Raw genomic sequence first — 230,686 nt, forward strand, 5'->3', positions numbered from 1 at the left:
AACGATAGTAAAGGTGTAACTGCTGCTTTTAATTTAAATTTATTAGACAGAATTAATAATGAATTAAATGCTGATTTTAATAGAAATAACTTCGCTCACACACCCGAATATAATGAGGAAGAAGGTATTGCTAAAAGTTACATAACAAGTACCAAAAACCAGGAAGTGTATATTAAAGCAATGGATAAAACCTTCAGTTTTGCTAAAGACGAGAAGGTTCATTTAGAAATTTCCAGAAAATATAATAGTGAAATTCTGAATAAAATTATTGCTAACACACAATTCTGTATTAAAAATAAATTGAGTGATAGTAATAACTATTTTGCTAACTATATTTTAGAAATAGAATGAGTACATTAGGATTATTAGGTCTTGGTAGTTTTTCAACCTTGTTTTATATAAAAGAGCTTAATGCCTTGTATAATGCTAAACATGGCGGATTTTGTACTTGCCCTTTTAAAATGTTGAATGTAGATTTTAATGCTATAAACAATCTATTACCAAATACTTCTAAAGCTTTAGATACTATTGTTAAAGATAGTTTAAATAAGCTTCAAGATTTACAAATAGACACAATTGTAGTTCCAAATATAACATTACACGAAACTATAGATAGGCTAAATATTAGAACTAATTTAATCCATCCTATAGAGGAAACTATTTCTAGAATTAAAGAAAGCAAGCATGCTAATGTTACCATTTTTGGAACATTGTATACTATGCAATCCAACTACATTACATCTAAATTTACTGCACAAAACATCACTATTTTACAAGCTTCAAAAGAAGATATGCAACAAATAGATGATTTAAGAATAGCTATTTATAATGGTAAAGAAACCGAAGCACAATTAGTAATATTTAATAAACTTATTAATAAATATACTAAAAATGGAATAGTGGTTTTGGCTTGTACAGAATTATCGGTAGCGTATAATATTAAAAACAGTTTGGTTTATGATATGGCAAGAATTCAAATATTGAAATCTATTAATTTATTGTAGTTGAGTGTTTTAATAGGTATTACTTCTTGTGTCACTTACATGCTTATTAAATAGTTTTTACTAAACATCTTTTTGTAAATATCCATACTAAACATATATAGTTGTGCAGGTTTTTTAGATACACCAACTTGTTTTTCGTCTAAAGCAATAATATATTTTTTGTTAATTAACTTACGTCTAAAGTTTCTATTGTCTATTTCTATTCCTAAAATAGATTGATACAAATCTTGCACTTCATTAATTGTAAATTTATCTGGAAGTAGTTTAAATATTATAGGTTCAGACAAGCATTTTACTTTTAAATCTTCATAAGCTTCTACTATTATTTTCTCGTGGTCGAAACCAATTTCTGGTAATGCATTAATAGGAAACCACTTGGCGTCAAACTTATTATCTTTTAAATCTACATCCTCAGTTTTTAATAAAAAGTAGTAAGCAATTGTTATTGTTCTTAGGTTAAATTCTTCATTTTCAATCCAAATTAAATCTTTAGGATTCATTAAACGATCCGGATTACCAAAGGCTTTAAACTGTTTTTTATATTGATTCGTTAATCCTGTTAACTCTTTTAAAACGCGAGTTGCAGAATCGTCTAAAGTTTCATCTTTATAAACGTGATATCCTGTTAATACATAATCATCAACTAAAACTTCTGTTTCAGATTCTAAAAAACGCTTTATCAATAGAACATTCAAAGACTTGGTATTAGTGTCGTATCCAAAAACGACGCAATCCACAGATAAATTCAATATTTTTTCAGGTTTCATAAAAGATTTTGCTATTAAATAAGGTTTCAATTTTCTTACGGACTAATATATGTATTTTTTTATTAAACGTCAATAATACATTATAAGACATTGCCTTTTTTGTTGCTGCATTGTTATTTTAATAGATAATATAGCACACATAAATGTTAAAATAACATATTTTTTTAATGATTTATTAGGATTTTATAATTTATTTATGATACATTTGAAAAACAAACGTAATTATGACGTTTATAATTATTTAATAATTTAAATTCTTAATAACATGAACATGAGCAAACTAACGTTATTAGAAAAATTTTCTAAGTCAAAAAAGAGCACTACTCAAAAAGCATTACAATTAACTTTTAGTTTTTTAGTGCTTTGTTCATTAAGTACTGTATCGGCACAAGAACAAGAAAATAAGATTGACGCATACGAACCTTTTAGTATTGGAGCACATGTAAAAAACATGCATACTTGGCATGGATTTGTTGTTCATCCAGGTGCATTGTTTGCAACCAATATAGAATACAATACAAGAAACAAGAAATTCACTTTTGGTTTTTGGGGAGGCGCAAGTTTTTCTTCTGTAGATGTCGAAAATATTAATACCGGAGAAAAAGAAAGTGCTTACTATAAAGAGTTTTCAATTTATACAAAATACCGTTTTTCAGATAAGTTCTTTATTGAAGCTGTATCACACAACAATTACACAGGAGTAGAAGAAAGAGGAGATAAATTAAATTATTGGAGCTATGATAAAACGCAAGGTTATAATTTTGTAGACTTAAATTTTGGATATAATGTTACTCCTAACACATTACTATATTTAGCAACAATAATTAATGGAGGTTCTGGTGATTATCAAGTACAAGAAAATGGAGATTTAGAAAATTCATGGACTCATTATTTTGAAGTTAGCAGTAAAGTGTGGGAAAAGAACAACTCTAGTTTGTCTTTATTTGCCGGTGGTGCTTGGTCCTTTATAACAGATAAAACCTTTTATACTGAAGGTTCAGGGAATATTATAAATGTAGGTGCTACGTTTAGTAAAAAACTAAAAATTAGTAATTATAATGTACCAGTAGATGTGACTGCGATGTGGAATCCAGAACAAGAAAAAACAGTATTACAATTAGATATTACATTGTTTTAAACCCGATCTAAAACAGTAGTAACTACTATATAACGATAAAGTATTAACTTACATAATAGAATAAAACCTTTAAGTAATATTTAAAATTATGAAAATAAAAAACTTAAAATTCGCACTAAAATTAATATGTATGCCAATGTTGGCAATCTTATTAAGTCTATCACTAAATAGTTGTGTAGAACATTTAAATGCGAGTAAAACTACCGCAAACAGTGGTGAGGAAGAAGGTGAACTTTTTCCTAGCGCTATCGACCTTACTGGCAAGAAAATAGGGTACTGTACACCGTCCTTAAATGCACCGTATTATCAAGCTTTATTACAAAGTATAAAAGCTACGACCGAGAAAAATGGAATGATATTTTTATCTGCAGATGGTCAAGATGATATTACTAAACAAATTTCAGCGGTAGAGGATTTAATAACGAAAGGTGTTGATGCTTTATTACTAAACCCGAAAGATCCGGATGCATTAGTGGGAATAACTAAAGTGGCAAAAGCAGCTGGAATTCCGGTATTTATTATTGATAGTTCTATAAATCCTTCTGCAGATTTTGTAACAACTATTCAATCTAATAATCTAGCTAATGGTGAGTTAGCAGGCGAGTGGTTAGTTAAAAAAATGGGCAAAACACCTATGAATATTGCTTTATTAAGTGGTAATGCAGGTAATCCTGTAGGAAGAACACGTAAACAAGGCTTATTACAAGGTATTACAGAAGAGCAATTACGTACCCAAGGAAAAATTGATCTAAATGTAAAAACGCAAGCGTATACAGAATGGTCTTACGCTGGTGGATTAAAAGCTATGGAAGATATTTTAGTCGCGCATCCAGATATAAATGTGGTGATTACAGAGTCTGATGTGTGTGTATTAGGTGCTATTAAAGCCATTGCGCAAGCAGGTAAAACAGATGACATTTTAATAGTTGCAGGAGCAGATGGACAAAAAGAAGCTATTAAATACATTATGGATACCGATTTTTATGGCTGTACTGCAATGAATAGTCCTGTACAAATTGGAAAAAATGCTGTAAAGTATGCAGTGGAGTATATGAACGGGAAACGTGATTTTGATAAAAAATCGTACACAGCACCTTTATTAATTACAAAGGAAAATGCTGCTAAGTATTACAATCCTAATGCTTTATTTTAATAGTTAATATCCATTGATATGAAAAATTCAGAAAATGAATACCGTCTTGAAATGTCTGGCATATCCAAAAGCTTTGGTGTTGTATCAGTACTTAAAGATGTGACTTTAAAAGTAAAGCCAGGAGAAATTCATGCTTTATTAGGCGAAAACGGAGCAGGAAAATCTACACTTATAAAAATATTAAGTGGTGTACACCATAAAGATTCTGGTACAGTCTTTTTAAATGGTGAAGAAATAAACCCGAAAAACACACACGAAGGTCAGGTTTTAGGTATTAGTGTTGTGTACCAAGAGTTATCTCTAGTTAACGATTTGTCTGTTGCCGAAAATATTTATTTACACAAATTAGGAGCTAGTAAGTTTTGGATGAATTGGGATAAAATCACTAAAGATGCCCAAGAATTAATTGATTCTTTAGGATTTACAATTGATGCTTCAGCAAAAGTTAGAGATTTAAGTATTGTTCAAAAACAAGTGGTCGAAATAGCAAAAGCATTGTCTGAGGACACTAAAGTTTTGGTTTTAGATGAACCTACAACCGTTTTTGATCCTACAGATACTAAAAAATTGTTTGACAACCTTTTTAGATTAAGAGATAAAGGAATTTCAATAATATACATTTCTCATCATTTAGATGAGATTATTAAAATAGCAGATTCTATTACTGTACTTAGAGATGGAGTAGATACTGGTACAATGGCTGTAAAAGATACAGATACCGATGGTATTATACGTTTAATGATTGGCCGCGAATTAAAAGATTTGTTTCCTGTTAGAGATGCGGTAATTGGTACAGAACCTATTTTTGAAGTTAAAAATCTAACAGCAAAAGACACCTTAGTGCATGATGTTTCTTTTTCAGTACGTCCAGGTGAAGTTCTTGGTATCGCTGGATTAGGAGGAAGTGGAAGAACAGAAACTGCAAAACTTATTTTTGGAGCAGACAAAAAGAAATCTGGAACTTTAATTTTAAATGGTAAAGAAATTAAAACAAAATCTCCAGTAGACGCTGCTGCGCATCAAATTGGCTTTGTGTCTGAAGATAGAAAGGAAGAAGGTGTGTTTTTACCATTATCTATTAGAAGAAATGTTAGTGTTACTAATTTTAAATCCATCTCAGGAAAATTAGGCTTTATTAACGTGGATAACGAGTATAAAAAAGTGCTAGGCTTAATAGACAAATTAAACATTAAAACACCAAGTTCTGAGGTTGATGTTAAAAACCTAAGTGGTGGAAATCAGCAAAAAGTAGCATTAGCCAAATGGTTAAGTATTGATAGTAAAGTTATTTTTATTGATGAGCCTACAAGAGGAGTAGATGTTGGCGCTAAAATAGAAATCTACAATCTAATAAATGAAGTCGCAAAAAAAGGTGTTGGTGTGGTTGTAATATCATCAGATATGCCAGAAATAATGGGTATTTCGGATCGTATTCTTGTAATGCATGATGGAACTATTTATGGCGAATTACAAAAAGAACAATTTTCAGAAGAAAACATACTGCGTTACTCTATTGGTAAGGCATTAAAACAACACAATTAATATTAAAAATTTCACGTTATGACTTTAACATTAAAACAACAACTTAGCAGTCCAGGTGGTATTCTTAAGTTTTTAGTAAAGTATAATACTATCTTCATTTTTATTTTACTGGTTATCTTTTCAGCATTAATATCTGATGTGTTTTTTACTTCAGTAAACCTTTCAAATTTATTAAAACAAGTTTCAGGTATAGGTATTATTAGTATTGGTATGTTGCTTGTAATTTTAACGGGAGGAATCGATTTATCAGTAGGTTCCATGGTAGCTTTGTTGGCGGTTACGTTCGCAATTCTAATAAACTTAGTCATTTTACCATTGGCTATTGTACTTACTATTGCTATTGGTTTTGGCTTAGGTAGTGTTTCTGGTTACCTCGTTGCTTATCAAAAAATGGCACCATTTGTCGCAACATTAGCATTAATGACTATTGCTAGAGGTTTAGGTTTTATATACGCAAAAGGATCTCCTGTAACATTTAAAACTGCTGGTGGTGTGTTTATGTCAAACTTCGCAAATAACTCCACTTTAGGGATTCCTAATATTGCTATTGTATTTTTTATAATCGTAATCGCAACCATGGTTATGCTACGTTATAATGTATTTGGAAGATTAATTATAGCTATTGGTAGTAATGAAGAAGCCTCACGTTTATCTGGAATAAAAGTTAATAAATACAAGTTTTTAGTATATGCTATTTCTGGAGCATTAGCTGCTACTGCTGCCATAATTGTAGCGTCTAGAACTAATTTAGGATCACCAAATATGGGAATGTCTTGGGAACTTGATGCCATAGCAGCTGTTGTTATTGGTGGTGCGAGTCTAAATGGAGGTAGAGGAACGGCAATAAACACATTAATGGGCGTACTTATTTTAGGATTAATAGGAAACATATTAAACCTGTTAAATGTACCGTCATATCCACAACAAGTAGTAAAAGGAGCTATTATCATATTTGCTGTATTACTTCAAAGATTTGAAAGCAAATAATTAAATTATTAAGATGAAAAATTACAAACTAAACTCTGAGAATCTTTCTAGTATTTCTGAAAGAATTGCAATACCACAATACGATAGAACTAAAATTAAAACAGGTATTGTACATGTTGGTATTGGTGGTTTTCATAGATCACACGAAGCATTTTATACAGACCAATTATTGCACGATACATCTATTACAGATTGGGGAATTTGTGGTATTGCATTATTAAATTTTGATACCAGAATATATAATACATTAAAGGAACAAAATGGCTTGTATACTTTAGTAGTTAAAGAATTAGATGGTAAACATACTAATCGTGTTATTGGTTCTATAGTTGAGTATTTGTATGCTCCAGAGAATCCAAATGCTGTTGTTGAAAAAATGGCAAGTCCTGAAGTTAAAATTATATCATTAACCATTACAGAAGGTGGTTATAATTACAACGAAGCTACAAAAGCATTCGATTTTGGCAATCCTTTAATTCAAGATGATTTAGAGCATCCAGAAGCACCAAAAACGATTTTTGGTTATTTAACACAAGCGTTAAAATTAAGAAAAGAACGTGGTTTAAATGGTGTAACTATTCAATCTTGTGATAATATTCAAGGTAATGGTCACATGACTAAAACGATGTTGCTTAGTTATGTTGGTAAAGCAGAACCTAGTTTAGTAGCATGGATAGAATCTAACGTGTCTTTTCCAAATGCAATGGTAGACCGAATAACACCTGCAACAGCTCCTAGCGATATATTAAATTTAATTAAAACAACCGGAGTACATGATGCTTGGCCAGTAGTTTGCGAGCCTTTTAAACAATGGGTTATTGAAGACGATTTTATTGCGGGAAGACCAGCTTGGGAAACCGTTGGTGCACAGTTTGTTGAGAATGTAGAACCTTACGAAAAAATGAAGTTAAGTCTATTAAATGCAGGACATTCTGTATTAGGTATTCTAGGAGCATTATTAGGCTATTCTACAATAGACGAAGCTGTTAATAATCCAAATATAAGTGCTTTTTTAAATAACTATATGGATACTGAAGTTACACCAACTTTAGGAGATTTAGATGGTATTAACTTAAAAGACTACAAGCATTCTTTATTAGAAAGATTTGGAAACGTAAACATAAAAGATCAAATAGACCGTATTTGTTCAGAGAGTTCTGCTAAGTTTCCAATTTTTGTTTTACCAACTGTAAATGCACAATTAAAAGGTAATGGTTCTATAGAATTAGCTGCTTTTATAGTTGCTGCTTGGGCAATTTATAGTTTAGGAAACGATGAAAATGGTAAGGCTTTAGTAATTAAAGATGCAATGGAATTACAATTGAATGAAAAGGCTAAAATGGCTGTAAATAATCCAGAAGTATTTTTAGAAATAGAATCTGTTTTCGGTCAACTCAAGAATGATGATTTTTTTGTAATAGAATACACCAATGCCTATAAAAATATTGTTGCCCATGGAATTGAAAAATCTGTTGTGACTATTAATAGTAATGTTTTAAACGAAATTTAGATGAAAAATATAGTTTGCTTTGGTGAAGTACTATGGGATGTTTTTCCAACACATAAAAAAATAGGAGGCGCGCCTTTAAACGTCGCTTTAAGATTACAATCATTAAACAATAATGTTTCTATTATAAGTAGCATAGGAAATGATAATAAAGGAAAGAAAATAAGAACATACATTGAAGATCATGGTGTAAATATTGAAAACCTACAGGTAGATGAGAAATTTAAAACAGGAAAAGTAAAAGTCATGCTTAATCAAAAAGGATCGGCTTCTTATGATATTAAGTTTCCTCGTGCATGGGATAACATTCAAATAAATGAGAATACTAAAAAGGTAACAAATCAAGCAGATGCTTTTATCTACGGAAGTTTAGTTGCAAGAGATGATACTTCAAGAGATACTTTATACGCGCTTTTAAAACTAGCAAAGTATAAAATATTCGATGTTAATTTAAGAGAACCATATTACACAATCGAAGTTTTAAATCATTTAATGAATGCAGCAAATTTTATTAAATTTAATGATGATGAGATTTTCGAAATAGGAGAGATGGTGAATTCTAAAACGCATTCTTTAGAGCAAAACATGAAGTTTATTGCAGAGCAAACCAATACCGAAACTATTTGTGTTACAAAAGGAAGGCATGGCGCTATTTTATTGTATCAGGATACTTACTATTACAATAGCGGTTATCAAATAGAAGTTGTAGATACTGTTGGTGCAGGAGATTCTTTTTTAGCAACATTAATTAGTAAATTAATTAATGGAGATAATCCACAAGAAGCTATAAATTTTGCATGTGCTATCGGCGCTTTAGTGGCAGGTAGTGAAGGTGCAAATCCCGAAATTAAAACAGAAGACATTAATAAGTTTATATATCCCTAGCTAATTTTAGCGCAATCTGTATAAAGATTGATAGCAAGTTTAAAGCTTTATGTAATTTCATAAAGCTTTTTTCTTTTTAAGTAACTAAAGTAGTTTTCTAAAAATATATAAATAAGCCTACCAAAGTATTGTGTTCGATAGGCTCTATAATATTAATGATCGTGATTAGAATGGTCTTCTACTTTCATGTCACCAGACTGATTCATTACCATATCGTGTTCATACTTACAACAATCAGGTAAACCTTTGTAAGCATCTTCGCTACCCAAAACCTTATCTGTATCGTAACCAGAAGCAGCAATAGCATTGTGTATTGACATGGCGTCTGTTTTAGAGTCATCAAAAGCGACATCAATTTTCTTTTTTTCAATATCCCAAACGGCATTTGCGACACCTTCCACTTTCTTTGCAGCCTTTTCGATTGTGCTTTTACACATACCGCAATTTCCTCTTACTCCAAAAGAAACATCTGCATTTGCCATAGCTTTAGAGACTTCCGTTGTTGTTTCTGTTTCTTGTTTAGTTTCATTTTTACAACTTACTAAACCCATTGTAGCCATAATAGCTAAGCTTAAAATTACTTTTTTACTCATGTTTTTCATATTAATAATTTTGTGTTTTTGATTTTTCTTTGAAAAGTTCATTGTTTTAAATTTTGGTTATTAATTAGTTTATGGTTTGTCTAACCTCTCCACAAGTCAGCATTTTACCTCCAAAATAAGGATTGATTACTTTTTCTTCCTTACTCAACCAAAAAGCACCTTTGTTATTATCTCCCATAGGACAAAACTGGTTATACACTTTTTCGTTTATTCCAAAAACTTTGATTACCTCTGTTAATTTCGAAGATAGATCTTTAAAATGGCCTCTTATATCTTCAATTTCAGAAGTGTTTGAAAGTAACGTAGCAACAGACTTAAGTTCTTTTTCAAGTGACATCCATTGTTTATGCGCCTCTTGGCTTGTTAGTAATGTCATGTCTACTTTAGGTAAATCATTTAGTAGTTGTTTTGATTCTGCTTTAATTGTATTTATATCATCTTTAAGTAAGGCCTCTTTCAATTGGATATAATCATTAAAGACAACTTTTAATTGGTTTTGAAATTGTTTTGAAACGTCTATTCGTTCCGTATTAACTCCTTTTTGACGCGTTGTATTTGTGGTAGTTTCCATTCCTAAATGGCCTTCATGTCCCGTCATAACTTTACCTCCTTTTTTATTCATCATAGATTTTTTGCCTTGTAACTGTGCAGCAGCATCTACTGTAAAGGTTCCGTTAGTTACCACTTCATCACCAGTGTTTAAACCTTCTAAAACTTGATAATTATCACCAATTTGAGTACCTAATGTAATTTCACGCATTTCAAAAACAGGTTCATTTGGATTCGATTTAATATAGACTACAGAGCGTTTTCCTGTCCATAAAACAGCTGTTGTTGGTATAGATAAAGCATCGGATTTAGTTGCGGTGATTCCTTTTATTTTCCCTTCTACAAATAGACCAGGTTTTAAAATTTGATCTTTGTTATCAAGTACTACGCGTAATTTTACAGTTCTAGTTCTAGTATCTAAAATAGGATCTATAAAATCTACAGTGCCTTTAAATACTTTATTCGCGTAAGCATTAGTCACAACATCAATGTTTTGTCCTTTTTTGAATTGACTAATTTGATTTTCATACACATCAAAGTTCGCCCAAACTGTTGCTAAATTAGAAACTTTAAAAATGGGTTTTCCATCCATAATATGCGCACCATCACTCACCGCAATTTCTGTAACAACACCAGATACATGAGAATATATTGTAAAACTTGTTTTTACTTGTCCCGTTTTTAAAACGTCGTCTAATTGAGAACCATGAATTTTCCAGTTTTTAAACTTGTTTTGCACAGCTTTGTATAACTGAGGTTGGGATGCTCTAATACTATAGGTCGTTATCAATTCTTGCTGTGCTGCAATTAAAGCTGCCGAATAAATTTTAGCAACAGCTTGTCCTTTATTAACCTTTTCGCCTAAAGATTTGACATATAATTTTTCTATTCTTCCGTCAAAATGCGCAGGTTGTATGGCTGTATTGTCTTCGTTTTCTACAATTTTACCTGATAGTGTTATAGCATTATCTTCCGTATTAGCATTACCAACTATTGACGTTTGAATATTGGCCAATGCCATAGCGTTTTCAGATAGTTTAAACTGGTCGGCTAATAACCCTTTAGCGCTACTTTCTGCAGGAATTAAATCCATACCACAAATAGGGCATGGACCAGATTCGGGTTGCATTATTTGTGGATGCATAGAACAGGTCCACATTTGGTTAGTTTCTGCTGCAGCATCATGCTTATGTTCTGTTTCAGTATTAGAAGTGCCTCCAAAAAGAAACCATCCCAGTAGTAATCCAACCGCTAATACTGCTGTGTAAATTATATATTTTTTCATTTGACTATATTTTAATATTTCTTAAACGTAACGCATTGGCTATTACTGATACCGAACTAAAACTCATTGCTAATGCTGCAATCATTGGAGATAATAACAATCCGAAAAATGGATATAATATTCCTGCTGCAATTGGTACACCGATAACATTATAAACAAAAGCAAAAAACAAGTTTTGTTGTATGTTTTTAACTACACCATGACTTAAGTTTTTAGCTTTTACAATGCCTTGTAAATCTCCTTTAACTAAAGTAATTGTAGCACTTTCAATAGCAACATCGGTTCCTGTTCCCATTGCAATACCAACGTCCGACTGTGCTAAAGCTGGTGCATCATTAATACCATCTCCAGCCATAGCAACTACTTTTCCTTGTTGCTGCAATTTTTTTATTTCGTTTAGTTTATCCTCTGGAAGACATTCTGCTTTATAATGTTTTAGTTTTAATTGTTCTGCGACTGCTTTAGCTGTGTTTTTATTGTCACCAGTAAGCATAATAACGTCAATACCATTGTCCTGAAGTTGTTTTATAGCCTCTTGACTTGTCTTTTTAATGGCATCAAAAATAGTAACATATCCTACAGCTTCATTTTCTACGGTGATGTAAGACACTGTTTTTCCTTGTTCTTGTTCTGCAATTACTTGACTAGCTAAACTTTCTGATATAGAAATAGAGAATTGCTCTAATAATTTAGCATTTCCTAAAGCTACTTTTTTATTATCAATGGTACCAATAACGCCTTTTCCTGCTACCGCTTCAAAATCGTTTACTTTGGTAATAGCGACCTGTTTTGATTTACCATAATTTACAATAGCTTCTGCTAAAGGATGCTCGCTATATTGATTTAAAGAAGCAATATAGTGGAGTAGTAGCTCTTGTTCAATTTTAGTCACAGCAATCACTTTTTCAACAGATGGTTTTCCTTCTGTAATCGTTCCTGTTTTATCTACAATAAGCACATCTACTTTATTCATTGTCTCTAAAGCTTCTGCATTTTTAATTAAGACACCAGATTGTGCACCTCTACCAACACCAACCATAACAGACATTGGTGTTGCTAACCCTAATGCACAAGGACAAGCAATAATTAATACAGCAATGGCATTTACAAACGCAAATACATACGCTGGTTCTGGACCAAAGACTGCCCAAAGAATAAAGGTAATTATAGAAACTAGTAATACGGTAGGTACAAAATACTTAGCAATTTTATCTGCCAATTTCTGTATTGGTGCTTTAGAGCGACTGGCGTTATTAACCATATGAATGATTTGAGACAGTAACGTTTCCGAACCTACTTTTTCAGCTTTCATTACAAACGACTTTGTACCATTTATGGTTCCTGAGGTTACTTTATCGGCTACCACTTTATCAACAGGAATAGGTTCTCCGGTAATCATAGATTCGTCAATACTACTCTGTCCTTCAACAATACTACCATCTACAGGTATTTTCTCTCCAGGTTTTACACGTAATAAATTGCCTTGTTCAATCTTATCAATTGCAATAACTTTGTCTTCGCCTTCTGTTACCAATGTTGCGGTTGCGGGTACTAATTTTAGTAATTCCTTTATTGCACCACTAGTTTGACTATGCGCTTTTGCTTCTAATAGTTGTCCTAATAATACTAAGGTTAGAATCACTGTTGCAGCTTCAAAATACACAAAAACATTGCCATCTGCGGTTTTAAAATCTATAGGAAATACGTCTGGAAATAACATAGCGAATACACTAAATAACCAGGCAATACCAGAACCTATTCCGATAAGCGTAAACATGTTAAAGTTTCTTGTTTTAATTGAAGTCCAAGCACGTGTAAAGAACATCCATGTGGCATAAAACACAACAGGAATAGACAATACAAACTGGATCCAATTCCAGGTTTTTTGCTCTAAAATGGTATATAACGGATTATTGCTGAGCATTTCTGACATGGCTATTAAAAATATGGGTACAGTAAAAGCGACTGCAATCCAGAATTTTTTTAATAGTTTATTATAGGTTTTATCTTCTGCTGAAGCATCTGCTTCCAATGGCACTAAATCCATTCCGCAAATGGGACACGCTCCGGGTTCGTCTTTAATAACTTCAGGATGCATTGGGCACGTCCATTGCGTTGTTGTGGTATTTGTTAGGTTTTGTTCTTCTACTAAATCCATTCCGCATACTGGGCAATCGCCAGATTTGTCATAGGTTTTATCGGCTTCGCAATGCATAGGACAGTAAAAAGTATCTGTACCTTGCCCTTTTTTTATTTCCACGGAAGTATTACTATTGTCCTTAGCATGATTATGGTCTCCTAAATGATGTATGCTGTATCGACCACCATCGTTTTTTAAAGCCTCCTGAAAGGTTTCTAAGGCGATATGTGAATCCATTTCTATCGTAGCTTCTGCTTTTTCTAAATCGACTGTAGCTATTAAAACACCTTTTACTTTTGAAAGGGTGTCTTCCACATGACTGCGACATCCGTTGCAAGTCATTCCGTGTATGTGATATGTATGTTTCATTTTATATGCTTTTTTATAAATTACAAACAAATGTATCTCTCTTTCGAAAAACAAGTTTTTCTAATTCTGGTTATATTTTATACAATTTGGTCTAATTCTTTGCGATCCCAATCTTGCAATTTTCGGTATTCGGACATAGACATTCCTGTGACGGTTTTAAACTGTTTCGCTAAATGACTACTGTTATTATAATTTAGATTATGTGCTATTTCAGAAAAATTTAGCTGATTTAATTGAATGTATTCTTTTACTTTTTCAATTTTTAAATTGATAATATATTTCTCGAGGGTTATACCTTCAGATTTACTAAAAAGTTTACTGATTGCTGAGTCATTTTTATCAATTTCTTTTGAAATTTTAGAAAAAACAGCATTGACATTATTGTCTGAAACACATTGAATGACAACAACTTTAATTTTCTCAATTAACATTTTAGATTCATCTTCAATAAGCTCAAAACCTAAATCTTTAAGCTCATTTTTTATAGCTGTATAATGCTCTATGACCTCTTGTTTTACGATTATTTTACCTAATTCTATAGCGTCAATGTCTAGCCCTTTACTTTCCAATAAATCTATTATAGTAGATTTACATCTTGCACAAACCATATTTTTGATAAGTAGTGTCTGTCCCATTTTTATTGAATTAAATAATTAATAATTGTCGTTTGTAAATAGTAACTTTTAATAGATTCTATTTGATTAATTTGAAACTTCAATTGTAGTTCCTGAATGTCTAAAACATCATTAAAATCAATAGTACCAGTTTCGTAACTTCTTACTAAAATCGATTCGGCATCCTTAGCTTGTTTTAAGTTTTTTACTTGTGTATTGTAACTTATTCTAGCCGATTTTCTATCGTTTATTGCTTTGTCTAATAGTTTTTCTAACGTGTTTAAACGGTCTTGTTTTTGAAATTCTATTTCCTGTTGTTGTAATTTGTTTTGCTTGGTTTTCGATTTGTATTTCTTATTAAAAATAGGAATGGAAAGCGATACTGTGGGCATTAAAATATCTTGTCCGTTTTTGCTAAACGTAATATCGGAATCTGGTTGAATATTAATATAATCAATTCCGAATCCAAACGACAGGTGACTTTCTTTTTGGTTTAGTAATTCCGATTGTGTTACCGAATTAAACAGTCTATCATATTTTAATAACTCAGGATGTAACGCTAAATTTTCGGTAGTAATTTCAAGTGCTTCGGAAGGCATTAATAACGACTCTACAATAGGCACTTCAATAGCACTATCTCTATTCAAAAGCTTGTTAAAAGCCGTTTGCTCTGCTAAAAATTCGTATTCTAAAACCTGTTGTAATTGTTCTAATTCATTCTGGCGAATTTGTAATCTAAAAACATCAACAGCAGATGCTTTTCCAACTTCAACAGACGTTAAAGCCAAGGCTTCATACGTATCTAATAATTCAATATTTTCTATTAAAACAGCCTGTTTCGCTTTATTAACATACAATTTATAGTAAGATTCCGATACAGAAACGATTAACTTTCGTTTGGCAATTACAATCGCTTCATAATCGATTTCAGCTAAAGCACTTGCATAATTTTCACGTGACGTAATAGTACCAAACCAAGGAAACATTTGTTTAGCCGACACCTTAAAACGTTGTGTTCCGGTTCGTGTTTCTGGTTCAATAACAAAATAACTAGCACTAAAATCGGTGTTTGGAAGCGTATTAACTTCATTCACTTTTTCTGTTGCAATAGCGTATTGTAATTCAAATTTCTGAATCTCAGGATTATTTTCCAAAGCAGTAGTAATGTAAGTTTCTAGTCCTTGAGAATTTACAGAGTGAACACTAAAAAGTGAAAAACTAAAAACAATGAAATGCAGTACTTTTTTTATAGAATTTGTCATTATAATCTAGATTTTGATGTTTTTATGGAACTAACCAACATAGCTTTACTCTGTGCAAATTCCGCTTCACGAATTAACGCTCCAACAGCTGTTCCACTTCTTAAAAGTTGTTTACTTAAAACATATTCCTTTTGTTCTGTAACTAGTAATTGAGATAATTTCACAATTAAAATAGCAAAGGCATAACTTTTATCTTTTAAAATACTTCTTCCCATAATTTTAGTGTTTCACTTAGAACTCTTCACTTTAATCTTTCAACTTTCAACTTTCAGTTTTTCAACTTTCAGTTTTTCACTTTTAACTTTTAGTTTTTCACTTTCATCTTTAATCTTTTCACTTTAATCTCTTCTCTCCAGCTATATAAAACCGGAACAATAAAGTAGGAGGTAATATCAATAACCATCCCTCCAAATATTGGAATTGCCATCGGAATCATGATATCACTTCCTTTACCTGTGGATGTCAAAACGGGTAACAACGCTAAAATGGTGGTTACTGTAGTCATTAAACACGGACGAATACGTTTTTCTGCAGCATGTAAAGCAGCTGCTCTAATACTTTTTTTGTCAGACGGTTTTTCGCGATCAAAAGTTTGTGTTAGATAGGTGGCCATAACCACACCATCATCGGTAGCAATACCAAATAGTGCAATAAAACCAACCCAAACGGCGACACTTAAATTAATGGTTTTCATGTTAAAGAGGTCTCGCATATTCTCGCCAAACACGCTAAAGTTGAAAAACCAATCTTGACCATATAGCCAAATCATGATAAAACCACCAGCAAATGCCACGGTAATTCCAGTAAATACCATTAATGATGTGCTAACAGATTTAAACTGAAAATAAAGTATTAAAAAGATGATAGCCAATGCTAACGGAACAACCACAGACAATGTTTTTTCTGCACGTAATTGATTCTCATAAGTACCTGTAAATTTGTAACTGATGCCTTTTGGAACAATTAGATCTCCAGATTCTATTTTTTGTTGAAACAATGCTTGTGCATTTTCGACAACATCAACCTCTGCAAAACCATCCAATTTATCAAACAAGACATAGCCTACTAAAAAGGTGTCTTCACTTTTTATGACTTGTGGACCTTGCTCGTATTTAATGGTTGCCAATTCACTTAAAGGAACAGGACTACCCGTTTCTACAGGAATATAAATGTCTTTTATATCTTCTGGATTACCACGTAACTCTCTTGGGTAACGCACTCTTACAGCATAACGTTCTCGTCCTTCAACGGTTTGTGTTAATGGCATACCACCAATAGCAACTTTTAAAACACTTTGTACATCTGCTATTGAAATACCATATCGAGCTATTTTTTCTCTGTCGATATCAATTAGTAAGTAAGGTTTTCCAACAATTCTATCTGCAAAAACAGCTTCTATTTTAACGCCTTCCGCTTGTTTTAGTAGTCGTTCCAATTCTAAGCCAAACGCTTCAATTTGTTTTAAATCTTGACCTTTTACTTTAATTCCCATTGGCGCACGCATACCGGTTTGTAGCATGACCAATCGGGTTTCAATAGGTTGTAATTTTGGTGCAGACGTCACGCCTGGTAATTTGGTGACACGTACAATTTCGTTCCAAATATCATCAGGACTTTTAATTTCTGGTCTCCAGTTTCTGTAATATTCACCGTTGTTATCTTCGATAAGTTGTTCTTTTGCATTAAGAGATTGCCACGCTTCACTTTGTTCTGCTCGCAATGACATTCCGTTTTTCAATTCAAACAATCCATCAGCATTCACTTTATAACGCTGTCTTTTTCCTTCGGAATTGCGCATGTATTCCGATTTATATTGAATCATGTTTTCATACATGGATAAAGGCGCAGGATCTAAAGGCGAATCTGTTCTACCAGCTTTTCCGACTACAGTTTCAATTTCTGGAATAGTCGCAACCGCCATGTCTAATTGCTGAAGCACACGTTTATTTTCTTCAACACCAGCATGAGGTAAGGAAGTTGGCATTAATAAAAACGATCCTTCATTTAGAGAAGGCATAAACTCTTTTCCTGTATTTTTCATAATCCAAAATCCAGTTATAAGAACGGTCGCAGGAATTATTAAAAACAATACTTTATTGGCTAGAGCCCAGCTTAGAATCTGACTATAATACCTTCTAAAAACAGAAAACACACCTAAAATTCCGAAGCAAATAATAGCAACAAAAATAAGATTGACAATGATACTGCGGTTAAAACCTAATGGTCTCCAATATTCGGCAAGTAGACATACAATTGCAATCGAAGACATAATAATATTTATTAGATTTATTTTCTTCTTATCTAATCTCTTTAAAACACCTAGTAAACCAGTGATACCAAAAGCGACTAAGAGTAATCCTAACCAAAATCCGTAAATAATAATTGCAATTCCCGCAAGTATTAAAACGCCATTTAAAAAATATCTAAAGGAATTTTTTAATATTGTTTTTCTGAATAAATACGCTGCAAAAGGTGGAATTAAAAACAAGGCGATCACCAAAGAGGCTGATAATGCCATCGTTTTTGTAAAGGCTAAAGGTCTAAACAATTTCCCTTCTGCACCAATCATAGTAAATACAGGTACAAAACTGATAATAGTAGTTAAAACGGCAGTTAAAATAGCACCAGATACTTCCGCAGTAGCGTTATAAATGATTTCGTTTATTGACAGTTTATTATTTTCAATAGCATTGTGATTATTCTGAAGAGATTCCTCGTCGTTCGTGCCTCGCGCTGTCGGAATGACATTTTCATTGTCGTCCAGATGTCGAATCATGTTTTCGGCGAGTATGACGCCCACATCAACCATAGTTCCAATAGCAATAGCAATACCCGAAAGCGCAACAATATTAGCATCTATATTAAACAGTTTCATAGCAACAAAAACCATTAAAACAGCCACTGGTAATAATCCTGAAATTAAGATGGAAGCTCTTAAATTAAACACCATTATTATAATCACCAAAATGGTAATTAATATCTCTAATGTCAATGCTTCGTTAAGGGTGTCTAAGGTTTCTACAATCAGTTCTGTACGATCGTAAAAAGGAACCACTGTTAATTGAGAGGTGCGTCCATCTGCTAAAACCTTAGATGGTAAACCGCCTTTAAGCTCGTTAATTTTTGCTTTTACATTGGTAATGACTTCCATCGGATTGGCGCCATATCTTGCCACTACAACACCACCAACAACTTCAGCACCTTCTTTGTCTAAAATCCCTCTTCGTGCAGCAGGACCTAAGGTCACCTTACCAATATCTTTAATTTTAATGGAAGTAAAGTCGGCGGAAGTCACAACAGCATTTTCAATATCTTCAACAGATTTTACATAGCCTAAACCACGTACTAAATATTCGGCTTGATTAATCTCTAAGGTCTGTGCACCAATGTCTTGATTACTATTTTTAACTGCTTTTACAACTTGATTTAAACCAATATTGTATTGGCGCATTAATTCGGGATTAACATCGACTTGATATTCTTGAACATAACCACCAATAGAAGCGACTTCAGCAACACCACTAGCAGATGATAAACCATATTTTACATAGTAATCTTGAATACTTCTTAGTTCTTGTAAGTCCCAACCGCCAGTCACGTTTCCGTCTGCGTCTCGACCTTCTAAAGTGTACCAAAATATTTGCCCTAAACCTGTAGCATCCGGTCCTAAAGCAGGATTTACATCTTCTGGCAATAAGTTACTTGGTAAAGAATTTAGCTTTTCTAAAATACGACTACGGCTCCAGTAAAACTCAACATCTTCTTCAAAAATGACGTAGATACTAGAGAATCCAAACATAGATGAGCTACGAATGGTTTTTACTCCAGGAATTCCCAATAGGGAAGAGGTTAATGGATAGGTAATTTGATCCTCAATATCTTGAGGCGATCGGCCATCCCATTTAGTGAATACAATTTGTTGGTTTTCACCAATATCAGGAATGGCATCTACAGCAACAGGATCACTTGGTAAAAAGCCAGTGTCCCAATTAAATGGAGCATTTACAGTTCCCCAACCAATAAAAAGGGCGAGTAATAATACAGCTACGAGTTTATTTTCTATTAGAAATTTAATGCTTCTATTTAGCATAAGGTTTGATGTTTAAAACAATTAGAAAGAGATGCCATCCCAAATAGGAAAACACCGAATACAGTACATTATCCTAATGATATAAATCACTGGATAATACAGTCTATTGTTTTAAAATCAGATTAAATAAGTCTCGTCTAACTTAAAGATTTGCGTTCTGACGAGTGGTGGTTGATACGTTTCAAACGTAGAGGTGTTATTTTCGACACCTTCAAAAAGATTGATATACGTATAAACAAATGAAGCTATAAAAACTTGTTGTTCAAAAGGAATTTGGTCTACTTGTAGTTGTAATTCATTTTGACCATCAACTACTAATTGTTCATCATTACAGCAGTTTTTCTTTGTAATAGAACATTTTTTAGTTGCAGGTTTTTCCATTTTCATGCCGCAACCTTCTGCTTTGTTAAACAATGCAGTTTCTACTAAAGTATCGCCACAATAATGCATGTTCATAGTGAATGACAGTGTAGAGAATAACACTACAATAGCCATTGCAAAAGACATTATTTTATGGAAAAATTTCTTCATAATTATTGCAAAGGTAATATAACTTTTATATTTTATTCAAAATGTAGTGTTAATTTAGGGATTGGGAGTTTTTGAGGTGTTGGCTAATACAGAAGATGATTAGTACAAATTATTTATTTCTGAAAAAGTAATATTCTTAGCGAAAGAGGTAGAGTAGTTGTTAGAAAACAATTGAACGTTTTTAATTTTTTGTGGTTTTGAATCCAATCTTAACCTCTAAAAAAAGCCTCCGTAAGGAAGCTTTTTTTAGAGGTTAAAAATAATTAGATAAAACCGTTATTATATTGATTAATATCAATAGTATGATAGTTATTATTTTGATCTATATGATGTTCTATTCTAAATAAATCATTACCATCTAAATCTTTATACAGATCTATAATAATTTTACAATTATATAGTTTGTTACCATCAGTAACTCCAGTGTTATAACTTTCTCGTTCGTTAACTTTAGTAAGCTTACCTTTCATTACTTTTTCGTCCAAATCTTGAACTGTTTTTTTTGCATCCATAAATAGTGTATTGTTCAAACAAAAATACAAAATATAAATGCGTAAAACTTCTTTTTAAAAAATGAAGAAAAGGAGAGAAGTTGAAAGGGTGTGAAATGGAATTATTCTTTTATATTTACATTAAAGACCGATATATTATTTTTAATATGAATAAAAAAACAGATAGTTTAGAAGAACTTTCATTGTCAAAAATGAATGAGATAGTCATTAGTCTATTGGAAAAAGAACGATATCATAATTTAAACAGTAATTCTTTTAATATTATTACTGGAGAAACAAAAGAAGGTTTGTCTGTATTAACAACAACTTTTTATATCTACCAAAAGGAACTTTCTGGAAACAATGTTGATGCTAAAGATTTGATAGAAAAAATAAAATTAGCACATAAATCAACTAATCCAAACTTATTAATTTTAGTAACTGGTTTTAATGTATCAGGTTCTGTTGCTAAATTACTTAAGCGTAGTATAGATTTTAATTTAGAGATTTTAGAAAGGGATAAGTTATCTGGTTTAATTAATACTCATTATCCTAATTTTTGGACGTATCAAAACTTTGATCTTGTTAGTTATGAAAAGTGTTTCTTAGAAGAAATGGCTGAAAAATCAGCTTTATTAAACATTCAAGGTCTTGAAAATAAAGCTAAAAAACTTATTAATATATACATAAAACCAAGAATTTTTGAAATTAAAGGTGATTTACAAAGTAATAGCACTCAGCTTAATCGTGTGAATGAAGTAGATATAATGAAAAGGAAAGAATCTTGTATTATTGAAGGTGATACCGGTTCAGGAAAGAGTACTTTGTTAAAAGAAATTGGACGTCTACAAATAGAAGAACAGAAAGATTTAAAAACACTTCCTATTTTTATATCTCCCACCTTACTTTTTAATTCAAATTTCAGTATTGAAACAGTATCTAAAATTTTACTTAAAAAGGGTAAGGTTCTTGGTGAGTGGACTCAAATTATTGAATCATATAATATATTATTTCTAATTGATAATATTGATGAGTTTGAAGAAAGAGAACAGAAGAATGTTATAGAACAACTAAATGAATTATCTAAATCGGATAAAATTCGTTTTATATTGACTACTAGATCAGTTAAAACAGGGAGTCTAACTTCTTATTGTAACAATCCTAGCCTATTTCAAATAAGAAAATTTAACGATTTACAGATAAAAGAATTTGCATCTAGATTTTTTAATAATGAAGGAATTGCTAGTAATTTATTAGATGCGCTAGAGGATTATAGAATATTAGAGAGATTACCTTTAACTCCTCTTTCTTTATCTCTTATTGCCTTAGTTTATGAAAAGGAGAATTATGAAATACCTGCAACAATTTCTGATATTTATGACAATTTCAACCAACTTATTTTAGGGAAAATTACTGCTACTAAGAAATTTGAAATTATAAATTTTAATTTTAGAGAACGTATATTATCTGTTTATGCACTTGAAATATTACAGAACAATAATAGTCGTCCATATACAAAAAATGATTTTATTAAGTATTTTAAGGAATATTTTAGAGCTAAGTCAAGTGGAGTAGATACTGAAGTCATAGAAGAATTTTTAGTGTTTTTTATTGATAATTCGGGAATATTAAAAATTGAAGAAGATAAGTTTATAAATTTTTCGCATAAATCATTTTTAGAATATTATGCATCATTAGAAATTTTTAAACATAAGAGAACTTTAGAAAATAAGTTAGTAGATAACTTTCTTGATTTAAACTGGCAAAATGTAGCAATATTTTTTGCCGGTCAGTCAAAAGATATGCCTGATTTTCTTCAAAATATTATGAAGAAAATAAGAGGAGCTGAAAAACTAGACGATCATTACAATGCAATTCTTGGTTTGGGATACTTATTGCAAGCACTATATCAAACTGATAACAAACTTCGTAAAGAAGCTGTATTATTATCATTAAATCAAAGTTTAAATCTGCATGAATGGTATAAAAAAATTATATCGGATGGTGATATTTTGTTTTTTAAAAAAATGAAGTTACCTGCATTATCAGTTTTTAACATGTATTTCTTTTACTTAAATTTTTTATCATCTACACTGAGTGAACCTTTAAAAATGGCTTTTGCCCAATTATTAGAGGAATATAAAAAAGAAGGAGAGACAAACATCGGTTACCAACTTTTAACAATATCTGCAATCTTTCATTCAAAGAGGATGGGAGATTCTTCTTACCTTCAAAAACTATTAGACGAAACAGCAATACTTAAAGACCCGTATCTTGTTACAGTAGCTGAGTTTGCTTTATATTTTAGTAGTAGTAATGATCATAAAGAAATGAAACAACAGTTACATAAAGCTTATAATAAAATGAGTAATGTAACTAAAGATTTAATAAATTTACCAGCGACTAGATTAAGGTTTTCTAATCTTGATTTAATAGAGTCAAATAAAAGAGTCACTTTAATTACTGAGGGACCAACAGATGCAGAAATATTAGAACACGCTTTTACAATACTTACAAATGGAAAAATACCATATTGGAAAGTGAAACCAGCGGGAAATAAGGGCGGTGGAGCAAAAGAAGTTAAATTTATATTGGATAAATCAAAACCTTTAAATGGGGATAATGATACAATCATTGGATTATTCGACCATGATGCTGAAGGTATTAACCAATATGATGGATTACAGTTTGACAGCTATAAAGATTACGCAAGAGTTAAAAAAATGAAAGACTCAAATATATTTGGCATAAAGTTACCAGTGCCAAAATTTCGTGAAGAATATATAAAACAAGAAAGAGAACATTTTTATTTAGCTATAGAACATTATTTTGATGATAAAGTACTTGAAGACTTTAGTTTAGTTAGACCATCTGGAATACCTGGCCTTTTAAAAATTAAAGATGCAAACGGAATAAAAATTAAATTTTCAAAACATATTAAATCACTTAAAAAAGCGGAGGAATTTAGACATTTCATACCATTATTTGAGACTATAGATGATATTTGCGGTGTGGAAGAAATTGATTACCAAGAATTCATATAAATGTATTTTAACTCGTGGTTCGAGAAGGTTTAATTGAATTTTGAATAAAGAGCAAGTCATTAGAGTTTAGGTATTTAATAATAAAGTTGCTTAAAAATTATTAATACACAATAATTTACATCAAACACAATACTAAAAATTATATCAATATACAAACCAACACACATTCCAAAACATCCCTAATGTTAAAACTATTCTTAAAAAAGTCGAAAATCTAAAAAAGAATAAAGGCGTAATGTAAATTTGTACTCATTAACTATTAATAAAATATAAGATGAGTAAACAACCCTTATTAACTCCATATAATAAAAATATAAATTTAAAAAACAGAGTCGTTATGGCACCTATGACGCGTAGTCGTGCAGATAACGAAGGTAAAGTAGCAACCGACGAATTACAAGGCTTGTATTATGAGCAACGTGCTTCGGCTGGTTTAATTATTACTGAAGGCTCTCAAGTCTCTAAACAAGCTGTTGGATATATAAATACACCAGGAATCCATACCGAAGCGCAAGTAGAAGGTTGGAAAAAAGTAACGAAACGTGTACACGATAAAGGCGGAAAAATCTTTATTCAGTTATGGCACGTTGGACGTATGTCTCATCCAGATTTTCATAATGGCGAATTACCAGTTTCGGCTTCAGCCTTAAATCCTAATTCAAAATCGTTTACTCCAGGAGGTTTCAAGGATACGGTGACTCCAAAGGAAATGACTATTGCAGATATTAAGCAAACGGTTGAAGATTTTAAAAACGCAGCAGCAAATGCAGTAAAAGCTGGTTTTGATGGCGTAGAAATTCATTCTTCAAATGGTTATTTATTTCATCAATTCTTCAACGGAACATCTAACAAAAGAACAGACGAATATGGCGGAAGTATTGAAAATAGAACCCGTTTTTTCTTCGAAGTTTTAGATACTATGAAAGAGGTGATTCCGCAGGAAAAAATTGGTGTACGTTTTAATCCGTCTTTAGATGGTTTATTTGGTATTACAATGGATAAGGATACTATTCCAACGTTCGAATACATTATTAAAAAACTAAACGATTACAATTTAGCTTACGTACATTTATCTGAACCGTTTACAGATGTCTCTGAAGTACCTTTTGCAGTAACCGAAATCGCTAAACACTTTAGACCGTTATACAATGGTACTTTAATGATTAACACTGCGTTTGATCAAGAGAAAGGAAACAAAGTATTGGAAGCTGGTGATGCCGATTTAATAGCTTACGGAAAGCCATTTGTCTCTAATCCAGATTTAGTGGAGCGTTTTGAAAACAATTTGGAATTAGCAGAATGGGATCAAGATACGTTTTACACAACAGGAGCAAAGGGTTTCACAGATTACCCAAATGCTTCTAAATAATTAGCTTACCTTATAACAGTTCTATTTCAAGAGTATTAAATATAGAAATCGAATTAAAATTAACATTAAGAAACCATAATAATGACAACGACAACAGTAAAAGCATATGGTGCAACGGCATCAACCGAAGAATTAAAACCATTAGACATTGAGCGTAGAGCAGTTGGAAGAGACGATGTAAAAATAGATATTACGTTTTGTGGTGTTTGCCATAGTGATATTCATACCGTTAGAAACGATTGGAAAGGCTCTACTTATCCAGTAGTACCAGGACACGAGATTATTGGTCGTGTTATGGAAATTGGTGCAGATGTTACTAAATATAAAGTAGGAGATAAAGTAGGTGTAGGATGTTTAGTAGATTCTTGCCAAACCTGTTCTTCTTGCGAACAAGATTTAGAGCAATTTTGCGAAAAAGGAACAACATGGACTTACAACAGTCCTGATAAGCATATTGAAGGTAAACAAATGTACGGTGGATATTCTACATCTGTAGTTGTTGATGAGAAGTTTGTATTACGTATTCCTGAGAATTTAGACGATGCAGGAACTGCACCATTATTATGTGCAGGAATTACAACTTGGTCACCTTTAAGTCATTGGAAAGTAAAAAAAGGAGATAAAGTGGGTGTCATTGGTTTAGGAGGATTAGGACATATGGGAGTAAAGTTTGCACACGCATTAGGTGCTCACGTAGTAATGATTACAACCTCTCCAGAAAAAGGTAAAGATGCTAAAAGATTAGGAGCACATGAAGTATTGGTGTCTAAAGATGCTGACGATATGAAGAAGCATCAAGGAAGTTTTGATTTTATCTTAAACACCATTCCTGTAGGACATGAAATGGATCCTTATTTAACGTTGCTTAAAATTGATGCTACAATGGTGTTAGTTGGTGCAATTGAAGCTTTAAAACCTTTTCATGGAGGTAGTCTTATTGGAGGACGCAAGCGTATTGCAGGATCTTTAATTGGAGGAATTAAAGAAACTCAAGAAATGTTAGACTTTTGTGGAGAACACAATATTACTAGTGATATTGAGCTTATTGATATGCAGGATATCAATAAAGCCTACGATCGTGTAACTAGTAACGATGTTAAATATCGTTTTGTAATTGATATGAAGTCGCTTAAAAGTTAAAACCATTTTTAAAGTAAATATTAAAACAGCATCTCAATTATTGAGATGCTGTTTTTTTTGTTTTTAATTAGAACGTAATCGTAGTGGTTTAAAACTGATAAATAATAAGGTATATATAAACAATAATGCCAAATACCAAGTGTTAGAAACTAAATCTAAGTAATCTATTTTTCCGTTAGAGAAACTTAAAATCATTAAAACCTGTGCGCCATAAGGTAAAAGGCCTTGTGTAATACAAGCAAATATATCTAATATAGATGCTGTTTTTTTATTGTCTAAATCGTATTCATCATTAATCGTTTTTGCAATAGGACCAGCAATTATTATAGAAACCGTATTGTTGGCAATCGCCATATTAATGGTGCTTACTAAAGTTGCAATACCAAATTGTGCAGACTTTTTGTTTTTTATGAGTGTCTTAATTTTTAGAAGTATAAAATCGATACCTCCATTTTTTTTAACCAAAGCGGCTAATCCGCCTGTAAGTAAGGACAGTAAGAAAATTTCCGTCATACTTGTAAAACCAGTATAGGCTATTTTGGTAGATTCAATAAGCGTAAAATCGCCATAAATTAGGCCTAAAAAGATACCAGAAATAACACCTAATAATAAGGTTACAAATACATTAACACCAAGTATAGATAGCGTAATAACCAATAAGTAAGGTGCTATTTTTATTACAGAATAACTATAGGCTACAGTTTCGGTTTCTACATCTTTTAAACCTAAACCTTGAATAATTAATATAGCAATGGTAAATAGGGCAGCAGGAACGGCAATTTTAATATTCTGTTTAAATTTATCACTCATTCTACAGCCTAAAGACTGCGTGGCTGCAATGGTAGTATCGGAAATTACAGATAGATTATCACCAAACATACTACCGCCTAATAATGCGCCACAAAGTATCGCTAAATCTACACTACTTTTATCTGCAATACCAATAACAATTGGCGCTAAAGCAACGATGGCACCAACCGATGTACCTGTAGACACCGATAAAAAACCAGCAATTATAAAAATACCAAAGTAAATGTATTGTATGTTAATATAATCTAACCCAAGGTTTACAATAGCATCCACACTACCTGTTGCTTTTGTAATGGTCGCGAATGCACCTGCTAATAAATAGATTAAACACATGGTTAAAATCTTATCGTCACCACAACCTTTTAACAGCGTTTTAATTTTAGAATTTATAGATTGTCTAAACATTAAAAAAGCCACAATAATACCTGCTATAACTGCAATAGGAGCAGGTAATGCATAAAAATCGTTTTGATAGATACCAACACCTAAAAACGTAAATACAAATACGAATAAGGGTATTAGTGCGCTAAATTTTGGAGTAATTGTTTTTGAATTTGCCATTTTTCTTTTTTCATTTTAAAAAGGATATAGCAGCTTATAAGTAGAAATATGAGTTAACATTTGTTCCAATTAATTGGCTTATCTATTTAGCACCTTGCTCGTTATTGCAGGTTGCTATCTCCTTTTTTGAGATTCTTGATAATTAATTTAAGAGCGCAAAATTAGTGCATAAAAGGATAGACATATCTTAAAAAATGTTAATTTTTAATACTATTCTAAAACTTAAGGTTTAAAGAGTTAGCACTTATTGTAGCCGATTAAAGCTCGAATTTTAAATTTTACGTTATCAGGAAAAAATCTCATCGATAAATAACGGGCTTTTGTATATTCAATTGCCGTAAACGTCTATCGCTTTATAATAAGATTATATATAGTTACACCTTTGAAGTGTTAAATCAAAACACTCAAAAAAATGAAATTATATCTAATCCTAGCAAGTCTATTCTTCGTGCAGTTTTCTTTTGCACAAGACGCTTCAACTAACACAGCACCTAAGGTGTGGTCTTTAGAAGATTGTATCACGTACGCCATAGAAAATAACATTACTGTAAAAGATGCAGCTTTAAATAAAAGCATTGCCGAAATAGATTACAGTAAAGCAAAGTCATCTAGATTGCCGAACCTGTTTGGTAGTGCGTCTCAAAATTTTTCTAGCGGAAATACTATTGATCCTATTACTAGTAGTTATGTTACAGATCAAATAAACAGTACTAATGTTGGTATAAACAGTTCTATGACCTTGTTTCAAGGCAATCAGATTAGCAATCAAATTAAACAAAATAAACTACTGTTAGAGCAAAGTGTGTATTTGGAAGAAGTAGAAAAGAATAACATTGAGTTAAATATTTTAGAAGTCTATTTACAAACGCTTTTTAGTAAAGAAAGTATCGCTATAGCGGAAAACAATTTAGCAGCTTCAGAAAAAGAAGTACTCAGAGCAAAAGCACGCTTAGATGTTGGTACTATTGCATTAAGCGATTATACAGAAGCACAAAGTCAAGCAGCTACAAACAAGTACAACGTTATTGCTTCTAAAAACGATTACCAACAATACATCATTCAGCTAAAGCAGTTATTAGAATTATCGCCTTTAGAAGATTTAGAGATTGAAACCATTGATGAAAACATGGATTTAATTAATCTAGAAATCGATAAAAACCAGTTATACAATAACGCTATTGGTTTTTTACCAGAGATACAAGCAAGTAAACTAAACATAGCTGCAAACGAAAAAGAATTAGACATCGCAAAAGGTGGCTTTTTACCAACGTTGTCTTTAAACGGAAGCATTGGTTCTGGTTACACAAGTATTAATGATAATACGTTTTCAGACCAGTTTGATGTTAATTTTAATCAGAAAATAGGACTGTCTTTAAGTATTCCAATTTTTAATAGAAATCAAACTAAAGCAGCAGTTAAAACGGCATCAATAAATATTGAAAAAGCTGAGATTCAAAAACAGAATACAGAAAAAGAAGTTTACAAAAAAGTAGAAACAGCGTATCAAAACGCAGTGTCTGCGCAGGAACAAGTCATTGCGGCGGAAGCCTCTAAAACTGCAGCAGAGCAATCGTATAAACTAGCACAGAAAAAGTATGAATTAGGAGGTTTAAGTACAACGGATTTAGTGATTAGTCAAAACACCTTTACTAATGCACAGCAAAACTATTTACAATCTAAATACTTAAATATTTTATACCACCAATTATTACAATTTTATCAAGGAAACGACATCAAACTTTAAACCATAATACCATGAACCTTCCATAATTTAAATTCGATATCTACGGAAATGATAATATGGAAGCACCATGTGACCGAACAAAAAACAAAATATATAAACTCATGAAAAATAAAAAAAATATAATAATAGTAAGCATTGTACTTGTAGTACTCGCTATTGTAGGATACGCATTATTAAAAGGAGACAATGCTATTGTAATTGAAGCTAAAACAATAGCAGTAAAAAAAGCAAACGTAACTACAATGGTTACTGCAACAGGTACAATGGAACCAATAACACAAGTTGAAGTTGGTACACAAGTCTCTGGTGTAGTAGAAAAAATATATGTGGATTATAACAGTGTGGTTACGGAAGGGCAGCTAATAGCAGAATTGGATAAAACCAATTTAAACGCAGCAAAAACACAAGCACAAGCAGCGTATGATAACGCGGTTAGCCAAAGAAACTACACACAAACGATTTACGACAGACAGAAAACGTTATTTGATAATCAAGTGATAAGCAAATCAGATTTTGATGATGCGACTTTCAACTATCAAACAGCAAAAGGAACGGTGACACAACGTTATTCAGATTTACAACAAGCCAGAACCAATTTAGGTTATGCTAATATTTATTCGCCTATCGATGGTGTGGTTTTATCTAGAGCTATTGACGAAGGGCAAACGGTGGCAGCAAGTTTAAGTACACCAACGCTATTTACTATTGCTCAAGATTTAAAAGAAATGCAAGTAGAGGCAGATGTAGATGAGGCAGATATAGGACAAGTAAAAGAAGGACAACGCGTCACATTTACAGTCGATGCTTACTTAGGTGAAACCTTTGAAGGTGAAGTAACACAAGTAAGACTGGATCCAACTGTTACTTCAAATGTAGTAACGTATACCGTTGTAATTAAAGCAGATAACCCAGATTTGAAACTGAAGCCAGGATTAACAGCAACTATTTCAATTTATACATTAGAATTAAATGAGGTATTAACTGCGGAAGCTAAAGCGATCAACTTTAAACCAGAAACTGAAACCTTAGCAACGTACAATTTACAACATCAATTATCTGAAAATAGTAGTACATCATCTAAAACAGAAACGACGCTTTGGGTATTAGAATCTAATGGAGCAATAACACCAAAAACGGTAACACTTGGCGCAAGTGATGGTGTAAATGTACAAGTATTAAGCGGCGTTTTAAAAGGTGAAAAACTTGTGTATAGTTTAAAAGGCGTTTCAAAATCGGAGGCTAGTGTTTCCGCTAAAAGCGAAAGTCCGTTTATGCCACAAAAACCAGGAGGTAACAGGAAAAAATAAATAATCATGAGTAAAGCAATCATAAAAATAGAAGATTTAAAACGAGAGTTTACCATGGGAACCGAGACGGTTCATGCATTAAGAGGTATTTCGTTTGATATTAAAGAAGGTGAATTTGTCACTATAATGGGATCAAGTGGTTCAGGAAAAAGTACCATGCTTAACATTTTAGGATGTTTAGATCAACCAACGTCTGGAACCTATGAAATTGATGGTGTAAGAGTGAAAGATTTATCTAGAAATGAATTGGCAACTATTCGAAACGAGAAAATTGGATTCATTTTCCAATCTTATAATTTATTAGCCAGAACATCGGCTATTGAAAACGTAGAGTTGCCCTTATTATATAACAGTAAAGTAAATTCCGAAGAGCGAAGGGAACGTGCAATCAAAGCTTTAGAGATGGTTGGTTTGGGCGAGCGATTGCATCATACACCTTCGCAGCTTTCGGGAGGACAACAACAACGTGTGGCTATTGCCAGATCGTTGGTTAATAATCCAGTAATGATTTTAGCTGATGAAGCCACAGGGAATTTAGATACAAGAACGTCGTATGAGATAATGGCGTTATTTCAGGAGTTAAACAAACAAGGGATTACAATCACATTTGTTACGCACGAGCCAGATATAGCGACGTTTAGCAGTAGAACTATTGTGTTAAAAGATGGTGAAGTGATGCAGGATTATGAGAATCATAACATTCAATCTGCAGCAAATGAATTGGCCAAATTACCTAAACAAGACGATTAATTATGAAATGCCATATCAAAATTCTAATATGAATTTATATGTAATTGTGACATTCCATTTGACCTTAAAAAAACAATAAATATAAACAGATGAGACTATTAAATTTATTTAAAATAGCAACAAAAGCAATCATTCTTAATAAAACAAGAACTTTATTAACGATGCTTGGGATTATTATAGGTGTGGCTTCTGTTATTGCAATGTTAGCTATTGGAGAAGGCTCAAAAGAGAGCATTCGGACTACCATATCAAGTATGGGATCTAATATGATAACTATAAAAGCAGGCGCAGACACTCGAGGCGGTGTAAGACAAGAGGCAAGTGTTATGGAATCGCTGACTTTAAGTGATTATAAAGCCATTAAAGCGCAGTCGACTTTATTAAGTTATAGCACGCCAGTGGTAGAAGGTAAAGGACAAGTTATTAATGGATCTAGCAATTGGCCATCCTCGATTTACGGTGTTAACCCTGAGTATTTAAACATTAAAGTGGTCGATTTACAAAGTGGGAGCATGTTTACAGATGCTGAGGTTCAAACAGCGTCTAAAGTGGCTGTAATAGGTCAAACTGTGGTAGATAATATATTTCCTGATGGGCAAGAGCCTGTAGGGCAAATGATTCGTTTTAATAATATTCCGTTTAAAGTCATAGGTGTTTTAGAAAAAAAAGGAGAAAACACCTTTGGTCAAGATCAAGACGATGTAGTCATTGCACCTTATACAACGGTGCAAAAACGTATTTTAGCTATTGATCATTTAAATCAGATTATGTCATCTGCTATCAGTGAGGAAGAGGCGCCAAATGCTGTTTTAGAGGTCTCTAAAATTTTAAGAGAACAACACAAATTAACCGATAGCGATACAGACGATTTTACTGTACGTTCTATGGAAGAGTTAATTTCAACCTTCAGTTCAACTAGTGAAATGCTAACAATACTGCTAGTTGCGGTAGCTAGTATCTCTTTATTAATTGGGGGAATTGGGATTATGAATATTATGTATGTTTCCGTAAAAGAACGTACCAAAGAGATTGGGTTACGTATGGCTGTAGGAGGAAAGGGCTCCGATATTTTAATGCAATTTTTAATAGAAGCCATTTTAATAAGCATAACTGGAGGAGTTCTAGGTGTATTATTAGGGCTTGGAGCGACGGTATTCATAGAAAAATTCTTAAATTGGCCTACAAGCGTGGCTATGTATTCTATTGTTATTTCTTTTGCAGTATGTGCTGTAACAGGTATCTTTTTTGGATGGTATCCAGCTAGAAAAGCATCGGCTTTAGATCCTATTACCGCGCTGCGTTACGAGTAAAGACTCGTGATTCTAACTTATTAATAAAACAGATAAACATGAAAACCAGCAAACATTTAAAACCATTTTTACTTTTAGTAATCACCATTGTATTGGCGTCCTGTAGATCAGATAAAAATACTGAGTTAGTTAAAGTTATTTCAGTAAATCCAGATTATTTTATTGCAGATAATATTATTGGTAAAATAACTCAGGAAACCGTGGAACTAGACGGAACACCAACATTATGCTATGTGTTTAAAACCAACTCAAGACCATCGGAACATCAAATGGGACCTTGGTGCCCAAGGCATATTGATGATGCTAAAGAAAAAGGAGGTATTTGGTTTGAAGACGGAAAAGTCTATGATGTAGATGGTCATTTCATTGCAGAATTAGCCGAGTTTTATAAAGATGATGAATGGAAAGTGTTTAGAGAAGATGGTAGCGTAAAGTATACCGCTACACAAGAAGAATGCGAAGGAGCAGCAAAGCCAGATGTGGACGAAGCTTATCAAAATTATTGTGTAGAATGTTTACCTAAATATTATAAAGACCAAGTAACAACGTATACTATTCCGGTTACACCTGTGTATACAAATAATGAAAAACGCTTTAGAGTAGGTGCGATTGGTGTCGCTTTTAATGGTGTTAATTTTGATCCACCAGCACCAACAGAAGCTATATTGGCTGCACATACTATTGCGCCTTTAGATGATCATGGTGGACATGTGAATCCGCATGGTGGTTACCATTATCATGCAGCTACAGGATTTACTAAAGAAGTAAATCAAGCAGATGTGCACGCACCAATGTTAGGCTATGCTATTGATGGTTTTGGTATTTACGCACTTTTAGATGCTAATGAAAATCAACCAACAGATTTAGATGATTGTGGTGGTCATGAAGACGAAACTAGAGGTTACCATTATCATGCTGGAGAACCAGGAGGTAATCAAGTAATAAAATGTTTAAATGGTGTTGCAGGAAATGCACGTGTACAGGAGTAAATAGACCTTTTTGTAACAAAAGAATATTAAAATTAAATTAAAGTTAATGTACAAGAATAAAAACATAACCATCTTTTTACATCTACTAGTTTGGCTAACATTATTTAGTTTACCTTACTTGTTATCTTATAGTCAAGATCAAGAATTAGATAGAGTTAAAGCACATTTTTGGATTCCTTTGTTCTTTTCTGCAATTATCTTTTACTTCAACTACTTTGTGTTGATAGATCGTTTTTTGTTTCCTAAAAAAACGTTATTGTTTATAGCGGTTAATATTGCATTGATAGGATTGTTCTTGTTTTTAAAAGAATATATTGAAGATAACTATTTTCAAGATATTTTAAAGAAACGTCTAGCAAATACCGAGAGAACAGAGCCTCCATTTAAAATGGCGATGTATATACAATTGTTATCATATTTAGCACCTTTATTCTTTTCAGTAGCATTAAAATCAACAAAACGTTGGGCTAAAACAGAAGCAGAACGTAAGGAAGCAGCTAATTTTAAATTGAAGTCGGAGTTACAGCATTTGCATTATCAATTGCAGCCACATTTCTTTTTTAATTCGTTAAATAACATTTATTCTTTAGTTGATATTTCGCCAGATCAAGCAAAATCTTCGATTCACAGTTTAAGTAAGTTAATGCGTTATATGTTGTATGAGACTAATTTAGAAGTGGTTCCGCTTAGTAAAGAAATCGATTTTCTTAAAAAGTATATCGATTTAATGAAGTTAAGAGTATCGGATAAAACAAGCGTTAGCTATAGCTTTCCTGTTAAAGAAACAGGTATACAAATAGCACCTTTATTATTTATTTCGTTAATCGAAAATGCTTTTAAGCACGGTGTTTCGGCTACTAAACCAAGTACTATTGATATTAATATGACTTGTGATGATAATACCGTTTTGTTTTCAGTTGAAAACCATAATTTCCCAAAGAAAACAGACGATAAAAGTGGTTCTGGTATAGGACTTCAGAATTTAGAAAAGCGTTTAGAGTTGTTGTATTCAGATAAATTCAGCTTTAAAACCATTTTAAAAGATGATCGCTTTTTAGTCACTTTAAAAATTGAAACCAATTAATTTAAACACTAATTTCATGAAAAACACGTCTATATTTTTCTTTTTTTTAATACTGTGCAGTTCTCTTTATGCGCATGAGCATGGACATGCAACTCCCTTAAAACAATGGGAATTAACAAGTACTAATAAAACAATTAATGCTGATTTTATAAAATATGAAAATGATCAAGTTTGGCTTATGGGTGGTACCCATACTATTCAAACTTTTAAAATTTCAGACTTTTCTGAAGCTAATCAAAAATACATTAAAACTAAAAGTGAATTAATTGCTTCTGTAAATAGCAGTGTTGCTGTTAAAACGGATTCTAAATCAACATCTAGTTTCAATATAGGGCTTATTACTTTAGGTGTCTTTCTTTTACTCTTTTCTGTTTTTAAACTGATAAAACAAAAAAAGGCGGTGTACTTAACTCATGGCGTACTTGGTGTTGTTTTGCTTTTGGTAGTGTCGTGTAAAAATACGGGTACAACTAAAGCAAGTACAGCGCAAGTACCGGCAAATAATGTGACATTGATGCAATCCTTTTTCGAAAAATTTGACGGAGTTACAACACATACAGACGACAACTATCTGTATATTTCATCAAATGGGTTACCAGATCATGACATGATGGTTGGTATTACAAATTGGCAACAACAAGTGCCTATTAATCAAAATTACACGGGTTCTAATAGTTGGGCAATTCCTACGCATCCTAAAATGGCAGAAAATCCGCTATCTACAAAAACCAATTTACTAAAAGGCGCTATTGCTGTTGCGGTAAATGGAATTCCTATTTTTAATCCTTTAAACAATAGAGGTGAAGATGCCAATTCTATTGGAGAGTTAGATAATTGGGGCGGACATTGTGGTCGTGCAGACGATTATCATTATCATTTATCACCGTTACATCTGCAGGATCAAGTAGGTGCTGGCAATCCAGTTGCTTATGCTGTAGATGGTTTTCCAGTTTATGGAGAAACAACAGATGTTTTAGATGAATATTTAGGAAAAACAAACACAGATGGCTCTTATCAATATCACACCATTAAAGAATATCCTTATTTAATTGCAGGCATGAGAGGTGAAGTAATATTAGACCCAAAAACAAAAGCGCCAGAAAATCAAGTTTATCCGCAGCCAAGAACACAAGAATTAAGACCGGCTTTAAGACCACTACGAGGTGCTGAGATTATTGGTTTTAAAACTTTAGGAGAAAATTCATATGCGTTAACGTACAGTTTAGATTCAGAAGAATATATAATAAATTACAAATGGGACAATGAAGATAATTACAGCTATCAATTTATAAATCCTGAGGGTACAGCAACTGTTGAAACCTATAAACCAAGAGAAAAATGAAATATTCAAAATTAATAATACCCATTTTTTTTATTGGTTTAATGTCATGCAATAACAATAAAAAATCAACTACAGACGTAAATCATGATGATTTTAAAACTATCCATTCCAATTTTAAACTAAAGAGTATTGCTATAGAGAATGGTGTTTTATTAGATGCTTACAAATGTGAAAAAAAGGTAAACGATGTTGAAAACTCTATTCCTTTGTCGTGGGAAAATGTGCCAGAAGGCACTAAATCGTTGGCAGTTGTCATGTATCATTATCCTAAAAAAGATAATAAAACAGAAATTAATTCCTATCTATTGTTGTGGGATATAGATCCTGAAACAACTGAACTACCATACAAAATGGCGTCTAAAGGCAATTGGTTTATGGGATCTAATAAGGATGGAACAGCAATATCATACACATCGCCTTGTTCTCACGGTAAAGGAAAGCACGAATACACTATTGCACTTTATGCCTTATCCAAAACACCTGCTGCTTTACCTAAAGAACACAGTTTAAATGTAGACTATAATGTGTTTATGGATGCATTGGCTACTGTGGATATTGTAGATAGAGCGACTTTAACATTTATAGACTCTAATTAAAAACAATCATAAAATGATACACTTAAAAAATACGACACTACTGCTTGTTTTAGCCTGTTTTACAATTATAGCTTGTAAAAATGGTGAAAACGGAAAAAAAACATCACCAGAAAATTTAGAAATATATAAAGGTACAGCATCTGTATCTCAAGGACCAGCTACAGTGTTAATTGAAAATATATTTGAATGTGATAGAGGTAGAGAAGCACCAATGGGAACTTCTACTGCAACAGATGGTAGTAAATGGACAGTTCCTGCAGAAGTAAATTTTACTGATGATAGTTTTCCTTTTGCATCCGATTTGTTTAATCCGTGTACAAAAGTAGAATATAGATTGGCAGACGAAGCTTTAGCAGCATTAGACGGAACAGATATTATTGAGGTTGATGCCGATGGTGAAATAGTTACAGCCTATGTCTTTGCCGACAACTATTTTGAAATATATATTAACGGAATACCTGTTGGTAAGGATAATGTGCCTTTTACGCAGTTTAACTCTAACATTGTTCGTTTTAAGGTAAATAGGCCTTTTACAATAGCAATGAAATTGGTAGATTGGGAAGAAAATAGTGGCTTAGGATCTGAAGCTAATAGAGATCAAGCGTTTCATCCAGGAGATGGCGGTATGGTCGCTGTTTTTAAAGATGCTAGTGGAGCTATAATTGCAACAACAAATGCTGATTGGAAAGCGCAAACATTTTATACAGCACCTTTAAGAGATTTATCTTGTGCTAGTGAAGAAGGGACTTTAAGATTAAGTGAAACATGCAGTACAGAAGATTCTAATGATGGAACATCATATTACGCCTTACATTGGAAAACACCTTCAAATTGGCAATCTGCAGATTTTGATGATACCAAATGGCCTAATGCTACCGAGTTTACAAACAATACTATAGGTGTAGATAATAAGCCTTCTTACACTAATTTTACGAATATTTTTGATGATAGTACAGTAGACGCTCAATTTATATGGTCAACAAATGTTATTTTAGATAATGAAGTTATTGTTCGATACACTGTAAAATAAGTTAGGACTACTTTTAATATATAAACAAACGTATGAGCAATATAAAAATATCTTGTGTTATTGTAGATGATGAGCCTATGGCGCTTAATTTAGTAGAAAGTTATGTAAATAAAACTCCGTTTTTAGAACTAAAACAAAAATGTAGCAGTGCTATTGAAGCAATGGAGTTTATAAAAGAACAGCCTGTTGATTTGTTGTTTTTAGATATACAAATGCCAGATTTAACAGGCATAGAGTTTTCTAAAATGCTTCCAAAAGAAACACGTGTGGTTTTTACAACTGCTTTTGATCAATATGCGTTGGAGGGCTTTAAAGTCGAAGCTTTGGACTATTTATTAAAACCTTTTGATTATGCCGAGTTTTTAGCAGCAGCCAATAAAGCAAATCATTATTTCTCTTTGTTAAAAGGAAAACCACAAAACGAAGTTTCCGAAGCAAAAGAGTTTCTTTTTGTAAAATCGGAATACAAACAATTACGAATTAAGCTTTCTGATGTCTTGTATTTTGAAGGTTTAAAGGATTATATTAAAATTTGGTTAAAGGATAATCCGAAGCCTATTTTAACCTTAATGAGCTTAAAGTCTTTACAAGAGGAATTACCCGAAACTCAATTTTTACGTGTACATCGCTCTTTTATTGTATCATTAAAAAACATTGAAGTTATTGAGCGTAGTCAGATTATTATCAATAACCAACGCATCACAGTTTCTGAGCAATACAAACCTGCTTTTCTAGAATTTGTAAATAACAACTCTCTATAAACACATACTATTTATTGTTTCGTCTATAAAATCATGTATTTAATAGATTACTAAGTAGCACACGTCTATTCTTTAGTAGAATATTTAGAGGTGTGATTACCTTTGCTGCAACATAAAAATAAGATAAATTAAAATCATGAAAAAAATAGCATTAACATTAGCAATTACAGTAAGTTTATTTAGTTGTAATGGCGTTAAAAACGTAAACACATCAAATATTGCAAATGCAGCAACATTATTAAGTTCATTAAGTTCTAACTCTACAGTACAGCAAATTTCTAGTCTTTTTAGCTTATTAGATGCTAACAAAGATGAAGCTATTAGTTCTACAGAAGCTATTGGCGCTGTAGCAGAAAACTTTAATGTTTTAGATACAGATAGTAACTCAAGTTTAAACCTAACTGAATTAACAGGTTTATTGGGTTTATTAAAATAATATTTTTTTGAATAGTCTATAAAATAAGGTGTACTTAATTGTATACCTTTTTTTTTTGTTCGCAATAGTAATGGATTTCTATAAAGTAGGAGAGGAGTTATCGCAAAAAGAATCTAGTTGGTAGATACAATCTAGGTGTTGGTCTATTTCTATTTTTTTGAAAGTTTATTGCATGTACCTTTAAACTATTAATACAAAGTAAAGTCAAAGTATTAAATATAAGTAGAACCTAAAACTTTATAGATTATGAAAACATTAATTAAAGCATACGTATTACCTGCAATACTTTTAGTTGCTTTTACAGCACAAGTTTCGGCACAAACAAGACGTAATACTAAAGAAAAAACAGTTGTAACAACTACAACAAAAAGAACTACAGCGAAAAGAGCAGTAGCACAAAGAATACCTAGTAATAAGGTAACATATAAAACACCAAAAAAGAAAGTAGTATCAGTAAGAACAGTGCCAAATAGAACTGTTGTTGCGCACAAAGGACAAAACTATTATTACGCTAATAATAAGTACTATACGCAGTCTAGAGGTCGTTATATTGTTATTGCACCAAAGGTTGGTTTTAGAATAAAAGTGTTACCTACAAATTACAAACGTGTACGTTTTAACAGTCATAACTATTATAATGTGCATGGAATATTTTACACACAAGTAAATAATGAATACGAAGTTGTAGATCCAGAAGTTGGAACCATAGTATATGAGCTTCCAGAGGATTACGAAAAAGTAGTAATAAACGACGAAACGTTTTACGAATATGCTAATATTCTATACGAGAAAGTACAGGTAGACGGTACTAGAGCTTACGAAGTAGTTGGTATTATAGAAATGAATTAAAATTTGGTTGGTTAGTAGTGGAAAAGGAGGATAGTTTTTATAATTATCCTCTTTTCTTTTTTATAACTTTTTAAGTAGAATAGCCTTAATTTTTATAAACCATTATTTCTTAGCTACTTACGTTTTATAGTGCAATTTCGGTTTCCCAAAATAAAAAAGGAAAAAATTGTTAAAATATGTGAAGTGCTGATTATGTCCGATAACCTGCAGTCTTAATGAGTTAATTTCGCAAGAAATTTAAGTAAAAACCGCTATTAATGAAAACATTAACCATTCTATTATTTTTTTGTATACTTAATTCTTTTGCTCAAGTAGGAATTAATACCGTTACACCAAACTCATCTGCTATGTTAGATGTTTCAAGTACAAATAAAGGTGTACTAATACCAAGAATAGAACTGTCTTCATCTACAGATACTAGTACAATTGCATCTCCTGAAGAAAGTTTATTAATTTATAATATAGTTACTGTTGGAGATTTAACACCTGGTTATTTTTATTGGAGTGGAACAGAGTGGTTAAAAATTGCAACTTCAAAAGCGATTAGTAATAATTGGAGTCTTTTAGGTAATATTGGAACAGATGATACAGTAAATTTTATTGGTACAACAGACAATGAAAATGTTGTTTTTAAACGTAATAATAACGTGGCTGGTATTTTAGAAAGTAATAATGTTGCATTTGGTGTAAATGCTTTTTCTTCTAATACTACAGGTTCTAATAACGCAAGTGTTGGAGTTAATGCATTGAGATATAATACTAGCGGAAGTAATAATGTGGCTCTAGGTCACGATGCATTATTGTCAAACTCAACAGGTAGTGCTAACACTGCAAATGGTACGGGTGCTTTAGCAGGTAATACCACAGGAGGTAGTAATACTGCTATTGGTACATTTTCATTAGCAAATAATACATCAGGAACAAATAATACAGGTGTTGGAGGTTTATCTCTTAATAAAAATAGTACAGGAACTAATAATACTGCATTAGGGACACAATCTTTAACGGAAAACACAACAGGAACTAATAATACGGCAAGTGGAATGTTTTCACTTTTTGCTAATAAAACAGGTACGCATAATACAGCAAATGGTTCAGAGTCTTTAACTTATAATACTTCTGGAGATTACAATACTGCTATTGGTACAAATGCTCTATATTCTAATACTTCGGCTAATAATAATACAGCCGTAGGAGCAAATGCATTATATGCAAATACTACAGGTACTCATAATACTGCAATGGGAGCAAATGCACTTAACGCAAATGTAAGCGCTAGTAATAACACAGCATTTGGGGAAAATGCTTTACTTGTTAATACCGCTGGGAAAAGTAATACAGCTGTTGGTGTGTTATCACTTTCATCTAATAATGGACATTACAATACTGCAACAGGAGTAAGTGCTTTGGGAGCTAATACTACAGCTAGTTATAATACAGCTAATGGTTTTAATGCGCTTAAATCTAATACTACAGCAAGTAGCGTTACAGCTATAGGTTCACATGCTCTTTATTCTAATGTTACAGGAGGAGGAAATACAGGTGTGGGTACGCGTTCTCTTTATAGTAATGTTTCTGGAGGAAGTAATACAGCAGTAGGCCACAAAGCTCTTGAGTTAAATACAGTTGGAGCAAATAATACAGCAATAGGAGTTAATGCTTTAATTCAGAATGAATCTGGATCGAACAATACCACAAGTGGCGTTAATTCGCTTAAAAATAATGTAACTGGAGAAGGAAATACAGTAGTAGGTTCTAATGCGATGTTTAGTAATACATCAGGTTATGAAAACACTGCTATTGGGAAAGGATCTATGAGAGGTAATGTAGAAGGATTTCGTAATGTAGGAATTGGTGTAAATGCAGTATTTTCTAATACTACTGGTGACTATAATACAGGATTAGGTGGAACTTCTCTAAATGATAATACAGAAGGAATTGGGAATACTGCATCTGGATATAGTTCTTTGTCTAAAAACATTTCGGGAGACTATAATAGTGCAATGGGTTATCAATCTGCTAGATTTTTAATAACAGGTAATAATAATATCGCAATAGGTTATAGGTCTTTAGATAATGTAACAACTGGAAATAATAATATAGGAATAGGTTTTTCGTCTGTAGTACCAGACCCATCAGCCGATAATCAGATAAGAATAGGTGGAACTGCAATAACATATGCAGGAGTGCAAGTAGCATGGACAATCACTTCTGATAAAAGATGGAAAAACACCATTGAAGACTCAGATTTAGGATTAAATTTCATTAATAAACTACGTCCAGTATCGTATTTAAGAAATAACGATGAGAGTAGTAAATTAGAATATGGTTTTATAGCACAAGAATTAAAAGAAACATTAAAAAATAGCAGTTCTAAAACTAACGGAATTATTACTGAAGATACTGAAGGCATGCTAAGTGTTAGATATAACGATTTAATGGCTCCAATGGTAAAAGCTATTCAAGAACAAGATGAAGAGATTCAGTTACTAAAGTCAGAAAATGAAGCTTTAAAAGCAAAACATCAAGCAATAGAAAACGAGATAAAAGAAATTAAAAACTTATTATTAAATAAAAAATAATAAACTTTATTTCTTCACTTTATGTAAGATGGTATTTCAATCTCAAAATTGTCTCAAGTCTCGATCTGTTTTATCTAAAATCACTAAAAAAACAAAAGATATATAGTAATTTTGTGCTTTATATACTATCCATAAATCCATAAATTTGTTAGATAAAAGACAACAACTACCACAAGAACAATTAATAGATACAGATTATTTTATATACTGTTTAGAGGCTGTTGAAGATATAGAAATAGATACAGTTACCGAAGCACAGAAAAAACTAAAACAATTAACTACGCAATATGGTGTAACCAGTATTTATAATACATGCGACACTATTGAAGGATTAGAAACTAGTATAAACACATTGGTATTAGATGATCATAATTTTAAAGATTATGAAATAATATACTTCGTTATACCAGGCGAAGCAAATAACATTTGTTTAAACGATTACTATTATAGTCTACAAGAAATTGCCGAAATTTTCGAAGGACGATTAGAAGGCAAGATTTTACATTTCTCAAATGCTAAAGTTCTAGATTTAGACCAAGAAGAAGCACAATATTTTTTAGATGTCACAGGTGCAAAAGGGATTTCAGGATACGGTAATGAAAGTATTGGAATAACTAGCTCAAATCTTGATATAGCATTCTTTAACTTATTTAAAGAAGATGATAATATGTTAGATGTTGTAGAAGAATTACATCAAAAACATTATAAAATGTGCAAACTACTAGATTTTAGATTGTATTATTAAATTAAGGATTTTATAATTTGACTTAATAACTAATTGTAGTTCTGAAGCTTTTTAAGAACTCCCGTATTTGAAAAAACTTGAACCATTGTACAGAATATTTAATTTATAGGAGAAGTAAAACATTAAAGTTTAATTACCAAAGTACAAACGTTTGTTATGAAAACAACACATTGTGGGATATTTTACATAATATTGAATTATATCTCTTACACAGTAACAAAGATCATACTTATTACTTAATGTTGTTTTAATATTGAATCATCCACAGGATTATCCAATATTAAAAGTGTACTATAATGTTCTGCGTTATGTAACTTTGCTTTGGTTAAAAGCGAAAATTGTTACTACAGTTTATTGAAAAAATTTATTCTAAAAAGTTTCTTTTACAATGTTAATGGAACACTCTTTTTACGAAGCGACGATAGGAGAGAAGTGAAATGTGTGTGGAATGAAAATCTTAATGTAATAAATTAAATAATTTAACAATCTTTCCTACATTAGTGAAATGATTAATATTGAGTTTCTAAACCAACTTTTGCCATATTTGAAGTTCCTATTTAGAAGAAATAGTTATAGATTATCTATAGGTGTTCTTATGTTTCGAGCAATTTCAGAATTTAGTCTATATTTTGCAATAGATGATGTTGCAGTTTTATATAGTTATATAAATGATTTCCTTGGCGACTATTTTGGTGGTTTTATTATAGTTATTTTAAAGATTTTTGTTTTTACGGATAGTTTGTGGGTATTTGGACTATTATGCGCGTTTATTTTACTATTACTCTATGCTAATTACAAAGAAAATCAAATTCGCAATAGCATTTATAAAGAAAAAGGACATGAGCCAATAATCTCAAAATCATATTTAAACCGGAATATTGATAAAACTTTATATAAAAAAATAAAAAATGATAAAATTTTATTATTAGCTGGTGAATCTTTCTGTGGTAAATCCGAAATTTCTAAACAAATAGCATATAAACTAAATAATGAAGGATATCTATTTAAAAGAGTAGATGATACAAAAGAAGCAATTTCATTTTTAACCGTTAAAGATAATATTAAAAGAATATGTGTTCTGGAAGATCCATTTGGTCATACATTTTCTAATGAGAAGGAGAATGAATTACGAAACTTGAATAATCTTATTGATAATTTAAGTTCTAAAAGTTTACTTATTGTCACAACAAGGACTGAAGTTCTATTGAATGTTTCTGGTGCTAAATCAATAGATGAATTACAAATCAATAAATTCAAATGGATAGACTTATCAAATAGAAATAGTAACTTCTTAATTAAATTATGGAAATCAGTTACTAAAGAACAGGATTTATCTGAAACTAATATAGAACTTGTTACTGACTATCTTAAAAATGAAAATATTTTACAAATTGGACAATTAATCCATTTATCACGAATAGAAGAGTTAAAGGAAAAAAATTATTCAATCGAAGAATTAATTCATTTTGCACAAGTAGACGCAAAAGAATTGAGCGCATCTATTTTTAAGTTAGAAAATCAAACATGGTACTTAATGGCTATTTTTGCTTTTACGTTAGATACTTTTAATGGTGTTTCTTTTTCTGATTTACAGTATATTTTGAATAAATCAAAGGGGAATTTGAGTCTTGAAGAATATTCAATTTTTACAAGTATTGAAATAACTGGAGAAGAAAAAGAATTCATTTTTCCTTCATATCAAATATCAGAAAATACTATTGATGATTTTACTAGTGAGCTTTCTTTTTTAGAAAGAAGAGGATATATTAAGCTTGTAAATTCAAAATATATATTTACTCATCCACAATATAAGGAAATTGCAAAATATGTGTTTAAAGGATTAAGTGGTTCACAACAAAAGAAAATCATAATCAATATTTTCAATTCTCTAACTTGTTTAAATATTGAGGTAGCACATAACACAGCAAAATCTTTAGATTTTATTTTTGAAAACTTAAATAAATCTTTCCATGAAGACTTGTTTAAATCAATTTATAAAGTATATGACAGCAGTCTATTTCCGAAAGTAATTGATAGATGTTTTATCCTATTATTAAATAAATTAGAAACTATAGAATCAAAAGAATTAACAAGAGATATTCTATTTAAACTTGAAACTTCTAGAGAAGAGGCTGATATTATTTATTATATGAATGAGCCAATAAAATGGAGGAAGTCAGACCATTTTAATGAATATTTTAATTTAAGTAATGAAGAAGAATACAACGATATTTCCTCAAAAAATCTTCAAAATAAGGAGGTATCAACCAAGGAAGTCTTTCAAGCGTTGAAATATCAAAAAATCAATAGGCCAAATATAAATATTGAATTAATAGTACTGGGATTGAAAAGTGATGAAGTATTTGTAAGGAATTTGTCTGCTTATAATTATATGACACGTTTAACAACAATTAACGACAATTCTATCTTTGAGACCATTATTAACGATAGTCATCCTTCAGTTATTTTTAATGGATTAAAAGCTTTTTTTGAAAATTTATTCAATTATGACAAGGCCACTTTAGATTTTTGCTTAGATAAATTCAAAACATTATTTAGTGATGACAAGATATTTTGTATTAGGTCGAGTAGTTTAATGACAACATTTTCTACTGACTATGCTCATGAAAGCGTAAACTGGAGAGAAATAGAAGAAGCAAACGGAAATAAAATTTGGTACTCATGGGGAGAATTATTTCCAATATTTCTGAACAGTTTCCCCAGTAATGTTAGGTTTCCACATACACCACGGTTTTCTGGTACGATTAGAGATTCTGTTACTAAACTTACTCCAAGTCAAGGATTAATAATTGCAGAACACCTTTTTAAATATATTTACCATAATATAAACAAAAGATTATTTGACACTCACGAGCTAATTCTTACCGATTTCTTAATTAAAGTAACGGAGAATGAGCCTGAAATAAGATATGACTTGTTTAAAAAAATATTTAGCGTAAGTGATACGGGTTTTTTTATATATTCTTATAGTTGGATAGTCAGTAAATGGGACAAACTTACTGCTCATGAAATACAATTTATTCTTGATGTTTTATCCTCAGATAGAGCAGATTTAACATGGCTTAGGGCAGGTGCAGTTTCTGTAAATTATGAGCCACCTAAGGAGATTCAAAAATTAATTTTTAATGATGAATTGTATTTTAGTCATAATATACCAGATTTCGTAAGTAAAATGGATTCGAATTTATTTTTGAATTCATTAAAAATTTACACAGGAGATGCACACATTATTGATTGGTATGGTTTAGGTCATGGAAGCGAAGTCTGGAAAAAAGTTTGTGTCTATATTCTCGAAAACAACCATAAAAATGGTTTTGAAATGGCATTACTGCATTTCTTGAATGATTTTATTAATGGAGCATGGGATGAAGGCTGGGGAAGCATGAAAGATTTATGGAAAAAATTATTTAATAATCATGATGATCAAGAGTATTTAGTAAATCTGCTAATTGAAGAAATATCTGAATGTACTTGCAATCTAGAAAACATAAAGTATGCGTTTAAAATAATTATTAAATGGTATAAGAAAAACAATAGAATTGATGATTTAGTCAAAATAGTATGTGATAAAATTGAGATTCTTACAATAACATCACCTAAGGAAGACATAATTACCTTCTTGGGTTATAAGAAATTTCTATTTAAAAAAATCATTCCTTCTCTTGAAGGGCATAATGAGGTTATAACATTAGTTCACGAGTTAAAAACAAAGCAATTTGATGAAGAAACAACTGATAAAAAAGTTAATAGAGTTGTTGAATTATCGAATTTGAATCAAATTAGACTTTATTTTGTTTTCGACTTTATTAAAGAAATTGCTGAAGAAAATAGGATAGGGGAAGAGAACATTAAAAAATTAAAAAACATCCCAAATTTGATTGAATACACTCAAAATAAACATAAAGAAAAAAAACCCACGCATGATGATTATTATGGACTTGACGAATGGGTTAGTTTATTAGGTGTGCCAGATTTAGAATATGAAGCACTTTAATATTATGTAAAATAGAATCTCAATATTTAACTTGGCCTCATAGAATTTTGGTCAAAACAATAGGAGAAATGAGCGTCCATATTTTAGGGGTTTAGTAATACTGTTTCTTAAAAGTTTCAATTTTACAAGGGATTTCAAAACAATGTTAACCAGTTTCAATGTTTCCTAAAATATAGTGAATGAGCCGTAAATTGTTTCCAAAATTATATGCAGCCTTGAATTTTTGTTTCTTTTGTTTCAAGACAAAAGATAATGAAAGAATAAAAAAAAGATTAATTGAAGTTCTAAATATAACAAGTGCATAGAATTTTATTTTTCTTAAAATTTATGCTCTTGTGGCAAGATTACGAGAATCGTCTAAAATTTTTTATTACGTACATTTTGTCGAATACGCGATTTTTAATACAGCGCAAAAAGGCTAGCTTTTATTTTGGCGTTGGCAAGCGTTGGATAATTGTGTGTAAAATAAATTGCCAGAGCAATTTGATTTTATAAAACAATCGAGCGCTTGGTAGCGGCTATTTTACATAACGGCTAATTATAGATACAAATGTTTTTAAACGCTGCGAAGCAAACCGCTTATTAGTTTAATGACCCAAGTTCTAATTATTCTTATGAAAACGAATGTTCCTGGGATATTTAACATAATACTACATTATAGCTATCAAATGGATAAACCACTCTTATTAACTAAACAATACATTTGTACTATAATTAATATTATGTAAAATAGAATTTTTTAAACCAAACAATAAAACTTTACGTCCATACAAAAATCAAATTATAGATAAAACATAAATTTAAGAGTAAATAAATTGAGTTACCAAACGAATATTAACAAAAACACTTATCATTAAATTAAGCGTATTTTTATTATATAATTGTAATAAATTAAAAAACAGAATCTACTTTAGATTATATTATTAATAATAATTTCATTTTAATATTATACTATTAAATCTTCTTCTTGTTGAGCCAAATATCCTTTACTAAAATACTTACGTAAAAAAGCATCAGTATTATTATAAAACACTTTGTCTATTGCTTCTACAAATGGTTGTCCAACCATTAAATCGTCCAATTCGCTTAACGAGTATTGTGTTTCTGTTGGTAAATTTATCACATTAAAACCACTGTATTCTGGTGTAACATAATAGGTTAACGCTTCAGTGATTTTATCTCTAAAAGCAGGTAAATCTGCCGATGTATTATAATGGTCGAAAGGATCAACAATGCCATCATTATCAGTACCTAAACAAATGGTCTTCCACGCCTCTATTTCATCAATTTTAGAGGTAGTTCGTGTTTCATTTTCTTTTCTAATATATTTTAGATTCACTTTTACTATATGAAACACATTGGTTAAAAACATTTGTACATGTAGTTTTTTAGTAGTTTCAGCATCAGCTTTTTTAAGTAATTTTCTAAACTTATTTCCAGGCATTCTACCATCGTGCATGCAAACACCAATTAATCCATCAGATTTAAAAATAGCAACAATATCTTCATCTGTTAAATTAATATCCCAAAGACTTACATACGAGTCTTTATCGAGGTTAAAACTATCTTTATTGGCTAATGCTTTTGCAAATGTTTCAATTCCACTTACTGCTGTATGGCTGCTTATAACCGGAACATTATCTTGTAAAGCATCACTATCTTGTCGCATATTTTCAAGTAATTCATAATAGCTTTCTCTAGATTTAATAGACATGTGTTTTACGTCTATTAATATACGTTGACCATTATCTCGTGAAAGCAAATGGTTTATTATTAACTGCATTCCAAAATTCGAAATCCCTAAATCCTGACCTAAACTTTGGTCGAAAATATCGGCGAATCCAGGATCAAAAGTTCCTTTTGCGTCCATAAAGCTTTTTGCATGACCAACTAATAAATTATTAAAATGATGTGCGTAGGTTATAAAAAACGGAGGAAATTCTTCTTTCTTTATCGCTTCTATATTTTTAATAAATGAAAGCTTTAGCTTGTTTTGTCTGTCTAATGGTAAGTTTTCAATTTTAGCAGTTTCAAATAAATCTTTTTTATTATAAACACCCAAGGCATGCATACCTTCTATAGTCATAATGCCACAAACAGTAGCATCAGACTGCATCTCAAGAAAATGCTCGTAGTTTTTTACAAGATTAAATTGAGGCTGTTTGCCATGTATGGTTTTATTAGATGTACTTCCACTTGCGTTTAATAAATACTGATATTCAAAAATATAATCATTAAAATAATCTATGGTATCAATAGAGTCGTCATGAATAGGATCGATTAACCTACTTGCTGTTTTTATAGAAATTCCAGAAAGTAAGGACACAATTTTTTTGTCTATAGATATGGCATTAGCGTTAGTTTTCTTTTTAAAAATGATACCTAATATAAAACGATGGAGTCCACTACTCTTTTTAAACGGTCTGGTAGGCTTTAAAAACGGTTTCTCTATTGGGTAAACAGAACAAAACACTAAACGATTATGGCCCTCAAAACAACTATCTAAATTAGACTGCGAATAGGTTGCCATTTTTTTTAAAACAATATTAATAATCCATTTCCTAACGCTAATAGCTTTAAAATAATCTTTAGGCTCCTTGTTTTTAAAGCTATCCCAAATGGTTTTTATGTCTGTAGCATTGCCGTAAGGCTTTAAACTGGGATGGTTATGTAAATCGGAAATTGGTTTATTATCCATTGATATTAAATTATTTATAGCATTTAAGATTAAAAATACAAAAAAATATAACAAGTGAATCATTCTCAATGCCTTAGATTAAATTCACAATTTTTGGTTAAAAAGTCAATCTATATTTAAGTTTTTTGTATATTTAAGTACAACTTAAAACAATAATATATGACAGTGAACTATGAATACGATGGCGTGACTGCTAGCCCAGAATTGGAAACTTACGTAAAAGGAAAACTAGAAAAACTATTTAATAAATATGAATTTATAGTACGAGCAGATATTTTTTTTAAAACAGAGAACACTTCAACTAGAAACTCTAAGATGAAGACCTCAATTAGACTTAGTGCTCCAGGACCAAGGTTGTTTGCTGAAACAACAAGCGATTCTTTCCATAAAAGCGCATCGGAAGCTATTACAGCGATTGAGAGGCAATTAGAAAAACGAAAAGGTGCTATGCAAACGCATTAATACAGAAAGTTATAAAAATTGATTTAAGCCACTCGTTAGAGTGGCTTTTTTATGCTTATTAATTTATATATTTTTAATTTAATGGGATAGTAATATTAACTCCTCTTTCTTCAGATTTTTTTTCAGGAAAATCAGAATTCATTTTCCTCTTAAAATAAGAAGAGAGCCGAAACACAAGTACCTTGTAATATCTGTATTAGAAAGGATTAATTAATATAGCAAAACAAATAACTTTTATAGCTTGTTCATTGTTAAGATCCTTGCTTTAGTTAAAGGAAGGTGGATTTTAATACAGTAAAATTAGGAAGGTTTGAAGCAAAGCGCAAAGCAGCTTTATAACAGCAAGAGTAAAAGCTTAATATCTAATTTTAGAGATTAAAAAGTAACAACTAACCTTCAAAACGATAATAACCACACTTTAAATAAGCACCTTCTGGAAAGCCAATAGGATGATCGCTGTCATGATGTGTTTTTAATATACATTCAGACGTTCTACTACTTTCGTTTAAAACCTGAGTATTAATATCGAAAAAAGAATCTGCTAACACTCGCGAAGAACACGAAGCTAATACCAATAAGCCTTTTTTAGCAGTAAGCTTCACTCCTAATTGTGCTAATTGTGCATATTTCTTTTTGGCTAATTCTATTTCACTCTGTTGTTTTGCAAAACTTGGCGGATCTATAACAACAACATCAAAGGTTTGTTTGTCTTTAATCATTTGCTTCATAGCTGCAAAGGCATCGTCTGCAATGGTTTTATGTGTTCCAGAATACGGATTTAATTTACCATTTAAAACGGCAATTTCTAAAGCTTGCTTACTAATATCTAAACTAGTAACCTCTTTTGCACCGTTAGCTAATGCATGAACCGAAAAACCACCTGCATAACTAAATACATCTAAAACTGATTTTCCTTTACTCCACTCGCCTACTTGCTTTCTATTGGCTCTATGATCTAAAAAATAACCTGTTTTATGACCTTTAATAACATTTGCCGAGAAATTGACATCATGCTCTACAAATTCAACAACTTCATTCTCTAAAACACCATAAACAACCTCGCCATTTTGAAGTTTGTGTAATTTAGATTGTTCCATGCTTCTACTAAGTCTAATCACTATTGTTTTAGCTTTAGAAACAGCTTGTAAGCTTTCTAAAATAGATTCTAAATACGGAAGCCATATTTCAGAATATATCTTAACCACTAATACATGTGCATAAACATCTGCAATTAGTCCTGGAAATCCATCGTTTTCACCAAATAATAATCGGTAACTGTTAGTATTTGTTTGTAATAAAGATTGGCGTTTAGCAAAAGCTTCTTCAATTTTAGTATTGAAAAACGCAGCATTTATAGTTGCACCAGTATTACCACTATGTAACATTTTTATACGAATAGGTGAATTCCCATCATACAAACCAAGGCCAATAACTTTATTTTTATTTTTTCCGAAGATAATAGCCAAATCGCCACTTTTAGCATCGTCGTTAATTTTAGTAATATTATCACTAAACAGCCAAGGATGGCCTTGTAAAACAAATCGTTCTCCATTGGCGTTTAGCTTGGTTGCTAATCGTTTAGGCGTGTAACTTGAAGTAATACTTTTAGTAAACTGCGACATAATAATTATAGCGTAAGTTCCTTAATTTTAATACCTAAAGTCTTTTCTACGTCTGCTATTTTATTAAGCTCGCTTGGTAATATTAATGCAATAGATTGTCCTTTTTTTCCTGCTCTTGCAGTACGTCCACTTCTATGTGTGTAGTATTCTATATGTTCTGGTAATTGGTGGTGGATAATAAAAGCTAAGTTGTTAACGTCTATTCCACGTGCAGAAACATCTGTAGATATTAATATTTGTAAATTAGTATTCTTAAACGCACGCATTACTTTATCACGTTCTTTCTGCGTCATATCACCTTCTAGAGCATCGACATTAAAACCTTCCTTTTGCAATTGTTGTTTTAAAGACTGTGTACCTGCTTTTGTTCTACAAAATATAATACCACGCTCCTCTTCTCTATCTTCTAATAAGCGCATGACTGTATGTGCTTTGTCTACAATAGACGATTTTACATAATGATGAGAAATGTTAGCATTTACAATGCTTTCACGATCAATTTCCACACGAGCAGCATCTTTAGCGATGTAACGAGAAACAATATTTTTTAATTCGGCAGGCATTGTTGCAGAAAACAACCATGTGTTACGAGCACTTTTGGTAGTAGCATCTAAAATGGTATTTAAATCCTTTTTAAAGCCCATACTTAGCATCTCGTCTGCTTCGTCTAAAATAAGCGTATTAATATGAGTTAAATCTATAATATTTCTATCTAATAAATCTACCAAACGACCTGGAGTTGCAACAATAATATGCGTTGGACGTTGTAAGTTGCTAATCTGAATATCTATTTTTTCACCACCATAAACACCTTCAACAAAAATCTTTTTACTGTTATATTTTGTAAATTTAAACAGTTGCTTTTTTATTTGTTGAACCAATTCGCGTGTTGGCGCAATAATTAATGCTTGAACAGCTCTTTTACTTGGATCTACTTTATGTAAAGCAGGTAAGCCATAGGCAGCAGTTTTACCTGTCCCTGTTTGGGCTAAACCAATAAAATCTACTTTAGATTTTATTAATACTGGTATTGCTTGCTCTTGAATGGCTGTAGGTGTTTTAATTCCTAATTCCTTAAGTGATTTTATATAGTCGTTATGTAATCCTAAATCTTTAAAAGTACTCATTGGTGTTTGGTGTTATTTTGTTTGTTATTGCGTTGCAAAAACTTATGTTTAATAATAAAAGTAATTACATACGAGAAGTACTGCCAACCTAAGATTGCTTACTATAATTGTTATTCCTCAGGAGGAAAACCATGAATTTCTTCGTAAACTTCATCAAAATTAGAACGTATGTACGCATTTAATTTCTTTTTGTAATCATCTTTTAACCATTCTACAAAGTTAAAAGTACTTTTACTAATACACTTTGTATAACGCTGTATGCGGTAATCTATATCGTCTTTTAGCATTTTTGCTAAACCTAAAGCATCCCAAACATCTTCACTATTCTCAATACATATTTTTGCATGATGAGCAATAGAGCGCTCTAAAATTACTTTAGATGAATCTCCTTCTCTAACAGATTGGATGTACATGGCTTTAATGTTGAAATAAACATCCTCAGACTTTGCAAATTCTGCACGAAGCGCTTCTGGCATTTCATATCTAAAGTTTTCTTCTAAATCTTCATCACTTAAAATACCATCAAGATAAAAGTTTGGAGATCTAAATATTTTATGCCAATCTAAGTCACTTCCCCAAGGTCCAAAACGGTGAAGGTTGTTTCCTAAATCTATAACGGTAAATTTATTTTTATTCTTTAAAATACGAGAACCACGACCAATCATTTGGTAGTATAAAGTTAACGATTTTGTTGCTCTGTTTAATATAATACAATCTACTGTTGGCTCATCGAAACCAGTAGTTAAAATACTTACCGATGTTAATATGGCATCTGGCGTTTCTTTAAACCATTTTAAAATGGCTTTACGCTCTTTTTTAGTATTGTTATTATCTAAGTGAGCTACTGGATATCCAGATCTTCTAAAAGTATCATAAACGTGTAAAGACGTGTTTATACCGTTATTAAATATTAATGTTTTCTTGCCTTTACAACGCTCTTCGTAAGATTGCACAAGCTTGGTAAGCATGTCTGTATTTGTATATAAATCTTCAGAAGATTTTACAGTATAATCACCATTAGCACCTACAATTAAAGAGGTTAAACCTACATTGTAAGAATAGACTTCGGCACGTGCTAAAAATTCATTTTCAATTAAAGAGTGAATTGTTTCACCAACAATTAGTTCGTTATAATTATCCTTCATTGGAAGGTTAATATTACTACTTAAAGGTGTTGCCGTTACTCCTAATATAAAAGATTTCTCAAAAAACTTAAATAGTTTTGTAAACGAGTTGTAGTGTGCTTCATCAATAATAACTAACCCAATATCACTAATGTCTAGCTTATTATCGGTTAAACGATTATTAAGCGTTTCTACCATGGCAACAAAGCAATTAAAATCACCTTGATCACTTAAATCGGCTTTAGAGTCTACAATTTTATTGCTTACACCAAATTCAGACAGCATATTAGAAGTTTGCTTACAAAGCTCAATTCTATGCGTCATTACTAATACTTGTTTTTTATGATGCTTTAAATACTGACGAACAATCTCAGAGAAAATAACCGTTTTACCACCACCAGTTGGTAGTTGGTAAAGTAAATGGTAATCTTCTGGAGCATCTTCAAAACATGCGAAAATTTTATCAATTGCACCTTTTTGGTAACTATATAAACTCTTGCCTTCTTGTCTTTCTTCTAATTCTAAAGCTGTAACCTTCATTAATGTTTTTTGAAATTTTGAGATGCGCAAAAATACAACGATTTAAAGGCTTAGAACGAATAATATTTAAAAAATTTTTAAATGATTACTTTCGTTAATATATATGAAAAACATCTCAGACAATTTACAAGCTCAATTTAGCGGATTCTATAACACACCACACCTGTTTTTAGAGCCTGTTTTAGGTATGCAGACATTAGTAACGCAAATAGAAAACACACCTGTTTTTGAAGGTTTAGGACTGGAAAGAATAAGATTAGGGCAACGTGTGGAACGCTTTGTAGGTACAGAGTTGCGCTTGAATAAAAGTTTAAAAATTTTATCTGAAAATCCACAAATACAAACCAATACCAATATAACTATTGGTGAATTAGACTGTTTGTATTTAGATGGTGAGCAGCCTGTACATTTAGAAATACAATTTAAGTTTTATTTATATGATCAATCTTTAGGTGAAACTGAAATAGACCATTGTATTGGTCCCATGCGAAGAGATAGTTTAATAGAAAAATTAACCAAGCTAAAAGAAAAGCAATTACCACTACTCTATGCCGATGAAACGAAGCCATTGCTGGGTACTATAGATTTTTTAGCTGAAGATTTTATTCAAAAAATATACTTTAAAGCTCAAATTTTTGTGCCTTACGGAAAAACGATTCAGCTTAAAACACTAAATCCGGAGTGTATTTATGGCTTCTATTTTAAGTATACTGAATTGCCACAGTTTAAAAACTATAAATTTTATAAACCAAAGAAAACCGATTGGTTACTTGATGTAACACCAAATGTAGATTGGAAAACGTATAATGCTATTTTGCCAGAATTAAATGTATTTAAAGATGAAGGTTATTCGCCCATGTTATGGATAAAGCATAAAAATGGTGAGATTGAGAAGTGTTTTGTAGTTGTTTAAATTACTATTGTTTCTATGAATAAAGGAATCTTACATACTTTACAATATTATATTGTAATTTTAATAATCTATTTATTTTTAAACGTCTTTTTAAATAATAATAGTACTGAAGCTCTTAAACTAAAATTAATTTTTGTCTTTGTAATGCTTGGCATAGCTGCAGTAATGATATTTATTAATTCTTTATCTATGCTATTAATTAAATACAGAATGTGGCATAAAGGTTCATTATTCGTTCATTTTATAGTGTTACTTTTTTGTCTCGTACTTTTTATAAATATTCGTTAATAACTCTCAACCGTTTCATATTAAATTGAAGTTTGAATTTCCTATTTTGCAAGCCTAAATCAAAGTAATAATAGTGAAAGTCTGTATCGCCGAAAAACCATCTGTAGCAAGAGAAATTGCTTCTGTTCTTGGAGCAACCACAAAACATGATGGTTACTACGAAGGCAACGGTTATGCTGTAACCTATACTTTTGGACACCTATGCACTCTTAAAGAACCAAACGATTACAAACCTTATTGGAAAAGTTGGGATTTAAATAATTTACCAATGCTGCCAGAGCGTTTTGAAACTAAAGTTTCTAAAGATGCTGGTATAAAAAAGCAGTTTAAAATTGTAAAAAGTTTATTTGATAGAGCGGATGTTGTAATAAACTGTGGTGATGCAGGACAAGAAGGAGAATTAATACAGCGTTGGGTTTTAAACCAAGCTGGTTATAAAGGAAAGGTAGAAAGACTTTGGATTTCGTCTTTAACAACCGAGGCTATAAAAGAAGGTTTTAATAACTTGAAACCATCTGAAGATTACGACAATTTATATTATGCAGGTTTCTCGCGTGCAATTGGAGATTGGCTTTTAGGTATGAATGCCACGCGGTTATATACTGTAAAACATGGAGGTTACAAACAAGTGCTTTCTGTTGGTCGTGTGCAAACGCCTACTCTAGCAATGTTGGTAAATAGATTTAAAGAAATAGAAAACTTTAAACCACAACCGTATTGGGAGTTACAAACCATGTATCGCGATACTTTATTTAGTTATGAAGAAGGTCGTTTTCTTAAAGTTGAAGATGGAGAAAAACTTGCTGCGATTGTAAAAGCGCACGATTTCGAAATTGTATCTACAACAAAAAAAGCAGGAAATGAATATGCACCAAAACTGTTCGATTTAACAGGTTTACAAGTATATTGTAACACTAAATTTGGATTTAGTGCAGACGAAACTTTAAAGATTGTCCAAAAATTATACGAACAAAAAGTGGTAACCTACCCGAGAGTAGATACTACGTTTTTGCCAAACGATGTGTATCCAAAAGTACCTGGAATACTTAAAAATTTAACTAATTATGCTGCTTTAACAGCTCCACTTCATGGTAAGAAGCTAAAGAAAACTAAAAAGGTTTTCGATGATAGTAAGGTAACAGATCACCACGCAATTATTCCGACCGGACAGCAAATGAATTTGCAATACAACCAGCAACAGGTTTACAATATTATTGTACGTCGTTTTATTGCTGTGTTTTATCCAGATTGTAAAGTCTCTAACACCACCGTTATTGGTAAAGCAGAAAAAGTAAAGTTTAAAACAACAGGTAAAGAAATTTTAGAAAAAGGATGGCGTATTGTATTCGAAAATCCAAATAGCACTTCTAAAGAAGCTGGTATGTTACCAACTTTCGAGAAAGGCGAAAAAGGGCCGCATGAACCGTCATTTTTAGAAAAACAAACCAAACCGCCAAATCAATATACAGAAGCCTCACTCCTACGTGCTATGGAAACAGCAGGAAAACAGGTGGATGATGATGAGCTTCGTGAGATTATGAAAGAAAATGGTATTGGTCGTCCTTCTACACGTGCCAATATTATTGAAACGTTATTCCGAAGAAAATATATAAAACGAAATAAAAAGCAAGTTATACCAACAGTTACAGGTATTCAGTTAATAGATACTATTACTAACGAATTGCTAAAATCTGCAGAACTTACTGGTAAGTGGGAAAAGCAGTTAAAAGATATTGAAAAAGGAACTTTTAGTGCAGGAAGTTTTATTAAACAGATGAAACAAATGGTAGATCGTTTGGTTTATGAAGTGCGAAGCGAAACTAAGAAAGCTAATATCTCTTCAGTTAATAATAAAACGGCAACAACGACTAAGAAAAAAACGACTAAAAAAGCTTCTGGGATTACCTCAGAGAAATGTCCGAAATGTAAAAACGGATCTATATTAAAAGGGAAATCTGCTTATGGTTGTTCGGAATATAAAAAGACTTGCGACTTCGTTATCCCTTTTAAATTTGAAGGAAAAACTATCTCAGAAAAACAATTTGTTAGGTTGTTTCAAAAAGGTTCTACGGTTAATTTAAAAGGTTTTAAGGTTGATAATGTTTCAACTGAAGGATTAGTGAGATTTGATGAAAATTTTAAGTTAAAATTAGAACCTAAAAAAGTTAAAACTGAAACGAAGAGTACTTCCGAAGAAAATATTTGTCCGAAATGTAATAGAGGAGCCATTATAAAAGGTAAAACAGCTTATGGATGTAGTGCTTATAAAGAAGGTTGCGACTTTAGGTTTAGTTACGATGCTATTCGTGAAAAAGCTAATGGACAGCAATTAACCAAGGATTTGGTTTTTAAAATATTAAGAGGAAACTAAAAATATTTTTATCATTACTGCGAAGGCAGGAATCTAAATTGTAACTATAAAGTATTCATTTGGAAATTAAAACTCATAAACACTTCAAAATATACAAACCATACGGCATGCTTTCGCAATTTGCGAGCAACTCTAGTAAGCAACAGCGTAAGCGTTTTCTTGGTGAACTAGGTGATTTTCCTACAGGTATAATGCCAATTGGCAGACTCGACGAAAAAAGTGAAGGGCTACTATTGCTAACTACAGACGGAAAATTAAGTAATTTTATAAATTCTAGTGGTATTGAGAAAGAATACTATGCTTTAGTAGATGGAGCTATTACTCAAGAAAAAATTGAAGAATTACAAAAAGGTGTAGAGATTGGTTTCGATGGTAAAAAGTACCAAACAAAACCGTGTAAAGTTTTTAAATTAGAATCTGAACCAGATTTTCCAGAACGTTCAAAAAAGATTCGCGACGCTAGACATGGTCCTGTTTCATGGGTGTCTTTAATAATTACGGAAGGGAAATTTAGGCAAGTTCGAAAAATGACAAGCGCAGTAGGTTTTCCAACCTTAAGATTAGTGCGTGTTCGTGTTGGTAATATAGCACTTAATAATATGCAAAATGAGGAAGTTAGGTCTATAGATATACCAAGTACGCTTTAACTATTATTTATAGTTTTTAATAGTTTATACTGAATAAATCTGATTAATTTTGTTTTAAATTTAAACTAAAAATGAAGGAGCAAATCGCCTATTTCTTTTATAATTATTACGAAGCTTTTGGATTATCTCCAAAGTTAGCCAAGTATGCTAATATGCTTACATTGTTACTAATAGCGCTTATTGTAACTTACGTTATAGATAGAGTTGTTAGAGCAATTTTACGAGCAATATCTGTTCGTGTTGCAAAGCATACTAAATCTCCTTTTGATGATTTATTATTGGCTAACAAAGTTCCAAGAAATGTAGCGCATATTGTTCCGTTATTAACAGCGTTAAAAATACTGCATATTGTTTTTATAGATTTTAATTATATAGAAACTCCTATTCGTAAACTACTTCAAGTTCTTTTTATCGTTTTAACTTTATGGATTGTTAGAAGTATTCTGTTTACACTCGAAGATTATTTTAAAACTTTACCGCGTTTAAGAGATAAACCAATTGATAGTTATATACAAGTATTCATGATTTTTGCTTGGGTTGCTGGAATTTTTGCAGCAATAGCAGTGTTTAGCGATGTATCAATTTTAAAGTTTATCACTGGTTTTGGTGCAGCTTCTGCTATTATCTTACTTATATTTAAAGATACTATTCTTGGTTTTGTAGCTAGTATACAGGTGTCTATTAACGATATGGTTAGGATTGGAGATTGGATAACTTTCGAAAAATACGGAGCAGATGGTGATGTTACAGAAATAAACCTTGCTACTGTAAAGGTTCAAAATTTCGATAATACTATTACTACCATTCCGACTTATGCTATGATTTCAGATTCGTTTAAGAATTGGCGTGGTATGAAAAATTCTGACGGTCGTAGAATTAAAAGGCATTTAATGATAAAGCAAGATTCTATTAAATTTCTAACTCCAGAAGATATAGAACGTTTAAAAGGTGTTGAGATCATTAGTGCGTACTTAGAGCAAATGGTTGAGAAAGTAGATAAATACAATGAGGACAATAATATTGATAAAACACTTAGGCTTAATGGTAGAAACCTTACCAATATTGGTGTGTTTAGAAAATATATTCAAACGTATTTAGAAAATCACTCAGCGATTAACAAAGACATGCTTTTAATGGCAAGACAGTTACAGCCTACTACACAAGGTATTCCTTTAGAGATTTATGCATTTAGTAAAGACAAACGTTGGGAAAATTACGAATATGTAATGTCTGACTTGTTTGATCATTTTTTAGCTGCAATTCCATTCTTCGAATTAGAAATATTTGAGCTTCCAAATTCGACTACTTTTAAAGCATAATAACGCTTCAACTTTTTTTTAAATTTGTAATTGTTAATTAATAGTTAACTTGATTTCTTTTTTAATAGTATTACTATTATATTTGCAATCAAATTAATTTATTATGAAATATTTACTTTCGAATATCAAGATTAACATTAATGAAAAAATCTATCTTAAAGATCCAGAATCTTCAAGCCTTGGTAAACGCATTATTGAAAATAGTATCTTACTAATTGATGAAATAGGATTTGATGTCTTCACTTTTAAAAAGTTAGGCTTAAAAATAGGGTCAAACGAGAGCTCTATTTATAGATACTTCGAAAGCAAGCACATGCTACTACTCTACTTAACCTCTTGGTATTGGACTTGGCTGGAATATCAATTAGTATTCTCCACAAATAGTATAGAGAATAAAAAAGATAAGTTAGATAAGGCTATAACAGTGCTCTGCCAAACAACTATAATAGACTCTGCTTTTAGCCATATTGACGAGGTTATATTAAAACGAATAGTTATTAATGAGTATTCTAAATCTTACCTAACAAAGGAAGTTGATAGTGAAAATAAAGAAGGTTATTTTTCGGTATATAAAAGATTAGTAAATAGGTTAAATGACATTATTGTCGCTATAGATAGTGACTATAAATACCCACTTACTTTAGCTAGTACGGTAATAGATGGTGCAATGCATCAACATTTTTTAAAGGATCATTTTCAATCCATTACAGAGTGTAATACTATTGTACAGCCTACAGATTTCTTTAAAGATTTAGTGTTTAATACTTTAAAAATTAAATAAATGCCAAAAAATGTTGTTGTAGCGTGGAAACGCTTTGTTGGCTTACTTAAGCTAGATAAAAAAGATGTAAGACAAATATTTTTCTATGCTATTTTTGCAGGATTAGTTAGTTTATCACTTCCTCTTGGAATACAGGCTATTATTAACCTGCTCCAAAGTGCACAAATTAGTACATCGTGGATGGTTTTAGTTGGTTTGGTGACTTTAGGAGTTGTATTTGTAGGTATTTTACAATTAATGCAAATTAGAATTATTGAAAACGTTCAGCAAAAAATATTTACTAGAGCATCGTTTGAATTTGCTTATCGTTTTCCAAAAATGACCATGAGCGGTTTAAATGGCTATTATCCTCCAGAATTGGTAAATAGATTTTTCGATACGCTTACGGTTCAAAAAGGATTATCGAAGATATTAATCGATTTTCCTGCTGCATTATTGCAAATTATTCTTGGACTAATACTCTTGTCATTTTATCATCCATTCTTTATAATTTACGGTATACTCCTATTAATACTTATGTACATTGTGTTTAAATTTACAGCACAAAAGGGACTTGCAACTAGTTTAGAAGAATCGGATAATAAGTATAAAGTAGCTCATTGGTTACAGGAAGTGGCGCGTTCTATTTTAAGTTTTAAACTTTCAGGACGTACAAGCTTAGCGATGGAAAAAAATGACAAACTAGTTACTAAGTACTTAGAGGCGAGAGAAAATCATTTTAGAATTCTAATTCTTCAGTTTATTCAGCTTATTGGTTTTAAAGTATTAGTAACTGCAGGATTATTAATTATTGGAGGTTTGTTGGTGTTAAATCAGCAAATGAATATTGGGCAATTTGTTGCAGCAGAAATTATTATTTTATTAGTTATTGCTTCCGTAGAAAAATTAATTCTTGGATTAGAAACTATTTACGATGTCCTTACTTCTATAGAGAAATTAGGGAAAATTGTAGATAAGCCTCTAGAGTCGCAAGACGGTGAGATTTTAGATTTAGATGAAGATCAATTAATTGTAGAATTAGACGAAGTAAATTACTCTGTAGCAGATCGAGATACACCAATATTAAATAATGTTTCACTAAAAATAGAACCTAAACAAGTTATATTAATTAATGGTAAAAGCGGTTCTGGTAAGTCCAGTTTATTAAAATTAATTGCCGGTTTAATTTCTCCAACAAGAGGAAAAATATATGCTAATAACAAATCGTTAATTGGGTTAAATATTAACTCTTACCGTTCGCATATTGGACAAGCCTTAACTGAAGAAACACCTTTTGAAGGCACCTTGTTAGAAAACATAACTTTTGGAGATAAAAATATTACTACAGATCAAGTAAACGAAGCTATTAAAAATGTTGGTTTAAAAGATTTTGTAAAAGCATTACCATTAGGTTTAAAAACGGTTTTATATCCTGAAGGTAAAGGTGTTTCGTTTACTATTTCTAAAAAAATAATGTTGGCTAGAAGTATTGTTAAACAACCTAAATTATTATTACTAAAAGAACCGTTAGATCAATTTGAAACTAACGAAGCAAAACAAATAATAGATTACTTAACTAATCCATCTCACAATTGGACACTTGTAGTTGTTAGTCAAAACAGACTATGGAATAATAAAGCTACTAAAACAATAACCTTAAATAAGGGAGAAATAACTAACACATTATAATATGTTAAACATCTCAGAAAACAAACTAAATACTAAAGTTGATATTTCTAAGTACACTTCTTCTAAAAAGGTATTTGGTAAAAAACACTTTAAGCAATTTAATAGATTATTAATTGCATCAGCAATCGTTTGTATTATCATTTTGTTTTTGCCTTGGACTCAAAACATAAATGCAACAGGAACTGTAACTACATTAACGCCGGACCAAAGACCACAGAGTATACAGTCTCCTATTCCTGGCAGAATAGAAAAATGGTATGTTAAAGAAGGTGACTTTGTTAAAAAAGGAGATACAATTCTCTTTATTTCTGAAGTAAAAAATGATTATTTCGATCCTAATTTAATACAAAGAACAGGACAGCAAATAGAATCTAAAAGTGCTTCTGTAAAAAGTTATGGTTCTAAAGTAAATGCACTTAATAATCAAATTTCAGCTTTAAGTAATGAACGTGGCTTAAAATTAAAACAAGCCGAAAACAAATTATTGCAAGCTAAGCTGAAAGTAAAAAGTGATAGTATAGATTTTGAAGCATCAAAAATTAATTTAGAAATTGCTGAAAAACAATTTAAACGTACAGAATCCCTACAGGCTGAAGGTTTAAAATCTTTAACAGATGTTGAACAAAAACGCTTAAAGCTTCAAGAAACACAAGCAAAGCTGATTTCTCAAGAGAATAAATTTTTAGCTGCTAAAAATGAGATTTTAAATGCTCAAGTTGAAATTACAAGAACTAAGGCAGAATATGTAGATAAAATATCTAAAGCTCAAAGCGATAAGTTTTCGGCAGAATCAAATCAGTTTGATGCAGAAGCTCAAGTTTCTAAATTAGAAAACAACCGTTCTAATTACGAAATTAGAAACACTATGTATTATATAAAAGCGCCATTTAATGGCTATATAAATAAAGCCATAAAAACAGGAATTGGTGAGAGTTTTAAAGAAGGTGAACGTTTGGTTGGGATTATGCCAGCAAACTACGATGTTGCAGTAGAAACTTATATAAATCCTATAGATTTACCTTTGGTTCATATTGGAGAAACTTTTAGAGTTCAGTTTGATGGTTGGCCTGCAATTGTATTTAGTGGTTGGCCTAATGTGTCTTATGGAACTTATGGCGCAAAAGTAGTAGCTATGGAAAGTTTTATTAGCGAAAATGGAAAATTTAGAATTCTATTAGCACCAGATAATGAAGATGAATACGCTTGGCCAGAAGCTATTAGAGTCGGTTCTGGTGTTAGAGCTATTGGTTTGTTAAATGATGTGCCAATTTGGTTCGAAATATGGAGACAGCTTAATGGTTTTCCTCCAGATTATTATGTTCCAATAATTAGTGATAATAAAGCAAAAAAGTAATATTATGAAACATTACATATTAATTTTCAGCTTCTTGGTGTCTACAATTGCTTTATCACAGACCGAAAATAATTTACAGTTATCGTTTAGTGAGTATTTGGGTTATGTAAAGCAATTCCATCCTATTGCTAAGCAGGCAAATTTAAAGCTAGAAGAAGGTCAAGCATATTTAATTAAAGCACGTGGTGGTTTCGATCCTAAAGTTGAAGTAGATTACAATAGAAAAGATTTTAAGGATAAGGAATATTATAATCTATTTAACGCAACATTTAAAGTTCCTACTTGGTACGGAATTGAAGCTAAAGCTAATTTTGAAGATAATAGTGGTGTATTTTTAAATCCTCAAAATAGTGTCCCAAACAATGGTTTGTTTACAGCAGGAATTTCTGCATCTTTAGGGCAAGGTTTATTTATAAATGAACGCATGGCTACCTTAAAAAAAGCAAAGTTTTATAAAGAGCAAACCAAAGCAGAACGAGATTTACAAATTAATGATATTGTTTATCAGGCATCTCTAGCCTATTTTAATTGGTTGCAGGCGTTTAACGAAATAGAAATGTACAAACGATTTCTTTCTAACGCAAAAACAAGATATAAAGGAGTTCGAGCAAGTGTTCTAGCTGGAGATAAAGCAGGAATAGACAGTCTTGAAGCTAATATTAACATCAATAATCGTGCTCTAGCTTTAGAGCAATCTAAAGTTGGTTTAATGAAAAACACATTAATAGTTTCAAATTTTTTATGGTTAGATAACCAAATACCTTTAGAGATTAATCCTGATGTAAAACCAAAACAATTAGATGTTAATGAGGTCGATACTGTTTTGAAATTAGAACAGTTACTAAATTTTAATGTAGAATCTCATCCAAAGCTAAAAGCGTTAAATAGTAAAATTAGTGGTTTAGAAGTAGAGAAAAGACTTAAAGCAAATAAGCTACTGCCTAAAATAGATATACAGTATAATTTTATAACTCAAGATCCAGATATAAGTAATACATATAACACCTCTAATTATAAAGCAGGTTTAAATGTTGCTTTTCCATTATTTTTAAGAAAAGAACGTGGTGATTTAAAATTATCTAAACTAAAAATTGAAGCCTCTAAATTTGAGCGTACAAATACATCATTAAGCTTAAGCAATAAGGTCGAGTCTTTAAAACGAGAATTAGAGTCTTATGTATATCAAAATGAAATAATAGAAAAAGTTGTTGAAGATTACCAGACCCTACTCTCTGCCGAAGAGCGAAAATTTAGTTTTGGAGAAAGCTCTGTATTTTTAATTAACTATAGAGAATCTAGTTTAATAGATGCTCAAATAAAACAACTTAAGCTCCAAAATAAATTTTATGAAACTAAAGCTAAGTTGTTTCAAAGTTTGGCTATTGTGTTAAATTAAAACATAAAAAAAGCCTTGATTATTTCTAATCAAGGCTAACTGTGATTTATCACACGTTAATAGCAAGTGTTATATTTTCTTTACACGTACAGCGTTTAAGCCTTTCATGCCTTTTTCTAGTTCAAATTGTACTTTGTCATTTTCTGTGATTTCATCAATTAAACCACTTACATGACAGAAATATTTTTCTGAGTCTTCTGCGTCGATAATAAAACCGAAACCTTTAGAAGAATCGTAAAAAGACACTTTACCTTTTCTAATAGGATCTACTTCTGGTAAATCTTCTTTTTTAGGTACGCCTAATACAATATTATCTGCTTTAATTTTTACTTTGTCTTCTGGATCTGGTGGAGTGTCTACCAAATTTCCATTGAAATCTACGTAAGCAAACTGAATGCCTTGTGTACCATTCTCTGCTGCTTCAGCCTTTCTGGCCTCCATTTTCTTTCTCTTGTCTTCACGCTTTTTAAGGCGCTTTTTCTCTTTTTCTAATTTGTTAAATGTCTGTTGCGACTTTGCCATTCTTCTTCTGTGTAATGTTAATTATTAGCTGAAATGCTAATTTTGGTTGTAAAAATACGATTTTCAATTGATTAATTAAAGAAAATAATGAAGTTTACTATTCTTAGTCCTTAGCTTGAACCACTGTTATGGTTGCTTTTACTCCTGTTGCTAAATTCCATTGATTAGTTATAAATGGAACACCAACGTCGTCTAATACTTGGAATTCTGCAGTGTTTGGGCCACTTGTTCCTTGATTTAAAGCTTCGAATTCTATAATATTATCTCCTGGAGATAGTGTTAAAAAGAAACCTTTACTATGGTTCTGTAATAACACACGAGATTGTGCAACATTACCATTTACATAAACACGAATTAAATCACCATCTTCTGCTTGATGGTCTCTATATATAATGTTTACACGTTTTGCTTTTGTGCTATATTCTCCCAAAAACTGTGTAACTTCACTCCCATTGTGTTTACGTTCGTCGTCGTTTCTTAGTTTTAAAGCATTTTTTAATTGCTTTTGGTATAACTCTGCAGGATTTCTAAACTTATTCTCCTTAATCATCGAGAACTCTTTACGTTCTGCAACTGGTAGTGCTTCAGTTTTAGGTAAAACTATTTCGTTTTCCTCCTCTTTGTCTGGCTCTGCACTGTTACTTTCTTCAGGCATTATTATAAGCTCATTATCTTGTTTAGAGTCTTCAACTTCTTGAGCAGGAATTATTATGGACTTATTTTCACTATCAATTTGAGCACTTGCAGAAAGTGCTATAAATAAGGTTAAAAGGAAAAATAAGTTAAACTTCATGGTCATAATAAATCTATTTGTCTAAAATAAAACAAAAACTGTACCTAAGTATTAAAGTTTTATTAATCTCTTTAGAAAAACATTTAAAATTTTCATAAAACAGATCTTTTTGCTCCTTTTACTGCGTTAGTAGCTATTCTAATATGTTAAAAACTGTTAAGAAATTACTTTGTTATACATAGTACTGTAACAAAACTGTTTTTGTGTCGTCTTTCTAATATAACAAACAAATTATCAATCAAATTAAAACCATAATACTATGAGAACTTTAAACAACAATCAATTAACAGCAACATTAGAAGGTACTAAAAGTAACACTTGGAATTTAAGAAGACGTTACAGATAGACTTATACAGATCATCAATCAATCAATCAATCAATCAATCAATCAAAATAGTAATCATTAAAACCACAGATTATGAAATCAATTATTAATACCTTAAGAAAAACAAATTGTATTACTGAAGAACGTTTACATGTTAGTAGGGAGATTTACAAATTCAGTAACATAACAAATGGATTATGGAATGGCGTAAACCGCTATGCTTATTAATAGTTAGATAGATTAGTCTAAAAATAAAAAGCCGGTGAATTAGGGTTCACTGGCTTTTTTATGTTTTAAAATATTGTAAGTTTAATATGCCATTAAAGTTAATAGCTCATCTTCAAACTTATCGCGCGATAAATATTGATCTTCTAATTGGTTAATAAAAGGAATAGGTGTTTCTAAACTCGCTACGCGTTTAACAGGAGCATCTAAATGTTCGAAACAGTTTTCCATAATTAATGCCGAAACATCACTAGCAATACCACCAAATAAAGAATCTTCTTGTAAAATAATTACTTTACCTGTTTTTTTAGCTGAAGCATAAATGGTTTCAGTATCCAAAGGTTGAAGCGAACGTAAATCTATTAAATCAGCATCAATTTCAGGATGCTTATCTAGTGTATTCATTGCCCAATGCACTGCTTGACCATAAGCAATAACAGTAATTTGTTCTCCAATTCTTAAAGTTGCTGCTTTTCCTAAAGGAATCGTGTAATACTCTGTTGGTACTTCTTGACGAATACTTCTATATAATGCTTTGTGTTCGAAGAATAACACAGGATTAGGATCGTTAATTGCAGTTGCTAATAAACCTTTAGCATCTTTTGGAAATGCTGGATATACAACTTTTAAACCTGGTGTTTTTGTGAACCAAGCTTCGTTTGTTTGACTGTGAAAAGGTCCTGCAGCAACTCCTGCTCCACAAGGCATACGTAATACAACGTCTGCATTCTGGTTCCAACGGTAATGCGATTTTGCAAGATAATTAACAACTGGATTAAAACCAGAAGTCACAAAATCACTAAACTGTAACTCTACAACACTTTTAATACCGGCAATACTTAAGCCCATAGCGGCTTCTATAATTGCAGATTCGCATATAGGTGTATTTCTAACGCGGTCTTTACCAAAAGCTTCTACAAAACCATCTGTAATTTTAAAAACACCACCATACTCGGCAACATCTTGTCCCATAATTACGAGGTCTTCATGTTTTTCCATAGACTGTTTTAAGCCTTCGGAAATGGCATCAATTAAACGCAGTTCTTCTATTTTTGAATTTTCTTCAACTTCTTGGTATTCAAAACCTTGAAAAACATCATTTAATTCATTACTTATAGAGGATGTTATTTTTTCTTCAGCATCAGCTTGATCTAAATGTGTATTTAATTCAGCTTTAATTTCAGCTTTAAAAACAGCATCTTGCTCTTCTGTAAGAATTTTTTCAGAAATTAAATAAGAACGATAATTATCTATAGGGTCTTTCTTTTCCCATGTGTCCATTAAATCTTGAGGCACATATTTTGTCCCACTCGCCTCTTCATGACCACGCATTCTAAAAGTTTTAAATTCTATTAAAACAGGACGTGGATTTTTTCTTATGCTTTCGGTAATTTCAGAAATCTTAGTGTAGACTTCTAAAATGTTATTTCCGTCTATTATATGAGATTCCATGCCGTAACCTAAGGCACGATCGGCTAAATCTTTACAATTATATTGTTCTGTAGTTGGTGTTGACAGTCCGTAACCATTATTTTCAATACAAAATAACACAGGCAATTGCCAAACCGAAGCAACGTTTAAAGCCTCGTGTATATCGCCTTCACTTGTTCCGCCTTCTCCTGTAAACACAGCTGTTACTTGGTTTTTGTTTTTAAGTTTACTTGCTAAAGCAATACCATCTGCAACTCCAAATTGAGGTCCTAAATGCGATATCATTCCAACAATGTTATACTCTTGAGTACCAAAATGAAACGAACGGTCACGACCTTTTGTAAAGCCATTGGCTTTCCCTTGCCATTGACTAAAAAGACGGTATAAAGGAATTTCTCTAGTTGTAAAAACACCTAAGTTTCTGTGCATTGGTAAAATATATTCTTCGCGTAGCATAGACATAGTTACGCCAACAGATATGGCTTCTTGTCCAATACCAGAAAACCATTTGCTAATTCTACCTTGACGTAGTAAAATAAGCATCTTTTCCTCTATTAAACGTGGTTTTAACATTGCTTTGTATAGAGAAATCTTAGTCTCTGCAGTAAGCTTTGTTTTTTTGTACTTTATATTAGATTTCATTTGTATTCACTTTAGTGTTTCAATCTTTAGCTATTGTATTTTGGTGCAAAATTTATAACTTAAGATTGAGCGTTGCTTGCTTATTTGGGCAACACAAATAACGTTTGTCAAATATAACATTATTGCATAATAATTAATTATTGAGGCTAAAAATTATTGATTATTAATTCTGCTATCTTTTCTTTACATTTGTATATAGATGATTAATAAATTATAGTAGAAATGACGAGTATACCAAGTGTTAATTTACAAGATTTTCTTTCTGATGATCCAAAGAGAAAACAAAAATTTATAGATGAAATAGGAAAAGCCTATCAAGAGATTGGGTTTGTTGCCTTAAAAGGACATTTTTTAGACGATAAGCTAGTTGATGGTTTATATTCTGAAATTAAAAACTTTTTCGATTTACCAGTAGAAACGAAACAAGGTTATGAAATACCTGGTATTGGTGGTCAGCGTGGTTATATTTCTTTTGGAAAAGAAAGCGCAAAAGGTAAAAAAGAAGGAGATTTAAAAGAGTTTTGGCATTTTGGACAGTATGTAGAAGACGATGCAGAACGTGCTAAAGAATATCCAGAAAATGTAGATGTAAAAGAGTTACCTGCATTTAACGAAGCAGGAAAAGAAACTTACCAAATGCTTGAAAAAACAGCAAAATATGTATTAAGAGCATTAGCGCTTCATTTAGATTTAGATGAAACGTATTTTGATAATTACATACATAATGGTAATTCTATATTAAGACCAATACATTACCCACCAATTACTGAAGAGCCTAAAGCAGCAGAACGTGCAGCGGCACATGGAGATATTAATTTAATCACCTTATTAATGGGTGCTCAAGGTCGTGGTTTGCAAGTGCAAAACCATGAAGGCGAATGGATTGATGCTATTGCAGAGCCAGACGAGTTAATGATTAATGTTGGCGATATGTTATCAAGACATACTAATAACAAGTTAAAATCGACAATACACCGTGTAATCAATCCGCCAAAAGAACTTTGGGGAACTAGCCGCTACTCTATTCCGTTTTTTATGCATCCAATAAGCGAAATGAAATTAGATGTTTTAGAAAGTTGTATAGATGAAGAAAACCCAAAACAATTTGATGATATTACTGCTGGAGAGTTTTTAAATCAGCGCTTAATAGAATTAGGATTAAAAAAATAAGTAGTTAGTAAACAGTCTTCAGCTTTCAGTCGTAATCTATGCGAATTGACTGAAGACTGTTTGCTTAACGCTGAATACTAAAAAGATGGATTTAAAAGATCAGCTAAAAAACCTTTTTCCAGAACACGAAGAAAAGGAAGTAGAAATAACTAAGGAGGACAAAGGGCTTTGGTTACAAGACGATCCTATTATTTGTAAATACGAAAAACGAAAAGGTAAGCCTATTACTATTTTAGAAGGTTATACTGGAGCTACTGAAGATTTTAAAGCTTTAGCTAAAGAATTGAAGCAAAAATTAAGTGTTGGCGGAAGCTTTAAAGATGATAAGATTATTATTCAGGGCGACTATCGCGATAAAATTATGGCGATGTTAAAAGAAAAAGGTTTTAATGTAAAACGTGTTGGAGGTTAATTTTATGTCTAAAAAAACATTACATGTTACTAACGGTGGTAGTTTAACAGATTTTCTTAAAAAGGAAAACTACGAAGGAGAATTGGTTACATGGCACGAAATGCTATGCGAAGGCCCTACCGAAAAAGAAATTAATACAGAATCCTTTTTTAAAGTAAGAAAAGCTTTTTTAGAATCTGTTTATGAAATAGAATACGATACCGTTAAAATAAAGACAGAAATAGATAAGCTAGACGCTGTTAACGATTATGAAGAAGTAGTCCTTTGGTTTGAATACGATTTGTTTTGCCACATTAACTTAATTGCAGTCATTAGTTTATTAAAACAAAAACAAGTAAGAGTACCAATATACTTAGTTTGTAGCGGTCGTGTTGAAAACGAAAAAGGTCTTAAAGGCTTAGCGGAATTAACTGCTAAACAGTTAAAAGAACACTATCAAAATAAAGTAGAACTTACTATCGACGATATTGCTTTGGCTCAAAAAGCTTGGCGTATTTATTGCGAAAACGATCATAACTTATTAAAACCTTTAATAACCAGACCGTCTAATTTTAAATACCTAAGTAATTGTTTAAAAGCACACTTAAAACGTTTCCCAGATACAAGAAGTGGTTTGAGTACTTTAGAATATCATATTTTAACACTAATAAAAGAACATAATATAAAATCACGTCATCATTTAGAAGGTTACGTGTTGCATTATCAAGGCTTTTATGGCTTTGGAGACATGCAAATTGTTAGGATAATAGATGGCTTAGCACTATTTTATAATGAAGAAGAAGTAGATGTTTTATCATTGAACAGAGATGGACATCTTGCGTTAGAACACCAAAAGAATTTCAGAAAAGCACTCGATTGTAATTTTGTGTTTGGAGGCGTTAATAAACGAGAATTTCAGTTTGATAAAAAAGCAAATAAATTGATTAAAAACACAGTGAATGCCAATTAAAGATTCAGAATTAATATTAAATCCAGATGGAAGTGTTTATCACTTAAATCTAAGACCAGAACATTTAGCGAATACTATTATTACTGTTGGTGATCCCGACCGTGTAGCTAATGTTACTAAACATTTTGATACTATAGAATTCGAAACAAGAAAACGAGAATTTCATACACAAACAGGAACTTATAAAGGAAAACGTATCACAGTAATTTCTACTGGTATTGGTACAGATAATATAGATATTGTTTTTAACGAGTTAGATGCTTTAGTAAACATCGATTTAGAAACAAGAGAAATTAAAAAAGAATTGACAGCACTTACTATTGTTCGTGTTGGGACTTCTGGTTCTATTCAAAAAGAGATTCCTGTTGATTCTATTGTAATTAGCGAAATGGCTGCTGGTTTCGATAGTTTACTTCATTTTTATGATAGCGAAGCGTTTCAGAATAAAGATATTTCTAATGCTTTAATGGAACATACAAATTGGTATAAAGCAAAGTCCGATCCTTATGTTGTTCAATGCGATGCAGGTTTATTAAAACAATTAAGCTCAAGTAAAACAGTTACAGGATTTACTGCTACTAACGTTGGTTTTTACGGCCCTCAAGGTAGAGTTTTACGTTTAGCACTTCAGGATAACGATTTAAACGATAAATTAGCTAACTTTAATTTTAACGGTAAAACCATTACTAATCTAGAAATGGAAACGGCCGGAATTTACGGTATTTCTAAACTTTTAGGACACAAAGCGTTATCTATGAATGCAATCATAGCTAATCGTGCTTCAGGAAAATTTAGCGAGAATCCAAATAAAATAGTTGAAGAACTAATCACTTATACCTTAAATAAATTAGTTGAGTAGTTTCTTAAATTACTAACATTATATTTAAGTAAAATGATAACGTTGCGACTAAGCATTTTTACATTTGCAAAATCGTAACAAACAAATAAGATTACCGCTAAAGTTTATTTTAGCGCAGTTGAAAGACGGAATTTACTATGAAAACAATAAACATTGGTGGTGTACCAGAGCATTTTAATTTAGCTTGGTATTTAGGACTTAAAAATGCCGAGTATAAAGATGCAGATATAAACCTACGTTGGAAAGATTACTTTGGCGGTACAGGTGCTATGTGTAAAGGGCTTAGAGATGGGACTATTGATATGGCGGTTATTTTAACTGAAGGTATTGTTAAAGACATTATAGACGGAAACAAATCTAAAATTGTTCAAGTTTTTGTAGAAACGCCTCTAATTTGGGGAATTCATGTAGCAGAAAAATCAGAATACAAGACAATAGAAGATGTAAAAGGAACCAAAGCAGCAATTAGTCGTTATGGTTCTGGATCTCATTTAATGGCCTATATAAATGCTCAAAACAACGGTTGGGATATTGAAAAGGATCTGGATTTCGAGGTTATAAAAAACCTAGATGGTGCTGTAGAAGGTTTAACCGAAGGCAAAGCCGATTACTTCATGTGGGAGAAATTCACCACTAAACCATTAGTAGATAATGGTACGTTTAGACGTATCGATAATTGCCCAAGTCCGTGGCCATGTTTCGTTATCGCTGTTAGAGAAGACTTTTTAAAAACTAACAAAGAAGATGTTAAAACTATTTTAGATATAGTAAATAATACTACAGCAGAGTTTAAAGACATTCCAAGTATCGATAGAATGATTGCAAACCGTTACGAACAAGAAATTGAAGATGTACAAGAATGGTTGAGTCTTACGGAATGGTCTCAAGAAAACATTTCTAAAGAAACTATTAATAAAGTTCAAGACGAATTATTAGCCTTAAATATTATTCCTGAGAAATGGGATTATAAAGATTTAGTTGAGACTTTATAAATATTATTAACTCCTCTTTCTTTCCATTTCTAAGGAAATGAAAATTCATTGCTCCTCTTAAAATAAGAGGAGAGCCAGTAAAATTCAACTTCAATACAAAGTATAGAAAACCAGAACTTCTGTATTAACAAAAGTCAATAAATAAAAAAGAAGAATAATCTAGCACAGTTCCTCTCTTTAGTCAAAGAGAGGTAGGTTTTCAAAGGAAAAACGGAGAGTTTGAAGAAAAAAAGCAAAGTGATTTTCAACCTACCACTCCACTCCAACCAAACCAAGTTTCTCCAACAAAACATTAGTCTCACTAAAATGTTTGTTACCAAACCAATACCCACGATTAGCACTCAAAGGAGAAGGATGACCAGACTCTAAAATATGATGCTTCTTTTTATCAATCAGCTTTGCTTTTTTCTTAGCAAAACCTCCCCAAAGTAAAAATACAACATTCTCTTTTTTATCACTTATAGTTTTAATAACAGCATCAGTAAACGTTTCCCAGCCTTGTTTTTGGTGACTTCCAGCTTCATGCGCACGAACCGTTAAAGTCGCATTCAGCAAAAACACACCTTGTTCTGCCCAACGTTCTAGATTTCCACTTATAGGATAAGCAATACCTAAATCGGTTTCAATTTCCTTAAAAATATTGATTAACGAAGGTGGATGTTTCACACCATCATTAACACTAAAACACAAACCATTGGCTTGATTGTAATTATGATAAGGATCTTGACCAATAATAACAACCTTTAAATCGTTGAAATGGCATTTTTCAAAAGCATTAAAAATTAGGTTTTCAGGTGGGAAACATTGTGTTTCGGCATATTGACTCGTTACAAAAGTCATTAAATCCTTAAAATACGGACTATCAAATTCTGTTTGCAATTGCAATTTCCAACTTTCGTGAATACTTGGCTTCATAACTTTTAAATATCAACTATTAAATTCAGCACAAAATAATACTATCTTTAAGATCTATACCAATCTAAACTATTAAATGACGATTAAAAACGCAACAATCCATGACATTGAAGCCATATTTAAACTCTATAAAATAGCTTCAAACTACCAAAAGGCAAAGAAAACCGTTGTAGTTTGGCCAGATTTCGAGCGTGAATTAGTAGAAAATGAAATCACCCAAAACAGACAATTCAAACTCATTATAGACGGCGAAATTGCTTGTGTTTGGGCAGTTGCGTTTAAAGACGATCAAATTTGGGAAAACAGTAAAAACGATAAAGCCATTTATATTCATCGTATTGCAACAAATCCGGAGTTTAGAGGACAAGAATTTGTTACTAAAATTGTAAATTGGGCCAAAATTTACGCTGTAAAAAATGAAATAGATTTTATAAGATTAGATACTTTGGGACACAACACCAAGCTCATTTCATATTACGGAAAAGCAGGTTTCAATTTCTTAGGAATGTTTACCTTAAATAATACAAAGGGATTACCAGATCATTATCACAATCAGCCAGCAGCGCTATTTCAAATAGAAGTTAATAAATAAGATTTTCCGTCTACGCGGAAATAAAATTACAAGCGTCCCGCTTTCTCGGGAAATCGATATGAAGAACATTAAATTTCCAACAGCACAAACCATTTTACTTATTATTGCTGCACTTGTAACATTGCTAACTTGGCTTGTTCCTGCAGGAAAATACGATACTTTGGTTTACAATACAGACACTAATAACTTTACACAAGCAAGCACAGAGAAATCTATAAATCTGCCAGCAACACAAGAAACATTAGATGCATTAGCTATAAAAATACCATTAGAGAAATTTACTGGAGGCGATATTTATAAAGCAATTAATATTCCAAACACATATAAAAAACTAGAAGCTAGACCACAAGGTGTTTTTGAGTTTATTAAATCGCCTGTAAAAGGAATAATAGAATCTGCCGAAATCATTTTTTTAGTCTTAATTATTGGAGGTCTAATTGGTATTATAAACAGCACAGGCGCTTTTGATGCTGGTATTTCGTGGTTAACCGATAAATTAAAAGGTTACGAATTTATACTAATCATTTTAGTAACACTTTTAATATCTATTGGAGGCACAACGTTTGGTTTAGCAGAAGAAACCATGGCCTTCTTCCCTATTTTAATACCCGTCTTTTTAGCCGCAAAATATGATGCTTTGGTTGGTGTTGCTTGTATTTTTATTGGCTCTTCCATTGGTACCATGTGCTCGACCGTAAATCCGTTTAGTACAATGATAGCAAGTGATGCTGCTGGAATAAATTGGACTACAGGATTAGCAGGTAGAATACTAATGCTTTCGGCGTGTTTACTAATTTCCATTGGATACATTTTAAGATATGCAAAACGTGTAAAAAATGATCCTTCAAAATCTATTATTTACGATGAAAGAGACGAAATAATGGCACTTTTTGGTAAAGGAGAAGCAGAAAGTGTTCAATTTACAACGCGCCTTCGTATTTCATTATTTGTTTTTGCAGCTTGTTTTATAATCATGATTGCCGGAGTATCAATGTACGGTTGGTATTTACAAGAAATGTCTGCAACCTTTTTAGTAGGTGCTATTTTAATAGGTATTGTTTCAAAAATTAAAGAATCTACGTTTGTCGATACTTTTGTAAAAGGCGCAGGAGATTTATTAGGTGTGGCATTAATTATAGGTATTGCAAGAGGAATAACGGTAATTATGGACGATGGAATGATTAGCGACACCATGTTATATTACGCCAGTGATGTTACCAACGGCATGAATAAAGGTGTATTTGCAAGTGCCATGACAGGTATTTACGCTGTACTCTCTTTCTTTATTCCAAGTTCATCTGGAATGGCAGTTTTAACCATGCCAATTATGTCGCCTTTAGCAGATGGCGTTGGTGTAGGAAGAGAAATTGTAGTAAACGCATACCAATACGGAATGGGTTTATTTTACTTAATAAACCCAACAGGATTAATATTAGCTTCTTTAGCAATAGTAAAAGTAGGATACGATAAATGGCTTAAATTTATCATGCCGTTGTTTATTACTTTGGTTGTATTTACTTTATTAGTCATGACGGTTTCCGTATATTTATAGTAACAAAAACAACGTGCTGCTGGTTTAGGTAAAATCAGCTATTGTAATTAAAAAGCGAACAGATCAGTTTTAATAAAATCTGCAATGTTATTTAGTATAATGTTGTTACTTCGAGTGGTTTTCGAAGCATAAGAAAATTGTATCGAGAAGTCTTTTAAAAACAGTAGCACTATAACCAACAACACACTAAAAAAGTAGAATGTACACAATTATAGGTGCTGGAATTGGTGGTTTAACCACTGCTGTAGTCTTCGAGAAACTAAACATCGACTATCAATTATTCGAAAAAGCCAAAGGACCAAACGCACTAGGTGCAGGAATTTGGTTGGCACCAAACGCATTGCAAGTCTTAGAATTTGCAGGTGTTATAGATAAAATTTTTAAAGTGAGTAATGTTGTCGATCGCATTACATTATCTAATCAAAAACTAAAACCACTAGCCGATAGCAGCCAATTACCTGCAAAAGAAAAATACGGTTTCTCTACAGTTGCCATTCATCGTGCAAAACTACAATTGGCTTTAATAGAAGCCATTCCAAAAGAGAAAATACATTGGAACAAAGCCTTTGCATCTTACAAGCAAGAAGATAATACGGTAACTGTAGCATTTCAAGATGGTACAACAAAACAAATCCAGTATCTTATTGGTGCGGATGGTATCGACTCGAAAGTACGCGCACAACTATTCCCAAATTCGCAAATACGTTATTCTGGGCAAACCTGCTGGAGAGGTGTCATGAAAAGCGCTTTACCTTTAGAATATAAAGACAGAGGTATCGAAATGTGGGGAAAAGGTATCAGGTTTGGCTTGTCTCAACTGTCTGAAAATGAAACTTCATGGTTTGCAGTAAAAAATAGCGAAGCGTTTCAAAAAGACGATAGAGCTGTTTTAAAAAAGAAGCTACTCTCCTACTTTAAAGAATTTCATCCTTTGGTAAATGAACTCATTAGTAATACCGAAATCAACGACATATTAAGAAACGATATCACCGATTTAAAACCTATAAAACACTGGCAAAAAGATAACGTTTGCCTTATTGGAGATGCAGCACATGCTACAACACCAAATATGGGACAAGGTGGTGCTCAAGCCATAGAAGATGCTTATTATTTAGGAAAACTGATTGCTAAAAATCCAACCGAAAACAATTTTAAAGCCTTCGAAAACAAACGTTTTAAACGAGTAAATAACATCGTGAAGCAATCTTGGTTTACAGGAAAAATAGCCAACTTAAATACAGGTTATTCCGTGAGGAATACATTATTTAGTGCACTTCCTAAAAAGCTAATAGACAAAAATATGTACTCTGTTTACGATTTAAAAGACTAATTTTTTTATATGAAATACACACTAGTCCTATTCGTCTCATTTATTAGTTTTAGCTGTAATTCAAAAGATAAAACAAAATAAATGGCAATAGAAAACATACCCGAACTCTACATTAAGGACAAAACAGAAAGTCCTGATTTATTTGTTTACGACTTTAAAATGACCACAGATGTTGTTAAAAGTAAGGTGAATTTAGGCATGAATATGTTTAGTTTTCTTCAAGTAGGTAAAAAACAAGTGCATTTTGCAGGAACATCGGTTGCAGTAAATAAAGACCAATCATTATTACTAAAAAAAGGAAATTGGCTTTGGACAGAATTATTAGACACAGAAGCTATTTATTACTGTAAACTCTTTTTCTTTTCTGAAGAAAAACTAACCGATTTTTTAAGCAAATACACAAACGACGTTAAACCGTATAAAGAAGATGTACCTTATTTTGTAATTGAAAACGATGCATATATTGCTTCTTTTATTAGTTCGTTAGCGTCAAATACATTCGAAAATCACAATTTTAGTGATGCATTATTAGCTTTAAAATTTGAAGAAATTTTATTATACTTATTAAATAAATATGGTGATACCTTCGAGTATTACTTACATTCTTTAATTTCTAAAGACGTTTCACCATTTAAAAACATAGTAGAAAACAATGTGCATTCTAATTTAAAGTTAGAAGAAATTGCCTTTCTCTGCAATATGAGTTTATCTACTTTTAAACGTCATTTTACAAACGAATACAACCAAGCACCAGGAAAATGGTTGCAAGATAAACGCCTACAAAAAGCTAAAGAATTGTTACAAGGCGGAGAATTAAAAGCATCTGATATTTACTTAGAAATTGGCTATAACAACCTGTCTAACTTTAGCGTAGCCTTTAAAAACAAGTTCGGAATTAGCCCAACAGATATTTCAAATTAGACATAAAATATTTAATTAACTGATTTACAGCTATATATTGTAAATTAAAGATGTTTTTTTTTCAAAACTAAAAACATTGACCTTTTTTCATAAGTTATTGAGCCGTTTCAATAAATAGAAAGGTAATAACCCAACATACATTTGTACCATAATTAAACAACGCTTGTTTTTGCAAGCACTATTTAAGAATTAAAATTAAAAATTATAATTATGGCAAATGTAACAAAACCAGTATTTAAAGAAAGATACGGTAACTTTATTGGCGGTAAATTCGTGGAACCTGTAAAAGGTCAATATTTCGATAACGTTTCTCCAGTAGATGGTAAAGTATTTACGCAAGCAGCACGCTCAACACAAGAAGATATAGATTTAGCGCTAGATGCAGCACACGAAGCGTTTCCTTCTTGGAGTACATCTTCAGCAACAGAACGTAGTAATGCGTTATTGAAAATTGCACAAGTAATGGAAGATAACTTCGAGTACTTAGCAACTTTAGAAACTATCGATAACGGAAAACCAATTCGCGAATCTCGTGCAGCAGATATCCCTTATTGTATCGATCACTTTCGCTATTTCGCAGGTGTAATTCGTGCAGACGAAGGTAGTATTTCAGAACACGACAAAAACACTGTAAGCATTGTATTACACGAGCCTGTTGGTGTTGTTGGAGAAATTATTCCTTGGAATTTTCCAATGTTAATGTTAGCATGGAAAATTGCTCCAGCTTTAGCCGCAGGTTGTACAGCTGTTGTAAAACCAGCAGAGCAAACACCTACTAGTGTTATTGCATTAATGGAACTTATTGGTGATATTTTACCAGCAGGTGTATTAAACATTGTAACTGGTTTTGGTACGGAAGCAGGTGCAGCTTTAGCAACATCTAAGCGTATTGCAAAACTATCTTTTACAGGTTCTACAGAAACGGGACGCAAAGTTTTACACAATGCTGCCGAAAACATTATTCCTGTAACTATGGAATTAGGAGGTAAATCTCCAAACGTATTTTTTCCATCTGTGGCAGATCATGACGACGATTTCTTTAGTAAAGCTATTGAAGGTGCATTAATGTTCTCTTTAAATCAAGGTGAAATTTGTACTGCTCCATCACGTATTTTAGTGCATGAGGATATTGCAGATCTTTTTATCGAAAAAATGAAAGTGCGTTTAAAAGCAATTAAAACAGGAAACCCATTAGATCCAGAAACAATGATTGGTTCTCAAGTTTCTAAGCCACAATACGACAAAATTCTTGACTATATTAAAATAGGAAAAGATGAAGGTGCAGAAGTTGTTGCTGGTGGTGATGCTGGTAATTATGAAGGTGAACTTTCTGAAGGATACTACATCCAACCTACAGTTTTAAAAGGAAATAATAAGATGCGTATTTTCCAAGAAGAAATTTTTGGCCCAGTTGTAGCATTAACAACATTTAGTTCTACCGAAGAAGCTATTGCTATTGCAAACGATACGCCTTACGGTTTAGGTGCTGGTGTTTGGTCTAGAGATGCGCACGAATTATTCCAAGTACCTCGTGCTATACAAGCTGGTAGAGTTTGGGTAAACCAATACCATACTTATCCTGCACACGCTCCTTTTGGTGGTGTTAAAGAATCTGGATTTGGTCGTGAAAACCATAAAATGGCTTTAGATCATTACCGTGTTGTAAAAAACATGTTAATTTCTTACGACAAGAAACCTATGGGATTCTTTTAATTAAAACACATTAAATTAAGTAATAATAAAGCCTTGGATAATCCAAGGCTTTATTTTGTTTATTAAATAGCACATTAACAAAAGAAGAAAACTAGCAGCACCACTACTCCAATATAAAAAACAAAAACCACTATTTTTGCGCAAAATTAAATGCTCTAAATGCAGAATTTAAAAACACACTATCATCCAGAGGTTATAGACCTCGAAAACAAATCTGTCTTTACAAGGTTAGCCACAAGAAGTATTGTTGTTAATGGCGATTCTATTTTACTACTTTACACTAAAAGATATGAAGATTATAGTCTGCCTGGAGGTGGTTTAGATCTAGACGAAGATAAAATAGAAGGCATGAAAAGAGAGCTTAACGAAGAAACTGGAGCCCAAAACATTAGAAACATTAAGCCTTTTGGTATTTACGAAGAATACAGACCTTGGTACAAACCAGATTTCGATGTACAACACATGATTTCCTATTGCTACACCTGCGATATTAACACACAACTTGGCAATACAAGTTTAGAAGCCTACGAAACAAATAATGGCATGAAAGCAGTTTGGGTTAATATACACACAGCAATTGCTCATAATATTAAAATAATGGCTACAAGCGATAAAAAAGGCATTTCTATAGAACGAGAAACCTTTTTATTACAACAAATAGCCAAAAGCAAGACACTCAGTATTATTTAATACACCAAAAGCATAAATTAAACGGTTTATGCTTTTTTTATGCCATAACCACGTTTAAAACATATAACAACTATCCTATTTATTTGGGCTGTAACCATTTTACAATACTTAGTTTTACTGTTTCTAATACAACACATGCGATATTTTATACATTTAGGCTTTAATGGTAACGATTATAGTGGATGGCAAAAACAAAAAGCCACTACAAATACGGTACAAGAAGTGATAGAAAATACACTTTCTCAAATATTTAAAAAAAATATTAGCGTTTATGGTTGTGGCAGAACAGATGCAGGCGTTCATGCAAGTCAATATGTAATTCAAATTAATTTAGACGAAGCACCAACATTCGATTTAAAATTCCGGATGAATAAAAACCTACCCAACAGCATCGCAGTATTTGAAATTATAGAAGTTACCGTAGAGCAACATTGCCGTTACCACGCAACAGCGCGTTCTTACGACTATTTTATACATTGGCACAAAAACCCAATACTCCATAACAAAAGCTCCTTTTACCAAGATTATAAGTTAGATTTCGAGGTGATGAAACAAGCCACTGCGCTTATTCGTGAAACCAAAAACTTTAAAGCCTTTTGCAAACAACCCGATTTATACCATAATACCTATTGTAACATTACCGACTGCCAACTCTATATTAACGAAGCACAAGGCAGAATGCGTTTTACAATAACCAGTAACCGTTTTCTTCGCGGCATGATTAGAATTTGCGTCTTTTATCTGCTAGAAGTTGGTCGTGGTAAAATAACTTTAGACACGTTTAAACAAATTTTAAACCAGGAAAAAGAGTTAAAAATAACCTATGCTGCACATCCAAATGGTCTTTTTTTAAGTAAGATTGAATATCCCTTTTTAAAACTAGACGATACTCATAATTTGGTAAAGATGCTTAGTTTTGGTTTGGAGTAATTGTTTGTGTTTAAAAGCTTTATTTATATTTGGTTTTGAAGTTAATAGTGAGTCGACAAATGCATTAACATGTGTTAATAAACTGTTGAAATGTTTGCTATCTAAAAGAAATATTCAGATTTTAAAATATTAACTTCGTTTGATGATTTTTATAAAAAAGGAATGTTGTTTATCAATGGTATATGCCGTATTTAATAAATATAAACAGTAGGGATAATCAAGATTGAGCATGAAAAACATACTAATTGATACATGTAGTTGGATAAATTTGTTGAGTGAAGATTTTAATAAATTATTACCACACTTAGAGTTTTGGAAAAACAATAATTGTATTAGAATTATAAGTCATGAAAAAATAATTGAAGAATGGAATTTTCATAAAGATAGACACAAAAAAAGATTAGCAGACTCATTAAATACAAAATACAATCATACTAGAGCGGTTGCTAAAAAAGAAAGAATCTCTATTCTTGAAACATTAAGCCCTAATTTAGATGAAATTGAGAATCAGATAAAATTAATAGATGATTTATTAATTGACTCAAAGATATTAAAAACTTCAGATGAGATTAAGGTGTTTTGTGCAGATTGGCAAATATCAAAAAAAGCACCATTTCATGATAAAGTAGATAGTATGAAAGACGCTTACATAATTTTTTCTGCTTTAAATCACTTCACCGATGTTAACGAAGAATTTATTTTTATATCAGATAATAAAAATGATTTTGGTTCTAAAACCAATCCAAACTCTGAAATACATCCAGAGATTCTTGAAAACTATTCAGAAGTTAACTTGCGTTATTTTAAAGATATCGGCAAAGCTATTAACACCTTAAGACAAGAATTACCAATTTCTTTATTACCTGAAGAAATAAATAGCACTAGTATAACTAGTATAGAAAACGAAGTAGTTATCGATAAAACAAAACCTATATTAGAACAAGTCTATGATTATATATCAATAAGACACAAAGAAATCAAGTTTTATCCAATTTCACTTTTTATAAATAATTATCCTTTTAAAATAGACTCAACTAACTATTATTCTACTTTTAATTTAAGCACTGACAATGAAGAATTAATTGAATTATTTCAATCTGTTCATATATCAGAAGATAATAAAATTAGTATTATTGATGAGAAATTTTACTATGGTGTTGAGAATTATAAAACAAAAATTAAAACTGTTTTATTGGGACTGTCTAACAATTTGATATTTAATATTTCCAGTGATGAATCAAGAGAACGAATATCAATAAGATATTCTGAGGCTAAAAACTGTGAATGTCCAAAATGTAGTTTCAAAAAGTTTAAATTTTATGAATGTTTTGAAAATTTAGATTCATATACAGATAGTATTGAGGACTTGCAAGAAAGTAGTTATTTAAATTATAAGATTGGAAATTATTTATTAGCAATAGAAAAGCAAAAAAAAGTATTAATAGAGTATAAAAAAAAACAATTAAATACTTCCTTTTTTATTGCTCAATTCAATTTGTCAAAACTATTAATTTTTGCCAGAAACAGTTATTTCGGAGATAATTCAAAAAATGAATTATTAGAAGAATTAAAAACAATTGATTTAGATTATGAAGAAACAAATCTATCTTCAAAAGAAAATAAAAAAATAATTAAGTATATTAATGATAGCACTTTCTATAATGATGCTAGAAATAAAATACATGAAACCTCTCATAAATTAATTGACCAATATTACAGCTCTTTAAATGGAGGTTTAAGTTTAAATAATCATGTTTGGATATTAATAAATGAATTTGCAAAACTTGAAATATTTTTATCTAAAAATTATATTGTTTATGATAAATTTAAAGAGTTTCAGGATGTTTTTTCAATCTTTATTGAAGGATTATTTGCTTCACATGCAGTTTCAGAAAGTCATGAAAATAGTCGCTTAGATAGTTTTGATGATTGGTTAATTATAAATTTACTTCAATATGGGAATTCCGAAATTATTAACAAGTCATATAGAAGATATAAACTAAAAAAAATTAATTATAAAAAAACCTCTTTAAATGGAGATTCGTTTGAAGAACTTATAGATAACTTCTTTAATAACAATAGTCTTAAGAAATCTCTTAATGAAAACTGTGAGAGAGATAACCGTAGATTCTGGGAACATTATAATAGAGTTTTCAAAAACATATTAGCCTTAGTATCTATTTCTAATTTTGAAAAAGAATTTATTAATTCATTTTCAAAACAACTTGTTAATTATTTAGAAAATGAACCGTTTATTCAGAGGCAGAGTATTAAGGAAATAAGTGTATTTTTATATCGTTGTGGTAAACAAATAGATAGCGAATTGATTTATAGGTTTTTTGATTTAGGAATAAATAATTCTTTCTATCATGATTCGAATTTTTATGAGTCAATATTAAGTACTTTAGATAGAGAAAATAAACATTTAAATATAACAGTAAAGCAATTTGAAACAATAAAAAGTATTTCTTTTAACGAGTGTACTTTTTGTAGCCGTAGACATGAAAACACATTAATTATTCCACTTTACAGGATAATTGATAATTTGGATTTCAAAAAAGAGATAGTTAGTATGATTCAAGCAAAACTTAAGGGAAGTTTTTCTTTTGACTTGTTTTACGAAGCTAGTATACTGGAATTAATACCTCTTAATAACGAAATGTTAATCAAAGCAATAGAAGTGTCAATACCGAGAAGTCGCTTGGCATCATCTAATAGTCTTTTTTCTAATGTAGATGATAATCGATTTGTTAAATTAAATTCCATATTAAACTTATGCTTTAAATTTAATATTGATACAACAACAGAACAATTTACTCCTTTACGAAAACTTGATTCTTATTATGATTGGTTGTTAGATATGGATAATTTTAATTATGATCTATTTAAAGCTAAATGGATTGGAGAATATTCTACTAGATTTTACTATGAAAAAATTTACAATAATAAGATAGTAAAGGAGAAATTAGATAGCATTATCAAATATAATTTTGATTCAAATATTGAAAAAGAATATTTAAATATATATGTAAGAAAAACTTGGAATATAAGTAAAAAATAAGAGTATTCCATTTTCATAGTAAAACCAACAAAAATGAACAAAACCCTAATCCTACTATTATTAATATGTCTTAATGTTTCAGCACAAAACGCTAAAAACACAGGTTGGACTATTCAAGAATTACATTATCCAGAAATAGTATTACCAGAAGCTTTTAAAACCTACAAAATAGAGATAAACGTTAATAGCGAAGCCATTAAACGCATTACAAATAAAGAGCAGGAAACGTCTAGTTATAAAAATCCAAACATTACTAGCTTTGTAGATAGCTATATAAAGTTACCAGGTTACGAGCTTTCGGAAACGCCAGATTTTATTTTAGAGTTTTCAGATTTAGGGATAAAGCACATTTTAAGCGTAACGGAAAAGAAAAAGTATGGTAAAGATGCTAAAAACACATTTACTGGTGTTGTAGATTTAGCGTCGGCTATAAAACTTGTTGTCAAGGATACTAACGGGATTATTCTGTTTGAAAAAGTGTACACAAAAAAACAAGAAAGTGAAACTGCTAGTGTTTACAAAAATGCAAGCATTACCTCTAGTACCATTGCATTGTCGCAAATTAAAAAGCAATACAAAGCTAATGCAAGTGAATACAGATTTAACAAAAACACAAGTATAGCAAGTAATAATGTTATGGCTATTAACGACGATATAAAGGCTAAGTTTTCTAGCTACTACAAGCCTACTCGCGTAAATTTATTTCTTGTTAAAAAAGAAGAAAAATATGGTATAGATAACAATGCACAGGTAGAAAAACTAACTGCGTTAAACACGACAAAGTATAGCGATACTTATAATGCAGATTTAAAAACGCTTGCAGAAGAAAGTTTAGCCAAATTTGAATTAGAATTATCTAAAATAAAAGATAAAACCGATAAGAAAGAAAAGAAAATATACTGGAGTTTATTAAGTAATATCTCTGGTGTTTACTACGCTTTAGGCAATTATGATAAAGCCATAGAATATGCAAAATTACGAGAAACGGTAGATTATAATAAAAAGTGGCGTTTCAATTTAGAAATTGCAGAAAAAAGAAAAGCTGTAATAGATAAAAACAAAAGCTAAACACACCATTTTTATTAAAAATAAGAACACTTTAAAGCGTATTTAAAGTGTTCTTTTGTTTTTATAGCATTTACAAATGCGCGTTCTTATATAAAATGGTATTAATTCTTCAATGTATTCCGTAACTTTGTTGGACTAAGAAAAAGAATAAATTTAAGAGGTTTCTGTTTTTACGGAAAAGCGTATGATAAACATTCACAAAAAAACATTACAAGACTTAGAATTCGCAACAGTTTTAGAGCAAGTTAGCGAGTACTGTGTTACCAATTTGGGTAATAAAAAAGTCTTAACTATAGAGCCATTTCAAGACAAGGAAACATTACTTAATGCGTTACAATTAACCAATGAGTATGTGTCTTCTTTTTATAACGATAACCGTGTGCCAAATCATGGTTTCGATGCTATTACAAAGGAATTACAGTTATTACGCATAGAAAACACTTATTTAGAAACACACAGTTTAAAAAAGATAATCTCTATTTCTATTACTGCAAACGAGGTTGTTAAGTTTTTAAACAAGTTTGAAGAGTACTACCCAAACCTGCAACACTTTGCGCAACGCATACAAGTAACAACGGCGTTAATAGAAAAAATAGATAGTATTGTTGATCGTTTTGGAGATGTAAAAGATAATGCTTCGGCATTACTTTACGAGATTCGCCAGAGCATGAATAAGCTAAAAGGTAAAATTAATTCTAGTTTTACGTCTGCACTTAACCAATACCACAACCTTGAGTATTTAGATGATATTAGAGAATCGGTTGTAGAAAACAAGCGAGTACTTGCTGTAAAAGCCATGTACAGACGTAAGGTTAAAGGCGCAATAATGGGCGGTAGTAAAACCGGTAGTATTGTTTACATAGAGCCAGAAACGACTTTACAACACACAAGAGAACTTAATAATTTAGAATACGAAGAAGGCGAAGAAGTTGTGCGTATTTTAAAAGAAGTGACAAACTTTTTACGTGACTTTTTACCGTTAATAGAAGGTTATCAGAATTTTTTAATAGAAATAGATGTAATTGCTGCTAAAGCAAAGTACGCTAAATCTATGGATGCGATATTGCCAGAACTTAGCGATAATCGTGAGATCTATTTACGCGATGCCTATCACCCACTACTCTATTTAAACAATGTAGCGAAGAAAGAAAAAACGTTTCCGCAAACTATAGGACTTAATAATGACAAGCGTATTATTGTTATTTCGGGCCCAAATGCAGGTGGAAAAAGTATTACTTTAAAAACCGTTGGTTTATTACAGTTAATGTTGCAAAGTGGTATGCTTATTCCAGTGCATGAGCGTAGTACAGTTACTATTTTCGATCGTATTTTAACAGATATTGGAGATAACCAATCTATAGAAAACCATTTAAGTACCTATAGTTACCGTTTAAAACAGATGAATTACTTTTTAAAGAAAGTAAACAAAAATACATTGTTTTTAATTGATGAATTTGGTACAGGATCTGACCCTGAACTTGGTGGTGCTTTAGCCGAAACCTTTTTAGAGGAATTTTATGCTAGAAATGCTTTTGGTATTATTACTACGCATTACGCTAATTTAAAAATGTTAGCGAATGAGAAAGAAGAAATGATAAACGCCAACATGATGTTCGATGAGCGTACTTTAGAGCCCATGTATAAATTGGCTTTAGGTCAGGCAGGTTCTTCGTTTACATTTGAAGTGGCACAGAAAAACGGAATACCATACAGCTTAATAAACAGGTCTAAGAAGAAGATAGAACGCTCTAAAGTCCGTTTTGACGCTACGATAGCAAAGCTTCAAAAACAAAGAGCTAAGCTTGAGAAAACAAGCGAATCGTTAAAAGTAAACGAAAAGAAAAAACAAACTGAAGCCGATAAATTAGAGGAAGTAAATATTAAGATTCAGAAAAAACTGGAAAGCTACCAAGAGCTTTACGATAGTAACCAGCGCCTTATTTACTTAGGGCAAAAGGTAAACGATATTTCGGAGAAGTTTTTTAACGATAAAAAGAAAGGTGCTTTAATGTCTGAGTTGTTCCGTTTGGTTCAAATTGAAAACTCTAAGCGTAAAAAAGTAACAGCAAAACAAGCTAAAGCCGAAAAAGTAAAAGTTACACAAGTAAAACAAGAAGCCGAGAAAAAGGTTGAAGTAATACGTAAGAAAAAGAAAGAGGCCAAAGCGAAAGCAAAACTAATACCCGAAAAACCAAAGCATATTCTTAAAATTGGAGATCGCGTGCGCATGGAAGATGGTCGTGCTGTTGGTACTATCGATAAACTTGAGAAAAAGAAAGCGGTTGTTAATTATGGCATGTTTACGACTAATGTAAATGTGGATTTATTGGAACTTGTTGAGGCTGTTAAGAAAAAGTAGGTTTTTATTGTGGTTTTGTGTTTTTTTTAAGACTTTCCTTCTTTTAAAGATTATCACTTTTAAAAACACTGTGATTACTGTCATTCCTGAGAATACTGTTATTGCTATGATTACTGTCATTCCTGCGAAGACAGGAATCCATAAAGAGTAGTACAATAAAACAAAGTGGATTCCTGCCTGCGCAGGAATGACAAACCGAAGAATTATACTTAATATTCAATTTCCAAAAAAGTAATTTATTTAACAAGGTTGCAAAATAGTAACCTGTTTAATAGCATGCAATACAAACCAATTAAAGTATTAAATACTGTCATTCCTGCGTAGGCAGGAATCCATAAAGAGCATCAAAACAAACAAAGTAGATTCCTGCTTTCGCAGGAATGACAAACCGATGTGTTGTGTTTAATATTCAATTTTCAAAAAGGTAATTTATTTAGCAAGGTTGTAAAATAGTACTTGTTTGGTAGCGTGTAAAACAGTCCAATTAAAGTATTAAATACTGTCATTCCTGCGCAGGCAGGAATCCATAAAGAGCATGGCAACAAGCAAAGTGGATTCCTGCATTCGCAGGAATAACAAATTAGATTCTTATTAATAAACATCCCAGTCTCCTGCTAAATCACTCCAATTAGGATTGTCTTCTTGAATCAATTTAATCTTCCAATCACGTTTCCATTTCTTCATATTCTTCTCTCTTTTTATCGCATCATTTACGTACTGAAAAGTTTCAAAGTAAACTAAGTTTGTAAGATCGTATCTTTTGGAGAATCCCTCAACTATTTTGTTTTTATGCTCAAACATTCTACGTTCTAGATTATTCGTCACACCAATATATAGTGTGCCATTATACTTATTAGAAAGAATGTATAAGTAATATTGATGATGTGTTTTGAACATAAGAGTATTACTAAAATACATAATTTATAATACTGAAATGGATTCCTGCCTTCGCTGGAATGACAAACCGAAGTATTCTATTTAAAATTCAGTTTTCAAAACGGTAATTTACTTAACAAGGATGTAAAATAGTACTTGTTTAATAGTATGTAATACAAACCAATCAAAGTACTAAATACTGTCTTTCCTGCGAAGGCAGGAATCCATTAAGAGAATATCACAACAAACAAAGTGGATTCCTGCCTTCGCATGAATGACAAACAGATGTATTGTGTTTAATATTCAATTTTCAAAAAGGTAATTTATTTAGCAAGGTTGTAAAAAAGTAACCTGTTTAATAGTATGTAATATAGACCAATTAAAGTATTGAATACTGTCATTCCTGCGCAGGCAGGAATCCATTAAGAGAATATCACAACAAGCAAAGTGGATTCCTGCCTTCGCAGGAATCCATAAAGAGCATGGCAACAAGCAAAGTGGATTCCTGCATTCGCAGGAATAACAAATTAGATTCTTATTAATAAACATCCCAGTCTCCTGCCAAATCACTCCAATTAGGATTGTCTTCTTGAATCAATTTAATCTTCCAATCACGTTTCCATTTCTTCATATTCTTCTCTCTTTTTATAGCATCATTTACGTATTGAAAAGCTTCAAAGTAAACTAAGTTTGTAAGATCGTATCTTTTGGAAAATCCCTCAACTATTTTGTTTTTATGCTCAAACATTCTACGTTCTAGATTATTCGTCACACCAATATATAGTGTGCCATTATACTTATTAGAAAGAATGTATAAGTAATATTGATGTTGTGTTTTGAACATAAGAGTATTACTAAGATACATAATTTATAATACTGAAATGGATTCCTGCCTTCGCAGGAATGACAAACCGAAGTATTCTATTTAAAATTCAGTTTTCAAAACGGTAATTTACTTAACAAGGATGTAAAATAGTACTTGTTTAATAGTATGTAATACAAACCAATCAAAGTACTAAATACTGTCTTTCCTGCGAAGGCAGGAATCCATTAAGAGAATATCACAACAAACAAAGTGGATTCCTGCCTTCGCATGAATGACAAAAATCATACAGCACAAAAAACATTTAACGGCAATAACCTTTTAAAAGAAGCAACTTAAATAGTAAAATTGTATTTTTGTAATGTGATTAAAGGACTTCCAAAAAACAAAAAACTAATCCTATTCGATGGTGTTTGCAACCTTTGCAGCGCATCAGTGCAATATGCGATTACACATGATAAAAACAATGTTTTTATGTTTGCTGCATTGCAAAGCGATATTGGTGAGCAGGTAATTAATCATTTTAAAGTTGATGTTTCGAAAACGGACTCTATCCTACTCTATTCTCCAGAAAATGACTCATTAAAAATTAAATCTTCGGCTGCTCTACATGTTGCTAAAGATTTAGGTTTCCCAAGGAGTTTACTATCTGTATTTTTAATAGTGCCTGCTTTTATTCGGAATTTGGTTTACGATTTTATAGCCAAGAATCGCTATAAATGGTATGGTAAGAAAGAAAGTTGCTGGATTCCTACTCCAGAATTAAAGGCTAAGTTTATTGGAGAAATAAACACATAACGCAATACCTGTTATCTTTATGTTTGCATTTAACTAGTAAAGAATACTCAAAATTAGGCGTAAAAAAAAGCCTGAAAATAATTTCAGACTTTTTGCAATTTTATTTAGATTGGATAATTAAATAATATTAGCACATTTTAGGTTTTTGCTTTTTTGAAGCAATTAACTTTAAATAAGCTGCTTTGTTATAATTTTCAATGTCTATTTCTTCCATTGTCTTAATACCTTTTACACTAATAACAACAGTTTTTTCAACATCTAATGTTTTAGTTGTTTCTGTTTTTACTTCTTTAATTTCGAGGGACTGAATGCCTTGAGCTGATGCAAAAGAGACAAAAAGAAGTAAAAGTAATGTTGTTAATAATTTCATTGTTTAGGTAATTAGGTATGTTTAACACTTCAAATATATAATAGACACCTCGCTATCAGTTATATAATCGGTAAACTACCAAAGTATTTGATTTGTGGATAGTTATTACAAATTTATCCGACCAACTACACAATTAAATTCACTAAACGAAAGGTAATGTTCACTCATCCAAAGTTATGTTTCACTCGTTTAGGGTTTTATAAAGGCTGTTAAGCTGTTAGTTTTACACTTGTATAAATTCAGTTTAAAAGCATCATATAGAATTTCAAAGCACAATACAGTTAGTTTACCTTAATTCCTGTGAATTAAGAATGAGTACGCTCTTTTAAGGTTTTTAGTCTAGGCTTTAAAAGCTTCGGTATAATACTAAATAAGTTATTTAGCATTGTAAATATCGAAAGGAATGTATTGGCTTTGAGATTTTTATTTCATGTTTATAACAGAAATAGTATTAATTAGTAACCTGTTAATAAAGTTACAGTAACTACAAAATTGTTTACAATATGAAAAACAATTCCTGTTGCTAGACCTCTAGATCTTTTAACAAAATAGCCTGTTACCAAGCCAAAAACAAAGTAGAAGATAAATAAGCTTAGGTTAAAGTGTGCAAGTGCAAATAATGATGCTTGTAGAACGTTTGCGACCTTGTAGCCTAAATGTTTCTCGGTTGATGTGAATATGATGCCTCTAAAAATGATTTCTTCGTAAAAAGGCACTATAATAGCAACTACTAAAATTGTAATATAAAAACCGTATTCGTTTAATAGCGATTGTATATCTTCTTTCGCACTTAAAGATGAAATTAATTCTGCTGTATCTGAAAGGTCTACAAATGTGCCGATAATTCTAATAATGAAGCCATTAAATATTAAAAAGATAATACTTAAACCTATCATTTGCCTTATCGAGTTATTAGTTCTAAAAACAAATTGTAATCGTTTTTTGTTAAGCAGTATAATAGTGAATAAGAGCAATAACGCAGAAAACAAGAGTTGTGCATTGGCTGAGACAAGATCTGTTTCTTCAGTAAATTCATCAAAATAGCCAACAATATCAAAATAATAATTTAGTTCCTCTTGATAATTGAATACCAAAATTAAAATAAACAACGTAAGCATGTATAAGAAACTAATAAGCCAAAAATGTCTTAAAGACCAGTCTCCAGGAAGTCTTACCGCTTCTTTTACCTTTTTAAAGTTGAAGTAATTACTAAGACTATAAATTGGTAATATCCACAAATAAGGAATGGCCATTAGAATTAAAATTGATAGTAGCAAAACAAGTATATGGGATATTTCGGCAAAAGACCAATAATAAGTTGGTGCTTTAAAGGCTAAACGCAATCGTTTTATGCCGAAAAAATCATCGTAATAACTTTCTTTATACATACGCCTTAACGAGCGAATTCCTGCTTCTGCGTCTGAGTATTTTAAATCGTGATTTGCAAGTTTTTGTATGCTACTTGCTTTGTTCCAAGCGGCAATAGTATCGTTAACCAAATAAGTTCTTGCTTGGGAATAATCTTCCTTTAATTCAAAAATTTTATAAAGGCTTTCGTTAATAGAATAGGTAGAATCATTTGCTTTAATACGGTCGTATAATTTTAGAGCTTCATCATCTTCATCTAAAGAAATTAGCAGCTGTCCTTTTGTGTCTAATACCCAATCTGGTTGTACTGCATCTAAGTTTTTTAGAATACTTTCTCTTGCTTTGTCTTTATTCTCTAAGCGTAAATACGCATCGGTTTTTAAAACAGAAAGGTCTAATGTGTCATTAAACTGTTCAGCTAAGTCAGCGTAGTCAATTGCTTTATAATCATCATCTTCTGTGTAGTAATTTGAGCTGATTTCGAATAAAGCAGAAGTATCTTCGTTATCCCAATTAATAGTGTTGCTTTTGTATAAATCTAAAGTCTTTAAAAGTAAAGGCTCTACTTCTTCTCCATAGGTATAATCTAATTTATAGAGAAGTATTTTTGGATTGTTGGGATATTGTGAAGCTAAATTTTCTACACATTCTAAGGTTTCATCGTACTTTAAATTATAACCTTCGTAGTCATCATAATATGCACTACCTATAAATTTGCATTTATAAATTTGTACATTTATATCGTCTGGATGAGACTTAATATAAGTATCGTATTTACTTAAAATAGCATTGTAACGATCCTCTTTAGAGTTGGTGAGCGTCTTTACAAAGTCTTTATGACTGTCTTTTGTATTTACTTTTATGTTTTGTGCTGTAGAACACAAGAAAGAGAGTAAACAAGAAAGTATTACAATAAATCTAGTCATGTATTTATTATCAAACGCTTTAAATTTAAAGCGTTAGTATTATAAGTTAATCTTCTTTAAGAATTTTTCTTAAAAATAGTAGTGTAGACGCTTCCATTCTATCTGCTTCACCATCGGCATAAAGTAATAGTTTTATGTCTGCAAAAAGCTCAGCATAATCATCACGGAAATAATCGTGCGATTTTACACCTTCAATTATGTTTTGTATGCATTGGTAGTCGTTATCTCTATCGAATTGCTTGTGAATAGCAGCATAGGTTTCTTTATCTACTTTAGTAAGAATAAAGTCTTTCTCTTCGGTAGTTTCGTGTAAATCGGCATTAGCAACATATAAAAGAATGTATGCTACAAGCTCGTTTTTTGACCAATTTTTAATGTTGTCCATAATTTATGCTATTGTTAAAGTTCCATACTCTGTCCACGAACCATCGTAAACACTATTGTTATAACCTGCAACAGTTGCTGCTAATGCTAAAACTGAAGCTGTAATTCCAGAACCACAAGTAAATACCAAATGCTGATTTTCTTTTGCTAAGTTCTTGAAAACGGTTTGTAATTCTGTTTTTTGTTTCAATTTATTATCATCCAAAACCATATTAAATGGTAAGTTAGTTGATGTTGGTATTGTTCCACTTCTTAATCCTGCTCTAGGTTCGGCAACAATACAATTAAAACGGTCGCTTGATCTTGCATCAATAATTTTATAATTATCGTCTTTAGAAATTGTTTCTAAAGAATCGAAAAACACTACGTTATCAGGGTTGTATATTGCTTTAAAGTTTCCTTTTTTGCGAGAATTATTAGTTGTTTTGTCTTCTAATAAAAAGCCTTTTGCTTTCCATTCAGGTAACCCACCATCTAAAATAGCCACGTTATTAAAGCCAAAGGTTTTAAATAGCCACCAAGCTCTAGCGCTAGAGTAAATGCCGTTATCGTCGTAAATAACAACTTTAGAATCGTTGTTTACACCTAATGCTTGTATGTTTTCTTCAAATTGTTCTGCTGAAGGAATAGTATTAGGAAAAGGTGCGTTTGCAATACTAAATTTCTTTTTAATATCGAAAAACTGAGTTCCTGGTATTTGTGCTTTTGACAATGCTGAAATATCACCAACTACTTTAGAAATAGTTGCATCGAATACAAGCACATTTTTATCCTTCAAATGATTATTTAACCATTCGACTGAAACTATATTTTCTAACATAATATTTAAATAGTTTGAGCTATTGGTTTATTTTACAGCTTGGTAATTATCGTCCCAATCTTTTACTTTTGGATCACCAAGTTTATCTACAGACTTTGCAACTACCATAGAAACTGCTGCATCTCCTGTAACGTTAATTACAGTTCTACACATGTCTAAAGGTCTATCTACAGCGAATATTAAAGCCAATCCAGCTTCTGGTATTCCTGCGTAGCCTAAAACACCAACAAGCATAACCATACCTGCTCCAGGAACAGCTGCGCTACCAATAGAGGCTAATGTTGCCGTAGCAATAATACCTAATTGTGTACTTAAATCTAATTCCATACCAAAGGCTTGTGCAATAAATACTGCAGCAACGGCTTGGTATAAACTTGTTCCATCCATATTTATGGTTGCACCAATTGGTAGTACAAAACTAGACACTTCTTCTTCAACACCTAAATGTTCTGTTACACGCTCCATTGTAACTGGAAGAGTTGCAGCACTACTACTAGTAGAAAATGCTAAAAGTTGTGCAGGAGAAATACCGTTTAAAAAGAATTTAGGAGATTTTTTTGTGTATAAACTTACTATTGCTACATAAATAACAATCATTAATGATAAACCTAAAACAACTGTAAAGGCATACCAACCAAGTGCTTTAAACAAATCTACACTCGGCGACTCGACGACAATTGCTGCTAATAATGCAAATACACCGTAAGGTGCGGCAAGCATAATAATATCGACCATTTTTAAGATTACTTCATTAAAACCATCGAAAAACTTTTTCACAGTTTCTCCTTTCTCTTCTGGAATAAGAATTAAACTAATACCAAAAAACATAGCGAAAAAGATAATTTGAAGCATGTTTCTATTACTAGTTGCAGCAGCAAAAATATTATCAGGTACAAGGTCTTCTAAAGCTTGTAATGGTCCAGATTCTTTTTGATTTTTTGCTTCATCTTTATATTTTGTAGTATTACCACTGTAATTTTCTACCATTTCTGTTCTGGTTTCTTTAGAAATAGATTTACCAGGATTAACAATGTTTACTAATAGAAGACCTATAGATACAGCAATAACAGTTGTCATTATGTAGATACCAATAGTTCTTCCTCCCATTTTGGAAAGTTTAGAAATATCTCTTAAATCTGAAACACCTTTAATTAGTGCAGCAAGAATTAAAGGAATAGCAATCATTTTTAAACATTTGATAAATATTTTACCAAAAGGCTTTATCCAATCTTGTACTAATTCTTGGCCACCATCAAAATTGGTCATTATTAGTCCTAATACGACTCCAAAGACCATTCCTAATAGTATTTTCCAATGTAGTGCTAGTTTTTTCATATGCATTCCTCGAGAAAGCGAGGATCTTATTTATGGTTTAGTTAGTTTATTAATTTGTTTTGGCGCCTATTGTTTTGTGCCTCCATACCTCGTAAAGATAGCAATTTACATGAGGTTCGTCTGGATTATTTATTGGTAACGCTTCGCGTATTTGTTTAGCGCTATCATAATCAGAAACCAAACCGTAACTATTTAAGTCGTTTGGTAGAAACGTTTCATCAAATCCACCACAGTTTGTTAAAGCGCTTGTGTTTCCTCCTATTTCTATTAAATCGTAACCTATAAAATTATAATCTTTATTTAAATTCGCCTTTTCTTTACCGGGTTCTTTTATTATTGCTAATAAATTAAAGCGTTCTAAATGGTCTGTTTTGCTAAGTACATAGTCTAAGCTACTAAAATAAAACATAACCATATCGTGGTCTGTTATAAAGTAATTCCATTCTTCAGCAGCATCTATGTCTAGAGAAAAAGCTAAACTATTTAAATTACCATCTAAAGAAACCAATTCCTTTAGATGCTTTAATTCTGACCAATCTATATAATCATTCCAACTAAATCCTTCTTTATTCTCTGAATCGTAAGTACATAAAGCGGTATAGTATATGTCTTGTTTCATTTTAAAAAATTAAAGATATGATAATAATTGAAATCATTAAAATTGTCTGTATTTTCAATATACCAAGCACAACGGTATCTAAAAGTGAATTCTATGCTTTGTTTAATGAGATTCCTGCTTTCGCAGGAATTAGTTAATACATTTTATTCAGCAAATAGAAATCTGCTAAAACCAAAGCAGCCATTGCCTCAACAATAGGCACAGCTCTTGGTACAACACATGGATCATGACGTCCTTTCCCTTGCATTTCTACAGTATTACCATGTTTATCTATAGTTTCGTATTTCTGTATTAAAGTTGCTACAGGTTTAAAAGCTACTCTAAAATAAATATCCATTCCGTTACTTATACCTCCTTGTATACCACCAGAAAGATTTGTTTTTGTTGTACCATCGTTATTAAATGGATCGTTATGTTCGCTACCTTTCATTTTTGCGCCACAGAATCCGCTTCCGTATTCAAAACCTTTTACAGCATTAATAGAAAGCATTGCTTTGCCTAAATCTGCATGTAATTTATCGAAAACAGGTTCTCCTAAACCAACTGGTACGTTTTTAATTACACATGTAATTGTACCACCAATAGTATCGCCTTCTTTTCTAATTTCTTTAACGCGAGCAATCATTTTCTCGGCAGTAGCTTCGTCTGGACAACGAATAATATTAGATTCAATTTTAGAAAAATCTAAATCTTGATACGGTTTATCTATAAAAATATCTCCAACCGATGAAGTAAATGCATTAATTTTAATATCCTTTAAAACCTGCTTTGCAATTGCACCAGCTACTACTCTACTTGCCGTTTCTCTTGCTGAGCTACGTCCACCACCACGATAATCGCGATGACCATATTTTTTATCATACACATAATCTGCATGACTTGGTCTGTAAGAATCTTTAATATGAGAATAGTCTTTGGACTTCTGATTTGCATTTTCAATAACAAAACCAATAGGTGTTCCTGTAGTTTTACCTTCAAAAATACCAGATAAGAATTTTACCTCGTCCGGCTCTTTACGTTGCGTTACTATTGACGACTGACCTGGTTTGCGTCTATTCATTTCGTTTTGAATTGCATCAAAATCTAATGTAATGTTTGGAGGGCAACCATCTATAACTCCACCAATAGCGACTCCATGAGACTCACCAAAAGTTGTGAGATTAAACAATTTTCCAAAGGAATTTCCTGCCATAAAAATTTTATTTATGCTAATGTAAAAGTTATATTACAGAAACAAAAATTGTATATTACTTTATTAAGTATTCTGCATTAAAATTATACATTTGAAAAAACCATCTTATTATGAAAATCATTAAATATTTCACATTATCAATAGTTTCTTTTGCTTTTTTGTTCTCCTGTTCTTCAGATGATGTTACTAGTAGTGAAACGCAACAGCAGCTAATGTTTAGTGGTAATTTCTTTCCTTTAACTATTGCGGATAGTTGGAATTACGATGTGGTAAACACAGATAATACTACAAATGAAGTTACAACTAGTGAAGATGTATTGATGGTTGAAAGTGAGTCTGCTACAGGTTATACGCTATCTGCTAATCAAGGCGGTATCGCAAATGGAGTAATGAGTGGAATATTAACTACAGGAGAATTAACCCGTACAAATACAACGCTTGCAGCTAACTTAAATATTAGCCTGCCGTTAGATGGTTTCGATTTTGATATTGAGTTAGAAAATGCATTACTATATAATACACAAGCTAGTAATGGCGAGGAATTATCTTTAAATACAGGAGTTGTTACTCAAGATTTTGAAGGTTATCCAATTTCTATAAATTATACTTTAAAAAGTGAACAATTAGGAAACTTAACAAGTTTAGAAGTTGAAGGCGCAACTTACAATAATGTGACTTCTGCGAATATTAGTTTAGAACTTTCGGTAAGTACAACGGTTAGCGCTTTTGGTTTTACTCAAACAGTATCTATTTTAGATGCTCAGGATGTATTATCGATCGATAGTTTTTATGCAGAAAATGTTGGACTTATTAAAGCTGAAGCAGATACTAGTTATGCTTTAAATCCTGTAACATTAGGCTTATTACAGCAAGCTGGATTCGATTTAAGTCTATTACCAACATCTATGTCTGTGCAGAATACGCAGTTTTTAACAAGTTATAATATTACTGAATAATTAGAGTAAAGCTTCTTTTAAAATAGTAATAGGATGTAAAGCAGTACGCTGTGTGCCGTCTTTTATTTGATGTCTACAACTTGTGCCATTTGCAGCAATAGTAGTTTCTGGCGATGCCTTTCTAACAGCAGGAAACAATGTTTGTTCTCCAATTTGCATACTTACTTTGTAGTGTTCTTTTTCGTAACCAAAACTGCCAGCCATACCGCAACAACCACTAGGTATAATGGTGACTTTGTAGTTTTTTGGTAGGTTTAAAACATTAAAACTATGAATTTGATTGCTTTCCGCTTTTTGGTGACAATGCCCATGGAATTTAATTGTTTTTTCTTCGGAAGTAAATTGTGAAGGTTTAATATTACCAATGGCAATTTCATTACTTAGGAATTCCTCAATTAAAAAAGTGTTTTTTGCTATAGCTTTAGCTGAAACTTTATCGTCTACCAATTTTAAATATTCTCCTCTAAAAGCTAAAATAGCTGAAGGTTCAATACCCACAAGAGGTGTTTCTTCAGAAATAAGATTTTTATAAATGTCTATGTTTTTATTTGCTACTTTTTTGGCTTCATCAAGCAATCCTTTAGACATAAAGGAGCGTCCAGACTCACTGTTGTTTATTAGTTTTACTTCGTAGTTTAAAGCTTGTAAAAGTGTAATAGCATCTACTCCAATAGAAGTGTCTAAATGGTTGGTGAATTCGTCATTAAAGAAATAAATTGTTTTAATAAATTTATTACCAACTGTTTCATTTTTAATATTTTGATATTCTTTATATAAACTTTTACTTGAAATTAAAGGAAGACTTCTTTCGGTAGCAACTCCCATAGAATTTTTAAGTATGGAAGATGTAAATCCGTTAGAAAACATAAAGTTTGTAAGGCTAGGCAGTTTGCTACCAATCGTATTTAATTTGTTGTTATAAGCAAACAATTTTGTTCTTAAACTTGTGCCATTTACTTTTTGATATTGGTACTGAAATTCCGCTTTTAAAGTCGCCACATCTACACTACTTGGACACTCGCTAGAACAGGCTTTACAACTTAAACAAAGATCGAAAACTTGTTTTAATTCTTCGTGATCGAACTTATTAGCTTTATCAGAATTGGTTAAATACTCTCGTAATGCGTTTGCTCTTGCTCTTGTAGTGTCTTTCTCGTCTCTTGTGGCACGATAACTAGGACACATAGTACCACCAAATTCTGGCAGTTTTCTGCAATCTCCAGAACCATTGCATTTTTCAGCTTCACGAAGAATACCTTGTGATGCAGAGAAATCTAATAATGTTTCTATCTCAGGTTCGACTCTATCTACTTGATAGCGTAGGTTTTTATCCATTGGAAAAGCATCTACAATTTTTCCAGGATTAAAAATATTTTCAGGGTCGAAAACAGATTTAATACGTTTTAATAATTGGTAGTTTTTATCGCCAATCATAAACTTTATAAACTCTGCACGCACAATCCCATCACCATGCTCGCCACTAAAAGAACCATTGTATTTCTTGACTAAAGTAGCAACATCTGTTGTTATTTTTCTAAACAAAACAACATCCTCGTCTTTTTTTAAGTTTAGTATTGGTCTTAAATGAATTTCTCCAGCACCAGCATGAGCATAATACACAGCGTCTTGTTTATGACCTTCCATTAGCGTTGTAAATTCTGAAATATAATTTGCTAAATCTGGAAGAGCAACAGCCGTATCTTCTATACAGGCTACCGCTTTTTTATCTCCAATAATATTACCAAGTAAGCCTAAACCTGCTTTTCTTAACTCGTTTGCCTTATCAATCTCCTTATTTAATAAACTTATATTAGCGTAACTTAATCCTGTGTTTTCAAGTGTTTGAATAAGTTTATTAGCTTGTATTTGTACGTTTTCAAGCGTTTCACCTTTTACCTCGCACATTAAAATCGCTTGAGGATCTCCTTGAATAAATTGCCTGTTTTCTGTTTGTGTTTTATTGTTTTTTGTGCAATCTAATATGGTTTTATCCATCATTTCACAGGTAAACAAATTATGTTGCATTACAGGCTCTACAGCTTCTAAACAAGCATTAATTGTATTAAAATGTGCAGCAACCATTATACTTTGGCTTGCAGGAAGTTTATCTAACTTTAAAGTGATTTCTGTTGTAAAAGCTAATGTGCCTTCACTTCCAGATAGTAATTTACAAAGGTTGAAAACTTCGGTAGTATTAATAAGTTCATCTATTGCGTAACCTGTGTTTCTTCTATGTATTTCTGGTTTTGGAAAGTTGTTTTTTATTTCATCTCGGGTTTCTTCCGAAGATAATTCTGAAACAACTGTGCTATATATTTTTCCTTCTAAAGTCTTTAATTTTGTTTTACTTTGAAGTGCTTCTTGAGATAATTCAGAAAAAACAGCTTCACTTCCATCGCTTAAAATGGTTTTAAGCTCTAAAACCTTATCTCGAGTTACACCATATCTAATAGATGTTGTTCCAGAAGAATTGTTTCCAACCATACCACCTATCATACAACGGTTAGATGTAGAAGTATTTGGCCCGAAAAACAAACCAAAAGGTTTTAAATGGTTATTGAGTTCGTCTCTAACTACACCTGGCTGTACAGTTACCGTTTGGTTGGTTTCATTAATATTAATAATCTTAGTGAAATATTTCGAAACATCTACTACAATGCCAGATCCAACGCATTGTCCTGCTAAAGAAGTTCCAGCAGTTCTTGGTATTAACGAAGTTTTATTTTTAGTAGCAAATGCAACTAATTTTTTAATATCGCTATTAGACTTGGGAAAAGCAACGGCTAGAGGTAACATTCTATATACAGAAGCATCTGTGGCGTAAAGGCGTTTCATTAAATCGCTATAATGCAATTCGCCTTCAAGATTTTGCTCTAACGTTACTAGTACTGAATTATTAATTTTTATGCTCATTATACTTTCAAATTTAAGATTTCTTAACAATTATTAACTAAACATTAGCGTTATATTTTTTATAAAATAGATTGGAAATTGTAAATTAGTTTGAACATAAAATTAAAATAACAAAAATGAAAAAAATACTTTTATTAGCTGTAGCTATTCTTGGATTTAGCTATGCAGCAACAGCTCAGGAAATTTCTGAAAATGCTATTGGATTACGAATTGGAGATAATGATGGATTTGGAGGAGAAATCTCCTACCAACGCGCTTTAGGCTCCAGCAACCGTTTAGAAGTTGACTTAGGTATTAGATCTGGAAATGATTATGATGGTTTTAAACTAGCAGGTTTATACCAATGGGTTTGGCAATTAGAAGGAAATTTTAATTGGTATGCTGGTGTTGGTGGTGGTTTAGGTAATTATAGTTATGATTTACCTGCTCCTTTTAAAGATGAAAGCGAAACGTTTATTTTTGCGGCTGGAGATATAGGAATTGAGTATAATTTCGACATCCCATTAGTACTTTCTTTAGATGCAAGACCAGAGCTTGGTTTTGGAGATTTTAGAGATGATTTAGACTTCGATATTGCCTTAGGTATTAGATATCAGTTTTAAATCAATAAAATATATTATTTTCGTAAACCATTTCAATCATTTGAAATGGTTTTTTTATGGCAAGATTATTGTCTTTACCTTTTTAATTAATTTATAAACTATGAAACAAAAAACAATACTTTCGATTATTTTATTCAATCTATTTGTGTTTACTGCTTTTGGTCAACAAAATGTAAAAGTTGGTTATGCTGATATTGAATACATTTTAAGTAAAATGCCAGAAACAGCAAAAGCTCAAGCAGATTTAGATGTTATAATGAATAAATTAACTAAAACTAGAGACTCTATAGTTAAAGATTACAATTTTAAACTTGAAGACTACAAAAAAAACGAAGCAACTCTGGAGGCAGCTGATAAAAAAGAAAAAGAAGCCGATTTAATGCGTATACAACAAGGTATGCAAGGTTTTGATACAGATATTCAAACTGCAATTAATTATAAAAAAAATGAGTTCCTTAAGCCTATTTATGGGAAAATTGGAGAACTAGTTTCTGTAGTTGCAAAAGAAAACGGCTATACTCATATATTAAACTCACAAATTAATGGAAATAGCGTATTAGTATATGCTGAAGAAAGTACAGATATTAGTGATCTTGTTATTGCCAAAGCTAAGAAGTAATATTAATTTTATTATGATAAAAAAGCACCTCATTTGAGGTGCTTTTTTATTTTGTATTAATAATAGGTTATTATAATTTTTGAGTAAACAAACAGTTTTTTAATGTGTTCTCATATATAGCTTCGTATTGTGGTACTATGTTATGGATATCAAATTTTTCAGCTTGCACTTTAGCATTCTCTTTAAGTTTAGTCAATAGCTTTTCATCTTTTAAAACCATAATTGCATTTTTGCTCATAGCCTCAACATCTCCAACATCGCTTAAATAACCAGAAAAACCTTCTTCATTTACTTCAGGAATACCACCAGTATTACTTGAAATTACAGGAACTCCAGAAGCCATAGCTTCTAAGGCAGATAATCCGAAACTTTCGGTTTCACTTGGGAGTAAAAATAAATCGCTAAAGCACAGAATTCTATCTATTTCATTACTGTTTCCAAAGAATACTACTTTATCGCTAATGCCTAATTCTCGGCATAATTGTTCGGCTGGTTCACGTTCCGGACCTTCGCCAACCATCATTAATTTTGCAGGAACCTCCTTTTGTACGTTATTAAAAATATTGATAATATCTGGAATACGTTTAACTTCTCTGAAATTACTAATATGCGTGATTATTTTTTCATCATCTGAAGCCATCATAGCACGTTGGCAATCGGTATAACCGTGTTTAAACTTCTTTAAATCGATAAAATTAGTAACGACACTAATATTCTGCTTAATATCAAACAAACGAAGTGTGTCGTCTTTTAAACTTTGTGAAACTGCTGTTACTGCATCCGATTTATTAATACTAAAGGTAACCGCAGGTTTGTAAAATGGATGATTACCAACCAGCGTAATATCTGTACCATGTAAAGTAGTTACAATAGGCACATAAATATCTTCTTCTCTAAGCATTTTTTGTGCCATATATGCAGCATAAGCATGTGGTATCGCATAGTGTACATGAAGAATCTCAATTTTATGAAGCTTCACCATGTCTACCAACTTACTTGATAAAGCTAACTCGTAAGGCTGATAATGAAACAAAGGATATTCTGGTACATTTACTTCGTGATAATGAATATTGTTACCTAAAAGTTCTAAACGAACGGGCTGATTATAAGTTATAAAATGAATAGTATGACCACGCTTAGAAAGCTCTAAACCTAATTCTGTAGCTACTACTCCACTTCCTCCAAATGTTGGATAACAAACAATTCCTATTTTCATTTAATTAGTTTTAAACGTCTAATGTATTTTAAGTATTTAGAGTTTATTACTCGAACCTAAAATAGATAAGATTTAATTTTTGGTTATTGATTAGTAGTTAAAATAGTAAATACTTACATCATTTAACTTTTTATAATTCAAAATTCTTTGTGCTTTTAGATGACTATCTTATAATAGCCTCATAGATAGCTTCTTGAATATTGGTTCTAATATCTGCACGTAATAACATGTTTTTACCTTTTGATGATGGATATGTTCTATTTGCCATAAAAACATAAACTAATTCTTCGTCTGGATCTGCCCATGTGTATGTACCTGTAAATCCAGAATGTCCAAAACTAGTCATCGAAACACAACCACATGTTGGTCCAGATTCTCCTAGTTGTGGTTTATCGAAACCAATACCTCTTCTTACTTTATTTTCACAAAAATAACAAGTGTTAAACTTATCTATTGTTTCTGGTTTTAAGTATCTAACACCTCCATAATATCCTTTTTGCAAATACATTTGCATGATTTTAGCGATGTCGTTAGCATTACTAAAAACACCAGCATGTCCTCCAACACCATCTTGCATTGCTGCACCCATATCGTGAACATAACCTTGTACTTTTTGAAAACGATAATAATCATCTTCTTCGGTTGGTGTAATACGTGTGTTACTAATCGTTTTGTACGGATTATAAACCGTATTATTTGCACCTAAAGACTTATAAAAATGATCTTGAACTAATTCGTTTAAAGGTTTGTTGTAATGTTCCTCTATATACTGCTTAAGAATGTAATATGGTAAATCGCTATAACGGTAACGCAAACGGGAAAGTAAATCTGTTTCTTTAATTATTTTTGGAATAGAATCTTGATAATCCTCTCGCATGTATAGATTATTGGCTACTTTAATATTAAATTTTCCTGTTGGAGATTTACGATAATATTTAGTTGAAGGTTGTTTTGTAACGGTATCTAAAGTGGCAAAATAAAAAGGAATCCAAGGTTTTAATTGTGCATAATGCGATAACATTTTCTTAAATGTTATATTCTTTTTATTACTGTTTTTGTAATAAGGAATTGCTTCTGATAGTTTTGTGTCTAAGGATACAATGCCTTGTTCTTCCATTTCCATAAACAATGGTAAAGTGGCTACAATTTTTGTTAATGAAGCAACATCGTAAAGATCATCTCCTCTTACTTTTTTAGAACCTTTATTATAGGTATGGTTTCCGAAGTTTTTATTGTAAATCACCTTTCCTTTTCTAGCAACAATTAACTGTATTCCTGGTGTCATACCAGCATTTACAGCATGGTTTGCAATAGAATCTATCTTTTTTAAACGATAAGAACTTAAGCCAACACGTTCTGGAACACTGTAACCCAAACGCTCTAAAGAATTTGTTTGTACACCATCTCCAACTTTAAAATATGGTCCTGCTGAAACTGGTAAAGTTCCTTTTGCTGGTAGGGCTCCAAATATAATTTCGGCAGAGGTTTCTTGAGCAATCTTACTGTTTTGGTAACTTACAACAACAGTTTCAATATTAGTAACTGTTTGTATATCTAATAAAGCATAAGGTTTAGCAAAGACATCTAAAATTACCGTATTTGTTCTTGCTATTTCGTATAACCAAGTTAATTCTTTGTCTGAAAACTTATACGATTTCCAAGGATTTGCATTAGATTTATGAAAACCAACAATAACTGTATTATAGTTTTGAAGCTTTGCTATTAAATCGCTTAATTTATCAGCTTTTACTTCATGAACCTGTGCATATTTTTTAAGCGCATTTAAAAATGGTTTACCACTATCATTACCTAATTCTACATAAGCAATTTTTTTAGTTTCTAAATGACGTAGTGGTAACAAACCAGAAGAGTCACGTGCAACAGTAACAGCTTGTTCCATTAACTCTTCATATAAAATATCGTCTCTTAAACGATTTAAATCATTACTTAAATTATGTGTATAAATAGGTTTGTAATTATTTAAGCCAACTTTGTATTTCGCTTGCAATAATTTCTTTACAGAATGCGCTAAACGTTCTTCTGTAATTAATCCCTTATTAACTGCTTTTTCAAGTTTTGCAATACCAGCTTCTGGATTTTCAGACATTAGCATTATATCGTTTCCTGCAAGAAAAGCGGCTAAATCTATATTCCCAACAGTACTTGTAGAGCCTTCATTAACACCATCTAGACCTTCAAATTTATAGTTTGCTGCACCTTTCATTGTTAAGGCATCAGTAAAAATAAGTCCTTTAAAACCTAGTTTTTCTTTTAAAATATTGGTTACAATGTTTTCTGAAATAGATGATGGATAATCTTGTCTAGGCTCTAAACTAGGAATGTTTAAATGTGCTACCATTACACTCGATAAACCTTCTTTTATTAATGTTTTATAAGGATATAATTCTACCGAATCTATACGTTTTGCATCGAATGCGACAGTTGGTAACGTTAAATGCGAATCAGCTTCAGTATCTCCATGTCCAGGGAAATGTTTAGCATTTGCTAATACACCTGCACTTTGCATACCTTTCATAAAAGCTGCTGCTTTTTCGGTAACGTTGTCTCTATCTTCACCAAAAGAACGGTTTCCTATAATAGGATTCTTTGGGTTTGTATTAATATCTACAACAGGAGCAAAATTAAAATGAACACCTAATCGTTTGCAATGCTCTCCTAATTGTCTTCCAGTTTGTTCTATTAAAAACTTATCTTTTACTGCTCCAAGTGTCATATTCCAAGGAAAGGAATAAGTAGAATCTAAACGCATACTTAATCCCCACTCAGCATCCATACCAATAAGTAAAGGTGTTTTTGAAGCTGCTTGTAATTCGTTATTAAGTTTTGCTTGTCTGTAAGGGCCACCTTTTGAATAGATGATACCTCCAATTTTATTTTTATTAATTAGGTTGAGAACTTTAGCTTTTTCAGCTTCAGTTTGGCTACTAAAAACCTGCACCATATATAATTGTGCAATTTTCTCGTTTAATGTTAATGAATTATAGACACTATCTACCCATTTTTTTTGCCCTTCGACATCTTTTGCTAGCAAAGGATTGCTAGTTTCTTGAGCGTAGATTGTATATGATATAAGGGATAAGGTAAGTAATAGGATTAATTTGCGCATAAAAATTTTCAATTTGAGTTACTATACTATTATAGAACTAAAAACTATGCCAAGTTATTATTTTTCGTACTATTATTAAAGATTTTAATAGAGATTTATGAAGAAATAATGAACAGTGAAATGTTCATGTTTTTTAAGCTATATTATTTTGAATAAATAGTATAAAATAAATCTTACTCAAGTAAATCTATATGCTTATCATGATAACCCAATAAATACAACACGCCATCTAAACCAATACTAGAAATTGAGCTTTGCGCATTATCTTTAACCTTTGGTTTTGCATGAAAAGCAATACCTAAACCTGCAAGATTTAACATAGCTAAATCGTTAGCACCATCACCAACAGCAATGGTTTGACTAATATTTAAGCCTTCTTTATTTGCTATTTCTTGTAGGTATTCAGCCTTTTTATTGCCATCTACAATTTCGCCGAGATAATTACCTGTAAGCACGCCATCTTTAATTTCTAACTGATTAGCATATACGTAATCGATACCTAATTCTTTTTGAAGGTAATGTCCGAAATAAGTAAAACCACCAGATAAAATTGCTGTTTTAAAACCGTAACTCTTTAAAGTATCTATTAAGCGTCTTGCTCCTTTTGTAATTGGTAAATTAACTGCTACGTCTTGAAGTACTTCTTCTTTTAATCCTTTTAAGAGTTTCATTCGCTTTTTAAAACTCTCGTTAAATTCAATTTCTCCTTGCATTGCAGATTCTGTAATAGCCCTTACTTCTGCTCCAACACCTGCTAAATCTGCTAATTCGTCTATTACTTCTGTTTGAATTAAAGTAGAGTCCATATCGAAACACACTAAACGTCTGTTACGTCTGTAAATATTATCTTCTTGAAAAGCAATATCGACATTTAACTGTCTAGAAATCTGCATGAATTTCTCTGTTAATTCCGATTTATTCTCAATTTTACCACGAATTGATAACTCTATTGATGCTCTTGGATATTCGTCTTTTTTAACTAAAGATGTTCTTCCTGTTAATCGTTTAATAGCATCTATATTTAAGTTTTTATCCGAAATAACCTGAGTAACCATAGAAATTTGCTCAGCAGATAATCTTTCTCCTAAAATAGTAATGATGTAGCGGTCTTTACCTTGCAATGACACCCAATTCTCATAATTTTCTAATGTAATTGGAGTAAACTTTGCTTGAATATTAAGCTCGTAAGCTTTAAATAATAAATCTTTTAAAACTGGAGAAGAATTTACTCCAGACTCTATTTCAAATAATATACCTAAAGATAAAGTATCGTGAATATTGGCTTGACCAATGTCTAATATCTTTGCTCCAGAAGAAGCTAATACAGCTGTTAAACTAGCTGTTAACCCTGGTTTATCTTGACCTGAAATGTTAAGTAAAAAGATTTCGTTCTTCATAAATATATTGAAAAAGTTACAAAAGGAATCGTTTAGTTTAGGAATCTATTGTGCCAACTATCGCTTGCTGGTACTTCCCAATTTTCATTTAATTCGGCAATATTAGTGACAAGGTTATTAAAAACTATTGTGTTTTTAGACACGGCTTTTTGCTTTGCCATGGTTCTAAAATCGGTTAAGGTTTTATGAGCTACAAACTCTCCTTGTTTATAGGATACATTCATTTTATCCATTAAATCTACACCGTATTCTTTTTCTAATTCTTGAATAAAGCGAACTGAAGCATCAATACTACAACCTGTTGCAGCTTGCGAGTCTTGATCTACAGCAAGGATAATAAAACGCTTGTATCTAATATCGAATCCTGCGTTTAAATCGCTTCCATGCGCTGTCCAATTTGTAATAAAGATGTTAAGCTTTTCTTTTATCGCTTCTAGTTCTGTTTCAGAAAAAGAACGATTTGCTTGATATATCCAGATTTTTGAGTGTTCTGGTAGTGTGTTAAATTCTACTAACATATTTTTTTATTCATTTAAAAGGTAAAAATAATACTTTACATCCAATCTTTGCGCTGAGATTCAATTTGATATAATAAGAAATTAACAATTTCATTTGCTCTATTTTCTTTTACATATAAAATCTTTGTGGCTTTTGATGCTGTGTACACTTCTACAGTTATTATATTTCTTAATTTTTGAAATACTGATTGTTTTGTAGCCACAGCTTGTACTTTGTGTATTTCAAGTAATTGCGTTATTGTTGAAATTGAGCCATCGCCAACTATCAAAATATTATCGTTTAATTTATAGTATGCTTTTTTGTGTTTTAAATAGATCATTAAAAGAAGTATCGGAACTACAAATAAGTTGATAATCCAAAAGTAGTTATCAAATACAAAAAAAGCAATGACATTAAAAAGCACTAGTGGTATAAGCATTGTTAATAGTAAAAAACGGATATAATAAGTCTCTGGTTTTTCTTTTTTAGAAGTTGTAGATAACCTTTGCATGAGCTTTTCTACTAAATAGTTTACTTGTAATTGATCTAAAGCTATAATCGAGAAATGTTTCTGTAGTTTCTTATCCACCATTGCTTGCTTTATACGCAAGGTGTTTAATCCAAAATAACGCTTTAACCTATTATTTACTATTTCTATATTTTGAATTCTGGACGGCGATAGAATTATTGCAACTTTGTTAAATAGCCCTTTTTTAATTTCTATCGTGTTTTTATGCTCAATAACTTGTAAATCGAAATTAAGTAAGAAGGTTCTTATTATAGAAAATAGTATTGAAATGATTAATGTTATTATTAAAAAACTAAAGATTATAAATATTAAAGTACTTACTGAATTACTGTTTTGGGTAAGTAATGCTTCAAATTTATCTCCTAATTTTAATTCTTGCATAAAGTCTTCGTAAGTAGAATACAATCCACCTATAAATCCTGCTATAATTAAGAAACTTTTAATATGGTTCTGACTGAAACCTTCTAAAAATAGCTTTTTAATAGAAGCTTTATAATAAATTTTTTGCTCGTCTTTAATTTCGTTAACGGTTTCTTCTTGATTATCAAGGTTTACACTCGAGAGTAATTCCTCTTTAAGAGCTTTTGCTTTATTTCTACTTAATGCAGTAATTTTAACTTCGGCTTTGGCATCTCCAGCAGTTTCAATATCTAATTGCACAACATTTATTATTTGCTGAAGTACATTTTGCTTAATATAGATATTCTGAATTTTGGACTTAGAAACTGTTATTTCCTCTTTATTTAATATGCCTTTTGAAAGTTTAAAGTCGTCTCCAGATATGTAAAATTTGAAATTAAGGTATTGTAATATTGAGCGTGCTAAAATGAATAAAAACACAATTACAACCGCCAGAATAATTTGGTATAAAGACAAACCAAACACTTTTTCTCCTTTTATTAGGTAGTAAGAAAAAGTTGCAATAGCAATAAAAAGGCTTTTTAGTATTTTGTAACTATTAAACCCGAAAAGTACTGCGATACCTTTAATAGATTGTCTTGATGGATTTTTAAAATCGTACACCTAGTTAATCTTGGTCGTTAACAGTTGGTTTATACGTGTAGCTTCTTCAAAAGTTAATCCGCTTATGGATAAATCTCCTCCAGATTCGCCTGCTGTATAAACGTGAAGTGATGCTAAATTAAATTTCTTAGCAATAAAACTCTGTTTCGTTTCTAGATGTTGTATTCTAATAAAAGGAACAGTTGTTCTTTTGTGCATCAACAAACCTTTAGCATAAATAATATCGTGATTTCTTAATGCGTAACCACGCTTTTTAAAACTTAGAATACTAATTACAAGTTGTAATATTAATAATAAGAACAAAAAGATAATAGCATACCAAAAAACATTAGAAACCCAATCTTCTTCTATTAAATTTTTAGCCAATATTACAATTCCAAATAGAATAGAATATTGAATAAAAATATTTATGTATAGTATTTTTAAATAGCTTTTAGAAATAGGATTAAGTTTAACCATCTCCGCTTTTGGAATGGAATCGATATCTATTTCTATATTAGTAAACATAACTATTTATCTAATTTTATATGTTTAATCCGGCTATAAACCAGATGAGATTGTTTTATAAATTTTGAGAACTTGCAATAAGCTCTGCAACATCCATAACTTTAATTTCGTTCTCTTTTTCTTTAACTTTTACACCGTCAGACATCATTGTCATGCAATAAGGACAACCAGTTGCAATAATATCAGGATTGGTTTTTAAAGCATCTTCTGTACGAAGTTCGTTAATGTCTTTGTCTCCTTTTTCTGGTTCTTTAAACATTTGTGCTCCTCCTGCTCCACAACATAACGCTGTAGATTTACTACGTTTCATTTCTAATAAAGTGGCGTTTAATGTGTTTAGTACATCTCTAGGAGCTTCGTATTCTGAGTTTGCTCTTCCTAAGTAGCAAGGATCGTGAAAAGTAATACGTTTACCTTTATAGTCACTGTCTTTAATTTCGAGTTGCTTTGTATTAATTAACTCTTTTATAAACTGTGTGTGGTGTAATACTTCGTACTTACCACCTAAGCCTGGATATTCGTTTTTTAAACAATTAAATGAGTGCGGATCGCAGGTTACTATTTTTTTAACTTCGTAACCGTTTAATACTTCGATATTCATTATAGCTTGCATTTGAAACAAGAATTCGTTTCCTGATCTTTTTGCTAGATCTCCTGTTGCGCTTTCTTCTGTTCCTAATACAGCAAAGTTTACGTTTGCTTTGTTTAGAATTTTAACAAATGCTTTTGTTATTTTTTTTGCTCTATCGTCGTAACTTCCAGCAGAACCAACCCAAAATAAAATATCTGGTGTTTTACCTTCTGCCATCATTTCTGCCATTGTTGGCACTATTAGTTGTTCGCTCATGTTACTTATTTTTGTTTACTCTACTTCTTTTATTGCTGCAAAATCTGTTTTTGCTATTCTAATATAAACTGCTAATTTCTTTTTGCCGTCTACTAACTTATTTTTTGAATCGTATTTTTCACCATCTGCTCTCCTAATGGCATCTGCTCCTAATAATACTAATTGTTTTTTAGAACAGTAATCGCAAAACACTTTTTTTAATGTAATGTTTATTGGTTCTCCTGCTTTATATTCAATCTCTGTATAGGCTTTTATTTGTAACGAATCTTTTTTAAAACTTTGAGCAGATACTATAGTACAACATAAAAATAGCACAAAAATTAGTGTGTATTTATATTTAGTGTTCATAGTATTCTCGTTTTTGTTTGTTTTTTTAGTGAGCTATATTTTTTAATACTTACAGACTATTAATTTAGTAAATAGCATTAATAAGTATTGCGTTAAGGATTGATGCTGTTCACTTATCTATCGATAGTCTTAACCTTTTTTATTTTTCTTAAAAAAGATATAGCGTAAAGCCTGACCTTTAGGTAACGCCCAAATTATGCTACTCGTCTTTCCAGTTTAATCTATCCATTTGGTTGTATGGCCAAGGTGCTCCATTGTTTTCAATATTAGTCATCATATTGTTAAGTTCCATTGGTGCTGCGCTTTCTTCCATTACTAGGTAGCTACGCATTTCCATAATAATATTTAATGGGTCGATGCTTATTGGACAAGCTTCTACACAAGCATTACAGCTAGTACAAGCCCATAATTCTTCTGGTGTAATGTAATCGTTTAGTAATTGCCTACCATCGTCTACAAATACACCTTTGTTTGCGTCTATGTTTTTACCTACTTCCTCCAGACGGTCTCTAGTGTCCATCATTATTTTACGAGGCGATAATTTTTTTCCTGTTAAGTTTGCTGGGCATTCGCTTGTACAACGTCCACATTCTGTACAAGAATAGGCGTTTAATAAGTTTAACCAACTTAAATCTTGTACGTCGCTTGCTCCAAATTTTGCAGGAGGTTCATCGGTTGCATCTTCTGCTGGTGCTGCGTAAGGATCTGCATCAGGATCCATCATTAACATGACTTCTTTGGTTACAACATCGTTATTTGGAAACTGTCCTTTTGGTGTTAGTTTTCCGAAATAAGTGTTTGGAAATGCTAATAATATGTGTAAATGTTTTGAATAGTATAGGTAGTTTAAGAACACTAATATACCTGTTATGTGAAGCCACCACGCGCCTCTTTCTATTATATGAAGTGTTTCTAGATTATCACCAAATAAAGGAGAAATAAATTGACTTATTACGTTTCCTGAATTTGCAGCTTGAAAAGATGAATCTGTTGCATTCATTACCAAGAATAAGGTCATTAAAACCATTTCGAAATATAGAATAAAATTCCCATCGTTTTTTGGCCATCCTTTCATTTCGGCACTCATAAAACGTTTTAGTTTTATAACATTTCTACGGATCCAGAAGATTACTACTGCTATAAAAACTAGAGTTGCAAGAATTTCGAAAGTTCCGATTAAGAATCCATAAAGTGATTCTGGTAATACTTGATGCCCAATACGGTGTGTTCCAAATAAACCATCGATTATGATTTCTAATACTTCTATGTTTATAATAACAAAACCTACGTAAACTATAATATGAAAAAATCCTGAGACCGGACGTTTTACCATTTTGCTTTGTCCTAAAGCAATCATGGCCATGTTTTTCCAACGTTGTGGTTTGTTGTCGTTTATCTCTTTGTCTTTTCCTAACTTAATGTTACGAAACAATTTTTGTACATTTTTTGCAAAGAAACCAATGCCTGCAATAAGGACAATGGCAAATAGTATGTTTGGTAAGTAATTCATTTTCTAGGGTTAGTTAGTTTATTTTTTGTCTTCTATCTCGTTACCTTCAGCATCATAACGTTTTGGTTTTTTTCCGAATAAAGAAAAATGCACATAACGTTTAGGATTTAGTTTCATATCCTCAAGTAGTTCTTCCATTTGCTTTGATGCACCTGCAAGATTCTCGTATAGTTGTTCGTCTTTTAATAATTTACCAATAGAGCCTTCTCCATTTTCTACACTTGCCATTAAGTTATCGAATTTTTTAATGGTAGCCTGCAGCTCTTCTACTGTTTTGGCTATATCTACTTGAGCTAATTTATTAGTCATTGTAGTTAGGTTACCAGAAGTAGCTTCAAAATTAGTAAGTGTATTGTTTAATTTATCCTTGTTAGTATCTATTAATCCATTTAGAGATTTTGCTGTAGCATTAAAACTTGCTACAGTAGCGTTTAAACCAGCAATACTATTTCTTAAATCTGCTTGAGCTTTTGCATCGAAAATATTGTTAAAACCTACTAAAAGAGTATCGGTTTCACTCATTACTTTTTCTATTTTTTCTTGTAATGGTGTTAAACGCTCGTTAACTAATTCCATCATACCTTCTTTTGTGGCACTTTGGAGGTAATCATCTGTTTTAGCATTTTCAGCATTATCGTAAGCAGGAAGAATTTGTATTTCTTTACCACCAATAAAACCATTTTGGAATAATTCGGCTTTACTATTCTTAGAAAACTTAAACTTAGTATCTACACTCATTTTAACGATTAGAGTACCCGATTGTTCGTCTTCAAAATAAATATCTAATACTTTACCAATGGCATAACCATTAATAGTTACTGGTGCCGAAGGCTTTAAGCCTTCTACATTATCGTATTTTGCATATACAATTATATCGCTTTCTAAAAGGTTGTTACCTTTTAAATAACTGAAACCGAATATAAATAGAGCTATTCCTGCAATAGCTAGTATACCTGTTTTGACTTCTCTGGAGATTTTCAAAATGAAAGTGTTTGATTTGGAACAAAAATAAAATAAATAAACTTAACAATGGCTCTATTTAGTACCACTATTTAAGGCGTCTTGTAAACTAATGCGTTCACCATCTCTGTAGGCTACTATAAATGCGCTTGTGAACCCTTTTTGTTTAGCAACCTTTTGCATTTTCTGTATTTTATTAATATCTGAAGTGTAACCATAAAAATACTTATACAATTTACCTTCTTTATCTCTTGAAATATCTTTTAATCCTTTGAAATTATATGGTTTAGGTTCTAACTTTTTTGAAGCTGCAGCAATTTGTACTTTAAAAATGGTGTTAGGTATTATTTTTTGGTTGGAAGGAATGTTAGTTTCTTCTTCGATAATATATTCTGTATCTACAAAATTTTGCTCTACGCTTTTTTTGTATGAAACAATAGCATTAGCCATTGCGCTAGATAATTCTGTTTGACCTTTTTTAGAATTAAGGTATCTACCTTCAGAAGTATTTGTTATAAAACCAGTTTCGACTAATACGCTTGGCATAACCGTTTGATGTAAAACAATAAAACCAGCTTGCTTAACACCTCTATTTTTACGTTTTAAATTATTAGTAAAATTTTTCTGTATTAAACTTGCTAACTGTATACTTTGATCTAGATACTGTTCTTGCATTAATGTGAGACCAATAAAAGACTCCGGAGAATTTGGATCGAAGCCATTATAATTGTGCTCGTAGTCTTCTTCTAGAAATATAACTTCGTTTTCTGCTTTTGCCACATCAAAATTTGTTTTGTTTCTATGAACTCCAAGTACATATGTTTCTGAGCCATGTGCTTGAGAAGTATGCGCATTACAGTGTACTGATACAAATAAATCGGCATTGGCTTTATTTGCAATTTCACCTCTTTTAAATAAATTGATAAAAACATCGGTTTTTCTGGTATAAACAACTTTAATGTCTTTATTCTTTTCAAGTTCTTTACCAACAGCAAGAACTACTTTTAAAGCAATATCTTTTTCTTTATATCCAGCTTTCGATGGTTTTCCAGGATCCTTTCCACCATGTCCTGCATCTAAAACAACGATAAATTTATCAGAATCGGATTGAGCATTTACAGATAGTGATACTGTTAATGTTATTATAATTAATAAGAAAAGCGTTTTTAGTTTCGTTTGCATAGTGATATAACAAATTTTATAAGCGTTTAGTATGGATTTGTAAATTATATAGATATGATAAATTAATCATAAAAAATATATGTAATTTTGTGAATTCAAATATCGAGCCATACTTTAGCAAAAATACATACAATAGCATTGCATACAAATAGAATTCATATACTTTTTGCCTTAAGTTTTACAGTGTTTATCAACACTTTTAGCTTTGCCCAAGTTGATGGTGAAGATAAAAGCATTGAAATTCCTAAGGAAAAAGAGGTTGAGAGCATTAAGCCTCCTACTAAGGTTAACGACTCCATTGTTATTCCTGTTGAAGAATTAATTACGATAAAAGAAACAGATTCTACCGTAACAGACTCTATAAAACCAAAACCGGCACTTTTACAAGCAACAGTAAGTTATAGTGCCGCAGATTATAATGCTTTTAATAGAAAAGAGCAAAAAATGTATTTGTATAATGAAGCGAAAGTAAATTATACCGACATGGAAATTACTGCTGGAACTATAGTTATAGACTACAGCAAGAATTTAATTTATGCTGGAAGAATAAAAGATACTGCTGGTGTATACTCTCAAAGACCCGTTTTTAAGCAAGGTGATAATCTCATAGAACCAGATTCTATGATTTTTAATTTTAAAAACAAGAAAGCAATAATTTTTAATTCTAACACAGAGCAGGAAGGAATGAAAATTAGGTCTGAGCGTTCTAAGAAAGAAAATGATTCTGTTTACTTTTTGAACAAAATGCGAATTACCACTGCCGAAAGTGAAGAAGATCCGGAATATTATTTTTTGATTGACAAGGCTAAATTGGTTCCAAATAAAAAGATTGTTGCAAGTTCTGCACAAATGTTTATTTATGATGTCCCTACTCCTATTGTTGTTCCTTTTGCCTTTTTTCCGCTAAGTAAAAAGCAAACATCTGGTGTTATATTTCCAAGTTTTGGAGAACAAAACGATAGAGGTTATTTTATTCAAAATGGTGGTTATTACTTTGCTATAAGTGATTATGTAGATTTAGCCGTTTTAGGAGATTACTATACTAATGGAAGTTATGGTTTGCGTTTAGAAAATAATTACAAGAAACGCTACAAGTATAATGGACGTTTAGGTTTTAGATATGAGAATTTAATTACTAGTGAGCGTGGTTTTTCAGATTATGCGAAAAATACGATTTATAATCTACGTTGGTCTCATTCTCAAGATACTAAGTCTAATCCTAATTCGCGATTTTCAGCTTCTGTAAACCTTGGTAGTAGTAATTATTATCAGCAATCTCAAAACCAGATTAATACTGCTAGTTTTCTAAATAATACTTTAGCTTCATCTGTATCTTACTCTAAAACATTTGAAGGCGAGCCACAAGTTAATGTTAGTTTAACTGCAACACATTCTCAAAACACGCAAACGGAAGAAATAAACTTAACATTACCAACATTACAAGCTAGTGTTGGTCGAGTATATCCATTTGCACCTAAAACAGGTTCAAAGAAAGGGATTATTCAAAATATAAACCTACAATATAGTGTAAGAGGAGAAAATCAAATACAAACTACAGATTCGCTTTTCTTTAAAAGTGAAATGTTTGATGACGCAAAAATTGGGATGCAACACACTATTCCTGTAACCACTAACTTTAAGGTTTTTAATTATTTTAGTGTGAGTGCCAATGCTAATTTTGAAGAAACATGGACACTAAATACTATTGACGAATATTATGATAGTGAGAATAGTGAAGTCGTTACAGAAGACATAACAGGTTTCGATGCTTACAGAACTTATAATTTTGGTGCTAGTATAGGTACTACTGTTTATGGGCAATTTAATTTTGAAAAGGAAGGTGAAGACAAAAAAATAAAAGCAATAAGGCATGTTATGCGACCAAGCATAAGTTATAATGTAAATCCTGCTTTCGATAAGTATTACGACTCTTACGAGGTTACAGATATAAATGGAGAAAGCATTAGTGAAAATGAATTTTCGCGGTTTGAAGGTAGCTTGTTTGGTGCTCCAAATAAAACTTATTCTAGTTCAATTGGTTTGTCTCTTAGTAATAATATTGAAGCTAAAGTTAGAGATAAAGACAGCACAAAAACAGAGCCTAAAAAAATTATATTATTAAATAATTTAAATTTTTCTACTTCTTACAATCTCGCGGGCGATTCCTTACGTTTTAGTCCTGTAAGAATGAGTGGTGGTACACAGTTATTCGATAATAAAATGAATGTGAATTTTGGAGCTACTTTAGATCCTTACGCATTAGACAATAACAATACGAAAATTGATGAATTTAATATAAGTAACGGCGGAAGTTTATTTAGATTAACTAGTGCTAACCTTACTTTAGGTTATAGCTTAAATAGTAAAGGTAACGATAGGAAATCTAATACTAGTGATAGAAGTAGAACTGAAACCTTAGACAGTGGTGGACGAGATGATGATTTATTTGGACGTTCTCAAGATTTTGCCGATCAGCGTTATGATGAAAAAGAAGATGATGAAAAGGATAAAGAGCCAAGTGATTTTTATAATTATTCTGTGCCATGGAATTTACGTTTAGCATATGCTGTAAATTATTCTAATTCACAACGCCAAAATGAGATATCTTCTCATTCCTTAATGTTTTCTGGTGATATTGAAGTGTCACCTAAATGGAGTATTGGAGCTTCTTCTGGGTACGATTTTAAAAACCAAGGATTCTCTTATACACAATTACGTTTTGGTAGAGATTTAATGAGTTGGCGTATGGATTTTAGTTGGATTCCTTTTAGTAGTAGAAGTTCTTGGAATTTCTTTATAGGAATAAAGTCTAGTATATTAAAAGACTTAAAATATGAAAAACGTCTTCAGCCAGATCAACAGTTATAGCATATTTAAAACAAGATATAGAACCTTGTTATATGAGTTTCTTAAAATCATTTATATAAAATAATACTTTCCATTTTATGAAAAAAATAATAACAACAACTAAAGCTCCTGCTCCTATTGGACCATATAATCAAGCTGTTTTAAGTGGCAACACTTTATATACATCTGGACAAATTGCTTTGCATCCAGAAACTGGCGAACTAGTTTTAGATAATATTACTATTGAAACAAAACAGGTTATGGAGAACATGAAAGCCGTTTTGGAAGCAGCAGACATGACTTTTGAAAACGTTATTAAATCTTCTATATTTATTAGCGATATGAATAACTTTGGAGCAATTAACGCAGTATACGGTGAGTATTTTAACGAAGCTACTGCTCCTGCTCGAGAAACTGTTGAAGTAGCAAACTTACCAAAGTTTGTTAATGTAGAAATAAGTATGATTGCTGTAAAGTAATTGTTTTCAAATAAAAAGAGCCTCATTAAATAGTTTTTAATGAGGCTTTTTTATGATTTATAAAGAGGTATTTTATTCCTTTTTATTCGTGTGAAACTTTACTAGACCTTCTATAGGTCGCCTTTCAAAATTACCAGTTTTGAAACCTAATTCTTTTGCTATTTCTTTTATTTCATCTTGACAGAAATATGCAATAGAGCCTGCGAAATGAACAGGAACTGTTTTTAATTCTTCTTTAAACTGAAGAATCATGTTATTTGTAAATAAACGAATTCCATCTTTTATTAATTTATTTACATATTTAGAATCCTTATTCAAAATCATAAACTCTGCAAAGTTGGCTAGATAAGCATTAGGATTTGGCTGCTTATATAAGTTATATTTAATATAATCTGATTCCAAATTGTATTTATCTGCAAAGGCGATTTTAATTTCTTCTGGCATGTGGTTAAAATAATAATCTCTTATTAATTGTTTTCCAAAATAATTACCAGAAGCATCATCCATTAAACTATAACCTAAAGAATCTACACGCTGTTCTAGTTTTTTACCATCGTAATAGCTACAATTAGATCCTGTACCTAATATGCAAACTACTGCGGCTTCTTCTGGAGTGTTTATAGTTGCAAATACAGCAGCTAAAGTATCTTCATTCACTTCTACTGTTGCATTTGTGAAAAATTGCTGTAAGACCACTTTTAAAGCTAATCTTGGATTTTCTGTTCCACAACCGGCTCCATAAAAAAAGATATTAGTAACCTTCTCTCTATTGTTTTTTAACTCCTTACTTTTTTTAATAGTCTTTCTTAGTTTTTTTTCAGAAAGAATAGCAGGATTTAAACCTTTGGTTCTAATTTTTTCTAGTAATTGATTACCCTTTATATCTACTGCCATCCAATCGCATTTTGTAGAACCACTATCAACTATTAATATCATAATTTAAAATTAGTTTAATTAATAAGGCCAAAAGACTTTTAGTTAAAAGATAAAATCCATTTGACATAAAAAAGCGCAACAAAAGCTTTTAAAGGTCTTTTGTTGCGCTAAATACTATTTAATATACAAAACCTTAAAGTGTATTTACTTTTTCGGCCAAGTCTACTAATTTATTTGAATATCCAAACTCATTATCATACCAAGATACTAACTTGAAGAATGTAGAGTTTAATTCTATTGCAGAATCTGCATCGAAAACACTTGTTTTTGTTTCGCTAACAAAATCTTGAGATACTACAGCATCTTCAGTATATCCTAAAACACCTTCCATAGAACCTTCGGCTGCTTTTTTCATAGCTGCTTTAATTTCTGCTAAAGACGTTGCTTTTTTAGTTTTAACTGTTAAGTCTACTACAGATACATCTACAGTTGGTACTCTAAATGCCATTCCTGTAATTTTTCCATCTAATTCTGGAATTACTTTTCCAACAGCTTTAGCAGCTCCTGTAGAAGTAGGAATAATGTTGTTTATAGCACTACGACCTAAACGGTAGTTTTTACGAGAAGGAGCATCTACAGTAAATTGTGTAGAAGTTGCAGCATGAATAGTTGTCATTAATGCTTCTTCAATACCAAAATTATCTTCAATAACTTTAGCTAAAGGCGCTAAACAGTTTGTAGTACATGATGCATTAGATACAATTGTATGGTCTGCAGTTAATTTATTATCATTTACTCCCATTACAAACATTGGAGCATCTTTACTAGGTGCAGAAATTACTACTTTCTTAGCACCACCTTGAATATGGTAATCTGCTGTTTCTAAAGTTGTAAAAATACCTGTACACTCTGCAACAACATCTGTTCCTACTTCATCCCACTTTAAGTTTTTAGGATCTCTTTCTGCAGTTACTCTAATTGTTTTTCCATCGACAACAAGATTGCCATCTTTTACCTCAATAGTACCATCGAATCTACCGTGTACAGAATCGTATTGTAATAAATACGCTAAGTGCTCTACATCTAATAAATCGTTTATTGCAACAACATCTACGTTATCACGTTTAACAGTCGCTCTAAATACAATACGACCAATTCTACCAAATCCGTTAATTCCTAATTTTAATTTTGACATAATTCTTTTTTCTATTATTATGTGGTCATGATGTCTGACACACGAATTAATTCTTTATTTACTTCTGATTTTCCTTTTACAGCTTTTTCTAAAGGTGTTAAAACTATTTTATCGTTTAATAAACCAACCATGTAATTAGATTGTCCTTCCATTAAACTTTCTACAGCCTTTACTCCCATTCTACTTGCTAAAACACGATCGAAACAAGATGGCGTTCCACCACGTTGCATATGACCTAAAACAGAAACACGTACTTCGTATTCTGTCATGTTCTCTTCGACATAGTCTTTTAATTCAAAAACATTTTTTCCAATTTTATCGCCTTCAGCTACAACTACAATACTTGAAGATTTACCAGATTTTTTACTTCTACGTAAAGACTCTAATAAACGGTCTAAACCTAAATCTTCTTCAGGAATTAAAATCTCTTCTGCTCCTGCTCCAATACCACAGTTTAGAGCAATGTGTCCTGCATCTCTGCCCATTACTTCAACAAAAAACAATCTGTTGTGTGAACTTGCTGTATCTCGAATTTTATCTATACATTCTACAACTGTGTTTAAAGCAGTATCGTAACCTAATGTGTGAGATGTTCCAAAAATATCGTTATCGATAGTACCAGGAATTCCCATTACCGGAAAGTCGTATTCTTGGTTAAAGATTAGTGCTCCGTTAAATGTACCATCTCCTCCAATAGTTACTAATGCATCTATTCCTTTTGCTGTTAAAGCATTGTATGCCTTTTTTCTTCCTTCTGGTGTTCTAAACTCTTTTGATCTAGCAGATTTTAAAACAGTTCCACCTTTATTAATAAGACCTTTTACGTTTCTTGCGGTAAGTTCCTTAAAATCGCCTTCAATCATTCCTTCATAGCCACGATATATCCCTACACATTCTATGTTATGAAAAGCACATGTTCTTGCTACAGATCTTATTGCCGCATTCATTCCTGGAGCATCTCCTCCAGAGGTCATTACTCCAATTTTTTTTATCGTTTTAGACATTTATTTACCTTGTTTGAAGCTAAGCTAATAAAGTAAATTAATATAATACTACCAATTTGTTAAAAATTAACAAGCGTATTTTTACTATAACGTTTTAGTTAATGAAATTGTTGAAAAAAGGTTAAAATGATGATGAATTATGACTTTTTAAATTGTCAAAAATTGAATTATTGAAGTGATTTTGAATTATTTGCTTTGGATATAATAGATCAATTTGAAGTAAGTAGATTAAGACTAAAAAAAAATCATCTTAAGTTAAGATGAAGAATTAATCCTTCTTTTTAAATTCAAAACCAGGTGGAAGTTCTTTGTTTTTTTCTTCAGGAGCTGCCTCTTCTTCGGGAGCTTCTTCTGTAACTTCTTTTTCTTGTTTAGTGAATATTTTTCGAAGTAATTCTCCAAACGTATCAAAATCTACAGAATAAGCAATACCAAGACCTTGTGTGTAGCCTATTTCTTCTCCAAAATTTCTAATACTATTTTCTCTATTAAAAACTGTAGCAGTAAGTGTCCCTTCTTCATTTAACAAGAAATCTACCTGTACATCTCCTGCAATTACAGAATCTCCAGCGCCACCAACTGGTACTCCTACTTTACCATTTATTAGTACCCGATCTGTAATTTTAGTTTGTAATGTAAAACCAACACGATCATCTGTATTGTAATCTGGTCTGTTTTGGCCTGCTTCGTAATTTAAACCTATTTTAATTTTATTATCTGCATCTGTAAAGATTCCATTAATAAGACCGTTAATACGTTCTGCAATGGTTCCTGTAAAATTAATGTCTTGCAATTGTCTATTAAAACCTCCAGTTGTTAATAAATATAATGCCTGGTTTTCTTTATCTGTATCAGAATCTAATCTATAATTTAATTCCGACTTAATAGTTGAACTCGCATTAGGGAAATCGAATATAAACTCTGGTTCTGGCCTTTCTAACTGTCCTGTTAAATTTATTTGTAGTTCTACAGGAATGGTTCTATTAATAGGCTCATCTAATAAAGGAGAAGGATTTGTTCGTGTTTTATAAATGGCTTGAATATTTATTTCAGCATCTAATGGCGATCCGTCCCAACCTATAGTACTTTCGTAGGGCTTTACGCTAAACTCCTTTTGTACTATACCTCCGTATAAGAAATTGTAGACACCTTCATAGACTACAAAATCACCATACATCTCAAACTTATCGTTTGTATTAATATTAAATAGTAAACTTCCGTTTCCTCGACCACGAATAGTACTTCCGGACTCTTTATCCATTACTATTTCTATAAGTGCTTCTTGGGTTACATCTAAATCGAAAAAGAGCTCTAATCCAGAAATATTCTTAGTTTCAATAGTTTTACCTTCAGATTTGGCTAGTTTTTCTTCAGGAGTTAAAAAATGAATAAAAGAATTATCACCAAAAGATTCAACATCGCTTAAAGGAATATAAAATTCTGTGCCTGCCATTGTTTCAGCTTCAGCTGTAATTCTTAATGCTTCTGTTGGTCCAAATATATTAGCATTACCTGCAATAAAACCTGTACCGTAATATAAAGACTCTTCAGTTTCTTTTGTATCTAATATTAGTAGTCTATCTGTATCAAGGTCCAAATTTAAGCGCCACTTTGCAAAATTAACATGACTTACAACACCATCTAATGTCCCTTTTGTGTTATGCTTTATATCTGTTAACTTTATATTGTTAAAATTAAAGTTTTGGTTGTCTAATGTTACTGAAGAATTGTTTTGAAAACCAAAATCTACATTTAAATAAGGTACTTTTAATCCTCCATTATTAATATTTAAAGCTCCATTAAACTTAGGTTGCTTTAAATCTCCAAGAATATCAATTTTACCTGTTACCTCTCCTCTCACATTACTTAAAACAGGCTCTAGTAAAGGAGACAGTATATTAATATTAAAATCATTAAAGCGTAAATTCACATCTATTGCTGCGTTTTTAGACGAAAGATCTATATCTCCAATGGCTTCGAAAGAATTTTTTGTATCGTCTTTAATTTTAGCCTTAATACTATAATTAGTTAGTGATTGGTTACCTTTTATATTAGCATCAAAAGATCCAAAATAGGTATCGTTAATTTCTAAATCGTCTATTGTAATAGACGAGCTAGGAAGATAATTTCCGTTTTTTTGAAGTAAATCTAACTTTCCATTTACGTTACCTGCTAAAGATAAGCTGTCTATTCTAGGTGTAATTTTAGCTAAATCGACATCTTTAAAATTAAGCTTTATATCCTTATATGTAGAATCCTTTACAACACCACCTAATTTTATTTCCTCCTTATTATGACTTAAAACAAGTTGCTCGATATTAAAATCTGTAAAGCCGTTTCCTATTTCAATTTTGTTGTATTTATCAGATGCTTCATTAACCTTCCAAAGATTGTCTTTAAAAGTGATTTCACTCGTTTTAAAACCGACAACGGAATTGTTTTGCTCATTAATTGTATGGTAGAAACTAAGGTTAAAATCGTCTGTATTATTGCTACCTCCTTTAAATTCGCTACGCATGTAAAGCGTATCATTTAAGGTTACATTAATTAAATTGAATTTTGAAATATTGTAAAAGTTAGTGTTTAAGCTGTCAATCTCGACATAGGTATTAAAAAGTGGGTTTTTATTATCAACCTGCACTTCTATTTCACTTGCAAAATAATCTAACCACTCAATTTTAGGAGATTTAAATGTTAGCTTAAACTCTTTTTCGTCTGTTTCTACACGACCTCTTACATAAGTGTTTTTTCCTAATTTTAAATCTGGATAAAATACTTCAACAATTTTGTTATAAATTTTGAAGTTAAAATTAATAAACTGATCTGTATCAATAGCATTTGGAGGCTGACTTGTGTATATGCTTTTAATAGAGTTTTCAAATAAATCTGGAACATCTTTAAACAGGAACTCACCTCTCATGTTCCCTTCTATTATATCTGGAGAATTAACATTAATAATATGCTCTTTACCTTCAAAAGTAGATGTTATTGCAAAATCTTCAAAATAGTAATCGTCTGTTTCGTTTTTATAATTTGTTTTCTTAAAGGTAATATTTCCAACAGCATCATCTAATGTTGTGCCCTTCATTTTCATTTGCACATTTCCTTTAAAAAATGATAATGAGTCTCTTGTGTAAAGGTTTAATTTTTTTAAGTCGGCATATTCTACATTTGCCGAAAAATCGAAAGCATTAATAGCTGAAGATAAATCTGCTAGTCCGTTAAAATCAAGTTTTAAGTTTTTATCGTTTGCAACAAGTTTTCCGTTAAAAACACTTTGTTCGTAATCTCCGTTTACAACAATATTTTGATAATCATATTTGTTATAATTTATAGAAAAAACATCTCCTTTAATTCCTGTTCTTAAATTCTCCTTTTTAAACCCTAAACCATCAACATCTAAGTTAGACGATATTTCTCCTAGGTTTGGGTCTTCTAAAAAAGCACCAATATTAAACTTATCGAAAACAATGTTTCCTTTATAAGCAGCATGATCTATATCGTTAACATCTGTTAGGCTTAGGTTAGATTTAATGAAACCTAACTCTGTATTAATATCTAATTCTGCATTAATTTTAGTTGGTGTAATATTAGTAGTTCCATTAATATTAAAATCTCCTAGTTTGTCGAAAATAGATGGTATAGAAGCACCTAAAACATTAGGTAATAATCGTTTTAAGTCTTTATAATTAGATGTAAGATTTGAAAAGTTACCATACATAGCAAAGTTATTCTCTTCACTATTTAAAAGGTTTTTAAAATTTATATCTCCATAAATTTTTGTTCTCGTGCTTGTATTTAACTTTAAATTTTTAAGCTTTAAATCGTTTAAAGTACCTGAGATTTCAGTATTAAAACGGGCACGTTGATTAACACCAAATTCGTTATAGAATACGTTTAATTCATCTAAAGCAATATCAGCATCACTAAAATAGGCTTCTACTTTTACTTTATTTTCAAAATCTTTAAAATCTTCTCTATCGTATAAAAAAGTTAAATCACCTTTTAGTGTAGAGTTTTTTGTTCTAATGTTAAGTGCATTAAAAGTCATATCTTCAAGCGTGTACTTGAAGTTGGTAGACATGTTTTGAATAACTAAACCTCTATTGTCTAAGAAGGAAAGTGTATTTATTCTAGTACTTACATTGCTACCTTCAATTAATAAATTTGTAGCATTAATATCTAGTTTGTTAAACTCAAGTACTTTGGGTGTTTCTTTATTCTCGTCTATTAACCTAAATATGCCATTGTAAATAGTTACATCGCTAGAAGATAGCAGAAATGTACTTTTTTCGGCTCTAGGATTATCATCGTCAAATCTTGCAACAAAAACATCGAGATTAGTATCCGTCTCACCTTTATAGGTAATAACATTAAAGATAAGATCTTCCATATCAATATCCCCAAAATTTAAAGTACCATCAAATAAATTTCTAAAATTTATAATTGATGTATTCAATTCTGTAGCACTAATAAGCGTATCTTGTTTAAAATCTCGTATTAAAATTTCTTTTAATTCAACATCTCCATTAAACTGAAGTCCTATTTTACCAATATTAATATCTGTTTTAAAATCGTCGTTAATACGCTTAGTGGCGTAATTACCTAACCTAGTTTGAACAGCAGGAATAGACAATACCAACACCAAAATGATGAAGAGTAGCAATAAAATTGCTATTAATTTACCAACTATTTTTAGAAATTTCTTGATGAGAGATTTAAGTTTAAAAAGCTACCTTTGTTTTCGATTAAATTCAATTCAAAATTAACAATTATAATGCCGAATATTTACTAATGTCCTCACAAAATATTTACATACTAGGTATTGAGTCTTCTTGCGACGATACTTCTGCAGCAATACTGTGCAACGACGCTGTTTTAAGCAATGTAGTTGCTAGTCAAAAAATTCATGAAGAATTTGGTGGCGTGGTACCAGAATTAGCTTCTCGTGCACACCAACAAAATATTGTACCTGTTGTGCATCAAGCTTTAAAAGAAGCAAATATTACTAAAGAACAACTTCATGCTATAGCATTTACACGTGGTCCAGGCTTAATGGGCTCACTTTTGGTTGGTACTAGTTTTGCAAAATCTTTAGCTTACGGGTTAGATATTCCATTAATAGATGTAAACCACATGCAAGCCCATATTTTAGCACATTTTATTGCTGAAGACGGTTTTACTAAGCCTAAATTTCCTTTTTTAGGTATGACTATTTCTGGCGGACATACACAAATAGTAAAAGTAAGTAGCTATTTTAAGATGGAAGTTATTGGTGAAACAATAGACGACGCCGTTGGAGAAGCCTACGATAAAAGTGGTAAAATGCTTGGTTTAGGTTATCCTGCTGGTCCGGAAATAGATAAACGTGCACAATTAGGCAATCCTAAAGCATTTCAATTTACTAAGCCAAGAGTTGCAGGTTTAAACTTTAGTTTTTCTGGTTTTAAAACTGCCGTCTTATATTTTATACAACGAGAAGTAAAAAAGAATCCGAATTTTGTAGCTGAGAATTTAAACGACATCTGTGCCTCTATTCAATACACCATTATTGGTATTTTAATGGATAAGTTAAAGTTAGCAACCAAAGAAACAGGTATCAACCGTATTGCTATTGGTGGTGGTGTTTCAGCTAATTCTGGTATTAGAAAAGCATTAAAAGAAGGAGAACAAAAATTTGGTTGGACAACCTATGTTCCAAAATTTGAATTCACCACCGATAATGCTGCTATGATTGGTATTGTTGGCTATTTAAAATATTTAGAAAGCGATTTTGCAGCGCAAGATGTTATGGCTTCTTCTAGATTAAAAATATAATGGCATATAACCAGCATTTAGCAACACGAATTAGAGAACAACTAAAATATTATTCTGAAGCATTTACTGAGAAGAAAATGTTTGGAGGTGTTAGTTTTTTATACGAAGGTAAAATGACAATTGGTGTTATAAAAGAAGAGCTAATTGTTAGAGTTATAAACGATAAAATGGCTAAAGAGCTTGAAAAAACCAACGTAAGGCCAATGGATTTTACTAAAAAGCGTACAAAAGAGTTTGTTTATGTATCTCAAAATAGTGTTAAAACCGAAACAGAACTACTTCATTATATAGAGTTAGGTTTGGAACATGCTAAAAGCAAGCTATAGCACTATTCGCATGTAAAAAGCTTATTTCTAGTGATTTAAAGCGTTTTTGATGCTCTCAATAATCTAATGTTATTAAAATACTTGTTAATAAGCTCCTAAACTATTACAATAGACGTCTTAATTTTTCGTTTTTTTGTTCTTTCAACTAAAAAAACATATTTTCTATAATGAATAAAATCGTAATCCTACTTTTACTAAGTCTATCACTTTCTGCTTTTGCACAAACTAATGCTAAAAAAGAGCTTAAAAAAATTGAAACTTTAGAGCAAGCCGAAGAGTATATTGGTGAAACAAAATCTAAAAAGAAAAAATTGATGGTCTTCAATGAAGAAAAACATCAAAGTAAACTTGCTAAAGAACTTTTAGATATGCCTGTAGGTTTAACAAAAACTGAAAGAACTCAGTTTAAAAAAACTTTTTACAAAGTAATTCAGAAGGAAAAAGAACCGCATTATAGAATTAGTTATATCTTTTTTGATGGTAATAAAATGCCTGTATCTGAGATTTATAGACTTCGTAAAACAATTATGGCTGAATATGGTAAAGGTGTTGATTTTGGAGACTTAGCCAAAAAATACTCTATGGCAGAAAACGCTTTAAAAGGTGGTGATACTGGTTGGGTAAAAGATGGACAGTTACCTATTGAAATTGAAGAAGAAGCTAACGATTTAAAACATGAATTAGATGCTATTTTCGATGTTGGTATTACAGACGATAACGGATTTTATATTATTAAAAAAACACACAGATTACAACTTATAAAAGAAGTTTATGTACTTAAAGTACAAGAAACAATAGACTAATGCAACTATTCTATAATCCTGAAATAACAGAAACTACAGCACAATTCTCTTTTTCTAAAGAGGAAAGTAAGCATATTATAAAAGTGCTTCGTAAAAAGATTGGAGATACCATGCATATAACTAATGGTGCTGGTTGGTTGTTTTCTGCTGAAATTATTTCGGATAATATAAAAAATTGCGTAGCAGAAATTAAGACAAAGCAATTTCAAAAGCAACCAAAATCTCACTTACATTTAGCAGTAGCACCAACAAAAATGAATGACCGCTACGAATGGTTTCTAGAGAAAGCCACAGAAATTGGCATTCAAGAAATAACACCTATTATTTGCGATCATAGCGAGCGCAAAATTATAAAACAAGAGCGTTTCGAGAAGATACTACAGTCGGCAATGAAACAATCTTTAAGTTGTTATTTACCCAAATTAAATAATGCTATTGCTTTTAAAGACTTTATAAAACAAGAATTTAAAGACAATTTGTTTATTGCCCATTGCGAAGAAACCAATAGAAAGTCCTTAAAACAACAGCTAGAACAAAATAAGAATACAACTATATTAATAGGTCCTGAAGGCGATTTTAGCACCAAAGAAATTGAAATGGCTGTTAATAGTGAATTTATTCCTGTAACTTTGGGAGAAACACGCTTACGTACAGAAACAGCTGCAATTGTAGCTTGTCATTCGGTTGCTTTTACAAATGAGTAATATGAAAAAACACATAACAATTGCTTTATTTCTAGTCTCAATAGTTTCCTTTTCTCAAGACTTAGCAATTTTAAAGTATAAAGGTGGTGGCGATTGGTATTCTAATCCTACAGCATTACCTAATCTTATTAAGTTTTGTAATGCAAATATAGATACGAAAATGAACGAAAAACCAGAAACTGTAGAAGCTGGTAGTACAGACATTTTTCAATATCCTTTATTACACATGACGGGCCATGGCAATGTGTTTTTTAACGAAGATGAAGCAAAAAACTTGCGTAATTACTTAATTTCTGGTGGTTTTTTACACATTGACGATAATTATGGAATGCAACAATACATTACCAAAGAATTAAAAAAAGTATTTCCTAATCAAGAATTAAAAGAATTACCTTCAAATCACGACATATTTAAAACTTCATTTTCTTTTCCAAAAGGTTTACCAAAAATTCACGAACACGACGGCAAACGACCACAAGCATTTGGTTTATTCCATGAGAATAGATTAGTTCTTATTTTTACTTTAGAAAGTGATTTAGGAGATGGCTGGGAAGACCAAGAAGTACACAACGATCCTGAAGACGTTAGATTGAAAGCTTTACAAATGGGAGCAAATATTGTTAAATATGCTTTCGAGAATTAGCAGTAATCAATTATCATTGAACAATAATCAATGATTACTGATTTATGAAAACCGATAATTGAAAAAATGCAACTCACCCACTACACCACTAACTTCAATAAAAAAACATTTCCAATCACTTTAGTTTGCGAAAACGTAACTAACGCTCCAAACATTGGCAGCTTGTTTCGTATAGCTGATGCTTTTGGAGTAGAAAAAATTATCTTTTGCTCGCATGATATTCCGTTAGGTCGAAAAATGACAAAAACGTCTCGTGCTACAGAAAAAGTTGTTAACTATGAAGTTATTGAAGATATAGCAGCAGTTCTTTCAAGTTTAAAAGCATCTAATAATCAATGTTTTGCTTTAGAAATAACAGAAAACAGTACTCCTATTCATACTTTTAATTTTTCAGCCGATAAACCAATTGCGTTAATTATTGGAGACGAGAATTTTGGTGTTTCAGAAGCGGTTTTAAAAGCATGTGATAATGTAATTCATATTAATATGTTTGGACAAAACAGTAGTATGAATGTTGTGCAAGCAACCAATATTGCATTGTACGAGATAACAAAACAGCTCTATTAAGTAAAATTAAAGCAAACCATTACTTTCGTTTGCTTAATTTATTAAAATAACTTTTCTATCAGTATATTTACTAAATGAATTCGAGAACAATATCAAACGGAATCCTTAGAGCTATAACCATACTTGTTGGTGTAATTATTCTATTGTGGTTTTTATATAAAATACAATCTGTAATCGCGTACGTTGCTATTGCAGGTGTCGTTTCTCTCTTAGGAAGACCGATTAAGCGTTTCTTTATGTCTAAACTAAAGTTTGGAGATACACTTGCCGTGGTAGTAACTATGTTCTTATTTGTACTTATAGTAGCTGGAGTTATTGGTATGTTTATTCCTTTAGCAATAGAACAAGGCCAAAACCTATCTTTATTAGACATTGACCAGTTACAAGGCAATATTGAGAATTTGTATACAGAGTTTATCAATCATTTTAACTTAAAAACTTCAGATGTAGAAGATACTATTCAAGATTCTAAGTTGATGTCAAACTTTAATTTTAGCTTTATTCCTAACATACTAAACGCTATAGTATCTGGTTTTGGTAGTTTTAGTGTTGGATTATTTTCGGTGTTGTTCATTTCCTTTTTTTTCTTAAAAGACAGTACTTTATTTAGTAATAGTATTATGGCACTTTTTCCTAAAAAACAAGATCAGCGTATTAAAAAATCGTTGTATACAATTAGAGATTTATTATCTCGTTATTTTGGAGGTTTAGTACTACAATTATTAATCTTATTTATTATTTACTCTGCTGTGCTGTTTATTTTTGGTATTCAAAATGCTATAATTATTGCTTCACTTTGTGCACTTTTAAACGTTATCCCTTATGTTGGACCAATGATTAGTGCTGTTTTAATAATACTATTAACCATGTCTAGTAATTTAGGTGAGAGTTTTAGTGATGTTATATTGCCAAAAACAATTTATGTAATGATTGGTTTTGTAGTAGCACAATTGGTAGACAACTTTTTTAGTCAACCATTTATATTTTCTAAAAGTGTAAAATCTCATCCATTAGAAATCTTTATCATCATTATTATAGCTGGTTTACTTTTTGGAATAGTAGGTTTAATATTAGCAATTCCGTTATATACAGCTATAAAAGTTATTGCTAAAGAATTTTTATCTGAGTACAGAATAGTAAAGAAATTAACAAAAGGATTAGATGTTAAAGAATAGTTTAAATAATGCTGTTTTAAATAATGAAAATCAAGAGTTTATAGAAAATAATTTAAATGCAGACATAGGTCAATTATTACTAAAGAAAACGTTAAACACTTCAGTCACTTTAAAACTACTTATAGAGCAAATTGAAGCAAAAAAACGTTGTCGGAAAAAACTCCCTATTTGGTTTTCTACAAAAAACATATACTATCCTAATAAGCTTAATATAGAACAAACCTCTTCTGAAATAACAGCAAAATATAAAGCTAATTTAGTCTCCGGAAAAGCATTAATAGATTTAACAGGTGGTTTTGGAGTAGATTGTTATTACTTCTCTAAACAAATAGAACAAGTTTATCATTGCGAAATCGATAGTAATTTATCAAATATAGTACAGCACAATTATAAGCAGTTAAAAGCTAAAAATATTACATGTATAGCTAAAAGCGGTATTACAACCTTAGAAGAAGAGAAAAAGCAATACGATTGGATATATATAGATCCTTCAAGACGGGACGATAGTAAAGGAAAAGTCTTTTTACTTAAAGATTGTTTACCTAATGTGCCTAAGCACATAGAATTACTATTTGAACACTCTAAAAAGATAATGATAAAAACATCTCCATTGTTAGATGTTAGTTCTGGAATTTTAGAATTGAAACACGTAAAGGCAATTCATTCTATAGCAGTAAATAATGAAGTAAAAGAATTGTTATGGATTTTAGAACGAAATTATAACGACCAAGTAGAAATTAAAACGGTAAACATTACTAAGGAAAACAATCAAATATTTAATTTTTATTTAAATGAAGAATCCTTTGCTAATGCAGAACTTAGTATGCCACTCGCCTATTTGTACGAGCCCAATGCTGCTATTTTAAAAACAGGAGCTTTTAATGTTTTAGCCGAAAAATTAAATTTAAAAAAACTACATAAACACTCACACCTTTACACCTCTGAAGCACTTATAGATTTTCCTGGTAGACGCTTTAAAATTAATAATGTTATAGATTATAATAAAAAGAAATTTAAGCGAGAATTTAATGGTGTAAAAGCTAATGTAACTACAAGAAATTTTCCTGAATCTGTACAACAAATTCGTAAGAAACTAAATTTAAAAGATGGTGGTAACGATTATTTGTTTTTTACTAAGAATAGAGAAGACAAAACAATCATTATTATTACAATTAAAGCATAAAAAAAGGCCCAATCATAACGATTAGGCCTTTTTCAAATTTATTTATTTTAGACTAATTTTGAATTGGAGAATTATCCAATAACTGGTTATTTGATGAGATTGTTACATCAAAAGTTGAACAATTATTAATAAGAGTTTCCATTTTTTGATCTGATATTCCCGAAGCTGTTGTCTCTTCTATAGTAAATAATAACTCACCTTCTGCAAAAGAAGTCCAAGCAGTTGTACTGCCAGGTGCTACATCTTGAAAATGGGCTAATAACGACATGTTAGAATCGTAAATTTTAAAATTGAATGCAACTGTACCGTTGTTTACAAAACGTGCCTCAGGATTTGTATCATTACAAGTAATATTACTTGTAAGATTTGCTTCTGTTTCTAAACTAGCAATATCTTCAACAGAACAACTAGAAAACATTATTACCACTATTGCTAGTGAGATTTTTTTAAGTAGATTTTTCATTATATTTTATTTGGGACTGCAAAAGTACCATCTCTTTAACGTATTTATTATGCTCATAAATAGTTGAGTATAAAATTCGATAAAAAGTAAATAAAACAGATGTATTACGTTATATTTTAATATAATAGCAATCTTTTAAATAAAAAAAGTTTAAAATGCTAGAAAACAGAGGTTAACTGTTATTGTTTTTGGCAAGTGTGATAATAGCTTTTAATTTTTCCATTCTAGCTATTTTTTCTTGGCGAAGTTTATTCTTCTTCTTATCCATTAGCTTTGTATGCTTTGCTTTATTTTTTGTGTTCTTAGCACTTCCAGATTTAGCCATAGTTAGTAAGATAGTTATTTAATTTAAGGAAACGTTATTAAACAAGAAATCCCTTCCAAATAAATGAAAGGGATTCTGTGAGCCCGACAGGATTCGAACCTGTGACCGCCTCCTTAGAAGGGAGGTGCTCTATCCAGCTGAGCTACGAGCCCGTAGCATTTAATAATAGTCGGGGTGGCAGGATTCGAACCTGCGGCCTCCACGTCCCAAACGTGGCGCGATAACCGGGCTACGCTACACCCCGAAAATGATTATCAGATAATTGCGGAGAGACAGGGATTCGAACCCTGGGTACCATTGCTGGTACGACGATTTAGCAAACCGTTCCTTTCGGCCACTCAGGCACCTCTCCAATTGTAATTTTTATTTGTATGAACGTTGCAATAAATTGCGGTTGCAAATTTAAGACGAATTAAAGTATAACGCAACATTTTTTTTGCTTTTTTTTCAAAAATTATTCGGGATATTCAATTCTTAAATGGTAAATATTTGCAAGCTTGCGCTTTAGCACTTTTTTTATAGATTGAATTTCTTTAAAAGTTATGTTCGCATTTAGAAATTGACCGTCATCCATCTGTTTATTTAGGATATTTTCCACAAAATTATCGATTTTAGTGGATGTTGGTTCCTTTAAACTTTTAGATGCAGCTTCTACACTATCACACATCATTAAAATTGCAGTTTCTTTACTAAAAGGTTTTGGTCCCGGATAAGAAAAGTCTTTTATATCGACATCTTCGTTAATAGATTTTTCTTTCATGTAGAAATAATATACACTGCTATTACCATGGTGTGTTCTTATAAAATCTATTAAACGATCTGGTAAATTGTTTTTCTTCGCTATCTCAATACCATTAATAACGTGGTCTACAATTACCGTTGCACTTTCCTTTGGAGATAATTCGTCATGCGGATTTAAGCCTGAAGATTGGTTTTCTGTAAAATAAGTAGGGTTTTTCATTTTACCAATATCATGATATAAAGCTCCTACTCTAGTTAGCATTGCATTTGCTCCTATTTCATTTGCTGCTGCTTCGGCTAAATTGGCAACGTTTAAAGAATGATGAAAAGTTCCGGGCGCTTCATTAGATAATCGTTTTAAAAGCTTAGAATTGGTATCAGAAAGCTCTAGTAAAGACACATCTGATACTAAGCCAAAGAGTTTTTCATATATATAAATTAAAGGTTGCACAAAAAGCGTTGCTAAACCACATAAAACAAACAATCCAAAAGTATCCCATTTTAAAGTATCCATACTTCCTTCATGAATAATAAAAAAGGCAAAGTATGCTATAATGTAAATCATGGTTATTTGACCTACAGATATGAACAAGTTTGCGCGTTTATATAATTCTGAAACCGTTAGTATTGTCACAATTCCTGCAATAATTTGTAAAAACATATACTCGTAACTATTAGGTACAATAAAACCTAAAAGCAGTACTGTAATTACGTGTGTAAATAAACCTAATCGTGCATCGAAAAAAGCTTTTAAAACTAACGGAAGTATTGCTATTGGTACAATGTATATGTATTTTGAATCGTAATTAACTACCAAAGTGGTTAGTAAAACCATTAATAGTACATTGAAAAAGATAAAAGTAACTTTAGTATTATTATTAAATACATCTAGTCTATATTTTCTTAAAAACAAAAGCAGCATTAATAGTGCAAGCGCTACTAACAAGGTATACGCAAAGACTATTAAATTGTAATTCGATTCGTTCCAGACTTGAGATTTATATTCAGACTCAAGCGATTTTAAAATTAAAAATTTATTGCCTTCTACTATTTCTCCTTTAGATATAATTAGCGTTTCCTTTTCTATACTTCCTCTTGTATGAGAAATAGTATTTAAACGTTCTTCTAGCGCACTATCCGAAAGACTTTTGTTATATTCTAAATTTGGTACTATAATATTGAAAAACAAAATAGACAATGGCTTTGCATATTCTTCTAAATTATTAACTTTAAGAGCTTCGTCTATTTTGGGTCTTACTTGCGACTGTTTGTAAATGTTAGAAAAATCTGTTTTACTAACTTCTACTCTATCATTTAAAATAGAAACATAAGCTTTGTTTGCTATAAGTTCGTCTTCGTTTGTTACACCATATTCATATAATGTTTCAATTAATGTTTTACCAAATTGTTTTATTTCGTTAGCCGAATTGTACAAAGAATCTGGAAATGAAGTATTAAAATTACTATTGTATTCTTTTAAAACATTAGCCTTTACTGCATCGTTAATATTAAAATATTTTATTGCTGTTTTTTCAATTTCTTCTTTTTCTTTTGCTATTTCATCTGTAGTTTTCTGAATTGCAAAATCAAAAGGAGCATAAAGTGTTTCGGACTGCCAAGGTTTACCTTTTTCGAAATCGTATTTAAACTTTCCGCTTTTTGGAAACAAATAGACTATTAAAAATGTAGTAACAATAAATAGAATTGCTTTGTAAACTAAAGCGTGGTTTTTATAAAATTTATTTACTAAGTCCTTCATTATCAAAATCAGATTTATTCTTTAAATTCAAATGTAATAAATTATGATTTCAATAATTGGTGATAATCATTATATCACTCTAATTTTTCACAAAAAATTCATTATTTTCGCAGGACAAAAATTAAAGACTCACAAAAATGAATAAAGAAGTAGTTATTGTATCGGCAGCAAGAACACCAATTGGTAGTTTTTTAGGCGCATTATCAACAATTCCAGCTCCAAAATTAGGTGCTATTGCAATTAAAGGTGCATTGGAAAAAATTAATTTAAAACCAGAATTAGTTCAAGAGGTTTTAATGGGTAATGTTGTACAAGCTGGTACAGGTCAAGCTCCTGCTAGACAAGCTGCAATATTTGCTGGTATTCCTAACACTGTACCTTGTACTACAATAAATAAGGTTTGTGCTTCTGGAATGAAAACAGTTATGCAAGCGGCACAATCTATTGCTTTAGGTGATGCAGAAATTGTTGTTGCAGGTGGTATGGAAAACATGAGTTTAATTCCACATTACTTTCACGCAAGAAGCGCGACTAAATTTGGTCCTGCTGCAATGGTTGATGGTATGCAGAAAGATGGTTTAGTAGATGTTTACGACCAACAAGCAATGGGCGTTAGTGCAGATGCTTGTGCTACAAAATATGAGTTTTCTCGTGAAGACCAAGATGCTTATGCTATGCAATCTTACAAAAGATCTGCTGCTGCATGGGAAGCTGGAAAATTTAATAATGAAATAGTTCCTGTTGCTGTACCACAAAGACGTGGTGAAGACGTTATTGTTACAGAAGATGAAGAATACAAAAACGTAAGAATGGATAAAATTCCTACTTTACGTGCTGCTTTTACTAAAGAAGGTACGGTTACTGCTGCAAATGCATCTACAATTAACGATGGCGCTGGCGCAATGGTATTAATGAGTAGAGAGAAAGCAGACGAATTAGGTTTAAAAGTTTTGGCTACAATTAAAGGTTATGCAGATGCTGCACACGAACCAGAATGGTTTACTACTGCGCCATCTATAGCTTTACCAAAAGCATTAAACAAAGCAGAATTAGATATTAAAGATGTAGATTTCTTTGAGTTTAACGAAGCCTTTTCGGTTGTTGGTTTAGCTAACATGAAAATATTAGGATTAAACGATAGTAACGTAAACGTTAATGGTGGTGCTGTTTCTTTAGGTCACCCATTAGGTTGTTCTGGAGTTAGAATATTAATTACATTATTAAACGTTTTAGAGCAAAACGATGCTAAAATTGGTGCAGCTGCTATTTGTAATGGTGGTGGTGGTGCTTCGGCATTAATATTAGAACGCGCTTAAAATTAGTAGACAGTTTTCAATTGTTACTCATTAAATAATAACATAAATTCAATTATAATAAATGCAATACGGCATTTGTAATTTAAGCATTGTCCCTTTAAGACTTGAAGCTAGCGATACCAGTGAATTGGTATCGCAAGTTTTATATGGAGATATATTTAAAATTACAGAGATGCGCAAATCTTGGTGTAAAATACGACTGGCTTTCGATAAATATGAAGGTTGGATAGATACCAAACAGCTTTTTGAAATTGACAAAGAAGCTTATGATACTTTACATAATGAAACACCAAAATTATCTTCGGATTTAATAGAATTTATTGAAGATAAAAATCAGCAACTTTATGCTGTTCCTTTAGGGTCTCAACTTAATGGTTTATCTCTTTTAGAGCATAATTTTGAAGGTGAATTTACCCAAGGAAAGAAAGATAAAAGCGAACTTATTACTACTGCTTTTAACTATTTAAACACGCCATACCTTTGGGGAGGCAAAACACCATTTGGCATAGACTGCTCAGGTTTTACGCAAATGGTTTATAAAATGAATGGTTACAAATTACTTCGTGATGCTTCACAACAAGCAACACAAGGAGAAGCTTTAAGTTTTATTGAAGAAAGTGAACCTGGAGATTTAGCATTTTTTGATAATGCCGAAGGGAATATTGTACACGTTGGTATTATAATGAAAGACAACTACATTATTCATGCGCATGGAAAAGTACGCATAGATAGATTAGATCATTCTGGTATTTACAATGTAGATTCTAAAATACACACACATAAATTGCGTGTTATAAAAAAGATAATCTAGGTCTTTTCATTTAGTTAAAGAAAACCAAAAATTTAAGATTAAAAACAGTGATTGTTTATATTTGAGTACTCTTCATTATTCGAGTTCAATTCAAAGAAAAAACAATGTTAAAAACTATTGCTTCACTCCTATTTATTTGCCTTTTCTCAATAAATAGTTTCGCTCAACAACCAAAAAAGCCTAGTGCATCAGAAATATACCAATCTATAGAAAAACTAAATTTCTTAGGTTCGGTTTTATATGTTGCAGCACATCCAGACGACGAAAATACAAGACTTATTTCTTACATGGCAAACCATGTAAAAGCAAGAACTGCTTATTTATCTTTAACGCGTGGTGATGGCGGACAAAACCTTATTGGACCAGAAATTAGAGAACTTTTAGGCGTTATTAGAACTCAAGAATTACTTGCCGCTAGAAGAACAGATGGAGGAACACAACGTTTTACTAGAGCAAACGATTTTGGTTACTCTAAACATCCAGACGAAACTTTGGCTATTTGGAATAAAGAAGAAGTATTAAGCGATGTTGTTTTGGCTATTCGTCAATTTAAACCAGATGTAATTATTAATCGTTTCGACCATAGAAGTCCAGGAACTACACATGGACACCATACAAGCTCTGCAATGTTAAGTGTAGAAGCTTTCGATTTAGCTGGTGATGCCACTGCATATTCTAGTCAAGTAAAACAATATGGCACTTGGCAACCCAAACGAGAATTTTTTAATACCTCTTATTGGTTTTACGGAAGTCAAGAAAAATTTGACGCAGCAGATAAATCTAATTTATTAAATTTTGATGTTGGCGAATATTATCCAAGTTCTGGATTAAGCAATACAGAAATAGCTTCTTTAAGTCGCAGTCAGCATAAATCTCAAGGTTTTGGTAATACTGGAACTCGTGGAGAACAAACAGAGTATATAGAATTAGTTAAAGGTGAAATGCCAAAAGATAAAAACAATGTTTTTGATGGTATAGATACGTCATGGAATCGTGTTAAAGGCGGAAAAGCAATTGGTGAACTATTAGAGAAAGTACAAACAGATTATAACTTTAATAATCCTTCAGCATCTTTAAAAGCGTTAATGAGTGCTTATACTTTAATTCAAAATTTAGAAGACAGTCATTGGAAAACAATTAAAACTGAAGAAATAAAAGCCATTATCTCGGCTTGTAGCGGATTGTATTTAGAAGCTGTAGCTAAGGAAAGCACAAGTACTTTAAACAATAAAATTCAGTTAAATATTGAAGCAATAAACAGAAGTGCTTCAAATATAGAATTACTATCACTTACTAAATCTGATGATGGAAAAACAATCACTAAAAACATCACTTTAGCTAATAATGTTTCTAAAAAAGAAGCATTAGAATATTACGTTTCTAACGAAGACAATTATTCGGTTCCATACTGGTTAGAAGAAAAAGGAACTTTAGGAATGTATAAGGTGAAAAATAAAAATTGGATTGGTTTACCTGAAACATTAAGAACTGCAACTGTAAAATTCAATTTAAAAATTGAAGGCACTCCTATTTCTTTTACAAAAGCAATTATCTATAAAACCAACGATCCTGTAAAGGGAGAAGTTTATAAACCTTTTGAGATTATTCCTGAAGCTTCAGCTAAAATTTCAGAAAAAGTAATCATTTTCGAAAACGATTCTCAAAAAGAAATACCTGTTGTAGTTAAAGCAGGCCGTGATAATTTAGAAGGTTCTATTACCTTAAATTACCCAAAAGGATGGAGTGTTTTTCCGAAGCAACAAAAAATAAACATTGAGCACAAAGGTCAAGAACAAACAGTAATTTTTACTATTATTCCTCCTAAAAACCAAAATGAAGGCACTATAACTCCTAAAGTTACAATTGGTAATAATGTGTATACTAAAGAATTAATAGAGATTGATTACGACCATATTCCGTTTCAAACTGTGTTATTACCAAGCGAAACTAAAATTGTACGTTTAGACATTAAAAAGCGAGGTGAAAACATTGCATACATTGAAGGTGCTGGAGATGTTGTACCAGAAAGCTTAAAGCAAATTGGATATAACGTCGTTATTATTTCACCAGAAGACATTACGCCTGAAAACTTAAATAAATTTGATGCTGTTGTAGTTGGTATTAGAGCTTATAACACCGTTGAAGCCTTAAATTATAGACAAGAAGCGCTATTCGATTTTGTAAAAAATGGTGGTAATATGATTGTGCAATACAATACAAGCCACAGAATTAAAGTAGATAATATTGCACCTTATAGTTTAACACTTTCTAGAGACAGAGTTACAGACGAGTTTGCAGATGTTACTTTTGTAGATCCTAATCACGAAGTACTAAACAGCCCAAATAAAATTACTCAAGAAGATTTTAAAGGTTGGACACAAGAACGTGGTTTGTATTTTCCTAAAGAATGGTCTAGCGAGTTCACTCCTATTCTATCTATGCATGATAAAGGTGAAACAGCAAAAACAGGAAGTTTACTAGTAGCAAAACATGGAAAAGGACATTACATCTATACAGGTTTAAGTTTCTTTAGAGAGTTTCCTGCTGGTGTTTCTGGTGCTTATAGATTGTTTGCTAATATGTTGAGTATTGGAAAAGAAGATATCGCTAATGAATCTGGAATAAAGAATTAAAAGATTAATAATAACATGATTGAGTATGTATTAAAACCTTTTATTAGATTTATTGCAAAGCCAATTATTAGTTTACTATCAGATCTCATATCCATAATTATAGATACTAATGATGGTATTAAAAAGAACGATTCTAATTCAAACAAAAAATAATTATCATGCGTTTATGCAATGATTAATGTAACAATAAAATAATCCTTTAATATGGAAGATAACCAACCAAAATACAAGTGGAATAACCTCTACACATTAATTCTTGTAGCAAACGCAGTTTACATTATCGCGTTCTACCTAATCACAAAAGCGTTTTAATATATGCAAACATTAGATTGGATTGTTTTAATAGGAACATTACTAACCATAGTAATTTATGGTACTATTCAAACCAGAGGAAGTAAAAACGTAGAAGATTATTTAAAAGGCGGAAATCAGTCTAAATGGTGGACCATTGGTTTATCTGTAATGGCAACTCAAGCGAGTGCAATTACATTTCTATCGACTCCAGGACAAGCATTTAATGATGGTATGGGCTTTGTGCAATTCTATTTTGGATTGCCAATTGCTATGATTGTTATTTGCATGGTATTTATACCGTTATACCACAGACTAAAAGTATATACGGCTTACGAGTTTTTAGAAAATAGATTCGATAGAAAAACAAGAACACTTACCGCTGTTCTATTTCTTATACAACGTGGTTTGGCTGCTGGTATTACCATCTTTGCTCCTGCTATTATTTTATCGGCTGTTTTAGGATGGAACCTATTATTACTAAATGTTATTATTGGTATTTTAGTAATTATTTACACCGTTTCTGGAGGAACGAAAGCTGTAAACGTAACACAGAAACATCAAATGGTGGTGATTTTTACAGGAATGATTATCGCTTTTGTACTAATAATAAATCAATTACCACAAGATATTTCATTTTCTAAAGCCATAGAAATTGCTGGTGCTAGCGGAAAAATGGAGGTACTTGATTTTTCTTTCGATTTAAATAATCGTTATACTTTTTGGACTGGTATTATTGGTGGAACCTTTTTAATGCTTTCTTATTTTGGTACAGACCAAAGTCAAGTACAGCGTTATTTATCAGGAAAATCGATTAGAGAAATGCAATTAGGCCTAATGTTTAATGGTCTTTTAAAAATACCAATGCAGTTTTTTATTCTGTTTGTTGGTGTAATGGTATTCGTATTTTATCAATTTAACCAAGCGCCTGTAAACTTTAATCCTACAGCTACAGAAGTGGTTTTAAATTCTGAATATGCAGACGAATACAAGGCTATTCAACAAGAACAAAAAACATTATTTGAAAATAAAAAAGTAGCTATTAATAATTTTGTTTTAAATGAAAATAGCACAAATACAGCAAGTATAGCTTCATTTAACACCGCTAACGATGCCTTAAGAGATAGAGCAAAAGCTTTAATTGATAAAGCTGGTGATGCCAATAATGTTAAGGTTGAAAGCAACGATAAGGATTATGTATTTATTCATTTTATACTTAACAATTTACCAAGAGGTTTAATAGGCTTGTTATTAGCAGTAATTCTGTCTGCAGCTATGTCTAGTACTGCGAGCGAATTAAATGCTTTAGCAAGTACAACTACTATCGATTTATATAAACATAGAGTTGGAGAAAAAACCGAGGAAGAAATGGTAAAAGCATCTAGGTATTTTACATTACTTTGGGGAATACTAGCCATTGTCGTCGCCTGCGTTGCTAATTTGGCTGAGAATTTAATACAATTGGTAAATATTATTGGCTCCATATTTTATGGTAATGTATTGGGTATCTTTTTATTGGCATTCTTTTTTAAGCATGTAAAAGCGAATGCTGTTTTTGTCGCTGCTTTTATTACTCAGTTTTTAGTAATCACACTTTTCCTTTTAGATAATTACGAAATAATAAACCTGCCATTTTTATGGCTTAACTTTATTGGATGTGTTATAGTTATTGGGATTGCATGCTTATTACAATCTAGAAATTCTTATATTGGAAAAACTAATTAATAAATATTTTAAATTTTATGGTTGAAATTCTAACTTCTATTTTTTTCATTTTTGCAGTTATAGATCCAATTGGCTCCATACCTGTTTATTTAGAAGCTACAAAAGAATTCGATAATGTACATAAGAAGAAAATTGCTATACGCGCTTCTGTGATTGCTTTTTTAATTCTATTATTTTTCATTGTTATTGGGCAACTTATACTTGAAGGTATGAAGGTTTCTTTAGATGCATTTCAAGTTTCTGGAGGTGTTATACTTTTTCTATTTGCATTAACCATGATTTTTGGAGACGGAAAACCACAGCAAGAAAAAAATATAATTACAGACTACAAACACGTAACCATATTTCCTATTGCTATTCCCTCTATTGCTTCTCCGGGTGCAATTATGGCTGTTGTTTTATTAACCGACAACCATATCTATAATTTGCAACAACAAACCATTACTACAGTACTAGTTTTAGTTGTAATTGGGCTTACTTGCTTAATTCTTTTAGCAGCAAATAAATTGCAAAAGAGTATTGGTGATTATGGAATAACTGTAATTAGTAAAATTATGGGCTTGATACTTGCTTCTTATGCTGTACAAAGTATTTTAAGTGGAATTTCAGATTACTTTAATATGGTACATTAAGCTAACTATTATACTTTAAATTTCTATTTCAATATTATAAAAATCGTTTAAAATTAATTTTTAGACGATTTTTTTTGTGCTTAACATAATTAAAAAAAACATTATAAGTCTATTTTATTTGTCATTATGTAAAGTTTGTTTTACATTTGATTAATCAATTTATTAACAATCAAAAAACAATCAATTATGAAATCAAATTATTTATTACCAAACAAGTTTAAACCATTAGGCTGGATTCTATTTATAACAGGCATTTTATTTGGTCTAGTGCTTATATTTAAAGGATATGATTATGAACCCTTAAAGTTTAAAGTTCTTTCTTTATTTAATAAAAGTTTTCTTGGAAGTGGATCAATGACTTTCTTTAAAATTATCGACACAGGTATTGCAAACGAGTTAGTTACTATTACCATTATTATTGGAGGATTAATAATTGGTTTTTCAAAAGAAAAAGTTGAAGATGAATTTATTTATAAATTAAGAAAAGATTCTTTGGTGTGGGCTTTTATAATTAACTACATAGTATTACTTATAGCTACGTTATTTATTTTCGATTTAACCTTTTTTAATGTTTTAGTCTTTAACATGTTTACACCATTAATCATTTTTGTTTTCCGTTTTAACTTTATAAAACTTAAATCGAATAGCGATGAAGAATAATATTAAAGTACAACGTGCTATTCATGATTTAACACAAGCTGCTTTAGCCGATGAGATTGGTGTAAGCAGACAGACTATTAATGCAATGGAAAAAAACAAATACGTACCATCTACGGTACTTGCATTAAAACTCTCAAAGCTTTTTAATATTCCTGTAGAAGAATTATTCATCCTTGAAGGAAACGAATAAAATGCAAAAAGCGCAATCCATAAGATTGCGCTTTTTTAATTATTAAATTCTAATAATAAAGAGATTTAAGTCGTTTAGACTACATTTTCTCCCATGCTTTAATAGAATCTTTATTCATTTTTACATAATCAGCATTTCCAGCTTTCTCAGCAGCTGCTAAAGATGCTTTTGCTGCTTTTATAGCTGTTTTAGTGTTTCCTGCTTTTGCATGGATTAAAGACTGCTGGCGTAACATCCAAAATTTAGGATCGTCTTTAGACATTTCAATTGCTTTATCAATCCAAGTAACAGCTTGCTTAATATCGCCACCAGACTCTAAGTTATAACGTGCAGCACCATAGTAATCAGATACTCCAGGTCCGTTCATTACTTTAGAGATGCTAGCATCCATTTTCTTAGCAGTAGGAACTTCTATTTTAACACCAACAAATGTGCTTTCCCAAAGGATACCTAACATTGCAGAATCGTTAGTTAAATCATCGAAAAGGATTGTAAAAGTTTCCATTTTCATTGGCATCTCCATAACATCTACAGTTACTTTGGCAGCAACTAAGCTCTCATCCCATTTTGCTGGTGTTCCCCAGTTATCTGTATTTGCATAAAAAACAACATCCCAAGACTTTTCATTTGGAGTTGTAAAAATAGCGTAAGATCCTGCTTTTACTTCTGTTCCTCCAATAGTAACATTGTCACTAAAAGTAATCATAGAATTTTGATTTGCACCTGTTCTCCATAATTTACCGTAAGGTACTAAGTCTCCAAATATAGTACGACCTCTCATTCCTGGTCTAGAATATTCTAAAGTAAAATCTGTTAAACCTACCTTCTGCTCTACTTTTGCAGATGGACTTGGTTGTGGTGTTTCAATTTGCGCATTTACAGTAAAAGATGCTGTAAAAACCAATGCAATCATTAGTAATTTTTTCATAATATTTTTTTGATTAGAGTTATTTTAAAAAGTAAAATTACGAATTAAGAGTTGCTTAATTTGTTAAGAAAACCTTAAAGTAAACATAATTAAATTGAAGTGAAACCTACTTTTCTAACACCTTTTGGAATGGGATTTCACAATCTCTCGTTAATTTTTGTTTAACAATTACTAAAAAGAGTTAAACATTTAGTATCTTTATACTATCAAATACTAAATATGATGGCAAAAAAGAAAAATATTACTCAAGATCATATCATTTCATTTTACATGGATTATGTTTTAGAACATGATCAACAACCAAAATCGGTTTACAGTTTTGCAAAGCATAATAACTTTGAAGAATCTAAGTTTTACGAGCACTTTGGTTCTTTTGAAGCAGTTGAAAAACATGTATTTAAAGCGTTTCATGATAATACAATAGCAGCTTTGCATAATAGTGAAGATTACGAAAATTTTGAGCCAAGAAACAAGCTATTAAGCTACTACTTTACTTTTTTCGAAAACTTAACAGCTAATAGAAGTTATGTAGTTTATGCTTTACATAAACATAAAAATAGTTTAAAATCTTTTAAAGCTTTAGCTGAATTAAAATCAAGCTACACACATTATATTCTAGATTTAGGAATAGAATTAATAGATGTTAAGGAAGAGCGTTTAGATAAAATTCAAAACCGTGGTCTTACAGAATCGGCTTGGTTACAATTATTGCTGACCATGAAATTTTGGATGGACGATACCTCTCCTAGTTTCGAAAAAACAGATGTTTTTATAGAGAAATCTGTTAACACCAGTTTCGATGTCCTAAATATTGCGCCTTTAAAAAGCTTAATAGACTTTGGGAAATTTATTTTCAAAGAGAAAATAAACATGAACTAATTTAATAAACACAAACTATTGAAAACAATAGACAAAATACCGACATCTAAAATTCAGCGTGCTTCAAAGCTTGTACAAACAGGTGCAAAAGTTGGTGTTAACTATCTTAAATATTATGGAGATAAATTAACTAAAACTGAAGAAGAAGCCAAGTCTCGATTAAACGAGAATAATGCTGAAGATATTTACGACGGATTAAAAAAACTTAAAGGAAGTGCATTAAAAGTGGCACAAATGCTAAGTATGGAAAAGAGTATTTTACCACAAGCTTATGTGGAAAAATTTTCTCTTGCGCAATTTTCTGTACCGCCACTTTCTGCGCCTTTAGTAATTAAAACATTTAAAAAATACTTTGGCAAATTGCCTAACGAAATCTACGACACCTTTAATTCAACGTCTGTTAATGCTGCCAGTATTGGTCAAGTGCATTTAGCAGAAAAAGATGGGAAGAAACTTGCTGTGAAAATTCAATATCCAGGTGTCGCAGATAGTATTTCTAGTGATTTAGCGATGGTTAAACCTATTGCTATACAAATGTTTAATATTAAAGGAAAAGATAGCGACAAGTATTTTAAGGAAGTAGAAAACAAATTGATTGAAGAAACCAATTACATACTTGAAATAGCACAAAGTAAAGAGATTGTTGCCGCTTGCAAACACATTCCTAATCTTAAATTTCCAGAGTATTATGAAGACTTATCTTCTGAAAGAATAATAACTATGGACTGGATGAACGGTGAGCATTTAAGCGAGTTTACTGCACACAACACCAATCAAGAAAAGGCTAACAAAATAGGTCAAGCACTTTGGGATTTTTATATGTTTCAAATGCACGAATTAAAAAAAGTACATGCCGATCCGCATCCTGGTAATTTCTTAATTTCAGAAAAAGGAGAATTAATTGCTTTAGATTTTGGTTGTATGAAAACCATTCCAGAAGAATTCTACGTGCCTTATTTTGAATTAGCACAGAGAGAAAGTATTGATAATGCTGAAATTTTCAATACTAAAATGTACCAATTAGAGATTTTACGTGAAGATGATTCGCCTGAAGAATTAGAGTTTTTTAGAAGCTTATTTCACGAAATGCTAAGTCTCTTTACACAACCGTTACAAAGTGAAACGTTCGATTTTTCGGACCCTGAATTCTTTGGTAAAATAACAGAGTTAGGTCAGAAATACAGTAAAAGCGCCGAGCTACGTAAAATGAATGGTAATAGAGGTTCTAAACATTTCATCTATATAAACCGTACGTTCTTTGGGTTGTATAATTTAATGTTCGATTTAAAAGCTCAAGACATTAAAATCAATAATTATAAAACATTATAAATGCCATATTTTAGTTTAGAGGACATTAATAATTTACAGCATCTCTATAAAATAAACCTTATTAATAGTTGCTCTGGTTTTAAATCTGCCAACTTAATTGGCACAAAATCTATGGAAGGTATTGAAAATGTTGCTATATTTAGTTCTGTAACTCATGTTGGTTCTAATCCTCCAATTTTAAGCTTCTTTTGTAGACCAACAACGGTTACTAGAGATACTTATAAAAATATAAAAGAGACTGGTGTTTATACAATAAACCATGTACATGAATCTAATTTTAAAGAGGCGCATCATACTTCGGCTAAATACGATTCAGATATTTCAGAGTTCGATAAAACAAATCTAATTTCAGAATATAAAGAAAACTGCTTTGCTCCTTTTGTAAAGCACTCACCTATCCAAATGGAGATGAAGTTTGTTGGAGAATATAATATTAAAGAAAACGGAACCATTTTAGTTTTAGGAGAAATACAAGGTCTTTATATAAATGAAGATATAGTGGCTGATGATGGCTTTATAAACCTATCTGAAGCGAAAGTTACTGCAATTAATGGATTAGATGGTTATGCTTTTCCTAAGTTAAAAGAAAGATTAGATTACCAAAGACCTAAATAAATCTTTAGAATTGAAGAGCACATAATTAATCATAATTAAGTGATTACAGATAATTGAAATACAACCATGAAAATATTAGTTACAGGTGCAACAGGTTATATAGGTAAACGTATTATTCCTTTACTTATAGAGCAAGGTCATACTGTAATTTGTGCTGTAAGAGGAAAACTACGTAGCGAAAAACGTTATAGTGAAGAAGATAATGTACAAGTAATTGAAGTCGATTTTTTAAACGAAGACACTTTAGAAAACATACCTAAAGATATAGATGCAGCATATTACCTAATACATTCTATGTCTAACTCTATTTCTCGTTTTCAACAAATGGAAAATGACTGTGCAATAAACTTTAAAACTGTTATAGAAAAAACAGATTGCAAACAGGTTATCTATTTAAGTGGTATAACTAATGACACTAAACTATCCAAGCATTTACTTTCTCGCAAAAATGTAGAAAACATACTAAACTCTTCTAAATATGCTTTAACCGTTTTTAAAGCCGGTATTATAGTTGGTTCTGGAAGTAGTTCTTTCGAAATTATAAGAGATTTAGTAGAAAAACTACCTGTAATGGTAGCTCCTAAATGGTTAAATACAAAAACACAACCTATTGCAATAAGAGATGTCCTTACTTTTTTAACTCGCAGTTTAGGAGATAAAAGGTTATATAATACATCTTATGATATTTTTGGACCAGAAATTCTAACTTATAAAGAGCTTTTACTAAGGTTTGCTAAGTCTCGAAATTTGAAAAGATATATCCTCACTTTTCCAATAATGACACCTCAGTTATCTAGTTATTGGCTTTATTTTGTTACATCTACTTCATACAAATTGGCTAGAACTTTAGTAAATAGTATGGGTGTTGAAATTATTGGTAAAAGTAGTGATATCAATACTCTATTAGATATTAATCCAATGACTTATGAAGAAGCATTACAATTTGCTTTTGTAAGAATTAAGCAAAACAGTATTGTTTCAAGCTGGAAAGATTCTTTTGCCAGTAGTAGAGAAAAAAAACGTATTTCTACAAAATATATTAATGTCCCAAAATACGGCTGTTTTAAAGATGTTAAAGAACTTAAAGTTTTAGATGAAGACAGAACATTCGCTAAAATATGTGCTATAGGAGGTGAAAATGGCTGGTATTATGGAACAACTTTATGGAGAATTCGTGGATTTTTAGACAAAATGGTTGGAGGTATTGGTCTTCGTAGAGGTCGTACTAATAAAGACACTATTAAAACTGGAGATGCATTAGATTTTTGGCGTGTACTTTTAGCAGATGAGGAAAACAAACGACTATTACTTTTTGCTGAAATGAAACTCCCGGGAGAAGCTTGGTTAGAATTTAGAGTAGCAAAAGGTAAAGTTTACCAACGTGCTGTTTTTAGACCAAAAGGATTAGCAGGAAGGCTCTATTGGTACAGCGTTTTACCATTTCATGGTTTAATATTTAATGGCATGATAAAGAAACTTGCAAATGCCTAAAGGTATTAAAAAACAAAATTTACCATCTAAAATATGTTCCACTTGTAACCTCCCATTCTCATGGCGTAAAAAGTGGGAAAAGGAATGGGAGAATGTAAAATATTGTAGTAAAAAATGCAGCAAAAACAAAGTAAAACAAGTCTAGTTTGGTTTAGAAATGATCTAAGAATTAACGATAATAGTTCTCTTTTAAATGCTATTAGAAATAGTGAAACTGTTATTGCTGTCTATTGTTTTGATCCACGACATTTTGAGAAGGATAAATTTGGATTTAAAAAAGCACAAAAATTTAGAGCAAAATTTCTAATTGAAACTATTTCAGATTTAAAACTACAATTATCCAATCTTGGGATTCCTCTTTATGTTTTTAACGATTATCCTGAAAATTGCATTGCTAATTTAGAAGCGCAATACAAGTTTGATGCCTTATACCTTCAAAAAGAGTGGACAGAAGAAGAGTACAATGTTTATAAGCTTGTTACAGCTATTTGGGATGACACCTTTACAGTTCATCAAGACTACAATCAGTTTTTATACCATCCTGAAGATTTAAAATTCGATATTAAAAATTTACCTAACGTATTTACCGATTTTAGAAAACACGTTGAAAAACAAAGCATAATTCGAACTATAAATGAAATCACTAATATTAAAAACAAGAATAATTCTATAAAAAATACTACTTCTGTTCCTTCTTTAAAAGATTTAGGTTTTGAAGATTTCACTAATCATCCTAATTCAGCTTTTCCATTAAAAGGCGGAGAAACCGAAGCTTTAAAACATTTAAATAATTATTTTTTTGAAAGTAAAAAACTAGGCTTTTATAAAAAAACAAGAAATGGTTTAATAGGAAAAGATTTTAGCTCGAAATTCTCACCTTGGTTGGCTAATGGCAGTTTAAGTGCAAAAACTATCTATTATAGAGTAAAAGAATTTGAGGCTATTCATTTTAAAAACCAATCTACCTATTGGTTAATATTCGAACTAATATGGCGAGATTACTTCAAATACGTATCACTAAAACATGGCAATAAAATCTTTAAAATTGAAGGCCTTTTAAATAAAGATTACCAATGGCACACTTTTGAAAAAGATATTCAAAAATGGATTAATGGAAAAACTAACGAACCTTTTGTAAATGCAAATATGATAGAATTGCAAAAAACAGGTTGGATGAGTAATCGCGGCAGACAAAATGTTGCAAGCTATTTTGCTAAAACTCTAAAACTAGATTGGCGCATTGGTGCCGCTTATTTTGAATCTATGCTTATAGATTACGATGTGCATAGCAATTATGGAAATTGGCTCTATGTTTCTGGTGTTGGCAACGATCCTAGAGATAGAATATTTAATGTTAAACTTCAAGCAGAGCGATATGATAGTTCTGGAAAGTTTCAACGTTTATGGTTACAGGATACACTATTTTAAAAATACAATTTGAAAACATTAAGACTAATATTAGGTGATCAACTTAACAGCAAACATTCTTGGTTTAATGGAGACCAAAGCAATTATGTATACTGTTTTTTTGAAATGCGCCAAGAAACAGACTATGTAAAACATCACCTTCAAAAAGTAATTGGATTTTTTGCTGCAATGCGAGAATTTTCAAAAGAATTACAAGCCAATGGCTGTGACGTGGTTTACTACAATTTAGATACTAAAGAGAACACTCAAAATCTTTCAGATAATCTTAATCAATTAGTTAAAGCACTTGATATAGAAAATTTTGAATATCAAGAACCCGATGAGTATAGGCTAGACCAACAACTTGTAACGTTTTGCAAAACACTTTCTATTAAATCTAAAGTATATTCTACCGAGCATTTCTATACCAAAAGACAAGATTTGACTGCTTTTTTTAAAGATAAAAAACAGTGGATCATGGAAAGTTTTTATAGAGACATGCGAAAAAAACATGATGTCTTGATGGTTGCCGGACAACCAGAAGGTGGCAAATGGAATTACGATAAAAGCAATAGAAATAAATGGAAAGAAAAAGAAAGTATTCCTGAGTTTAAGGCTTTTAAAAATGATGTTTCAGAAATTCTATCAGTAATAAAATCTGAAAAAATTGAAACTATTGGTCATTTTAATTCAAAGTATTTCGAATACCCAATCAATAGAAAACAAGCACTCGAACAGTTAAAATATTTTTGCGAGCATTTATTAATTCATTTTGGAGATTATCAAGATGCTATGCATACAGAACAAGTATACCTCTTCCACTCTCGCCTATCTTTTGCGATGAATTGCAAAATAATTTCGCCAAAAGCAATTGTAAAAACTGTGTTAAATTACTGGAGAAAACATGGAGATGATATTAATATTTCTCAAGTAGAAGGTTTTATAAGGCAAATTATTGGTTGGCGAGAATATATGCGTGGTATGTATTGGGCTTTAATGCCAGAGTATAAAACGCTTAATTATTTAGAAAATACAAGTACATTACCAGACTTCTTTTGGACAGGAGATACAAAAATGAATTGCCTAAAAAGTGCAATAACTAATTCTTTAGATAATGGATACGCACACCATATTCAAAGATTAATGATTACAGGAAATTATGCACTATTAACACAAATTAATCCGGATGAAGTTGATGCGTGGTATTTAGGTATTTATGTAGATGCTGTGGAATGGGTACAGTTACCAAACACAAGAGGCATGAGCCAGTTTGCCGATGGTGGAAAAATAGCAACGAAGCCTTATGTTTCTAGTGGAAGTTATATTAATAAAATGAGCAACTATTGTGATGATTGCTATTACAATAAGAAAGAGAAAATTGGAGAACGTGCCTGCCCTTTTAATAGTTTGTATTGGAATTTTTTAGACGATAAACGCGAAAAGCTAAACACTAATTTTAGAATGAAAATGATGTATAGTTTATTAAACAAAATGAATCCTGAAGATTTACATAACATTAAACTAAGAGCTAGTGATATTATTAAAAATCCAGATAATTATTAATGCTTAAAAAACAAGAACTGCAAATAGTATGGTTTAAAAGAGATCTTCGGTTAAAAGATAACGAAGCTATTGAACGTGCTATAAAATCTGGTAAACGTGTGCTTCTACTCTATGTATTCGAAAGGTTTTTACTTGAAGATAAACACTATAGTAAACGCCATTGGGACTTTGTTAAACAATCACTTGAGGATTTAAATCAATCTTTAAAAAAATTCGATTCTCAGGTTTTAGTAGTTAACGATTCTATTGAATCTACAATAGATAAAATACAGAAACACTACACTATTAAGCACATCTATTCGCATCAAGAAACTGGGATTTTATCTACTTTTAAGCGTGATCTTCAATTTGCCTCCTTTTGTAAAAAAGAACATATTAATTGGATAGAAAATGAAAATAACGCTATCATTAGAGGTATTAGTAATAGAGATACTTGGTTTGAGGATTGGAACGATTTTATGAATTTGCCGTATCATATATTTCATCCAAAAGAAGAACAATTACTTAAAATACCAGAAATAAAAATACTTTCAAAAGATTTTAATATTACAAATTTAAAGACTTCAGAAAACAGAAATTTTCAAAAAGGCGGTACAGGAACAGGAATAAAATACATGAAATCCTTTTTCTTAGAACGCTATTCTAATTACATGTTTCATATTAGTAAACCACTAGAAGCGCGAACAGGCTGTAGTCGTTTATCGCCTTACATTGCTTGGGGAAATTTATCTATTAGGCAAGTTATAAATATAGCTGCAGAAGTAAGAGAGAACGGTAAACACAAACGACATATTAATGCTTTTATGTCACGATTGAGATGGCAAGGTCATTTTATTCAGAAATTTGAAATGGAGCATTTAATGGAATTTAATAGTGTAAATAAAGGATATCATGCACTTATTAAACCAGAAAACCTAGATTACCAAAAAGCTTGGAAAACAGGACAAACAGGCTATCCATTAGTAGATGCTTGCATGCGATGTTTAAACGAAACAGGTTATCTAAATTTTAGAATGCGAGCAATGGTTGTTTCTTTTTTTACTCATAATTTATGGCAACCTTGGCAAGCTATGAGCGAGCATTTGGCTGCTCAGTTTTTAGATTTCGAACCAGGAATACACTATCCGCAAATACAAATGCAAGCAGGAGAAACTGGTATAAACATGTTGCGTATTTATAACCCTATCAAAAATAGTATAGAACACGATCCTAAAGGAGAATTTATAAAAAAATGGGTTCCAGAATTAGCAATGTTAGAGGCGCCTTATATTCATGAGCCACAAACGTTGTCTTATTTCGATCAACAATTAACAGGTTTCGAACTTGGTAGAGATTATCCTTTTCCTATCGTAAATGAGAAAACATCAAGAAAAAGAGCAAGTACTATCCTATGGAATTTGAAAGATAATGCTTTAGTTAAAAAAGAAGCAAAACGTATATTAAAGCGCCATACCGTTAACAATAGACAGCAAATGGTTAATGGTAATTAGTTGTTTAAGTATAATGTTTCGTTAATATTGTTTAACTTTTTAGATTAAACCTTAAACATTTTGTAACTTTGTAATAGAGCTATACACATTGCTTTATATATGGTATTAAATACTACACACACAAATAAGGAAAATAAAGAGTTACTAAACGCATTGGTTGGTAAAGCTTATAGTTTTTTAGAAAGTTTAAAACTAAAAGGAGTTGGGTCTAAACGTATGGTTATAGATAATGTTAGTCCTAATTTAGAACACTTATTAAATACTGTTTCAGATATAAACTACACCAATATAGAGTTAAGACCTAAAGGTATTTTAATTCACATTACAAAAGGACTACAAAATTTCACTTGGGCAATACCATATTACCAGTTGGTAATATACAAAGCAGATGGCTCTAGTATTCATGCACAGGGACGGTTTATTCACTTTAAAAATAATAAAATGCTTAAAGAGAATAAATTATTTTTTGATAAACTTTTAAATGAAAAAATAAAATTTGATGAACAATATAATTTCCAAACCTAATAGCCCTGAAAACTTTACTATCGAAGACATTGATCGTATTATCGAAATGGCTTGGGAAGATAGAACACCTTTTGATGCCATAACATTTCAGTTTGGTATAAAGGAACAAGAAGTTATTGAACTCATGAGAAAAGAAATGAAAGCGAGTAGTTTTAGAATGTGGCGCGCTAGAGTTCAAGGCAGAAAAACCAAGCATTCTAAAAATAGAAACTTTGAAGATGGACGTTTTAAATGTTCTAGACAAAAACAGATTACACATAATAAAATAAGTAATAGATAACCTTAGCATAGATTATCTTTTAATAGCAACATTTGTTCAATAAATCAATATTTAAAATGAAAAACATAGTAATAATAGGCGGAAGTAAAGGTATTGGTAATGCAATAGTAAACAGCTTAATTAAAAGCAATAAAGTCTATAATATTAGTAGAACTGAGCCAGAAATAAAGCACGAAAATTTAACACATTACTCATGTAACGTTTTAGAAGACGATTTACCACAAATAGAAAACATAGACACGTTAATCTATTGTCCTGGAAGTATAAATTTAAAACCAATTTCTAGATTATCTTTAAACGATTTTAGAGAGGATTTCGAGATTAATGTAATTGGTGCTGTAAAATCGATACAACATTATTTACCTCAATTAAAAAAAGGGAATACACCTTCCATCCTACTCTTTAGTACTGTTGCATCAAAACTAGGGATGCCTTTTCATGCAAGTGTTGCTGCTGCAAAATCTGCTATAGAAGGTTTAACAAAATCTTTAGGAGCAGAATTAGCACCTACTATTCGTGTTAATGCAATTGCACCAACAGTTACGGATACAACGTTAGCTTCAAAACTATTACGTAACGAAAAAATGATTGAAAACATTAAAGAGCGTCATCCATTAAAGAAATTTTTAAACCCAGAAGAAGTAGCAAATATGGCTGAGTTTTTAACTTCAGAAAAAGCAGCTTCAATTTCTGGTCAGATATTCGAAATGGATTGTGGAATTGTTAGTTTTAAAATTTAAAAAATGAATCCATTTAAAGCATTCGTAAAAACGCTATTTTCAAAAGAAACTATAGATGTAAATAAGCTAGAATCTATTTACAACATAAAAATTAATAGCTTAAGCGGTAAACCTATTGTGCTCTCAACTTTTAAAGGTAAACACCTTTTGTTTGTTAATGTAGCCTCAAAATGTGGTTTTACTCCTCAATATAAAGACTTGCAAAAATTGAGCGATAATTATAAAGATAAATTAGTAATTATTGGTGTGCCTTGCAATCAATTTGGTTCACAAGAACCTGGAAATGCAAACGATATTGAAACTTTTTGCGAAGTCAATTATGGTGTTACATTTTTAATGTCAGAAAAAACTGACGTTAAAGGTTCTAATAAGCATCCATTATACAAATGGTTAACACAAAAGAGTAAAAATGGAATTTCTAATTCTACTGTAAAATGGAATTTTCAAAAATATTTAGTAAATTCTGAAGGCAAATTAATAAATTATTATTTTTCTTCAACATCGCCAACAAGTAATAAAATATCGAAACACTTAAACTAAACAATATGTTCGGATTATTTAAAAAAACAACTGAAGCAGAAAAACTTCAAAAGGAATATAAAAAATTATTGAAAGAATCTTTTGATCTTTCTAAATCAAACCGAAGTGCTAGTGATGCTAAACTTGCAGAAGCTGAGGCTATACAAGATAAAATAATGGCTTTAAAAAACTAAATATGAAAATTGTAAAATATATTATTTTCTTTTTAATCATAAATTTTGGAAGTCTAGCTTTAGGAAGTTGGTTAATGGAAAACGGACCAATGACTCCTTGGTATCAATCCTTAAATCAAGCACCATGGACACCTCCAGGATGGTTTTTTGGTGTTGCTTGGACATTAATTATGGTTTGCTTTTCTATTTACTTGGCTTACTTGTTTTTAAAATCCGATAGTAAAAAATTAAGATTAGCATTTGCTTTACAAGTCTTTTTAAATGTAATATGGAACTATGTGTTTTTTAATCAGCACTTTGTATCATTAGGTTTAGTCGTTATTTCTACGCTTACTGTAGTCATTTTTACTTTTTTCTTTAGCAATTTTAAAACTGTACAAAACAAGAGTTATTTGCTTTTGCCTTATATGGTTTGGTTATTAATTGCAACCTCATTAAACGCTTATATAGTACTATATAATTAGGATTATTTTTTCGCTTTCGCGGAAATAAAAAAACAAACTTTAAAATGAAAATATATACATTCCATAGAAAGCAAAACTTGCCAATCACCAAAGCACAAGCCTGGGAATTTTTGTCTAGTCCTAAAAATTTAAAAACAATTACTCCAGATTACATGGGATTCGATATCTTGTCTGGAGCCGATAGACCAATGTATGCTGGACAAATAATTCAATATATTGTTACACCTGTTTTGGGTATTAAAACAAAATGGGTTACAGAAATTACTCATGTTGTAGACGGTGAATATTTTGTAGACGAACAACGTTTTGGCCCATACGCTTTATGGCATCATAAACACTTTATTAAGGAAATTGATGGAGGTGTTGAAATGGAAGATATTATAGATTACAAAGTTCCTATGGGTATTTTAGGGCAAATGGTTAATCCAATTTTAGTAAGACCAAAATTGGAAGAGATTTTTAAATATCGTACAGAAAAGTTAGAAGAATTATTTGGAAAATATTAAAGATGAAACAACCCATAAATATATTTTGGTTTAGAAGAGATTTACGTTTAGAAGATAATCATGGTTTTTACGAAGCACTAAAAGCAGGTAAACCAGTATTACCAATCTTTATTTTCGACGAAACCATATTAAGCAAACTACCAAAGGACGATGCCCGCGTTACCTTTATACACGAGAGTTTACAAGTAATGCAAGACACTTTAAAAAAGGAATACAACTCGAGTATTGCTATTTACAATGGCACTCCAGAAGAAACTTTTACTGCGCTAATTAAAGACTATTCTATAGAAACAGTTTATACAAATAGAGATTACGAACCTTATGCATTATCGAGAGATAAAAATATTGAGTCCTTTTTAAAAACTCAAGCTATTAGTTTCAATACCTATAAAGATCAAGTTATTTTTGAACGCAACGAGATTGTAAAAAAAGATGGTACACCCTATAGAGTTTACACGCCATTTTCTCGTGTATGGATGAATGAATATAAAAGAAATGGAATACACTTTTTTCCTTCGGAAGAACTACTCAATAATACAGTTCAAGATATAGTATTACCAAATCTAAGTCTAAAAGATATTGGTTTTCAAGAAGCAAATGTAAAAGTAGAACACTATACAGTAACACCTACTTTAATAGCAGATTATGAAGCAACGCGAAACTTTCCAGCACAGGACAACACCTCTAAATTAGGTCCACATCTTCGTTTTGGTACTGTTAGTGTTCGTAAAATGGTAAATGAAGCTTCAAAACAAAAAAATATTACTTTTTTAAAAGAGTTAATTTGGCGTGAGTTTTTTATGCAAATATTATGGCATTTTCCACACACAGCTAAAGATAGTTTTAAACCAAAATACGATCGTATAGAATGGCGTAATAATGAAGTTGAATTTAAAGCATGGTGCGAAGGCCAAACTGGTTATCCGTTAGTAGATGCAGGAATGCGACAATTAAACGCAACGGGCTTTATGCATAATCGTGTACGTATGCTTGTTGGGAGTTTTTTATGCAAACATTTACTAATAGATTGGCGTTTAGGTGAAGCCTATTTTGCTTTAAAATTGCACGATTACGATATGTCTAGTAACATTGGTAATTGGCAATGGGTTGCAGGTTCTGGTGTAGATGCTGCTCCGTATTTTAGAATTTTTAATCCTACAACACAAATAGAAAAGTTTGATAAAAAACACGTCTATATAAAAAAATGGGTTCCAGAATATCAAGAACTTACATATGCGACTCCAATTGTAGATCACAAAGAAGCTAGAGAACGTTGCTTGAGAGTTTATAAAGAGGCTGTCTCGTAAATCTATAAAGCATATCATATTTTTTTACTAACTTTATAATTCAACTTATAAACATAAAAAAAATGAATACTAAAGAGGTAGCCGCTAAATGGAAACAAATGTGCGAAGAAGGTAAAAACTTAGAATGTGTAAACGAACTCTATGCCGAAAATGTAATAAGTAGAGAAATGCCTGGAATGCCAGGAGAAATTATTTCGGGTAAAGAAAACGTTTGGAATAAAAGTAAAGAATGGTTAGAAAGTGTTGAGGAATTTCATGCAAGTGAAATAGGAGAACCACTTGTAGCAGGAAACTTTTTTACAGCAAAAATGGGTTTCGACTGTACTTTTAAAGAAAAAGGTAGACATAAAATGGAAGAAGTTTGTGTATATGAAGTAAAAGATGGAAAGATAGCAAGTGAGCAATATTTTTATAGTATTGAATAATACTTTCTTATTATATAATATAAAAACCTGAAGTTTGAGCTTCAGGTTTTTTTATGTTAACTACTTATGTAGTTTATTTATTTAGAGAAGAAATAAGTCTTATAAACTCTGCTCTATAACCTAGTTTATCTTCTCCTCTCCCATTTTCTGCTAAAGCTTTAACATCTTTAATTGTTGTGTTATTGTAATAACTAGACGCTCTTAATTGCATACCAAATAATGCAACAGCAGAAGCGAATTTTAAATCTTCAGAAGGTGTTATTACTTCATCTTTTTGAACATGTATCATCTCTATACTCTTTGTTCCATCTGGTTTCTTGTATCTAAATTTAACGGTTAGTAATTCATCTGAAAAATCTTTAGTAACATCAGTTTTTGTATATTTCAAATCTGCGACATCTTTTAAATATTCACTTTTTACACCAACAGGTATAACTTCATAAAGAGCAGTAACCGTGTGACCACTTCCTAATTCACCTGCATCTTTTGTATCGTCTATAAAATCTTCATCTTCTAAAAGTCTATTCTCATAACCTATTAATCTATAGGCTTGTACCTTTTTAGGATTAAATTCTACTTGAATTTTCACGTCTTTGGCTATTGTATAAAGCGTTCCTCCAAACTCTTTCCCAAATACTTTCTGTGCCTCTTGCATAGTATCTATGTAAGCATGATTTCCGTTTCCTTTGTCTGCTAATGTTTCTAGCTTAGAATCTTGATAATTGTCATATCCAAAACCTAAAACTGATAAAAACACTCCAGATTTACGTTTATCTTCAATAAGTTTCTTCATGCTTTTATCACTAGACTCACCAACATTAAAATCGCCATCTGTAGCGAGTATTACTCTATTATTTCCGTTCTTTTTAAAATGTTTTTCAGCTAATTTATAAGCTAAATTTATTCCCGCACCACCTGCTGTGGATCCTCCAGATTGTAAATTGTCTAGTGCGTTTAAAATGGTTTCCTTATTATTACCTGATGTAGGTTCTAAAACAACTCCTGCAGCTCCCGCATAAACTACAATAGATACTTTGTCTTGCTCCCTAAGTTGGTTTACTAATAATTTAAATGCGCCTTTTAAAAGTGGTAATTTATTTTGTGCACTCATAGACCCAGAAACATCTATTAAAAAAGTAAGATTAGATGCTGGCAGCTCTTCATTATTATAAGTTTTGCCTTGTAGTCCTATTTTTACTATTTGTGTTTGTGTATTCCATGGTGTAATAGCCAATTCTGTATTAATCGAAAAAGGATGTTTACCAGTAGGTTGTGGATAATTATAATCAAAATAATTCACCATCTCTTCTATCTTAACAGCATCTGGATACACAGTTTGACCATTATTAATCATACGCCTTATATTGCTATATGAGGCTCTGTCTACATCTATAGAGAAGGTTGATAATGGTGATACTTTAGTAACTTCAAAATTATTTTCTGCAATTTCTACGTATACATCATTTGGTTCTGAATTAATAAGATTGTTGGTGTTAGTTTTTTTTATTACAGCTTCAACCTCTTTAGGTAATTTGTAATTCCCTTTTTTTGTTTGAATAACAATAACACCATTAACACCTTTGGAACCATAAAGAGCAGAGCCATTTTCTCCTTTAATTATATTTACAGTCTTTATACTTTTTGAGTTTAGTTTATTAAGCTCTCTTGATGTTGTAATTTGCCCATCTACAACTACTAATGCTTGAATACCACTAGTAATTGAACGATTACCTCTTAGTATAATTTTAGTTCTATTATTAGTGATTTTATTATTTATATTTAAACCAGAAACCTTTCCAGATAAACCATTAACAACACTGGAATTATTTGGTTTTTTAATTCTTTTAGTAGTAACATTAGTAGCGCTTCTAGTTTTTTCTCTAGATAATTCTTCTGCTTTGACAACTTGATATACAGTAGATATTTCTTTCTTCTTTCGTTCTACACCCAAAGCAGTAATAACAACCTCTTCAAGAGTATTCTCCTCCATTGTAAAACTTATGTTGTTTTCTGTCCCTACTATTTTTTTTACGATATTTCCGACATAAGAAAACACCAGTATATCTCCCACTTGTGCCATAATAGCATAGTTTCCATCAAAATCTGTAATTGTGCCTTGTTTGTCTCCTTTTACAATAACATTTACGCCAGGTAATGGCAAGCTGTCTCCATCTGTTATTGTTCCTGTTATTTCTTTTTGTTGCGCATGTATTTGCAAGGATGCAAATAATACAATAATTAAGTGTAGTACGTTTTTCATGGTCTTTGGTTTTAATGTTTAGCGTAAAACTATAACCAAAGCCTATGTTATAAAATCAAGAATGAGTGAACAGGTGTTTTTAATGAGTGAACGTTACTTTATAATAATTGTAATGTTTTATTACGCTGAATTTTACCAGAACTAGTCTCAATAAATTCTGATATAAAGTAAATATGTTTAGGCTTCGAAAATGAATCTATTTCTTGAAAAACAATATCGTCTATTTGTATTTCTGCACCTTCAATAAGTAAAATTACGCACTCTCCGAAAACCTCGTCTTTCTCTGATGCTATAAAAAAACGTCTATCGATTTTACCGCTTAATTTATTTTCTACCTGTTCTGGAAATACTTTAACACCTCCAGAATTAATTACATTGTCTGCTCTACCAATCCATTCAAATTCGGTGTTAGAATGAAGCTTAACAATGTCGTTAGTAATTATTGTGTTTTCTGATACGTTTGGAGCATTTACAACCAAGCAATCTCTTTCGTCTTTAGTTATTTTTACTTCTGGCAATATTTTAAATGTATCACTGTTTATCTCTTGATTATTTAATTGTTTAACAGCAATGTGTGATACTGTTTCTGTCATACCATAAGTTTCAAACACAGCTGTATTAATACTTTGAAACCGCTCCTTTAATGCTTTAGATACTTTTGCTCCTCCAACAATTACATTATCTATATTGTTTAATTTTGTTATACTTTTTTCTATTTGCAACGGTACCATTGCCGTAAAGTGATAATGCTTATCTAAATCTATATTTAAGTTCGATTTTGGTTCAATGCTATCTATTTCTAAACCCAATACAAGTGCACGAACCAACATCATTTTTCCTGCTATATAATGTGATGGCAAACATAAAAGCGCTTTGTTACTTGGTTGTAAATTAAAGTATGTTCCTGTAGCAATGGCACTATTTACCATCGCTTGTTTTTTCATTTTTATAATTTTTGGTACACCAGTAGAACCTGAAGTCTTTAACTCTATTATTTGAGAACTATCACACCATTCCTTTAAAAAAACACCTATATCTTTAATATAAGGCTCTTTGCTAGCTGATAATTTTTGTGCAAGTATTGCTAATGTCTTAAAACTATAATACTCTCCATTGTACTTAAAACACTCATTAACTATGTCGAAACTTGGCATGTGCTAATCTATTATTTTGTAGTTCTCTTTTGGTGGCTCTACAACTTTTCCTGTAAGTTTTTCTTTCCAATTAGTCCATTTATAAACACGACTAAAAATAAATAATAGTATTGGGAAAATAATAAAAACCGGAAGTATTAAATTAGCAAAACCAGCTTCTGGCTCGGCAGTATCTTTAAAAATAGAATGTGTTTGTAAAGCTGTCCAATTTGCAGTAACTAATAAAGCTGTAAAAAGATTGTTGGCTGCATGAAAACCTAAAGCCAACTCCATACCTTCATCCATTAATGTTATAATACCAAGAAATAAGCCTGTTCCTATATAATAAACCATAATCGAGTAACCCAACTTATCTACTTCTGGATTTGCAATATGTAACAAGCCAAAAATAAGAGATGTTATAATTAATGGTACCCATTTATTTTTCGCAACAACACCTATGCCTTGCATTAAATAACCTCTAAACAAATACTCTTCGAAACTTGTTTGAAAAGGAATTAAAATAATAGCAATTACTGCCAATATAAGAAATCTATTAAGTTCAAAATTATCTAAATAACTCTCTGGTGATAAAAAATAATCTAAAAGTGTCATTCCAGAAGATATTATTCCCCAAAAGAAAAAAGCAAACCAAATTCGTTTCCAATCAATCTTTTTTCTAGCTGTTGTTAAGCTTCTAATGCTTTGCTTGTGCAATAGTTTTACAATTATCAATAAAAATATTAAACCACCAGCAAATGGCAGTAAAACAAAAACAAGGTTAATATTAGAATCGAATAAAGACATTAAATAATTAACATCGTCAAGCCTTGTTAAATCAACAGTCCCTTCCATCCTTTTCATAAAAATACCTACAAAATGTGGTATGGAAAAAACGCCTACGCCAATAAAAGCGACAATAAGTCCAATTACGTATCTCCACCAATCGTGTAAATTTTTAAATGTTTGAGCTATATACATATTCTATAAATTAAAATTCCAATTTCTGTTATTGTTGTTGTACTGCAATGTACCATTTTTCACTTCTAAATGCGATTGAATGTTATTAGTAAACAAGCCTCCCGTGCCTAAACCTTGTGGCATATTATTCTGTTTTAAATAAGTGTATTGTGCAATAGCACTAAGTCCAACATTACTTTCTAATGCACTTGTAATCCACCAACCAATATTTTGTTTTTCAGCTAAAGTAATCCATTCGTCTGTACCATTAAAACCGCCAATAAAACTAGGTTTTAATATAATATATTGTGGTTTTATTGTCTGCAATAATTCTATTTTATTTTCAGTAGAAAACACACCTATTAACTCCTCGTCTAAAGCAATTGGTAAAGGTGTTTGCTCACACAATTTAGCCATTTCCTTAAATTGATTTGCCTTTATTGGTTGCTCTATAGAATGGATACTAAAATCGCTTAATTGCTTCAGTTTTTCTAATGCATTATCAGGACTAAATGCGCCATTAGCATCTACACGTAGTTCTATATCGCTTTCGCTGAAATGCCTTCTAATACCTTTTAATAAGTTTAATTCTGTATTAAAATCTATTGCTCCTATTTTTAATTTAATGCATTTAAAACCAGCTTCAATTTTATCTTGAATTTGCTGTTTCATAAATGCTTCAGTTCCCATCCAAATTAATCCATTAATAGAAATTGAATCTTCATTTTTGGTGAATTTTGATGGAAATAATTCAAAATCATCAGTAGCTTCAAAAGACATAAAAGCCATTTCTAAACCTATTTGGATACTAGGGAATTCAATGTTTTTTTCTAATAGAAAAACCAAACCTTTATCTATATTCTCACAAGTATATTTAAGTTGTGCTTCGTAATCTGGTCTATCATCTACAGATAAACCTCTAAGAATACCACATTCTCCAATACCTTGTTTTTCTTCCGAAGATAAAATTATAAACCACGTTTCTTTAGTTTTTAAAACACCTCGCGATGTACCACTTGGTTGTTTAAAATTAAGGATGTGTTTTTTGTAAATTGCTTTCATAAGTCTTATCAAAAATACTCAAAAATAATTGTAACTTGTGTGTAATTATCCCATAACTAATGAGCACTTTTCCAAATATAATTTTATTTGCTATTCCTTTTTTTGTAATCTCTATTGCTTTAGAAATTTATGTTATTATTAAACAGTTTAAAAAGTATGATTATAAAGATGCTATAACTTCAATTTCTATGGGAATTGGCAATGTTTTACTCACCTTTTTTAGTAAGGCCATCGTACTCTTTTGCTTTTTATACATTTATAATAACTTTAGACTGTTTACTATCCCAATAACTTGGTGGAGTTTTATATTATTACTCTTTGCAGACGATTTTTGCTATTATTGGTTTCATAGAATATCTCACGAGTGTAGATTGTTTTGGGCTTCGCACGTGGTGCATCATTCTTCTCAAAAATACAATTTAAGTACCGCTTTAAGGCAAACGTGGTCTGGTGGATTTTATACTTTTATTTTTTGGATAATACTACCACTTTTAGGGTTTCATCCTGGAATGATACTTTTACAAATGTCTGTTAGTTTAATTTATCAATTTTGGATACACACAGAAACAATAAACAAACTACCTAAATGGTTTGAAGCTATATTTAACACACCTTCGCATCATCGTGTCCACCATGGGAGTAACCCTATTTATCTCGATAGAAACCATGCTGGAATTTTTATTATTTGGGATCGATTGTTTGGTACTTTTCAAGCCGAGCTAGATACCGAAAAAGTTAAATATGGATTAACAGCCAATATAAATACTCACAACCCAATTAAAATAGCATTTCACGAATGGGTAGCCATGTTAAAAGATGTGTCTATGGAAAAAGTATCTTTTATTAACCGATTAAAATATCTTGTAAAACCTCCAGGTTGGAGACATGATGGTAGTGGAGTTAATTCTAACGACCTTAAAAACGAATGGCTTGATAAGGAAGCATTAAAATAAGTGACCAACACCTAAAAGCACTGCCAATAGTACTGTTGATAGTGCTAGTTTTTTTAATTCAGGATCAAAATCTTTTAAGTTTGTTATTGCATTAACACGTTTTAAGTGTAATATTAAAGGTATATACGCTATAAAAAATATTAAATTAAAAGGAGACACATAATATAAAACTCCAAAAATAAACGATGCGGCCATTGCTCCAATAACTAAAAAATTATGGTATTTTTTCGCCTTTACTTTACCTAATTTTACTGCAGTTGTTATTTTATTACTTTGAAGGTCACTTTCTATATCTCGCATATTGTTTAGGTTTAAAACACCTGCACTAAGTAAACCAAGAGCTATAGCTGGCAAAATAGTAACGTGATCTAATTCTTTAGCAAAGAGCACGTAACAGCCTATAACACTTACTATTCCAAAAAATAAAAACACATAAACATCGCCTAAACCTCTATAACCATAAGCTTTGTTTCCCATTGTATATTTTATGGCAGATCTTACAGCAAATGCTGCAATACCAAAAAACAAAAGCGCTAGTAATAAATGTTTAGAACCAAAAGCTGAATAAATTAAACCAACAGTTAGCACTATACAAATTAGAATATTTAATCTTATAGCATGAAACATTTCATCAGGTGAAATATTGCCACTTTGTATGGCACGTTCTGGTCCTATTCTATCGTCGTTATCCGTGCCTTTTTCGGCATCACCATAATCGTTTGCTAGATTAGATAGTACTTGGTAACTAATAGTTGCTGCAATGGCTAATAAGAATATTTGCCAACTAAAAACACCATTATATTCCGCAAGGCAACCAGCAACTATAATTCCTGAAATTGAAAGCGGTAATGTTCTTAGTCTAATTGCAGATAACCAAATAGAAATATTTTTCATTAATTTATTTTATGGAATCCACTGCTTTGGGAAGTTAGGTTTTCTTTTCTCTAAAAAGGCATCTCTTCCTTCTTTAGCTTCATCCGTCATATAAGCCAAACGTGTTGCTTCTCCAGCAAATACTTGCTGTCCAACCATACCATCATCTGTTAAATTCATTGCAAATTTAAGCATCTTAATAGATGTAGGAGATTTTTCTAATATTTCTTGTGCCCATTGGTAAGCTGTAGATTCTAACTCGTCGTGAGGAATTACGGCATTTACCATACCCATTTCAAAAGCCTCTTGAGCAGAATAATTACGTCCTAAAAAGAAAATTTCTCTAGCTTTTTTCTGACCAACCATTTTTGCAAGATATGCAGATCCATAACCACCATCAAAACTAGTAACATCGGCATCTGTTTGTTTAAAAATAGCGTGTTCTTTACTCGCTAAAGTTAAATCGCAAACTACATGTAAGCTATGTCCTCCTCCTACTGCCCAACCTGGAACAACTGCAATTACAGCTTTAGGCATAAAGCGAATTAAACGCTGGACTTCTAATATATTTAATCTGTGGTAACCATCTTCTCCTACATAACCTTTATGTCCTCTGGCTTTTTGATCTCCACCCGAACAGAAAGAATACACACCATCTTTGGTCGATGGACCTTCTGCCGATAGTAATACTACTCCAATGTTAATATCTTCTTGCGCATCGTAAAATGCATCGTAAAGTTCTTTTGTTGTTTTTGGTCGAAACGCATTTCTAACGTTTGGTCTATTAAAGGCTATTCTTGCAACACCACCACTTTTATTATAGGTAATATCTTCATAATCTTTAACCTTAACCCATTTTATCTCGCTCATATTATTTCTTAATTTTTCAGATTTTAAAAATACATAATTTCGGTTATTGTAGTCCTGATTTTTTCAATTATTCTTTAATAAACTACTCGTTTTTATCTATTAATGCAATTAAAGCTATGTCTGTTAATGAGTTACAATTATATTGTTTTGTAAGTAAAAACTTATAGATAAATGTTTTTAATCGTTCAAAAACACCTTTTGTCGTAAAACGATTTATTAATAATTGAAAAAATGCTAATAAGTGAGTTCGCAATACCTTTACAGTGTTATTAATCCAGACATAAACCCTTGTAAATGAGAACAATTAACTCTCCGCTTTATCAAAAAGTACTAGAAACACACCATTTAACCATTGGTAATTTTTACTTTTTAGAGAACTTCTTGATCGCCGAAATAAATGAAGGCATTCATCTAGACTCAACAAATACCAGAACACTTTTAAAAATTGTAAACTCCTTTTTTAAAAATCGTAATTTTGGACATATTATAAATAGAATAAATAAATATTCAGTTTCTCCATTAGATTATGCTAGTTATTGTAAAAAACTAGATAATGTAGTTTCGTTTAGTTCTATTATTTATGACAATCATTTTGATAAAATGAATGTTAAAATAGAGAACCATTTTTTACACAAACCATTTCATATTGCAAAGAACATTGAAGAATCTTTTTTGTGGTCTGAAAAAGCAATTAAAAAAACACTTGCCATTAGCGCATAAAGATTATTACAAAATATAATCATCTATATATTAAAAACTTAAACACACTTTTTTAAACAATTAATTTAATAGCTAATATAATTCCCTTTATCTACCATTAACAAAAAAGCTACTATAAATATAGTAGCTTTTTAATTTTATTATAAAAGTAAAATTGTAAAATTAAACTAAACGAATACCATCTTTTTCGATAGTAATTTGTTTCTGCTTGTAAAGTGCTCCAATTGCTTTTTTAAAGTTTTTCTTACTCATTTCTAAAGTTTCTTTAATAGCTTCTGGCGAAGATTTATCGTACAATGGTAAATATCCAGAATTATCTTCAAGAATATCTAAAATCTTTTTAGCATTAGGCTCTATGTTTCTAAAACCTACTTGACCTAAAGCAATATCTAACTTATTACCTGGTCTAATTTTTTTAACGATGCCTTTTAAGCGATCTCCAATACTTAATTCTTGAAAAATACTATCCTTGTAAATTAAGCCCATATGTTGCTTATTTACAATAACATTCATTCCAAAATCACTTGGATGCGATACTATTAGCTCTACTTCCTCAAACTCGGCAACCGTTAGCTCTTCATTATCTAAAAATCTATTGGTTTTACTTGTTGCAACTAGTCTTTCGCTTTTTTCATCTAAATAGCAATGTACTAAGTACCAACCTCCTTTTTTCATTGGGAACGCTTGCTCTTTAAACGGGCAAAATAATTCTTTTACCATTCCCCAATCAAGGAAAGCACCATAATCGTTTACTGCATTACAGCGTAAAACGGCAAAATCACCTCTTGTAATATGTGGCTCGTCTGTAACTGCAACTAAACGCTCATCATTATCTAAATAGATAAAAACTTCTACATCATCACCTACCTTAAAAACATCTTCAACGTAACGGTTAGGTAATAAAACCTCATTACCATCTGCATCTGACAAGAACATACCTGGCTCGGTTTCTCTTATTATTTCTAAAGTATTGTATTCTCCTATATTTATCATGCTGCAAAAATACTAATATTAAAATTCAAAAATGATGTTTTTTTTTATTTTGAAAGCAATTTTAAACTCTTCAAAAAAAAACATAAAAAAAAGCATTGTAACCTAAATTACAATGCTTTATATATGTGTTTAAAATGGTATTCTATTTGTAAACAGATTCTTTCTTAAAGTGTCTTGCTAATAAATAATAAACAACTGCTCTGTACTTGTTTCTATTAGACTTACCATATTTCTCCATTACTGAAGCAATAGCTTTTTCCAACTCTGCACTATCCTCTAAACCTAATTTTTTAATTAAAAAATTATTTTTAACTGTAGCTAATTCTTTATCATCTGAACCAGAAACCGTTGCAGCATCTTTATTATAAATAGATGGTCCGCAACCTATTGTTACTTTAGTTAAAAAATCCATATCTGGAGTTTCACCTATTTTGTCTTTTAAATCAGCAGCATACTTTGCGATTAGATCATCTCTTTTACTCATAATTATAGTTTTAAGTGGTTTAATTCTCCTTAAATATACAATTTTTTTGAACCAATAAAATGACTGATTTAATAAATTATAGCTATAATATCGATAAACGGAAAAAACTACCGACTAATTACTTAATATATGTAAAATACTTTAATAGCGTCTCATCGTTCAATTCGCTTGGAGTAAATATTTCAAGTAACTTAGGCTTAGCTTCTTCAATATAAAAATTTTCTAAAACTGAATCTAATTCAAGTGCATTAGAAGCCGTTTTATATTCAAAATCATACATACTACATAGCTGTTTTGCCGTTAGATTATGTTTAGTTTCAAAGTAAGTATCATAATTTAAGGTGTTTTTATGTCCAGGTAAAATCCTGAAAATCCCTCCTCCTGCATTATTAACAACAATTACTCTAAAATTATTGGGTATATAATTATTCCAAAACGCATTGCTATCGTACAAGAAACTTAAATCTCCTGTAATAAATGTGGTTTGTAATTTAGAAGCTGTTGCTGCACCTATAGCTGTACTTGTACTACCATCTATACCGCTAGTTCCTCTATTACAAAAAACTTCTATAGATGTTTTTAAATCGAAAAGTTGTGTGTATCTTATTGTAGAGCTATTTCCGACTTGTAATTGCGAATGACTAGGTATTGCATTTAATAAAATTTCAAAAGCCTTAAAATCGCTAAAAGGAATGGTTTTTAAATACGCTTCGTGTTTTTCTCTTCTGCTTTTAAAAGCAGTAAGCCAAAAACTATTGTATTCACTTTGCATAGTACTTGTTTGTGGTAAAAATTGAGAAAAGAATGCATTAACAGGCATTTTAAATACTTTATTTAAAGCAAAGAAAGTATCATTTGCATCTTGCTCTCCAATATGCCAATGCTGTTTTAATTTACAATCTCTTAAGAACTTTTTAATTTTTTTAGAAACAACAAGTCCTCCAAAAGTTAAAAGTATTTCTGGTTTTAGCAGCTCTAGTTCCTCTGTATTTAAAGCAGCGATTAATTTATCTATTCCAGGAATAAAACGTTCGTTATGGATATTAGAAGTTGTTTCGGTAAGTACTAAAACACTTTCATCTTGAGCTAAAATATCTAAATATTGCTGTTCTACACTATTTGGCTGGTTTACACCTACTAACACCAATTTACGCTTGGCAGTATTCCAAAGCTTTAAAAAGACACTTAAATCTTCTTTTTCAATGTTTTTTTCCGCAAGCGGAATCACCTCTGGATTTACAACTAACTCCTCTACAATATCATATAAAGGTTCATTAAACGGAATATTAATATGTACAGGTCCTTTTTCTAAAACCGATACGTTAATTGCCTTATTTATTTCTTCTTCATTAAAATATTGTACACTCTTTTGTAAATCTAAATACTTCGCTTTTTCACTTGCTTCAAGTTTGTTTTCTTCATCTAAATCCTGTTTTAAATTAGCAGAATACAAAATGTGATTTTTATAAACATTCTCTTGGTTTATAGTTTGTCCATCACCAATACCAACTAAATGTTTTGGTCTGTCTGCACTTAAAACCACTAATGGAATATTACTATAATAAGCCTCTGCAACAGCAGGATAATAATTTAAAAGCGCACTACCAGAAGTACAAACAACAGCCACCGGCTCTTGAATTTGTTGTGCAATTCCCATAGCAAAAAATGCAGCACAACGCTCGTCTACAATACTATAACATTTAAAAAAGGGATCGTGTGTAAAACCTATTGTTAAAGGTGCATTTCTACTACCTGGAGATAATACAATATGTTGTATATTCTTAGCTTTACAAAGCTGAACAACGGTTTGAGCGAGTGGTATTTTTGGGTGCTTCATCTGTGGTGTAAAAATACAAAATCACAATTTTATTCCGAATTAAAACAACACCTTTTTCATGGTTTGTGTTTTATTCACCGTTTCTTGCCATTCATTTTCTGAAATCGAGTCTTTTGTAATACCGCCACCAACGTAAATAATAGCTTTCACATCTGTTAATTGCATACAACGCAAGTTTACAAATAAATTAGAAACTGTTTTTACAGCGCTATACGCATTATTCTCTACGTTTCTACGGTTGGTATTTCGCGTTGTTTTTTCTTTAATATTTAGTTCGCCCAAATAACCTGTGTAAAACTCACGATTATAATTTTCGTTGTTTAAAATAAATTCCTTCGCAGTTGCTTTTGGTAAGCCACAAACTGCAGGCGTTGGATGTAAAACAGTTACAACCGCTTTTAAGTTTGAAGTTAATAGACCAGAAACTCTCGTTTTTAAATGCAGTAAATTACCTGCTTTAATAGTTTCTACTTTGGCTACATTTAAATTACTTACCGAAGCTTCTAAACTTTCAACAAGAAAATTGGTAACCAATTGCTGTTCTTCGGTTTCTTTGGCTTCCCATTTTGGGTTGGCATCTCCTTTATATTCTTGAGTGCCGGCCAAAGCCATTGTTGTAAACCTGTTTCCGGTAACGCTTAATAATGTTTCTGGTGTTGCACCAAGCCACAGCCCTATTTTTGGGTGGTACCAGCAATACACAAATGCTGTTTTGTATTGCGATAATAAGCGTTTAAAAAGTTGGATAGGATTATTTTCTAAAAGCACAACTTCTTCTTTTCGAGAAATTATTACTTTCTTAAAAGTGTTCTCTTCTATGATTTTTATAGCTTTTGAAACTAAATCTATATGAAACGTTTTGGCGTTATTTAAATCAGTTTCACTTTCGTTTGACTTCAATTTATCTTCTGCTTCTAAATTGTCTTCAGTAACACTAAAACTTGTTTCTAAACTATCGGATTGCTCGACAGGAATTAATACCGTTTGCTTGTCTGAATCGAAAGGAGAAAACACGAATCCGCTTTCGGTTAAATTTTCAGAAGTATACACTATATCATTTTCTTGAAACACTCCTTTTACAACCGAAGTATTAGGTTTAGAATACAATACAAATGGTAAAGCATCGTCAAAATGATTTTGGGTACTCTCGAAAAAATCTGATGATTGCATTTATTACTTCTTTTTTGGTAACGAGATTGTAGACAATCTACAAATAGAAACTAAATTATCGGCTTCGTCTGTTACTCTAATATCTAATAATTGTGTAGTTCTACCTTTATGTAAAAAAGTCGCTTTTGCATAAACAAAACCGTCTTTTACGCTTTTTAAATGGTTAGCAGTAATTTCTAAACCACGTACAAACATATTCTCTGTGTCTGTAAATATATGCGAAGCAAAACTACCTACACTTTCTGCTAAAGCAGCTGTTGCACCGCCATGTAATACGCCATCTGGTTGGTGTACTCTTGGTGTTACTGGCATTCTGGCTACTAGAAAATCTTCACCAAAATCTACCATTTCAATGTTTAAAGTTTCCATTAAAGTATCTTTACTAGAAGCGTTTGCTTTTGCTAGCATTTCTGTTTTAGAAATATTCATCTATTTACTGTATTTTTATAACTTCAAAAATACGAAACATAGCAAGAATGCAATCTACCCAAAAGGAAATATTTTACACTACCAACAAACCTTATTCTACTTTAAACACTTTAACCAATAAAACCAAGAATGTATGGTTTGTATGCCATGGTTTGGGCTATTTAAGTAAATATTTTATCCGATATTTTAAAGGCTTAAATGCCGAAGAAAATTATATTATCTCTCCTCAAGCGCCTAGTTTGTATTATCAAGATGGTTTTAAACATGTTGGTGCCTGCTGGTTAACTAAAGAAAATACGCAAGCCGAAACCCAAAACATTATCAATTATTTTGATTCTATTTTAGCCGAAGAACAAATCCCTAAAGACAAAAACCTTATTGTTTTAGGTTATTCTCAAGGTGTTAGCGTAGCAACACGTTATATTAAAAACAGACAATTAAAATGCTCTCAACTTATATTACATTCTGGAGGTTTACCAAAAGAATTAATAGCCGAAGATTTTAAGCTTTTAAAAGCTAAAGTCTCTTTGGTTTACGGTACTGAAGATGAGTATCTAGATGCTAAACGTATTGCTTACGAAACTGAACGCGCACAAGAATTATTTGGAAAGGATGTACATATTATTCCTTTTGAAGGTAAACATGTAGTTAATGTAGATATTATTAATGGATTGGTATGATGATTTTTTTTGATTTAGCTAGAGTGATTGTTAAAGCTGCTGTATATGTTTAGTCGTGTGATTTAAACAATTAATTACATATGATGTTCGCATTAGAAGTTATTTTTTCATTTCAATATTAGGATGATTTAGTCTTTATTTCTTGCAAAATGCCCTTCTTTTTTTAGCATTAAATAAGTCCAAGCTCCACCTAAAAAGTCTATTACAGAGATTATTATTATTCTCGCAGGTACTAACTCTAATATCACAAATGCAGTAAAGAAAACAATTACCGTAAATCGAATAAAAGCAGTTGTTTTCAATATTAAAATAAGCTCATATTTGGCACCTATGAAATAGTAAACAGCTGTTGCCATTAATAAAATCCCTTCAAATCTAATCCAAACTTCATTAGTAGGTTCTATACCAAATAAATTAAGTAATAAGTTAGGTACAAATAATAGCATTAATCCAATAAGTACCAAATAAATACCATAAATGAAAACACTTTTTGCGGATTGACTCATTTTTTATTCATTTTTTTTAATTCATTATTACCCATGTTTCTTTGCTATAAATCGTTTCAATGTTTTATATCATACGTTAAACGAAGTTCGACTATTTTTTTAGATAGCCAAGAGTAAAAGATCCCTATTAGCTACTACTCCACTTTTTTGCATTTCCTTTACATTTCATTGACACATTTAACAATGAATCCATTTTACATTCGCAGAAATATTAAATATAATATCATGAAAAACATCAAAAATCTTGCGTTGTCATTAATTGTATTAACAATTATAATTGTTGCTAGTGGTTTTACTATAAGTCCATCAGTTTTTAAAAACAATGAAACTGTTATTATGGTTGAAAACAAACAAAAGCAAACTCTTAATTTGTTTGTTACACACGGACATTGTAGCACACCGTTTACTGGTGTTATAGACAATTTAAAAGTAAATGCTCCTATTAGAAGCGACTTAGGGAATCCTTTAGAGGATATAAAAATCTCTTTTGAAGTAAATCCTAATTCGTTTAGCGTTTGTGCAGGAGACGACTTAACAGCAAAAATTAAAACACCTGGTTTATTTATTGGTAAGAATGATGAGAAAATAATTTTTAAAACTACCGAAATCTACACTATGGGAATCGATTGGTACCAAGTTAATGGTAAAATGTCTATAAAAGGAATAGAGAAAGATGTAACGCTATTTGCCACAGGTATTAAAAAACCAAAAGAAACAAAAACTCGTTTACTTGTTTTAGAAGGACAAATAAATCTATTTGATTGGGGAATTGACTATGATAAGATTGTAAACGGAAAAACAGAGATCAATCCTACTAAATGGATGTATATTAATATGAAGATTGAAATGTCTTGATTTGATGGTGTTAAATTTAATTATAGGTTTTTACGAGAATATAAATCAGCCAGCATTACGGCTAAAACAAGCTCCTGCATTAATTATTGCCATTATTAGTTGTAGTTTCTATTGCTTCATCCAATCCCACATAAAATCGCCGTAAACATTTGATATGTCTTTCTCTGTTAAATCATTCCAAGTTCTGTGTATCAAACCTCTTTCTTGATCAATAATTTTATTTCCAGCTATCCAAATTCCGTCATGTTTAGAATTTGGAGCATTTTCTAATTTATATTTATCTAAAAAATAAATATTTAAGTGCAAATAATCTTTAAAATCAGACTTTTCAATTGTTATGTATTTATCAATTACGCTTGTTGGTCTATATTTATAATTTATATCAGGTGTTAAATTTTTAATAGGTGTGATATCATTATTAATTATCATTTTCATTTGAGTTTCTCTATCTAACTCAGGAAATCCAATTTTTTCATGTGCTTGATTAATTAGCGATAAAGCTTTTTTATATCTATTATCCTCGATTTTATTTTTTACGATTGAAAATAATATCAAGCCGACAATTATTGTAATTATAATAATTATTGTGTTCATGATTAATTATATCTAATATTTCACCAATACAAAATCGTTTTAATGTTTTATATCAGACGTTAAACGAAGTTAAACTATTTTTTCAGCAAGACAAGTATTCAGTATTAGTACTTTTTATATTACAATCAAGTTCTTTTTAATTTCCCTTTTTCTATCTCTCCTTTATTATTTGCTTTTAAAAACTCACCTGTTTCAACATTTAAAGAGGTTAACCACATACCTCCGTGTGCAAAAGTATCAATACAAATGGTGTGTTTAAAATCTGCTATTTCTCCATTTTTCCGAGAAGTATGCCCACAAATCACCGTTTTTGTTGGGTTATAAATTAAAGGTGTTTCAAATTTCTTCCAAAATAAATGATGCTCATTCTGTTGTTCTAAACGTTTGTTTTTTTCAAGTCCTGCATGAACAAAAATAAAATCTCCAATTTCAAAATAAGGTAAACAGGAATCTATAAAGTCCCAATGCGTTTTATCTATCTTATCACTCCAATTTTTGTTATCACTAATAGCATATGATTTTAAGGTCGTTGCTCCTCCATAATATTGTAACCACTCTACAAATATATCGGGTGAAGATTTAGCAGTTGTCATCATTATCTCATGATTACCGCGAATAAATTTAAAATCGAAAACCTTACTTTTTTCTATTAACCAATCTATAACAGCTTTACTATCCGTTCCTTTATCAACGTAATCTCCAAGAAAAATTACTTTATCATCCTTCTTAATTAAACCCTGATTAAAAATAGTCTTTAACGCGTTTATACTGCCATGTATATCTCCAATTGCATAAATCGCCATAATGAGTTAGTTTTTGATGTTTTATAAGTATTTAGTCTATAAAACGTGTGGATTTGTATTAGAAGTTTTCTCCTATAAAAATTAGATATATGAGCTATTCTAATAACTTACTTTCGATTTATTCTTCAGCTTATTTTCTATAATAGGATATAGATTATACGTTGGATAAATTTCGGTTTTAAAAGCCTTCCATGCGGTTCTTTCTATGGCTAAATTTACTGCTGATAATTTTGAAGCAGGAAGTTCTAAAATAACCATTTGGCCAATTCCCATAACCACAAACCAGTTAACTACTGCAACACCTTCTGGCAGGAAGTTTTCATAAAAACCTTGATCGGTTCTTATTTTTTCAATCTCATTTAAATTCATGCTTTGATCATGTTTAAGAAAGATTGTTAGCAATAATTTGTCACTAGCTTTTTCCGAACTTGGTGTTGTTTCAATCGCTTGTGAGTAACCTATAAATTGTAATAGAAATAGCCCTAGTAATAATACTTTTTTCATGTTTTATCCTTTTAGATTTATTGTGTGTTTTATTTTGCTATTAAAGCTTAGATTTTATTCTACTTAAAGTTTCTTGAGAAATATTAATATAAGAAGCAACTATTTTGTTTGGCAGGCGCCTAACAATATTCGGGTTTATTTTAAATAACTGCTTATACCTTTCGGATGCATCGAGAGTAGTAAATGATATTAATCTTTTAGAACTATTAACGTAGGCTTTTTCTAAATAGATGTTATAAAAATCTTTCCATTTGGGAATCGTTTTTATGAGGGTTCTAAAATCGTCGTGAGTAATATATAGCAACTCACTCTTTTCTATAACTTGAATGTTTTCTTGTGCAGGCTCGTTAGTTATAAAGCTAACAAGTTCTGTAGCAAACTGATTTTCGAATGCTATATAGCGTGTAATATCCTTGCCTTCTTCGTCTATATAAAAAATTCTTAGACAACCTTTTTTAACGAAATAACTAACCTGACTGTTTTTTCCATTTGAAAGTAAAATTTCATTTTTACTTTTTTTAATGGGTTTAAAATAAGATAACACGACTTTTAAGTCTTTATCTTCAATATCAATATTCTTTTTTATGAAATTTGTGAGTTCAATATAATGTTCCATTTATTTATAGTCTCTTACAAATTTACGGTAATGAATAATATCTTGTATTGATAGCACCATTAAATTATGCTCTTCTGCAAATTCTAAAATAGTGTCCATTTTAGCCATTGTACCGTCGTCGTTCATTAATTCGCAGAGTACAGCTTCTGGTTTTAAGCCTGCTAGTTTCATTAAATCTACGCTTCCTTCTGTATGTCCATCTCTTTCAAGTACACCATTATTTTTAGCTCTTAAAGGAAATATATGGCCTGGTTTTGCTAAGTCGCTGCTTACAGCATTTTCGTTGCTAGCTACTTGTATTGTTTTTAATCTATCTTTTGCAGAAACTCCAGTAGTTACTCCGTTTTTTGCTTCTATAGAAATAGTAAAAGGTGTTTGAAAACTACTCGTGTTTTCCTTTACCATATATGGCAAATTAAGTAAATCTGCTTTTTCATTGGTTAAACAAAGACAAACAATACCACTACATTTTCTAATCATGAGTGCCATGTTACTATTAGTCATATTATGCGCAGAGAAAATTAAATCACCTTCGTTTTCCCTGTTTTCATCGTCCATTAAAATAACGCCCTTTCCATTTTGAAGGTAGTTTAATGCTTTTTCTACACGCTCTTTGCTATCGTTACCAAATAGTGTTAATGTATTTAATTCTGTAAGTACCATTTTTAGTTTTTATTGTTATTAAAAAAAACAAAACTAATGGTCTCTGAAATCAACATACTTGACGTAGGTCAATAAATTTGATGTTTTTAAACTTTATAATCGTATTAATTAAAAACTAAATGCTTATTAATTTAATATTCCAATACACCACTATTTATATAAACTTCTTTTTCTAAAGCTAATAAATGAGATAACTTTCCTTCTTTATTTTTTAAAGGAAATACTTCAATTTCACAGAAATACATTTCTCCATTTTTTTTATAATTTATTATGGTTTCTTTAAACTGAAATTGATTTTTAATGTTTTCTCTTATTCTATTTAAGGTTTCTTTTGAAGTCTTTTCACCTTGTAAAAATTTTGGAGATTTACCTTTAGTAAAATTCACAGGATAGCCCGTCATTTCCTTAAAACCAACATTAACCCATTCTATTTCTTGATTACTGTTAGTTAAAACTATAGCATCGAAATTTACTTTATTTAATTGCTCTTCAATATTAAAAGACCAATTGTATTTTTCTTGAAATTCTTTTAATGCAGCTATATCTGAGTTCTTTTTAAAATCCTCGGCTTGCTTTTGAAGAAACATAGAATAGATATCCCAGCATTTTAATGGTCCACGAAGTGTTGTTTTTAACATTGGTTTCATTTTTAACTGCTTTTTAAATGAAACACTAATAGTGAAGAATAACTATATTCTTAAAAACTATTAACTGGCTTCAAATCGCGAAAGCATTATTATTAATTAGTAAAGGCAAGTAATCTGGCTTATAATAATTTGTATTATTAATTACAGTTGCGCGACAGCTTGTGATTTTAACACAATTCCTTTTAACGTTTAAACGACCTTTTACAATACAAGGATAATACTTAATAAATGAACTTACAATGTCTTGATATTATTTAACAAAAAAGCCCTTGAAAATTTCAAGGGCTTTTACTTAATGCTTTTTAATACGCTTTCATCTTTCTTTTAAAAAGAAATTGTACTGCTATTACTGCCATAAAACCGAAGTATCACTAGGCGAATAATAGTATTCAAACTCAATTATTTCTCCAGAATCTAAAGTGTCTCGACCTATTAAATAATAGGTTTTATCTACATGAATACTATAATACATTTTAGCCTTGTAAAATGTAATTTTATCTCCTGGTTGGTATATTTTTACAGATTTTACATCCTCACTATTAAAATGAGACGCTTCGCCTACTACTAATGAATAGTGTTTAAACCTTAAATTAGTTTTATTCCATCGAATAGTACTCGCCTCTTTTAGTGCTTGAGGTTTATTTAAAAACATAGAATATGGAAGCTGCTTTGATACATCTTTTTTAGACTCGTATAAAACCGAAAAAATAATTAGAGCTAAAAAAAGAAATACTAATAAGCCCATGCCTATTAGTATTTTTATAATCGTTTTTCTTGTTATAGCCATTAGCTCACCAACTTATCTATAATCGCTTTTATTGGCAGTATTGCTTTAGTATGCTCAATACTTGGTCCTGCTACCCAAACAGTTTTGTAAGTGGCTGTTTTTGCTGCATTTTCTGTAGCTTTCATTCCTATTGAAAAACGAATCATTTTAACCCATTTTTTTAAGCTCTTGTTTTTATTTAAAACAGATTCTAACCAAGATTCTTTAGTACCAATTTTTTGGACATAAGGTGTGTTAATTACTGTACACGGTGTACCAGAAATACGCTGTGTCATTATAATATCTTTTGCACCGTAATCTACACAAGCTTGCTTATACTCGTCTGTTACTCCTGCTTCTATAGATGCAATAAACGGACTTCCAACACTAACACCTTCTGCTCCATAGTTTATCATCTTATCAATATCTGCTTTACAACCAACACCTCCTGCTGAGATTACTGGAATACTTAAAGCTTTACTTAATTGGTTTGTTAGTTCTTCTGGAGACAGATTACCTCTGTGGCCTCCAGCTTCATTATTTACTGCAATAGCTGCATCTGCTCCTAATTGTTCTACTTTTTGAGCAAAACGTAAATCGGTAACATCGCAAAATACTTTTATACCGGCTTTATGTGCTTGCCTAATCGTTTCTTCTGGGCTTCCTAAAGATGTAATTATAAAATCGCATCCTTCTTCGCAAATAACCTCTAACTGACCTTTGTATTTAAGGTTCGATTTATTTACTATTAAATTAAATCCAAACGAACCGCCTTCTACTTTATTAGCTTTAAGCTCTTTTAAAACAGCTCTTAACTCATCTAGTGTTCTATAATTAAGTGCTGGAATACATCCTGCTATTCCTCCTTTCATGGCTTCAGTTACCATGGCAACATTAGAGACCAAAAACATTGGTGCTTGAATTATTGGATACTTTATATTTAAAAGTTGAGTTAATTTAGTTTGCATGATTTTTTATTTATTTAAACAAATATAATCAATAATTTATTATGCATGCATAATTCTTTTTTAATATGAAGCATAAAAAAACGCAACCAAATTAATGGTTGCGTTTTTAATATTTATGGATTCCGCATCAAGTACGGAATGACAAAAAGATTATTTAACTTCTTCGAAGTCTACATCTTCTACATTGTCACTTTCTGCTTGAGCTGGTTCTCCTGCTCCTGCATCTGGTCCAGCTGCTCCACCTTGAGCATCTGCTTGTGCTTTGTACATTTCTTCGCTAGCTACTTTCCAAACTTCGTTAAGTTTATCTAAAGCTGGCTCAATAACTGCTACATCTCTAGTTTCGTAAGCTACTTTTAATTCAGCTAAAGCTTCTTCAATTGGTGCTTTTTTATCGTCAGATATTTTATCACCAAATTCTTTTAATTGATTTTCTGTTTGGAAAATCATAGAATCTGCTTCGTTTAATTTCTTAGCATTTTCTGCTGCTTTTGCATCTGCTTCTGCATTTGCTTCAGCATCAGCTCTCATTGCTTTAATTTCTTCTTCAGTTAAACCAGAAGACGCTTCGATACGGATATCTTGAGTCTTGTTAGTTGCTTTATCTGTAGCAGAAACTTTAATGATTCCATTTGCATCGATATCGAAAGTTACTTCAATTTGAGGAACTCCTCTTTGTGCTGGTGGAATATCACTTAAGTGAAAACGTCCAATTGTTTTGTTATCTGCAGCCATAGCTCTTTCACCTTGTAATACATGGATTTCCACTGAAGGTTGGTTATCTGCTGCTGTAGAGAATACTTGAGATTTTTTAGTAGGAATCGTTGTATTTGCTTCAATAAGTTTCGTCATTACGTTACCCATTGTTTCGATACCTAATGATAAAGGTGTTACATCTAAAAGTAATACATCTTTAACATCTCCAGATAAAACTCCACCTTGAATTGCTGCTCCTAAAGAAACAACTTCATCAGGGTTTACGCCTTTAGAAGGTGTTTTTCCAAAGAACTTTTCTACTGCTTGTTGTACTGCTGGGATACGTGTAGATCCACCAACTAAAATTACTTCGTCGATATCACTTTTAGATAATCCTGCTGCTTTTAAAGCTGTTGCACAAGGCTCTATTGTTCTTTTTACTAAATCGTCAATTAACTGCTCGAATTTAGAACGTGTTAAAGTACGTACTAAGTGTTTTGGTCCAGATGCAGTAGCTGTAATGTAAGGTAAGTTAATTTCTGTTTGCTCTGAAGCAGATAACTCAATCTTAGCTTTTTCTGCAGCTTCTTTTAAACGTTGTAAAGACATTGGGTCTTTACGTAAGTCCATAGACTCTTCAGCGTTAAATTCATCAGCTAACCAATCAATAAGTTTTTGATCTACGTCATCACCACCTAAGTGTGTATCACCATCTGTAGATAAAACTTCAAATACACCATCTCCTAATTCTAAGATAGATACATCATGCGTTCCACCACCAAAATCGAAAACAACGATTTTTTGATCAACTCCTTTTTTGTCCATACCATAAGCTAAAGCTGCTGCTGTTGGCTCGTTGATAATACGACGTACTTTTAATCCTGCAATTTCACCAGCTTCTTTAGTTGCTTGACGTTGTGCATCGTTAAAATATGCTGGTACAGTAATTACTGCCTCAGATACTGAAGCTCCTAAGTAATCTTCAGCTGTTTTTTTCATTTTCTGTAATACCATTGCAGATAATTCTTGTGGCGTATATAAACGACCATCAATATCAACACGTGGTGTGTCATTATCTCCTTTTACTACTTTGTATGGTACACGTTCTGCTTCTTTTTTAGACTCAGTGTACTTGTTACCCATAAAACGTTTAACCGAATAAACTGTTTTTGTTGGGTTAGTTACTGCTTGTCTTTTTGCTGGATCTCCAACTTTAATTTCTCCTCCTTCTACAAAGGCAATTACAGATGGTGTTGTTCTTTTACCTTCTGCATTAGGGATAACTACTGGCTCGTTACCTTCCATTACAGAAACGCAAGAGTTGGTAGTTCCTAAATCGATTCCAATAATCTTACTCATATCTTTATTTGTTTTATGTTTTCCGCTTAATGCGAAATAAATTATATTAATTATTTACGATTGCATAAAGACAATGATTATGCCATTAGAAAAAATGTGACATGATGTCATATCTTATTATTTATAAATTATATCTATTTGGCGCTACTTTGGTATTAGTTTTGATATATTTATTAAAAAATTAAATATTATGAAACGTATATTATCGGTAATTACTGTAATCACTTTATTATTAACGTCTTGCGAAGGTCCAGAAGGACCTAGAGGTTTCGATGGTGCCATTATAGCTTCTTCAGCTTTTGAAATTGAATTAGACCTTAACCAAACTAACAATTATGAATACTTTGAAGCTTATGGTTTCCAAGTGTTACCAACAGACGTTACGTTAGTCTATATATTATGGGAAACAGTTAACGGACAAGATGTTTGGAGACTTATGCCACAAACGGTTCAGTTTGATGACGGTGATTTGGTTTATAATTATGACTTTACACAAACCGATGTTAGATTTTTTCTAGACGGCACAACAGATTTTTCTCTTTTAGATAGTTCATACACACAAAACCAAGTATTTAGAGTTGTGGTTGTACCTGCAGATAATGTTGGAAAAACTTCTAACACTAATTTAGAGGCAGTTATGACACAATATAATATTAAAGCATTTACTAAACGTTAAAATAGTAGTCATTATAAAATAAATGCAGACAGCTTTGATGTTAATAATCAAAGCTGTTTTTTTATGTTTTAAACATAAACAATAAACTATATTTGTGTTACTAAAACGATATAGTAATTATGGAATGTATTTCAGTTTTCGATATGCTAAAAATTGGTGTTGGGCCATCGAGTTCCCACACTTTAGGACCTTGGCGTGCTGCCGAACGTTGGTTACAAGAATTAAAAGATGATAATGTCTTTAATACTGTTACCAGAATTCAAGTAGACTTATATGGTTCTTTATCTTTAACAGGAATAGGGCATGCTACCGATTTAGCTGTTATGCTAGGTTTAAGCGGTAGTGATCCAGAATATATACCTACCGAAACTATAGATATTATTATAGCTTCGATTACAAATACTGAAAAACTTGTTTTAGGTAACGAAAAGATTATTGACTTTGATATGCAATCTGAGATTGTATTCAACAAAGTGTTTCTCCCTTTTCATTCTAACGCCATTACTTTTACTGCCTTTAGTATGAATACCGAAATACATCAATCTACCTTCTACTCTATTGGTGGTGGATTTGTTATAAAAGAAGAACGTACCGTAGATGCCGAAAACCAAGAACTTAAAAGTGAATTTCCTTTTCCTGTAGATAAAGCAACAGAATTATTAGCTTTTTGTAAGAGTGAAAATAAAACCATTTCTGAAATTGTTTTAGAAAACGAACGCTCCCTTAGAGACGATAAAACTATAGATCACGAATTGCAACGTATTTGGCAGACTATGCTAGATTGTATGTTTACAGGCTGCCATACCGAAGGTACTTTACCGGGAGGACTAAATGTAAGACGTCGTGCTTACGATATGCATAAAAACTTAAATATTGAAATGCCTTATGTTACTTCTCAAGATTGGTTGCAATCTATAAGACAAAGTGAGGTTAAATTTAGGCAAATATTAAAATGGGTAAGTTGCTTTGCATTATCTGTAAACGAAGTAAACGCATCGCTAGGTCGTGTGGTTACTGCTCCTACTAATGGTAGTGCTGGCGTTATTCCTGCGGTTTTAATGTACTATATGGTAATAGAAAACCATGAAGCAGATTTTAAACACATCAAACAATTTTTATTAGTTGCAGGAGAAATAGGAAGTATATTTAAAAAAGGTGCCACTATCTCTGCCGCTATGGGTGGTTGTCAGGCCGAAATTGGTGTAAGTTCTGCAATGGCAGCTGCTGCTTTAACAGAATTACTTGGTGGTTCTCCAGAACAAGTTATGATTGCCGCAGAAATCGCTATGGAACACCACTTAGGTTTAACCTGTGATCCTATTGGCGGATTAGTGCAAATTCCTTGTATAGAACGTAATGCAATGGGAGCTATTAAAGCCATTAATGCAGCAGAATTAGCCTTAGATACAGATCCTAAAAATGCAAAAGTACCATTAGACAAAGTTGTTGAGACTATGTGGGAAACAGCTAAGGATATGAACAACAAGTATAAAGAAACTAGCGAAGGAGGTTTGGCAGTACGCGTTAACATGGCAGACTGTTAGAGTCTAACTCATCCTAAAATAGAATGAATAGCGATACACAATTAAATAGATCTAATCGAATTAATCATAAGATAGAACTATTGAGTAAGTAAATTTAGTATTTTTACAGTCTATCTTAATTTAAAATAAATGTCAGTAGCAAAAAAAGAATATAAAAGAGTAACGGTAAAATCATTAGTCGATATGAAAAAGCGAGGAGAGAAAATTTCCATGCTTACTGCATACGATTATACTATGGCAAAAATTGTTGATGGAGCCGGAATAGATGTTATTTTGGTTGGTGATTCTGCTAGTAATGTCATGGCTGGACACGAAACAACATTACCTATTACTTTAGATCAAATGATTTATCATGCTTCTTCTGTTATTCGTGCTATTGATCGCTCTTTAGTAGTTGTAGATTTACCTTTTGGAAGTTACCAAAGTGACCCAAAAGAAGCTTTACGTTCTGCCATTAGAATTATGAAAGAATCTGGCGGACACGCCGTTAAAATGGAAGGTGGTAAAGAAGTAAAAGACTCTATCAAACGTATTTTACATGCTGGAATTCCTGTTATGGGACATTTAGGTTTAACACCACAATCTATCTATAAATTTGGTACTTACACTGTTCGTGCTAAAGAAGAAGAAGAAGCGATACAACTTAAAGAAGATGCTTTAATGCTTGAAAAAGCAGGTTGTTTTGCAATTGTTTTAGAAAAAATACCTGCTAAATTAGCACAAGAAGTTGCCGAGAGCGTCTCTATTCCTGTAATTGGAATTGGTGCTGGCAACGGTGTCGATGGACAAGTTTTAGTAACACATGACATGATTGGTATGACACATGAATTCAATCCGCGTTTTTTAAGACGTTACATGAATTTATATGAAGAAATGACCAACGCATTCACACAATATGGTGAAGATGTAAAAAGTGGTGATTTTCCTAATGATGAGGAGCAGTATTAAATAATGTTCAGTTTCTAGTATTCAGTATTTACTCATCTCTGAATAGTTCTGTGTAAACTCAGAGAATCTTTGTACGATTTTTGATAAATCCTTTAGATTCTCTAATTTTAATTTATTCTTTTAAAACAAATTAGTGGCAAAAATCATTTCTACAAAAGACAACCTTCAGGTTATTTACGAAGACAATCACATTATTGTAGTTAATAAACGTGCTGGTGATATTGTACAAGGCGATAAAACTGGAGATAAACCTTTAAGCGATGTTGTAAAGGAATATATTGCTGAGAAATACAATAAGCCTGGAAACGTATATTTAGGAACAGTACATAGGCTTGATAGACCAACTACTGGCTTGGTTATATTTGCTAAAACCAGTAAAGCTTTACCTCGATTAAATAAATTATTTGTTTCAAAAGATATTTCTAAAACCTATTGGGCTTTAGTAAAAAATAAGCCTGAAAAAGATAGTGATACACTTATTAATTGGCTTATAAAGAATCCTAAAAACAATAAATCTAGAGCACATATTAACGAGGTTCCAGATAGCAAAAAAGCTATTCTTCATTATAAAACAATTAAGACTTTAGATAATTATTTCTTATTAGAAGTAAATTTAGAAACCGGCCGTCATCACCAAATACGAGTACAGCTATCTACTATTGGCTCTCCAATAAAAGGTGATTTAAAATATGGTTTCGATCGTAGTAATAAAGATGCCAGTATTAGTCTTCATGCAAGAAACATACAGTTTACACATCCTGTTTCTAAAGAAAAATTAAACATAACTGCTCCTCTACCTAAAGATCCAATTTGGAATGCTTGCTTATAGTTAAAAGTTTAAGATTTTGTTACAATAGCTTTCCGTTTTAAAAGCGTAACTTACTTTTTTAATTAACTATTTATGATCCCTAAATTATTACAATCTCAAAAAGAATATTTTAAAACTGGAGAAACAAAATCTATTGCTTTTAGAAAACAAGCTTTAAAAAGACTTAAAACGGAGCTTATAAAACGTGAAAACGATATCATTGAAGCTTTAGCTAAAGACTTTAAAAAGCCCGCATTCGAGTCTGTTTTAACAGAAACGGTAGTTGTCCTTTCAGATTTAGATTTAATGATTAAAAACATCTCTAAATGGTCTAAACCTAAGCGAGTACTACCTGCTTTAATGAACTTTCCGTCTACAGACAAATTGTATTCTGAGCCTTATGGACAAACACTAATCATTGCACCTTGGAATTATCCTTATCAATTAGCAATTGCTCCAATGGTAGCTGCTATTGCTGCAGGAAATACGGTTGTATTAAAACCGAGTGAACTTACTCCAAATACTTCAACGTTATTAAACACAATTATTAAAACTGTTTTTAAACCAGAACATGTTTGTGTTGTTGAAGGTGGTGTAGATGTATCTACTACTCTACTTGCACAACGTTGGGATTATATTTTCTTTACAGGAAGTGTAAATGTTGGTAAAATTGTTGCTAAAGCTGCAGCTGAAAATCTAACACCAATAACATTAGAATTAGGTGGTAAAAATCCATGTATTATAGACGAAACAGCAAATATAAAACTAACTGCCAAACGTATTGTTTGGGGTAAATTTTTAAATGCAGGACAAACCTGTATTGCTCCAGATTATATATTAATTGCCCAAAATAAAAAAGAAGCTTTTTATAAAGCTATGAGGGCTGAAATTGAAAAAGCTTATACTAACAATCCTAAAGCATCAGAAGATTTTTGTCGTATTGTAAACCAAAAGAATTTTGAGCGTTTAAATGGAATGCTTACAAACGAGAACTGCATTATAGGTGGACAAACAGATGCCAAAACATTATACATCTCTCCTACTCTTATAGATGAACCAAGTTTAGACAGTGAAGTCATGAAAGATGAAATATTCGGTCCAATACTTCCTGTTATTTCTTATAAAAATGAAGCAGAAATTGAAACCATAATTTCTAAATACGAAAAACCATTGTCGCTTTATGTGTTTAGCACAAATTCAGCGAAAGCTAAAAAAGTAATTGAAAAATTCTCTTTTGGTGGTGGCTGTATTAACGATACTGTTGTTCATTTTGCTAACCATAGATTACCATTTGGCGGTACTGGTAATAGTGGTATTGGTGCTTACCATGGTAAATTATCTTTCGATACTTTTTCTCACCAAAAAGCAGTTGTTAAAAAAGGAAACTGGTTAGATTTACCGGTACGTTATGCTCCTTATACAGGAAAGTTAAAAAAGGTCAAGAAGATTTTGAAATGGTTATAATCAAGGAAATATATTATTTCTTTTCATGATTATAAGGATACTTTATTTCTAATACAACACCTTCACCAACCTTAGAACTTAGATTATACTCTGTATTAATCAGTTCTGCACGGCTTTTCATGTTAAGTAATCCTGATCCTTTTTCTACAGTATCCATATCGAAACCTTTTCCGTCGTCACTTGCTACTATTACAAGCTTATCTTCTAAATAATTTAATTTTACTAATAAATTTTTAGCTTGAGAATATTTTACCGTGTTAGAAAAGAATTCTTGAAGTATTCTAAAAATAATAATTTCATGCTTTGTATTTTTAAAAGGTACAATCTCTCCCTTGACATGCAATTCTGCAGTAGCAAATCTTAATTTTTTAAGTCTATTTAATTCATTTTCAATAGACTGTTCAAATCCAATATTTAAAACAACTTCATTATTTAAAGAACGAGATAACATTCTCACTTCTTTTAAACTCTCTTTTACAGTACTTGCAGCTTCGGTAAAGTTCTCTTTTACATCATCACTAACTTGTGTTTTTAGTATGTTCATTTGCATACTTGCAGCAGCTAGTAATTGACCCACATTATCGTGTAGTTCCCAACCAATATTTTTTAAAGTTTGTTCTTGTATTTCGGTTTGTGCATTACTTAATTCTTCCTCAAAAGCTTGCTGTTGCTTAATTTTATCAATCAGTAATTTGTTTTTCCTTTTCTGAAAAACAATAAAAAACAAAATAACCAAAGCGGTTACTATTACTAAAACACCAATCATATAGATTAATAAATAGCGTTCTGCGGAAGTGGATTTTTTCACCTCTTGAAATATAGAGGATAGCATTAGTAAATTATACATAATGAGGTTGTGGTTTAGAAATGATAAGGCCAATAGCAAAACAAGAATACATAAAGATATTGGCAAAAACAAAAATGCGTCTTTTTAAATAGACAAAATCGAAGTCTACAACGGTATTATATGCTTCAAAAAATAAAATTGGAGTAACTATAAGCCACCATATTAAGATTGCGCTTAAAGCATAAAAACTATATGTTTTTAAAGCATTTGAAATAGTTTCAGAATTAATTAATTCTATAAAGTAGACTGAACACCCAATTAATAAAGTAAATGCTCCCGTAAATTGATAATAAGAATCATGCGCTTTAAAAAACACATTTGGATAAATATAAAAATGACTTAGCATGAGCACAAAATATACGCCACCTAAAACAAGAATAAATCTTCTATTAATATTATTACGTAATACACTATATATGTAATATAGTATTAATAATACTGTGCCAAATATCCAAAACAAGTTATACCAAGACATACTATTAAAGCCTATACTTCTAAGGTATGTGGTTAGCTTAAAATTATTATCATAAAAAAAAGTAGCTCCTGTAAAATCTATTAGTACAATGTAAATTAAAAATAGAATAAAAAATGTAGTTGTTGTGCCTTTGTATTTTTTTAAACATAAGAGTCCTGTGAGCATTGCTAAAAACTCAAAAAAATAGCTTATAAAATTAAAATTCTTTGTTATAAATTCTAGCACTAAGTTGTAGGATTAATAGCATTACAAAAATACGCTTTAATTTTACAACTCGATCTTTTAAGGTTTAGATAAAATTAAATTTACTCAAAATTTAAGGTATAAAAAAAGCAGCTATAAATATTACAACTGCTCATTCTTAATGTTTGTATAAATCAATCTGGATAACCTTGTCCTGGTGGCATACCATCATGACCTCTATTAAGTCCATCAGCACCTGGAATATCACCACTTCCATAACTATCTGGTCTTAAAAATTCTCCATTTTTGTTAGTAAAACTATCTCCTGTTGGCACCATAAAAATTGTAGAGTTTCCTGCATTTTCGCTTCCATCATTTTCAGGATAAGCTGCATAATACACACGAACACCATCCATTTCGTAACCTAATTCTGTTGCTTGATTTTCTGCATAGTCTAAATAATTACGCATGTCTTCTAATGACCACCAACCAGATCTATTGTCTGGTTAAGTCCTTGACTTATTCATTTCAAATGCTCTTGATTTTGTCCATTCATCATTTAAGACTTTGGCTCTCTCGAGAGAAATTACACCAGATGGCGCAATAATTTCCTTTTTTGTAGAGGTTTCGGTTTCTACTGATTCATCTTTGGTACAAGCAAACACAGTGATACTAATAGACTAAATAATTTAGTTTTTTCATATTTATTAATAGTTTAAGTTAATTATAAATGTAGTATTCTAAAACGAAGAATCAAAACTTTATGTTTTTATTTTTCTGGTTTTGATACTATTAAGCCTATCGTAAATACTAGATACATAAAAAAATTAGCGAATAAGTAAATTTGCCATTCTAAAAATATAAAATTCCAATCACTACCTCTAGTGTATAAATCAAAAAATGAAATTGGAGTTGTAATTATCCACCAGACAAATATTGCACTAGCTATATAAAAATAAATAGTACTATAAAATTTAAGTATTGTATTGCTTTGTAGTAATTCTAAATAGTAAAGTACCGAACTAAGTATCATAACTAAAGCTCCGATAATTTGTAATAAAGAGAAGTATTGGTAAAAAAACTTTTGATAATTTACTAATAAATAAACCGTAGCAAAAAAAACAAATAAATAAGTGGCTATTTTCAAAACTTTTACATGAAGCTTTACAGTAAGTATTCTTTGAAAAAAAATTGAAAATAATACAATTGCACCAATATCAAAAAAAATAGTGAAATACCAATAATTATTTCTAAATACTGAGTTATATATGGAGTTTAAAAAATCAAAAGTATCATAATAATGAGCGTAGCTTCCTAAAAATTGGACAAGAAATAAGTAAAAAATTATTTTAATAAAAAAAGTAACAGGTGTTGCTTTATATTTCTTATAAAAAATAAGTCCTGCAACAACTGCTACTAATTGAATACCATAAATGATAAACATATAGTATTTTATTAAAAAATTTTCCAATAGATTTAATTTGGATATCCTTGTCCTGGAGGCATTCCTCCTCCTGCTCTATCCAAACCTTTAGCTAAAGGATCGTCATTATTTGGATCGTTTTCTCCAGGTTTATAATCTGGGTTTGGTACCGTTGGCACCATGAAAATGGTTGTTTTACCACCTTTACCTAAACTATCATCAACACCTAAATAAAACCTAATACCTGTAATATTATTATTCTCACCTTCAACTATAGATAAGTAGCTTTTAATATCTTCTATAGAATACCAAGAAGAGCGATTATCTACACCTCCAAAAGCAACAGAATCATTAACATGTTTTCTGTAGTCTGTCCAATTATCGTTTAAAGCTTTTGCTTCTGTTGTTGATATTAATCCTCTTGGAGGATCTTGTGTTGGTAAAGCTCCAACATTGTTTTTGCAGCAATAGAAGTACATAATTAGTATTCCTATTAGTAGGCCTAATACAAGCCCAATTAAGATTTTCATTTTTTTTAGTTTAAAAGTTAGTCATAAATGCAATAAAGGTTTTATTACAAATTAATTAGTATTTATATTAAAAAAATAAATACTAAAGTTTACATCATAGATATAATTTTAAAATTAATAGCGATTTAAAAGTAATAAAAAAAAATGACTACTACTTCTTTTCTGGTTGCGAAACTATTAATCCTATGGAAAAAATTGAATACATAAAAATATTTGAGAAAATGTAAATACTTCTTTTTAATAAAACGAAGTTTTTATCTTCTAAAACATAATACTTTTCAAAAAACACTAACGCTGTCATAACAAGCCACCATAAAAAAATAGTAGCACTTATATAAAAATATAATGATGTTGAAAAGTATAGAATTTTATCTCCTTTAAGAATCTCAATAAAATGAAGTGATGCACAGCATAATATAACTATTGCTTGCAATACATACAAAATAGTATATGCTGATTTAAAGAGAGCGTCTACATTATAAAAAATTAAACCTAGCGCAAAAATAAAATAGGCTAATGCTATATATTTTATTATAGATTTAAAAATCTGATTTTGTAAAATCTTTTGATACAAAATAGCGAAAAAAGAGACAGCAATTATATCAAAAAATACAGTAAACCACCAATTATTCCCTCTAAAAACACTGTTTTTTATTGGCTCCAAAAAGTCGAAAGTATTATAATATTTAGGGAACATTCCTAAAACATCAATCAAAAAGAGATAAAGCAATAACCATATAAAAAAAATGGCAGCAGTACCTTTATACTTTTTTAAACAAAAAAGCCCAGTAATTGCAGCCAAACCTTCTACACTATGAGTAATTAAACTATTATAATAAACTAAAAACTCTAACATGAAATTTTATTGAGGGTATCCATTCTGTACTGGATCTCCTTGTTCTCCTCTATCCATTCCTTTTGCATTAGGAATATCTTTATTATTTCCTTTACCATCAGCTTCTGTTGGTACCATAAAAATAGTTGTTAAGCCTTTAGGATCTTTTTGGGTAGTTTCAGTACCTAAATAAAAACGAACTCCGTTTACATTTTTATTTTCTTCTTTAATTAGATTTAAGAAATCTTGCATGTCGTCCAGCGAATACCAAGACGAGCGATTATCTGGTTTACCAGCAGCTGTGTTGTTTTCTCTAGATCTTAGTTTTGTCCAATTGTCGCTTAAATCTTGAGCTTCACCAGCTGTAATAATTCCTTTAGGTATAGACATAGTTTTGTTTCGTTAATTAATAGCGTTTAAATTAATAAAAGATGTGAATATATAAATATTTAACAGTTTTTGCTTAATTATTTTTATATTCTATCACTTTTAGTCCGAAACAATACTGTTATTTTATCATTATACAATTTTACCTCTATTTTATTTACTACTAACCCAACCAACCTTCTCTATCTAAACTTCTATATTGAATGGCTTCACTTAAATGACTACCATTAATATCTTGTGCGCCTTCTAAATCTGCAATAGTTCTCGATACTTTTAAAATTCTATCGTAAGCTCTTGCAGAAAGATTTAAACGTTCCATAGCCGTTTTTAATAATGTTTTTGAAGCATCGTCTAATTTACAATGTGTACGAATTTGTTTTACATGCATTTGTGCATTGTAATGTACTGTTTCAGATTCCTTAAATCGTTCTGTCTGTCTTTCACGGGCTTCTGTAACTCGTTTTCTTATATCTATTGATGGTTCTGCTTTTCTATCGTCTGATAATTTATCGAAAGGCACAGGAGTAACTTCTATATGAATGTCAATTCTATCTAACAATGGTCCAGATATTTTACTTAGATAGCGTTGCATTTCTGCAGGACTTGAAGTTACTGGAGAATCTGGATCGTTAAAATAACCACTCGGACTAGGATTCATACTTGCAACCAACATAAAAGATGAAGGATAAGTAACTGTAAATTTTGCTCTAGAAATAGTGACTTCTCTGTCTTCTAAAGGCTGTCGCATTACCTCTAAAACTTCTCGCTTAAATTCGGGCAATTCATCTAAAAACAAAACACCGTTATGGCATAAAGATATTTCTCCTGGTTGCGGATAACTGCCGCCGCCTACGAGTGCAACGTTTGAAATTGTGTGATGTGGACTCCTAAACGGACGCTGAGCCATTAATCCTGAATTTGCTTTTACACGACCAACAACCGAATGTATTTTTGTAGTTTCTAACGCTTCTTTTAACGACATTGGCGGTAAAATACTTGGCAAACGTTTGGCTAACATTGTTTTTCCTGCTCCAGGAGGACCAACTAAAATAATATTATGACCTCCAGCCGCTGCAATCTCCATGCAACGTTTAATTCCTTCTTGTCCTTTTACATCGGCAAAATCGAAATCGGGATAATCTAAATTCTTATAAAATTCTTCTCTTGTGTTTATTATGGTTTGCTCTATAGCTTCACCTTTATTGAAAAAATTAATGACTTGCTTAATGTTTTCTATACCATAAACCTTTAAATCACTAACTATTGCTGCTTCTTTTGCATTTTGGATAGGCAATATAAATCCTTTAAAACCTTCTTCTTGTGCTTTTATCGCTATTGGCAAAGCACCTTTAATAGGTTGTAAACTGCCGTCTAAGGAAAGCTCTCCCATTATTATATAATCTTCTAAATCATCAGCTTGAATTTGCTTAGATGCTGCTAAAATACCTACTGCTAAAGTTAAATCGTAGGCAGAACCTTCTTTGCGTAAATCGGCAGGCGCCATGTTAATAGTTATTTTTTTGCCAGGAATCTTGTATCCATTATTTTGTAATGCAGCTGCAATTCTATAGTTACTTTCTTTAATGGCATTGTCTGGAAGTCCTACGAGGTGATATCCTATTCCGGAATTAACGTTAACCTCTACAGTTATTGTAGAAGCTTCGACTCCAAAGACAGCACTGGCAAATACTTTTTTAAGCATAAATGGTTGGTTTAGAAACTAAATGTAGGAAAATTACATGATTAATAATCTTTAAAACCAATAAAATTGAACACTAACTACTTAAATATCTATAATTTACTTATAAACTCTATCATTCTTTTTTCAGAATAATAAATATTTTCAGAATCGTAGAAACCAACATGTCCTCCATATTTTGGCATTTCTAAATACAAATGCTTATTCTGTTTAGCAGATTCTATTGGATAGCATTCTTTAGATAAAAAAGAATCATTTTGTGCATTTATTAATAGCGTTGGTATTTTAATTCCTTTTAAAAACTGAAGACTACTCGACTTTTCGTAATAATCGTAAGCATCAATAAAATGATGTGCTTTAGAGGTGTAAAAATCATCAAAATCTTTTAATGTTTTAATCTCTATTAAGTCTTTATTTTTTATATTCTGCGGAAATAATTGTTGCTTTTCCTTTAGTTTATCTCTTAAGTTTTTTAAAAACTTTTTAGAGTACAATACATTTTCAGCAGACATTAATCTCTCTAACGAGCCTCTTAAAAATACAGGAACTGAAACCGTTACTGCTCCTTTTACTTGTTTTGGAACTTGATTATTCTCTCCTAAATATTTTAAAATAACATTACCGCCAAGGCTAAAACCTTTTAGGTAAATAGTATCATAATGAAAATGCTCTGTTATGTATTTTAAAACCGAAGCTAAATCGTCTGTTTTACCAGAATGATACGATTGAAAACTCTTATTAACTTCCCCACTACAACCTCTAAAGTTAACGCAAACCACATCTATATTATTTTGGTTTGCCACTTTAGCAGAACCTAGCATATAATGACGTTGCGCATTGCCTTCTAAACCATGTAAAACAATTAGTAATTGGTTTGTTTGCTGGGTTGTATAACTCCAATCTAAATCTAAAAAATCGTTATCTGGTAACGTTAAACGCTCACGCTTTTGGGTAACACCTTCAACTTTTCTTAATAGTCCAGAGTAAATGGTAGACAAATGTCCATTTCTAAATATAAATTTAGGCTTGTATGTTGTGGTTAGGATTGGCATTTAGTTTGCTGTTTTAAAAGGGCTTTTAATATTGAAATGTAAGCACAAAGATAAGTAACAAAAAAACCTTTCAGTTTTAAAACTGAAAGGTTTAGATTTTAAATTATTAAAGTAAAAATTACTTTTTTATAAACTTTAATGATTCTTGTTTATTTCCTGATTTTATCTCTAAAAAGTATAAGCCTTGAGATAGATTACTAACATCTAATTTAGCTTTTTTACTTTTTGAAGTTATTGTATTTAATAACCTTCCATTAATATCGTAAACAGCAACAGATTCTATAACGATTTCTCCTTCTATATTTAATATGTTATTTACTGGATTAGGGAATATTGAAAAACTTGATGTTTCAAAATTCTTTACAGATAATGTATTAACTATTTCTGTGTTTACTGTGTTTGTAACAATTGCTGGATTAAAATCGAAGAAAATATCTGCAGTATTATTAAAAATGTCTCCAATAACAACATTTGTTTTGGGTTTTATTTTATAAGCTATAAAACCGTGAGAATTAGTTTCGTCGCTTGTACTATCTGGTAAATTAATATTATCAAATATAAATTTAACCATACTACCATTTGTAATTTCTACTCTACCAGTATGGCTTAAACTTTCTAATTGCATGGTTGTCCAGTCTAGTTTACTATCTAAAATGTTTTCTACATTAACGTTTATAGCACTTGCTGTTCCTGTATTTTGAAAACGGATGATATAATGTAAATACTTATCTGCATCTGCTAATAATATTTCTTCACCTTCCAAAACTCTAATATCGTTTGGATCGTAAGAACCAATTACGGTTTGGTTAAGTGTGAAAACATTATCATCTGCTGTGTTATCTCCTGTAACAGGATTTACTGTTGCTGTTGATACTAAAACATCATTAATATTTGTAGTTGGTGGTGCAAATACATTAAATTCTAAATCTATTGTTCTTGTTTCAAATGGATTTAAGTCTGTAAAATTAAAGGTTAAAGTGTTTGCTGTTTGTGAAACTATTGTTTCGCTTGCGTTTAAGAAATTTAACTTTGCATCATCAAACTCGAATGTTACATTTCCACTTAATTGTGTTGTGCCTACATTATTATATATTATTTGGTAAGTAGCATCAAAACCTGGTCTTGGTTCGTTTATAGATGGATAAACTGAAATGTTTAGGTCGTTTATTGAACCTATTGGTTCTATGCAAAAATCTATTGTATCAATATTATCTACACCAGCAAAATTTGACACTTGAGAAATAGGGCTAGATACATAATAATTAGGCAAATTAGAAATAGTAGTTGTAAAATCTCCTTGGTCTACAAATAGTTGATAACTACCATTGTTTAAAGAAAATGTAGCTACATCTTGAGTACCATTATTAGTGTTAATCATTATATTACTCAATGTGTTGTCTAATACACTACAGCCGTTTCCATCTAAGTCCACACGTATTTCACCATTAATTTCATTAAATGAAATCCCTAAATTTTTGTACCAAACAATCTTTTCTGATGGTTCAGAAAACGAAAGATCTTTAGAAGAAAGCAAATCAATGTTGCCATCATTATTAATATCTGCTGCATGTAAAGAGGAAGCTCCATTAAATCCAGTTGTAGCAATAACCTGCTGAGAACCAAAAGTTCCTTGACCATCTGTGTTTTCGTACCAAACAAGACTATCATCGTCTAAGGTAATAGAAAATATATCCATATCACCATCGTTATCTATATCTGCTGCATAAGCTGATATAGCACCTTGCGCATTAGTTGTTATAATTTGTTCAGCACTAAATGCACCTTGTCCATCTGTGTTTTCGTACCAAGCAATTTTATTATCGTTTTCCGAAGCAGAATACACATCCATATCTCCATCATTATCAATATCTACAGCATAAGCAGTATCAGCATCTTGTGTTGTGATAATTTGTTTGGGGCCAAATGCACCTTGTCCATCTGTATTTTCGTACCAAACCACCATATTATATAATACAGAAAGCACATCCATGTCTCCATCGTTATCAATATCTGTAGCGGAAATTACTAGAGGACTATCATTATTTGATATCGTTTGTTTAGGGCCAAATGTACCTTGTCCATCTGTATTTTCGTACCAAGATATAAGAGTTTCATCAAAAGAAGAGGTGACACCATCATCTATTGATCCCATAAGCACATCCATATCACCATCGTTATCTATATCTACGGCATAAACTAACATAGGATAGTAAAGCCCATTTGATATAATTTGTTCTGTACCAAAAGTGCCTTGCCCATCTATATTTTCATACCAAGAAACATAACCATCCTCTCGAGCAGCAGAAAGTACATCTATATCTCCATCGTTATCCAAATCTGCGGCATAAACCGACGTAGTATCATCTGCATTATTATTTATTACTTGTAAATTTCCATAAGTTCCCTGCCCATCTGTGTTTTCATACCAAGCTACACTATTATTAAATATTGATGCTGAGAGCACATCCAAATCACCATCATTATCTATATCTGCAGTATAAATAGATGAAACGCCTGATAAAGTTGATTCACTTCCTAAAGTTTGTTGAGAAGAAAAAGTACCTTGACCATCTGTGTTTTTATACCACTTTAAATAACCAGGATTACTGTTTTGTCTAAAAATAACGGCTAAATCTATACCTTCTTCGTTATCTATTTCAACTGGAAAAACTCCACCAATAGAGTCTATACTTGAAATGATAATTTGTTCTGCTCCAAAAGTTCCTTGACCATCTGTGTTTTCGAACCATGATACATTATAAGAATCATAAAAAAGCACATCCATATCACCATCACTATCTATATCTGTAAGATTAATTAAACTAGTACCAGATGAAACAGTTACAGATTGATGTAGTACAAAAGCACCTTGCCCATCTGTATTTTCATACCATACAATCTCAGTGCTTTTTTGAGCAAATACATCTATATCTCCATCATTATCAATATCAAAAGTTCTAACATAAGAAGTTTGTCCTGTAGTTCCTGAAGCTATAATTTGTTGAGTACCAAAAGTACCTTGACCATCTGTGTTTTCAAACCAAACAACCTTACTATCGTTAGTGGAAGAAAAAAGAACATCTATATCACCATCGTTATCAATATCTGCTGTGTCAATAGTACTTATTAAGTTTATATTAGACGCTATAATTTGTTCAGAACCAAAAGCACCTTGTCCATCTATGTTTTCGTACCAAACTACTTCACCATCATTACTATAGCCTGCTGCAAGAATATCACTATCTCCATCGTTATCTATATCTACAGCATAAACTAAACCAGCTTGATCTAGAGTTGCAATAATTTGTTGAGCACCAAAGGTACCTTGACCATCTGTGTTTTCGTACCAAGCAATCTTATTGTCGTCTTTAGAAGCTGAAATCACATCCATATCTCCATCATTATCTATATCTGAAGCATAGATTGATTCAAATTTTTCTGCATTAACTGTTATGGTTTGATGAGAGCCAAAAGTACCTTGCCCATCTGTATTTCTGAACCAATATATTTTACCATAATAATCAGAAGAAATCAAATCCATGTTTCCATCGTTATCTAGATCTGCAGCATAAACAGCTACAGCTCCAGATGGATTTGAAGCATTATCATATACAATTTGTTCTTGAAACCCTATTTGCCCAAAAGCTGTGAAACAGCATAGTATAAAAACGAAAATAAAACCTATTTTTTTGTTCATTGTTAATTCTTTATAATAATAAAGGTAATTATATTTAAACTTCTAGACTAGTAAATTTAAAACTTCCACCATCAAATAACCCTTTATCACTCAACTTCAAAGCAGGAATAACTAACAAAGCCATAAAAGATAATGACATGTAAGGAGCATTTAAAGTGCAGCCCATTTGTTTTGCCATTTTATCGAGCTCTGCATATTGTTTACCAATAGTTTCACCATTTTTATCACTCATAATTCCAGCAACTGGTAATGCTACTGTTTTTTCTTCGGAAGTATTAACGGCACAAATTCCACCTTCTGCTTCTATTATTGAATTAACCGCTTTAGAAATGGAAGCATCATCTACTCCAACTGCTATAATATTATGAGAATCATGACCAACTGAACTTGCAATTGCACCTTCTTTTAACCCAAAGTTTTTAATAAAAGCAATTGCTGGTTTTGCATTATTATACCTGTTTACAACCGTCATTTTTAAAACATCGTTTTCCGTATTAGAAATTAAGTTTCCGTTTTCAATAAGACTATCTACAATGATTTCGTTTGTTACTAATTCGCCATCCAAACATTCTATAACGCGAATTTTTTCAGCTGAAGATTCAAATCTAAAATCTGAAACGTCTTTCTTGTCACAATTAAAATTATTAAGGTTTTCGAACGCTACATCTTTAATATTTACTTTTCCGAAGTCGTAAACCAACTCACCGTTTATATAGGTTTGAAGTGTTTTAAAATCTTTTAAATCTTCAACTATAATACAATCTGCAGCATCACCAATTTGTAAGGTTCCAACATCTAGATTGTAATGCTTTATTGGGTTAATACAAGCGGCTTGAAGCACTTTGTAAAGATCTATCTCTTTTGCTACTGCTCTAGCACAAACTTTGTTTATGTGTCCTAAAAGCAAATCGTCTGGATGTTTATCGTCACTACAAAACATCATGTTTTCAAAATGTTCTGGTAATAAATCTATTAAAGCTTCAAAGTTTTTGGCAGCACTTCCTTCTCTAATAATAACTTTCATGCCTTTTTGAAGCTTTTCTAAAGCCTCATCGTAAGTAAAACACTCGTGATCTGTAGAAATTCCTGCAGCAATGTATTTTGTAATATCTTCTCCTCTTAATCCTGGCGCATGACCATCTACTGGTTTATTATTATGTTTTGCCCAAGCTATTTTTTTAAGCACTTCTTCATCATCGAAAAGCACACCTGGATAATTCATCATTTCGGCAAGGTATTTAATATCCGGATTTGCCATTAAGGTTTTAATATCTTCTGAATCTATAACTGCTCCGGCAGATTCAAAACTAGTAGCAGGCACACAAGAAGGTGCGCCAAAATTGAATTTAAACGGTGTTTTTTTTCCGTTTTCAATCATGAACTCCACTCCTTTTACACCAAGTACATTTGCTATTTCGTGTGGATCGCTAACTGTTGAAACTGTACCATGTTTTACAGCCAGTTTTGCAAACTCACTAGGCACCAACATAGAGCTTTCAATATGAATATGTGCATCTATAAAACCAGGTAATATAAAATGATTTACGTTATGCTCTTTTTCTATAATAGAAACAATCTTTCCTTCCTTAATAGTTACTTCTCCTTTGTAGATACGCTTGTTTGGGATATCTACTATGTTACCTTGAATTGTTTTCATTCTACTAATATTATTGTAAAAAAAAATCTTGCTACAGCAAGACCTTTTTTTATTATTTAAAATTTTGAATTCCTGCTTTTAGCCAATTAAAATACTCATCTGCATCTGGAGTAAAAGCAACAGGTTTTATTAAATTTTCTTCGTTGTGGTCCATTAACACATAATATGGTTGTGTATTCGACTTGTATTTAATGGTTTGAAACTCACTCCATTTCTGACCAATATATTTAAGTTGTTTGCCTTCTCTAAGCTTAGAGTCTACTATTTCATCCTTTTCAAGAGGTCTCTTATCGTCCACATAAAGAGAGATTAAAACGACATCATTTTTTAATGCGTTTAATATCTCAGGTTTGGGCCAAACGTTTTGTTCCATTTTTCGGCAGTTTACACATGCCCAACCTGTAAAATCAATCATTACTGGCTTATTCACTTTTTTAGCATAAGCTAAACCTAAATCGTAATCATTAAATGCTAAAATATCGTGTGGTGCTAATAAATGTGCACCTTCTGGTAAATCTGAATGGTCTGCGCTTGCACTACCTCCTCCTTTAGAGTTACCAACTCCATAAGGAGATTCGCTATAATCTAAAGGTGGTGGAAACGCACTAATTAAATTTAATGGCGCTCCCCAAAGTCCGGGAATCATATAAATTGTAAACGTTAAAACTATTAATCCTAGGCTTAACCTACCAACAGAAATATGTTTTAAAGGCGAATCGTGTGGTAATTGAATTTTACCAAAAAGATATAATGCTAATGTTCCAAAAATGGCAATCCAAATAGCAATAAATACTTCTCTTTCTAATAAGTGCATTTGTAATACTAAATCTGCTTGCGATAAAAATTTAAAAGCTAATGCTAATTCTAAAAATCCTAAGACCACTTTTACTGTGTTTAACCAACCACCAGATTTTGGTAACGAGTTTAACCAACCTGGAAAAGCAGCAAACAATGCAAATGGTAATGCAATTGCAGATGAGAATCCTAACATTCCTATAATTGGAGCTAAACCACCTTTAGAAGCAGCTTCTACTAAAAGCGTACCTACAATTGGTCCTGTACATGAAAAAGAAACAATAGCTAAAGCTAAAGCCATAAAGAAAATACCAACCATACCACCTCTATTAGCTTGAGAATCTACTTTATTAGCCCAAGAATTTGGCAGCATAATTTCGAAAGCTCCTAAAAAGGAGAATGCAAAAACAACTAAAAGAATAAAGAAAATAATATTAAACCAAACATTTGTTGCTAACGCATTTAAGGCATCGGCTCCAAAAATTCCTGTAACAGCAGTACCTAATAATAGATAAATTACTATAATACATAATCCATAAATAATGGCATTTTTAATACCTGCTGCTTTAGATTTACTTTGTTTAGTAAAAAAGCTAACAGTCATTGGTATCATTGGAAATACACAAGGTGTTAGTAATGCCGCAAAACCTGATAGGAAAGCAATAAAAAATATTCCCCATAAACCTTTAGATTCACTATCTGAAGAAGAGTCAATATCTAATACAACTTCATCATCTGATGCTGATTTTGGGGTAGCATCTGCTAAATTGGTTTTTAAGTCGAAATAAGTTGGAGCTAAGCATTTTTCATCATCACACGCTTGAAAATAAGCTTCTGCTTCAATTGTTTTTAAATCTGTGTTTAATACTTTTATTTTCTGAGTAAAAACAGCCTCATTAGAAAAGTATTTAACATCCATATCGAAAGCTTTTTCAAACTTTTTAATACTCTTAGATTCTTTTAATCCTCCTATTAATTTAAAATCTTTATTATCGTTTTTTAAATTAATCTCTGTAGGTATTGGTCCCATTGGGTCCTTATTATCCTGAGAATAAATGTGCCATTTATTATCTAAAACTGCTGTGTAAGCAATCTCATACTCATTATTTCCAAGCGAATAAATAGACGACGTCCATTTTACTGGATCTAAAATATTACTTTCTTTTTTATCGCTTTTAATCTGAAAATCGACGGTTTTACTTTCGAAAATACATTTAGCATCATCACAAGCTTGGTAACTTACTTCCGCTTCAATAGATGTTAAATCTGGATTTAGTATTTTAATTTTCTGAGTAAATGTAGCCTCGTAATCAAAATAAGTCAAGTCCATTTCGAAGACCTTATCAAATTTTGTAATGCTTGCACTTTCTGTAGCTTTACCTACTAATTCAAAATCTTTAGAGACTGCATTTTCATCGTAAATAAACTCCGTTGGTATTGCACCTCCTTCTGGTAAGTTTTGAGAATATAAATGCCAATGATCTTCAATTTCAGCACTATAAATTAAATTATATTCTGTGTCCGAGATTTTTTCAACCGTACCAATCCATTTTACAGGTTCTAATACTTGCGCAAAAATGGTTTGCATTGAAAATAATACGAATAATAAAGCTAAGATTTTCTTCATTCCTTCAAGGATATTTTTAATATTTTATTAGTGTTTTTTGTTACTTTAAAACGTTCGTCTGCTCTATAATTTAGCACACAAACAATTTCATTATTAGAGCACAATAAAAGACATTTCTCTTTATCTAACAAAGATAGTTTTTCATCTTTAAAGTACTTGCTCAATTTCTTTTTGCCATTACCTCCTAAAGGATAGAAATAGTCGCCTTCCTTCCATTTTCTTACAGTTAGTGGGTAACTTAATTTTTCTATATCTACAAAAATTTCGTTTCTAGAGGCTTTTACTATTGTATTTACTTCCTCGAAAAACAAAATTCCTTTTGGTATCGATTTGTTTTTATCTTCTTTAAGGATAGTAATTGAAACTGTTTTTTCGTTTGATGGTAATGGCGCTAATATTATATGCGACCTGTCTTTTATAAGTCTATGTGTTTCGGAAAAAATTTGCTTTCCACTCTGTGCAGTTAACAAATTTTGAATATCTCCAAAAGCAGTAAAACCAAATGGCTTAAACACTTCTACTAAGTATGCTTTTGGGTTTTTAAGCTTTATAAATTCTGAAATATCATAGGTGATTTCATCATTATTAACAGCTATAATTGCTCTTTTTAAAACAGCGTTTACACTTTCTTCTACAATGCTTGAAGCATCGTTTAAATGCATTAAAGTAGCATCGAAATTTTGTAACAATTGTGAATTTGTTTCTTTTAACTTCGGAATAATTTCATGGCGCAATTTATTTCTTAAGTATTTAGTAGATGCGTTACTACTATCTTCTCGCCATTCAATTTTATGTTGTTCGGCAAAATCTAGAATTGTTTCTCTAGAAAACTTTAATAATGGTCTTACAATGTTTCCATTAGTTTCAGGAATTCCAGTTAAGCCTTCTAAACCTGTTCCTCTTGTTAAATTAATTAGAAAAGTTTCTAAATTATCGTCGGCATGATGCGCCGTTAAAATATAATCGAAACCAAGCTGATTTGACAATTCTTGAAACCAATTGTAACGTAATTCGCGAGCTGCCATTTGTATAGACAACTTGTTTTCTTGGGCGTAAATAGTAGTATCAAAATGTTGCGTAAAGAGTTCTACATCTAATTTTTCGGCTAAATTTAGAACAAATGCTTCATCTCCATTACTTTCTTCATCTCTTAAATTAAAATTGCAATGCGCAAGCGAGATATCGAGTTTAGCTTCTTTACATAAATGTGTAAGAGTAACACTATCTAATCCTCCAGAAATGGTAATTAATAGTTTTTTTCCTTTTAGAAAATTAAGCCGACTATTTATATGTTTTATAAAGATTTCTTGCACTTTGTAAATGTACGTTTTTTGGCTATTTTTTGATATTAATTATGATGATTTTAATACTTGTAAGTTTTTACACTAAGATTCGAGAAAATTCGCTAAGCATTACATAACGTTTATTAATACATTGATGTTTTATGATACAAATATGAGAAGCTACTATCTATTAAAAACTAATTTTCTAAAACCGTTCGCATAGCTTTGGCTTTAACCAAACACTCTTCATATTCCATTATAGGATCGCTTTTTGCCGTAATTGCACCACCAACAGAATAAGAAACGTATTGGTTAGCTTCATTATAAAGAATACTCCTGATTACAACATTAAAATCGAAATCGCCATTTGGTGAAATATAACCAACACTTCCCGAATACAAACCACGTTTGGTTTCTTCTAAATCTTCAATAATTTTCATTGCTGAAATTTTGGGAGCTCCTGTCATGCTTCCCATTGGAAACGTTGTTTTTATAATATCTATAGGGCTTGTAGTGTCTTTAACTTCTGAAACTACTGTAGAAATCATTTGATGCACTTGGTCAAAACTGTATATTTTACAAAGTTCCTCTACCTTTACACTACCTTTTGTTGCAGTTTGCGAGAGATCGTTACGTACTAAATCCACAATCATTATATTTTCGCTACGCTCCTTTTCATCACTTACCAAGTCATTTTTTAAAATAGAATCCATAATATGATCTGGATCACGTTTGGCTGTTCCTTTTATGGGTTGCGAAATTACTTTTGTTCCTTCCTTTTTTATGTAACGTTCTGGCGAAGCCGAAAGCAAATAATTACGTCTTACTTTTAAAAAAGTTGCAAAAGGTGCGTTTGAAATGGTGTTAAGCTTATTATAAGTTTCTAAAGGATTTATAGTTGTGTTTTCGGCATAGAATTCTTGACAAAAATTAGCTTCGTAAATATCTCCTCTGTGTATATGTGAGAGTACTTTTGTTACTTTATTAAAGTATTCGTCTTTATGTATTTTTAATTTTATTTTTATTGGATTACTGTTGTTAGATTGCTCGACATCTAGATTATTGGATTGTTCGATATCTTTTAAATCAGATTCAAACTCATCATCAACAGCTTTTAAATATCTTGTTTCTAAAACATTTCCTTTAATTAAAAATATTTTTTTTGGCTGAAAGAAATACAAATCAGCAAACGCTAAACCATCATCATTATTAGACTTTAATGTTTCGGTATCGTTCTTTAAATCGTAAGTGAGGTAACCAAAAATCCAATCTTTAGTAATGGTATAATATTCCTTTAGTTTATCGAATGCATTAAAATAATCGGTTTGTATTGCTGTAAAAGCATCTACTGCCAAAACAGCATCGTAACTAGAATACTTTCGATTTTCTTTAAATTCTTTCGAATTAGAATCTAACCAAACAACATCATCAAACTGTTGGGCCCAAGACAAAAGATTTTGCTTGAACTCCTCGGTATTAGTTATTTTATGTTTAGCTGTTGTTCTCAATGTAAAAAATGTTGTGTAAAGTTAAGCAGAATTGCTAAAAAAACGAGTATTTTAGTCATTAGATTATATAAAAAACATGTTCGAATTATCTAATAGTATTTTAAAAATTAAGGTTAAACCCGTAGGTGCAGAACTTTGCGAAATAAGTTCTGTTAAAAATAATACACAGTTTATGTGGGATGCAAATCCTGATGTTTGGGGAAGCTTTGCTCCTAATCTCTTTCCTATTATAGGAGCGCTAAAAGATGAAACTTATTTTTATAATGGAATAAAATACAGCATGCCAAAACATGGTTTTGTTAGGCATAGCGAGGACATTAAACTTATTAAAGAAACGAAAAACAGCCTAAGTTTTAGCTTAACTTATAACGAAGATTTATTAAAAATATATCCTTTTAAATTTGAATATATTATTACCTACACATTAAATAATAACACCTTAAACATAAACTATACTGTAAAAAATAAAGATAACAGAACCATCTATTTCTCTGTTGGTGGACATCCTGCTTTTAAGTGTCCTTTATATAATGATGAAAATTACACCGACTATAATTTAGTTTTTGAAACCGAAGAAACATCCAAAACACATTTACTAAATATGCAAACCGGATTAGTTAAAAATGAAACAAAACCTGTTTTTAACACTAAAAATAGCATCCAATTAAAACCAGATCTGTTTAAAAATGATGCACTTATTTTTAAAGATTTAAAATCTAGAAAAGTAGCTTTAGTAAACGATTTGCGTGGAGAAATACTTAATATCACTTTTAAAGGTTTTAATTACCTTGGTCTTTGGGCAAAACTTAACGCATCTTACGTTTGTATTGAACCTTGGTTAGGCATTGCAGATCAAGAAAATGCATCTCAAAACATAACAGAAAAAGAAGGTATTATTAAATTACCTGAAAATGAAACCTTTAGTGCAAACTATAGCATACAAATACATGAGCATCATTTAGGGTAAACAAAATATAAATAGTAATTTTGCGACTTAAATAACACGTTTTGACTTTTAGAGACTTAAACTTAAATACACCATTATATAACGCGCTTGACGATTTAGGCTTTACAACGCCTACTCCTATTCAAGCCGAAGCTTTTAGCGTTGTCGCCAGCGGTAAAGATATGGTTGGAATTGCACAAACAGGAACAGGAAAAACCTTTGGTTACATGCTTCCTGTACTTAAAAACTTACCATTTTCTAAACAAGAAAACCCAAGAGTATTGGTTTTAGTACCTACTCGAGAGCTTGTTGTACAAGTGGTAGATGAGATAGAAAAGCTAACCAAATACATAAACACTCGTGTTTTAGGTGTTTATGGTGGTACAAATATTAATACGCAAAAAAGAGCTATTGCTGAAGGTATTGATATTTTAGTTGCGACTCCTGGTCGTATGTATGATTTAGCTTTAAGTCATGTTTTAAATTTAAAATCTATTCAGAAATTAATTATCGATGAAGTCGATGTGATGTTAGATTTAGGTTTTAGACATCAATTAATTAATATTTTCGATCTTCTTCCAGAACGTCGTCAAAATATTATGTTTTCTGCAACCATGACTCATGATGTAGATGCATTAATTGTAGATTTCTTTAAATCTCCAGAAAAAGTATCGATTGCAACTTCTGGAACACCATTAGAGAACATTAAGCAAACACGTTATATAGTTCCTAATTTTTACACAAAATTAAATTTACTAAAGCATTTACTTCAAGACGCAGAAACTTATAACAAAGTATTGATTTTTGTTGCTTATAAAAAGATGGCAGATCGTCTTTTTGAAGCTTTAGCCGAAGAGTATAATGATGAGCTTTGTGTAATACACTCTAACAAAACACAAAACTACAGATTGCGTAGTATCGAGCAATTTCGCGAAGGAGATAATAGAATATTAGTCGCAACAGATGTTATGGCTCGTGGTTTGGATATTGATAATGTAACGCATGTTATAAATTTTGATACTCCAGATTTCCCTGAAAACTACATGCATAGAATTGGTAGAACCGGTCGTGCTGAACGCGAAGGACAAGCACATGTTTTTACTACCGAAAAAGATTTGCATGCTATTGAGGATATCGAAGCATTAATGCAAATGACTATTGAAGTTGAAGCGTTACCTGCTGAAGTAGAAATTTCTACCGAATTAATTGAAGAAGAAAGACCACAAATTAAAGAGCACAACAATCCTCACAAACGTAAGAAGGACGAAGATGCTCCTGGTCCTGCTTTTCATGATAAATCTGAAAAGAATTCTAAAGAAAATCGAGGTGGATCTTATAAGTTTAAGATTGCTGCTAAGTATAAAAAGCCAAAAACTAGAGGAGATAAAAATTACCACAAGTATAATAAGAACAAGTAATCTATAGAAGTATCAACTTTTTTGTGTCTTCTTTTTAAAATTCAATTTCTTTAAGCATAAAATATTATCTTTAGTTTTTCGTTTGTAATAAAACGCTCTAAAACTAACTAATGTCTCCTGCTATATTTAATTTACTGCCAAACCTACAACCGTTTCATCACGAAACGCATTATGAGGACTTGTTTTTAAATCAGCATTGGGTTTTAGTAAATGGTATTTCTAAAAAGAAGGCTATTTATATTTTTAAAGATGAAAACACCCTACACATTTCTGAAAGTAAAACTACTACAGAAACCTCTTGGTGTATTGAGAAAAAGAACCTATTCTCTATTGTAACAGAAGATGGAGAGACTACAGTTAAAGCCTATTTTAAGGATGATGACATCTTAATACTTAATAGATTACAAACCGATGATTGTGCCATTTTTATAAACGAAAGCAGTTATTCTGAATCATTAAATTCGTTAGAAGATGTACAGCAATTTCTTCACGAAAAATACAAGAATAAAGCTACCGACATAATTCACGATCACGAGTTTTACTACATAGAAAAATCTAAAGAATTTGGACCTTTTACTGTTGAAGAATTAACAAAAAAGGTTAAAAATGATGCTATTAGTCCTTACTGCTTTGTAAGAGATGTAAACGAACACGACTATAGTAACCGTTTACGCATTAGAGATTTAACAAGAGAATTACAATAAAAAAAGAGTAACCTAATATTTTAGATTACCCTTTACTTCTTATAATTTTAAAACTCTTACTTTTTAATAGCACTTCTTAATACTAGTATTCCTACTCTAGCAACAACAAAAGAAAATAAACCAAAAGTCGCTGTTAATAAAGAGACTTTTAATCCTCCTGCAAATATATTAGGATCTACATTGCCCATTGATTGAATAGAATCGAAAGCTGTAATTAAGCCAATAACAGAACCTAAAAATCCTAAAACTAAGCCCAAAAGACTAGAATCGACAGTAAGTTTTATCATTTTACTAGAAAGTGCTTCGTTAGTTTTAAGACTTAAAAAGCCTTTAATAATAAAGAAAAGGGACAGCAATAAGCAAATTAAAATAAGAGACATAAATAATGGTCCACCTTCCATAAAAGGATTAATTAAAAGAAATTTTGATGATACTACATTCATAATTGTTAGTGTTTTGATTAATGTTTTTCAAACTTACTTTAGATTTCAGCTTTAAAAAATTAAAAGCGATAGATTACCAAATTAGCAACCGATTCTACAAAATGTTAAAACAATTGCTAAATCCGTCATTCGTCTACAAATTATTAATCACGAATAAAAATATACTATTATTGTAAAACAATTTACAAATAATGCTAAAAAAGGAATTCATCTTCAAGATAATAAAACAAGTGCTTCTACATGTTCTTTTCTGGTTTTGTGTGCTACTATTTTACATTTACTTCTTTGGTGTTGGCAGTACAGATTTTAATAGAACAGTATCATTTTCATTGTTTTTAATGCCTATAACAATAGCGACAACTTATGTTTCTATTTACAAATTAATACCTAATTATTTAATAACAAAACAATACTTCCGTTTTAGCTTATACAGCCTATACACCTTAATTGTATCGGCTTATTTAATTTTTGTTTCTATATTTTTCAGCTTAATTTTTTTATCGAATTTCGAATACGATAAAATGAACCCAATAAGCAAAAACTTATTGTTTGTAATGACAGGTGTTTACCTAGTTGTTATTATAGTTAGTGCTTTTAAGTTATTAAAACTGAATTTAAAAAACAGTGAAAAAGCAAATGCTCTCGAAAAGAAAATATTAGAGACACAACTAAAACTAAAAGAACAAGAATTAAACTATTTAAAAATACAAATTCATCCGCATTTCTTGTTTAACACATTAAATACAATGTATGGTTTTGCCTTAAAAAAAGCTGACGAAACTCCGGAAATGATACTAAAACTATCCAATTTACTGGACTACCTACTCTACCAAATAGATAAGCCTTTTGTAAGTTTAACCGAAGAAATAAACCATATAAAAGATTATATCGCTTTAGAACAATTGCGATTTAATGATACATTGTCTGTTTCATTTGTTACTGATAATATTAAGGAAACTACCAAAATATCACCAATGCTATTAATGCCTTTTGTAGAAAATAGTTTTAAACATGGCTTTATACAAAACGGAACATTAAAAGTTGATATTACTATTTCTTGTGAAGCTGAAAATTTAAGATTTAGTATAAAAAACACATCACAAACGAAGACTAATAGCAAACATGGTATTGGCTTAGAAAATATAAAAAAACGATTAGAATTGTTATATAAAGACCTGTACACACTAGATATTAGTAATAATGAAACCACTTTTGAAGCACTATTAAATATAAATACAACTAAAAATGCATAAACTAATCTCCTGCCTTATTGTAGATGACGAAACTATTGCGAGAGAAATAATTGCAACACACTTATTTAAAATAGATAATATCGAAATTGTGAAAAGCTGCAGTAATGCCGTTGATGCTTTTAATTGCATTAATGCTAATAAAATTGACCTGGTGTTTTTAGATATTAATATGCCAGAAATATCAGGAATTGCTTTTGCTAAATCTATAAACAAAGACATTAAAGTTATATTCACCACTGCGTATAGAGATTATGCTGTGGAAGGTTTCGAATTGCAGGCTGTAGATTATTTATTAAAACCAATAGCTTTTGAGCGTTTATTAAAAGCAGTAAACACTTATTTTGAGGTTTACAATACTAAAGAAATAGAGACGAGTAAAACTGAAGAAGCAAACGATTTTATGTTTGTACGCTCAGATAGGCGTATGCTTAAAATAGATTTTAAAGCTATTGTTTATATTGAAAGCTATAGCGATTATATTAAAATTCATCTAAGCAACGAAACTATTGTTACTCGGGAAACCATAACTGCAATTGAAGCTAAACTGCCTAAACAGCAATTTATGCGTATTCATAGATCGTATATTATATCTATAAAACATATTGAATCTTTTACAAACGAGCATATTACCATAAGTGAAAAAGCCTTGCCAATTAGCAGGAGTTATAAAAAGGAGGTTTTAAATATTTTGGAACAGTATTAAAAGTTAACTCCTTTGTTATTCCTGCAAAAGAAAGAATGACAAAGGAGTTTTGAAACTATTAATAATAGTGTTCATTATAAAAAATTAGATCGTTTCTAGTGTAAACTAACCACTCTTGACATTTTCCAAGAGTCATTTTCCTTTTTCCAAATAACTATAAATTTACTTGGTTTAGATACTGCATCAGGTTCTTGATTATTAAAAAAGGTATGGTAGCCTATTTGTACTGCTCCATAATTATTTATTGGATAAACTTCTACACTTCCTTCAACTAAAGTTCGTTTTACTTTTCCACAAATATTATTCTTTAAAGCTTCTAGAAAATCTATTTTAGAAGTCATTAAGCCTCCTTTATCATGATAAAATTCAAAATTATCAGGAACCATTTCACTTTGTGTTTCTATATCACAGGTATTATAAGCATTAAAATATTTAGCATCTAAAGCTTTTATTGTATTATATAATTCCTGGTCTTCAAGGACATATTCATTTATAGAAACTGACTTGTCTTCTTCTGCTCTTTTACAAGAAAAAGCAACAGTTACAATTATTAAATAAGTACAGATTTTAGTGATTGTAGTTTTCATTTTTTGATTTGTTTGGTTATTGATTGATTAACTATACAGACACAATAAGTTTATAGTTGTTACAGTGTAAAGCAAAAAAAAGGTGAATCGATTAGATTCACCTTTTTGTTATACCGCTATTAATACTAATCTCTCTCAACAATTACTTCTTCTGTTTCCGAAAGATACTCCATAACAATGTTTTTCATTTTTAAAGCATCTTCTTGATTCATTTTAAAATCTCTACGCTTTAATTTATGAGTATTAGACAACCAGTTTTTAAATTTAATATATGCGCTTTTTCTTTTGTTTTGATAAAGGTCGTAACCTTTATTTTTCGAGCTTATTATCTTTAGAATTTTCCCATTAGAAACTATAAATGTTTTTTTACATTTATAAGGCATTTTCCCTAATAGCTTATCTAAATCTGAATAATAAGTAGAGTTAACAACTACTTTTTTACCTGTAGCGCTAACCACTTCTACTTCCTCGTAATCTTGCATAATATTACTCCAAGCATAATAATTAGAATGTTCACGTTTATTTTTGGTTACCGTTAAGGTATTCCAATATTCACCAAAATTTTTATGTATAAGGTTTAGAGTTGCAATAGAATCTTTATTATTAAAGCTTTTTACATAATCTTCGACAATTGCAACGTTTTTGTTTTGCGAATTACTAAAAGATAGGAAGAAGCAAAAAACAAGTGCTAGGTAGGCAGTTTTCATAATGTTAGTATATTAGATTTGGGATTATAAATATACTTAAATATCCGATTAAAAACTAATATAATCGACAAAACACATTTTATTTTAACATTCTCTTATTAAATCTGTTTAACTGAAAACACAAAAAAAACACTCAATTATTATTCTTATAAAATGAAAATTACTCTTTAAAACAAAAAAAAAGCGAACTTATATAAGTTCGCTTTTAATATATTATTATGCTATAAAACTATGCAGTTATACTTGGTATGTTAACCATTTCGTCAACATCTTTATCGTAATCAATACCATCTACTTTAAATCCAAAAAGATTAAAGAAATCTGTTTCATAACCTTTTAAATCTCCAATTTCTGGTAAAGTTTCAGTTGTAGCTTGTTTCCAAAGCTCTAAAATTTTTGCTTGAATATCATCACGCATTTCCCAATCGTCAATTCTAATTCTTCCTGCGTAGTCTAAAGGCATATTTTCAGCATATAAACGTGCATTAAACAAACGTTCTATTTGCTCGATACAACCTTCGTGAATACCTTCCTCTTTCATTACTTTATATAATAATGAAATATACAATGGTATTACTGGAATTGCAGAACTAGCTTGTGTTACTAATGCTTTATTTACCGATACATAGGCTTGACCATTAATATCTTTTAAACCATCTGTAATTTTAAAAGCTGTTGCTTCTAAATGGTCTTTTGCACGACCAATTGTTCCTTTTCTATAAACTGCTTCAGTTAATGAAGGGCCAATATAAGAGTAAGCAACTGTTTTAAAATCTTTAGATAAAACACCTGCAGCTTTAAGTTGATCTATCCACATTTGCCAATCTTCACCTCCCATTACAGTTACAGTGTTTTCAATTTCCTGTTCTGTACAAGGCTCTATAGACACCTCTTTAACTTCACCTGTATGAAAATCTACAGTATTATCTGTAAATTTAGTACCAATTGGTTTTAAAACCGATTTAAAACGCACTCCTGAATCAGGATGCGTACGTACTGGCGAAGCTAAACTATAAACCAATAAATCTATTTCTCCTAAATCCTTTTTGATTAGGTCAATAGTCTCTGTTTTTATAGCATTAGAAAATGCATCTCCATTTATACTTTTAGCATATAATCCATCTTTATGAGCCTGAGCCTCGAAAGCTGCACTATTATACCATCCTGGTGATGCTGGACGACCTGCTGTTGGTGGCTTCTCGAAAAAAGCGCCAATAGTTGCAGCGTTAGATCCGTAAGCACTTGTTATTCTAGATGCTAACCCAAATCCTGTAGATGCACCTATTACTAATACTTTTTTAGGGCCTTCTGTAACTGGTCTTTCCTTTATATATTCTATTTGGTTTATTACGTTTTGCTCACAACCTTTTGGGTGCGATGTTAAACATATAAAACCTCTTGTTTTTGGTTCTATTATCATAATCTATACGTGTAAAGCTCTATCTTCTGTTGCTGCTAAAGCGGCTTCTTTTACTGCTTCTGCAAATGTTGGATGTGCGTGAGACATACGAGAAATATCTTCTGCGCTTGCTCTAAATTCCATAGCAACTACTGCTTCTGCAATTAAATCTGCACAACGTGCACCAATCATGTGTACACCTAAAACTTCGTCAGTTTTTTCATCGGCCAAGATTTTTACAAATCCGTCGATATCTCCACTAGCTCTTGCTCTACCTAAAGCTCTAAAAGGAAACTGTCCTGCTTTGTAAGCAACACCTTCTGCTTTTAACTCTTCTTCAGTTTTACCAACTGCAGCAACTTCTGGCCAAGTATAAACAACGCCTGGAATTAAGTTATAATCGATGTGTGGTTTTTGTCCTGCTAAAGTTTCAGCAACAAAAGTTCCTTCTTCTTCAGCTTTGTGAGCCAACATTGCTCCTTTAACAACATCACCAATAGCATAAATATTAGAAACATTTGTTTGTAAATGCTCGTTTGTTTCTACTTGTCCACGATCTGTTAATTTTACACCAGCAGCTTCAAGGTTTAAACCATCTGTATATGGCTTACGTCCTACAGATACTAAACAATAGTCTCCTTTAAACTCTACTACTTCTCCTTTTTTGTTTTCTGCTTTAACGATAACCTCGTCTCCATTACGCTCTACAGATTGTACTTTGTGAGACAGCATCATTTTACATTTTGCTTTCTTAAAGACCTTATTAAGTTCTTTAGATAAGCCTGCATCCATTGTTGGAAGAATGCGATCCATATATTCTATAACAGTAACTTCTGCTCCTAAACGACGGTATACTTGACCTAATTCTAAGCCAATAACACCACCACCAATTATAATTAAATGCTTAGGGATTTCTTTAAGTTTTAAAGCTTCGGTAGATGTTATTACACGTTCTTTATCTAAAGTAATAAATGGTAAAGTAGATGGTTTAGATCCTGTAGCGATAATACTATGTGTAGCTTCAATCTTTGTAGTCTCTTCTCCTGTAATTGTTATGTGTGTAGCGTCTTTAAAACTACCAACACCTGTAAAAACATCGATTTTGTTTTTCTTCATTAAAAAGTCAATACCTCCTGTTGTTTGGTCTACAACTGCTTGCTTACGACCAATCATTTTTTCAAGGTTTACTTTTATTTCTCCAGGTATTTCAATACCGTGATCTTCAAAATGTTTTGTAGCTTCCTCGTAGTGGTGAGAAGAACTTAACAATGCTTTACTAGGAATACAACCAACGTTTAAGCAGGTTCCTCCTAATGTTGAATATTTTTCAATTATTGCTGTTTTCATTCCTAGTTGTGCGCAACGTATTGCTGCTACATATCCTCCAGGTCCTGAACCAATTATGGCTACATCGTATTTACTCATAAAAAATGTTTTTGTATAGTTTTTCGTTTTGCGAAAATGACAAATTTAATATTATAACAAAAGTACAATTTTGAATGACTAATTACGAATGGTTTCCCGGAATTTTAACGTTTAGTTTTTTAGATAACTAAAACAAAAAAAAGCCTAATTAGAAAAGTGCTTTCTAAAATAGGCTTTTAAATAATAGAATTGATTAATAGCAATGCGAAGTTCTAAATAATTATAAAACTCTACAATACTCAATTTGAGTAATTTTATTAAAAAACCATAGTTTTATTAATTTTTAGCATACCTATTAACTCTCCTGTAGAGGATATTTTAAGTTTCTTTAAAATATTTCTTCTGTGCGTATCTACAGTATGCGGACTAATATTTAATCGCACAGAAATCTCTTTACTAGAATAATTTAAGACCAATAACCTTATAACATCGCGTTCTCTATTACTTATTCCTGAGTGTAAGAGTTTTTGCGAAAAGTTGTTATAATAGATGGTTTCATATTCGTTTTTATTATTTAAAAGCTTTGCTGTAGCAGTAATTGGCATTTTAATGTTTCCGTTTAAAACGGTATAATGTGCCAAACCAATAATTGGTTTTTTATTTTCATCGAAAGCCAATGGCGTTGTATTTTGTACAACATTTACATAGTCTCCTTTTCCATTTTTAAATCTATAATTCCAGGTATAATTGCTAATAGATCTATCTTCTTCTGGAATTTCGGCAATTGTAAATTCCATTAATTCATTTAAAGCAGATAGCCATACCTCGATATCGTCTGGGTGTATTTTACTCCAAAAGTATTTCATGCCTTTGGCTTCTAGATCCATTGGCTCTATACCTAAACAGGCTTTAAAATTCTTACTTATGTATTCGAACTTTAAATCTTGAGTATTTGTAATACAAAAGAACGTCGAACTATAAGGTAGAAATTTATCCAGTTCAATTATTTTTTGAATGTGGGTTTCTAAAGAAGGTTTACAATAAGATTCGAAAATAGTTTTATAGACTTCTTGTATTTCTTGGTATTCCATATTTAGTTAATTAATAGCGCTTACAAAGTAATAATTTTACTACAATAAAAAAAGGCTAATAATTATTTCAATATATTAACTAGGAAAACCAAGCATTTCTCCCATACCAACGGTAAACAACCAGCAACCATAAATAGCGTGTTCTATAGATACTAATAGTGTTGATTTTGTTTTTTTATAAGTGAATGCAAAAAGTAATCCGCCTAAAAAGGTTAAAAAAATTACTAACGTATTTTTAAAAAATAAATGTGCTAATGAAAACACAATGGCATTAACAAAAATGAACAATTTTTTATTCTGAAATAAATTCTCGTAACGCTGAAAGTAAAAGGTTCTGTAGATTAATTCTTGAGGATAAACTGAAAAAGCAGAGTACACAAATAAAAATAGCAACCACATTAAAGGTTTGTTTAAAACGACTTTAAACAGATTTTCTCTATCTGAAAAATAAACAAAAGCAATTGTTATAACAGCGATAGCGACTAATTTTACTAAAGTGTCACGAAAAAACCGAGACCAATTAAGCCCTTTAGCTACTTTCAATTTGTTTTTCTGAATTTTCAACAATACATATATAATATATGTAAAGCCTGTTAAAGCTATAATTCCTTTAACCCAAAAGGGAAAATCTATTGTAAAACTTACCGGAGTGACGATAAATATTAGAAAAAATTCTATAAGCTTATATCTTGCAGATTGAAACATAGTTTTTAAAAATTAAACAGAAATTGCTGTTGTATGTTTCACTTCGTTAATCATGAACATACTATGCGTACTTCCAATATGGTTAATATTAGTTAACTTATTTACCATAAATTCTCTAAAAGCCTCCATATCTTTTACCAAGACTTTTAGTAAGTAGTCGTAATCACCACTAATATGAAAACATTCCAGAACTTCATTTAACTCGGTGACTTCCTTTTCAAACTTCATTACATATGCTTGAGAATGCTTTTCTAATTTAATATGACAAAAGGCAACAAACGATTTCTCTATAGCCTCTTTTTTAATTAAAGCCACATATTTATCTATTACACCATTATTTTCAAGCTTTTTAATACGCTCGTAAACAGCTGTAATTGATAAGTTCAACTTATTAGAAAGCTCCTTATTGGTTTGCTTACAATCTTCTTGTAGCAATTGAATTAACTTGGTATCTATAGCATCAAAAGTCATAATCGAAAAATTTTCAGTTGAATTGGGAAATTCTAAATAAATAATTAAAATTAAACCACAAAAATATAATTATTCAGTTTTAAAAACTGAATTTAAACAAATCTATTGATTATTAATCTAAAATAGATCAGTTTTACACCATAATAATCATACACTCTAATTATTTATACACAAAACTATGAAATTTAAACCAGCAAATAATATTCAGGACCTACAATATTTTGGAGAATTTGGAGGTGTAAATCCTTCAATTTCAGACTCCTCTACTTACACCTTTATATCTGCAAAAACAATGCAAGATACTTTTGAAGGTAATACAGATGGTTGTTACTTATATTCAAGACATACTACTCCTTCTAACCTATATTTAAGTCAAGCTTTAGCTGCAATGGAAGGTACAGAATCGGCTAATGTTACAGCTTCTGGAATGGGAGCAATTACACCTGTGATTTTACAACTTTGTGGTGCTGGAGATCACGTAGTTTCTAGTAGAACTATTTATGGTGGAACTTATGCTTTCTTAAAAAACTTTACACCACGTTTAAACATTACAACATCTTTTGTAGACATTACAAAATTAGATATTGTTGAAGCTGCTATTACTCCAAATACTAAGGTTTTATATTGTGAATCTGTTAGTAACCCATTATTAGAAGTTGCAGATATAGAAGGTTTAGCAAAACTTGCTAAAAAGCATAATTTAAAATTAGTTGTAGATAATACATTCTCTCCTTTATCTGTTTCTCCTGCAGTTTTAGGTGCAGATATAGTAATACATAGTTTAACAAAATTCATTAATGGATCTAGTGATACTGTTGGTGGTGTAGTTTGTGGAACTCAAGAATTTATAGACAGTTTAAAAAGTGTAAACGATGGTGCTTGTATGCTTTTAGGGTCTACAATGGATAGTTTACGTGCAGCTTCAGTTCTTAAAAACTTAAGAACATTACATATTAGAATGCAGCAACACAGTTATAATGCTACTTTTCTAGCTGAGAAATTTCAAGGTTTAGGTATAAAAACAGTATATCCTGGATTAGCATCTCATCCTTCTCATGAGTTATTTAAAACAATGATGAATGAAAAATACGGATTTGGTGGTATGCTTACTATAGACGCTGGTTCTCTTGAAAAAGCAAATGCTTTAATGGAGTTAATGCAAGAAAAAAACTTAGGTTATTTAGCAGTAAGTTTAGGGTTTTATAAAACATTATTTAGCGCACCAGGAAGTTCTACTTCTTCAGAAATTCCTGAAGACGAACAAAAAGAAATGGGATTAAGTAATGGTTTAATTCGTTTTTCTATTGGATTAGACGCAGATATAGAACGCACTTTTGATATAATGAAAGCATGTATGCTAGAAGTTGGTGTTTTACAAACTGAAATGGCATAATTAAACTAACAATTTAAGAAGCACAATGAACGAAGTAATTGCATTCGGGATTTTATCATTCACCTCTTTTTTTACACTGATAAATCCTTTTGGCACAATGCCAATATTCATGACGATGACTGCAGACTTAGATAAAAGTCACAGAACTAAAACTGCACAAAGAGCATCGCTAGTATCTTTTATTACCATAATAATATTTGCCTTTTCTGGTCAAGTATTATTTAATTTCTTTGGCATCTCTGTAAACAGTTTTAGAGTTGTTGGTGGTGTAATCTTTTTTCTAATGGGAATGGACATGCTACAAGCACGTTTAGGAAAAGTAAAATTAAAAGACTCTGAGATTAAAACCTATATAGATGATATTTCTGTAACGCCTTTAGCAATCCCTATGATTTGTGGACCAGGCGCACTAACCAATGCCATAGTAATGATGGAAGATGCACATTCTATAGAGAAAAAAGTCATCCTTATTCTTGCAGTAGTTGCAGTTATATCTTTAACCTATATTATTTTATATAGCTCGACTAAAATTATTAAAATTCTTGGTCAAACAGGTATAAATGTAATGATGCGTTTAATGGGTTTAATAGTTATGGTAATAGCTGTAGAATTCTTTTTTAGCGGTCTTAAACCAATTATTTTAGATATTCTAAATAGTCAGGCAACTAGTATTATTTCTTAAAGCATTGACACTCGCTTAATTTTAAACGCTAAAAAGCCTGAACATTATAAATGTTCAGGCTTTTTTTACACCTATAAAACTAAGTAATATTTATTAAAATAACTTCTCAAAAAGCATCTACTAAAATAATTATGCCAAGTAAATCTATATAAACCGCTAATTTACAGCATATACATGAATTTGCATAACTTCTTGTAAAATCGTAACATTACATATCCAAAAATAAACTGACTAACATGCAAGACGATAATCTTTCTAATATAGATATTAATGACCAAAAAATAGTTGACAATAAAGAACTCAATATTTTCGAAGCATTAATACCTGTAGTAATTTTAATGGGCTTATTGGCTTACAATATTTTCTTTGTAGAAGACCAAGAATGGTTTGGAGGTTATACAAATCAAATTATTTTATTAATAGGTGGTTTTGTTGCCATGATGGGTGGCTTTTTAAACAAAGTCTCATTCAAAGTAATGGTTAAAGAAGTTTGGGAAAACCTAAGAAGCGTCTTCACTCCTATCATGATTCTTTTTTTAGTTGGTGCATTAGCTGGTACGTGGCTAGTTAGTGGTATTATTCCGGCTATGGTTTATTATGGTTTACAAGTATTAAATCCTTCTATATTTTTACCTGCTTCTGTAGTAATTGCAGCTATTATTTCTATTGCAACAGGAAGTTCATGGACAACCTCTGCAACCGTTGGTATTGCATTAATTGGTATTGGTAGTGCTTTAGGTATACCATCTGGAATGATTGCCGGTGCAGTTATTTCCGGTGCTTATTTTGGAGATAAAATGTCACCTTTAAGCGACACCACCAACCTTGCTCCTGCAATGGCTGGAACAGATCTATTTACACACATTCGTTACATGACAATTACAACGGTTCCTACAATAGTAATAACACTTATTGTTTTTGCCATATTAAGTACTACAGTAGATACAACAGGAAGCGCAGATATTAGTGGCTTGCTAGCAACTATGGATGCTACCTTTAATATTACGCCTTGGTTATTTACTGTTCCTTTAGTAGTTGTTGGGCTAATATTATTAAAAACAAAACCACTTATTGCTTTAGGTATAGGTGTTACTCTTGCAGCTGTTTTTGCATTTATATTTCAACCAGAAATTTTAAACGGAATAGCAGAAACTAAAATTGGTGCGATTACTAATGCTATTTTAACAGATACTAGTATAATTACAGACAACCCTAAACTTAACGATTTATTTAGCTCTGGCGGAATGAATGGTATGATATGGACCATATTACTTATTTGTTGTGCAATGGTGTTTGGTGGTATTATGGATGCCATTGGTGCTTTAGCCAGAATTACAAAAGCATTACTATCTATTGCAACAACTGTTTTTGGTTTATTTGCAAGTACAGTAATAAGCTGTTTAGGTTTAAATGCTATTGCTAGCGACCAGTATTTAGCACTAGTAATACCTGGTAAAATGTTTAAAAAAGCATACCAAGATAAAGGTCTTGCACCAGAAAACTTAAGTAGAACACTTGAAGATTCTGGAACAGTAACCTCTGTATTAATCCCTTGGAATACCTGTGGAGCATACCAATCTGGTGTGTTAGGTGTTGGTGTTGGCGAATACTTTGTTTATGCTATTTTTAACTGGCTAAGCCCATTTACTACACTTTTCTTTGCAGCCCTTAATATTAAAATCAAACTATTAAAAGATAAATAACTAAAAATTATAATTACAACCTTTTACTATAACCAAAACTTATAGCCTAATAAGATTTTAAGATTTTATTAGGCTATTTTTTTTGCCTTCTAATGTATCTTTGTCAACTGAAAAAACAATCTAATTAATTACAAAATTTTATACAAATGGCAATAGTAGGAAAACAGTTCCCAGATTTAAATGTAGACGCAATGAACGAAATGGGTGACACCTTTAAATTAAACGTTCTTGAAGAAGCAAAAAACAACAAGAAAAAAGTATTATTATTCTGGTACCCAAAAGATTTTACTTTTGTTTGCCCAACAGAATTACACGCTTTCGAAGCTGCTAAAGCAGAATTTGAAAAAAGAAATACTATCGTAATTGGTGCTTCTTGCGATACTCCAGAAGTTCATTTTGCATGGTTAAACACACCAAAAGATAATGGTGGAATTGAAGGTGTAACTTACCCAATTTTAGCAGATTCTAACCGTAACCTAGCAAACACTTTAGGTATTTTAGATATTACTAACGAAAAGTATAACGAAGAAACTGGTGTTGTAACTGTAGACGGAGACAACGTAACATACAGAGCAACTTACGTAATAGACGAAGATGGTATTGTACAACACGAAGGTGTAAACAACATGCCAATTGGTAGAAACGTAAACGAATTTTTACGTATTATCGATGCATTAACGCACGTACAAGAAAAAGGAGAAGTTTGTCCTGCAAACTGGGAAGAAGGAAAAGATGCAATGTCTGCTAACAGAACTGGTACTGCAGAGTATTTAGCAAACCACGTAAACTAATTAAACATGGTTCAAGAATTAAGTCAAGATAATTTAGCCGAAATTATTGCTAATAACGACACAGTTGTTGTGCAATATTCTGCAACATGGTGTGGTAACTGTCGTATTATGAAACCAAAAGTTAAGAAATTAGCTAGCGAGTTAGAAAATATAACATTTGTTATCGCTGACGCGGAAAAATTCCCGGAATCTAGAAAATTAGCTACTGTAGATAATTTACCAACATTTGCTGCCTTTAAAGACGGGAAATTTGTAAACCAAACGCAGACTAACAAATTCGATGTTTTAAAAGAATTAGTTAACGAAGTAGCATAAATAATATCATTTTCGCTTACGCGGAAGTAAAAAACGTCAGTTCTAGTCCATTCGAATTTATTATCGGATTTATATCGAGAACTAAAGTTTATTAAATAAAATAAATTTATCAATGAAATTACCAGTAATAAAACACTTAGCGCAATTTATAGAAGACAATGACGAAGACTATATCGTTGAAACCATTGAAACTCTAGAAGCCTTAACCGAAGTTCCGTCTTTAAAAGACGAAGAACTAGACGTTATTGGAGAACTTATCTCTAATATGTATGGTGCCATTGAAGTAAATAAAATGATTAAAGAAGGAACGCCTAAAAAAGAGGCCGTTAACAACTTTATGAAACGTGTTTTAGGATCTATTGATAAATAGAAACGAAAAAGAAAAATTACTATTATCTAAAACCACTTTGCGAAAGCAAGGTGGTTTTTTTATGCAATCTATAGTTTGACATCTCTCAACTTTCTGCTATCTTCGTTTAGCTTAGAAAGCGCTAAAACCTAACTATAAATCAATCACTTACTGCTTAGACATTAAAAGCGCGACCATAAATCCAGGTTTTTCATACTTTAAAGCGTAATAATACAAAATGGAAAAATTAAAAAATTGTATCCTAAGTCAAGTCGATGTTAAAGAACACGTGATGACTACTATACTTTCAGCCTTTAAACCATTAGAAGTAAACAAAGGTGAGTTCTTTCTTAAATCAGGAAAAATATGTCGTCAAATGGCATTTATCGACTCTGGTTACCTAAGAATGTACGACATTGTAGACGGCAAAGAAATAACATTATGGATTGGTAGCCAAGGCCGATTTATTACCTCATTATCAAGCTTTGTTTTCGAGACCAGTAACCATTGGAACATACAAGCCATTACCAACTGTAAACTCTACACCATCAATAGAGATGCTCATTTTAAACTTAACAAAACTGAACCTAAATGGCTAGAGTTTGATAATCTTTTGTTAGCCAATTCTTTTGCGTTACTAGAAAAAAACATGTTCTCGCAACTGCATACAACAGCAAAACAAAGATTTCTTAGTTTGCTTAATGAAGAACCAGATCTTTTTAAAAATGTGCCATTACAATACATCGCCTCTATGCTAGGTATTACACCAGAATCTTTAAGCAGATTAAGAAAAACACATTAACTATCATTTGTCAAGAGAGAATACCATTTGTTTATAGAAATTTGCACAAACAAAAAATAAACACAATGAACTCTTTACAAAAAGCTTTAAAAAACAATGCACTATTCTCAATCCTATCCGGTTTAATACTAGTTGTATTAAACCAACAAATATCAGCATTATTTGGCACTAGTAATACTACAGTATTTTGGAGCGTTGGATTAGTTTTAATCTACTTTGCATTTACTATTTGGTACGAAATTAAAGCACAAAGAAAACTAGCTGTAATTTGGATTATTATTCAAGACTACACTTGGGTTTTAGGAAGTGCTATTCTAATATTACTTAACCCATTTAAAATTACTTTAATAGGTAATTTAATTATTGGAATTATAGCATTAATAGTTTTATACATGGCAATAAATCAAACAATTGCATTAAAAAACACTAACAACTAGTACAGACAACTAGTAAAATTGTTTTTCGTGTAAACAGAAATTTGACGTTGTAAGTATTTCAATTATCTTCGTTTAACGAATGGATTCTATTATCTATTCTACACAATTCTAATAACAATAATGAAAAACTTACTAAACTATATTCAATCTCGATTTACTTTAACTGAAGACGATATACGTTTAGTTGAAAACTATTTTATTGCCGAACAAGTTTCTGCAAATACTATGCTTTTAGAAGCTGGTAAAACAGAACACTACGTTTATTTTTTAAGTGAAGGTATTGTAAAAGGTTATCTAAATATTGATGGAAAAATTGTAGTACAACATTTAGTACCAGAACACGATTTTTTCACATCTTTAGAGAGTTTTATGTCCGAAACTCCTGCTCCCGATTACTACGAAACCGTTACCGATTGTAAACTTTTAAAAATATCTAAACCAGATTACAACCTACTGCAAGCCAACTCCTCATTTTGGAGCAATTTTATAAAAACTGTTACTAACGAGCATTTAAACTGCAAACTAGAACGCGTAAAGGATTTCCAAGTATTAACGGCCAAACAACGCTATTTAAAATTTATAGAACAACAACCAAACCTTGCTTTAAACGTATCAATAGATAATATTGCTTCCTTTTTAGGTATAGAACCACAATCTCTAAGCAGAATTAGAAAACAAATCACTTTCTAACAAATGTTATTTTTAGACTCTTAATTACCTCAGACCTTTGCTCAAACAAAAAAAACAAAAAACATGAGTAAAGACATTGCATTGGTTACAGGCGGAAACGGACATTTAGGAAACAATTTAATACGCTTACTACTTTCTAAAAACCAAAAAGTAAGAACCACCGTTAGAGATATTAATAATACTAAACCTTTTAAAGGTTTAGATTGCGAAGTTGTACAAGCAGACCTTTTAGATAAATCATCACTAAAAAAAGCCTTTAAAGATGTAACACATCTATATGCTGTAGCAGCAAACTTTAGTATGTGGGCTAAAAATCCAAAGGTCGAAATTTACGACAACAACCTAAAAGGCACACAAAATGTATTCGATGTAGCTAAAGCCTGTGGTATTAAAAACATTGTTTACGTAAGTTCTGTGGCTTCTTTAGATTTTACAACCTTGCCAGCAAATGTAGATAATGGCTATAATAAAGATCGTAGAAACTGGTATTACAATTCTAAAAATGATTCCGATAAACTCGCTTTAAAATTAGGTAAGGCATATAATATTAGAACCGTATTAATTTTACCTTCTGCCATGATTGGAAGCCAAGCACACAAATTAAGCTATTCTAATAATTTAGTGCATCAAATATTAAAAGGCGAAATTCCTGTAGATACTAACGTTACCTTAAATTGGGTAGATGTAAAAGATGTTGCTTTTGGTGCTTATCAAGCCATGCAAAAAGGTGAAAATCAAGAACGCTATATTCTTTCTAACCCAACACACACCACATTACAGGATAGTGTAAAAATAGCAGCAGATCTATATCCAGAATTAAAACTAAAAACACCTAAAAAAGCACCAAAATGTCTATTATATTCCGTTGCAGGATTAATGGAGTTTAGCAGTAAAATAACAGGAAAAGAACCCTTATTACAACGTCACTATTTAGATATGTTTTATGGTTTAAAACAAGATTACGACATTAGTAAATCTAAAACAGTTTTAGACTATAATCCAAAGCCTTCAAAACAAGCTTTAGAAGAAGCGCTTAACTACTTAAAACATGATTGGAATAGGAAATAAAAAGTTATAAGAATTAAAAACACTTTGCGAAAGCAAGGTGTTTTTTTGTGCTTTTATTTTACAATTACGGTTTACCGTAAGACACATCAACTAAACATTATTACATTGTCATGACATAATATATTGACAAGTTATTAGCAAAAAATATTACGCAATAATTTGGATGTAATAAAAAAACAAAACTATGGGAAAATGTACATACTGCTTAAAAAGTGCAGGGATTTTTAAGAAAGTCCATAAAGAATGTGAACAGAAAAATAAATTTACAATTCAAAAAATCTCTGAATTATCATCTACATTCTTCTCAAACTCAAACTCTACTTCTCTTTCAGAATTGAAAACTATTTCAGAAGAATCTTTTGTATCTGAAATAAAACTTATAGAATTACTTATTGGAACATATTCCGAATTTTTAGATAAGTTTCTTGATGATGGAACTTTAACTGATGATGAAGAAAAAATACTTAGCGAATATCAAGATAAATTTAAACTAACTCAAAATGAACTTGAAAAAAAAGATCTTCTAAGTAAAACGTACAGAGCTTCAATATTAAGACAGCTTATTAATGGAGAAGAATTAACTAATAGAATTACTATTCAAGGAAATTTACCTTTTAAGTTTCAAAAATCTGAAAATTTAATTTGGCTTTTTCAAAATGTTGAACTTTTTGAACAAAGAATAAAAACAACATATAAAGGAGGCTCACAAGGTATAAGTTTAAAAATAGCTAAAGGTGTATATTATCGTACTAGCAGCTTTAAAGGGCATCCTGTAAAAACCATGAATACTGTACCTATCGCTAGCGGAATGGTAGCTCTTACCAATAAACATATTTATTTTTCTAGCGGCATAAAAAACTTCCGAATTAATTTTAATAAAATTATTACAATAGAACCATATTCAGATGGAATTGGGATTACAAAAGATGGAGTTACTTCTAAACCACAGGTTTTCAAAAATCTTGATGGATGGTTTTGTTACAATTTCATCAAAAATATATCAGAATAAAAACTACACAAACAAAGTGAAAATAATTTCACGTTTACTAAATTTGATTTTATTCTAAAAACACTGTTTAATATAAATAAATGCCATCGTTAGTATTTAAATCAAATATGAAAAAAATATTCCTATCATTTATATTAATTACAGCTTGTTTAAATTCAAGTTTCTCACAAGAATTACAAGATGGTCAGAAAAGATGGAGTTCAAGTTCTAAATTATCAATTGACGATTTTAAAATTAAAATAGGTGCCGAAGATAATGATGCTATTTATAGCCAATTTATGGTTACTCATTCTATTGGTGGTTTCGATTTTATGAAACGTAATCTGAATCAGAAAATTGAAAATCTATTTTTAGGTAATGCTTCTTGGATAGATACTACCAAGGTTAAGAGTATTGAAAAGCAAATTCAATTTCAGCAAATGCAATTTGATCTTGCCGAAATTAGTGCTCGAAAATTCAGAAAAAGAATATTAAAAGACAAACGCAAGATTTCTAAAGGTGTTGATATTGTAAATAAAATTAACAACGAAATAATTTCAGAACTCTCTGAAACCAGACTAGAATTAATGAGAGCAACCGAAAGTGGCCGAAATGAAAAAATGGTTACTGAATGGAAAGAAAAAATTAAATCTGAATTGCTGGAATTAGAAGAATTTAGGTTCGAAAACAAAAAGAAAATTAAACTAAATAAGTAGCAGTAAACCTACTTATAAAACAATAAAACCTAGTTTGAATTTACCATGTAATAAAACAACGGTTAAATTGAAACTAGGTAAACATACCTTCCTGGCAACACCTAAAAACAAAAGCAAAAACAAACCATAGACCAATAATGGACATAGAAAAAAAGAACGAATTGGCTAAGAAACAAATACAACCTGATAAACTTCCAGAAAAAGAATTGCAACCAAAAACTAATGAAAGCAAGAAGAGTAAACGCGTAAGAAGACAACCTACAGAAGCGCAATTAAACAATCCGTTTCATGGCGTAAAACTTGTTCAAGTTTTAGAGCGTTTGGTAGCACATTATGGTTGGGAGTATTTAGGAGAGCGCACTAATATTCGTTGTTTTATCTTCAATCCTACCATGAAATCTAGTCTTGGTTTTTTAAGAAGAACAACTTGGGCAAGAGAGTTTGTTGAAGATCTTTATTTAGAAATGTTAGACGAAAAAGAAGATGCCAAATAGATTTAAATAGTATTCTAAAAACCTACCACAGCTCTACTCCAAAAGCTTAACAATTTCTGTAAACTTTTTATCTACAGCATAATCTAAAGCCATTTTACCGTCGTTATCTTTAATGCTAGCATCTGCTTTATGTTCTAAAAGCAATTTTACAATCTCTATTTTATTATACTGCGTAGCAAAGGTTAAAGCAGTTGTGCCGTTGTTGTTTACTTCATTTACATTAGCACCATTCTCTATTAAATACTTTGCAAAAGCAACATTTCCTTTAAAACTAACACCTATTAATGCGGTATTTCCAGAGGCATCTTTGTCGTTAATTGGAGTATTATGTTCTATTAAAATTTTGGTTGCAGCTTCGTTATCAAAATAAGTTGCTAAAATTAATGGTGTAAAACCACGTTGATCTTTAGCTTCTGCTAACCTAGGGTTAGTTACTAACAAAGCTTTTAAAGTAGTATTGTCGTTATTTTTTATACTTTCAAAAAGTGTATTCGTGTCTTTCATTTTGGTTTTATTTTATAAAAAAAAGGAATGCGCTGTTACACCCATTCCTTATTTTAGTTACTGTAATTTATTCTTATTTTAAATCGAAACGATCTAAGTTCATCACTTTAGTCCAAGCTGCAACAAAGTCTTTTACAAAACGATCTTGTCCATCGTTTGCACCATATACTTCTGCAATAGCTCTAAGCTCTGTATTCGATCCAAAAATTAAATCGGCACGAGTACCATGAAATTTTACTTCTCCAGTGTTACGGTTACTACCTTCAAAATATCTATCGTCTTGAGATGTTGCTTTCCAAGTGTATGTAAAGTCTAATATGTTTTTAAAGAAATCGTTAGTTAAACTACCAACATTATCTGTAAACACACCATTATTAGAGCCATCGTAATTTGCACCTAATACACGTAAC

Annotated in this window: 210 protein-coding genes, 3 tRNA genes and 1 riboswitch (2 of these 214 running past the window's edge); of the genes, 117 read left to right on the forward strand and 96 right to left on the reverse strand. The window is 31.2% G+C overall.

Features of this window, described 5'->3' with window-relative positions; all coding sequences use genetic code 11:
- Positions 1-351 carry the end of an L-histidine N(alpha)-methyltransferase gene (locus Q0935_RS01335; RefSeq protein ID WP_299381731.1) on the forward strand. 597 nt of this gene lie to the left of the window's left edge, so only the last 351 of its 948 coding nucleotides appear in the window; the start codon falls outside the window, past its left edge; the stop codon is at positions 349-351.
- Positions 348-1,004, forward strand: a complete 657-nt coding sequence (locus Q0935_RS01340) for an aspartate/glutamate racemase family protein (RefSeq protein ID WP_299381733.1) — start codon at positions 348-350, stop codon at positions 1,002-1,004. Before Q0935_RS01335 ends, Q0935_RS01340 begins: the two co-directional genes overlap by 4 nt.
- A 35-nt stretch (positions 1,005-1,039) precedes the next feature.
- On the opposite strand, the gene Q0935_RS01345 is transcribed toward Q0935_RS01340, so the two are convergent.
- Entirely contained in the window at positions 1,040-1,771 is a 732-nt protein-coding gene (locus tag Q0935_RS01345; protein ID WP_299381735.1) for an NUDIX domain-containing protein, read from the reverse strand.
- Positions 1,772-2,042: 271 nt separating this feature from the next.
- On the opposite strand from Q0935_RS01345, the gene Q0935_RS01350 reads away from it, so the two are divergent.
- From Q0935_RS01350 to Q0935_RS01375, 6 genes are all read left to right on the forward strand, one after another.
- Positions 2,043-2,909, forward strand: a complete 867-nt coding sequence (locus tag Q0935_RS01350) for a hypothetical protein (RefSeq protein WP_299381737.1) — start codon at positions 2,043-2,045, stop codon at positions 2,907-2,909.
- Between the two features lie 88 nt (positions 2,910-2,997).
- Complete coding sequence (locus tag Q0935_RS01355) at positions 2,998-4,062, forward strand: substrate-binding domain-containing protein (RefSeq protein WP_299247809.1); 1,065 nt, start codon at positions 2,998-3,000, stop codon at positions 4,060-4,062.
- Between the two features lie 18 nt (positions 4,063-4,080).
- Entirely contained in the window at positions 4,081-5,604 is a 1,524-nt protein-coding gene (locus Q0935_RS01360) for a sugar ABC transporter ATP-binding protein (protein WP_299381738.1), read from the forward strand.
- An 18-nt stretch (positions 5,605-5,622) separates the two neighbouring features.
- Positions 5,623-6,591: an ABC transporter permease gene (locus Q0935_RS01365; protein ID WP_299247802.1), complete on the forward strand. Its 969-nt coding sequence runs from the start codon at positions 5,623-5,625 to the stop codon at positions 6,589-6,591.
- A gap of 13 nt (positions 6,592-6,604) precedes the next feature.
- Positions 6,605-8,101, forward strand: coding sequence for a mannitol dehydrogenase family protein (locus tag Q0935_RS01370; RefSeq protein ID WP_299381740.1), 1,497 nt, complete (start codon positions 6,605-6,607; stop codon positions 8,099-8,101).
- Complete coding sequence (locus tag Q0935_RS01375; RefSeq protein ID WP_299381742.1) at positions 8,102-8,983, forward strand: carbohydrate kinase; 882 nt, start codon at positions 8,102-8,104, stop codon at positions 8,981-8,983.
- Positions 8,984-9,135: 152 nt separating this feature from the next.
- On the opposite strand, the gene Q0935_RS01380 is transcribed toward Q0935_RS01375, so the two are convergent.
- The 9 genes from Q0935_RS01380 to Q0935_RS01420 form a co-directional block, all read right to left on the reverse strand.
- A complete protein-coding gene (locus Q0935_RS01380; RefSeq protein ID WP_299381743.1) occupies positions 9,136-9,576 on the reverse strand; it encodes a heavy-metal-associated domain-containing protein in 441 nt (146 codons plus the stop codon).
- 73 nt (positions 9,577-9,649) lie between these two features.
- Positions 9,650-11,419, reverse strand: a complete 1,770-nt coding sequence (locus Q0935_RS01385; protein ID WP_299381745.1) for an efflux RND transporter periplasmic adaptor subunit — start codon at positions 11,417-11,419, stop codon at positions 9,650-9,652.
- Between the two features lie 4 nt (positions 11,420-11,423).
- Positions 11,424-13,928 (reverse strand): heavy metal translocating P-type ATPase, encoded by a 2,505-nt coding sequence (locus Q0935_RS01390; RefSeq protein WP_299381747.1) that lies wholly within the window; start codon positions 13,926-13,928, stop codon positions 11,424-11,426.
- Positions 13,929-14,005: 77 nt separating this feature from the next.
- Positions 14,006-14,563 carry an AraC family transcriptional regulator gene (locus Q0935_RS01395; RefSeq protein ID WP_299381749.1) on the reverse strand — a complete coding sequence of 186 codons (558 nt, stop codon included), beginning with the start codon at positions 14,561-14,563 and terminating at the stop codon, positions 14,006-14,008.
- 2 nt (positions 14,564-14,565) lie between these two features.
- Positions 14,566-15,804: a TolC family protein gene (locus tag Q0935_RS01400; protein WP_299381751.1), complete on the reverse strand. Its 1,239-nt coding sequence runs from the start codon at positions 15,802-15,804 to the stop codon at positions 14,566-14,568.
- Positions 15,804-16,019 (reverse strand): four helix bundle protein, encoded by a 216-nt coding sequence (locus Q0935_RS01405; RefSeq protein ID WP_299381753.1) that lies wholly within the window; start codon positions 16,017-16,019, stop codon positions 15,804-15,806. Before Q0935_RS01405 ends, Q0935_RS01400 begins: the two co-directional genes overlap by 1 nt.
- An 89-nt stretch (positions 16,020-16,108) precedes the next feature.
- Positions 16,109-19,894 carry an efflux RND transporter permease subunit gene (locus Q0935_RS01410; RefSeq protein ID WP_299381755.1) on the reverse strand — a complete coding sequence of 1,262 codons (3,786 nt, stop codon included), beginning with the start codon at positions 19,892-19,894 and terminating at the stop codon, positions 16,109-16,111.
- A gap of 117 nt (positions 19,895-20,011) precedes the next feature.
- Complete coding sequence (locus Q0935_RS01415; protein WP_299381757.1) at positions 20,012-20,425, reverse strand: hypothetical protein; 414 nt, start codon at positions 20,423-20,425, stop codon at positions 20,012-20,014.
- Between the two features lie 263 nt (positions 20,426-20,688).
- The gene (locus Q0935_RS01420; RefSeq protein WP_299381759.1) at positions 20,689-20,937 is read right to left on the reverse strand and encodes a hypothetical protein; all 249 of its coding nucleotides are present in this window, start codon (positions 20,935-20,937) and stop codon (positions 20,689-20,691) included.
- A 146-nt stretch (positions 20,938-21,083) separates the two neighbouring features.
- On the opposite strand from Q0935_RS01420, the gene Q0935_RS01425 reads away from it, so the two are divergent.
- The 3 genes from Q0935_RS01425 (at position 21,084) to Q0935_RS01435 (ending at position 26,469) form a co-directional block, all read left to right on the forward strand.
- Entirely contained in the window at positions 21,084-23,960 is a 2,877-nt protein-coding gene (locus tag Q0935_RS01425; RefSeq protein ID WP_299381761.1) for an NACHT domain-containing NTPase, read from the forward strand.
- 274 nt (positions 23,961-24,234) lie between these two features.
- The gene (locus Q0935_RS01430; RefSeq protein WP_299381762.1) at positions 24,235-25,329 is read left to right on the forward strand and encodes an alkene reductase; all 1,095 of its coding nucleotides are present in this window, start codon (positions 24,235-24,237) and stop codon (positions 25,327-25,329) included.
- Positions 25,330-25,410: 81 nt separating this feature from the next.
- Positions 25,411-26,469: an NAD(P)-dependent alcohol dehydrogenase gene (locus Q0935_RS01435; RefSeq protein WP_299381764.1), complete on the forward strand. Its 1,059-nt coding sequence runs from the start codon at positions 25,411-25,413 to the stop codon at positions 26,467-26,469.
- Positions 26,470-26,532: 63 nt separating this feature from the next.
- Here the strand turns inward: Q0935_RS01435 and Q0935_RS01440 are convergent, their stop codons facing one another.
- The gene (locus Q0935_RS01440; protein ID WP_299381765.1) at positions 26,533-27,840 is read right to left on the reverse strand and encodes a Na+/H+ antiporter NhaC family protein; all 1,308 of its coding nucleotides are present in this window, start codon (positions 27,838-27,840) and stop codon (positions 26,533-26,535) included.
- 49 nt (positions 27,841-27,889) lie between these two features.
- Positions 27,890-27,987: riboswitch (SAM-I-IV-variant riboswitch) on the reverse strand.
- Positions 27,988-28,252: 265 nt separating this feature from the next.
- On the opposite strand from Q0935_RS01440, the gene Q0935_RS01445 reads away from it, so the two are divergent.
- From Q0935_RS01445 to Q0935_RS01515, 15 genes are all read left to right on the forward strand, one after another.
- Complete coding sequence (locus tag Q0935_RS01445; protein ID WP_299381767.1) at positions 28,253-29,584, forward strand: TolC family protein; 1,332 nt, start codon at positions 28,253-28,255, stop codon at positions 29,582-29,584.
- A gap of 101 nt (positions 29,585-29,685) precedes the next feature.
- Positions 29,686-30,891: an efflux RND transporter periplasmic adaptor subunit gene (locus Q0935_RS01450; protein WP_299381769.1), complete on the forward strand. Its 1,206-nt coding sequence runs from the start codon at positions 29,686-29,688 to the stop codon at positions 30,889-30,891.
- Between the two features lie 6 nt (positions 30,892-30,897).
- Positions 30,898-31,641 carry an ABC transporter ATP-binding protein gene (locus Q0935_RS01455; protein ID WP_299381771.1) on the forward strand — a complete coding sequence of 248 codons (744 nt, stop codon included), beginning with the start codon at positions 30,898-30,900 and terminating at the stop codon, positions 31,639-31,641.
- An 89-nt stretch (positions 31,642-31,730) separates the two neighbouring features.
- Positions 31,731-32,951 carry an ABC transporter permease gene (locus tag Q0935_RS01460; protein ID WP_299381773.1) on the forward strand — a complete coding sequence of 407 codons (1,221 nt, stop codon included), beginning with the start codon at positions 31,731-31,733 and terminating at the stop codon, positions 32,949-32,951.
- 38 nt (positions 32,952-32,989) lie between these two features.
- The gene (locus Q0935_RS01465) at positions 32,990-33,940 is read left to right on the forward strand and encodes a YHYH protein (protein ID WP_299381775.1); all 951 of its coding nucleotides are present in this window, start codon (positions 32,990-32,992) and stop codon (positions 33,938-33,940) included.
- 46 nt (positions 33,941-33,986) lie between these two features.
- The gene (locus Q0935_RS01470; protein WP_299381777.1) at positions 33,987-35,024 is read left to right on the forward strand and encodes a sensor histidine kinase; all 1,038 of its coding nucleotides are present in this window, start codon (positions 33,987-33,989) and stop codon (positions 35,022-35,024) included.
- 16 nt (positions 35,025-35,040) lie between these two features.
- Positions 35,041-36,366 (forward strand): YHYH protein, encoded by a 1,326-nt coding sequence (locus Q0935_RS01475; protein ID WP_299381779.1) that lies wholly within the window; start codon positions 35,041-35,043, stop codon positions 36,364-36,366.
- Positions 36,363-36,962 carry a hypothetical protein gene (locus tag Q0935_RS01480; RefSeq protein WP_299381781.1) on the forward strand — a complete coding sequence of 200 codons (600 nt, stop codon included), beginning with the start codon at positions 36,363-36,365 and terminating at the stop codon, positions 36,960-36,962. The genes Q0935_RS01475 and Q0935_RS01480 overlap by 4 nt, the downstream gene beginning before the upstream one ends.
- Before the next feature lie 13 nt (positions 36,963-36,975).
- Positions 36,976-37,992, forward strand: a complete 1,017-nt coding sequence (locus Q0935_RS01485; RefSeq protein ID WP_299381783.1) for a hypothetical protein — start codon at positions 36,976-36,978, stop codon at positions 37,990-37,992.
- A 32-nt stretch (positions 37,993-38,024) separates the two neighbouring features.
- Positions 38,025-38,753: a LytTR family DNA-binding domain-containing protein gene (locus tag Q0935_RS01490; RefSeq protein ID WP_299381785.1), complete on the forward strand. Its 729-nt coding sequence runs from the start codon at positions 38,025-38,027 to the stop codon at positions 38,751-38,753.
- Positions 38,754-38,889: 136 nt separating this feature from the next.
- The gene (locus Q0935_RS01495; protein WP_299381787.1) at positions 38,890-39,189 is read left to right on the forward strand and encodes a hypothetical protein; all 300 of its coding nucleotides are present in this window, start codon (positions 38,890-38,892) and stop codon (positions 39,187-39,189) included.
- A gap of 246 nt (positions 39,190-39,435) precedes the next feature.
- Entirely contained in the window at positions 39,436-40,038 is a 603-nt protein-coding gene (locus Q0935_RS01500) for a DUF6515 family protein (protein ID WP_299381789.1), read from the forward strand.
- 257 nt (positions 40,039-40,295) lie between these two features.
- Positions 40,296-42,620 carry a tail fiber domain-containing protein gene (locus tag Q0935_RS01505; protein ID WP_299381792.1) on the forward strand — a complete coding sequence of 775 codons (2,325 nt, stop codon included), beginning with the start codon at positions 40,296-40,298 and terminating at the stop codon, positions 42,618-42,620.
- 145 nt (positions 42,621-42,765) lie between these two features.
- The gene (locus Q0935_RS01510; protein WP_299381794.1) at positions 42,766-43,365 is read left to right on the forward strand and encodes a DUF6642 family protein; all 600 of its coding nucleotides are present in this window, start codon (positions 42,766-42,768) and stop codon (positions 43,363-43,365) included.
- A 505-nt stretch (positions 43,366-43,870) separates the two neighbouring features.
- Positions 43,871-47,380, forward strand: a complete 3,510-nt coding sequence (locus Q0935_RS01515; RefSeq protein WP_299381796.1) for a hypothetical protein — start codon at positions 43,871-43,873, stop codon at positions 47,378-47,380.
- 946 nt (positions 47,381-48,326) lie between these two features.
- Here the strand turns inward: Q0935_RS01515 and Q0935_RS01520 are convergent.
- Entirely contained in the window at positions 48,327-50,078 is a 1,752-nt protein-coding gene (locus tag Q0935_RS01520) for a hypothetical protein (RefSeq protein ID WP_299381798.1), read from the reverse strand.
- 159 nt (positions 50,079-50,237) lie between these two features.
- Here Q0935_RS01520 and raiA point away from each other — a divergent pair, with 159 nt between their 5' ends.
- Entirely contained in the window at positions 50,238-50,540 is a 303-nt protein-coding gene (gene raiA, locus Q0935_RS01525) for a ribosome-associated translation inhibitor RaiA (protein ID WP_299381800.1), read from the forward strand.
- A 389-nt stretch (positions 50,541-50,929) separates the two neighbouring features.
- On the opposite strand, the gene Q0935_RS01530 is transcribed toward raiA, so the two are convergent.
- The 3 genes from Q0935_RS01530 to Q0935_RS01540 form a co-directional block, all read right to left on the reverse strand.
- Positions 50,930-52,162, reverse strand: coding sequence for a class I SAM-dependent rRNA methyltransferase (locus tag Q0935_RS01530; protein ID WP_299381802.1), 1,233 nt, complete (start codon positions 52,160-52,162; stop codon positions 50,930-50,932).
- A gap of 5 nt (positions 52,163-52,167) precedes the next feature.
- On the reverse strand, positions 52,168-53,289 hold the full coding sequence (locus tag Q0935_RS01535; RefSeq protein ID WP_299247716.1) for a DEAD/DEAH box helicase: 1,122 nt from the start codon (positions 53,287-53,289) through the stop codon (positions 52,168-52,170).
- Positions 53,290-53,399: 110 nt separating this feature from the next.
- On the reverse strand, positions 53,400-54,953 hold the full coding sequence (locus Q0935_RS01540) for a DEAD/DEAH box helicase (protein ID WP_299247713.1): 1,554 nt from the start codon (positions 54,951-54,953) through the stop codon (positions 53,400-53,402).
- A 103-nt stretch (positions 54,954-55,056) separates the two neighbouring features.
- On the opposite strand from Q0935_RS01540, the gene Q0935_RS01545 reads away from it, so the two are divergent.
- The 8 genes from Q0935_RS01545 (at position 55,057) to Q0935_RS01580 (ending at position 65,690) form a co-directional block, all read left to right on the forward strand.
- Positions 55,057-55,866 carry a DUF1853 family protein gene (locus Q0935_RS01545; RefSeq protein ID WP_299381804.1) on the forward strand — a complete coding sequence of 270 codons (810 nt, stop codon included), beginning with the start codon at positions 55,057-55,059 and terminating at the stop codon, positions 55,864-55,866.
- 361 nt (positions 55,867-56,227) lie between these two features.
- Complete coding sequence (locus tag Q0935_RS01550) at positions 56,228-58,525, forward strand: type IA DNA topoisomerase (protein WP_299381806.1); 2,298 nt, start codon at positions 56,228-56,230, stop codon at positions 58,523-58,525.
- Positions 58,526-58,584: 59 nt separating this feature from the next.
- Positions 58,585-59,172, forward strand: coding sequence for a pseudouridine synthase (locus tag Q0935_RS01555; RefSeq protein ID WP_299381808.1), 588 nt, complete (start codon positions 58,585-58,587; stop codon positions 59,170-59,172).
- A 71-nt stretch (positions 59,173-59,243) separates the two neighbouring features.
- Entirely contained in the window at positions 59,244-60,491 is a 1,248-nt protein-coding gene (locus Q0935_RS01560; protein ID WP_299381810.1) for a mechanosensitive ion channel family protein, read from the forward strand.
- A gap of 103 nt (positions 60,492-60,594) precedes the next feature.
- Positions 60,595-61,272, forward strand: coding sequence for a TetR/AcrR family transcriptional regulator (locus Q0935_RS01565; RefSeq protein ID WP_299247700.1), 678 nt, complete (start codon positions 60,595-60,597; stop codon positions 61,270-61,272).
- Complete coding sequence (locus Q0935_RS01570) at positions 61,273-62,940, forward strand: peptidase domain-containing ABC transporter (RefSeq protein WP_299247698.1); 1,668 nt, start codon at positions 61,273-61,275, stop codon at positions 62,938-62,940.
- 1 nt (position 62,941) lies between these two features.
- Positions 62,942-64,294: an HlyD family secretion protein gene (locus Q0935_RS01575; protein ID WP_299381812.1), complete on the forward strand. Its 1,353-nt coding sequence runs from the start codon at positions 62,942-62,944 to the stop codon at positions 64,292-64,294.
- A gap of 4 nt (positions 64,295-64,298) precedes the next feature.
- Positions 64,299-65,690, forward strand: a complete 1,392-nt coding sequence (locus tag Q0935_RS01580) for a TolC family protein (protein WP_299381814.1) — start codon at positions 64,299-64,301, stop codon at positions 65,688-65,690.
- A 69-nt stretch (positions 65,691-65,759) separates the two neighbouring features.
- Here the strand turns inward: Q0935_RS01580 and Q0935_RS01585 are convergent, their stop codons facing one another.
- Together Q0935_RS01585 and Q0935_RS01590 are read right to left on the reverse strand one after the other, a co-directional pair.
- The gene (locus Q0935_RS01585) at positions 65,760-66,212 is read right to left on the reverse strand and encodes a cold-shock protein (RefSeq protein ID WP_055437136.1); all 453 of its coding nucleotides are present in this window, start codon (positions 66,210-66,212) and stop codon (positions 65,760-65,762) included.
- Positions 66,213-66,315: 103 nt separating this feature from the next.
- Positions 66,316-67,005, reverse strand: coding sequence for a hypothetical protein (locus tag Q0935_RS01590; RefSeq protein ID WP_299381815.1), 690 nt, complete (start codon positions 67,003-67,005; stop codon positions 66,316-66,318).
- A 418-nt stretch (positions 67,006-67,423) separates the two neighbouring features.
- On the opposite strand from Q0935_RS01590, the gene Q0935_RS01595 reads away from it, so the two are divergent.
- A complete protein-coding gene (locus Q0935_RS01595) occupies positions 67,424-67,558 on the forward strand; it encodes a hypothetical protein (RefSeq protein WP_299381816.1) in 135 nt (44 codons plus the stop codon).
- Between the two features lie 81 nt (positions 67,559-67,639).
- Here the strand turns inward: Q0935_RS01595 and Q0935_RS01600 are convergent, their stop codons facing one another.
- Positions 67,640-69,628 (reverse strand): dehydrogenase E1 component subunit alpha/beta, encoded by a 1,989-nt coding sequence (locus Q0935_RS01600; RefSeq protein ID WP_299381817.1) that lies wholly within the window; start codon positions 69,626-69,628, stop codon positions 67,640-67,642.
- A 222-nt stretch (positions 69,629-69,850) separates the two neighbouring features.
- Here Q0935_RS01600 and Q0935_RS01605 point away from each other — a divergent pair, with 222 nt between their 5' ends.
- The 5 genes from Q0935_RS01605 to Q0935_RS01625 all read left to right on the forward strand — a co-directional run bounded on the left by Q0935_RS01605 (position 69,851) and on the right by Q0935_RS01625 (position 74,010).
- Positions 69,851-70,798 carry a 2-oxoglutarate and iron-dependent oxygenase domain-containing protein gene (locus Q0935_RS01605; RefSeq protein ID WP_299381818.1) on the forward strand — a complete coding sequence of 316 codons (948 nt, stop codon included), beginning with the start codon at positions 69,851-69,853 and terminating at the stop codon, positions 70,796-70,798.
- A gap of 85 nt (positions 70,799-70,883) precedes the next feature.
- Entirely contained in the window at positions 70,884-71,210 is a 327-nt protein-coding gene (locus Q0935_RS01610) for a translation initiation factor (RefSeq protein ID WP_299247672.1), read from the forward strand.
- 4 nt (positions 71,211-71,214) lie between these two features.
- Positions 71,215-72,159, forward strand: coding sequence for a DUF1835 domain-containing protein (locus Q0935_RS01615; protein WP_299381819.1), 945 nt, complete (start codon positions 71,215-71,217; stop codon positions 72,157-72,159).
- Positions 72,149-73,018 carry a nucleoside phosphorylase gene (locus Q0935_RS01620; RefSeq protein ID WP_299247667.1) on the forward strand — a complete coding sequence of 290 codons (870 nt, stop codon included), beginning with the start codon at positions 72,149-72,151 and terminating at the stop codon, positions 73,016-73,018. The genes Q0935_RS01615 and Q0935_RS01620 overlap by 11 nt, the downstream gene beginning before the upstream one ends.
- 137 nt (positions 73,019-73,155) lie before the next feature.
- Positions 73,156-74,010 (forward strand): substrate-binding domain-containing protein, encoded by an 855-nt coding sequence (locus Q0935_RS01625; protein WP_299247665.1) that lies wholly within the window; start codon positions 73,156-73,158, stop codon positions 74,008-74,010.
- Positions 74,011-74,259: 249 nt separating this feature from the next.
- On the opposite strand, the gene ung is transcribed toward Q0935_RS01625, so the two are convergent.
- Complete coding sequence (ung, locus tag Q0935_RS01630; protein WP_299381820.1) at positions 74,260-74,925, reverse strand: uracil-DNA glycosylase; 666 nt, start codon at positions 74,923-74,925, stop codon at positions 74,260-74,262.
- 76 nt (positions 74,926-75,001) lie between these two features.
- Here ung and Q0935_RS01635 point away from each other — a divergent pair, with 76 nt between their 5' ends.
- The 10 genes from Q0935_RS01635 (at position 75,002) to Q0935_RS01680 (ending at position 89,141) form a co-directional block, all read left to right on the forward strand.
- The gene (locus tag Q0935_RS01635) at positions 75,002-75,517 is read left to right on the forward strand and encodes a GNAT family N-acetyltransferase (RefSeq protein ID WP_299381822.1); all 516 of its coding nucleotides are present in this window, start codon (positions 75,002-75,004) and stop codon (positions 75,515-75,517) included.
- A 58-nt stretch (positions 75,518-75,575) separates the two neighbouring features.
- Positions 75,576-77,069: a YfcC family protein gene (locus tag Q0935_RS01640; RefSeq protein ID WP_299381824.1), complete on the forward strand. Its 1,494-nt coding sequence runs from the start codon at positions 75,576-75,578 to the stop codon at positions 77,067-77,069.
- A 199-nt stretch (positions 77,070-77,268) separates the two neighbouring features.
- Entirely contained in the window at positions 77,269-78,399 is a 1,131-nt protein-coding gene (locus Q0935_RS01645; protein ID WP_299381826.1) for an FAD-dependent monooxygenase, read from the forward strand.
- Positions 78,400-78,480: 81 nt separating this feature from the next.
- Entirely contained in the window at positions 78,481-79,320 is an 840-nt protein-coding gene (locus Q0935_RS01650) for a helix-turn-helix domain-containing protein (protein WP_299381828.1), read from the forward strand.
- Positions 79,321-79,530: 210 nt separating this feature from the next.
- On the forward strand, positions 79,531-81,033 hold the full coding sequence (locus Q0935_RS01655) for an aldehyde dehydrogenase family protein (RefSeq protein ID WP_299381830.1): 1,503 nt from the start codon (positions 79,531-79,533) through the stop codon (positions 81,031-81,033).
- A gap of 159 nt (positions 81,034-81,192) precedes the next feature.
- Positions 81,193-81,723, forward strand: coding sequence for an NUDIX hydrolase (locus tag Q0935_RS01660; RefSeq protein WP_299247647.1), 531 nt, complete (start codon positions 81,193-81,195; stop codon positions 81,721-81,723).
- Positions 81,724-81,858: 135 nt separating this feature from the next.
- Positions 81,859-82,653 carry a tRNA pseudouridine(38-40) synthase TruA gene (gene truA / locus Q0935_RS01665; RefSeq protein WP_299381832.1) on the forward strand — a complete coding sequence of 265 codons (795 nt, stop codon included), beginning with the start codon at positions 81,859-81,861 and terminating at the stop codon, positions 82,651-82,653.
- Positions 82,654-82,882: 229 nt separating this feature from the next.
- Complete coding sequence (locus Q0935_RS01670) at positions 82,883-85,714, forward strand: PIN domain-containing protein (RefSeq protein ID WP_299381834.1); 2,832 nt, start codon at positions 82,883-82,885, stop codon at positions 85,712-85,714.
- Between the two features lie 33 nt (positions 85,715-85,747).
- Positions 85,748-86,782 (forward strand): hypothetical protein, encoded by a 1,035-nt coding sequence (locus Q0935_RS01675; protein ID WP_299381836.1) that lies wholly within the window; start codon positions 85,748-85,750, stop codon positions 86,780-86,782.
- Between the two features lie 184 nt (positions 86,783-86,966).
- Positions 86,967-89,141, forward strand: coding sequence for a DNA mismatch repair protein MutS (locus Q0935_RS01680; protein WP_299381838.1), 2,175 nt, complete (start codon positions 86,967-86,969; stop codon positions 89,139-89,141).
- Between the two features lie 591 nt (positions 89,142-89,732).
- On the opposite strand, the gene Q0935_RS01685 is transcribed toward Q0935_RS01680, so the two are convergent.
- Both Q0935_RS01685 and Q0935_RS01690 read right to left on the reverse strand, forming a co-directional pair.
- A complete protein-coding gene (locus Q0935_RS01685; RefSeq protein ID WP_299247634.1) occupies positions 89,733-90,038 on the reverse strand; it encodes a GIY-YIG nuclease family protein in 306 nt (101 codons plus the stop codon).
- Positions 90,039-90,555: 517 nt separating this feature from the next.
- The gene (locus Q0935_RS01690; protein ID WP_299381840.1) at positions 90,556-90,861 is read right to left on the reverse strand and encodes a GIY-YIG nuclease family protein; all 306 of its coding nucleotides are present in this window, start codon (positions 90,859-90,861) and stop codon (positions 90,556-90,558) included.
- A 342-nt stretch (positions 90,862-91,203) separates the two neighbouring features.
- Here Q0935_RS01690 and Q0935_RS01695 point away from each other — a divergent pair, with 342 nt between their 5' ends.
- Positions 91,204-91,638 (forward strand): thiol-disulfide oxidoreductase DCC family protein, encoded by a 435-nt coding sequence (locus tag Q0935_RS01695; RefSeq protein ID WP_299381842.1) that lies wholly within the window; start codon positions 91,204-91,206, stop codon positions 91,636-91,638.
- A gap of 127 nt (positions 91,639-91,765) precedes the next feature.
- Here Q0935_RS01695 and Q0935_RS01700 read toward each other — a convergent pair whose 3' ends face one another.
- From Q0935_RS01700 to aroC, 7 genes are all read right to left on the reverse strand, one after another.
- Positions 91,766-92,008 (reverse strand): hypothetical protein, encoded by a 243-nt coding sequence (locus Q0935_RS01700; protein WP_299381844.1) that lies wholly within the window; start codon positions 92,006-92,008, stop codon positions 91,766-91,768.
- A 455-nt stretch (positions 92,009-92,463) separates the two neighbouring features.
- Positions 92,464-94,302, reverse strand: a complete 1,839-nt coding sequence (locus Q0935_RS01705; RefSeq protein ID WP_299381846.1) for a CPBP family intramembrane glutamic endopeptidase — start codon at positions 94,300-94,302, stop codon at positions 92,464-92,466.
- Between the two features lie 46 nt (positions 94,303-94,348).
- Entirely contained in the window at positions 94,349-94,687 is a 339-nt protein-coding gene (locus Q0935_RS01710) for a hypothetical protein (RefSeq protein ID WP_299247623.1), read from the reverse strand.
- A 3-nt stretch (positions 94,688-94,690) separates the two neighbouring features.
- The gene (locus Q0935_RS01715) at positions 94,691-95,506 is read right to left on the reverse strand and encodes a sulfurtransferase (RefSeq protein WP_299381847.1); all 816 of its coding nucleotides are present in this window, start codon (positions 95,504-95,506) and stop codon (positions 94,691-94,693) included.
- Positions 95,507-95,533: 27 nt separating this feature from the next.
- Positions 95,534-96,841, reverse strand: coding sequence for a dicarboxylate/amino acid:cation symporter (locus Q0935_RS01720; RefSeq protein WP_299247617.1), 1,308 nt, complete (start codon positions 96,839-96,841; stop codon positions 95,534-95,536).
- Between the two features lie 49 nt (positions 96,842-96,890).
- Positions 96,891-97,460 carry a hypothetical protein gene (locus Q0935_RS01725; protein ID WP_299381849.1) on the reverse strand — a complete coding sequence of 190 codons (570 nt, stop codon included), beginning with the start codon at positions 97,458-97,460 and terminating at the stop codon, positions 96,891-96,893.
- A gap of 133 nt (positions 97,461-97,593) precedes the next feature.
- Positions 97,594-98,652 carry a chorismate synthase gene (gene aroC, locus Q0935_RS01730; protein WP_299381851.1) on the reverse strand — a complete coding sequence of 353 codons (1,059 nt, stop codon included), beginning with the start codon at positions 98,650-98,652 and terminating at the stop codon, positions 97,594-97,596.
- 110 nt (positions 98,653-98,762) lie between these two features.
- Between aroC and Q0935_RS01735 the strand changes: the two genes are divergently transcribed.
- Positions 98,763-99,608, forward strand: a complete 846-nt coding sequence (locus tag Q0935_RS01735) for a hypothetical protein (protein WP_299381853.1) — start codon at positions 98,763-98,765, stop codon at positions 99,606-99,608.
- Here Q0935_RS01735 and Q0935_RS01740 read toward each other — a convergent pair whose 3' ends face one another.
- The gene (locus Q0935_RS01740) at positions 99,609-102,521 is read right to left on the reverse strand and encodes an FAD-binding and (Fe-S)-binding domain-containing protein (protein ID WP_299381855.1); all 2,913 of its coding nucleotides are present in this window, start codon (positions 102,519-102,521) and stop codon (positions 99,609-99,611) included.
- A 116-nt stretch (positions 102,522-102,637) separates the two neighbouring features.
- Here Q0935_RS01740 and Q0935_RS01745 point away from each other — a divergent pair, with 116 nt between their 5' ends.
- Positions 102,638-103,123: a hypothetical protein gene (locus Q0935_RS01745; protein WP_299381857.1), complete on the forward strand. Its 486-nt coding sequence runs from the start codon at positions 102,638-102,640 to the stop codon at positions 103,121-103,123.
- Positions 103,124-103,223: 100 nt separating this feature from the next.
- Positions 103,224-103,742 (forward strand): OmpH family outer membrane protein, encoded by a 519-nt coding sequence (locus Q0935_RS01750; protein WP_299381859.1) that lies wholly within the window; start codon positions 103,224-103,226, stop codon positions 103,740-103,742.
- A 70-nt stretch (positions 103,743-103,812) separates the two neighbouring features.
- On the opposite strand, the gene bshA is transcribed toward Q0935_RS01750, so the two are convergent.
- The 11 genes from bshA to Q0935_RS01805 form a co-directional block, all read right to left on the reverse strand.
- A complete protein-coding gene (gene bshA, locus Q0935_RS01755) occupies positions 103,813-104,958 on the reverse strand; it encodes an N-acetyl-alpha-D-glucosaminyl L-malate synthase BshA (protein ID WP_299381861.1) in 1,146 nt (381 codons plus the stop codon).
- A gap of 163 nt (positions 104,959-105,121) precedes the next feature.
- A complete protein-coding gene (locus tag Q0935_RS01760) occupies positions 105,122-108,085 on the reverse strand; it encodes a glycoside hydrolase family 3 N-terminal domain-containing protein (protein WP_299247599.1) in 2,964 nt (987 codons plus the stop codon).
- 173 nt (positions 108,086-108,258) lie between these two features.
- Positions 108,259-109,482 (reverse strand): phosphoserine phosphatase SerB, encoded by a 1,224-nt coding sequence (serB, locus tag Q0935_RS01765; RefSeq protein WP_299247597.1) that lies wholly within the window; start codon positions 109,480-109,482, stop codon positions 108,259-108,261.
- Between the two features lie 32 nt (positions 109,483-109,514).
- The gene (locus Q0935_RS01770; protein ID WP_299247594.1) at positions 109,515-110,000 is read right to left on the reverse strand and encodes an ABC transporter ATPase; all 486 of its coding nucleotides are present in this window, start codon (positions 109,998-110,000) and stop codon (positions 109,515-109,517) included.
- Between the two features lie 35 nt (positions 110,001-110,035).
- The gene (locus Q0935_RS01775) at positions 110,036-111,532 is read right to left on the reverse strand and encodes a PH domain-containing protein (RefSeq protein ID WP_299381863.1); all 1,497 of its coding nucleotides are present in this window, start codon (positions 111,530-111,532) and stop codon (positions 110,036-110,038) included.
- Positions 111,533-112,039, reverse strand: a complete 507-nt coding sequence (locus Q0935_RS01780; protein ID WP_299381865.1) for a PH domain-containing protein — start codon at positions 112,037-112,039, stop codon at positions 111,533-111,535.
- Between the two features lie 55 nt (positions 112,040-112,094).
- The gene (locus tag Q0935_RS01785; protein WP_055437096.1) at positions 112,095-112,886 is read right to left on the reverse strand and encodes a (Fe-S)-binding protein; all 792 of its coding nucleotides are present in this window, start codon (positions 112,884-112,886) and stop codon (positions 112,095-112,097) included.
- 15 nt (positions 112,887-112,901) lie between these two features.
- Positions 112,902-113,234 (reverse strand): hypothetical protein, encoded by a 333-nt coding sequence (locus tag Q0935_RS01790; RefSeq protein WP_299247581.1) that lies wholly within the window; start codon positions 113,232-113,234, stop codon positions 112,902-112,904.
- A gap of 199 nt (positions 113,235-113,433) precedes the next feature.
- Entirely contained in the window at positions 113,434-114,744 is a 1,311-nt protein-coding gene (locus tag Q0935_RS01795) for a 4Fe-4S dicluster domain-containing protein (protein ID WP_299247575.1), read from the reverse strand.
- Between the two features lie 18 nt (positions 114,745-114,762).
- Entirely contained in the window at positions 114,763-115,725 is a 963-nt protein-coding gene (locus Q0935_RS01800; protein WP_299247572.1) for an MlaD family protein, read from the reverse strand.
- 54 nt (positions 115,726-115,779) lie between these two features.
- On the reverse strand, positions 115,780-116,886 hold the full coding sequence (locus Q0935_RS01805) for an N-acetylmuramoyl-L-alanine amidase (RefSeq protein WP_299247569.1): 1,107 nt from the start codon (positions 116,884-116,886) through the stop codon (positions 115,780-115,782).
- A 138-nt stretch (positions 116,887-117,024) separates the two neighbouring features.
- Here Q0935_RS01805 and Q0935_RS01810 point away from each other — a divergent pair, with 138 nt between their 5' ends.
- Both Q0935_RS01810 and Q0935_RS01815 read left to right on the forward strand, forming a co-directional pair.
- The gene (locus Q0935_RS01810; RefSeq protein ID WP_299381867.1) at positions 117,025-119,754 is read left to right on the forward strand and encodes a putative LPS assembly protein LptD; all 2,730 of its coding nucleotides are present in this window, start codon (positions 117,025-117,027) and stop codon (positions 119,752-119,754) included.
- A 77-nt stretch (positions 119,755-119,831) separates the two neighbouring features.
- Positions 119,832-120,212, forward strand: coding sequence for a Rid family detoxifying hydrolase (locus tag Q0935_RS01815; RefSeq protein ID WP_299247563.1), 381 nt, complete (start codon positions 119,832-119,834; stop codon positions 120,210-120,212).
- Positions 120,213-120,284: 72 nt separating this feature from the next.
- On the opposite strand, the gene Q0935_RS01820 is transcribed toward Q0935_RS01815, so the two are convergent.
- From Q0935_RS01820 to Q0935_RS01835, 4 genes are all read right to left on the reverse strand, one after another.
- A complete protein-coding gene (locus tag Q0935_RS01820) occupies positions 120,285-121,148 on the reverse strand; it encodes an N-acetylglucosamine kinase (protein ID WP_299381869.1) in 864 nt (287 codons plus the stop codon).
- A 133-nt stretch (positions 121,149-121,281) separates the two neighbouring features.
- On the reverse strand, positions 121,282-122,283 hold the full coding sequence (gene gap, locus Q0935_RS01825; protein ID WP_299247555.1) for a type I glyceraldehyde-3-phosphate dehydrogenase: 1,002 nt from the start codon (positions 122,281-122,283) through the stop codon (positions 121,282-121,284).
- 17 nt (positions 122,284-122,300) lie between these two features.
- Positions 122,301-123,287: a 6-phosphofructokinase gene (gene pfkA, locus Q0935_RS01830; protein ID WP_299381871.1), complete on the reverse strand. Its 987-nt coding sequence runs from the start codon at positions 123,285-123,287 to the stop codon at positions 122,301-122,303.
- A 268-nt stretch (positions 123,288-123,555) separates the two neighbouring features.
- Positions 123,556-127,953, reverse strand: coding sequence for a translocation/assembly module TamB domain-containing protein (locus Q0935_RS01835; RefSeq protein WP_299381873.1), 4,398 nt, complete (start codon positions 127,951-127,953; stop codon positions 123,556-123,558).
- 128 nt (positions 127,954-128,081) lie between these two features.
- On the opposite strand from Q0935_RS01835, the gene tsaD reads away from it, so the two are divergent.
- The 8 genes from tsaD to Q0935_RS01875 all read left to right on the forward strand — a co-directional run bounded on the left by tsaD (position 128,082) and on the right by Q0935_RS01875 (position 134,505).
- Positions 128,082-129,104 carry a tRNA (adenosine(37)-N6)-threonylcarbamoyltransferase complex transferase subunit TsaD gene (gene tsaD, locus Q0935_RS01840; protein WP_299247547.1) on the forward strand — a complete coding sequence of 341 codons (1,023 nt, stop codon included), beginning with the start codon at positions 128,082-128,084 and terminating at the stop codon, positions 129,102-129,104.
- Positions 129,104-129,430, forward strand: coding sequence for a TfoX/Sxy family protein (locus Q0935_RS01845; protein ID WP_299381875.1), 327 nt, complete (start codon positions 129,104-129,106; stop codon positions 129,428-129,430). The genes tsaD and Q0935_RS01845 overlap by 1 nt, the downstream gene beginning before the upstream one ends.
- 167 nt (positions 129,431-129,597) lie before the next feature.
- Positions 129,598-130,233, forward strand: a complete 636-nt coding sequence (locus tag Q0935_RS01850; RefSeq protein WP_299247542.1) for a peptidylprolyl isomerase — start codon at positions 129,598-129,600, stop codon at positions 130,231-130,233.
- Complete coding sequence (locus Q0935_RS01855) at positions 130,233-130,937, forward strand: 16S rRNA (uracil(1498)-N(3))-methyltransferase (RefSeq protein ID WP_299381877.1); 705 nt, start codon at positions 130,233-130,235, stop codon at positions 130,935-130,937. Before Q0935_RS01850 ends, Q0935_RS01855 begins: the two co-directional genes overlap by 1 nt.
- A gap of 1 nt (position 130,938) precedes the next feature.
- Positions 130,939-131,580, forward strand: coding sequence for a DUF4159 domain-containing protein (locus Q0935_RS01860; RefSeq protein WP_299381879.1), 642 nt, complete (start codon positions 130,939-130,941; stop codon positions 131,578-131,580).
- Positions 131,581-131,646: 66 nt separating this feature from the next.
- A complete protein-coding gene (locus Q0935_RS01865) occupies positions 131,647-132,147 on the forward strand; it encodes a TrmH family RNA methyltransferase (RefSeq protein WP_299247534.1) in 501 nt (166 codons plus the stop codon).
- A 74-nt stretch (positions 132,148-132,221) separates the two neighbouring features.
- Entirely contained in the window at positions 132,222-133,322 is a 1,101-nt protein-coding gene (locus Q0935_RS01870; protein WP_299247531.1) for an AI-2E family transporter, read from the forward strand.
- Positions 133,309-134,505 carry an RsmD family RNA methyltransferase gene (locus tag Q0935_RS01875; protein WP_299381881.1) on the forward strand — a complete coding sequence of 399 codons (1,197 nt, stop codon included), beginning with the start codon at positions 133,309-133,311 and terminating at the stop codon, positions 134,503-134,505. Before Q0935_RS01870 ends, Q0935_RS01875 begins: the two co-directional genes overlap by 14 nt.
- Before the next feature lie 52 nt (positions 134,506-134,557).
- Here the strand turns inward: Q0935_RS01875 and Q0935_RS01880 are convergent, their stop codons facing one another.
- The 6 genes from Q0935_RS01880 to Q0935_RS01905 form a co-directional block, all read right to left on the reverse strand.
- Positions 134,558-134,968: a hypothetical protein gene (locus tag Q0935_RS01880; protein ID WP_299381883.1), complete on the reverse strand. Its 411-nt coding sequence runs from the start codon at positions 134,966-134,968 to the stop codon at positions 134,558-134,560.
- A 172-nt stretch (positions 134,969-135,140) separates the two neighbouring features.
- The gene (locus Q0935_RS01885) at positions 135,141-135,293 is read right to left on the reverse strand and encodes a hypothetical protein (RefSeq protein WP_299381885.1); all 153 of its coding nucleotides are present in this window, start codon (positions 135,291-135,293) and stop codon (positions 135,141-135,143) included.
- A 78-nt stretch (positions 135,294-135,371) separates the two neighbouring features.
- Positions 135,372-135,445 (reverse strand) — tRNA-Arg (locus Q0935_RS01890).
- Positions 135,446-135,462: 17 nt separating this feature from the next.
- Positions 135,463-135,537: transfer RNA gene (locus tag Q0935_RS01895), tRNA-Pro, on the reverse strand.
- A gap of 21 nt (positions 135,538-135,558) precedes the next feature.
- Positions 135,559-135,645 (reverse strand) — tRNA-Ser (locus Q0935_RS01900).
- A 102-nt stretch (positions 135,646-135,747) separates the two neighbouring features.
- A complete protein-coding gene (locus tag Q0935_RS01905) occupies positions 135,748-137,793 on the reverse strand; it encodes an HDIG domain-containing metalloprotein (RefSeq protein ID WP_299381887.1) in 2,046 nt (681 codons plus the stop codon).
- Between the two features lie 137 nt (positions 137,794-137,930).
- On the opposite strand from Q0935_RS01905, the gene Q0935_RS01910 reads away from it, so the two are divergent.
- From Q0935_RS01910 to Q0935_RS01945, 8 genes are all read left to right on the forward strand, one after another.
- Entirely contained in the window at positions 137,931-139,109 is a 1,179-nt protein-coding gene (locus tag Q0935_RS01910; protein ID WP_299381889.1) for an acetyl-CoA C-acyltransferase, read from the forward strand.
- Positions 139,110-139,170: 61 nt separating this feature from the next.
- Complete coding sequence (locus Q0935_RS01915) at positions 139,171-139,920, forward strand: C40 family peptidase (protein ID WP_299247514.1); 750 nt, start codon at positions 139,171-139,173, stop codon at positions 139,918-139,920.
- Between the two features lie 104 nt (positions 139,921-140,024).
- Complete coding sequence (locus Q0935_RS01920; RefSeq protein WP_299381891.1) at positions 140,025-142,553, forward strand: PIG-L family deacetylase; 2,529 nt, start codon at positions 140,025-140,027, stop codon at positions 142,551-142,553.
- A gap of 15 nt (positions 142,554-142,568) precedes the next feature.
- Positions 142,569-142,706: a hypothetical protein gene (locus tag Q0935_RS01925; RefSeq protein WP_299381893.1), complete on the forward strand. Its 138-nt coding sequence runs from the start codon at positions 142,569-142,571 to the stop codon at positions 142,704-142,706.
- Between the two features lie 162 nt (positions 142,707-142,868).
- Positions 142,869-144,569, forward strand: coding sequence for a sodium:solute symporter (locus Q0935_RS01930; protein WP_299381895.1), 1,701 nt, complete (start codon positions 142,869-142,871; stop codon positions 144,567-144,569).
- Between the two features lie 5 nt (positions 144,570-144,574).
- Positions 144,575-145,201, forward strand: coding sequence for a MarC family protein (locus Q0935_RS01935; RefSeq protein WP_299382326.1), 627 nt, complete (start codon positions 144,575-144,577; stop codon positions 145,199-145,201).
- A 186-nt stretch (positions 145,202-145,387) separates the two neighbouring features.
- On the forward strand, positions 145,388-145,861 hold the full coding sequence (locus tag Q0935_RS01940) for a hypothetical protein (protein WP_299381897.1): 474 nt from the start codon (positions 145,388-145,390) through the stop codon (positions 145,859-145,861).
- Positions 145,851-146,051 carry a helix-turn-helix transcriptional regulator gene (locus tag Q0935_RS01945; protein ID WP_299381899.1) on the forward strand — a complete coding sequence of 67 codons (201 nt, stop codon included), beginning with the start codon at positions 145,851-145,853 and terminating at the stop codon, positions 146,049-146,051. Before Q0935_RS01940 ends, Q0935_RS01945 begins: the two co-directional genes overlap by 11 nt.
- A gap of 79 nt (positions 146,052-146,130) precedes the next feature.
- Here Q0935_RS01945 and Q0935_RS01950 read toward each other — a convergent pair whose 3' ends face one another.
- Positions 146,131-146,979: a DUF2911 domain-containing protein gene (locus Q0935_RS01950; RefSeq protein ID WP_299381901.1), complete on the reverse strand. Its 849-nt coding sequence runs from the start codon at positions 146,977-146,979 to the stop codon at positions 146,131-146,133.
- 222 nt (positions 146,980-147,201) lie between these two features.
- Here Q0935_RS01950 and Q0935_RS01955 point away from each other — a divergent pair, with 222 nt between their 5' ends.
- The 17 genes from Q0935_RS01955 to Q0935_RS02035 all read left to right on the forward strand — a co-directional run bounded on the left by Q0935_RS01955 (position 147,202) and on the right by Q0935_RS02035 (position 160,713).
- Positions 147,202-147,858: a TetR family transcriptional regulator C-terminal domain-containing protein gene (locus Q0935_RS01955; protein WP_299381902.1), complete on the forward strand. Its 657-nt coding sequence runs from the start codon at positions 147,202-147,204 to the stop codon at positions 147,856-147,858.
- 18 nt (positions 147,859-147,876) lie between these two features.
- Positions 147,877-149,187 carry an AarF/UbiB family protein gene (locus Q0935_RS01960; RefSeq protein ID WP_299381904.1) on the forward strand — a complete coding sequence of 437 codons (1,311 nt, stop codon included), beginning with the start codon at positions 147,877-147,879 and terminating at the stop codon, positions 149,185-149,187.
- The gene (locus Q0935_RS01965) at positions 149,188-149,802 is read left to right on the forward strand and encodes a flavin reductase (RefSeq protein WP_299381907.1); all 615 of its coding nucleotides are present in this window, start codon (positions 149,188-149,190) and stop codon (positions 149,800-149,802) included. It abuts the gene before it with no gap.
- Positions 149,803-149,868: 66 nt separating this feature from the next.
- On the forward strand, positions 149,869-151,293 hold the full coding sequence (locus Q0935_RS01970; RefSeq protein WP_299247495.1) for an SDR family oxidoreductase: 1,425 nt from the start codon (positions 149,869-149,871) through the stop codon (positions 151,291-151,293).
- A 4-nt stretch (positions 151,294-151,297) separates the two neighbouring features.
- Positions 151,298-151,438, forward strand: a complete 141-nt coding sequence (locus Q0935_RS01975; RefSeq protein WP_299382328.1) for a DUF2256 domain-containing protein — start codon at positions 151,298-151,300, stop codon at positions 151,436-151,438.
- Positions 151,408-152,721: a DASH family cryptochrome gene (locus Q0935_RS01980; protein WP_299381909.1), complete on the forward strand. Its 1,314-nt coding sequence runs from the start codon at positions 151,408-151,410 to the stop codon at positions 152,719-152,721. The genes Q0935_RS01975 and Q0935_RS01980 overlap by 31 nt, the downstream gene beginning before the upstream one ends.
- Before the next feature lie 9 nt (positions 152,722-152,730).
- Positions 152,731-154,263, forward strand: coding sequence for a cryptochrome/photolyase family protein (locus Q0935_RS01985; protein WP_299381911.1), 1,533 nt, complete (start codon positions 152,731-152,733; stop codon positions 154,261-154,263).
- Entirely contained in the window at positions 154,263-155,753 is a 1,491-nt protein-coding gene (locus Q0935_RS01990) for a cryptochrome/deoxyribodipyrimidine photo-lyase family protein (RefSeq protein ID WP_299381913.1), read from the forward strand. Before Q0935_RS01985 ends, Q0935_RS01990 begins: the two co-directional genes overlap by 1 nt.
- Positions 155,754-155,852: 99 nt before the next feature.
- Complete coding sequence (locus tag Q0935_RS01995; RefSeq protein ID WP_299381915.1) at positions 155,853-156,278, forward strand: hypothetical protein; 426 nt, start codon at positions 155,853-155,855, stop codon at positions 156,276-156,278.
- On the forward strand, positions 156,253-156,558 hold the full coding sequence (locus Q0935_RS02000; RefSeq protein WP_299381917.1) for a TIGR03643 family protein: 306 nt from the start codon (positions 156,253-156,255) through the stop codon (positions 156,556-156,558). Before Q0935_RS01995 ends, Q0935_RS02000 begins: the two co-directional genes overlap by 26 nt.
- Before the next feature lie 56 nt (positions 156,559-156,614).
- Positions 156,615-157,298: an SDR family NAD(P)-dependent oxidoreductase gene (locus Q0935_RS02005; protein WP_299381919.1), complete on the forward strand. Its 684-nt coding sequence runs from the start codon at positions 156,615-156,617 to the stop codon at positions 157,296-157,298.
- Positions 157,299-157,301: 3 nt separating this feature from the next.
- Positions 157,302-157,838: a glutathione peroxidase gene (locus Q0935_RS02010; RefSeq protein ID WP_299381921.1), complete on the forward strand. Its 537-nt coding sequence runs from the start codon at positions 157,302-157,304 to the stop codon at positions 157,836-157,838.
- Positions 157,839-157,843: 5 nt separating this feature from the next.
- A complete protein-coding gene (locus Q0935_RS02015; protein ID WP_299247471.1) occupies positions 157,844-158,011 on the forward strand; it encodes a Lacal_2735 family protein in 168 nt (55 codons plus the stop codon).
- 2 nt (positions 158,012-158,013) lie between these two features.
- Positions 158,014-158,475: a TspO/MBR family protein gene (locus tag Q0935_RS02020; RefSeq protein ID WP_299381923.1), complete on the forward strand. Its 462-nt coding sequence runs from the start codon at positions 158,014-158,016 to the stop codon at positions 158,473-158,475.
- Between the two features lie 44 nt (positions 158,476-158,519).
- On the forward strand, positions 158,520-158,981 hold the full coding sequence (locus tag Q0935_RS02025) for an SRPBCC family protein (RefSeq protein ID WP_299381925.1): 462 nt from the start codon (positions 158,520-158,522) through the stop codon (positions 158,979-158,981).
- Positions 158,982-158,983: 2 nt separating this feature from the next.
- Positions 158,984-160,288 (forward strand): deoxyribodipyrimidine photo-lyase, encoded by a 1,305-nt coding sequence (locus Q0935_RS02030; RefSeq protein WP_299381927.1) that lies wholly within the window; start codon positions 158,984-158,986, stop codon positions 160,286-160,288.
- 62 nt (positions 160,289-160,350) lie between these two features.
- Entirely contained in the window at positions 160,351-160,713 is a 363-nt protein-coding gene (locus Q0935_RS02035; protein ID WP_299381928.1) for a SnoaL-like domain-containing protein, read from the forward strand.
- A 73-nt stretch (positions 160,714-160,786) separates the two neighbouring features.
- On the opposite strand, the gene Q0935_RS02040 is transcribed toward Q0935_RS02035, so the two are convergent.
- The 4 genes from Q0935_RS02040 to Q0935_RS02055 form a co-directional block, all read right to left on the reverse strand.
- Positions 160,787-162,973, reverse strand: coding sequence for a von Willebrand factor type A domain-containing protein (locus Q0935_RS02040; RefSeq protein WP_299381930.1), 2,187 nt, complete (start codon positions 162,971-162,973; stop codon positions 160,787-160,789).
- Between the two features lie 98 nt (positions 162,974-163,071).
- Positions 163,072-164,127: an AMP-binding protein gene (locus tag Q0935_RS02045; RefSeq protein ID WP_299381932.1), complete on the reverse strand. Its 1,056-nt coding sequence runs from the start codon at positions 164,125-164,127 to the stop codon at positions 163,072-163,074.
- Between the two features lie 3 nt (positions 164,128-164,130).
- Positions 164,131-165,087: a CPBP family intramembrane glutamic endopeptidase gene (locus Q0935_RS02050; RefSeq protein WP_299381934.1), complete on the reverse strand. Its 957-nt coding sequence runs from the start codon at positions 165,085-165,087 to the stop codon at positions 164,131-164,133.
- Between the two features lie 3 nt (positions 165,088-165,090).
- Positions 165,091-166,128, reverse strand: a complete 1,038-nt coding sequence (locus Q0935_RS02055) for an o-succinylbenzoate synthase (protein ID WP_299381936.1) — start codon at positions 166,126-166,128, stop codon at positions 165,091-165,093.
- A gap of 59 nt (positions 166,129-166,187) precedes the next feature.
- Between Q0935_RS02055 and Q0935_RS02060 the strand changes: the two genes are divergently transcribed.
- Positions 166,188-167,081 carry a sterol desaturase family protein gene (locus tag Q0935_RS02060; RefSeq protein WP_299381938.1) on the forward strand — a complete coding sequence of 298 codons (894 nt, stop codon included), beginning with the start codon at positions 166,188-166,190 and terminating at the stop codon, positions 167,079-167,081.
- Here the strand turns inward: Q0935_RS02060 and menA are convergent.
- Together menA and Q0935_RS02070 are read right to left on the reverse strand one after the other, a co-directional pair.
- Positions 167,073-167,975, reverse strand: a complete 903-nt coding sequence (menA, locus tag Q0935_RS02065; protein ID WP_299381940.1) for a 1,4-dihydroxy-2-naphthoate octaprenyltransferase — start codon at positions 167,973-167,975, stop codon at positions 167,073-167,075. The two genes, Q0935_RS02060 and menA, sit on opposite strands and share 9 nt — an antisense overlap.
- Before the next feature lie 9 nt (positions 167,976-167,984).
- Positions 167,985-168,824: a 1,4-dihydroxy-2-naphthoyl-CoA synthase gene (locus tag Q0935_RS02070; RefSeq protein WP_299247436.1), complete on the reverse strand. Its 840-nt coding sequence runs from the start codon at positions 168,822-168,824 to the stop codon at positions 167,985-167,987.
- Positions 168,825-169,118: 294 nt separating this feature from the next.
- Here Q0935_RS02070 and Q0935_RS02075 point away from each other — a divergent pair, with 294 nt between their 5' ends.
- A complete protein-coding gene (locus Q0935_RS02075) occupies positions 169,119-169,544 on the forward strand; it encodes a hypothetical protein (RefSeq protein WP_299247433.1) in 426 nt (141 codons plus the stop codon).
- Positions 169,545-169,706: 162 nt separating this feature from the next.
- On the opposite strand, the gene Q0935_RS02080 is transcribed toward Q0935_RS02075, so the two are convergent.
- The 5 genes from Q0935_RS02080 to Q0935_RS02100 all read right to left on the reverse strand — a co-directional run bounded on the left by Q0935_RS02080 (position 169,707) and on the right by Q0935_RS02100 (position 174,457).
- On the reverse strand, positions 169,707-170,537 hold the full coding sequence (locus tag Q0935_RS02080; protein WP_299247430.1) for a S1-like domain-containing RNA-binding protein: 831 nt from the start codon (positions 170,535-170,537) through the stop codon (positions 169,707-169,709).
- 142 nt (positions 170,538-170,679) lie between these two features.
- The gene (locus Q0935_RS02085; protein ID WP_299381942.1) at positions 170,680-171,021 is read right to left on the reverse strand and encodes a DUF2853 family protein; all 342 of its coding nucleotides are present in this window, start codon (positions 171,019-171,021) and stop codon (positions 170,680-170,682) included.
- A gap of 118 nt (positions 171,022-171,139) precedes the next feature.
- Complete coding sequence (gene menD / locus Q0935_RS02090; protein ID WP_299381943.1) at positions 171,140-172,858, reverse strand: 2-succinyl-5-enolpyruvyl-6-hydroxy-3-cyclohexene-1-carboxylic-acid synthase; 1,719 nt, start codon at positions 172,856-172,858, stop codon at positions 171,140-171,142.
- Positions 172,859-172,897: 39 nt separating this feature from the next.
- Positions 172,898-174,028 carry a chorismate-binding protein gene (locus tag Q0935_RS02095; protein ID WP_299381945.1) on the reverse strand — a complete coding sequence of 377 codons (1,131 nt, stop codon included), beginning with the start codon at positions 174,026-174,028 and terminating at the stop codon, positions 172,898-172,900.
- Positions 174,029-174,031: 3 nt separating this feature from the next.
- A complete protein-coding gene (locus tag Q0935_RS02100) occupies positions 174,032-174,457 on the reverse strand; it encodes a PaaI family thioesterase (protein WP_299381947.1) in 426 nt (141 codons plus the stop codon).
- A 47-nt stretch (positions 174,458-174,504) separates the two neighbouring features.
- Between Q0935_RS02100 and Q0935_RS02105 the strand changes: the two genes are divergently transcribed.
- A complete protein-coding gene (locus Q0935_RS02105; protein WP_299381949.1) occupies positions 174,505-175,137 on the forward strand; it encodes an esterase in 633 nt (210 codons plus the stop codon).
- 128 nt (positions 175,138-175,265) lie between these two features.
- Here Q0935_RS02105 and Q0935_RS02110 read toward each other — a convergent pair whose 3' ends face one another.
- Positions 175,266-175,643 carry a hypothetical protein gene (locus Q0935_RS02110; protein ID WP_299381951.1) on the reverse strand — a complete coding sequence of 126 codons (378 nt, stop codon included), beginning with the start codon at positions 175,641-175,643 and terminating at the stop codon, positions 175,266-175,268.
- 225 nt (positions 175,644-175,868) lie between these two features.
- Between Q0935_RS02110 and Q0935_RS02115 the strand changes: the two genes are divergently transcribed.
- On the forward strand, positions 175,869-176,498 hold the full coding sequence (locus Q0935_RS02115; protein WP_299381953.1) for a YceI family protein: 630 nt from the start codon (positions 175,869-175,871) through the stop codon (positions 176,496-176,498).
- A 108-nt stretch (positions 176,499-176,606) separates the two neighbouring features.
- On the opposite strand, the gene Q0935_RS02120 is transcribed toward Q0935_RS02115, so the two are convergent.
- From Q0935_RS02120 to dnaK, 9 genes are all read right to left on the reverse strand, one after another.
- Entirely contained in the window at positions 176,607-177,092 is a 486-nt protein-coding gene (locus Q0935_RS02120; RefSeq protein WP_299381955.1) for a hypothetical protein, read from the reverse strand.
- Positions 177,093-177,217: 125 nt separating this feature from the next.
- On the reverse strand, positions 177,218-177,895 hold the full coding sequence (locus tag Q0935_RS02125; protein ID WP_299381957.1) for a metallophosphoesterase family protein: 678 nt from the start codon (positions 177,893-177,895) through the stop codon (positions 177,218-177,220).
- 99 nt (positions 177,896-177,994) lie between these two features.
- On the reverse strand, positions 177,995-178,399 hold the full coding sequence (locus tag Q0935_RS02130; protein WP_299381959.1) for a hypothetical protein: 405 nt from the start codon (positions 178,397-178,399) through the stop codon (positions 177,995-177,997).
- 40 nt (positions 178,400-178,439) lie between these two features.
- The gene (locus Q0935_RS02135; RefSeq protein ID WP_299381961.1) at positions 178,440-179,015 is read right to left on the reverse strand and encodes a Crp/Fnr family transcriptional regulator; all 576 of its coding nucleotides are present in this window, start codon (positions 179,013-179,015) and stop codon (positions 178,440-178,442) included.
- Entirely contained in the window at positions 179,016-179,678 is a 663-nt protein-coding gene (gene ribB / locus Q0935_RS02140; RefSeq protein WP_299381963.1) for a 3,4-dihydroxy-2-butanone-4-phosphate synthase, read from the reverse strand. It lies immediately after the preceding gene.
- A gap of 131 nt (positions 179,679-179,809) precedes the next feature.
- Positions 179,810-180,316 carry a PAS domain-containing protein gene (locus Q0935_RS02145; protein ID WP_299381965.1) on the reverse strand — a complete coding sequence of 169 codons (507 nt, stop codon included), beginning with the start codon at positions 180,314-180,316 and terminating at the stop codon, positions 179,810-179,812.
- A gap of 355 nt (positions 180,317-180,671) precedes the next feature.
- Complete coding sequence (locus Q0935_RS02150) at positions 180,672-181,112, reverse strand: hypothetical protein (protein WP_299381967.1); 441 nt, start codon at positions 181,110-181,112, stop codon at positions 180,672-180,674.
- Positions 181,112-182,059, reverse strand: a complete 948-nt coding sequence (locus Q0935_RS02155) for a nitronate monooxygenase family protein (RefSeq protein ID WP_299381969.1) — start codon at positions 182,057-182,059, stop codon at positions 181,112-181,114. The genes Q0935_RS02150 and Q0935_RS02155 overlap by 1 nt, the downstream gene beginning before the upstream one ends.
- Before the next feature lie 150 nt (positions 182,060-182,209).
- Positions 182,210-184,156 (reverse strand): molecular chaperone DnaK, encoded by a 1,947-nt coding sequence (dnaK, locus tag Q0935_RS02160; RefSeq protein ID WP_299382331.1) that lies wholly within the window; start codon positions 184,154-184,156, stop codon positions 182,210-182,212.
- A 148-nt stretch (positions 184,157-184,304) separates the two neighbouring features.
- Between dnaK and Q0935_RS02165 the strand changes: the two genes are divergently transcribed.
- From Q0935_RS02165 to Q0935_RS02185, 5 genes are all read left to right on the forward strand, one after another.
- On the forward strand, positions 184,305-184,790 hold the full coding sequence (locus Q0935_RS02165; protein WP_299381971.1) for a hypothetical protein: 486 nt from the start codon (positions 184,305-184,307) through the stop codon (positions 184,788-184,790).
- Positions 184,791-184,909: 119 nt separating this feature from the next.
- Positions 184,910-186,334 carry an L-serine ammonia-lyase gene (locus tag Q0935_RS02170; RefSeq protein ID WP_299381973.1) on the forward strand — a complete coding sequence of 475 codons (1,425 nt, stop codon included), beginning with the start codon at positions 184,910-184,912 and terminating at the stop codon, positions 186,332-186,334.
- Positions 186,335-186,463: 129 nt separating this feature from the next.
- Entirely contained in the window at positions 186,464-187,282 is an 819-nt protein-coding gene (gene panB, locus Q0935_RS02175; RefSeq protein WP_299247378.1) for a 3-methyl-2-oxobutanoate hydroxymethyltransferase, read from the forward strand.
- A 133-nt stretch (positions 187,283-187,415) separates the two neighbouring features.
- Complete coding sequence (locus tag Q0935_RS02180; protein ID WP_299381975.1) at positions 187,416-188,111, forward strand: RluA family pseudouridine synthase; 696 nt, start codon at positions 187,416-187,418, stop codon at positions 188,109-188,111.
- A 72-nt stretch (positions 188,112-188,183) separates the two neighbouring features.
- Complete coding sequence (locus Q0935_RS02185) at positions 188,184-189,554, forward strand: aldehyde dehydrogenase (protein WP_299381977.1); 1,371 nt, start codon at positions 188,184-188,186, stop codon at positions 189,552-189,554.
- A gap of 13 nt (positions 189,555-189,567) precedes the next feature.
- On the opposite strand, the gene Q0935_RS02190 is transcribed toward Q0935_RS02185, so the two are convergent.
- The 14 genes from Q0935_RS02190 to Q0935_RS02255 all read right to left on the reverse strand — a co-directional run bounded on the left by Q0935_RS02190 (position 189,568) and on the right by Q0935_RS02255 (position 207,552).
- The gene (locus Q0935_RS02190) at positions 189,568-190,401 is read right to left on the reverse strand and encodes a histidine kinase (protein WP_299381979.1); all 834 of its coding nucleotides are present in this window, start codon (positions 190,399-190,401) and stop codon (positions 189,568-189,570) included.
- Positions 190,394-191,041 (reverse strand): hypothetical protein, encoded by a 648-nt coding sequence (locus tag Q0935_RS02195; protein ID WP_299381981.1) that lies wholly within the window; start codon positions 191,039-191,041, stop codon positions 190,394-190,396. Before Q0935_RS02195 ends, Q0935_RS02190 begins: the two co-directional genes overlap by 8 nt.
- 212 nt (positions 191,042-191,253) lie before the next feature.
- Positions 191,254-191,529, reverse strand: a complete 276-nt coding sequence (locus tag Q0935_RS02200; protein ID WP_299381983.1) for a hypothetical protein — start codon at positions 191,527-191,529, stop codon at positions 191,254-191,256.
- A 299-nt stretch (positions 191,530-191,828) separates the two neighbouring features.
- Positions 191,829-192,530: a hypothetical protein gene (locus Q0935_RS02205; protein ID WP_299381985.1), complete on the reverse strand. Its 702-nt coding sequence runs from the start codon at positions 192,528-192,530 to the stop codon at positions 191,829-191,831.
- Positions 192,531-192,535: 5 nt separating this feature from the next.
- Positions 192,536-193,012, reverse strand: coding sequence for a hypothetical protein (locus tag Q0935_RS02210; protein ID WP_299247354.1), 477 nt, complete (start codon positions 193,010-193,012; stop codon positions 192,536-192,538).
- A gap of 151 nt (positions 193,013-193,163) precedes the next feature.
- A complete protein-coding gene (locus tag Q0935_RS02215; RefSeq protein WP_299247351.1) occupies positions 193,164-193,868 on the reverse strand; it encodes a hypothetical protein in 705 nt (234 codons plus the stop codon).
- A 6-nt stretch (positions 193,869-193,874) separates the two neighbouring features.
- Positions 193,875-194,237 (reverse strand): hypothetical protein, encoded by a 363-nt coding sequence (locus Q0935_RS02220; protein ID WP_299247348.1) that lies wholly within the window; start codon positions 194,235-194,237, stop codon positions 193,875-193,877.
- A 160-nt stretch (positions 194,238-194,397) separates the two neighbouring features.
- Positions 194,398-195,936 carry a YifB family Mg chelatase-like AAA ATPase gene (locus Q0935_RS02225; RefSeq protein WP_299381987.1) on the reverse strand — a complete coding sequence of 513 codons (1,539 nt, stop codon included), beginning with the start codon at positions 195,934-195,936 and terminating at the stop codon, positions 194,398-194,400.
- A gap of 89 nt (positions 195,937-196,025) precedes the next feature.
- Positions 196,026-196,985, reverse strand: coding sequence for an alpha/beta fold hydrolase (locus Q0935_RS02230; protein WP_299381989.1), 960 nt, complete (start codon positions 196,983-196,985; stop codon positions 196,026-196,028).
- Positions 196,986-197,103: 118 nt separating this feature from the next.
- Positions 197,104-200,682: a T9SS type A sorting domain-containing protein gene (locus Q0935_RS02235; RefSeq protein ID WP_299381991.1), complete on the reverse strand. Its 3,579-nt coding sequence runs from the start codon at positions 200,680-200,682 to the stop codon at positions 197,104-197,106.
- Between the two features lie 34 nt (positions 200,683-200,716).
- On the reverse strand, positions 200,717-202,339 hold the full coding sequence (ade, locus tag Q0935_RS02240) for an adenine deaminase (protein WP_299381992.1): 1,623 nt from the start codon (positions 202,337-202,339) through the stop codon (positions 200,717-200,719).
- Positions 202,340-202,391: 52 nt separating this feature from the next.
- Positions 202,392-204,761, reverse strand: a complete 2,370-nt coding sequence (locus Q0935_RS02245) for a protein-disulfide reductase DsbD domain-containing protein (protein WP_299381994.1) — start codon at positions 204,759-204,761, stop codon at positions 202,392-202,394.
- Positions 204,758-206,074 (reverse strand): tRNA lysidine(34) synthetase TilS, encoded by a 1,317-nt coding sequence (gene tilS, locus Q0935_RS02250; protein ID WP_299381997.1) that lies wholly within the window; start codon positions 206,072-206,074, stop codon positions 204,758-204,760. The genes Q0935_RS02245 and tilS overlap by 4 nt, the downstream gene beginning before the upstream one ends.
- 167 nt (positions 206,075-206,241) lie before the next feature.
- Complete coding sequence (locus tag Q0935_RS02255; protein WP_299381999.1) at positions 206,242-207,552, reverse strand: anthranilate synthase component I family protein; 1,311 nt, start codon at positions 207,550-207,552, stop codon at positions 206,242-206,244.
- A gap of 76 nt (positions 207,553-207,628) precedes the next feature.
- Between Q0935_RS02255 and Q0935_RS02260 the strand changes: the two genes are divergently transcribed.
- From Q0935_RS02260 to Q0935_RS02270, 3 genes are all read left to right on the forward strand, one after another.
- Positions 207,629-208,519, forward strand: a complete 891-nt coding sequence (locus tag Q0935_RS02260; RefSeq protein ID WP_299382001.1) for an aldose 1-epimerase family protein — start codon at positions 207,629-207,631, stop codon at positions 208,517-208,519.
- 41 nt (positions 208,520-208,560) lie between these two features.
- A complete protein-coding gene (locus tag Q0935_RS02265) occupies positions 208,561-209,916 on the forward strand; it encodes a DEAD/DEAH box helicase (RefSeq protein WP_299382003.1) in 1,356 nt (451 codons plus the stop codon).
- A gap of 110 nt (positions 209,917-210,026) precedes the next feature.
- Positions 210,027-210,620 (forward strand): hypothetical protein, encoded by a 594-nt coding sequence (locus Q0935_RS02270; protein WP_299382004.1) that lies wholly within the window; start codon positions 210,027-210,029, stop codon positions 210,618-210,620.
- 56 nt (positions 210,621-210,676) lie between these two features.
- On the opposite strand, the gene Q0935_RS02275 is transcribed toward Q0935_RS02270, so the two are convergent.
- Positions 210,677-211,063: a MotA/TolQ/ExbB proton channel family protein gene (locus Q0935_RS02275; RefSeq protein ID WP_299382006.1), complete on the reverse strand. Its 387-nt coding sequence runs from the start codon at positions 211,061-211,063 to the stop codon at positions 210,677-210,679.
- Positions 211,064-211,254: 191 nt separating this feature from the next.
- Here Q0935_RS02275 and Q0935_RS02280 point away from each other — a divergent pair, with 191 nt between their 5' ends.
- The gene (locus Q0935_RS02280; RefSeq protein ID WP_299382009.1) at positions 211,255-212,316 is read left to right on the forward strand and encodes a sensor histidine kinase; all 1,062 of its coding nucleotides are present in this window, start codon (positions 211,255-211,257) and stop codon (positions 212,314-212,316) included.
- Positions 212,309-213,019 carry a LytTR family DNA-binding domain-containing protein gene (locus Q0935_RS02285; protein ID WP_299382011.1) on the forward strand — a complete coding sequence of 237 codons (711 nt, stop codon included), beginning with the start codon at positions 212,309-212,311 and terminating at the stop codon, positions 213,017-213,019. The genes Q0935_RS02280 and Q0935_RS02285 overlap by 8 nt, the downstream gene beginning before the upstream one ends.
- Before the next feature lie 95 nt (positions 213,020-213,114).
- Here Q0935_RS02285 and Q0935_RS02290 read toward each other — a convergent pair whose 3' ends face one another.
- The 7 genes from Q0935_RS02290 to Q0935_RS02320 all read right to left on the reverse strand — a co-directional run bounded on the left by Q0935_RS02290 (position 213,115) and on the right by Q0935_RS02320 (position 219,344).
- Positions 213,115-213,606: a nuclear transport factor 2 family protein gene (locus tag Q0935_RS02290; RefSeq protein WP_299247309.1), complete on the reverse strand. Its 492-nt coding sequence runs from the start codon at positions 213,604-213,606 to the stop codon at positions 213,115-213,117.
- Between the two features lie 125 nt (positions 213,607-213,731).
- A complete protein-coding gene (locus tag Q0935_RS02295) occupies positions 213,732-214,313 on the reverse strand; it encodes a hypothetical protein (protein ID WP_299382014.1) in 582 nt (193 codons plus the stop codon).
- Positions 214,314-214,542: 229 nt separating this feature from the next.
- Positions 214,543-215,733: an enoyl-ACP reductase FabV gene (fabV, locus tag Q0935_RS02300; protein ID WP_299382017.1), complete on the reverse strand. Its 1,191-nt coding sequence runs from the start codon at positions 215,731-215,733 to the stop codon at positions 214,543-214,545.
- A gap of 3 nt (positions 215,734-215,736) precedes the next feature.
- Complete coding sequence (gene lpdA, locus Q0935_RS02305) at positions 215,737-217,137, reverse strand: dihydrolipoyl dehydrogenase (protein ID WP_299382019.1); 1,401 nt, start codon at positions 217,135-217,137, stop codon at positions 215,737-215,739.
- A 257-nt stretch (positions 217,138-217,394) separates the two neighbouring features.
- Complete coding sequence (locus tag Q0935_RS02310; RefSeq protein WP_299247298.1) at positions 217,395-218,168, reverse strand: LuxR C-terminal-related transcriptional regulator; 774 nt, start codon at positions 218,166-218,168, stop codon at positions 217,395-217,397.
- A gap of 75 nt (positions 218,169-218,243) precedes the next feature.
- A complete protein-coding gene (locus tag Q0935_RS02315) occupies positions 218,244-218,873 on the reverse strand; it encodes a CPBP family intramembrane glutamic endopeptidase (RefSeq protein WP_299382022.1) in 630 nt (209 codons plus the stop codon).
- Positions 218,874-218,885: 12 nt separating this feature from the next.
- Positions 218,886-219,344: an Lrp/AsnC family transcriptional regulator gene (locus tag Q0935_RS02320; RefSeq protein WP_299247293.1), complete on the reverse strand. Its 459-nt coding sequence runs from the start codon at positions 219,342-219,344 to the stop codon at positions 218,886-218,888.
- Between the two features lie 178 nt (positions 219,345-219,522).
- Between Q0935_RS02320 and Q0935_RS02325 the strand changes: the two genes are divergently transcribed.
- From Q0935_RS02325 to Q0935_RS02385, 13 genes are all read left to right on the forward strand, one after another.
- A complete protein-coding gene (locus tag Q0935_RS02325) occupies positions 219,523-220,737 on the forward strand; it encodes an aminotransferase class I/II-fold pyridoxal phosphate-dependent enzyme (protein WP_299382024.1) in 1,215 nt (404 codons plus the stop codon).
- Positions 220,738-220,762: 25 nt separating this feature from the next.
- Positions 220,763-221,419, forward strand: coding sequence for a MarC family protein (locus tag Q0935_RS02330; protein ID WP_299247288.1), 657 nt, complete (start codon positions 220,763-220,765; stop codon positions 221,417-221,419).
- A gap of 236 nt (positions 221,420-221,655) precedes the next feature.
- On the forward strand, positions 221,656-223,122 hold the full coding sequence (locus tag Q0935_RS02335) for a Na+/H+ antiporter NhaC family protein (RefSeq protein ID WP_299382027.1): 1,467 nt from the start codon (positions 221,656-221,658) through the stop codon (positions 223,120-223,122).
- Positions 223,123-223,268: 146 nt separating this feature from the next.
- Positions 223,269-223,913 (forward strand): peroxiredoxin, encoded by a 645-nt coding sequence (locus tag Q0935_RS02340; RefSeq protein WP_299247282.1) that lies wholly within the window; start codon positions 223,269-223,271, stop codon positions 223,911-223,913.
- Positions 223,914-223,919: 6 nt separating this feature from the next.
- Positions 223,920-224,228: a co-chaperone YbbN gene (locus Q0935_RS02345; RefSeq protein ID WP_299382029.1), complete on the forward strand. Its 309-nt coding sequence runs from the start codon at positions 223,920-223,922 to the stop codon at positions 224,226-224,228.
- A gap of 112 nt (positions 224,229-224,340) precedes the next feature.
- A complete protein-coding gene (locus Q0935_RS02350; RefSeq protein WP_076733369.1) occupies positions 224,341-224,598 on the forward strand; it encodes a hypothetical protein in 258 nt (85 codons plus the stop codon).
- Positions 224,599-224,815: 217 nt separating this feature from the next.
- A complete protein-coding gene (locus Q0935_RS02355; protein WP_299382032.1) occupies positions 224,816-225,379 on the forward strand; it encodes a Crp/Fnr family transcriptional regulator in 564 nt (187 codons plus the stop codon).
- Between the two features lie 65 nt (positions 225,380-225,444).
- The gene (locus Q0935_RS02360) at positions 225,445-225,816 is read left to right on the forward strand and encodes a hypothetical protein (protein WP_299382035.1); all 372 of its coding nucleotides are present in this window, start codon (positions 225,445-225,447) and stop codon (positions 225,814-225,816) included.
- A gap of 120 nt (positions 225,817-225,936) precedes the next feature.
- Positions 225,937-226,506, forward strand: a complete 570-nt coding sequence (locus tag Q0935_RS02365; protein ID WP_299382038.1) for a Crp/Fnr family transcriptional regulator — start codon at positions 225,937-225,939, stop codon at positions 226,504-226,506.
- A 63-nt stretch (positions 226,507-226,569) separates the two neighbouring features.
- Positions 226,570-227,574, forward strand: coding sequence for an NAD-dependent epimerase/dehydratase family protein (locus tag Q0935_RS02370; RefSeq protein WP_299247268.1), 1,005 nt, complete (start codon positions 226,570-226,572; stop codon positions 227,572-227,574).
- Positions 227,575-227,758: 184 nt separating this feature from the next.
- On the forward strand, positions 227,759-228,583 hold the full coding sequence (locus tag Q0935_RS02375) for a hypothetical protein (RefSeq protein ID WP_299382040.1): 825 nt from the start codon (positions 227,759-227,761) through the stop codon (positions 228,581-228,583).
- Between the two features lie 107 nt (positions 228,584-228,690).
- Positions 228,691-229,278, forward strand: a complete 588-nt coding sequence (locus tag Q0935_RS02380; RefSeq protein ID WP_299382043.1) for a hypothetical protein — start codon at positions 228,691-228,693, stop codon at positions 229,276-229,278.
- 137 nt (positions 229,279-229,415) lie between these two features.
- Positions 229,416-229,772 carry a VF530 family DNA-binding protein gene (locus Q0935_RS02385; protein WP_367275001.1) on the forward strand — a complete coding sequence of 119 codons (357 nt, stop codon included), beginning with the start codon at positions 229,416-229,418 and terminating at the stop codon, positions 229,770-229,772.
- Positions 229,773-229,805: 33 nt separating this feature from the next.
- Here the strand turns inward: Q0935_RS02385 and Q0935_RS02390 are convergent, their stop codons facing one another.
- Positions 229,806-230,276 (reverse strand): ankyrin repeat domain-containing protein, encoded by a 471-nt coding sequence (locus tag Q0935_RS02390; RefSeq protein ID WP_299382045.1) that lies wholly within the window; start codon positions 230,274-230,276, stop codon positions 229,806-229,808.
- A gap of 73 nt (positions 230,277-230,349) precedes the next feature.
- On the reverse strand, positions 230,350-230,686 hold the 3' end of the coding sequence (gene katG / locus Q0935_RS02395; protein ID WP_299382047.1) for a catalase/peroxidase HPI. It continues 1,856 nt past the right edge of the window; only the last 337 of its 2,193 coding nucleotides appear in the window; its start codon lies off the right edge, out of view — the gene reads right to left on this strand; its stop codon occupies positions 230,350-230,352.

Origin of the sequence: uncultured Lacinutrix sp. (genome assembly GCF_947500605.1) — a bacterium.
In the GTDB taxonomy this organism is placed as follows: Bacteria; Bacteroidota; Bacteroidia; order Flavobacteriales; family Flavobacteriaceae; genus Lacinutrix.

Coding starts and splice junctions, on each gene's coding strand:
- Q0935_RS01350 (WP_299381737.1), top strand. CDS start 2,043: ATGAGCAAACTAACGTTATTAGAAAAATTTTCTAAGTCAAAAAAGAGC.
- Q0935_RS02295 (WP_299382014.1), bottom strand. CDS start 214,313: ATGAAAACTGCCTACCTAGCACTTGTTTTTTGCTTCTTCCTATCTTTT.
- Q0935_RS02115 (WP_299381953.1), top strand. CDS start 175,869: ATGAAAAACATCAAAAATCTTGCGTTGTCATTAATTGTATTAACAATT.
- Q0935_RS01950 (WP_299381901.1), bottom strand. CDS start 146,979: ATGAAAAAATTACTAATGATTGCATTGGTTTTTACAGCATCTTTTACT.
- Q0935_RS01380 (WP_299381743.1), bottom strand. CDS start 9,576: ATGAGTAAAAAAGTAATTTTAAGCTTAGCTATTATGGCTACAATGGGT.
- Q0935_RS02285 (WP_299382011.1), top strand. CDS start 212,309: ATGCATAAACTAATCTCCTGCCTTATTGTAGATGACGAAACTATTGCG.
- Q0935_RS01715 (WP_299381847.1), bottom strand. CDS start 95,506: ATGTTAGAAAATATAGTTTCAGTCGAATGGTTAAATAATCATTTGAAG.
- Q0935_RS01495 (WP_299381787.1), top strand. CDS start 38,890: ATGAAAAAAATAGCATTAACATTAGCAATTACAGTAAGTTTATTTAGT.
- Q0935_RS01865 (WP_299247534.1), top strand. CDS start 131,647: ATGCAACTCACCCACTACACCACTAACTTCAATAAAAAAACATTTCCA.
- Q0935_RS01620 (WP_299247667.1), top strand. CDS start 72,149: ATGCCAATTAAAGATTCAGAATTAATATTAAATCCAGATGGAAGTGTT.
- Q0935_RS02035 (WP_299381928.1), top strand. CDS start 160,351: ATGAATACTAAAGAGGTAGCCGCTAAATGGAAACAAATGTGCGAAGAA.
- Q0935_RS02010 (WP_299381921.1), top strand. CDS start 157,302: ATGAATCCATTTAAAGCATTCGTAAAAACGCTATTTTCAAAAGAAACT.
- Q0935_RS01675 (WP_299381836.1), top strand. CDS start 85,748: ATGAACAAAACCCTAATCCTACTATTATTAATATGTCTTAATGTTTCA.
- Q0935_RS02380 (WP_299382043.1), top strand. CDS start 228,691: ATGAAAAAAATATTCCTATCATTTATATTAATTACAGCTTGTTTAAAT.
- Q0935_RS01995 (WP_299381915.1), top strand. CDS start 155,853: ATGGTATTAAATACTACACACACAAATAAGGAAAATAAAGAGTTACTA.
- Q0935_RS01345 (WP_299381735.1), bottom strand. CDS start 1,771: ATGAAACCTGAAAAAATATTGAATTTATCTGTGGATTGCGTCGTTTTT.
- Q0935_RS01460 (WP_299381773.1), top strand. CDS start 31,731: ATGAGACTATTAAATTTATTTAAAATAGCAACAAAAGCAATCATTCTT.
- Q0935_RS01420 (WP_299381759.1), bottom strand. CDS start 20,937: ATGGATGCAAAAAAAACAGTTCAAGATTTGGACGAAAAAGTAATGAAA.
- Q0935_RS01410 (WP_299381755.1), bottom strand. CDS start 19,894: ATGCTAAATAGAAGCATTAAATTTCTAATAGAAAATAAACTCGTAGCT.
- Q0935_RS01845 (WP_299381875.1), top strand. CDS start 129,104: ATGGCATATAACCAGCATTTAGCAACACGAATTAGAGAACAACTAAAA.
- Q0935_RS02200 (WP_299381983.1), bottom strand. CDS start 191,529: ATGCGTAATTATTTAGACTATGCAGAAAATCAAGCAACAGAATTAGGT.
- Q0935_RS02085 (WP_299381942.1), bottom strand. CDS start 171,021: ATGAGTAAAAGAGATGATCTAATCGCAAAGTATGCTGCTGATTTAAAA.
- Q0935_RS01415 (WP_299381757.1), bottom strand. CDS start 20,425: ATGAAGAAATTTTTCCATAAAATAATGTCTTTTGCAATGGCTATTGTA.
- bshA (WP_299381861.1), bottom strand. CDS start 104,958: ATGAAAATAGGAATTGTTTGTTATCCAACATTTGGAGGAAGTGGAGTA.
- Q0935_RS01905 (WP_299381887.1), bottom strand. CDS start 137,793: ATGAAGGACTTAGTAAATAAATTTTATAAAAACCACGCTTTAGTTTAC.
- truA (WP_299381832.1), top strand. CDS start 81,859: ATGCGATATTTTATACATTTAGGCTTTAATGGTAACGATTATAGTGGA.
- Q0935_RS02190 (WP_299381979.1), bottom strand. CDS start 190,401: ATGTATAATTTACTAATGCTATCCTCTATATTTCAAGAGGTGAAAAAA.
- Q0935_RS01480 (WP_299381781.1), top strand. CDS start 36,363: ATGAAATATTCAAAATTAATAATACCCATTTTTTTTATTGGTTTAATG.
- Q0935_RS01340 (WP_299381733.1), top strand. CDS start 348: ATGAGTACATTAGGATTATTAGGTCTTGGTAGTTTTTCAACCTTGTTT.
- Q0935_RS01720 (WP_299247617.1), bottom strand. CDS start 96,841: ATGAAAAAACTAGCACTACATTGGAAAATACTATTAGGAATGGTCTTT.
- Q0935_RS01515 (WP_299381796.1), top strand. CDS start 43,871: ATGATTAATATTGAGTTTCTAAACCAACTTTTGCCATATTTGAAGTTC.
- Q0935_RS01790 (WP_299247581.1), bottom strand. CDS start 113,234: ATGAACACTAAATATAAATACACACTAATTTTTGTGCTATTTTTATGT.
- Q0935_RS01390 (WP_299381747.1), bottom strand. CDS start 13,928: ATGAAACATACATATCACATACACGGAATGACTTGCAACGGATGTCGC.
- Q0935_RS01640 (WP_299381824.1), top strand. CDS start 75,576: ATGAAGAACATTAAATTTCCAACAGCACAAACCATTTTACTTATTATT.
- Q0935_RS01435 (WP_299381764.1), top strand. CDS start 25,411: ATGACAACGACAACAGTAAAAGCATATGGTGCAACGGCATCAACCGAA.
- Q0935_RS02120 (WP_299381955.1), bottom strand. CDS start 177,092: ATGAACACAATAATTATTATAATTACAATAATTGTCGGCTTGATATTA.
- Q0935_RS02275 (WP_299382006.1), bottom strand. CDS start 211,063: ATGAATGTAGTATCATCAAAATTTCTTTTAATTAATCCTTTTATGGAA.
- Q0935_RS01785 (WP_055437096.1), bottom strand. CDS start 112,886: ATGAGCGAACAACTAATAGTGCCAACAATGGCAGAAATGATGGCAGAA.
- Q0935_RS01990 (WP_299381913.1), top strand. CDS start 154,263: ATGCTTAAAAAACAAGAACTGCAAATAGTATGGTTTAAAAGAGATCTT.
- Q0935_RS01375 (WP_299381742.1), top strand. CDS start 8,102: ATGAAAAATATAGTTTGCTTTGGTGAAGTACTATGGGATGTTTTTCCA.
- Q0935_RS02235 (WP_299381991.1), bottom strand. CDS start 200,682: ATGAACAAAAAAATAGGTTTTATTTTCGTTTTTATACTATGCTGTTTC.
- Q0935_RS01855 (WP_299381877.1), top strand. CDS start 130,233: ATGCAACTATTCTATAATCCTGAAATAACAGAAACTACAGCACAATTC.
- Q0935_RS02015 (WP_299247471.1), top strand. CDS start 157,844: ATGTTCGGATTATTTAAAAAAACAACTGAAGCAGAAAAACTTCAAAAG.
- Q0935_RS01795 (WP_299247575.1), bottom strand. CDS start 114,744: ATGAATTACTTACCAAACATACTATTTGCCATTGTCCTTATTGCAGGC.
- fabV (WP_299382017.1), bottom strand. CDS start 215,733: ATGATAATAGAACCAAAAACAAGAGGTTTTATATGTTTAACATCGCAC.
- menD (WP_299381943.1), bottom strand. CDS start 172,858: ATGAAGCACCCAAAAATACCACTCGCTCAAACCGTTGTTCAGCTTTGT.
- Q0935_RS01670 (WP_299381834.1), top strand. CDS start 82,883: ATGAAAAACATACTAATTGATACATGTAGTTGGATAAATTTGTTGAGT.
- raiA (WP_299381800.1), top strand. CDS start 50,238: ATGACAGTGAACTATGAATACGATGGCGTGACTGCTAGCCCAGAATTG.
- Q0935_RS01575 (WP_299381812.1), top strand. CDS start 62,942: ATGTTAAACATCTCAGAAAACAAACTAAATACTAAAGTTGATATTTCT.
- Q0935_RS02185 (WP_299381977.1), top strand. CDS start 188,184: ATGATCCCTAAATTATTACAATCTCAAAAAGAATATTTTAAAACTGGA.
- Q0935_RS01940 (WP_299381897.1), top strand. CDS start 145,388: ATGAAATCAAATTATTTATTACCAAACAAGTTTAAACCATTAGGCTGG.
- panB (WP_299247378.1), top strand. CDS start 186,464: ATGTCAGTAGCAAAAAAAGAATATAAAAGAGTAACGGTAAAATCATTA.
- Q0935_RS01885 (WP_299381885.1), bottom strand. CDS start 135,293: ATGGCTAAATCTGGAAGTGCTAAGAACACAAAAAATAAAGCAAAGCAT.
- Q0935_RS01680 (WP_299381838.1), top strand. CDS start 86,967: ATGATAAACATTCACAAAAAAACATTACAAGACTTAGAATTCGCAACA.
- Q0935_RS01980 (WP_299381909.1), top strand. CDS start 151,408: ATGCAGCAAAAACAAAGTAAAACAAGTCTAGTTTGGTTTAGAAATGAT.
- Q0935_RS02135 (WP_299381961.1), bottom strand. CDS start 179,015: ATGGAACATTATATTGAACTCACAAATTTCATAAAAAAGAATATTGAT.
- ade (WP_299381992.1), bottom strand. CDS start 202,339: ATGAAAACAATTCAAGGTAACATAGTAGATATCCCAAACAAGCGTATC.
- Q0935_RS01530 (WP_299381802.1), bottom strand. CDS start 52,162: ATGTCGCAGTTTACTAAAAGTATTACTTCAAGTTACACGCCTAAACGA.
- Q0935_RS01655 (WP_299381830.1), top strand. CDS start 79,531: ATGGCAAATGTAACAAAACCAGTATTTAAAGAAAGATACGGTAACTTT.
- Q0935_RS01355 (WP_299247809.1), top strand. CDS start 2,998: ATGAAAATAAAAAACTTAAAATTCGCACTAAAATTAATATGTATGCCA.
- Q0935_RS02340 (WP_299247282.1), top strand. CDS start 223,269: ATGGCAATAGTAGGAAAACAGTTCCCAGATTTAAATGTAGACGCAATG.
- Q0935_RS01780 (WP_299381865.1), bottom strand. CDS start 112,039: ATGTTTACTAATATAGAAATAGATATCGATTCCATTCCAAAAGCGGAG.
- Q0935_RS01930 (WP_299381895.1), top strand. CDS start 142,869: ATGCAAACATTAGATTGGATTGTTTTAATAGGAACATTACTAACCATA.
- Q0935_RS02150 (WP_299381967.1), bottom strand. CDS start 181,112: ATGGCTATAACAAGAAAAACGATTATAAAAATACTAATAGGCATGGGC.
- Q0935_RS01405 (WP_299381753.1), bottom strand. CDS start 16,019: ATGGGAAGAAGTATTTTAAAAGATAAAAGTTATGCCTTTGCTATTTTA.
- gap (WP_299247555.1), bottom strand. CDS start 122,283: ATGTCAAAATTAAAATTAGGAATTAACGGATTTGGTAGAATTGGTCGT.
- Q0935_RS02260 (WP_299382001.1), top strand. CDS start 207,629: ATGTTCGAATTATCTAATAGTATTTTAAAAATTAAGGTTAAACCCGTA.
- Q0935_RS02220 (WP_299247348.1), bottom strand. CDS start 194,237: ATGTCTATACCTAAAGGAATTATTACAGCTGGTGAAGCTCAAGATTTA.
- Q0935_RS01805 (WP_299247569.1), bottom strand. CDS start 116,886: ATGCAAACGAAACTAAAAACGCTTTTCTTATTAATTATAATAACATTA.
- Q0935_RS01455 (WP_299381771.1), top strand. CDS start 30,898: ATGAGTAAAGCAATCATAAAAATAGAAGATTTAAAACGAGAGTTTACC.
- Q0935_RS01560 (WP_299381810.1), top strand. CDS start 59,244: ATGAAGGAGCAAATCGCCTATTTCTTTTATAATTATTACGAAGCTTTT.
- Q0935_RS01450 (WP_299381769.1), top strand. CDS start 29,686: ATGAAAAATAAAAAAAATATAATAATAGTAAGCATTGTACTTGTAGTA.
- Q0935_RS02310 (WP_299247298.1), bottom strand. CDS start 218,168: ATGGAATACCAAGAAATACAAGAAGTCTATAAAACTATTTTCGAATCT.
- Q0935_RS01635 (WP_299381822.1), top strand. CDS start 75,002: ATGACGATTAAAAACGCAACAATCCATGACATTGAAGCCATATTTAAA.
- Q0935_RS01485 (WP_299381783.1), top strand. CDS start 36,976: ATGATACACTTAAAAAATACGACACTACTGCTTGTTTTAGCCTGTTTT.
- Q0935_RS02170 (WP_299381973.1), top strand. CDS start 184,910: ATGGAATGTATTTCAGTTTTCGATATGCTAAAAATTGGTGTTGGGCCA.
- Q0935_RS02045 (WP_299381932.1), bottom strand. CDS start 164,127: ATGCCAAGTTTCGACATAGTTAATGAGTGTTTTAAGTACAATGGAGAG.
- Q0935_RS01750 (WP_299381859.1), top strand. CDS start 103,224: ATGAAACAAAAAACAATACTTTCGATTATTTTATTCAATCTATTTGTG.
- Q0935_RS01540 (WP_299247713.1), bottom strand. CDS start 54,953: ATGAAGGTTACAGCTTTAGAATTAGAAGAAAGACAAGAAGGCAAGAGT.
- Q0935_RS02130 (WP_299381959.1), bottom strand. CDS start 178,399: ATGAAAAAAGTATTATTACTAGGGCTATTTCTATTACAATTTATAGGT.
- Q0935_RS01685 (WP_299247634.1), bottom strand. CDS start 90,038: ATGTTCAAAACACATCATCAATATTACTTATACATTCTTTCTAATAAG.
- Q0935_RS02320 (WP_299247293.1), bottom strand. CDS start 219,344: ATGACTTTTGATGCTATAGATACCAAGTTAATTCAATTGCTACAAGAA.
- ung (WP_299381820.1), bottom strand. CDS start 74,925: ATGAAGCCAAGTATTCACGAAAGTTGGAAATTGCAATTGCAAACAGAA.
- Q0935_RS01505 (WP_299381792.1), top strand. CDS start 40,296: ATGAAAACATTAACCATTCTATTATTTTTTTGTATACTTAATTCTTTT.
- Q0935_RS01565 (WP_299247700.1), top strand. CDS start 60,595: ATGAAATATTTACTTTCGAATATCAAGATTAACATTAATGAAAAAATC.
- tsaD (WP_299247547.1), top strand. CDS start 128,082: ATGTCCTCACAAAATATTTACATACTAGGTATTGAGTCTTCTTGCGAC.
- Q0935_RS01735 (WP_299381853.1), top strand. CDS start 98,763: ATGAAAATCATTAAATATTTCACATTATCAATAGTTTCTTTTGCTTTT.
- Q0935_RS01585 (WP_055437136.1), bottom strand. CDS start 66,212: ATGGCAAAGTCGCAACAGACATTTAACAAATTAGAAAAAGAGAAAAAG.
- ribB (WP_299381963.1), bottom strand. CDS start 179,678: ATGGTACTTACAGAATTAAATACATTAACACTATTTGGTAACGATAGC.
- Q0935_RS02145 (WP_299381965.1), bottom strand. CDS start 180,316: ATGTTAAAAACAACACTTCGTGGACCATTAAAATGCTGGGATATCTAT.
- Q0935_RS01955 (WP_299381902.1), top strand. CDS start 147,202: ATGGCAAAAAAGAAAAATATTACTCAAGATCATATCATTTCATTTTAC.
- Q0935_RS01740 (WP_299381855.1), bottom strand. CDS start 102,521: ATGAGCATAAAAATTAATAATTCAGTACTAGTAACGTTAGAGCAAAAT.
- Q0935_RS01760 (WP_299247599.1), bottom strand. CDS start 108,085: ATGCGCAAATTAATCCTATTACTTACCTTATCCCTTATATCATATACA.
- Q0935_RS01725 (WP_299381849.1), bottom strand. CDS start 97,460: ATGAAACAAGACATATACTATACCGCTTTATGTACTTACGATTCAGAG.
- Q0935_RS01820 (WP_299381869.1), bottom strand. CDS start 121,148: ATGATATTAATAGTTGATAGTGGTTCTACAAAATGCGATTGGATGGCA.
- Q0935_RS02360 (WP_299382035.1), top strand. CDS start 225,445: ATGAACTCTTTACAAAAAGCTTTAAAAAACAATGCACTATTCTCAATC.
- Q0935_RS01710 (WP_299247623.1), bottom strand. CDS start 94,687: ATGGACAACATTAAAAATTGGTCAAAAAACGAGCTTGTAGCATACATT.
- Q0935_RS01925 (WP_299381893.1), top strand. CDS start 142,569: ATGATTGAGTATGTATTAAAACCTTTTATTAGATTTATTGCAAAGCCA.
- Q0935_RS02315 (WP_299382022.1), bottom strand. CDS start 218,873: ATGTTTCAATCTGCAAGATATAAGCTTATAGAATTTTTTCTAATATTT.
- Q0935_RS02355 (WP_299382032.1), top strand. CDS start 224,816: ATGGAAAAATTAAAAAATTGTATCCTAAGTCAAGTCGATGTTAAAGAA.
- Q0935_RS01745 (WP_299381857.1), top strand. CDS start 102,638: ATGAAAAAAATACTTTTATTAGCTGTAGCTATTCTTGGATTTAGCTAT.
- Q0935_RS01945 (WP_299381899.1), top strand. CDS start 145,851: ATGAAGAATAATATTAAAGTACAACGTGCTATTCATGATTTAACACAA.
- Q0935_RS02390 (WP_299382045.1), bottom strand. CDS start 230,276: ATGAAAGACACGAATACACTTTTTGAAAGTATAAAAAATAACGACAAT.
- Q0935_RS01395 (WP_299381749.1), bottom strand. CDS start 14,563: ATGGGACAGACACTACTTATCAAAAATATGGTTTGTGCAAGATGTAAA.
- menA (WP_299381940.1), bottom strand. CDS start 167,975: ATGAAAAATATTTCTATTTGGTTATCTGCAATTAGACTAAGAACATTA.
- Q0935_RS02125 (WP_299381957.1), bottom strand. CDS start 177,895: ATGGCGATTTATGCAATTGGAGATATACATGGCAGTATAAACGCGTTA.
- Q0935_RS02060 (WP_299381938.1), top strand. CDS start 166,188: ATGAGCACTTTTCCAAATATAATTTTATTTGCTATTCCTTTTTTTGTA.
- Q0935_RS01365 (WP_299247802.1), top strand. CDS start 5,623: ATGACTTTAACATTAAAACAACAACTTAGCAGTCCAGGTGGTATTCTT.
- Q0935_RS02385 (WP_367275001.1), top strand. CDS start 229,416: ATGGACATAGAAAAAAAGAACGAATTGGCTAAGAAACAAATACAACCT.
- Q0935_RS02095 (WP_299381945.1), bottom strand. CDS start 174,028: ATGCAATCATCAGATTTTTTCGAGAGTACCCAAAATCATTTTGACGAT.
- Q0935_RS02270 (WP_299382004.1), top strand. CDS start 210,027: ATGTCTCCTGCTATATTTAATTTACTGCCAAACCTACAACCGTTTCAT.
- Q0935_RS02230 (WP_299381989.1), bottom strand. CDS start 196,985: ATGCCAATCCTAACCACAACATACAAGCCTAAATTTATATTTAGAAAT.
- Q0935_RS01970 (WP_299247495.1), top strand. CDS start 149,869: ATGAAAATATTAGTTACAGGTGCAACAGGTTATATAGGTAAACGTATT.
- Q0935_RS01965 (WP_299381907.1), top strand. CDS start 149,188: ATGCCATATTTTAGTTTAGAGGACATTAATAATTTACAGCATCTCTAT.
- Q0935_RS01880 (WP_299381883.1), bottom strand. CDS start 134,968: ATGAAAAATCTACTTAAAAAAATCTCACTAGCAATAGTGGTAATAATG.
- Q0935_RS01625 (WP_299247665.1), top strand. CDS start 73,156: ATGAAAACAATAAACATTGGTGGTGTACCAGAGCATTTTAATTTAGCT.
- Q0935_RS02365 (WP_299382038.1), top strand. CDS start 225,937: ATGAAAAACTTACTAAACTATATTCAATCTCGATTTACTTTAACTGAA.
- Q0935_RS02100 (WP_299381947.1), bottom strand. CDS start 174,457: ATGAATATTTCTAAAACAGAAATGCTAGCAAAAGCAAACGCTTCTAGT.
- Q0935_RS02105 (WP_299381949.1), top strand. CDS start 174,505: ATGCAATCTACCCAAAAGGAAATATTTTACACTACCAACAAACCTTAT.
- Q0935_RS01875 (WP_299381881.1), top strand. CDS start 133,309: ATGTTAAAGAATAGTTTAAATAATGCTGTTTTAAATAATGAAAATCAA.
- pfkA (WP_299381871.1), bottom strand. CDS start 123,287: ATGTCTAAAACGATAAAAAAAATTGGAGTAATGACCTCTGGAGGAGAT.
- Q0935_RS02330 (WP_299247288.1), top strand. CDS start 220,763: ATGAACGAAGTAATTGCATTCGGGATTTTATCATTCACCTCTTTTTTT.
- Q0935_RS02030 (WP_299381927.1), top strand. CDS start 158,984: ATGAAACAACCCATAAATATATTTTGGTTTAGAAGAGATTTACGTTTA.
- Q0935_RS02210 (WP_299247354.1), bottom strand. CDS start 193,012: ATGAAAATCTTAATTGGGCTTGTATTAGGCCTACTAATAGGAATACTA.
- Q0935_RS01700 (WP_299381844.1), bottom strand. CDS start 92,008: ATGAAATTATTAACAACATTACTTTTACTTCTTTTTGTCTCTTTTGCA.
- Q0935_RS02165 (WP_299381971.1), top strand. CDS start 184,305: ATGAAACGTATATTATCGGTAATTACTGTAATCACTTTATTATTAACG.
- Q0935_RS02325 (WP_299382024.1), top strand. CDS start 219,523: ATGAAATTTAAACCAGCAAATAATATTCAGGACCTACAATATTTTGGA.
- Q0935_RS02000 (WP_299381917.1), top strand. CDS start 156,253: ATGAACAATATAATTTCCAAACCTAATAGCCCTGAAAACTTTACTATC.
- Q0935_RS01870 (WP_299247531.1), top strand. CDS start 132,222: ATGAATTCGAGAACAATATCAAACGGAATCCTTAGAGCTATAACCATA.
- Q0935_RS01850 (WP_299247542.1), top strand. CDS start 129,598: ATGAATAAAATCGTAATCCTACTTTTACTAAGTCTATCACTTTCTGCT.
- Q0935_RS02195 (WP_299381981.1), bottom strand. CDS start 191,041: ATGCTCACAGGACTCTTATGTTTAAAAAAATACAAAGGCACAACAACT.
- Q0935_RS02225 (WP_299381987.1), bottom strand. CDS start 195,936: ATGCTTAAAAAAGTATTTGCCAGTGCTGTCTTTGGAGTCGAAGCTTCT.
- Q0935_RS01445 (WP_299381767.1), top strand. CDS start 28,253: ATGAAATTATATCTAATCCTAGCAAGTCTATTCTTCGTGCAGTTTTCT.
- Q0935_RS01770 (WP_299247594.1), bottom strand. CDS start 110,000: ATGTTAGTAGAATTTAACACACTACCAGAACACTCAAAAATCTGGATA.
- Q0935_RS01705 (WP_299381846.1), bottom strand. CDS start 94,302: ATGACTAGATTTATTGTAATACTTTCTTGTTTACTCTCTTTCTTGTGT.
- Q0935_RS02155 (WP_299381969.1), bottom strand. CDS start 182,059: ATGCAAACTAAATTAACTCAACTTTTAAATATAAAGTATCCAATAATT.
- Q0935_RS01610 (WP_299247672.1), top strand. CDS start 70,884: ATGGATTTAAAAGATCAGCTAAAAAACCTTTTTCCAGAACACGAAGAA.
- Q0935_RS01915 (WP_299247514.1), top strand. CDS start 139,171: ATGCAATACGGCATTTGTAATTTAAGCATTGTCCCTTTAAGACTTGAA.
- Q0935_RS01535 (WP_299247716.1), bottom strand. CDS start 53,289: ATGAGTACTTTTAAAGATTTAGGATTACATAACGACTATATAAAATCA.
- Q0935_RS01645 (WP_299381826.1), top strand. CDS start 77,269: ATGTACACAATTATAGGTGCTGGAATTGGTGGTTTAACCACTGCTGTA.
- serB (WP_299247597.1), bottom strand. CDS start 109,482: ATGAAGAACGAAATCTTTTTACTTAACATTTCAGGTCAAGATAAACCA.
- Q0935_RS02110 (WP_299381951.1), bottom strand. CDS start 175,643: ATGAGTCAATCCGCAAAAAGTGTTTTCATTTATGGTATTTATTTGGTA.
- Q0935_RS01570 (WP_299247698.1), top strand. CDS start 61,273: ATGCCAAAAAATGTTGTTGTAGCGTGGAAACGCTTTGTTGGCTTACTT.
- Q0935_RS02050 (WP_299381934.1), bottom strand. CDS start 165,087: ATGTATATAGCTCAAACATTTAAAAATTTACACGATTGGTGGAGATAC.
- Q0935_RS01920 (WP_299381891.1), top strand. CDS start 140,025: ATGTTAAAAACTATTGCTTCACTCCTATTTATTTGCCTTTTCTCAATA.
- Q0935_RS02375 (WP_299382040.1), top strand. CDS start 227,759: ATGGGAAAATGTACATACTGCTTAAAAAGTGCAGGGATTTTTAAGAAA.
- lpdA (WP_299382019.1), bottom strand. CDS start 217,137: ATGAGTAAATACGATGTAGCCATAATTGGTTCAGGACCTGGAGGATAT.
- Q0935_RS01910 (WP_299381889.1), top strand. CDS start 137,931: ATGAATAAAGAAGTAGTTATTGTATCGGCAGCAAGAACACCAATTGGT.
- Q0935_RS01605 (WP_299381818.1), top strand. CDS start 69,851: ATGACGAGTATACCAAGTGTTAATTTACAAGATTTTCTTTCTGATGAT.
- Q0935_RS02280 (WP_299382009.1), top strand. CDS start 211,255: ATGCTAAAAAAGGAATTCATCTTCAAGATAATAAAACAAGTGCTTCTA.
- Q0935_RS02215 (WP_299247351.1), bottom strand. CDS start 193,868: ATGTTAGAGTTTTTAGTTTATTATAATAGTTTAATTACTCATAGTGTA.
- Q0935_RS02020 (WP_299381923.1), top strand. CDS start 158,014: ATGAAAATTGTAAAATATATTATTTTCTTTTTAATCATAAATTTTGGA.
- Q0935_RS01500 (WP_299381789.1), top strand. CDS start 39,436: ATGAAAACATTAATTAAAGCATACGTATTACCTGCAATACTTTTAGTT.
- Q0935_RS02070 (WP_299247436.1), bottom strand. CDS start 168,824: ATGAGCGAGATAAAATGGGTTAAGGTTAAAGATTATGAAGATATTACC.
- Q0935_RS02345 (WP_299382029.1), top strand. CDS start 223,920: ATGGTTCAAGAATTAAGTCAAGATAATTTAGCCGAAATTATTGCTAAT.
- Q0935_RS01545 (WP_299381804.1), top strand. CDS start 55,057: ATGAAAAACATCTCAGACAATTTACAAGCTCAATTTAGCGGATTCTAT.
- Q0935_RS02080 (WP_299247430.1), bottom strand. CDS start 170,537: ATGATAAATATAGGAGAATACAATACTTTAGAAATAATAAGAGAAACC.
- Q0935_RS02005 (WP_299381919.1), top strand. CDS start 156,615: ATGAAAAACATAGTAATAATAGGCGGAAGTAAAGGTATTGGTAATGCA.
- Q0935_RS02350 (WP_076733369.1), top strand. CDS start 224,341: ATGAAATTACCAGTAATAAAACACTTAGCGCAATTTATAGAAGACAAT.
- Q0935_RS02040 (WP_299381930.1), bottom strand. CDS start 162,973: ATGAAAAACGTACTACACTTAATTATTGTATTATTTGCATCCTTGCAA.
- aroC (WP_299381851.1), bottom strand. CDS start 98,652: ATGGCAGGAAATTCCTTTGGAAAATTGTTTAATCTCACAACTTTTGGT.
- Q0935_RS01425 (WP_299381761.1), top strand. CDS start 21,084: ATGAATAAAAAAACAGATAGTTTAGAAGAACTTTCATTGTCAAAAATG.
- Q0935_RS01580 (WP_299381814.1), top strand. CDS start 64,299: ATGAAACATTACATATTAATTTTCAGCTTCTTGGTGTCTACAATTGCT.
- Q0935_RS01600 (WP_299381817.1), bottom strand. CDS start 69,628: ATGAAATCTAATATAAAGTACAAAAAAACAAAGCTTACTGCAGAGACT.
- Q0935_RS02055 (WP_299381936.1), bottom strand. CDS start 166,128: ATGAAAGCAATTTACAAAAAACACATCCTTAATTTTAAACAACCAAGT.
- Q0935_RS01470 (WP_299381777.1), top strand. CDS start 33,987: ATGTACAAGAATAAAAACATAACCATCTTTTTACATCTACTAGTTTGG.
- Q0935_RS01690 (WP_299381840.1), bottom strand. CDS start 90,861: ATGTTCAAAACACAACATCAATATTACTTATACATTCTTTCTAATAAG.
- Q0935_RS01660 (WP_299247647.1), top strand. CDS start 81,193: ATGCAGAATTTAAAAACACACTATCATCCAGAGGTTATAGACCTCGAA.
- Q0935_RS01860 (WP_299381879.1), top strand. CDS start 130,939: ATGAAAAAACACATAACAATTGCTTTATTTCTAGTCTCAATAGTTTCC.
- Q0935_RS01475 (WP_299381779.1), top strand. CDS start 35,041: ATGAAAAACACGTCTATATTTTTCTTTTTTTTAATACTGTGCAGTTCT.
- Q0935_RS01430 (WP_299381762.1), top strand. CDS start 24,235: ATGAGTAAACAACCCTTATTAACTCCATATAATAAAAATATAAATTTA.
- Q0935_RS01815 (WP_299247563.1), top strand. CDS start 119,832: ATGAAAAAAATAATAACAACAACTAAAGCTCCTGCTCCTATTGGACCA.
- Q0935_RS01440 (WP_299381765.1), bottom strand. CDS start 27,840: ATGGCAAATTCAAAAACAATTACTCCAAAATTTAGCGCACTAATACCC.
- Q0935_RS02290 (WP_299247309.1), bottom strand. CDS start 213,606: ATGAAAACTACAATCACTAAAATCTGTACTTATTTAATAATTGTAACT.
- Q0935_RS01595 (WP_299381816.1), top strand. CDS start 67,424: ATGAAATCAATTATTAATACCTTAAGAAAAACAAATTGTATTACTGAA.
- Q0935_RS02370 (WP_299247268.1), top strand. CDS start 226,570: ATGAGTAAAGACATTGCATTGGTTACAGGCGGAAACGGACATTTAGGA.
- Q0935_RS02025 (WP_299381925.1), top strand. CDS start 158,520: ATGAAAATATATACATTCCATAGAAAGCAAAACTTGCCAATCACCAAA.
- Q0935_RS02335 (WP_299382027.1), top strand. CDS start 221,656: ATGCAAGACGATAATCTTTCTAATATAGATATTAATGACCAAAAAATA.
- Q0935_RS02245 (WP_299381994.1), bottom strand. CDS start 204,761: ATGAAGAAAATCTTAGCTTTATTATTCGTATTATTTTCAATGCAAACC.
- Q0935_RS01370 (WP_299381740.1), top strand. CDS start 6,605: ATGAAAAATTACAAACTAAACTCTGAGAATCTTTCTAGTATTTCTGAA.
- Q0935_RS02075 (WP_299247433.1), top strand. CDS start 169,119: ATGAGAACAATTAACTCTCCGCTTTATCAAAAAGTACTAGAAACACAC.
- Q0935_RS01400 (WP_299381751.1), bottom strand. CDS start 15,804: ATGACAAATTCTATAAAAAAAGTACTGCATTTCATTGTTTTTAGTTTT.
- Q0935_RS01465 (WP_299381775.1), top strand. CDS start 32,990: ATGAAAACCAGCAAACATTTAAAACCATTTTTACTTTTAGTAATCACC.
- Q0935_RS01490 (WP_299381785.1), top strand. CDS start 38,025: ATGAGCAATATAAAAATATCTTGTGTTATTGTAGATGATGAGCCTATG.
- Q0935_RS01360 (WP_299381738.1), top strand. CDS start 4,081: ATGAAAAATTCAGAAAATGAATACCGTCTTGAAATGTCTGGCATATCC.
- Q0935_RS01650 (WP_299381828.1), top strand. CDS start 78,481: ATGGCAATAGAAAACATACCCGAACTCTACATTAAGGACAAAACAGAA.
- Q0935_RS01520 (WP_299381798.1), bottom strand. CDS start 50,078: ATGGATAATAAACCAATTTCCGATTTACATAACCATCCCAGTTTAAAG.
- Q0935_RS01590 (WP_299381815.1), bottom strand. CDS start 67,005: ATGAAGTTTAACTTATTTTTCCTTTTAACCTTATTTATAGCACTTTCT.
- Q0935_RS01615 (WP_299381819.1), top strand. CDS start 71,215: ATGTCTAAAAAAACATTACATGTTACTAACGGTGGTAGTTTAACAGAT.
- Q0935_RS01385 (WP_299381745.1), bottom strand. CDS start 11,419: ATGAAAAAATATATAATTTACACAGCAGTATTAGCGGTTGGATTACTA.